This window comes from Candidatus Sulfuricurvum sp. RIFRC-1 (assembly GCF_000310245.1).
Taxonomy (GTDB): domain Bacteria; phylum Campylobacterota; class Campylobacteria; order Campylobacterales; family Sulfurimonadaceae; genus Sulfuricurvum.
This window is the reverse complement of record NC_020505.1, coordinates 1,956,531-2,187,216: the sequence shown is the minus strand read 5'-3', so window position 1 is coordinate 2,187,216 and position 230,686 is coordinate 1,956,531. Positions and strand designations below refer to the sequence as shown.

Annotated in this window: 241 protein-coding genes and 7 tRNA genes (1 of these 248 running past the window's edge); 132 read left to right on the top strand and 116 right to left on the bottom strand. The window is 43.3% G+C overall.

Annotated elements, in window-relative coordinates; translation table 11 throughout:
* Entirely contained in the window at window positions 1–588 is a 588-nt protein-coding gene (locus tag B649_RS11095; protein ID WP_015654616.1) for an NAD(P)H-dependent oxidoreductase, read from the bottom strand.
* 102 nt (window positions 589–690) lie between these two features.
* Here B649_RS11095 and B649_RS11090 point away from each other — a divergent pair, with 102 nt between their 5' ends.
* Window positions 691–1,032, top strand: a complete 342-nt coding sequence (locus tag B649_RS11090) for a helix-turn-helix domain-containing protein (RefSeq protein WP_015654615.1) — start codon at window positions 691–693, stop codon at window positions 1,030–1,032.
* Between the two features lie 117 nt (window positions 1,033–1,149).
* Here B649_RS11090 and B649_RS11085 read toward each other — a convergent pair whose 3' ends face one another.
* A complete protein-coding gene (locus B649_RS11085; RefSeq protein ID WP_015654614.1) occupies window positions 1,150–1,593 on the bottom strand; it encodes a helix-turn-helix domain-containing protein in 444 nt (147 codons plus the stop codon).
* A 99-nt stretch (window positions 1,594–1,692) separates the two neighbouring features.
* Here B649_RS11085 and B649_RS11080 point away from each other — a divergent pair, with 99 nt between their 5' ends.
* The 12 genes from B649_RS11080 (at window position 1,693) to B649_RS11025 (ending at window position 14,738) form a co-directional block, all read left to right on the top strand.
* A complete protein-coding gene (locus tag B649_RS11080) occupies window positions 1,693–2,433 on the top strand; it encodes an SDR family NAD(P)-dependent oxidoreductase (RefSeq protein WP_015654613.1) in 741 nt (246 codons plus the stop codon).
* Window positions 2,434–2,456: 23 nt separating this feature from the next.
* On the top strand, window positions 2,457–3,887 hold the full coding sequence (locus B649_RS11075; protein ID WP_015654612.1) for an efflux transporter outer membrane subunit: 1,431 nt from the start codon (window positions 2,457–2,459) through the stop codon (window positions 3,885–3,887).
* Window positions 3,880–5,007, top strand: coding sequence for an efflux RND transporter periplasmic adaptor subunit (locus B649_RS11070; RefSeq protein WP_015654611.1), 1,128 nt, complete (start codon window positions 3,880–3,882; stop codon window positions 5,005–5,007). Before B649_RS11075 ends, B649_RS11070 begins: the two co-directional genes overlap by 8 nt.
* Window positions 5,004–8,060: an efflux RND transporter permease subunit gene (locus tag B649_RS11065; RefSeq protein WP_015654610.1), complete on the top strand. Its 3,057-nt coding sequence runs from the start codon at window positions 5,004–5,006 to the stop codon at window positions 8,058–8,060. Before B649_RS11070 ends, B649_RS11065 begins: the two co-directional genes overlap by 4 nt.
* A 107-nt stretch (window positions 8,061–8,167) precedes the next feature.
* Window positions 8,168–9,037 carry a hypothetical protein gene (locus tag B649_RS11060; RefSeq protein ID WP_015654609.1) on the top strand — a complete coding sequence of 290 codons (870 nt, stop codon included), beginning with the start codon at window positions 8,168–8,170 and terminating at the stop codon, window positions 9,035–9,037.
* A 60-nt stretch (window positions 9,038–9,097) separates the two neighbouring features.
* Window positions 9,098–9,598, top strand: coding sequence for a Rieske 2Fe-2S domain-containing protein (locus B649_RS11055; RefSeq protein ID WP_015654608.1), 501 nt, complete (start codon window positions 9,098–9,100; stop codon window positions 9,596–9,598).
* Between the two features lie 10 nt (window positions 9,599–9,608).
* A complete protein-coding gene (locus B649_RS11050; RefSeq protein ID WP_015654607.1) occupies window positions 9,609–10,859 on the top strand; it encodes a cytochrome bc complex cytochrome b subunit in 1,251 nt (416 codons plus the stop codon).
* Window positions 10,859–11,737 carry a c-type cytochrome gene (locus B649_RS11045; protein WP_015654606.1) on the top strand — a complete coding sequence of 293 codons (879 nt, stop codon included), beginning with the start codon at window positions 10,859–10,861 and terminating at the stop codon, window positions 11,735–11,737. Before B649_RS11050 ends, B649_RS11045 begins: the two co-directional genes overlap by 1 nt.
* Window positions 11,738–11,747: 10 nt before the next feature.
* Window positions 11,748–12,143 (top strand): hypothetical protein, encoded by a 396-nt coding sequence (locus B649_RS11040; RefSeq protein ID WP_015654605.1) that lies wholly within the window; start codon window positions 11,748–11,750, stop codon window positions 12,141–12,143.
* A gap of 104 nt (window positions 12,144–12,247) precedes the next feature.
* Window positions 12,248–13,213: a GTP 3',8-cyclase MoaA gene (gene moaA, locus B649_RS11035; protein WP_015654604.1), complete on the top strand. Its 966-nt coding sequence runs from the start codon at window positions 12,248–12,250 to the stop codon at window positions 13,211–13,213.
* A gap of 130 nt (window positions 13,214–13,343) precedes the next feature.
* Window positions 13,344–14,102 carry a 7-carboxy-7-deazaguanine synthase QueE gene (locus B649_RS11030; RefSeq protein WP_015654603.1) on the top strand — a complete coding sequence of 253 codons (759 nt, stop codon included), beginning with the start codon at window positions 13,344–13,346 and terminating at the stop codon, window positions 14,100–14,102.
* A 54-nt stretch (window positions 14,103–14,156) separates the two neighbouring features.
* Window positions 14,157–14,738, top strand: coding sequence for a 6-carboxytetrahydropterin synthase (locus tag B649_RS11025; RefSeq protein ID WP_015654602.1), 582 nt, complete (start codon window positions 14,157–14,159; stop codon window positions 14,736–14,738).
* Here B649_RS11025 and glp read toward each other — a convergent pair.
* A complete protein-coding gene (glp, locus tag B649_RS11020; RefSeq protein ID WP_015654601.1) occupies window positions 14,735–15,952 on the bottom strand; it encodes a gephyrin-like molybdotransferase Glp in 1,218 nt (405 codons plus the stop codon). The two genes, B649_RS11025 and glp, sit on opposite strands and share 4 nt — an antisense overlap.
* Before the next feature lie 103 nt (window positions 15,953–16,055).
* On the opposite strand from glp, the gene B649_RS11015 reads away from it, so the two are divergent.
* From B649_RS11015 to B649_RS10910, 23 genes are all read left to right on the top strand, one after another.
* Window positions 16,056–16,469, top strand: a complete 414-nt coding sequence (locus B649_RS11015) for a hypothetical protein (protein ID WP_015654600.1) — start codon at window positions 16,056–16,058, stop codon at window positions 16,467–16,469.
* Window positions 16,466–17,134, top strand: coding sequence for an RsmE family RNA methyltransferase (locus B649_RS11010; RefSeq protein ID WP_015654599.1), 669 nt, complete (start codon window positions 16,466–16,468; stop codon window positions 17,132–17,134). The genes B649_RS11015 and B649_RS11010 overlap by 4 nt, the downstream gene beginning before the upstream one ends.
* A gap of 103 nt (window positions 17,135–17,237) precedes the next feature.
* Window positions 17,238–17,441 (top strand): 50S ribosomal protein L31, encoded by a 204-nt coding sequence (gene rpmE, locus B649_RS11005; protein WP_015654598.1) that lies wholly within the window; start codon window positions 17,238–17,240, stop codon window positions 17,439–17,441.
* Window positions 17,442–17,483: 42 nt separating this feature from the next.
* Entirely contained in the window at window positions 17,484–18,293 is an 810-nt protein-coding gene (gene rsmI, locus B649_RS11000) for a 16S rRNA (cytidine(1402)-2'-O)-methyltransferase (protein WP_015654597.1), read from the top strand.
* A 14-nt stretch (window positions 18,294–18,307) separates the two neighbouring features.
* On the top strand, window positions 18,308–18,985 hold the full coding sequence (gene rlmB / locus B649_RS10995; RefSeq protein ID WP_015654596.1) for a 23S rRNA (guanosine(2251)-2'-O)-methyltransferase RlmB: 678 nt from the start codon (window positions 18,308–18,310) through the stop codon (window positions 18,983–18,985).
* Entirely contained in the window at window positions 18,982–19,785 is an 804-nt protein-coding gene (locus B649_RS10990) for a hypothetical protein (protein WP_015654595.1), read from the top strand. Before rlmB ends, B649_RS10990 begins: the two co-directional genes overlap by 4 nt.
* 10 nt (window positions 19,786–19,795) lie before the next feature.
* Window positions 19,796–20,425, top strand: coding sequence for a hypothetical protein (locus tag B649_RS10985; protein WP_291750902.1), 630 nt, complete (start codon window positions 19,796–19,798; stop codon window positions 20,423–20,425).
* Window positions 20,426–20,496: 71 nt separating this feature from the next.
* Window positions 20,497–21,720 carry an LL-diaminopimelate aminotransferase gene (locus B649_RS10980; protein ID WP_015654593.1) on the top strand — a complete coding sequence of 408 codons (1,224 nt, stop codon included), beginning with the start codon at window positions 20,497–20,499 and terminating at the stop codon, window positions 21,718–21,720.
* Window positions 21,717–22,976 (top strand): homoserine dehydrogenase, encoded by a 1,260-nt coding sequence (locus B649_RS10975; RefSeq protein ID WP_015654592.1) that lies wholly within the window; start codon window positions 21,717–21,719, stop codon window positions 22,974–22,976. Before B649_RS10980 ends, B649_RS10975 begins: the two co-directional genes overlap by 4 nt.
* 195 nt (window positions 22,977–23,171) lie before the next feature.
* The gene (rpmJ, locus tag B649_RS12660; protein WP_015654591.1) at window positions 23,172–23,285 is read left to right on the top strand and encodes a 50S ribosomal protein L36; all 114 of its coding nucleotides are present in this window, start codon (window positions 23,172–23,174) and stop codon (window positions 23,283–23,285) included.
* Between the two features lie 2 nt (window positions 23,286–23,287).
* Window positions 23,288–23,659, top strand: a complete 372-nt coding sequence (gene rpsM, locus B649_RS10970) for a 30S ribosomal protein S13 (RefSeq protein ID WP_015654590.1) — start codon at window positions 23,288–23,290, stop codon at window positions 23,657–23,659.
* A gap of 11 nt (window positions 23,660–23,670) precedes the next feature.
* Window positions 23,671–24,063: a 30S ribosomal protein S11 gene (gene rpsK, locus B649_RS10965; protein ID WP_015654589.1), complete on the top strand. Its 393-nt coding sequence runs from the start codon at window positions 23,671–23,673 to the stop codon at window positions 24,061–24,063.
* An 11-nt stretch (window positions 24,064–24,074) separates the two neighbouring features.
* Window positions 24,075–24,701, top strand: coding sequence for a 30S ribosomal protein S4 (rpsD, locus tag B649_RS10960; RefSeq protein WP_013461151.1), 627 nt, complete (start codon window positions 24,075–24,077; stop codon window positions 24,699–24,701).
* Between the two features lie 23 nt (window positions 24,702–24,724).
* Window positions 24,725–25,717 (top strand): DNA-directed RNA polymerase subunit alpha, encoded by a 993-nt coding sequence (locus tag B649_RS10955; protein WP_015654588.1) that lies wholly within the window; start codon window positions 24,725–24,727, stop codon window positions 25,715–25,717.
* Window positions 25,718–25,744: 27 nt separating this feature from the next.
* Entirely contained in the window at window positions 25,745–26,095 is a 351-nt protein-coding gene (rplQ, locus tag B649_RS10950; protein ID WP_015654587.1) for a 50S ribosomal protein L17, read from the top strand.
* A gap of 127 nt (window positions 26,096–26,222) precedes the next feature.
* The gene (locus tag B649_RS10945) at window positions 26,223–26,498 is read left to right on the top strand and encodes a NifU family protein (RefSeq protein ID WP_015654586.1); all 276 of its coding nucleotides are present in this window, start codon (window positions 26,223–26,225) and stop codon (window positions 26,496–26,498) included.
* A 48-nt stretch (window positions 26,499–26,546) separates the two neighbouring features.
* The gene (locus B649_RS10940) at window positions 26,547–27,140 is read left to right on the top strand and encodes a tetratricopeptide repeat protein (RefSeq protein WP_015654585.1); all 594 of its coding nucleotides are present in this window, start codon (window positions 26,547–26,549) and stop codon (window positions 27,138–27,140) included.
* Entirely contained in the window at window positions 27,130–28,425 is a 1,296-nt protein-coding gene (locus B649_RS10935) for a UDP-N-acetylmuramoyl-L-alanyl-D-glutamate--2,6-diaminopimelate ligase (RefSeq protein WP_015654584.1), read from the top strand. The genes B649_RS10940 and B649_RS10935 overlap by 11 nt, the downstream gene beginning before the upstream one ends.
* Window positions 28,426–28,531: 106 nt before the next feature.
* Complete coding sequence (locus B649_RS10930; protein WP_015654583.1) at window positions 28,532–28,906, top strand: (2Fe-2S) ferredoxin domain-containing protein; 375 nt, start codon at window positions 28,532–28,534, stop codon at window positions 28,904–28,906.
* A 3-nt stretch (window positions 28,907–28,909) separates the two neighbouring features.
* A complete protein-coding gene (panD, locus tag B649_RS10925) occupies window positions 28,910–29,275 on the top strand; it encodes an aspartate 1-decarboxylase (protein WP_015654582.1) in 366 nt (121 codons plus the stop codon).
* A gap of 43 nt (window positions 29,276–29,318) precedes the next feature.
* A complete protein-coding gene (locus tag B649_RS10920; RefSeq protein ID WP_015654581.1) occupies window positions 29,319–30,167 on the top strand; it encodes a polyprenyl synthetase family protein in 849 nt (282 codons plus the stop codon).
* Window positions 30,168–30,170: 3 nt separating this feature from the next.
* Entirely contained in the window at window positions 30,171–32,087 is a 1,917-nt protein-coding gene (tkt, locus tag B649_RS10915; RefSeq protein WP_015654580.1) for a transketolase, read from the top strand.
* Between the two features lie 85 nt (window positions 32,088–32,172).
* Complete coding sequence (locus tag B649_RS10910) at window positions 32,173–32,925, top strand: RNA methyltransferase (RefSeq protein WP_015654579.1); 753 nt, start codon at window positions 32,173–32,175, stop codon at window positions 32,923–32,925.
* On the opposite strand, the gene B649_RS10905 is transcribed toward B649_RS10910, so the two are convergent.
* Entirely contained in the window at window positions 32,909–33,232 is a 324-nt protein-coding gene (locus B649_RS10905) for a thioredoxin family protein (protein WP_041192758.1), read from the bottom strand. The genes B649_RS10910 and B649_RS10905 overlap by 17 nt on opposite strands.
* A gap of 12 nt (window positions 33,233–33,244) precedes the next feature.
* On the opposite strand from B649_RS10905, the gene B649_RS10900 reads away from it, so the two are divergent.
* The 22 genes from B649_RS10900 to fusA all read left to right on the top strand — a co-directional run bounded on the left by B649_RS10900 (window position 33,245) and on the right by fusA (window position 54,671).
* Window positions 33,245–34,144, top strand: a complete 900-nt coding sequence (locus B649_RS10900) for a radical SAM protein (RefSeq protein ID WP_015654577.1) — start codon at window positions 33,245–33,247, stop codon at window positions 34,142–34,144.
* Complete coding sequence (gene mgtE / locus B649_RS10895; RefSeq protein ID WP_015654576.1) at window positions 34,126–35,478, top strand: magnesium transporter; 1,353 nt, start codon at window positions 34,126–34,128, stop codon at window positions 35,476–35,478. The genes B649_RS10900 and mgtE overlap by 19 nt, the downstream gene beginning before the upstream one ends.
* Window positions 35,479–35,553: 75 nt before the next feature.
* A complete protein-coding gene (locus B649_RS10890; protein WP_015654575.1) occupies window positions 35,554–36,642 on the top strand; it encodes a sodium/calcium exchanger membrane protein in 1,089 nt (362 codons plus the stop codon).
* 3 nt (window positions 36,643–36,645) lie between these two features.
* Window positions 36,646–37,383, top strand: a complete 738-nt coding sequence (locus B649_RS10885; RefSeq protein ID WP_015654574.1) for a YaaA family protein — start codon at window positions 36,646–36,648, stop codon at window positions 37,381–37,383.
* 66 nt (window positions 37,384–37,449) lie between these two features.
* Window positions 37,450–37,526 (top strand) — tRNA-Thr (locus B649_RS10880).
* A 56-nt stretch (window positions 37,527–37,582) separates the two neighbouring features.
* Window positions 37,583–37,668, top strand: a tRNA-Tyr gene (locus tag B649_RS10875).
* A gap of 3 nt (window positions 37,669–37,671) precedes the next feature.
* Window positions 37,672–37,748, top strand: a tRNA-Gly gene (locus B649_RS10870).
* Window positions 37,749–37,847: 99 nt separating this feature from the next.
* A tRNA-Thr gene (locus B649_RS10865) sits at window positions 37,848–37,922 on the top strand.
* Between the two features lie 95 nt (window positions 37,923–38,017).
* Complete coding sequence (gene tuf / locus B649_RS10860) at window positions 38,018–39,217, top strand: elongation factor Tu (RefSeq protein ID WP_015654573.1); 1,200 nt, start codon at window positions 38,018–38,020, stop codon at window positions 39,215–39,217.
* Between the two features lie 37 nt (window positions 39,218–39,254).
* Window positions 39,255–39,407, top strand: coding sequence for a 50S ribosomal protein L33 (gene rpmG, locus B649_RS12655; protein WP_015654572.1), 153 nt, complete (start codon window positions 39,255–39,257; stop codon window positions 39,405–39,407).
* A 31-nt stretch (window positions 39,408–39,438) separates the two neighbouring features.
* Window positions 39,439–39,514: transfer RNA gene (locus B649_RS10855), tRNA-Trp, on the top strand.
* A gap of 64 nt (window positions 39,515–39,578) precedes the next feature.
* Window positions 39,579–39,764, top strand: a complete 186-nt coding sequence (secE, locus tag B649_RS10850) for a preprotein translocase subunit SecE (RefSeq protein WP_013461133.1) — start codon at window positions 39,579–39,581, stop codon at window positions 39,762–39,764.
* Between the two features lie 9 nt (window positions 39,765–39,773).
* Complete coding sequence (nusG, locus tag B649_RS10845) at window positions 39,774–40,304, top strand: transcription termination/antitermination protein NusG (protein ID WP_015654571.1); 531 nt, start codon at window positions 39,774–39,776, stop codon at window positions 40,302–40,304.
* 21 nt (window positions 40,305–40,325) lie between these two features.
* The gene (gene rplK / locus B649_RS10840) at window positions 40,326–40,751 is read left to right on the top strand and encodes a 50S ribosomal protein L11 (RefSeq protein ID WP_015654570.1); all 426 of its coding nucleotides are present in this window, start codon (window positions 40,326–40,328) and stop codon (window positions 40,749–40,751) included.
* Between the two features lie 68 nt (window positions 40,752–40,819).
* On the top strand, window positions 40,820–41,515 hold the full coding sequence (gene rplA, locus B649_RS10835) for a 50S ribosomal protein L1 (RefSeq protein ID WP_015654569.1): 696 nt from the start codon (window positions 40,820–40,822) through the stop codon (window positions 41,513–41,515).
* 126 nt (window positions 41,516–41,641) lie between these two features.
* Complete coding sequence (gene rplJ, locus B649_RS10830) at window positions 41,642–42,127, top strand: 50S ribosomal protein L10 (RefSeq protein WP_015654568.1); 486 nt, start codon at window positions 41,642–41,644, stop codon at window positions 42,125–42,127.
* A 64-nt stretch (window positions 42,128–42,191) separates the two neighbouring features.
* Window positions 42,192–42,560, top strand: a complete 369-nt coding sequence (rplL, locus tag B649_RS10825; protein WP_015654567.1) for a 50S ribosomal protein L7/L12 — start codon at window positions 42,192–42,194, stop codon at window positions 42,558–42,560.
* 168 nt (window positions 42,561–42,728) lie between these two features.
* A complete protein-coding gene (gene rpoB / locus B649_RS10820) occupies window positions 42,729–46,874 on the top strand; it encodes a DNA-directed RNA polymerase subunit beta (RefSeq protein ID WP_015654566.1) in 4,146 nt (1,381 codons plus the stop codon).
* Complete coding sequence (gene rpoC, locus B649_RS10815) at window positions 46,867–51,375, top strand: DNA-directed RNA polymerase subunit beta' (RefSeq protein WP_015654565.1); 4,509 nt, start codon at window positions 46,867–46,869, stop codon at window positions 51,373–51,375. Before rpoB ends, rpoC begins: the two co-directional genes overlap by 8 nt.
* Window positions 51,376–51,588: 213 nt before the next feature.
* Entirely contained in the window at window positions 51,589–51,969 is a 381-nt protein-coding gene (rpsL, locus tag B649_RS10810) for a 30S ribosomal protein S12 (RefSeq protein WP_013461125.1), read from the top strand.
* 74 nt (window positions 51,970–52,043) lie between these two features.
* Complete coding sequence (gene rpsG, locus B649_RS10805) at window positions 52,044–52,511, top strand: 30S ribosomal protein S7 (RefSeq protein WP_015654564.1); 468 nt, start codon at window positions 52,044–52,046, stop codon at window positions 52,509–52,511.
* 75 nt (window positions 52,512–52,586) lie between these two features.
* Window positions 52,587–54,671: an elongation factor G gene (gene fusA / locus B649_RS10800; RefSeq protein ID WP_015654563.1), complete on the top strand. Its 2,085-nt coding sequence runs from the start codon at window positions 52,587–52,589 to the stop codon at window positions 54,669–54,671.
* Between the two features lie 67 nt (window positions 54,672–54,738).
* On the opposite strand, the gene B649_RS10795 is transcribed toward fusA, so the two are convergent.
* The 4 genes from B649_RS10795 to prfB form a co-directional block, all read right to left on the bottom strand.
* Window positions 54,739–55,338, bottom strand: coding sequence for a superoxide dismutase (locus B649_RS10795; RefSeq protein ID WP_363921276.1), 600 nt, complete (start codon window positions 55,336–55,338; stop codon window positions 54,739–54,741).
* A gap of 95 nt (window positions 55,339–55,433) precedes the next feature.
* Complete coding sequence (locus B649_RS10790; RefSeq protein WP_015654561.1) at window positions 55,434–56,042, bottom strand: fumarylacetoacetate hydrolase family protein; 609 nt, start codon at window positions 56,040–56,042, stop codon at window positions 55,434–55,436.
* Complete coding sequence (locus B649_RS10785; RefSeq protein ID WP_015654560.1) at window positions 56,023–56,781, bottom strand: arginyltransferase; 759 nt, start codon at window positions 56,779–56,781, stop codon at window positions 56,023–56,025. Before B649_RS10785 ends, B649_RS10790 begins: the two co-directional genes overlap by 20 nt.
* Window positions 56,768–57,877: a peptide chain release factor 2 gene (prfB, locus tag B649_RS10780; RefSeq protein WP_015654559.1), complete on the bottom strand. Its 1,110-nt coding sequence runs from the start codon at window positions 57,875–57,877 to the stop codon at window positions 56,768–56,770. The genes B649_RS10785 and prfB overlap by 14 nt, the downstream gene beginning before the upstream one ends.
* Window positions 57,878–57,934: 57 nt before the next feature.
* Here prfB and panC point away from each other — a divergent pair, with 57 nt between their 5' ends.
* Both panC and B649_RS10770 read left to right on the top strand, forming a co-directional pair.
* Window positions 57,935–58,756 carry a pantoate--beta-alanine ligase gene (gene panC / locus B649_RS10775; protein ID WP_015654558.1) on the top strand — a complete coding sequence of 274 codons (822 nt, stop codon included), beginning with the start codon at window positions 57,935–57,937 and terminating at the stop codon, window positions 58,754–58,756.
* A gap of 1 nt (window position 58,757) precedes the next feature.
* The gene (locus B649_RS10770; RefSeq protein ID WP_015654557.1) at window positions 58,758–59,285 is read left to right on the top strand and encodes a hypothetical protein; all 528 of its coding nucleotides are present in this window, start codon (window positions 58,758–58,760) and stop codon (window positions 59,283–59,285) included.
* Here the strand turns inward: B649_RS10770 and B649_RS10765 are convergent.
* From B649_RS10765 to flgB, 4 genes are read right to left on the bottom strand one after another with little or no spacing between them, the layout of a single operon-like run.
* Complete coding sequence (locus B649_RS10765) at window positions 59,269–61,068, bottom strand: penicillin-binding protein 2 (protein WP_015654556.1); 1,800 nt, start codon at window positions 61,066–61,068, stop codon at window positions 59,269–59,271. The two genes, B649_RS10770 and B649_RS10765, sit on opposite strands and share 17 nt — an antisense overlap.
* Window positions 61,069–61,082: 14 nt before the next feature.
* Window positions 61,083–61,385, bottom strand: a complete 303-nt coding sequence (gene fliE, locus B649_RS10760; RefSeq protein ID WP_015654555.1) for a flagellar hook-basal body complex protein FliE — start codon at window positions 61,383–61,385, stop codon at window positions 61,083–61,085.
* Between the two features lie 16 nt (window positions 61,386–61,401).
* Window positions 61,402–61,896 (bottom strand): flagellar basal body rod protein FlgC, encoded by a 495-nt coding sequence (gene flgC / locus B649_RS10755; protein WP_015654554.1) that lies wholly within the window; start codon window positions 61,894–61,896, stop codon window positions 61,402–61,404.
* A gap of 9 nt (window positions 61,897–61,905) precedes the next feature.
* Window positions 61,906–62,337 (bottom strand): flagellar basal body rod protein FlgB, encoded by a 432-nt coding sequence (flgB, locus tag B649_RS10750; RefSeq protein ID WP_015654553.1) that lies wholly within the window; start codon window positions 62,335–62,337, stop codon window positions 61,906–61,908.
* A 118-nt stretch (window positions 62,338–62,455) separates the two neighbouring features.
* Between flgB and B649_RS10745 the strand changes: the two genes are divergently transcribed.
* A complete protein-coding gene (locus B649_RS10745) occupies window positions 62,456–63,634 on the top strand; it encodes an FtsW/RodA/SpoVE family cell cycle protein (protein ID WP_015654552.1) in 1,179 nt (392 codons plus the stop codon).
* On the top strand, window positions 63,631–64,647 hold the full coding sequence (murG, locus tag B649_RS10740; protein WP_015654551.1) for an undecaprenyldiphospho-muramoylpentapeptide beta-N-acetylglucosaminyltransferase: 1,017 nt from the start codon (window positions 63,631–63,633) through the stop codon (window positions 64,645–64,647). The genes B649_RS10745 and murG overlap by 4 nt, the downstream gene beginning before the upstream one ends.
* A gap of 95 nt (window positions 64,648–64,742) precedes the next feature.
* Here the strand turns inward: murG and B649_RS10735 are convergent, their stop codons facing one another.
* Genes B649_RS10735 through B649_RS10675 form a run of 13 tightly spaced genes read right to left on the bottom strand, consistent with a single transcriptional unit; the run spans window position 64,743 to window position 80,149 of the window.
* Window positions 64,743–65,981, bottom strand: a complete 1,239-nt coding sequence (locus B649_RS10735; protein WP_015654550.1) for a type II secretion system F family protein — start codon at window positions 65,979–65,981, stop codon at window positions 64,743–64,745.
* Entirely contained in the window at window positions 65,982–67,658 is a 1,677-nt protein-coding gene (locus tag B649_RS10730) for a GspE/PulE family protein (protein ID WP_015654549.1), read from the bottom strand.
* A gap of 10 nt (window positions 67,659–67,668) precedes the next feature.
* Entirely contained in the window at window positions 67,669–68,652 is a 984-nt protein-coding gene (locus B649_RS12355) for a tetratricopeptide repeat protein (protein ID WP_051013667.1), read from the bottom strand.
* Window positions 68,645–69,439, bottom strand: coding sequence for an ATP-binding protein (locus B649_RS10720; RefSeq protein ID WP_015654548.1), 795 nt, complete (start codon window positions 69,437–69,439; stop codon window positions 68,645–68,647). The genes B649_RS12355 and B649_RS10720 overlap by 8 nt, the downstream gene beginning before the upstream one ends.
* A 1-nt stretch (window position 69,440) precedes the next feature.
* The gene (locus B649_RS12350) at window positions 69,441–70,964 is read right to left on the bottom strand and encodes a secretin N-terminal domain-containing protein (RefSeq protein ID WP_015654547.1); all 1,524 of its coding nucleotides are present in this window, start codon (window positions 70,962–70,964) and stop codon (window positions 69,441–69,443) included.
* Window positions 70,961–71,314, bottom strand: coding sequence for a hypothetical protein (locus B649_RS10710; protein WP_015654546.1), 354 nt, complete (start codon window positions 71,312–71,314; stop codon window positions 70,961–70,963). Before B649_RS10710 ends, B649_RS12350 begins: the two co-directional genes overlap by 4 nt.
* Window positions 71,311–71,940 (bottom strand): hypothetical protein, encoded by a 630-nt coding sequence (locus B649_RS10705; RefSeq protein WP_015654545.1) that lies wholly within the window; start codon window positions 71,938–71,940, stop codon window positions 71,311–71,313. The genes B649_RS10710 and B649_RS10705 overlap by 4 nt, the downstream gene beginning before the upstream one ends.
* Entirely contained in the window at window positions 71,937–73,400 is a 1,464-nt protein-coding gene (locus B649_RS10700) for a hypothetical protein (RefSeq protein WP_015654544.1), read from the bottom strand. The genes B649_RS10705 and B649_RS10700 overlap by 4 nt, the downstream gene beginning before the upstream one ends.
* A gap of 57 nt (window positions 73,401–73,457) precedes the next feature.
* Window positions 73,458–73,898, bottom strand: coding sequence for a type II secretion system protein (locus B649_RS10695; RefSeq protein WP_015654543.1), 441 nt, complete (start codon window positions 73,896–73,898; stop codon window positions 73,458–73,460).
* On the bottom strand, window positions 73,895–74,335 hold the full coding sequence (locus tag B649_RS10690; protein ID WP_015654542.1) for a hypothetical protein: 441 nt from the start codon (window positions 74,333–74,335) through the stop codon (window positions 73,895–73,897). The genes B649_RS10695 and B649_RS10690 overlap by 4 nt, the downstream gene beginning before the upstream one ends.
* Entirely contained in the window at window positions 74,335–75,216 is an 882-nt protein-coding gene (locus B649_RS10685) for a type II secretion system protein (protein ID WP_015654541.1), read from the bottom strand. Before B649_RS10685 ends, B649_RS10690 begins: the two co-directional genes overlap by 1 nt.
* The gene (locus B649_RS10680; protein WP_015654540.1) at window positions 75,216–75,866 is read right to left on the bottom strand and encodes a prepilin-type N-terminal cleavage/methylation domain-containing protein; all 651 of its coding nucleotides are present in this window, start codon (window positions 75,864–75,866) and stop codon (window positions 75,216–75,218) included. Before B649_RS10680 ends, B649_RS10685 begins: the two co-directional genes overlap by 1 nt.
* A complete protein-coding gene (locus B649_RS10675) occupies window positions 75,863–80,149 on the bottom strand; it encodes a LamG domain-containing protein (protein ID WP_015654539.1) in 4,287 nt (1,428 codons plus the stop codon). Before B649_RS10675 ends, B649_RS10680 begins: the two co-directional genes overlap by 4 nt.
* Window positions 80,150–80,292: 143 nt before the next feature.
* On the opposite strand from B649_RS10675, the gene leuA reads away from it, so the two are divergent.
* From leuA to B649_RS10655, 4 genes are all read left to right on the top strand, one after another.
* Window positions 80,293–81,960, top strand: a complete 1,668-nt coding sequence (leuA, locus tag B649_RS10670; protein WP_015654538.1) for a 2-isopropylmalate synthase — start codon at window positions 80,293–80,295, stop codon at window positions 81,958–81,960.
* Window positions 81,961–82,225: 265 nt separating this feature from the next.
* Window positions 82,226–83,401 (top strand): hypothetical protein, encoded by a 1,176-nt coding sequence (locus B649_RS10665; protein WP_015654537.1) that lies wholly within the window; start codon window positions 82,226–82,228, stop codon window positions 83,399–83,401.
* A 33-nt stretch (window positions 83,402–83,434) separates the two neighbouring features.
* Complete coding sequence (locus B649_RS10660) at window positions 83,435–83,929, top strand: hypothetical protein (protein ID WP_015654536.1); 495 nt, start codon at window positions 83,435–83,437, stop codon at window positions 83,927–83,929.
* Window positions 83,913–84,371, top strand: coding sequence for a response regulator (locus tag B649_RS10655; protein ID WP_015654535.1), 459 nt, complete (start codon window positions 83,913–83,915; stop codon window positions 84,369–84,371). Before B649_RS10660 ends, B649_RS10655 begins: the two co-directional genes overlap by 17 nt.
* A gap of 99 nt (window positions 84,372–84,470) precedes the next feature.
* On the opposite strand, the gene B649_RS10650 is transcribed toward B649_RS10655, so the two are convergent.
* Complete coding sequence (locus B649_RS10650) at window positions 84,471–84,743, bottom strand: DUF2442 domain-containing protein (protein ID WP_051013665.1); 273 nt, start codon at window positions 84,741–84,743, stop codon at window positions 84,471–84,473.
* Between the two features lie 125 nt (window positions 84,744–84,868).
* On the opposite strand from B649_RS10650, the gene B649_RS10645 reads away from it, so the two are divergent.
* From B649_RS10645 to B649_RS10600, 10 genes are all read left to right on the top strand, one after another.
* A complete protein-coding gene (locus B649_RS10645) occupies window positions 84,869–85,129 on the top strand; it encodes a DUF4160 domain-containing protein (protein ID WP_015654533.1) in 261 nt (86 codons plus the stop codon).
* 11 nt (window positions 85,130–85,140) lie between these two features.
* The gene (locus B649_RS10640) at window positions 85,141–85,374 is read left to right on the top strand and encodes a DUF2442 domain-containing protein (protein WP_015654532.1); all 234 of its coding nucleotides are present in this window, start codon (window positions 85,141–85,143) and stop codon (window positions 85,372–85,374) included.
* Window positions 85,375–85,447: 73 nt separating this feature from the next.
* A complete protein-coding gene (gene alaS, locus B649_RS10635) occupies window positions 85,448–87,997 on the top strand; it encodes an alanine--tRNA ligase (protein WP_015654531.1) in 2,550 nt (849 codons plus the stop codon).
* Window positions 87,997–88,533 carry a hypothetical protein gene (locus B649_RS10630; RefSeq protein ID WP_015654530.1) on the top strand — a complete coding sequence of 179 codons (537 nt, stop codon included), beginning with the start codon at window positions 87,997–87,999 and terminating at the stop codon, window positions 88,531–88,533. Before alaS ends, B649_RS10630 begins: the two co-directional genes overlap by 1 nt.
* Window positions 88,534–88,598: 65 nt before the next feature.
* Window positions 88,599–89,144 carry a septum formation inhibitor Maf gene (gene maf / locus B649_RS10625; RefSeq protein WP_015654529.1) on the top strand — a complete coding sequence of 182 codons (546 nt, stop codon included), beginning with the start codon at window positions 88,599–88,601 and terminating at the stop codon, window positions 89,142–89,144.
* A gap of 9 nt (window positions 89,145–89,153) precedes the next feature.
* Window positions 89,154–89,906: a M48 family metallopeptidase gene (locus B649_RS10620; RefSeq protein WP_015654528.1), complete on the top strand. Its 753-nt coding sequence runs from the start codon at window positions 89,154–89,156 to the stop codon at window positions 89,904–89,906.
* Window positions 89,903–91,009 carry a pyridoxal phosphate-dependent aminotransferase family protein gene (locus B649_RS10615; RefSeq protein ID WP_015654527.1) on the top strand — a complete coding sequence of 369 codons (1,107 nt, stop codon included), beginning with the start codon at window positions 89,903–89,905 and terminating at the stop codon, window positions 91,007–91,009. Before B649_RS10620 ends, B649_RS10615 begins: the two co-directional genes overlap by 4 nt.
* A 4-nt stretch (window positions 91,010–91,013) precedes the next feature.
* Window positions 91,014–91,712 (top strand): ATP-binding cassette domain-containing protein, encoded by a 699-nt coding sequence (locus tag B649_RS10610; protein WP_015654526.1) that lies wholly within the window; start codon window positions 91,014–91,016, stop codon window positions 91,710–91,712.
* Between the two features lie 35 nt (window positions 91,713–91,747).
* Complete coding sequence (locus B649_RS10605; RefSeq protein ID WP_015654525.1) at window positions 91,748–93,712, top strand: PBP1A family penicillin-binding protein; 1,965 nt, start codon at window positions 91,748–91,750, stop codon at window positions 93,710–93,712.
* Between the two features lie 52 nt (window positions 93,713–93,764).
* Window positions 93,765–93,839, top strand: a tRNA-Gln gene (locus tag B649_RS10600).
* A 15-nt stretch (window positions 93,840–93,854) separates the two neighbouring features.
* Here B649_RS10600 and B649_RS10595 read toward each other — a convergent pair.
* From B649_RS10595 to B649_RS10585, 3 genes are all read right to left on the bottom strand, one after another.
* Window positions 93,855–94,418, bottom strand: coding sequence for a DedA family protein (locus tag B649_RS10595; RefSeq protein ID WP_015654524.1), 564 nt, complete (start codon window positions 94,416–94,418; stop codon window positions 93,855–93,857).
* A gap of 107 nt (window positions 94,419–94,525) precedes the next feature.
* Window positions 94,526–96,499, bottom strand: coding sequence for an excinuclease ABC subunit UvrB (gene uvrB / locus B649_RS10590; RefSeq protein WP_015654523.1), 1,974 nt, complete (start codon window positions 96,497–96,499; stop codon window positions 94,526–94,528).
* Window positions 96,500–96,583: 84 nt separating this feature from the next.
* Window positions 96,584–97,039, bottom strand: a complete 456-nt coding sequence (locus B649_RS10585) for a DUF2721 domain-containing protein (RefSeq protein WP_015654522.1) — start codon at window positions 97,037–97,039, stop codon at window positions 96,584–96,586.
* Window positions 97,040–97,226: 187 nt separating this feature from the next.
* On the opposite strand from B649_RS10585, the gene B649_RS10580 reads away from it, so the two are divergent.
* The 4 genes from B649_RS10580 to B649_RS10565 all read left to right on the top strand — a co-directional run bounded on the left by B649_RS10580 (window position 97,227) and on the right by B649_RS10565 (window position 98,538).
* Complete coding sequence (locus tag B649_RS10580; protein ID WP_015654521.1) at window positions 97,227–97,499, top strand: hypothetical protein; 273 nt, start codon at window positions 97,227–97,229, stop codon at window positions 97,497–97,499.
* On the top strand, window positions 97,496–97,717 hold the full coding sequence (locus tag B649_RS10575; RefSeq protein WP_015654520.1) for a hypothetical protein: 222 nt from the start codon (window positions 97,496–97,498) through the stop codon (window positions 97,715–97,717). Before B649_RS10580 ends, B649_RS10575 begins: the two co-directional genes overlap by 4 nt.
* A gap of 89 nt (window positions 97,718–97,806) precedes the next feature.
* On the top strand, window positions 97,807–98,136 hold the full coding sequence (locus B649_RS10570; RefSeq protein WP_015654519.1) for a hypothetical protein: 330 nt from the start codon (window positions 97,807–97,809) through the stop codon (window positions 98,134–98,136).
* Between the two features lie 108 nt (window positions 98,137–98,244).
* Window positions 98,245–98,538: a c-type cytochrome gene (locus B649_RS10565; protein ID WP_015654518.1), complete on the top strand. Its 294-nt coding sequence runs from the start codon at window positions 98,245–98,247 to the stop codon at window positions 98,536–98,538.
* Window positions 98,539–98,545: 7 nt separating this feature from the next.
* On the opposite strand, the gene B649_RS10560 is transcribed toward B649_RS10565, so the two are convergent.
* The 5 genes from B649_RS10560 to B649_RS10540 all read right to left on the bottom strand — a co-directional run bounded on the left by B649_RS10560 (window position 98,546) and on the right by B649_RS10540 (window position 103,264).
* Window positions 98,546–99,364: a hypothetical protein gene (locus B649_RS10560; RefSeq protein WP_291750901.1), complete on the bottom strand. Its 819-nt coding sequence runs from the start codon at window positions 99,362–99,364 to the stop codon at window positions 98,546–98,548.
* 5 nt (window positions 99,365–99,369) lie between these two features.
* Entirely contained in the window at window positions 99,370–100,563 is a 1,194-nt protein-coding gene (locus B649_RS10555) for a HAMP domain-containing sensor histidine kinase (protein ID WP_041192448.1), read from the bottom strand.
* Entirely contained in the window at window positions 100,526–101,194 is a 669-nt protein-coding gene (locus B649_RS10550) for a response regulator transcription factor (RefSeq protein ID WP_015654515.1), read from the bottom strand. The genes B649_RS10555 and B649_RS10550 overlap by 38 nt, the downstream gene beginning before the upstream one ends.
* Window positions 101,191–102,477 (bottom strand): Na+/H+ antiporter NhaC family protein, encoded by a 1,287-nt coding sequence (locus tag B649_RS10545; protein ID WP_015654514.1) that lies wholly within the window; start codon window positions 102,475–102,477, stop codon window positions 101,191–101,193. Before B649_RS10545 ends, B649_RS10550 begins: the two co-directional genes overlap by 4 nt.
* A gap of 163 nt (window positions 102,478–102,640) precedes the next feature.
* Window positions 102,641–103,264: a hypothetical protein gene (locus B649_RS10540; protein WP_015654513.1), complete on the bottom strand. Its 624-nt coding sequence runs from the start codon at window positions 103,262–103,264 to the stop codon at window positions 102,641–102,643.
* A 71-nt stretch (window positions 103,265–103,335) separates the two neighbouring features.
* On the opposite strand from B649_RS10540, the gene B649_RS10535 reads away from it, so the two are divergent.
* A complete protein-coding gene (locus B649_RS10535) occupies window positions 103,336–104,016 on the top strand; it encodes a L,D-transpeptidase family protein (RefSeq protein WP_015654512.1) in 681 nt (226 codons plus the stop codon).
* A 39-nt stretch (window positions 104,017–104,055) separates the two neighbouring features.
* Here the strand turns inward: B649_RS10535 and B649_RS10530 are convergent, their stop codons facing one another.
* The 3 genes from B649_RS10530 to glyQ all read right to left on the bottom strand — a co-directional run bounded on the left by B649_RS10530 (window position 104,056) and on the right by glyQ (window position 108,367).
* Entirely contained in the window at window positions 104,056–105,075 is a 1,020-nt protein-coding gene (locus B649_RS10530; protein ID WP_015654511.1) for a cytochrome-c peroxidase, read from the bottom strand.
* Between the two features lie 65 nt (window positions 105,076–105,140).
* Window positions 105,141–107,387, bottom strand: a complete 2,247-nt coding sequence (locus B649_RS10525; RefSeq protein WP_015654510.1) for an AAA family ATPase — start codon at window positions 107,385–107,387, stop codon at window positions 105,141–105,143.
* A 98-nt stretch (window positions 107,388–107,485) separates the two neighbouring features.
* Window positions 107,486–108,367, bottom strand: coding sequence for a glycine--tRNA ligase subunit alpha (gene glyQ / locus B649_RS10520; RefSeq protein WP_015654509.1), 882 nt, complete (start codon window positions 108,365–108,367; stop codon window positions 107,486–107,488).
* A gap of 107 nt (window positions 108,368–108,474) precedes the next feature.
* Here glyQ and B649_RS10515 point away from each other — a divergent pair, with 107 nt between their 5' ends.
* The gene (locus B649_RS10515; protein WP_015654508.1) at window positions 108,475–110,739 is read left to right on the top strand and encodes an ABC transporter substrate-binding protein; all 2,265 of its coding nucleotides are present in this window, start codon (window positions 108,475–108,477) and stop codon (window positions 110,737–110,739) included.
* Between the two features lies 1 nt (window position 110,740).
* Here the strand turns inward: B649_RS10515 and B649_RS10510 are convergent, their stop codons facing one another.
* The 5 genes from B649_RS10510 to B649_RS10490 all read right to left on the bottom strand — a co-directional run bounded on the left by B649_RS10510 (window position 110,741) and on the right by B649_RS10490 (window position 115,073).
* On the bottom strand, window positions 110,741–111,598 hold the full coding sequence (locus tag B649_RS10510; RefSeq protein ID WP_015654507.1) for an ARMT1-like domain-containing protein: 858 nt from the start codon (window positions 111,596–111,598) through the stop codon (window positions 110,741–110,743).
* Window positions 111,595–112,071: a DUF3972 domain-containing protein gene (locus tag B649_RS10505; RefSeq protein WP_015654506.1), complete on the bottom strand. Its 477-nt coding sequence runs from the start codon at window positions 112,069–112,071 to the stop codon at window positions 111,595–111,597. The genes B649_RS10510 and B649_RS10505 overlap by 4 nt, the downstream gene beginning before the upstream one ends.
* A gap of 206 nt (window positions 112,072–112,277) precedes the next feature.
* Complete coding sequence (gene purE, locus B649_RS10500; protein ID WP_015654505.1) at window positions 112,278–112,772, bottom strand: 5-(carboxyamino)imidazole ribonucleotide mutase; 495 nt, start codon at window positions 112,770–112,772, stop codon at window positions 112,278–112,280.
* A gap of 130 nt (window positions 112,773–112,902) precedes the next feature.
* A complete protein-coding gene (locus B649_RS10495; RefSeq protein ID WP_015654504.1) occupies window positions 112,903–114,195 on the bottom strand; it encodes a peptidase U32 family protein in 1,293 nt (430 codons plus the stop codon).
* Between the two features lie 164 nt (window positions 114,196–114,359).
* Complete coding sequence (locus B649_RS10490) at window positions 114,360–115,073, bottom strand: hypothetical protein (protein ID WP_015654503.1); 714 nt, start codon at window positions 115,071–115,073, stop codon at window positions 114,360–114,362.
* A 68-nt stretch (window positions 115,074–115,141) separates the two neighbouring features.
* Between B649_RS10490 and B649_RS10485 the strand changes: the two genes are divergently transcribed.
* From B649_RS10485 to B649_RS10470, 4 genes are all read left to right on the top strand, one after another.
* Window positions 115,142–115,921, top strand: coding sequence for a histidinol-phosphatase HisJ family protein (locus B649_RS10485; protein ID WP_015654502.1), 780 nt, complete (start codon window positions 115,142–115,144; stop codon window positions 115,919–115,921).
* Between the two features lie 73 nt (window positions 115,922–115,994).
* Window positions 115,995–117,425, top strand: a complete 1,431-nt coding sequence (gene glnA, locus B649_RS10480) for a type I glutamate--ammonia ligase (protein ID WP_015654501.1) — start codon at window positions 115,995–115,997, stop codon at window positions 117,423–117,425.
* Window positions 117,426–117,569: 144 nt separating this feature from the next.
* Window positions 117,570–118,025 carry a prepilin-type N-terminal cleavage/methylation domain-containing protein gene (locus tag B649_RS10475; protein WP_015654500.1) on the top strand — a complete coding sequence of 152 codons (456 nt, stop codon included), beginning with the start codon at window positions 117,570–117,572 and terminating at the stop codon, window positions 118,023–118,025.
* A gap of 8 nt (window positions 118,026–118,033) precedes the next feature.
* Entirely contained in the window at window positions 118,034–118,510 is a 477-nt protein-coding gene (locus tag B649_RS10470) for a type II secretion system protein (RefSeq protein WP_015654499.1), read from the top strand.
* Window positions 118,511–118,631: 121 nt separating this feature from the next.
* Here the strand turns inward: B649_RS10470 and pckA are convergent, their stop codons facing one another.
* Window positions 118,632–120,215: a phosphoenolpyruvate carboxykinase (ATP) gene (gene pckA / locus B649_RS10465; protein WP_015654498.1), complete on the bottom strand. Its 1,584-nt coding sequence runs from the start codon at window positions 120,213–120,215 to the stop codon at window positions 118,632–118,634.
* 123 nt (window positions 120,216–120,338) lie between these two features.
* The gene (locus tag B649_RS10460; RefSeq protein WP_015654497.1) at window positions 120,339–120,731 is read right to left on the bottom strand and encodes a hypothetical protein; all 393 of its coding nucleotides are present in this window, start codon (window positions 120,729–120,731) and stop codon (window positions 120,339–120,341) included.
* Window positions 120,732–120,898: 167 nt separating this feature from the next.
* Here B649_RS10460 and B649_RS10455 point away from each other — a divergent pair, with 167 nt between their 5' ends.
* The 7 genes from B649_RS10455 (at window position 120,899) to B649_RS10425 (ending at window position 128,242) form a co-directional block, all read left to right on the top strand.
* Window positions 120,899–121,348 carry a prepilin-type N-terminal cleavage/methylation domain-containing protein gene (locus tag B649_RS10455; RefSeq protein ID WP_015654496.1) on the top strand — a complete coding sequence of 150 codons (450 nt, stop codon included), beginning with the start codon at window positions 120,899–120,901 and terminating at the stop codon, window positions 121,346–121,348.
* Window positions 121,349–121,419: 71 nt separating this feature from the next.
* Entirely contained in the window at window positions 121,420–121,866 is a 447-nt protein-coding gene (locus B649_RS12345; RefSeq protein WP_015654495.1) for a type II secretion system protein, read from the top strand.
* Entirely contained in the window at window positions 121,853–122,320 is a 468-nt protein-coding gene (locus B649_RS10445; RefSeq protein WP_015654494.1) for a prepilin-type N-terminal cleavage/methylation domain-containing protein, read from the top strand. Before B649_RS12345 ends, B649_RS10445 begins: the two co-directional genes overlap by 14 nt.
* A gap of 7 nt (window positions 122,321–122,327) precedes the next feature.
* The gene (locus B649_RS10440; protein WP_015654493.1) at window positions 122,328–124,265 is read left to right on the top strand and encodes a primosomal protein N'; all 1,938 of its coding nucleotides are present in this window, start codon (window positions 122,328–122,330) and stop codon (window positions 124,263–124,265) included.
* 119 nt (window positions 124,266–124,384) lie between these two features.
* Window positions 124,385–125,446 carry a flavodoxin-dependent (E)-4-hydroxy-3-methylbut-2-enyl-diphosphate synthase gene (ispG, locus tag B649_RS10435; RefSeq protein ID WP_015654492.1) on the top strand — a complete coding sequence of 354 codons (1,062 nt, stop codon included), beginning with the start codon at window positions 124,385–124,387 and terminating at the stop codon, window positions 125,444–125,446.
* Window positions 125,447–126,901 carry a replicative DNA helicase gene (locus tag B649_RS10430; RefSeq protein ID WP_015654491.1) on the top strand — a complete coding sequence of 485 codons (1,455 nt, stop codon included), beginning with the start codon at window positions 125,447–125,449 and terminating at the stop codon, window positions 126,899–126,901. It begins immediately after the preceding gene.
* 78 nt (window positions 126,902–126,979) lie between these two features.
* Window positions 126,980–128,242: a ComEC/Rec2 family competence protein gene (locus B649_RS10425; RefSeq protein WP_015654490.1), complete on the top strand. Its 1,263-nt coding sequence runs from the start codon at window positions 126,980–126,982 to the stop codon at window positions 128,240–128,242.
* Here B649_RS10425 and B649_RS10420 read toward each other — a convergent pair.
* The 3 genes from B649_RS10420 to B649_RS10410 are packed head-to-tail and all read right to left on the bottom strand — an operon-like array spanning window position 128,189 to window position 131,181.
* Window positions 128,189–128,995, bottom strand: a complete 807-nt coding sequence (locus B649_RS10420; RefSeq protein ID WP_041192447.1) for a YihY family inner membrane protein — start codon at window positions 128,993–128,995, stop codon at window positions 128,189–128,191. The two genes, B649_RS10425 and B649_RS10420, sit on opposite strands and share 54 nt — an antisense overlap.
* 3 nt (window positions 128,996–128,998) lie before the next feature.
* On the bottom strand, window positions 128,999–130,384 hold the full coding sequence (locus B649_RS10415) for an FAD-linked oxidase C-terminal domain-containing protein (RefSeq protein WP_015654488.1): 1,386 nt from the start codon (window positions 130,382–130,384) through the stop codon (window positions 128,999–129,001).
* A gap of 2 nt (window positions 130,385–130,386) precedes the next feature.
* Window positions 130,387–131,181, bottom strand: coding sequence for a plasminogen-binding N-terminal domain-containing protein (locus tag B649_RS10410; protein WP_015654487.1), 795 nt, complete (start codon window positions 131,179–131,181; stop codon window positions 130,387–130,389).
* A gap of 122 nt (window positions 131,182–131,303) precedes the next feature.
* Here B649_RS10410 and B649_RS10405 point away from each other — a divergent pair, with 122 nt between their 5' ends.
* Together B649_RS10405 and B649_RS10400 are read left to right on the top strand one after the other, a co-directional pair.
* Window positions 131,304–132,497, top strand: a complete 1,194-nt coding sequence (locus B649_RS10405) for a M23 family metallopeptidase (RefSeq protein ID WP_015654486.1) — start codon at window positions 131,304–131,306, stop codon at window positions 132,495–132,497.
* A 9-nt stretch (window positions 132,498–132,506) separates the two neighbouring features.
* A complete protein-coding gene (locus tag B649_RS10400; protein ID WP_015654485.1) occupies window positions 132,507–133,103 on the top strand; it encodes an NUDIX hydrolase in 597 nt (198 codons plus the stop codon).
* Here the strand turns inward: B649_RS10400 and B649_RS10395 are convergent.
* Both B649_RS10395 and B649_RS10390 read right to left on the bottom strand, forming a co-directional pair.
* Complete coding sequence (locus tag B649_RS10395; protein ID WP_015654484.1) at window positions 133,100–135,103, bottom strand: TonB-dependent receptor; 2,004 nt, start codon at window positions 135,101–135,103, stop codon at window positions 133,100–133,102. The genes B649_RS10400 and B649_RS10395 overlap by 4 nt on opposite strands.
* A gap of 162 nt (window positions 135,104–135,265) precedes the next feature.
* Complete coding sequence (locus B649_RS10390) at window positions 135,266–136,279, bottom strand: agmatine/peptidylarginine deiminase (protein ID WP_015654483.1); 1,014 nt, start codon at window positions 136,277–136,279, stop codon at window positions 135,266–135,268.
* 27 nt (window positions 136,280–136,306) lie between these two features.
* Between B649_RS10390 and B649_RS10385 the strand changes: the two genes are divergently transcribed.
* On the top strand, window positions 136,307–137,323 hold the full coding sequence (locus B649_RS10385) for an alanine racemase (RefSeq protein ID WP_015654482.1): 1,017 nt from the start codon (window positions 136,307–136,309) through the stop codon (window positions 137,321–137,323).
* A 101-nt stretch (window positions 137,324–137,424) separates the two neighbouring features.
* Here B649_RS10385 and B649_RS10380 read toward each other — a convergent pair whose 3' ends face one another.
* The 5 genes from B649_RS10380 to ribA form a co-directional block, all read right to left on the bottom strand.
* Entirely contained in the window at window positions 137,425–137,817 is a 393-nt protein-coding gene (locus tag B649_RS10380; protein WP_015654481.1) for a hypothetical protein, read from the bottom strand.
* Window positions 137,818–137,819: 2 nt separating this feature from the next.
* Window positions 137,820–138,026: a PP0621 family protein gene (locus B649_RS10375; RefSeq protein ID WP_015654480.1), complete on the bottom strand. Its 207-nt coding sequence runs from the start codon at window positions 138,024–138,026 to the stop codon at window positions 137,820–137,822.
* Between the two features lie 2 nt (window positions 138,027–138,028).
* Window positions 138,029–138,607: a 16S rRNA (guanine(527)-N(7))-methyltransferase RsmG gene (gene rsmG / locus B649_RS10370; protein ID WP_015654479.1), complete on the bottom strand. Its 579-nt coding sequence runs from the start codon at window positions 138,605–138,607 to the stop codon at window positions 138,029–138,031.
* Window positions 138,608–138,670: 63 nt separating this feature from the next.
* Window positions 138,671–140,833 (bottom strand): ATP-binding protein, encoded by a 2,163-nt coding sequence (locus tag B649_RS10365; RefSeq protein ID WP_015654478.1) that lies wholly within the window; start codon window positions 140,831–140,833, stop codon window positions 138,671–138,673.
* Between the two features lie 67 nt (window positions 140,834–140,900).
* Window positions 140,901–141,488: a GTP cyclohydrolase II gene (gene ribA, locus B649_RS10360; protein WP_015654477.1), complete on the bottom strand. Its 588-nt coding sequence runs from the start codon at window positions 141,486–141,488 to the stop codon at window positions 140,901–140,903.
* 73 nt (window positions 141,489–141,561) lie between these two features.
* Between ribA and hemB the strand changes: the two genes are divergently transcribed.
* The 3 genes from hemB to B649_RS10345 all read left to right on the top strand — a co-directional run bounded on the left by hemB (window position 141,562) and on the right by B649_RS10345 (window position 144,779).
* Window positions 141,562–142,527, top strand: coding sequence for a porphobilinogen synthase (gene hemB, locus B649_RS10355; protein WP_015654476.1), 966 nt, complete (start codon window positions 141,562–141,564; stop codon window positions 142,525–142,527).
* A 132-nt stretch (window positions 142,528–142,659) separates the two neighbouring features.
* Window positions 142,660–143,580: an ornithine carbamoyltransferase gene (argF, locus tag B649_RS10350; RefSeq protein ID WP_015654475.1), complete on the top strand. Its 921-nt coding sequence runs from the start codon at window positions 142,660–142,662 to the stop codon at window positions 143,578–143,580.
* Between the two features lie 8 nt (window positions 143,581–143,588).
* Window positions 143,589–144,779 carry a multiheme c-type cytochrome gene (locus B649_RS10345; RefSeq protein WP_015654474.1) on the top strand — a complete coding sequence of 397 codons (1,191 nt, stop codon included), beginning with the start codon at window positions 143,589–143,591 and terminating at the stop codon, window positions 144,777–144,779.
* A 13-nt stretch (window positions 144,780–144,792) separates the two neighbouring features.
* On the opposite strand, the gene B649_RS10340 is transcribed toward B649_RS10345, so the two are convergent.
* Window positions 144,793–144,996, bottom strand: coding sequence for a hypothetical protein (locus tag B649_RS10340; RefSeq protein ID WP_015654473.1), 204 nt, complete (start codon window positions 144,994–144,996; stop codon window positions 144,793–144,795).
* Window positions 144,997–145,319: 323 nt separating this feature from the next.
* Here B649_RS10340 and B649_RS10335 point away from each other — a divergent pair, with 323 nt between their 5' ends.
* The gene (locus B649_RS10335) at window positions 145,320–146,915 is read left to right on the top strand and encodes a DEAD/DEAH box helicase (RefSeq protein ID WP_015654472.1); all 1,596 of its coding nucleotides are present in this window, start codon (window positions 145,320–145,322) and stop codon (window positions 146,913–146,915) included.
* A gap of 82 nt (window positions 146,916–146,997) precedes the next feature.
* On the opposite strand, the gene B649_RS10330 is transcribed toward B649_RS10335, so the two are convergent.
* The 9 genes from B649_RS10330 to B649_RS10290 form a co-directional block, all read right to left on the bottom strand.
* Window positions 146,998–147,375, bottom strand: a complete 378-nt coding sequence (locus tag B649_RS10330) for a hypothetical protein (protein ID WP_015654471.1) — start codon at window positions 147,373–147,375, stop codon at window positions 146,998–147,000.
* An 89-nt stretch (window positions 147,376–147,464) separates the two neighbouring features.
* Window positions 147,465–148,463 carry a beta-ketoacyl-ACP synthase III gene (locus B649_RS10325; protein WP_015654470.1) on the bottom strand — a complete coding sequence of 333 codons (999 nt, stop codon included), beginning with the start codon at window positions 148,461–148,463 and terminating at the stop codon, window positions 147,465–147,467.
* A gap of 26 nt (window positions 148,464–148,489) precedes the next feature.
* Window positions 148,490–149,479 carry a phosphate acyltransferase PlsX gene (plsX, locus tag B649_RS10320; protein ID WP_015654469.1) on the bottom strand — a complete coding sequence of 330 codons (990 nt, stop codon included), beginning with the start codon at window positions 149,477–149,479 and terminating at the stop codon, window positions 148,490–148,492.
* A 3-nt stretch (window positions 149,480–149,482) separates the two neighbouring features.
* Window positions 149,483–149,632 (bottom strand): 50S ribosomal protein L32, encoded by a 150-nt coding sequence (rpmF, locus tag B649_RS10315; RefSeq protein WP_013461018.1) that lies wholly within the window; start codon window positions 149,630–149,632, stop codon window positions 149,483–149,485.
* 26 nt (window positions 149,633–149,658) lie between these two features.
* Window positions 149,659–150,030 carry a YceD family protein gene (locus tag B649_RS10310; protein WP_015654468.1) on the bottom strand — a complete coding sequence of 124 codons (372 nt, stop codon included), beginning with the start codon at window positions 150,028–150,030 and terminating at the stop codon, window positions 149,659–149,661.
* A gap of 5 nt (window positions 150,031–150,035) precedes the next feature.
* Window positions 150,036–150,449, bottom strand: coding sequence for a nucleoside-diphosphate kinase (gene ndk / locus B649_RS10305; protein WP_015654467.1), 414 nt, complete (start codon window positions 150,447–150,449; stop codon window positions 150,036–150,038).
* 143 nt (window positions 150,450–150,592) lie between these two features.
* Window positions 150,593–150,877: a 4Fe-4S dicluster domain-containing protein gene (locus tag B649_RS10300; RefSeq protein WP_015654466.1), complete on the bottom strand. Its 285-nt coding sequence runs from the start codon at window positions 150,875–150,877 to the stop codon at window positions 150,593–150,595.
* Window positions 150,878–150,993: 116 nt separating this feature from the next.
* Complete coding sequence (gene metK / locus B649_RS10295; protein ID WP_015654465.1) at window positions 150,994–152,151, bottom strand: methionine adenosyltransferase; 1,158 nt, start codon at window positions 152,149–152,151, stop codon at window positions 150,994–150,996.
* A 69-nt stretch (window positions 152,152–152,220) separates the two neighbouring features.
* Window positions 152,221–152,670, bottom strand: a complete 450-nt coding sequence (locus B649_RS10290; RefSeq protein ID WP_015654464.1) for a phosphoribosyltransferase family protein — start codon at window positions 152,668–152,670, stop codon at window positions 152,221–152,223.
* A 127-nt stretch (window positions 152,671–152,797) separates the two neighbouring features.
* On the opposite strand from B649_RS10290, the gene der reads away from it, so the two are divergent.
* Window positions 152,798–154,327, top strand: a complete 1,530-nt coding sequence (gene der, locus B649_RS10285) for a ribosome biogenesis GTPase Der (RefSeq protein ID WP_015654463.1) — start codon at window positions 152,798–152,800, stop codon at window positions 154,325–154,327.
* 218 nt (window positions 154,328–154,545) lie between these two features.
* Window positions 154,546–154,884, top strand: a complete 339-nt coding sequence (locus tag B649_RS10280; protein WP_291750900.1) for a hypothetical protein — start codon at window positions 154,546–154,548, stop codon at window positions 154,882–154,884.
* 133 nt (window positions 154,885–155,017) lie between these two features.
* On the opposite strand, the gene B649_RS10275 is transcribed toward B649_RS10280, so the two are convergent.
* The 4 genes from B649_RS10275 to raiA all read right to left on the bottom strand — a co-directional run bounded on the left by B649_RS10275 (window position 155,018) and on the right by raiA (window position 156,685).
* Window positions 155,018–155,299: a GIY-YIG nuclease family protein gene (locus B649_RS10275; RefSeq protein WP_015654461.1), complete on the bottom strand. Its 282-nt coding sequence runs from the start codon at window positions 155,297–155,299 to the stop codon at window positions 155,018–155,020.
* Between the two features lie 106 nt (window positions 155,300–155,405).
* Window positions 155,406–155,852, bottom strand: a complete 447-nt coding sequence (locus B649_RS10270) for a CopD family protein (RefSeq protein ID WP_015654460.1) — start codon at window positions 155,850–155,852, stop codon at window positions 155,406–155,408.
* A 56-nt stretch (window positions 155,853–155,908) separates the two neighbouring features.
* A complete protein-coding gene (trxC, locus tag B649_RS10265; protein ID WP_015654459.1) occupies window positions 155,909–156,340 on the bottom strand; it encodes a thioredoxin TrxC in 432 nt (143 codons plus the stop codon).
* A 3-nt stretch (window positions 156,341–156,343) separates the two neighbouring features.
* Window positions 156,344–156,685, bottom strand: a complete 342-nt coding sequence (raiA, locus tag B649_RS10260; protein WP_015654458.1) for a ribosome-associated translation inhibitor RaiA — start codon at window positions 156,683–156,685, stop codon at window positions 156,344–156,346.
* A 105-nt stretch (window positions 156,686–156,790) separates the two neighbouring features.
* Here raiA and trpS point away from each other — a divergent pair, with 105 nt between their 5' ends.
* The 6 genes from trpS (at window position 156,791) to ccoS (ending at window position 162,032) form a co-directional block, all read left to right on the top strand.
* Window positions 156,791–157,756 carry a tryptophan--tRNA ligase gene (gene trpS, locus B649_RS10255; protein WP_015654457.1) on the top strand — a complete coding sequence of 322 codons (966 nt, stop codon included), beginning with the start codon at window positions 156,791–156,793 and terminating at the stop codon, window positions 157,754–157,756.
* 11 nt (window positions 157,757–157,767) lie between these two features.
* Window positions 157,768–158,355: a D-sedoheptulose 7-phosphate isomerase gene (gmhA, locus tag B649_RS10250; RefSeq protein ID WP_015654456.1), complete on the top strand. Its 588-nt coding sequence runs from the start codon at window positions 157,768–157,770 to the stop codon at window positions 158,353–158,355.
* On the top strand, window positions 158,356–158,862 hold the full coding sequence (gene gmhB / locus B649_RS10245) for a D-glycero-beta-D-manno-heptose 1,7-bisphosphate 7-phosphatase (RefSeq protein WP_015654455.1): 507 nt from the start codon (window positions 158,356–158,358) through the stop codon (window positions 158,860–158,862). It abuts the gene before it with no gap.
* Window positions 158,862–159,341, top strand: coding sequence for an asparaginase domain-containing protein (locus B649_RS10240; RefSeq protein WP_015654454.1), 480 nt, complete (start codon window positions 158,862–158,864; stop codon window positions 159,339–159,341). The genes gmhB and B649_RS10240 overlap by 1 nt, the downstream gene beginning before the upstream one ends.
* Complete coding sequence (locus tag B649_RS10235; protein ID WP_015654453.1) at window positions 159,334–161,727, top strand: heavy metal translocating P-type ATPase; 2,394 nt, start codon at window positions 159,334–159,336, stop codon at window positions 161,725–161,727. The genes B649_RS10240 and B649_RS10235 overlap by 8 nt, the downstream gene beginning before the upstream one ends.
* 83 nt (window positions 161,728–161,810) lie before the next feature.
* The gene (ccoS, locus tag B649_RS10230) at window positions 161,811–162,032 is read left to right on the top strand and encodes a cbb3-type cytochrome oxidase assembly protein CcoS (RefSeq protein ID WP_015654452.1); all 222 of its coding nucleotides are present in this window, start codon (window positions 161,811–161,813) and stop codon (window positions 162,030–162,032) included.
* 126 nt (window positions 162,033–162,158) lie between these two features.
* On the opposite strand, the gene B649_RS10225 is transcribed toward ccoS, so the two are convergent.
* The gene (locus tag B649_RS10225; protein WP_015654451.1) at window positions 162,159–162,455 is read right to left on the bottom strand and encodes a c-type cytochrome; all 297 of its coding nucleotides are present in this window, start codon (window positions 162,453–162,455) and stop codon (window positions 162,159–162,161) included.
* A gap of 123 nt (window positions 162,456–162,578) precedes the next feature.
* On the opposite strand from B649_RS10225, the gene rfaD reads away from it, so the two are divergent.
* From rfaD to B649_RS10210, 3 genes are read left to right on the top strand one after another with little or no spacing between them, the layout of a single operon-like run.
* The gene (gene rfaD / locus B649_RS10220) at window positions 162,579–163,589 is read left to right on the top strand and encodes an ADP-glyceromanno-heptose 6-epimerase (RefSeq protein ID WP_015654450.1); all 1,011 of its coding nucleotides are present in this window, start codon (window positions 162,579–162,581) and stop codon (window positions 163,587–163,589) included.
* Window positions 163,586–165,019, top strand: coding sequence for a D-glycero-beta-D-manno-heptose-7-phosphate kinase (gene rfaE1, locus B649_RS10215; RefSeq protein WP_015654449.1), 1,434 nt, complete (start codon window positions 163,586–163,588; stop codon window positions 165,017–165,019). Before rfaD ends, rfaE1 begins: the two co-directional genes overlap by 4 nt.
* A complete protein-coding gene (locus B649_RS10210; RefSeq protein WP_015654448.1) occupies window positions 165,013–165,600 on the top strand; it encodes a YfaZ family outer membrane protein in 588 nt (195 codons plus the stop codon). Before rfaE1 ends, B649_RS10210 begins: the two co-directional genes overlap by 7 nt.
* 127 nt (window positions 165,601–165,727) lie before the next feature.
* On the opposite strand, the gene waaF is transcribed toward B649_RS10210, so the two are convergent.
* Together waaF and B649_RS10200 are read right to left on the bottom strand one after the other, a co-directional pair.
* The gene (gene waaF, locus B649_RS10205) at window positions 165,728–166,687 is read right to left on the bottom strand and encodes a lipopolysaccharide heptosyltransferase II (protein ID WP_015654447.1); all 960 of its coding nucleotides are present in this window, start codon (window positions 166,685–166,687) and stop codon (window positions 165,728–165,730) included.
* Window positions 166,684–167,859 carry a hypothetical protein gene (locus tag B649_RS10200; protein WP_015654446.1) on the bottom strand — a complete coding sequence of 392 codons (1,176 nt, stop codon included), beginning with the start codon at window positions 167,857–167,859 and terminating at the stop codon, window positions 166,684–166,686. Before B649_RS10200 ends, waaF begins: the two co-directional genes overlap by 4 nt.
* A 54-nt stretch (window positions 167,860–167,913) precedes the next feature.
* Here B649_RS10200 and B649_RS10195 point away from each other — a divergent pair, with 54 nt between their 5' ends.
* Together B649_RS10195 and B649_RS10190 are read left to right on the top strand one after the other, a co-directional pair.
* On the top strand, window positions 167,914–168,390 hold the full coding sequence (locus B649_RS10195) for a glycosyltransferase family 9 protein (RefSeq protein WP_015654445.1): 477 nt from the start codon (window positions 167,914–167,916) through the stop codon (window positions 168,388–168,390).
* Window positions 168,371–169,102 (top strand): hypothetical protein, encoded by a 732-nt coding sequence (locus B649_RS10190; protein WP_015654444.1) that lies wholly within the window; start codon window positions 168,371–168,373, stop codon window positions 169,100–169,102. The genes B649_RS10195 and B649_RS10190 overlap by 20 nt, the downstream gene beginning before the upstream one ends.
* On the opposite strand, the gene B649_RS10185 is transcribed toward B649_RS10190, so the two are convergent.
* The 26 genes from B649_RS10185 to B649_RS10065 form a co-directional block, all read right to left on the bottom strand.
* Window positions 169,062–169,565 (bottom strand): glycosyltransferase family 9 protein, encoded by a 504-nt coding sequence (locus B649_RS10185; RefSeq protein ID WP_015654443.1) that lies wholly within the window; start codon window positions 169,563–169,565, stop codon window positions 169,062–169,064. The two genes, B649_RS10190 and B649_RS10185, sit on opposite strands and share 41 nt — an antisense overlap.
* 43 nt (window positions 169,566–169,608) lie before the next feature.
* Window positions 169,609–171,420 carry a nucleoside-diphosphate sugar epimerase/dehydratase gene (locus tag B649_RS10180; protein WP_015654442.1) on the bottom strand — a complete coding sequence of 604 codons (1,812 nt, stop codon included), beginning with the start codon at window positions 171,418–171,420 and terminating at the stop codon, window positions 169,609–169,611.
* Between the two features lie 4 nt (window positions 171,421–171,424).
* Entirely contained in the window at window positions 171,425–173,536 is a 2,112-nt protein-coding gene (locus B649_RS10175; RefSeq protein ID WP_015654441.1) for an STT3 domain-containing protein, read from the bottom strand.
* A 74-nt stretch (window positions 173,537–173,610) separates the two neighbouring features.
* Window positions 173,611–173,796, bottom strand: a complete 186-nt coding sequence (locus B649_RS10170) for a sugar transferase (RefSeq protein ID WP_015654440.1) — start codon at window positions 173,794–173,796, stop codon at window positions 173,611–173,613.
* Window positions 173,741–173,905, bottom strand: a complete 165-nt coding sequence (locus B649_RS12690) for a hypothetical protein (protein ID WP_366216291.1) — start codon at window positions 173,903–173,905, stop codon at window positions 173,741–173,743. Before B649_RS12690 ends, B649_RS10170 begins: the two co-directional genes overlap by 56 nt.
* Window positions 173,902–174,384, bottom strand: coding sequence for a sugar transferase (locus tag B649_RS10165; RefSeq protein ID WP_015654439.1), 483 nt, complete (start codon window positions 174,382–174,384; stop codon window positions 173,902–173,904). Before B649_RS10165 ends, B649_RS12690 begins: the two co-directional genes overlap by 4 nt.
* A gap of 37 nt (window positions 174,385–174,421) precedes the next feature.
* Window positions 174,422–175,426 carry a hypothetical protein gene (locus B649_RS10160; protein WP_015654438.1) on the bottom strand — a complete coding sequence of 335 codons (1,005 nt, stop codon included), beginning with the start codon at window positions 175,424–175,426 and terminating at the stop codon, window positions 174,422–174,424.
* The gene (locus B649_RS10155; RefSeq protein WP_015654437.1) at window positions 175,427–176,557 is read right to left on the bottom strand and encodes an NAD-dependent epimerase/dehydratase family protein; all 1,131 of its coding nucleotides are present in this window, start codon (window positions 176,555–176,557) and stop codon (window positions 175,427–175,429) included.
* Window positions 176,547–176,972 (bottom strand): acyltransferase, encoded by a 426-nt coding sequence (locus B649_RS10150; protein WP_291750899.1) that lies wholly within the window; start codon window positions 176,970–176,972, stop codon window positions 176,547–176,549. The genes B649_RS10155 and B649_RS10150 overlap by 11 nt, the downstream gene beginning before the upstream one ends.
* Before the next feature lie 156 nt (window positions 176,973–177,128).
* Window positions 177,129–178,364 (bottom strand): putative nucleotide-diphospho-sugar transferase, encoded by a 1,236-nt coding sequence (locus B649_RS10145; RefSeq protein ID WP_015654435.1) that lies wholly within the window; start codon window positions 178,362–178,364, stop codon window positions 177,129–177,131.
* Between the two features lie 52 nt (window positions 178,365–178,416).
* On the bottom strand, window positions 178,417–179,529 hold the full coding sequence (locus B649_RS10140; RefSeq protein ID WP_015654434.1) for a glycosyltransferase family 4 protein: 1,113 nt from the start codon (window positions 179,527–179,529) through the stop codon (window positions 178,417–178,419).
* Complete coding sequence (locus B649_RS10135) at window positions 179,526–180,512, bottom strand: glycosyltransferase (RefSeq protein WP_015654433.1); 987 nt, start codon at window positions 180,510–180,512, stop codon at window positions 179,526–179,528. The genes B649_RS10140 and B649_RS10135 overlap by 4 nt, the downstream gene beginning before the upstream one ends.
* Entirely contained in the window at window positions 180,509–181,507 is a 999-nt protein-coding gene (locus B649_RS12340; protein ID WP_015654432.1) for a glycosyltransferase family 2 protein, read from the bottom strand. Before B649_RS12340 ends, B649_RS10135 begins: the two co-directional genes overlap by 4 nt.
* The gene (locus B649_RS10125) at window positions 181,500–182,993 is read right to left on the bottom strand and encodes an oligosaccharide flippase family protein (RefSeq protein ID WP_015654431.1); all 1,494 of its coding nucleotides are present in this window, start codon (window positions 182,991–182,993) and stop codon (window positions 181,500–181,502) included. The genes B649_RS12340 and B649_RS10125 overlap by 8 nt, the downstream gene beginning before the upstream one ends.
* A complete protein-coding gene (locus B649_RS10120; protein ID WP_015654430.1) occupies window positions 182,986–184,014 on the bottom strand; it encodes a glycosyltransferase family 10 in 1,029 nt (342 codons plus the stop codon). The genes B649_RS10125 and B649_RS10120 overlap by 8 nt, the downstream gene beginning before the upstream one ends.
* Window positions 184,011–185,339 carry a lipopolysaccharide biosynthesis protein RfbH gene (rfbH, locus tag B649_RS10115; RefSeq protein WP_015654429.1) on the bottom strand — a complete coding sequence of 443 codons (1,329 nt, stop codon included), beginning with the start codon at window positions 185,337–185,339 and terminating at the stop codon, window positions 184,011–184,013. The genes B649_RS10120 and rfbH overlap by 4 nt, the downstream gene beginning before the upstream one ends.
* Complete coding sequence (locus tag B649_RS10110; protein ID WP_015654428.1) at window positions 185,336–186,265, bottom strand: NAD-dependent epimerase/dehydratase family protein; 930 nt, start codon at window positions 186,263–186,265, stop codon at window positions 185,336–185,338. The genes rfbH and B649_RS10110 overlap by 4 nt, the downstream gene beginning before the upstream one ends.
* Window positions 186,265–187,050 (bottom strand): aldolase/citrate lyase family protein, encoded by a 786-nt coding sequence (locus B649_RS10105; protein ID WP_015654427.1) that lies wholly within the window; start codon window positions 187,048–187,050, stop codon window positions 186,265–186,267. The genes B649_RS10110 and B649_RS10105 overlap by 1 nt, the downstream gene beginning before the upstream one ends.
* Window positions 187,047–188,132, bottom strand: coding sequence for an AroB-related putative sugar phosphate phospholyase (cyclizing) (locus B649_RS10100; protein ID WP_015654426.1), 1,086 nt, complete (start codon window positions 188,130–188,132; stop codon window positions 187,047–187,049). Before B649_RS10100 ends, B649_RS10105 begins: the two co-directional genes overlap by 4 nt.
* Window positions 188,129–188,794, bottom strand: coding sequence for an SDR family oxidoreductase (locus B649_RS10095; RefSeq protein ID WP_015654425.1), 666 nt, complete (start codon window positions 188,792–188,794; stop codon window positions 188,129–188,131). The genes B649_RS10100 and B649_RS10095 overlap by 4 nt, the downstream gene beginning before the upstream one ends.
* Entirely contained in the window at window positions 188,787–190,601 is a 1,815-nt protein-coding gene (locus B649_RS10090; RefSeq protein WP_015654424.1) for a thiamine pyrophosphate-binding protein, read from the bottom strand. The genes B649_RS10095 and B649_RS10090 overlap by 8 nt, the downstream gene beginning before the upstream one ends.
* Window positions 190,586–191,698, bottom strand: coding sequence for a CDP-glucose 4,6-dehydratase (rfbG, locus tag B649_RS10085; RefSeq protein ID WP_015654423.1), 1,113 nt, complete (start codon window positions 191,696–191,698; stop codon window positions 190,586–190,588). Before rfbG ends, B649_RS10090 begins: the two co-directional genes overlap by 16 nt.
* The gene (gene rfbF, locus B649_RS10080; protein WP_015654422.1) at window positions 191,683–192,456 is read right to left on the bottom strand and encodes a glucose-1-phosphate cytidylyltransferase; all 774 of its coding nucleotides are present in this window, start codon (window positions 192,454–192,456) and stop codon (window positions 191,683–191,685) included. The genes rfbG and rfbF overlap by 16 nt, the downstream gene beginning before the upstream one ends.
* Window positions 192,453–193,511 (bottom strand): GDP-L-fucose synthase, encoded by a 1,059-nt coding sequence (locus B649_RS10075; RefSeq protein WP_015654421.1) that lies wholly within the window; start codon window positions 193,509–193,511, stop codon window positions 192,453–192,455. Before B649_RS10075 ends, rfbF begins: the two co-directional genes overlap by 4 nt.
* Window positions 193,512–193,513: 2 nt before the next feature.
* Window positions 193,514–194,635 (bottom strand): GDP-mannose 4,6-dehydratase, encoded by a 1,122-nt coding sequence (gene gmd / locus B649_RS10070; protein WP_015654420.1) that lies wholly within the window; start codon window positions 194,633–194,635, stop codon window positions 193,514–193,516.
* Window positions 194,632–195,969 carry a mannose-1-phosphate guanylyltransferase/mannose-6-phosphate isomerase gene (locus B649_RS10065; protein WP_015654419.1) on the bottom strand — a complete coding sequence of 446 codons (1,338 nt, stop codon included), beginning with the start codon at window positions 195,967–195,969 and terminating at the stop codon, window positions 194,632–194,634. The genes gmd and B649_RS10065 overlap by 4 nt, the downstream gene beginning before the upstream one ends.
* Before the next feature lie 153 nt (window positions 195,970–196,122).
* Here B649_RS10065 and B649_RS10060 point away from each other — a divergent pair, with 153 nt between their 5' ends.
* The 5 genes from B649_RS10060 to B649_RS10040 are packed head-to-tail and all read left to right on the top strand — an operon-like array spanning window position 196,123 to window position 200,443.
* On the top strand, window positions 196,123–196,857 hold the full coding sequence (locus B649_RS10060; RefSeq protein ID WP_291750973.1) for a polysaccharide deacetylase family protein: 735 nt from the start codon (window positions 196,123–196,125) through the stop codon (window positions 196,855–196,857).
* Window positions 196,854–197,615 carry a glycosyltransferase family 2 protein gene (locus tag B649_RS10055; protein ID WP_015654417.1) on the top strand — a complete coding sequence of 254 codons (762 nt, stop codon included), beginning with the start codon at window positions 196,854–196,856 and terminating at the stop codon, window positions 197,613–197,615. Before B649_RS10060 ends, B649_RS10055 begins: the two co-directional genes overlap by 4 nt.
* Complete coding sequence (locus B649_RS10050; RefSeq protein ID WP_015654416.1) at window positions 197,605–198,687, top strand: glycosyltransferase family 4 protein; 1,083 nt, start codon at window positions 197,605–197,607, stop codon at window positions 198,685–198,687. The genes B649_RS10055 and B649_RS10050 overlap by 11 nt, the downstream gene beginning before the upstream one ends.
* On the top strand, window positions 198,684–199,550 hold the full coding sequence (locus B649_RS10045) for a glycosyltransferase (RefSeq protein ID WP_015654415.1): 867 nt from the start codon (window positions 198,684–198,686) through the stop codon (window positions 199,548–199,550). The genes B649_RS10050 and B649_RS10045 overlap by 4 nt, the downstream gene beginning before the upstream one ends.
* Complete coding sequence (locus tag B649_RS10040; RefSeq protein ID WP_015654414.1) at window positions 199,547–200,443, top strand: hypothetical protein; 897 nt, start codon at window positions 199,547–199,549, stop codon at window positions 200,441–200,443. The genes B649_RS10045 and B649_RS10040 overlap by 4 nt, the downstream gene beginning before the upstream one ends.
* Here the strand turns inward: B649_RS10040 and B649_RS10035 are convergent.
* Genes B649_RS10035 through rfbA form a run of 7 tightly spaced genes read right to left on the bottom strand, consistent with a single transcriptional unit; the run spans window position 200,440 to window position 206,944 of the window.
* Window positions 200,440–201,270, bottom strand: a complete 831-nt coding sequence (locus tag B649_RS10035; RefSeq protein ID WP_015654413.1) for a glycosyltransferase — start codon at window positions 201,268–201,270, stop codon at window positions 200,440–200,442. The genes B649_RS10040 and B649_RS10035 overlap by 4 nt on opposite strands.
* Before the next feature lie 24 nt (window positions 201,271–201,294).
* Complete coding sequence (locus tag B649_RS10030; RefSeq protein WP_015654412.1) at window positions 201,295–202,533, bottom strand: O-antigen ligase family protein; 1,239 nt, start codon at window positions 202,531–202,533, stop codon at window positions 201,295–201,297.
* Between the two features lie 16 nt (window positions 202,534–202,549).
* Window positions 202,550–203,566: a glycosyltransferase family 9 protein gene (locus tag B649_RS10025; RefSeq protein ID WP_015654411.1), complete on the bottom strand. Its 1,017-nt coding sequence runs from the start codon at window positions 203,564–203,566 to the stop codon at window positions 202,550–202,552.
* A gap of 1 nt (window position 203,567) precedes the next feature.
* Entirely contained in the window at window positions 203,568–204,626 is a 1,059-nt protein-coding gene (gene rfbB, locus B649_RS10020; RefSeq protein ID WP_015654410.1) for a dTDP-glucose 4,6-dehydratase, read from the bottom strand.
* On the bottom strand, window positions 204,623–205,492 hold the full coding sequence (gene rfbD / locus B649_RS10015; RefSeq protein ID WP_015654409.1) for a dTDP-4-dehydrorhamnose reductase: 870 nt from the start codon (window positions 205,490–205,492) through the stop codon (window positions 204,623–204,625). The genes rfbB and rfbD overlap by 4 nt, the downstream gene beginning before the upstream one ends.
* Window positions 205,485–206,057 (bottom strand): dTDP-4-dehydrorhamnose 3,5-epimerase, encoded by a 573-nt coding sequence (rfbC, locus tag B649_RS10010; protein ID WP_015654408.1) that lies wholly within the window; start codon window positions 206,055–206,057, stop codon window positions 205,485–205,487. Before rfbC ends, rfbD begins: the two co-directional genes overlap by 8 nt.
* Window positions 206,057–206,944 (bottom strand): glucose-1-phosphate thymidylyltransferase RfbA, encoded by an 888-nt coding sequence (gene rfbA / locus B649_RS10005; protein ID WP_015654407.1) that lies wholly within the window; start codon window positions 206,942–206,944, stop codon window positions 206,057–206,059. Before rfbA ends, rfbC begins: the two co-directional genes overlap by 1 nt.
* A gap of 96 nt (window positions 206,945–207,040) precedes the next feature.
* Here rfbA and B649_RS10000 point away from each other — a divergent pair, with 96 nt between their 5' ends.
* Window positions 207,041–207,442, top strand: a complete 402-nt coding sequence (locus tag B649_RS10000; protein WP_291750898.1) for a hypothetical protein — start codon at window positions 207,041–207,043, stop codon at window positions 207,440–207,442.
* A 50-nt stretch (window positions 207,443–207,492) separates the two neighbouring features.
* Here B649_RS10000 and B649_RS09995 read toward each other — a convergent pair whose 3' ends face one another.
* Together B649_RS09995 and B649_RS12335 are read right to left on the bottom strand one after the other, a co-directional pair.
* Window positions 207,493–208,032 (bottom strand): hypothetical protein, encoded by a 540-nt coding sequence (locus B649_RS09995; RefSeq protein ID WP_015654405.1) that lies wholly within the window; start codon window positions 208,030–208,032, stop codon window positions 207,493–207,495.
* Window positions 208,029–209,456 carry a HAMP domain-containing sensor histidine kinase gene (locus B649_RS12335; protein ID WP_015654404.1) on the bottom strand — a complete coding sequence of 476 codons (1,428 nt, stop codon included), beginning with the start codon at window positions 209,454–209,456 and terminating at the stop codon, window positions 208,029–208,031. The genes B649_RS09995 and B649_RS12335 overlap by 4 nt, the downstream gene beginning before the upstream one ends.
* Before the next feature lie 108 nt (window positions 209,457–209,564).
* On the opposite strand from B649_RS12335, the gene B649_RS09985 reads away from it, so the two are divergent.
* Entirely contained in the window at window positions 209,565–211,622 is a 2,058-nt protein-coding gene (locus B649_RS09985; RefSeq protein WP_015654403.1) for a TonB-dependent receptor, read from the top strand.
* Window positions 211,623–211,647: 25 nt separating this feature from the next.
* Here the strand turns inward: B649_RS09985 and B649_RS09980 are convergent.
* The 9 genes from B649_RS09980 to gyrA form a co-directional block, all read right to left on the bottom strand.
* A tRNA-Asn gene (locus B649_RS09980) sits at window positions 211,648–211,722 on the bottom strand.
* 56 nt (window positions 211,723–211,778) lie between these two features.
* Window positions 211,779–212,717, bottom strand: a complete 939-nt coding sequence (locus tag B649_RS09975) for a radical SAM protein (protein WP_015654402.1) — start codon at window positions 212,715–212,717, stop codon at window positions 211,779–211,781.
* A gap of 1 nt (window position 212,718) precedes the next feature.
* Window positions 212,719–213,762 carry a uroporphyrinogen decarboxylase gene (hemE, locus tag B649_RS09970; protein ID WP_015654401.1) on the bottom strand — a complete coding sequence of 348 codons (1,044 nt, stop codon included), beginning with the start codon at window positions 213,760–213,762 and terminating at the stop codon, window positions 212,719–212,721.
* Window positions 213,755–214,279, bottom strand: coding sequence for a YqhA family protein (locus tag B649_RS09965; RefSeq protein ID WP_015654400.1), 525 nt, complete (start codon window positions 214,277–214,279; stop codon window positions 213,755–213,757). Before B649_RS09965 ends, hemE begins: the two co-directional genes overlap by 8 nt.
* A 1-nt stretch (window position 214,280) precedes the next feature.
* The gene (locus B649_RS09960) at window positions 214,281–215,309 is read right to left on the bottom strand and encodes an aspartate-semialdehyde dehydrogenase (protein WP_015654399.1); all 1,029 of its coding nucleotides are present in this window, start codon (window positions 215,307–215,309) and stop codon (window positions 214,281–214,283) included.
* Between the two features lie 164 nt (window positions 215,310–215,473).
* Window positions 215,474–216,628: a sigma-54 dependent transcriptional regulator gene (locus B649_RS09955; protein WP_015654398.1), complete on the bottom strand. Its 1,155-nt coding sequence runs from the start codon at window positions 216,626–216,628 to the stop codon at window positions 215,474–215,476.
* Window positions 216,629–216,720: 92 nt separating this feature from the next.
* Window positions 216,721–217,128 (bottom strand): hypothetical protein, encoded by a 408-nt coding sequence (locus B649_RS12650; protein ID WP_291750897.1) that lies wholly within the window; start codon window positions 217,126–217,128, stop codon window positions 216,721–216,723.
* A complete protein-coding gene (locus B649_RS09950) occupies window positions 217,077–217,535 on the bottom strand; it encodes an LPP20 family lipoprotein (RefSeq protein ID WP_015654396.1) in 459 nt (152 codons plus the stop codon). Before B649_RS09950 ends, B649_RS12650 begins: the two co-directional genes overlap by 52 nt.
* 49 nt (window positions 217,536–217,584) lie before the next feature.
* Window positions 217,585–220,080 (bottom strand): DNA gyrase subunit A, encoded by a 2,496-nt coding sequence (gyrA, locus tag B649_RS09945; RefSeq protein WP_015654395.1) that lies wholly within the window; start codon window positions 220,078–220,080, stop codon window positions 217,585–217,587.
* A 148-nt stretch (window positions 220,081–220,228) separates the two neighbouring features.
* Here gyrA and B649_RS09940 point away from each other — a divergent pair, with 148 nt between their 5' ends.
* From B649_RS09940 to B649_RS09885, 12 genes are all read left to right on the top strand, one after another.
* Window positions 220,229–220,567, top strand: a complete 339-nt coding sequence (locus B649_RS09940; RefSeq protein ID WP_015654394.1) for a P-II family nitrogen regulator — start codon at window positions 220,229–220,231, stop codon at window positions 220,565–220,567.
* Between the two features lie 284 nt (window positions 220,568–220,851).
* Window positions 220,852–222,183, top strand: coding sequence for an ammonium transporter (locus B649_RS09935; RefSeq protein WP_015654393.1), 1,332 nt, complete (start codon window positions 220,852–220,854; stop codon window positions 222,181–222,183).
* A 10-nt stretch (window positions 222,184–222,193) separates the two neighbouring features.
* Window positions 222,194–222,532: a P-II family nitrogen regulator gene (locus tag B649_RS09930; RefSeq protein ID WP_015654392.1), complete on the top strand. Its 339-nt coding sequence runs from the start codon at window positions 222,194–222,196 to the stop codon at window positions 222,530–222,532.
* Window positions 222,533–222,726: 194 nt separating this feature from the next.
* On the top strand, window positions 222,727–223,905 hold the full coding sequence (locus B649_RS09925) for an ammonium transporter (protein WP_015654391.1): 1,179 nt from the start codon (window positions 222,727–222,729) through the stop codon (window positions 223,903–223,905).
* Window positions 223,906–224,120: 215 nt separating this feature from the next.
* Window positions 224,121–225,494: a phosphomannomutase/phosphoglucomutase gene (locus B649_RS09920; RefSeq protein WP_015654390.1), complete on the top strand. Its 1,374-nt coding sequence runs from the start codon at window positions 224,121–224,123 to the stop codon at window positions 225,492–225,494.
* The gene (gene pyrC / locus B649_RS09915; protein WP_015654389.1) at window positions 225,494–226,501 is read left to right on the top strand and encodes a dihydroorotase; all 1,008 of its coding nucleotides are present in this window, start codon (window positions 225,494–225,496) and stop codon (window positions 226,499–226,501) included. Before B649_RS09920 ends, pyrC begins: the two co-directional genes overlap by 1 nt.
* Window positions 226,502–226,511: 10 nt before the next feature.
* Window positions 226,512–227,147, top strand: a complete 636-nt coding sequence (locus tag B649_RS09910) for a response regulator transcription factor (protein WP_015654388.1) — start codon at window positions 226,512–226,514, stop codon at window positions 227,145–227,147.
* Window positions 227,137–227,970: a HAMP domain-containing sensor histidine kinase gene (locus B649_RS09905; protein WP_015654387.1), complete on the top strand. Its 834-nt coding sequence runs from the start codon at window positions 227,137–227,139 to the stop codon at window positions 227,968–227,970. Before B649_RS09910 ends, B649_RS09905 begins: the two co-directional genes overlap by 11 nt.
* A gap of 3 nt (window positions 227,971–227,973) precedes the next feature.
* On the top strand, window positions 227,974–228,426 hold the full coding sequence (exbB, locus tag B649_RS09900; protein WP_015654386.1) for a TonB-system energizer ExbB: 453 nt from the start codon (window positions 227,974–227,976) through the stop codon (window positions 228,424–228,426).
* Window positions 228,427–228,429: 3 nt separating this feature from the next.
* Window positions 228,430–228,819: a biopolymer transporter ExbD gene (locus B649_RS09895; RefSeq protein WP_015654385.1), complete on the top strand. Its 390-nt coding sequence runs from the start codon at window positions 228,430–228,432 to the stop codon at window positions 228,817–228,819.
* A 2-nt stretch (window positions 228,820–228,821) separates the two neighbouring features.
* Window positions 228,822–229,517 (top strand): 2OG-Fe(II) oxygenase, encoded by a 696-nt coding sequence (locus B649_RS09890; RefSeq protein WP_015654384.1) that lies wholly within the window; start codon window positions 228,822–228,824, stop codon window positions 229,515–229,517.
* A 33-nt stretch (window positions 229,518–229,550) separates the two neighbouring features.
* Complete coding sequence (locus tag B649_RS09885) at window positions 229,551–230,531, top strand: DUF475 domain-containing protein (protein WP_015654383.1); 981 nt, start codon at window positions 229,551–229,553, stop codon at window positions 230,529–230,531.
* Window positions 230,532–230,545: 14 nt separating this feature from the next.
* On the opposite strand, the gene B649_RS09880 is transcribed toward B649_RS09885, so the two are convergent.
* Window positions 230,546–230,686: the 3' portion of a hypothetical protein gene (locus tag B649_RS09880; protein ID WP_015654382.1), read on the bottom strand. The gene runs 129 nt beyond the window's last position; the window shows 141 of its 270 coding nt (coding positions 130–270); the start codon falls outside the window, past its right edge; the stop codon is at window positions 230,546–230,548.

Sequence of the window (230,686 nt, the reverse complement as noted above, 5' to 3'; positions counted from 1 at the left end):
TTACAGGGTATTTTTTAAGTGTTGTTGCAATCCGCTTAGGACGCCGTTGATGTCAAATTCGGATTTATAGACATCGTACACCGCGTAACTCGGATAGGGTGCTGCGCCGCAAAACCGGAACGTTTTATGAAGGGCGACATTCGCCTCATCCAAACTCAATCCCTCGAAAAAACCTTGCGGATTATTAAATTCGCTTTCCGGACAGTTGTAAGTAAAGCTGAGCATGTACCGCTTTTGATTCATTAATCCACCGCTTCCATACATTTTTGTTGGGTCGGTTCGATTTCTGCCATCACTCGAGTAGGTGATGGTATTGACACCTGCGGAGAAAATCTCATCGATATACTTTTTCCCGAGCCACGGCAGACCCATCCAATATACCGGTGATTGCACGAAAAACAGATCTGCCCATTTGAATTTTTCCAACTCTTCGGCGACATCATATCCCTCTTCAATAGTTGTCTCCCGGACTTCATATCCGTTATTGAGAAAAAATGATTTTGCTTCTTTGAGAAGATCTCTTGTTAAATTCCCGTTGGCGCCCCCTTCGTATTTTTGGTGCAGGTTCAATAGTAATACGTGTTTCACACTGGTTCCTTTATGGTTTTATCAGGTGAGATTCTATAGCATACGGTATTTTATGTCAATAACGTACTAAAAAGTACTATACACACTAAAAGGTAACTATTAATGATCGACGAATCGCGTTTTAATTGCCCCTTTGAACTAACGATTGAGCTGATCGGCGGGAAGTGGAAAGGGTTGATTTTGTGGCATCTGCTCGATAAGAAGGTACTGCGTAACGGGGAGATGCTCCGTCTGATGCCCCGCATTACTCAAAAGATGCTGACCCAACAGTTGCGAGAGATGGAAGAGAACGGACTTGTCAGCCGTGTCATCTATGAACAAGTACCGCCCAAAGTCGAATACAGTCTCACATCACACGGCGAAGCACTGCGTCCCATCCTTAATCAGATGATTGAGTGGGGCGTGGAGTATGCACGGGATAAGAATATTACGATTGCCTGCTGAAGCAGATCAAAAACCTTATTGCATAAAAAATGTTGTAAATTTATTAACATCGATTCGATGTATTTATCATCGCATTTTTATCTTCATACCCTAATGTCAAGATTTTAGTTCTTGACTTTAATCCTCGGAAACTTTAACTTGGTAGCTACCCAGTGTTATTTCTTCTCCTGTCTTTTTATCGATTACGATCGGTTCGGCAATCTCATTGGTATGGATATTGACCAAATTGACTTTGACCCCTTTTGGAGGATAATGTTGATTTCCCCAGTTTAACATCATAATAAGTATCGGAGCCAAATCCATCCCGCGCTGCGTTAAAACGTATTCATAGCGTTTATCGCTTTCTCCATATTTTTGTTTCTCCAGTATTCCTGATTCAGTTAGATCATTTAATCGTCTCGTCAACATATTGGGGGCAATCCCCAAACTTTTTTGGTATTCGTCAAAGCGTTTCATCCCAAAAAAAGCATCTCGAATAATCAACATACTCCACCACTCACCTATATGTTCCAGACATTGAGCGACAGGACAGGGCATTTCATCATAGCTTTTTCGTTTCATCATAAATCCTTGGTGAATTTTACTTGCATAATTATAGCAAAAATAATATACTTTCATCATGCAAGTAAAATTACACAGAGCTTACTGAAGGAAATAAAGATGAAAATGAAGAACAACACTATCCTCATTACGGGTGGTACAAGCGGTATCGGCTATGAGTTCGCGCGTCAATTGTGCGAAGAAAACACACTCATCATAACGGGTCGCGATCAGGAAAAACTAGATCTTGCGAAGAAAGAGCTCAAAAATGTCCACACCTTTCGATGTGATATTGCTAATCCTCAAGAGATTACAGCGTTGTATGCACAGGTCTCAAGAATGTTTCCGGAACTGAATGTGTTGATCAACAATGCAGGTGTCATGAAAAAGATCGATTTGCAAGATGAGGGTGATTTAACCAACCTCACGCAAGAGATCGATACCAATCTTATCGGAACGATCCGTATGAGTACACAGTTCTTGCCGCTTCTGAAGAGACAAAAGAGAGCGGCCATTGTCAATATTACCTCCGCATTAGCCTTTGTCCCTTTGGCGAATTCTCCTGTGTACTGTGCAACCAAAGCCGCATTGCACTCTTTTACCGATTCGCTGCGACTTCAACTCAAAAATACGGACGTAAAAGTTTTTGAAGTGGCTCCGCAATTTACGCAAACCCCGTTGATCGATGCTTATGACAATCAACAAAAAAATATAAACGTCATGTCCGTATCGAAGCTCGTCAAAATTGCGATCAAAAAAATTGAGTGCGGCATATCGGAAATAAAACCGGGACAAAGCGCTGCACTTAAAATGATCAGTCGCCTTTCGCCGCGATTTGCTCTAAATATGATCAACAAGTAAGTGAAATCAGGGGGAATCATTTTATGCGCAATCATGTACTAGAACTATCGGTTTTATCGGCACTGTTGTTATCGGGTTGTGCGACGCCGGAAGCGAGTCTAGCGAAACTACAGACCCCTCTTTCGACAACGTATCATTATGCAGAAGCTGAAAAAATAGCCTCCGATGAGATAGCGTGGTGGAAGAGTTTCAACGATCCGGTTTTAACGGCACTGATTGAAAAAGCTCTTAAAAACAATCATGACGTACGCAGTGCAATGACACGTATCACTGCGGCGGATGCGATGCGAGACGCTCAAGCCTCACGTCTTTTGCCGACGATCAATCTTGAAGCCTCAGCTTCGAAATCTCGCAGTGGATTTCCGCAGGCGGTGAAACAGGGATTGCCCGATATCCGAGCTTACAGGATGGGTTTGGGGATTGATTGGGAGATTGACATCGGCGGAGGGCTGCGTGCGGCAAAAAGTGCGGCAGAATCCGATGCAATGGCTGCCGAGTATGGTGTTGTGGGTGCACAGCTGGTGATCAGCAGTGAAATCGCACGCAACTATTTTACGTTACGCGCGGTACAAGAACGGCTCAGACTACTAGAGTCATTGGCGGCAACACAGCATGAGAGTGCGTATGTCGTTTCCAGACGCTATGCGCAGGGGCAATCGAGTCAGTTTGATGTGAATAGAGCGGAGGCAGAGGCCGATACTCTGGATGCTCAGATACCGCAGCTACGGGTATGGGTTGCAACCTTGCAAAGTCAGATTGCTGTTTTGGCAGGGGAGAACCCATCAAGCTTTTCAGTAGCAGAAGCAAGCCAATATATTTGGCCAGAATCACAAACCATAGGGGTTTCCCAACCGAGTGATTTATTGCGGAGACGTCCGGATTTAATGGCCGCTGAATCACACTACAGTGCAGAGTCATTGCGCTCAAAAGAGGCACAATCGCAAACATGGCCGAAGCTTTTTGTTAATGCTCTTGTCGGTCGTCAAGACTTCGGTATTAACGGGCTTGATTTGGCCCCGGTGCCATTTTCAAACGTTGCTGCGGCTTTTGTCATGCCGATTTTCAATGCAGGACGGATTCAAGCAGGGATAGATGCACAAAACGCTCAGGAGAGCGAAGCGCTAATCGCGTGGCAGAAATCAGTTTTAACAGCACTCAAAGAGGTTGAAGACACTCTTGTCGTGCAATCTGAGGAGATCAAGCGCGGTGAAAAGGTCAAAGCCGCTCTGAGTAGAGAATCTCACGCTCTTAAAGCTACGCAATCACTTTATCGTGAAGGGCAAATTGATAAGCTGCCGCTACTCGATATGCAGCGAGGCGTTTTGGTCAATAAAATAGCGCTAAGTGAGCATGAATTACAACGATTATTGTCAGATGTACAGCTTTATAAAGCGTTAGGGGGAGGCTGGTCGTCTCAACACAAAAATCCAATAAAGGTATCTACCAATGAATAAAATGACTAAATACATCATTCCTATCAATATCGTTATTGTCGGAGCCATAACCCTTGGTGGATGCAGCAAGCCAAAAGCTGAACACGAAGCACCGCCTACCCCTGTATATGTCTCGACAATCCATCAAGCCGGCGGAATGGAAGAGCGATGGTTGACCGCAACGGTAAGCGCACGCTTTGAGAGCGATCTAAGTTTTCGTACCGGAGGTAAAGTGGTAAAACGCTTGGTGAATGTCGGGGATAGAGTTATTCGCGGTCAACCTTTGGCCGAGCTGGATGGTGTGGACTACGAACTCGCTACGGGCATAGCCAATGCCCAATACAAAGCTGCCGTTATCGATGCGGATCAGGCGGGCTCGGATGAGGGGAGATTCGGGCGATTGGCAGGTGATGGAGCGATGGGAGTGGCGGATGCGGAGCGTCAAAAATCTCGTGCCGACGCTGCTAAAACACGTGTAGAACAAGCGCGCCAACAGCTTGAACTTGCCAAAAACAGACACTCCTATGCAACGCTTATTGCACCTTATGACGGTGTCGTGACATTATTACGTATGGAGGTCGGTCAAGTCGTTGCAGAGGGGCAAAGTGTTGTGTCACTGGCGAAAGAGGGTGAACGCGAAGTGGTGGTGGATTTGCCCGAAGATATGGTGAGTAAAGCCAAACACTATAAAGCAACAGCACAATCATGGAGTGATCCTAAAACATCGGTATCTTTGCATCTTCGAGAGCTATCTCCGATCGCTTCCGTGCAAGGGAGAACCTACCGTGCCCGATATGAGCCGATGTCTGAATCAAAAGCGACGATGGATCGTATGGCGTTGGGGAGCACGGCACAGCTTCAATTATCTCTCCCCTCAAGCGATGAGGGGGTGAATGTCCCGTTGAGTGCACTTGTTAAAACCAATGACACTCCCGGTGTGTGGGTCATAAATGGTACGGGAAATACCCTCTCGTTTGTGAAAGTGAATGTTTTGAACCATGGTACTGATAGTGTTCGCGTTCGCGGTTTGAACGAGGGCGTGCGTATTGTTACGGTAGGGGCGCAAAAGCTTGACGGGGCTATGAAAATTCGTCCTATCGAGCGAACCGACGGAAATCTTGAGAGCAGAGGTAGTGTATGAAGGATTTTAACCTCTCTGAATGGGCGGTAACACATCGTCCTATGGTCCTTTTCTTGATTATCGCCGTTTTGATTGCCGGTATTGTATCGTTCACCAAACTCGGACGTTCGGAAGATCCAAATTTCAATGTTCCGACGATGAGTATCGTAGTCGCATGGCCCGGTGCAACGGCCAAGGAAGTTCAAAATCAGGTGCTAAACCGTATTGAACGTAAACTTCAAGAACTGGAGTATATTGACTATGTAAAATCGTACTCACGTCAAGGTTTTGGGGCGATTGAGGTGCGCTTCAAAGGGGGAATAGGCAGAAAAAATTTGGATGAATCCTGGTATCAGGCTCGTAAGAAGATTTCTGATATTAGCCGTGAATTCCCATCCGGAGTACGAGGCCCTTTTTTCAACGATGAGTACAATGATGTCTACAGTGTTTTGTACGCCGTAAAAGCGTCTGATCTCACGATGGCGGAGCTTGGTGACAGCGCCGAGGAGATTAAACGTCAGTTGCAGAGCGTCGCAGGGGTCAAAAAAGTGGATATTCTCGGCAAACAACCCGAACGTATTTTTGTGGAGCTTTCCACACGCCGTCTCGCGGCGATGGGTATCGCTCCCAATGTTATCATGGATGCATTGTCTGCACAAAACATGGTGACCCCCTCCGGATCAATCGATACGGCTAATGATCGAGTGCATATCCGAATTGACGGTACATTACACAACGCAAAAGATGTTGGAAATGTCAGTATCCAGGTTGGCGGGAAACTGCTCAAACTCTCCGATGTTGCTACCGTACGTGCAGGTTATGAAGATCCGCAAAGCTTTACAATCCGACATAACGCCGAGCAAGCAGTAGCCATCGGCGTGATAATGAATCAAAACGGTGATATTCTGAAACTCGGTACAGATTTAGATGCACAAATGGCGGTCATTAAAAGCAAATTGCCTATAGGCGTTGACGTTGAGAAATATGCGGATCAGCCTAAAATCGTAGAGGAATCGGTGTGGGAATTTGAGAAATCATTCCTTGAAGCCTTGATTATTGTTTTGATTGTCTCATTTGTCTCACTCGGATGGCGTACCGGTATCGTTGTTGCAGCCTCAATTCCTCTTGTGCTGGGAATAGTATCTATTATTATGTATGCTGCCGGATGGAGCTTGGATCGTATTTCGCTCGGCGCATTGATCATCGCGTTGGGTCTTTTGGTCGATGATGCCATTATTGCCGTAGAAATGATGACGGTCAAACTCGAAGAGGGATGGGATCGTTTGAGCGCGGCTACATTCGCCTATAGCTCAACGGCGTTTCCGATGCTTACCGGAACACTGGTTACGGCGGCCGGTTTTATGCCGGTTGGTTTTGCTCAATCGATTGCGGGGGAGTATGCCGGAGGGATATTTTGGGTAGTCGGGGTAGCACTTCTTGCGTCTTGGATCGTAGCCGTCATCTTCACCCCATACCTTGGGATGAAGATGTTGCCGCACTACGATGCTCCTTCATCAGAGCAGGAACATGACCCTTATGACAAGCCGATATACCATCGATTTCGACAATTAATTAACTGGAGTATAGCACGACGCTGGTGGGTTCTTGGGGCTACCGTTGCCCTTTTCGCTCTCGCCGGAGCCGGGATGATGTTTGTCCAACAACAGTTTTTCCCTACTGCGTCTCGTAGTGAGTTATTGGTTGAGCTTCGTCTAAGAGAAGGGGCTTCTTTCGAAGCGACCCAAAAGCAGGTACGTTTGATGGAACAGCAGCTTAAAGCCGATTCCAATGTTACGAGTTTTACAGCGTACAGCGGGGCAGGTACACCGAGATTTTTCCTATCGTTGTTTCCGGAACTCCCCAATCCTTCATACGCTCAGTTTGTATTAGTAACGCCTACTCTTGAAGCACGTGAAGATGTACGCAGCAGACTGATGGAGCTTTTTGCTAAAAATGAAGCCTTTCCGGATGTGAGAGGACGCGTTAGTAGACTTGAATTTGGTCCTCCGGTAGGGTTTCCTGTACAGTTTAGGATCATCGGGCCGGATGAGCAAAAAGTGCGAGAAATTGCGTATCGTGTCCGCGATATTGTTCGCAGCAGTCCGCTTGTGCGGGATACCCAACTTGATTGGAATGAGCAGGTACGCTCTATCGCCGTGCATGTCGATCAGGACAAGGCTCGTTTGGTCGGATTGAATACGGTAGATGTCCAAAATATCGTTCAAGCGGTAACCAACGGCGCTCCTGTTACACAGATTCGTAGGGGCGAGGAACTTGTTGATGTCGTAGTACGCGCTGTACCGGCGGAGCGTTTGTCTATTGAACAATTAGGTGACATACAGTTATTTACTAAAACGGGGATCGCTATACCCCTTTCTCAGGTGGCGAAGATCGAATCAACATTTGAAGATCCGGTACTATGGAGACGTGACCGTGATATGGCACTTACCGTACGTAGTGACCTTGCCGATGGTATACAAGGTCCTTACGCAACATCAAAAATTATGCCCACGTTAGCGCCGGTGATCGACTCCCTACCTGTCGGTTATCGTATCGAGGCTGGAGGTGCCATTGAGGAGAGTGATAAAGCCAATCAAGCGCTTTTTGCCGTTTTCCCGATTATGTTTGCCGTAATGTTATTGATATTGATGATACAGTTGCAGAATTTTTCTCTATTGTTCATGGTATTTTCGACCGCACCGCTGGGACTTATCGGGGTAGTTCCGGCTTTGTTGATTTTCAATGCCCCTTTTGGCTTCGTCGCGCTGCTCGGAGTTATCGCATTAGGCGGTATGATTATGCGAAATTCACTGATTCTCGTAGATCAAATCGAACAGGATATTGAACGGGGTGAGCCTGCGTGGAATGCCATCATCGAAGCGACGGTACGTCGTTCGCGCCCTGTGGTTCTCACGGCTGCGGCAGCAATACTAGCGATGATTCCACTTATACACAGTGTATTTTGGGGACCGATGGCGATATCGATCATGGGAGGATTGATCGTTGCGACGGCATTGACGCTGATCTTTGTTCCGGCATTGTATGCGGCATGGTTTAAAGTGAAGGTTTCATAATTTGAAAACTGCTTAACCATAGATAGGGTAAAATAAGCTATCAAAATAGAGTTATGACTACAAATTTTTATTATCAAACTTTATTGTAAATAACAAGGATATTTATTATGCGCTATTTTTACTACGTCCATACGGGTCACCGTATTGGATTGGATCGGTTCCACCGAGCCGTTGCCATTGTCAATGAACTTCAAAAAGAGATTGATATTACACTTCTTTGCTCCGATTTTCGGATTGCTGCAGAGGCGAAAGAGTATGGGATTAAACGCTCTGTCGGTGTAGATTTAGTTCGTAATATTCCTCAAATCGCGCATCATGGTGATAAAATGATTTTTGATTCAGCCGAGATCAATCCGACGCTGTTGAATGATATGACCCAATTTTTTCCCGCTTTTATCCGTATTAGCGATGATCCCTCTGATACCAAACATCCTAAAGAATTTTTGATTTCCCCTTATCTGGAAGGAGAAAATATTTGTAAAGCGACGGTGGTCAACGAACGCTATTATGAGCCGCTTCCTAAAACAATTCCCATGGCACTTTTTTTCGGGGATGATGATTATGAAAAGGATTTGGAGAAAAACCAAAATCTTTTTAAATCCCTCAATATGGAACTCTTGATGGGCTTTTACCATTTTCTTGGATATGAAAATAGCCTAAAAGAGAGCTTTGTTGCAATACACGAATGTGAATCCTATGATGATGTGATCCGTCGTAGCGAGATACTTATCAGTGCTTCGCCGATGGCAGTATTACAAAATCTTGCAGGCGGCGGAAAACCGATCTATCTCCAACGTGCCGATTATCCACGCGATTTTATCCCTCTTTTTATGTCGCTGAACATACCGATTGTTGAGCAATTTACTCAAGAACATCTTATGCAAGCTATAAGTATTGCTTTATCAAATAACTATCAAAATATCAAAAAAAGTAACACCGAAGTAATCGAATTCATAAGGAAAAGTTTCAATTTATAGAAACTTAAACCTTTTTAACTTATGATTGGGAGTTAAATTTCCAAATTAAGTGAGATGACTATGATGGATGAAAGCAGAAGAGGCTTTATTGGTAAAGCTTTCGGTGCAGTCGCCGCTGTCGGGGGAATCGCCTCGCTCATCGCGATGAAAAAGACATGGGATCCGCTCCCGAGCGTCATGTCTGCCGGTTTTACAACGGTAGACGTGTCAGGCCTAGAAGCCAATAAATTAGAAATCGCCGTATGGCGTGGAAAACCGGTGTTTATTCTAAAATACACCGAAGATATGAAACCAACGGACGGTCGCAGTGTCAAAATCGGTGATCACTATTTTTCAGTGATGATCGGTCTCTGTACCCATCTTGGCTGTATTCCGGCGTATCGTGCCGATCAGCATGACTTTAAATGTGCTTGTCACGGGGGTGAATTCACCGATGCCGGTATCAATAAATTCGGTCCTCCGCCACGACCGCTTGATATTCCGCCGTTCAAACTTGACGGTGTAACGCTTGTTTTAGGTGAAGAAGGTCCTGAATACAAAGCTATGACGGCGAAAGCGTAAGGGAGGCGAGATGGCAGAATTTAAAAAAGCAGACTCGATGCTCGAGTGGTTTGACCAGCGTTTAGGTGTTGTTAACTTTGTAAAAGTGATGATGACAGAATATTGGATTCCGAAAAATATTAACTTTTTGTGGGCAATGGGTGTATTACTCACCGTAATGTTTACTTTCTTGGTAGTATCAGGAATTTTCCTTTTGATGTACTACAAACCAGATGTTAATATGGCATTTGACAGTGTTAACTACACGATTATGCAAGAAGTGGCATACGGTTGGTTGTTCCGACATATCCATGCAGTAGGTGCATCGGTTGTTTTCTTGGTAATCTATATCCATATGTTCACCGGTATCTATTACGGCTCTTACAAAAAAGGGCGTGAGATGATCTGGGTATCAGGTATGTTGTTATTCGTCCTTTTCTCTGCAGAAGGGTTCAGCGGATATATGCTTCCATGGGGACAAATGTCATACTGGGCGGCGTACGTTATTACGGAAATTTTCGGCGGTATCCCGTTTATCGGAGATGAACTTGTTGTTTGGATTCGCGGTAACTTCTATGTATCTGATGCTACATTGACCCGTTTCTTCATGCTTCACGTATTGTTGATTCCACTTGCGATTATCGGTGCGATTGTATTCCACTTTTACGCGCTTCGATTCCCACACGTTAATAACGAAGCGGGTGAGTTCTTCGATTTCGATGAAGAAGCGGAAAAATACCTTGCAGGAAACAAAAAAGAGTCTAAAGTTGTCCCTTTCTGGCCGGTATTCTTGTCAAAAGATTTCTTTGTTCTCGGTTTCTTTATGTTGTTCTTTTTCTATTTGGTTTTCTTCCATTACAACTTCGCAATGGACCCGGTAAACTTTGATAAAGCAGACGGCCTTAAAACCCCGGCACACATCTACCCTGAGTGGTATTTCTTGTGGAGCTATGAAGTATTACGCGGATTCTTCTTTGAGATAGCGGGTGTTTCAGGTAAAGACCTTGGTTTGATCGCATTCGGGATAGCAAATGCTATTTTCTTTGTTATGCCATGGTTGGATCGCTCACCGATGGTAAAACCGGCTAACCAACGTCCGTATTTCAAATATTGGTTCTGGTTCTTGATGGCAGACTTGATAGTGTTGACTGTGTACGGTAAATTACCTCCGACCGGTGCAAATGCATGGGTAGGTTTTGCATCATCTATGACATTCTTGGCGCTTTTTGCGGCATTACCGTTTGTTACCAAAGCAGAAGCTAAAAAAGTGAAGGGGAAATAATGAAAGAGTTTAGAATTTTAGCCGTCATTATTGCTCTTGTCGGCATTACCTATTATGGAATCGAACCGTATGCTCACCATGTGATGCATCCGGAAGTTGCTGAGGCAGATTTTACGTTTAAAGATTTGAAAAATGTCGATACAACACTTAAAGGAAATCCTGAAAACGGAAAAGTACTTGTAGAAGCGAACTGTATCGCATGTCATGCTATTGAATCAGCGGGCCATCCTGCGGTTATGCCAAATGCAGACGCTGCAGCATCTTATGGTGTTGTACCGCCGGATTTGAGCAGTGCAGGTTGGATTTACGATAAAAATTATTTGGCAAACTTTATTTTTGATCCGGTCACTGCAATGCATTTGCAGCACAAATATACTCCAGAAAGCGGTAAAGCATTCCCTATGCCTGCCTATAACTGGATGTCTCCTCAAGAGATCATGGATATTGTTGCGTATTTCCAAGCACTTGCGCCAAAAGCGAAATCAGGTGTAGAAGCGCATAAAAATACGTATGAAGTAGCATGTGGACGTTGTCACTCTATGGCGTATGCCGGTTTTGAAGCGAAAACGCCAAGTGAAAATATTAAAGCATACATGGGCGCAACGCCTCCAGACTTATCACAATACATCAAAAGTCGTGGTGAACATTATCTTTACAGTTTCATTAACGACCCTCAAGTATTGCTCCACGGAACTTCTATGCCGCGTACGGGATTGAACCAAAAAGCGCAAGAAGAAGTAATAGCTTATATGGAAGCAATCGGTGATTCCAAAAAAGCTGAGCGTGAAAGTCTTGGAATATGGGTAATGGTTTATACCTTTATTTTTGCGATCTTGGCATGGTTGTGGAAACGCAAAATCTGGTCAGAAGTTCACTAAGGAGTAACGGATGAAAATGGTTAAAATTTTAGCTTTATCGGCACTTTTATGTGTCGGTGCAGCAGCAGACGATACTTTGGCATTGAATATGAGCCAAATGGAAAACGGTTTGAACAATGTTCAAAAAGGGTTTCTTTACAATGCGCCGGCATTGATCAAAGGTGGAGTGGCTGAAATTCAAAAAGCAGACGCTCTTTTTCACGATGCAGACGCTACCAAAAAATATCTTCCTAAAGATAAACAGCATATGAGCAATATCGCTTTCAATGCGGCTAAACGCATTGATACGGCATCTAACGATTTAATCAAAGCGTTGGATAAAAAAGAGTATTCAAAAGCTCATAAGTCTTATTCTGAAATCGTGAACGCCTGTACGGCATGTCACGCAGTCGTTCGCGGCTGGTAAAAAGTAATCCCCTTTCGGGGATTTCCCTCTTAACTCTTTCAATAAATAAAACTCAAAACAACTTTTAGATACTATCCGAACACTTTCCTCTTGCAAGGACAATTGTGTTAATAGATAGCTATGGCAGAACCGTTGATTATTTACGTGTTTCGGTAACGGAACGGTGTAATTTCAGATGCCAATACTGTATGCCCGAAAAACCTTTTTCTTGGGTTCCGAAAGAGAATCTGCTTAGTTTTGAAGAGCTGTTTGAATTTATTAAAATCGCCATTGATGAAGGGGTCACTAAAATCCGTATCACCGGCGGTGAACCGTTGCTTCGTGAAGACCTCGATACGTTTATCAAAATGATCCATGATTATAAAAACGATATTGACCTTGCGATGACGACAAATGCCTTTTTGCTCAAAAGTGCTGCACAGAAGCTCTATGATGCAGGCTTGCGTCGTCTGAATGTTTCAATCGATTCACTTAAACCCGAGGTTGCCGAAACGATAGCCAAAAAAGATGTTTTACGTCAGGTACTTGAAGGGGTCGAAGAGGCACTACGTGTCGGGATGAAGGTAAAAGTCAATATGGTTCCGATGAAGGGGCTGAACGACAATGAGGTTCTTGACGTTCTCGAATATTGTAAAGCTCGAGGGATGGTGGTCCGTTTTATCGAGTATATGGAAAATGTTCATGCCGAGGTCAATATCAAAGGGATGCAAAGTCCTGAGCTTTTGAGTATTATCGGCAGCCGATATACGTATGATGATGAGGGATTTGACGGTCACTCGCCATCGCATTATTATAAACTTTCCGACGGATATGAATTCGGGATTATCGAACCGCACAAAGATGATTTTTGTACTAAATGTAACCGTATCCGCCTTACTGCAGAAGGGAATCTTATCCCGTGTCTCTATTTTGATGAGGCGATGTCGATTCGTGACTCCGTACGACGCGGTGACATTAAAGAAGCGGCTCAAGTGCTCAAAGAGGTGATCCGCACCAAACCCGAAAAAAATCGCTGGAGTGAGGGGGATGCTGAAGTCTCTAGTCGTGCATTTTATGAAACGGGGGGATGAAGATGCTGTATCTTGTAGAACATTTTTATGGCCATTACAATACGACGTTTGAACGCGTCCAAGCGTCTACGTTAACACTGGGTATAACTGGGCGTAAGGCTCAAAAAGCTACGCTTTTGACGGAGCAAAAGTGTTATATTTAGTAGAACATTTTTACTCCGTCCAAGGTGAGGGAAAATACACGGGTGTGCCGTCACTCTTTTTCCGCTTCGGAGGGTGCAACCTCAAATGTGAAGGGTTCGGATGTACTGAGCGATCACCGGATGGTTCAGAAGTTCTCGGCTGTGATACGGTCTATGCCGTTGATCGTAAAGCATTCGGTGAGCTGTGGATGGAGATCGAAGAACTTCAGAGCCTTATCTGGATTATGAACGGGTATCGTTTACCGCCTCATGTGGATGTCGTCCTTACCGGAGGTGAGCCGCTTATTTATGCGAATGAACCGATTTTCGTCGAGTTTATTGAGTATCTGATAGGGCAAGGGCATCGGGTGACGTTTGAGACGAATGCGACGATTGCTCCCGATTTTAAACGCTATCCTTTTTATGCACAGGCAACCTATGCGTTATCGGTCAAGCTTTCAAACAGCGGTGAACCGTTGGATAAACGGGTTAAACCCGAAGCGTATGGAGCCATTATTGCGAATGCCAAAGAGAGCTTTTTTAAATTTACCGTAGATGAACCCTCATTGGTAAGTTACATCGAGTCGGAAATCGATGAGATCATTGCGCTGCATCCCTATACGCCGGTGTATTGTATGCCGTTGGGAGGGGATAAAGCCCATATTGAAGCAAACTGCGAAGCGGTGATCGAGTTTTGCAAACGTCGAGGATTTATCTACTCGGATCGCCTTCATATCCGTATTTGGGACCAGAACCACGGTGTATAATACGTATAACACTTGAAATCACATTTTGTGACCTCAAAATACTAAGGTGGATTTATGATTATCCGTAAATTATTTAAGTTCGAAAATGCCCATATTGTTCGGGGGTGTTCGACGCAACGATGTCGGGCATCTCTTCACGGTCATTCGTATAAGGTAGAAGTGTTGCTCGAATCGGATTATCTTGATAACGGTCAGATGGTCTATGATTTTGGCCTCATGAAGCAGGGGATGAAAGAGTTGATCGATGCCTTCGATCATGCTATTGCCCTGTGGGACGGAGACGATGCGGAGTATATTGCCGATATGAAGAAACACTCCAACCGATGGGTGCAGATCCCTGTTTCTCCTTCGGCAGAACAGTTTAGCCGTCTTATTTTTGTAATGATTGATAAGTTGCATTGGTTTACACAAATGGTGAACGGCGAGAAAATGGTACGGCTCTATAGTATTATCGTCCATGAGACGGATACGGGATATGCGCAGTGTTTTCGTAATGATGCCTACTCGGACAAGATGGGACTGATAGATTTAGAAAAAATTATTTTCAGCGATGAAGTACGTGAAGGGTGGAATGATCCTGCGTTATGGGAACGGATTAAACGAGGAGAGACTTTTATCAATCCCCGGAGCGTTTAAAGCGTTATCAGAGAATTTTGTTTCTCTGAACTCATACACCAGCGTGTCGGAATAACTTTTACGACGGCGTCTTGCTCAAATCCTTCTACGCTTGCATCCACCATCATAAACGCGTTGGCTCGTGATAGGGGCAACACCATACCGGGACCAAATTTTGGGCTCGGGGTAAAAGATGCTCCATCAAACCAGCCCGGAATCAGTGAACGTCTCCCTTTTTTCATTTTAAAAGGCTCACTGATATGAGTTGTAATGCTAGAGAGGAATTTATCGGCTCTGCCGCTAAGAGATAGGATGGCACTTTGTCCGAACAGTTCAAAACACAGAGCTGCCGCAAGTGGATTTCCGGGAAGATTGAGAATAATACTATTTCCGATACGCCCAAACGTCGTCGGTTTCCCGGGTTTGATATCCACCGATTCGAACGCACCCTCAAAGCCCAGTGATTGAAATGCCTCTTTGGTGAAATCAGCATCTCCGACACTGACACCGCCTGAGGTGATGATAAGATCGGCATTGAGGGAGCGCCGAATATGCTCTTGGATCGATGATAGAGTATCTTCTGCCGTTCCGGTAAAGATTACATCACAACCGAGCTCTTCCGCCCGTGCACCAAATGTCGGGGTATTGGTGTTGTAGAGTTGATTGGCTCCCAGTGTTTCATGGTGCATTTTGAGCTCATTGCCGGATGAAAATAATGCAACACGAGGGCGGCGATGGACGCTAACATGGGTGATCCCCTGTGATGCCAGTAAAGAGATATGATGGGCATGAAGCATCGACCCCTGATCTAGCAAGAGCATTCCGGTTTGGATGTCTTCTCCTTTGAGTCGGATATGCTGAGAGGGCTTAATGGTTGAGGGGAAGGTAATGAGATCTCCCATGACACTTACCTCTTCAATCGGAACGATTGCCTCGCACCCTTGCGGTATTTTGGCACCGGTCATAATACGGATACATTGATTTTCGACAAGTCGGATTTCATCCCCGTCACCGGCAAAGATAACATGTGATTGTTGAAGAGTTTTTCCGGCATCTTCACAGCGAAGTGCATAACCGTCCATGGCTGAATTATCGAAAGAAGGGAGGGCGTAGGTGGCGGTAATGGTTTCGCATAAGACACGATGGACTGCATTTTCAATCGGTACAATTTCGCTTTGGGTCGGTGAAGCGAGGGAATAAACCAGTTTTAATGCCTCTTCTACGCTGATCGCCATCTTATCTCCTTGGGGTTATTTTCTCATCATGCCGCAATAAATGTTCACGTATGAGCAATGATTTAGATAGTCATTATAGGCAAATTAAGGTAAAATCCCCTTTATGGAAGCTATGTATAAAACCGGACTTAATATCCACTATTTTGGAGTGATTGTATTGATGGGAGTTGTCGTGTTCAACATCGTGATGTTGTCCCTTTCCCATCATATAATCCGATACGCTAAACGGATGCGGATTGTGATGCCGATTTCCGGTTCACTCATCGCCTTGATCCTTTTTACCGGTGCGGTGATGATGGCCGCTAAACATTTACAGTTCACTTTTTCGAATATAGCTATGATTGTTATCGCTATTGTGATGATTATTCTTGAAGCCAAACGGTACAAAACACTCAAGCGCAAAACCGATATCAGCCAAGAAGGTGCTTTTCGAGAATATAAGCAAAAAGCATTTCGTTTTTTGGGTATTGAAATGGCGTTGCTGATCACTATAAGTGTTTGGATGATGATCGTATGAAATTTCTCCTCCATGTAAATACCGGCTTAGATGAACTGAGCGTTAGCGGTGATGACTATAAGTATCTCATCAAAGTACGACGTCATAAAGCAGGGGACCTAATCGCGTTTCGCTCTCGTGAGAATTTACGGGAAGAGTACCGCTATCGTCTTGAACGTACGGATGGACGCAATGCTTATTTTACGCTTCAAACACATCATGGTTCACCGTGTGAAAGTGGGCGTCCATTGCACATCGGATGGTGTTTGATTGATCCGAAAACCATTGAGAAAACGTTACCGATGCTCACCGAACTTGGGGTAAGCAAAATTACTTTTATCCATTGCCGTCGCTCACAGCAAAATTTTCGTCTCGATTTTGACCGATATAAGCGTATCATGGAGAGTTCGATTATGCAGTGCGGTCGAACATCCTTGATTGAACTTGCCGAAACTCCGGCATTGAGTACCTTTTTAAAAAACAATCCTCAAGCGGTGATTTTCGATTTTGGTGGAGCTCCTCTGGCTCAAGAGGAAATGATTGATACCGTTGTGATCGGATGCGAAGGGGGATTTGATGAGAGTGAACGAAAAGGGTTTGCAGATCATCGAATCCGCCTTTTTCCTTCCCCAATGATTTTACGTTCGGAAACGGCAGCGGTTGCGATTGCATCGAGGTTATTGTAAAAAAAGAAATTTTTCGTTATAATTCGCCTCCAATTATCCGCCCCCGTACGGATATAAAACTATACCGACCGACGTACAACGCCGTCGATCACAAGGCAAAATTATGAAAAAAGATCTTCACCCTAACATCGTAGAATGTTCAGTTAGCTGTGCATGTGGTAACGAATTTACTACAACCAGCATTAAAGATTCGATCCGTGTCGATATTTGCAGCGCATGTCACCCGTTTTATACCGGTTCTGAGCGTCAAGTAGATACTGCCGGCCGTATCGATAAATTCAAAAAACGTTACGCATTAAATTCGTAATTTAAACCTTTGCCTCTTTGGGGGCAGAAACCGAGCACTCTTATGCTAAGCCTCGTCCCCACTCCTATCGGAAATATTTCTGATATTTCACTTCGTTCTCTTGACGTTTTATCCACCGCACAAACTATTCTTTGCGAAGATACCCGTGTTACCAAAAAACTGATTCATTTACTCAAAGAACGCCATAATCTTACGACTGCGGAACCGCAATTTTTGAGTCTTCATTCGCACAATGAGGCTGACTTTATTTCCAAACTCACTCCTGAATTTTTTAATCAAAATGTCGTTTATGTGAGCGATGCGGGGATGCCGGGGATCAGTGACCCGGGGCAGATGTTGATTAGCTATTGTATTGAACACGGTATTAGTTATGATGTTTTACCGGGGGCAAACGCGGTTCTGACGGCTTTTGTAGCGAGTGGTTTTATCCAAACCAAAATGCTTTTTTTCGGCTTTCTCCCCCACAAAGGGAACGATCGTTCAGCTGCTTTGCAAGAGGCATTGTATAACGGTTATACGACAGTATTGTATGAGGCACCGACTCGGTTGGAGAAACTTTTATCCGAAATAGCCGTTGCCGTACCGGATCGGAATGTTTTTTTGGCTAAAGAGCTAACGAAAAAATTTCAGCGGTTTTACCGAGGAAAAGCGACGGAACTTATCTCTCAAATGGATAAAGAGATTCGAGGGGAATGGGTTGTGGTGATTGAAGCTTCACAGGGAAAAAGCTCTTCTTTGAGCGAACAAGATATCTTAGCACTGGATATTCCGAAAAAAGCGGCATCCAAACTGATCGCCAAAATTACGGGTGAAAATCCCAAAGAGTGCTATCAGCGTCTCTTAAACACATAAAGGTAAAATAACGTATGCTTATTTATGGAAAACAACCGGTTTACTACGCACTAGAACGTCACAGGGATCGTATCAAGACCCTTTATCTGGCTAAAGAAGTCGAGAAAAAAGAGTATTCGGCACTCATGAAAATGGGTTTTGAGATCAAAAGGATCCCCGAACAAGCGGCTCAGGCCATGGTCAAAGGGGGAAATCATCAAGGCTTTATTGCCGATATTTCTCAGATTGTCCCTTATGCTTCTCCCTTTTTGAAGAAATGCGATTTTGTGGTGATCCTTAGTTCGATCACCGATATGGGGAATATTGGCTCACTCATTCGAAGTGCGTATGCATTAGGGGTTGATGCGATTGTTATTAGTGGCATTAAAGAGCCGAATCTGGAACCGATGATTCGTACCAGCAGTGGTGCAGCACTCGATATGCCTCTCGTTATTATTCATAATATTCATGACGTATTGCATGAATTGAAACAATCAGGTTTTCAGATATACGGTGCTGTTATGGATGGAGAGGATATACGGCAAACGGCGTTTGCCTCGAAACGCGCTTTGGTTTTGGGAAATGAGGGAGAAGGACTTAGCGGCCGAGTCCAGAAAAGTCTTGATGTCGGCATTTCGATTCCGATGGCGCATGATTTTGATTCTTTAAATGTCGGTGTTGCCGGCGCAATCTTGATGGAGAGAATGAGATGAAATGTAACACGTTTGAAGATTTACAGGCTCTGGGAACAGAGAAAATTCATGAACGAACCCATATTTCCCGTGATAAAGTAGAGTTGGTTCTGACTAAGTCCTACGGAGAGATCGGGCGGGTTCAATTCATGGGATACCTCTCAATTTTGGAACGTGAATACGGTATTGATCTCAATGATATCAAAGAAGAGTATATAGAGTTTAGTCAAAACCACGCACCGTTGCTCGCCCCAAAACAATCGGTCATTTTGCAATCCGTTTCCAACTCCAAACCAAAGTGGGTTATGGCAGGAATCGTTTTAATTCTCATTTTAATGGGAGCCGGATATTTTTTACAAGGAAAAATGTCAACAGAACCTCGTGAAGAGGTGATGCAGCTTACGACCTTGGCAGTTAGTGTTGTGGATGAGATGCAGGATGTAAATCTAAGTGATGCCAATGAGACGAACGTTACGGCTGCTCCTTTGGCGGTAGAAGCAAACCAAACGAAGCCAGGTGTTTCACCGACGATAGCTTCCGGTAAAGTGGTTACGATCCGCCCGACATATAAAGTGTGGTACGGGATGATTGATATGGCAACGGGCGAGAGGGTTCAAAACATTACGGCTGAGCCTATTATGATTGACACCGCTAAAAACTGGTTGATCTTTTTAGGACATGGGAGGGTTGAGCTTGACTCTTCAGGCGGGAAAACGGTTTTAACAGAGAAAGAGACGGTTCGATTTATTTGTGAAAACGGTGTTTTAAAACAAATCACTAAAGATGAATTCATTGAACGCAACGGCGGAAAAAACTGGTAAGCTCAGCCCAATGAAACATTTCGCACCCCTTGTGTGTTTCCCGTTTCTCCTTTTTGGTTCATCCGTGAATACCGAGATAGTGTTTACAGGTGAACCGACGGTAAGTGTACGGACAATTATGCAGGCCTTTAATGCCATAGGCTATAAATTTGAGGTTGATACGTTCATTGTTGAAAGCGGTTCAGGAAAGCTTCTGGGTACTGCAATCGGGAATAAAGCGTTCAACCCTCCTGCATTGGGAGAAAACCTCAAAGAGCAGGGAATAAAAATCGAACGTGCGCATATGGATGATAAAGGGCTGATCTTAACCCTCGACACCCAAAAGGCTCTTTGGAATACTCCTTTACTTGGAAGTGATGAGGGATCTGAATTAAAACGTGTCAACACACCGCAATGGTTTCGTGTTGAAGAGGGGCAGAATATCCGCATTGAGCCCCCTTATACCGGTAAATGGTATCCCGATATTGCTGTTTTGGATGTTTCTATGCAAGTACTCTCTTCATTTCGCTCGACGGAACCCAAAGAAGAACTTCAATTTGAGCTTCCAAAAGGGAGCTATTATCTCAAAGTATCTAACGCACAGGGGATGAAAGTTCTCAAAGAGGGGACATGGATTGAGTCGATGAGCCCCGGACGATAAGTGAGAGTATTATAGTTAAACTAAGCCTCTTATGTTAAAATGGCGCAATTTTTTAATCACAGGTTGTAGCCATGTTTGATGAAATCCAATTTGACCGGATTAAACGCCTTCCAAAATACGTATTTGCTGAAGTAAATGAGCTGAAAATGGCTCGCCGTCGTGCCGGTGCCGACGTTATCGATTTCAGTATGGGAAATCCAGACGGTGATACCCCGGAACATATCCGCAAAAAATTGGTTGAGTCGGCAGAAAAAACCAAAACGCATGGTTATTCGGTTTCCAAAGGGATTCCGAAACTTCGCCAAGCAATTTGTGATTGGTACAAACGTCGTTATGACGTTGATCTTGATCCCGATACGGAAACCGTTGCAACAATGGGATCGAAAGAGGGATATGCTCACCTCGCCTATGCAATTACCAATCCGGGAGATGTGGCAGTTGTTCCTGACCCAACCTATCCGATCCATTCGTATGCTTTTATTCTAGCCGGCGGAAACGTTCAAAAGATGAAACTCCCTTTTGATGAAGATTATAAAGTGGACGAAGATCTCTTTTTTGAACGTTTGGAAGAGGCGTTTCATGTATCGTTTCCTAAACCAAAGTATGTCGTCGTGAATTTTCCTCACAACCCGACAACGGCGACCGTAACTCCGGAATTTTATACTCGTATCGTCGAGATGGCAAAGCGCGAACGGTTCTATATTATCAGTGATATCGCGTACGGTGATTTGACGTTCGATGGCTATAAAACACCATCGATTATGTCGGTTCCTGGAGCAAAAGACGTTGCTGTTGAGAGTTTCACTCTCTCCAAAAGTTACAACATGGCGGGATGGCGTGTCGGTTTTTTTGTCGGAAATCCAAAGCTCATCGGTGCGCTTCAAAAAATCAAGAGTTGGTTGGATTACGGTATGTTCACCCCGATTCAAGTAGCGGCAACTATTGCGCTTAATGGTGATCAAACGTGTGTTCAAGAGATTACTGACAAGTATGACCATCGTCAAGATGTATTGATTGATGCATTCAACCGTGCAGGATGGCCTTTGCGCCGTAATCAAGCATCGATGTTTGTGTGGGCTAAAATTCCTGAATGTGCCATTCATATGGGAAGCCTTGAATTTTCAAAACGTTTATTGGTCGAAGCGAACGTAGCCGTTGCACCGGGAATCGGCTTTGGGGATTACGGCGATGAGTATGTCCGTATCGCATTGATTGAAAATGACAAACGAATCCGTCAAGCCGCTAAAAATATCAAGCAGTTCTTGAACACATTGAATGGTAAGGCTCACGAGTGACACGTGTCGGTGTTATCGGTGTCGGTACGGTAGGGCGCGCTGTTGTTCAGATACTCGAAGAGAACAAAACCATCATTGCAGCCCGTTCAGGCGATGAGATAATTGTTAAAAGCGGAGTGGTACGTGATCTTTCCAAAGTATCCGATCTGTCAATTGCCCTTTCGCAAAATCCCTATGATATTGTTGATGATCCTGAAATAGACATTGTGGTCGAATTGATGGGAGGGGTAGAACTTCCTCTTGAAATTGTTAAAAAAGCACTTCAGAACGGTAAAGCGGTGGTGACGGCGAATAAAGCCCTTTTGGCCTATCACCGTTATGAACTTCAAGACATCGCCGGAGATATTCCCTTTGAATTTGAAGCAAGCGTTGCCGGCGGTATTCCGATCATTAATGCTCTTCGTGATGGTCTCTCTGCCAATCATATCCTCTCCATCATGGGGATTATGAACGGAACGTGTAATTTTATGCTGACCAAAATGATGAGCGAGGGGACTCCCTTTTCTGAGGTTTTAGCCGAAGCGCAGCGTCTTGGGTATGCCGAAGCCGATCCGACATTTGATATCGGCGGATTTGATGCAGCCCACAAACTGCTCATTTTGGCATCGATTGCGTACGGTATCGATGCCAAACCCGAAGAGATTCTGATTGAGGGGATCGAGGGGATCACCCCTGCGGACATTGCATTCGCTAAAGAGTTCGGTTATACGATTAAGCTCTTGGGGATCGCCAAACGAGAAGGGGATGAAGTAGAACTTCGTGTCCATGCGGCGTTGGTTGATGAAGGTGCAATGATTGCCAAGATTGACGGTGTTATGAACGGGATCAGTGTCGTCGGTGATCGTGTCGGTGAAACCCTTTATTACGGTCCGGGTGCGGGCGGCAATGCGACAGCGAGTGCAGTAGTTGCCAATATCATCGATATCGTCCGCTCCGGCAAGCGTTCGCCGATGCTCGGGTTTAATCATCCGCTCGAAGAAGGGTTACATCTCAAAAATCAAGACGATATCCGTTCCAAATATTATCTTCGTCTCCGTGTATCGGATAAACCGGGAATATTGGCACAAATCACAAGCCTTTTTGCTGATCACTCTATTTCGATCGAAGCGGTTATTCAGCGTCCATCCGAGAGCGAATGTGCTCATTTGTTGTTTGCAACTCACGAAGCAACCGAACGCTCGATACATGCTCTTATGACGCAACTTGAAAGATTAGATGCCGTTTTAGAATCTCCATTTATGATTCGAATTGTGTAGCCACAATTCAAATCACATTTCTATTTTATACCTTAATAAAAATTTAACCTTAATTACTGTAATATACGCGTCCACTTTGCCCTTTCGGACAAATAGAATTGAATGTTTCTAACTGCGTTAAGCCGTAGTTACAAGTATTGGTGCGATCAATCTCACCTACGAAAAGCAAGTGATTTAAATCAACGGAGCCTACCGATGAAAGTACGTTCTTCAGTGAAGAAAATGTGCGACGATTGTAAAATCATCAAGCGCAAAGGGGTCGTTCGCGTAATCTGCAAAACCCCAAAACATAAACAGAGACAAGGATAAGCATGGCACGTATTGCTGGTGTGGACTTACCTAAGAAAAAACGTTTGGAATATGCATTAACTTATATCTATGGTATCGGTTTACATACTTCACGCAAAATTTTGGATGCTACTGGACTCGATTACAACAAGCGTGTATTCGAACTCAGCGAAGATGAAGCGGCAACAATCGCTAAAGAAATCCGAAACAGCGGTATTGCTGTAGAGGGTGACCTTCGTAAACAAGTTGCTATGGATATTAAAGCGTTGATGGATCTTGGTTCTTACCGTGGTCTTCGTCACCGTAAAGGTCTCCCATGCCGTGGTCAAAAAACCAAAACCAATGCTCGTACACGCAAAGGTAAAAAGAAAACCGTCGGCTCAGCCACAAAGTAAGGGATTAGAGTATGGCAAAAAGAAAAGCAACCCGTAAAAAAATCGTAAAGAAGAATATTGCTCGAGGTATCGTACATATCTTGGCTTCATTCAACAATACCCTTGTAACGGTAACAGATGAAATGGGTAATATGATCGCATGGAGTTCGGCTGGTGCCCTTGGTTTCAAAGGTTCTAAAAAGTCAACTCCGTTTGCTGCGCAACAAGCAGTAGAGTCTGCGCTCGAAAAAGCAATGGTCCACGGAATTAAAGAAGTGGGAATTAAAGTTCAAGGTCCAGGTTCTGGCCGTGAAACAGCAGTTAAAAGTGTTGGTGCGATCGAAGGTCTCCGTGTTTCTTTCATGAAAGACGTTACTCCACTACCACACAATGGATGTCGTGCGCCTAAGCGCCGACGAGTCTAAGGAGTTTAGCAATGGCAAGATATAGAGGACCCGTAGAAAAAATCGAAAGAAGATTCGGTGTAAGTCTTGGTTTAAAAGGTGAGCGTCGTCTTGCAGGTAAAAGTGCCCTTGACAAACGTCCTTACGGACCAGGACAGCACGGTCAACGCCGTACAAAAATTTCTGAATACGGTACACAGCTTCGCGAAAAACAAAAAGCGAAATTCATGTACGGTTTGAGCGAAAAACAAATGCGTTCATTGTTCGGTGAAGCAAAGCGTCGTACAGGTAACACCGGTACAAACTTGGTAATGCTTCTTGAGCAACGTCTTGACAACGTTGTTTACCGTATGGGATTTGCAACGACTCGTCGTTTTGCACGCCAATTGGTAAACCACGGTCACGTATTGGTTGACGGCAAACGTGTTGATATTCCATCTTACCGTGTAAAACCGGGTCAAAAAGTGGAAATTCACGAGAAAAGTAAAAAGAACAACCAAATCGTTCGTGCAATTGAGTTGACCAACCAAACCGGTCTTGCGGCATGGGTTGACATCGATCAAGATAAAGCGTTCGGTATTTTCACACGTCTTCCAGAGCGTGAAGAGGTTGTTATCCCAGTTGAAGAACGTCTAATCGTCGAGCTTTACTCGAAATAATCATTAAAGAAAGGGCGTTCAGCATGAAAAAAATTAAGACATCACCGCTTCTTCCGAAAGAGTTTGTCGTCGAGCAAATCAGCGCGAACGAAGCGAATATTATCGCCTATCCGTTTGAAACCGGATTCGCGGTTTCACTCGCTCATCCACTTCGCCGCTTTTTGCTAAGCAGTTCGGTTGGATACGCGCCGATCGGTATTAAAATTGAGGGTGCTAAACATGAGTTCGACTCTGTTCGCGGTATGCTCGAAGACATTTCGGATTTCATCATTAACCTCAAAGGTGTTCGTTTCAAATTGAAAAACGGACTCAAAGAGAAAGAGATCACTTACAGTTTCGCAGGCCCTTGTGAAATTCATGGACGTGATTTGGATAATGACGATGTCGAAGTGGTAACGCCAAATTCATTTTTGGCAACGTTGAATGAAGATGCGACGTTAACTTTCACCGTTAAAATTCATCAGGGTATCGGTTATGCACCGAGTGAAGATGTACGGGATGTATTAAGTGATGGCTACATCGCTCTTGATGCGTATTTTACACCGGTTCGCCGTGCAACTTATGCTATTGAGAACGTATTGGTTGAAGATAACCCGAATTTTGAAAAAGTAGTAATTAACATTGTTACTGACGGACAAATCTCTCCGGTAGATGCGTTTAAAAACGCATTGGAAGTTATGTACGCACAAATGGCGGTATTCAACAGCGAAGTGAGCATTAAAACTCCTGCGGCAACTGAGCGCAATGATGAGCATCCTGAGCTTAAACGTTTGGGTGCTCGTATTGAAGATCTTGGTTTAAGTGCACGCAGCTTCAACTGTTTGGATCGCTCTAACATCAAATACATCGGTGAAATCGTAATGATGAGCCAAAATGATTTGAAAGAAGTGAAAAACCTTGGTAAGAAATCGTTTGAAGAGATTTTAGAAAAAATCACTGAGTACGGTTATACTGTCGGGCAAGACTTGGCTGATGAATTGATCAGCGCAATTAAAAAGAAAATCGAAGCTGAATAAGCTTTAAACTATTATAGGAAGTATCTCATGAGACATCGTCACGGATACCGCAAGCTAGGTCGAACGAGCGCACATCGTGAAGCTTTGTTGACCAACCTTAGCATTGCGTTGATTGAACACGGTAAAATCGAAACTACGTTGATGAAAGCAAAAGAACTTCGTTCATTTGCTGAAAAATTGATTACAACTGCACGTACAGGTGATGCAAACGCTCACCGTTCTGTGTTCGCTGTATTACAAAACAAAGAAGCAACGAAACAACTTATGAATGAAGTTGCTCCTAAATATACTGAGCGTAACGGTGGGTATACTCGTATCGTTAAAACTCGCATTCGTCGTGGTGATGCTACACCAATGGCGTACATTGAACTCGTTTAACGAGTTCAATACCTCCCCCTTAAATCGAGCTTCGCTCTAAAACTACCCTTTTCCCATTAGTGCATGTAAAGAGCATTTTTTATACCATAACACAATATTAGAGCGTTTATTTAAAGGTACAATAACTATGATTCCATTTAGCGATGAAGAATTGATACAGCCGGTTCGCAGTGTCATTGATAAAATTCGTCCGAGCCTAGCGTTGGACGGCGGTGATATAGCATTTCTTACAGTTAAGAATGGAACAATATATGTACAATTACAAGGTGCGTGCATTGGATGTTCAAGCAGCGGTAATACACTAAAATACGGTGTTGAACGTCAATTGCGGATGGATATCCATCCAGAATTAAATGTCATTAACGTACCGCAGGGTATGGAACATCAAATCGACGCATTATAATTTCACATCATTGAGCCGATATTAGAATAATACATAGGAGGGATATCTATGAAAACCATTACCTTATCTAAAACCCTCAAGCAAGCAAATGAACATTTTTTGGCGGGTCAGTACACTGAAGCTTTACGTGATTATTCATTAGCACTTAAAGACCACCCTGATTCTAAAGAGGCCTACAACGGTGCGATTTTATCTGACATGGCTATGGGCGGTGAAAGTGCCGGGGAAGCATTGTTTGATTACTATACAATTTTGCGCAGTGAAGATGTCGAAACGGCGGATACGGTAATTTCTGAAATTTTACAGACAATGGACGGAACATTGGATCAGTTGTCCGGATTGTTTGATGAGACCGTAAAACAGCGTTTGGCATATGAAGACGGTATTATGTACACAGAGTTTAAAGAGTTGGTTGAGAGTGAAAATGATTTTAACCGAATTTTTGAAAACATTATGTTCTCAACGCGTGTCATTATTACCGAGAAAGAAGATTTTGTTGATTTTTTGGATAATCTGATCGATCATGGGTACAAAGAGATGGCACTGAGTTATTTGGAAAGTGCTCTTGGTGTCTATCCGAATGATCGACAGCTTCGCAATTTGTTACGTCGTTTAGCCAAGGGGAAAAGCATTGAAAATTGAGATTGAAGGTCAGCCTTATCGATTCATTAGTGAAAATTCAAGCGATTGCAACAGTGAATGTGCTTTTTTACTGACAAAGCAAAATGAGAAGTACAAAGAGGATGCTCTTTCCCGTGGGGCTCACTCAATAATCGCCCCAGAGGAATGCTGGAGACTTTTTGGATTGGATCGCATCTGTGTTATCGGTATTACCGGAACGAACGGGAAAACGACAACCGCGAGTGCTATTTATTCGTTATTGCTTGATTTGGGACACAAAGCAGCCATGCAGGGTACGCGCGGCTTTTTTATGAATGATGCGCCGATGGAGGGGAAAACGCTTACGACCCCGAGCGTACTCAATACCTATCGTCATATGGCACACGCAATAGCTTCAGGGTGTGAGTATTTCGTGATGGAAGTAAGCTCTCATGCGATCGAACAAGAGCGGATCGCCGGGATTACGTTCGGATTGAAGATCTTAACCAACATCACTCAAGATCATCTCGATTATCATGCAAGTATCGAAGAATATACACGGATTAAAAATCTCTTTTTCCAAGATGAGACGAAAAAGCTGATTAACAAAGATGAACCCAAGGCTGAGTTTAATTTCAAAAATGCCTTTACGTATGGAGTCGAAAATCCGGCTACCTATAAAATTATTGCGTATTCTCTGAATAACGGTGTAAGCGGCGTAATGAAACATTTCGAAGATCACGTTCCGTTTGTTACTTCGTTGCACGGCTTTTTTAATCTCTATAATATTACTGCGGCAATGGCAGCGGTTCATTTGGTAAGCAACGAAAGTCTGGAAAAAATTGCCGATGCGGTTGAAAATTTCGGCGGTGTAAGCGGACGTATGGAGGTGGTTAGCGAATCTCCTCTTGTGATTGTTGATTTTGCCCATACTCCTGATGGGATGGAACAGGTACTCAATGCCCTTAAAGAGAAAGAGGTATTGGTCGTTTTCGGTGCAGGCGGTGATCGTGATCGGACAAAGCGACCATTGATGGGACGAGTCGCGAGTACGTATGCTAAAAAAGTGTATGTAACGAGTGATAATCCCCGCTTTGAAGACCCAGATGCCATTATCGAAGATATTTTGGCAGGGATTGAAGATAGATCGAATATTTTTGTTGATGTTAATCGCAGAGCTGCAATTGCTCAAGCACTTAAAGAGCGTAGCGGCGATGAAGTGGTTTTGATTCTAGGAAAAGGGGATGAAACCTCTCAGATCATTTACGATCAACATCTCCCGTTTGATGATCGCGTCGTAGCCCGTGAGTTGTTAAAAGAGATTTAAACCGACAAGTTGCTTACTGGAGCTTAATATGCACTGGTAGGATTTGGCTATAATACCGTTATTAATTTGCGGTGTCAAAAGCACACTGATTTCAAGGATGTAGTAGATGGGTATCCCACAACCGGCGTTTTATATTTTCAAATGTGAACAAAGTTCCCCTCCGGGCATGCCAAAACCAAGCTGTGTTAATCCGCAGACTCAGGATTTGTTTCAACATTTGGCTCAAACATTGATGCAAAAAGGTCTCATTGCAACCGTACAACCGATCCGTACTTCATGCATGAACCGCTGTAATGTCGGACCGATTATGTTGGTAGAACCGGGACATGTCATGTATGCGGGACTTACAAAAGAAAAAATCAATGAAATTATCGATCGTCATATCATTGGCGGTGAAGTGGTACAAGAGTATGTTATTCCCTCTGATCTATGGGATACGGCAATCAGCCCTGCTGACATGATGAAGCAGATGGGACGCTAATCGATGTTGATCGAAATGCTCTACAGTAAAATACACCGTGCTACGGTCACCGACGCTAATCTTAATTACGTCGGTTCGATCACGATTGACGAAGAACTTTTGGAAGCTTCCAAAATGCGTGTAGGTCAAAAAGTGGAAATCCTCAACATTAATAACGGTGAGCGGTTTTCGACCTATATTATTCTTGGTGAGCGCGGTCAACGTGATATTTGTCTAAACGGCGCTGCGGCGCGTAAAGTACATAAGGGTGATAAGATTATTATCGTTGCCTATGCCACATACAATGATAATGAACTCGAAAACTACAAACCTACCGTCGTATTAGTCGATGATGAGAATGCAATCACCGACATAATCGAGAAGATATAAGCTCGCTCATGCTACACTTTCGCTAAAAAATAGTGGGAGAACAATGGAGCAGTTTGAAGCATTTTTAAGTTCACACCTTCCAACTGTTGAGAGCTTTCACCCCCATTACGAGTCATCTTTGCATCAAATGCTTATCGGTGGCGGAAAACGGTTTCGCCCGGCACTTTTATTGGGAGTCGTTGGTGCTTATAACCCGCTTTTAATCCAAAGTGCCTATTCGGTTGCATTAGCGATTGAACTGCTCCATACTTATTCTTTGATTCATGATGATCTTCCCGCTATGGATAATGCCGATTTGCGTCGAGGTCTTCCAACTCTCCACAAAACATACGATGAAGTGAGTGCCATTTTAGCCGGTGATGCACTTAACACCTATGCCTTTGAAGTCCTTTCCAATGCTCCGCTTTCTGATCGAGTGATTGTTAAATTGGTTCGCTCTCTTGCCTATAACGGCGGAGTGCATGGGATGGTTTTGGGTCAAGCGATTGATTGCCATTTTGAAAATCAGCGTTTAGAATTGGATCAAGTGAAAATGCTTCATATTCACAAAACGGGGAAACTCATTGCCGCATCGTTACAAATGGGGGCATTTATTGTTGGACGTGACGATCTTGCGCACTCTTTATATGATTTTGGGATTGATTTAGGGTTGCTTTTTCAGATTCAAGATGACATTTTAGATGTGACACAAAATGATGAACAAGCGGGTAAGACTACCAATAACGATCAGGCAAAAAATAGCTTTGTCACTTTATTAGGATTTGAGAAAGCTATGGAAGAAGCGGATGTTTTGGCCGAAAAAATTACCCAACAAATGATGAGTTTTGATGAGAATTTGCAGCGTGAGTTGTCACCAACACTTAACCACTACATTAACCGACACAAGGACTAAACGATGAGTAATACAACACGCCAAAAAATGGCTGATACAATCCGCTTTTTAGCGGCAGACATGGTTCAACAGGCCTCTTCAGGACATCCGGGCGCTCCGATGGGATTGGCAGATATCGCGGTTGTTCTCTCTGAACATCTCAATCACAACCCGAAAAATCCAAAATGGCTCAATCGTGACCGTTTAGTCTTCTCCGGCGGACACGGGACTGGATTGATCTATTCCCTTTATTATCTTTGGGGATACGGATTGGAGATCAGTGACCTTCAAAACTTTCGTCAGCTTGATTCTAAAACTCCGGGACATCCTGAGTACGGTCACACGGCTGGAATTGAGATTACAACCGGACCTTTGGGACAAGGAATTGCCAATGCGGTCGGTTTCGCTATGGCTTCCTCATATGTCGGCAACAAAGTAAACTCAGAAACGGCAGCATTGATCGATCATAAGGTTTACTGTTTGTGTGGTGATGGTGACCTCGAAGAGGGAATTAGTTATGAAGCGTGTTCGATTGCAGGGCATATGGGATTGGATAATCTGGTCTTGATTTACGATTCAAACTGCATTACGATCGAGGGATCGACCGAGCTTAGTCTCAGTGAAAATATGAGAGATCGTTTCGAGTCTCAAAACTGGGCAGTTTTGGAGATTGACGGACACAATTTTGATGAGATTGACAGTGCATTGACTCAAGCTAAAACCATTAAACGTCCGGTACTTATCATAGCAAATACCGTAATCGCTAAAGGCGGTGGTAAAATGGAAGGGACTCACCATGCCCACGGAGCACCTTTGGGACATGATGTGATCAAAGAGTCAAAAATTGCGGCAGGGTTTGACCCTGAAGCAACCTTTGCAGTTGATGCGGATGTGTTGGAACGTTTCCGATGTGCGATTGAGAAAGGGGACTTGGCAGAGCGTGAATGGAATCACCGTCTTAAAGAACTCCCTCTTTCTGAGCAAAACGAAGCGTATGAGCAGTTGATGAATCCTGATTTCAGTCGTATCCAATGGCCTAGTTTCGAAAAAGCCGATGCAACGCGTAATACGAACGGTATTATTTTGAACGCCATTGCCAAAGCGATTCCAGGGTTCCTCGGAGGTTCTGCTGACCTTGGACCATCGAATAAAACTGAACTTACCAATATGGGCGATTTCCCTAAGGGTAAAAATATCCATTTCGGTATTCGTGAGCATGCGATGGCATCGATCACCAATGCGATGGCCTTGTACGGTCCGCTAATGCCATTTAGTGCAACCTTCTTCGTATTCAGCGATTACCTCAAACCATCAGCTCGTATTGCTGCGTTAAGCGGAATCCAGCATTTCTTTATTTGGACCCATGATAGTATCGGTGTGGGTGAAGACGGCCCTACTCATCAACCGATTGAGCACTTGAGCCAGTTCAGAGCCTTGCCGAATTTTTATGTTTACCGCCCTGCAGATGGCGCTGAGAATGTCAAATGTTGGCAAAAAGCCCTCTCGATGAAACACTCACCCTCAGCATTTGTCTGTTCACGTCAAAATCTTCCGTTGCTCCCATCCGCAGTTCACGGAGATGCTGAAAATGGTGGTTACTTGCTGATTGAACGACCAAATGCTACCGTTACCATTATGGCATCGGGTTCTGAAGTCGGTTTAGCAATCGAGTCTGCTGAACTCCTCCTATCTCGCGGTATTGCAGCCAATATTGTGAGTGTCCCGTGTTTTGATCTCTTATTAGAACAACCACAAAGTTACATTGATACTATTATCAAGCCGGGGACAAAACGTGTTGCGATTGAAGCGGCACGAGGATTGGAATGGTATCGTTTTGCCGACAGCGTTGTGGCAATGGACGGATTTGGTGCCAGTGCACCTGCCGATAAATTGTTTGAAAAATTTGGATTCACTGCGGAAGCCATCACAGCTAAAATTTAACTTCTGCCTCGTAGAGGCTAGCTTTAGTAGCCCAAGCGGCTAGCGTAGCGAAAGGGATGTATTCCTTTCGCGTCAAAGGAAATAGATGAATGATTCTCCTGAATATTTAGAGAAGAAGCGTTTTTTTGATTCGCTGATTACCCTTTATGGGCGTAATGTAGCGGTCGAAGTACTTCGTGATCAGGATGTACAGATTCACAAACTTCACCTCTCGAAAAGCAACCGCAGTGATGAGACGATAGAAGAGATTATGGCATTGGCCCAAATGCGTGGCGTGGAGATCAAGTACCACACCAAAGAGTCATTATCCCGTATCTCTAAAAACAGTGCTCAGGATCAGGGGGTTGCGATTGATGTCGTGAGTCAAAATTACCGTAGTGCTTCTAATATCGCGACCGATTTACCGGGTTCATTTCGTCTATTAGCGTTAGATGGGATCAATAACCCTCAAAATTTAGGGATGATTGTCCGCTCCGCTGCCGCCAGCCGAATTGACGGCATTGTATTGCCACGCCGCAACAGCACCAAACTCTCACCTTTGGTGATGAAAGCGAGTGCGGGTACATTGTTTAAAATCCCGATCTATTACTGTGAGGATTTGAGTGAAATTCTAACCTTGAAAGACACGGCGATTATTACGCTTTCCTCTCATGCACGCGATGATATTCACTCGTTGAAAATTCCATCACGTGCAATTTTTGTCTTAGGGAATGAATCGGAGGGGGTGAGTGATACTGTGATGAGAGCCTCGACACACAGTGTGAGCATTCCCATGTATCGCGGAGTGGAATCGCTCAATGTTGCCGTAACGGCAGGGATTGTTAGTTTCCTACCATAAGGTTATAAGGCCGCTCAATCGCGTCAACCACTTCACCGACACTCATATGTCGGCTTTTTCGTAAAAATTCCTGCCCTTGAAAAAAGATTAGTATTGTTGGAATCGCAAAAACACTAAAATGAGATCCGATTTCGGGAGTTTCCGAGATATCAATACTCTCTGCTACAAAAGTGGGAAAGTTATCCATAATGGCTTCGGTCAGTTTGGGTTTGAGGGCATGACATACATTGCAGGTCGGTGCGCTGAAATAGAGCATCACTGCGTCATTGGTATTTAGAGTTTGGTTGATTGATTCTAATGTTTGCATAAAGGTATTATAGTGAAATTTCATCGTGCGTATGTAGAGGTAACCAATGTATGCGGATTGGCATGTACATTTTGCCCTCCAAAACTTAATCCTACGACGACGATGGAACTCCCGTTTTTTAAAAAGGTAGTTGAAGAGTTATCCGCTTATACGGATGAGATTGCCCTTCATGTGATGGGGGACCCAATGGTCCTCACCAATTTAAGAGAGTATTTAGAGATTGCCTATGCGAGTGGATTGAAGGTGATGATCACTACGAGCGGATTTTATCTCGATTCGGCACGGCGTGAAGCTCTTTTTCACCCTTCAATCCGTCAGATTAATATATCACTCAACAGTTTTAATAAAAATAGTGTTTCTCGAAGTTTTGAGAGTTATATGGACCCTATCTTAGAATTATGTGATGAGAAGCTGTTGCGGAGTAAAGATTTTTTTATCAATTTAAGAGTTTGGAATTTGGATGAAGAACAGAGTGAAAAAGAGTTTAATGAAAAACTCTTTGAACTTTTAGAGAGACATTTTGATCTTGAGGAGGGGAGCGTTGCTTCTCAGATCAATGGGGAACGTCAATCGATTCGACTGGCATCTAAAATACTTCTCCATTTTGATCGTTATTTTGAGTGGCCGAGCCTGAGCAATACTCACGAAAGTGACGGTTATTGTCAGGGGCTTGACAAGCAAATTGCTGTTCTCTCTGATGGTCGTGTCGTACCGTGTTGTTTGGATTCAGAGGGGATTATGGAGCTGGGTAACCTGAGAGAGACAAATTTGGGTAAAATTCTGAAAACGAAACGCTCCTTAGCAGTTGTCAATGGCTTTGCCAAGGGAATCTGTAGCGAAGAGCTGTGTCAAAAATGCTCCTATAAAGAGCGATTCAATACCAAGGAGCAAACATGTCAGAAAACATACTAGAATCGATTAATAATCGTGTTGCTCTTTTTAATGAAGGTATTGACGAAAGCGTCCATATTTATGAGATCGCGAGTCTACTTAAAAATCTTCATGATGAAGATGAAGAACTGTACGGTAAAACCCTTGAAACGCTTCCGCATGAAATTTTGGCGGAAGTTCTCCTTGAGATGCCTCAACAACATATGGAAGAGGCGTACGAGCAGTTAGGGGCAGAGCATCTCGCGAGTTTGGCTTCTGAACTTGATACCGACGATGCGGCGGATCTGATCCAAAACATCGAAGAGGTAAATGAAGAACTCGCCGAAGAGGTCCTCTCTAAACTCACCGATGATGAGCGTGCGACGATCGAAACACTGATTTCGTATGAGGACAATGAAGCGGGCGCATATATGCAAACCGAGCTTTTTGAAGCACGCGCGGAGGAGAGTGTCGGAGATTCAATTAAACGGCTACGTGCAATGAAAGCCGAAGAATTGATTGATAACGTTCATCAAGCTTTTGTAGTTGATAAACATCGTCGCCTTATCGGTGCAATTTTGTTGGAGGATTTAATCCTTCATGAAAGCAATGAGTTGTACGGCGAGATTATGCATGATGGACACAACACGGTTCACGTTCATGCTCATGATGATATTTATGATGTCGTCGAAGTTTTTGCCAACTATAATTTGAATACACTTGCTGTTGTGGATGAAAACCAGATTCTTTTGGGCCGTATTACGGCGGATGATATCCATGACGTTATGGAAGAACGCGCAACAGAGCAGATTTACCACATGGCAGGGGTAAATGAAGAGGCAGAAGATGATGAAGAGTTCTGGAGCATCGGAAAAACCCGCGCGATTTGGTTGGGGATCAATTTACTCACAGCGATAGCGGCATCGGTTGTAATCGGAATGTTTGATGCCACGATTGAGGCGATTGTTGCCTTGGCTATTTTAATGCCTATTGTTGCCTCGATGGGGGGTAATGCCGGAACACAGACTTTGACCGTTACGGTTCGTAAGATTGCACTGGGTGAGATTGAAGGAAAAGAGGCCTATTCTACGGTTAAAAGAGAGGTTATGTTAGCTCTTTTTAATGGGTTTATTTTCTCAATTCTGATTGGATTGGTAGCCTATTTATGGTTTAAAATCCCATTGTTAGGCTTAGTTATTGCATTATCAATGATTATTAATCTTTTCTTTGCGGGATTTTTTGGTACTATTATCCCATTGGGTCTTCGTCGTGCCGGTATTGATCCGGCAATCGGCTCGACCGTTATCTTGACCACCGTTACTGATGTGGTTGGATTTTTGAGCTTTTTAGGGCTCGCTACACTTATATTACTTTAAAAGGATACACTCTTGGACAGGCGGATACGCTACTTTATTGAAGACTATTGGGATATCTTTATTGGGATATCTGCAATGGCGCTCGCATTTATTTTTCATACTCAGCATGATTCGATGATGGCTACACTTTTTTCGGCCATTGGGATTGCAGCACTTTCTCTCACGGTTGCTGAAGTAGCGGATATTCTTTCCGAACGTCTCCAAGAGCCTTATGGCAGTTTTGTACTTACTTTTAGCGCCGTTGCCGTTGAGATTATCCTCCTTTATGTTATTTTACTGGAAGTTCGTCACTCTCCTGAAGTCTTAGAAACGGTAAAGGGGGGGATTATTTCGGCGGTTATCGTCGATTTGAATGTTCTCCTTGGTCTTGCCGTCTTTTTAGGGGGACTGGCGTATACGCAGCAGCAACATAACAAAGAGACCTCCAGCGCTTACAGTACCGTTTTGTTTGTCGCTTCTAGTGCTTTGCTGGTGCCGGGGTTATTGAGTCACACAGAACATGGAAGTGCTGCATTAACTCATGTCAGTCATTTAATCGCTGGGGTATTGCTCCTTTTTTACATCATTATTTTTATTTTCCAAACCCGTACTCACACCCACTTTTTTAAAGCGACGGCTCGCAGTCGCTTTTTCCGTTTGAAACGAAAACTTCAAGAGGAAGAAGATGCGGAGATTGATGAAAACGAATCAAGCGATTATGTTTTTGAACATCTCAGCACCCCCGTTAATTTCGCGGCGATTTTTGGGTTTATTGCCATTATCGCATTTGGAGCAGAAATCTTTGCCGGTGAAGGTGTTCATATTGCAAAAGAGTACGGTATTTCAGCAGGATTAGCTGGTTTGGTGATTGCAATTATCAGCGTATCTCCTGAGATTTTCACCGCCGTACGTGCGGCGCGTAACGATCAAATTCAGCGGGTTGTCAATATTGCCATGGGGGCTTCAACGGTATCGATTATTTTAACGGTCCCAATTTTAATGATGTTGGCGTATATGTCAGGGATTAATCTTACCCTCGACTTTAACCCGCTTCAAATCGGTGCTTTACTCCTAACAATCCTATTGGTATGGAAAACAACCGATGAGGGGGAGACCAACTACTTTGAGGGGGCATCGCACATGATGTTCTTTCTCAGTTACGCCATTATTGCCGCGTATTATTAGCCTATGATCATCCTTTTTTCACCGAGCGAAGGGAAACGGGAGGGGGGAACGCTCCCTCCGCTTACTCAACAAAGCCTTATTTTTCCTGATCTGTATTCGAAGCGTCTTGCAGTAATCGAGCAGTATCAAACTTTGACGCACAGAGGGAGCGACGAAGAGCTGTATGAACTCTTTGGGCTCAAAGATACCAAAGAGTATGAACGGTATAAATTCCCCTTTAGCACAATGCCTACGATGAAAGCGATTGAACGTTACGATGGGGTAGCGTATGATTATCTCTCTTACACGCGACTCTCATTGGAAGATCAACACTATATTGATACCCATACCATTATTTTCTCCAATCTTTTCGGACCGATCCGTGCCGGTGATTCAATCTTTGATTACAAACTCAAGCAGGGTTCTTCGATCGGAGCCTTTGCGCCTGATAAACATTATAAAGAGAGTTTTAGCACTGCGCTGGATGAGATAATAGGTGATAATGAGATTTTAGATTTAAGAGCTGGGTATTACGACAAATTTTATATCCCTAAAAAACCAAGTGTTACCTTGAAGTTTCTTAAAGGGGGGAAAGTGGTAAGTCACTGGGCAAAAGCATATCGGGGGATTATCCTGCGTGAAGCGGCAAAGCACCAAATATCGTCGATAGAAGAGTTATTAGCGATGAATATCGAGGGATTGATTGTACGTGAAATAATGGAGACGAAAAAGAAAAAAGAGGTCGTTTATTCGATTGTTTGATTTTCTTTCAAATAGGCTTGACTTTTTAGAAAAGAGTGTATATAATTTCGGCTCCATTTCACCAATGCCGGCATAGCTCAGTTGGCTAGAGCAATTGATTTGTAATCAATAGGCCCGGGGTTCAAATCCTCGTGCCGGCACCATTGAATGAAATCGGAAACGCATTACATTTATCAGTGTTAGACCAGATTATGGCCGTGGTGAGATACTCAAGTGGCCAACGAGGGCAGACTGTAAATCTGCTGATTTTTATCTTCGAAGGTTCGAATCCTTCTCTCACCACCATCTGCGGGAATAGCTCAGTTGGCTAGAGCGTCAGCCTTCCAAGCTGAATGTCGCGAGTTCGAGTCTCGTTTCCCGCTCCACTGGGAGCTGAAGTACAATTCGCAATATTTACTTCATCATTACCTTAAGACCGTAAAATAGTTTTTAAGCTTCCAAAATACATTTTATCATTGTTTTATGCTCACGTGGCTCAGGGGTAGAGCACTTCCTTGGTAAGGAAGAGGTCGGCGGTTCAAATCCGCTCGTGAGCTCCAGTAATAATATTGTAATTTTTTGAAAGCTTGAAAGCTATTTCAGCTGTTTTTTGGTATAATTCCAAATTCATTTACACATTCAGTCGGAGGACACTATGGCAAAAGAGAAATTTGAACGTACAAAACCACATTGTAACATCGGTACAATCGGTCACGTCGACCACGGTAAAACTACGTTGACTGCAGCTATTACAGCTGTACTTGCGGTAACAAACGGCGCAAAAATGATGGATTACGATGCAATCGATAATGCACCAGAAGAGCGTGAGCGCGGTATTACCATCGCTACTTCACACGTTGAATACGAAACAAACAACCGTCACTATGCACACGTTGACTGTCCTGGACACGCCGACTATGTTAAAAACATGATTACCGGTGCTGCACAAATGGACGGCGCTATTCTTGTTGTTTCTGCAGCGGATGGCCCAATGCCACAAACACGTGAGCACATCCTTCTTTCTAAACAAGTCGGTGTTCCGTACATCGTTGTTTTCATGAACAAAGAAGATATGGTTGATGATGAAGAGCTTCTTGAGCTTGTAGAGATGGAAATTCGTGAACTTCTTGATATGTACGATTTCCCGGGTGACGATACTCCAATCGTAGCTGGTTCAGCTCTTCGTGCACTTGAAGAAGCAAAAACTGGTGTTCTTGGTGAGTGGTCAGCAAAAATCCAAAAGCTTATGGCTGAGGTAGATGCTTATATCCCACAACCAATCCGTGAAACAGATAAAGATTTCTTGATGCCGGTAGAGGACGTTTTCTCTATCTCTGGTCGTGGAACTGTTGTTACTGGTCGTATCGAGCGTGGTACAATCAAAATCGGTGAAACTATCGAAATCGTTGGTATCCGTGATACACAAACAACTACCGTAACTGGTGTTGAGATGTTCCGTAAAGAAATGGAAATGGGTGAAGCGGGTGACAACTGTGGTCTTCTTCTCCGTGGTACTAAGAAAGAAGATGTTGAGCGTGGACAAGTTCTTTGTAAACCTAAATCAATCACTCCTCACACAAAATTTGAGGCTGAGATTTACGTATTGAGCAAAGAAGAGGGTGGACGTCATACTCCATTCTTCAATGGCTACCGCCCACAATTCTATGTTCGTACAACCGATTGTACAGGTGCTATCACTTTGCAAGAAGGTACTGAGATGGTTATGCCTGGCGATAACGTGAAAATCAATGCAGAATTGATTCACCCAATCGCTATGGAAGAGGGTACTCGCTTCGCTATCCGTGAAGGTGGACGTACTGTCGGCGCTGGGGTTGTTTCTAAAATCCTTGCATAATTTTATCCGGCCCTAGGGTCGGAACATAAGGTCAAACATGCGTGAAAATATCCATTTAGCGTGTGAGAAGTGTACTCGTCGTAACTATCACACAAGTAAAAATAAAAAGACTCATACTGAAAAGTTTTCAGTACGTAAGTTTTGTAAATTTTGTCGTGAACACACGGTTCATAAAGAAGCAAAACTTTAAGTCGTATCCCCTCGGGGATTCTTAATCATATAGGTCAGTAGTTCCAATGGTAGAGCGCCGGATTCCAAATCCGATTGTTGGGGGTTCGAATCCCTCCTGGCCTGCCACCCATTTTCTACTAATGATGCTTACGGGCTTTATTCGTTGGAAATGTCCTGAGGATAGAAATAAATGAAAAATACATTAAGTCAAACCATTCACAATGCGAAAATGGAACTTGCAAAAGTTATTTTCCCGACTAAACCACAAGTGAAACAAGCATTTATTGCGGTTATTGCGGTTGTTACATTCGTTGTGTTGTTTTTAGCACTGGTTGATTTTATTATGTCTTCAACCGTTTCAGCAATTTTGAGTTAAGGAAAAAACATGGCACATCGTTGGTACTCGATTCAAACCTATGCCGGTAGTGAACGCAGTGTTAAAGCCGCTATCGAAAATATCATTGCTGAAAACAATCTTCAAGATGTGATTACAGAAGTAATCGTTCCGACGGAAGATGTTATCGAAGTGAAAAATGGTAAAAAGAAAATCACTGAGCGTTCATTGTACTCAGGGTATGTGTTTGCAAATATGGATCTTAGTATTGATCTTCAACACCGTATCCAATCACTGCCGCGTGTTGCAGGGTTTATTGGTGAATCAAACAAGCCGACTCCCCTTAGCGAGAACGATATTGCGGTGATCTTGGATCGTGTTACGAACCGTTCGGCTCCGAAACCGAAAGTCTTCTTCGACAATGGAGAGATGGTTCGTATTGTTGACGGTCCGTTTGCAAACTTTACCGGTACAGTGGATGAATATGACCTCGAGCACGGAACATTGAAGCTCAATGTTTCTATCTTCGGACGTAGTACTCCGGTTGATATTTCGTACACTCAAGTCGAAAAAATAATTTAATCTCAAAAAAAGGAAGCACAAATGGCAAAGAAAATTACGGGCTACATCAAGTTGCAAGTACAAGCCGGCGCTGCTAATCCAGCCCCTCCGGTTGGACCAGCACTCGGTCAACGTGGTGTTAACATCATGGAATTTTGTAAGGCGTTCAACGAGCGTACAAAAGATAAGGCAGGTTTTAAACTCCCTGTTGTTATTACGGTATATGCGGATAAAACGTTCTCATTCATCACAAAACAACCCCCTGCATCTGCTCTCATCATGAAAGCGGCTGGTCTTAAAAAAGGGACTGATAATCCGATGAAAAACAAAGTGGGTAAAATCACTAAAGCTCAATTGATGGAAATCGTTAAGCAAAAAATTCAAGATATGAATACAGATGATATCGATGCAGCTGCGGCAACAATCGCTGGTTCTGCTCGTTCTATGGGTGTTGATATCGTAGATTAATTTCTACACTACTCTTCGACCGCAAAGAGGCTAAATCTTGCGGCAGATTCTAAAATTGGAGAATTCAAATGGCTGGAAAACGCTACAAACAACTTAGTGAAAAAATTGATATGTCAAAAAGCTACTCTGTATCGGATGCTGCGGCGTTCGTAAAAGAGCTTAAATCTGCAAAATTTGACGAAACCGTTGAAATTGCATTAAACCTTGGTGTTGACCCTCGTCACGCTGACCAAATGATCCGTGGTGCTGTTGTGCTTCCTCACGGTACTGGGAAAGTGGTTCGTGTTGCCGTTTTCGCAAAAGGTGCAAAAGTAGACGAAGCTAAAGCTGCAGGTGCTGATATTGTTGGTGCTGAAGATTTGGTTGAGCAAATCAAAGCAGGAAACATCAACTTCGATATCGTTGTTGCTGCACCTGATTGTATGGGTCTCGTTGGTCAAGTAGGACGTATCCTCGGGCCAAAAGGGATGATGCCGAATCCTAAAACAGGAACGGTTACAGCGGATATCGCAAAAGCGGTTAGCAACGTTAAAGGCGGACAAGTAAATTTCCGTGTTGACAAAAAAGGGAACATCCATGCCGGTATCGGTAAAGTGAGTTTCGACACCGATAAAATTGAAGAAAATATCAAAGCATTTGTCGGTGCTATCAACCGTGCAAAACCTTCTACTGCAAAAGGGCGCTACATCAAAAATGCAGCATTGTCATTGACAATGAGCCCTGCGATTAAATTCGAAACACAAGAATTATTAGATATCCGTTAAGGAAATCATTGACGGGGCTCTGTTCCGTCATACTTTATCTTATGGACTGAAGACAGTAGGGGGCTTAGGCCTTAATCAGAAATACTCTGCCCCGCTTGAAGTTGTTATGTCTGGAAAGGAGAAACTATGAATAAATCACAGAAATCTGAGATCGTTAGTACTTTGACCAATGAGTTCAAATCTTCTGCAGCAGTTATTATGTGTGACTATCGTGGTTTAGCTGTGTCTGAACTCGAAGCACTTCGTAAAATTGCACGTGAAAAAGATTCAAAAGTTCAAGTTGTAAAAAATACACTTGCAACTATCGCTTTGAACAATGCAGATATGAGCGGTATCGAAATTAAAGATACTAATATTTTTGTTTGGGGAGCTGATGCTATCGCTGCTTCTAAAACAGCGGTTGATTTCGCGAAAGCAAATGATAAATTTGTGATCCGAACAGCCTACATCGACGGCCAAGCTGCTGATGAGACTAAAGTTCGTGCATTTGCTACCCTTCCGGGACGCGAAGAGTTGCTTGGAATGTTGGCATCTGTATGGATGGGACCAGTTCGCAACTTTACAATCGGACTCGATGCGCTTAAGCGTAAAAAAGAAGAAGAAGCGGCGTAATTGCGGCTTTGAAAAATCGCTGATTTTATTATCGGCATAAAAAAATACTTATAGGAGAATTACTATGGCTGTTACAAAACAAGACGTTCTTGAGTTTATCTCAAACCTTTCTGTCCTCGAGCTTTCAGAGCTTGTAAAAGAATTCGAAGAAAAATTTGGAGTATCTGCTCAACCGGTAGCGGTTGCTGGTGCTGCTGTTGTTGCAGAAGCTGCTGAAGAAAAAACTGAATTCGACGTTATCTTGAAAGACGGTGGTGAGAAAAAAATCAACGTTATTAAAGTAGTACGTGCAATGACAGGTCTTGGTCTTAAAGAGGCTAAAGATGCAGTTGAAGGCGCTCCTACAACTATCAAAGAAGGTATCTCTAAACAAGATGCTGAAGCAGCTAAAAAAGAACTTGAAGAAGCTGGTGCTTCTGTCGAAATCAAATAATCATTTTGATATCGGAGGCTTAGGCCTCCGCCTCCCACAGGGCACTTTACGAAGCGGGTTTTTAACTCTTTCGTAAAGTGCCCATACGTCGTTATAGACTCAAGGACGCTTGAGTCATAGACTTTGCACTTATCCCTATGGGATCAAAAACTTCGATTGAGGTAGCCTATGTTAAACACTCTTCACTCCGGAAACCGCTTACGCGTAGATTTCGCGAAAACTCCCCAGCAAATTGAAGTACCGAATTTATTACAACTTCAACAAAGTTCTTACGAATCATTTTTGATGCTAGATCAAAAAGATCGTTCAAAAAGTGGAATTGAGCGTGTATTCCAATCGGTATTCCCGATTCATGATTCACAAAACCGTCTTTCTCTTGAATATCTTGGCTCTGAAGTAGGACGTCCAAAATATACTGTACGTGAATGTATGGAACGAGGACTTACGTACTCAGTATCATTGCGTATGAAAACGCGCCTTATGATTTGGGACCGTGATGAAAACACCAAAGAAAAAACCGGTGTTAAAGATATTAAAGAACAAACCATATTTATCCGTGACATCCCATTGATGACTGAACGTACATCGTTTGTTATCAACGGGGTAGAGCGTGTCGTTGTTAATCAGCTTCACCGCTCTCCAGGGGTTATCTTCAAAGAAGAAGAATCAACCACTGCCGGAAGCAAAATGATCTTCACCGGTCAGATTATCCCTGACCGTGGTTCATGGCTCTATTTTGAGTATGATCCAAAAGATATCCTTTACATGCGTATCAACAAGCGCCGTAAAGTGCCGGTTACGATCATGTTCCGTGCACTTGGATACAGCAAACAAGACATTCTAAAAATGTTCTACCCATTGCAAAAAATTCGTGTTGATGAGAACAAGTATTTAATGGATTTCGATCCTGAACAGTTTGCTGGGCGTCTTGGATACGATTTGGTTGATGCAGATGGCAAACTGCTTGTGGCGGCCGGCAAACGTCTCTCAGCGAAAAAAGCGGAAAAATTGATTTCTGAGGGTGTAACTGCAATCCAATACCCGATCGAAACCTTGATCGAGCGCCATTTGGCTGAACCGATTATCGATGCGCTAACCGGTGAAGTAATGTTCGACACAATGGCACAGCTTGATGAGACCAAACTCAAAAAGATGGTTGAAGCGGGAGTTAAAGAGTTTATTATTGCAAATGACCTTGCAGAAGGACATGATAGCTCTATTATCAATGCGTTTGCAGCCGATACCGATTCTTTGAAATTGCTCCGTCAAACCGAGATTATCGAAGATGAAAACGATCTCGCAGCAATCCGTATTTACAAAGTAATGCGTCCCGGTGAACCGGTAACGAAAGAAGCGGCGAAAGTTTTCGTTAATCAACTTTTCTTTGATCCTGAGCGTTACGATCTAACACGCGTTGGTCGTATGAAAATGAACCACAAACTCGGGCTCAATGTTCCTGAGTATGTGACGGTTTTGACCAATGAAGATATCATTAATACCGTAAAGTACGTTATCAAAGTTAAAAACGGCCAAGGTCATATTGATGATCGTGACCATCTTGGTAATCGACGTATCCGTTCAATCGGCGAGTTGCTTGGAAACGAGTTACATAACGGTTTGATCAAGATGCAAAAAGCGATCAAAGATAAACTCTCAACTATGAGCGGACCGACCACTGAATTAATGCCTCATGATTTGATCAACTCAAAAATGATCACCTCTACCATCATGGAATTCTTTAGCGGCGGACAATTGTCACAGTTTATGGACCAAACGAATCCCTTATCGGAAGTTACCCATAAACGTCGTTTATCAGCACTCGGAGAAGGCGGTCTTGTCAAAGAGCGTGCCGGATTTGAAGTGCGTGACGTTCATCCGACCCATTATGGCCGTATCTGTCCGATTGAGACTCCTGAGGGACAAAACATCGGTTTGATCAATACGTTGGCAACCTATTCAAAAGTTAATGAGCACGGATTTATCGAAGCTCCGTACAATGTTGTTAAAGACGGTGTTGTGACAAGAGAAGTTGTTTATTTGACAGCAACGCAAGAAGAGGGGAAAATTATCGCTGCGGCATCTAGCCGAGTTGATGATAAAGGTAATTTCCTTGATGATTTGGTCGAAATTCGCCAAGACGGTGAAATTATCCTCAAATCACCGAAAGAGTGTGAACTTCGCGACTTGACACCGCATATGGTTGTCGGTGTTGCGGCGAGCTTGATTCCGTTCCTTGAACACGATGACGCGAACCGCGCATTGATGGGATCGAACATGCAACGTCAAGCAGTGCCGTTGTTGCGCCCTGAAGCACCTATGGTCGGAACAGGGGTTGAAAAACTCGTTGCTCGCGATTCATGGGAGTGTGTAAAAGCAGAGCGAAGCGGTATCGTTGAGAAAGTCGACTCTAAACACATTTACGTTATGGGTGAAGATGAAGACGGAACGTTTATCGATTACTATCCGTTACAAAAAAATCTTCGTACCAACCAAAATACGACGTTCTTGCAAAAGCCGATCGTTAAACAAGGTCAATTGGTAAGTAAAGGTCAAATCATCGCAGATGGTCCGAACATGGATCAAGGTGAATTGGCACTCGGAATCAATGCTCTTGTTGCATTCATGCCGTGGAACGGATACAACTTCGAGGATGCGATTGTTATGTCTGAGCGTATGATTCGCGAAGACGCATTTACCTCGGTACATATCTATGAAAAAGAGGCGGAAGCACGCGAACTCAAGCACGGTGTTGAAGAGATTACCCGTGATATTCCAAACGTTCGTGATGATGAGCTTTCTCACCTGGATGACAGCGGTATCGTTAAAATCGGTACCTATGTCAAAGGTGGAATGATCCTTGTCGGTAAAGTTTCTCCAAAAGGTGAAGTAAAACCGACTCCTGAAGAACGTTTATTACGTGCTATCTTCGGAGAAAAAGCGGGTCACGTTGTCAATAAATCACTCTACTGTACACCAAGTATGGAAGGGGTTGTTGTAGACGTCAAAGTGTTCACGAAAAAAGGATATGACAAAGATCCTCGTACGCTTGAACTCGAAAAACAAGAGCGTGACGAGTTAGAGCGCGAACATTACGATCGTCTTTTGATGATCGATAAAGAAGAGATGCTCCGCATCGTTTCTTTGCTCACAAAGCACCCATTGCTCAGTGATGTAAGTATCAATGCTAATGAGTACAAAGCGGGCGAAAACGTCAAAGCGGACGATCTTAAAGAGGTTAACCGTTTTGCAATGAATAACGTGGTTAAAGCATTTAGCGACGATATTCAAGAGAAATACAACCAAACGAAAAACCACTTCCAAAAAGAGAAGAAAAAATTCCGTGACGAACACGAAGAGAAACTCTCTATCTTGGAAAAAGACGACATCCTTCCAAACGGTGTGGTTAAATTCGTAAAAGTGTATATTGCGACCAAACGTAAACTCAAAGTCGGGGATAAAATGGCGGGACGTCACGGGAACAAAGGTATCGTCTCTACGATCGTTCCTCAGGTTGACATGCCGTACATGGCAAGCGGACGCTCAGTCGACGTTTGTTTGAACCCGCTCGGGGTACCTTCTCGTATGAACATCGGGCAAATCCTTGAGATGCACCTTGGTATGGTCGGAAAAGAACTTGGTTTCCAAATTCAAGATATTTTCGAAGCAAAACAAAAAGAGTTTATCGGCGACTTGCGCGCTAAAATGATTTCGTTTGCTGATGTTGCAGGTCTTATGAATGCAGCTAAAGTTCTTGGTGATATGGATGATCAAACTCTCCTTGGCTATGCGCAAGATTGGTCAAAAGGGGTTAAATTTGCTACCCCTATTTTCGAAGGGGTTACCGAAGCGGAGTTTGCTAAACTCTTTGAATTGGCAAAACTTGACACTGATGGAAAAATGGTATTGTTCGACGGTAAAACGGGTGATCAGATGAAAGAGCGTGTTAACGTCGGTTACATGTATATGCTTAAACTTCATCACTTGGTTGATGAGAAAGTGCATGCACGTTCAACCGGACCATACTCTCTCGTTACTCAACAACCGGTTGGTGGTAAAGCACTCTTCGGTGGACAACGTTTCGGTGAGATGGAAGTATGGGCTCTAGAAGCTTATGGTGCTTCTGCCGTTCTTAAAGAGATGTTAACGATTAAATCGGATGACGTTGACGGACGTGTTCGTGCCTACAAAGCGATTACGAAAGGTGAAAGTGTACCGCCATCCGGTATCCCTGAAACGCTGTTCGTATTAACGAAAGAGCTCCAATCATTGGCGCTTGATATTGAGATTTTTGACGAGGTGGATGACAATGAGTAAATTAGTACCGGTTGCCGTAACGGAAGAGAATCGCCCAGTCGATATTAAACAAATCCAATTTCGCTTGGCTTCTCCTGAGAGAATCCTCTCATGGAGCCATGGTGAAGTAAAAAAACCAGAAACTATCAATTATCGTACCCTTAAACCGGAACGTGATGGATTGTTTTGTGCCAAAATTTTCGGACCGGTTCGTGATTACGAATGTTTGTGCGGAAAATACAAAAAAATGCGTTACAAAGGTGTTGTGTGCGAAAAATGTGGGGTTGAAGTAACCTCGGCAAAAGTTCGCCGTACCCGTATGGGACACATCGATCTCGTTACCCCGGTAGCGCACATTTGGTATGTCAGCTCACTTCCAAGCCGTATCGGAACGCTTTTAGGCGTGAAGATGAAAGATCTTGAGCGCGTATTGTACTACGAAGCGTACATCGTTAAAAACGGCGGTGAAGCGTATTATGACGGCGAGCAAACCTCTGCCGTTCTTAAATACGACGTATTGAATGAAGAGCAATACCGTACGTTGGTACAACGTTACGGAGAGAGCGGTTTTTCAGCAGAGATGGGTGGATCAGCGGTTCGTGAATTACTTGATGAACTCGATCTCGTCGATCTTTTCTCTTCTTTGAAGGAAGAAGTAGCGGGGACAAACTCAGAAGCGAAACGTAAAACCATCATTAAACGTTTGAAAGTTATCGAATCATTTTTAAATTCAGGTAACAATCCTGCGTGGATGATGCTTACAGCATTGCCGGTTCTACCTCCTGAACTTCGTCCGTTGGTAAGTTTGGATGGCGGAAAATTCGCGGTATCGGATGTCAATGACCTCTATCGCCGTGTTATCAACCGTAACCAGCGTTTGAAACGCCTTATCGAACTTGAAGCGCCGGAAATTATCGTACGTAATGAAAAACGTATGTTGCAAGAAGCGGTGGATGCATTGTTTGATAACGGTCGTCGTGCGAACGCTGTTAAAGGTGCAAACAAACGTCCTCTTAAATCACTTTCTGAGATTATTAAAGGGAAACAAGGGCGTTTCCGTCAAAATCTTCTCGGTAAACGTGTTGACTTCTCGGGACGTTCCGTTATCGTTGTCGGACCAAACCTTCAAATGGATCAGTGCGGATTGCCGAAACAAATGGCATTGGAGCTTTTCAAACCGCATTTGATCGCTAAACTTGAAGATAAAGGGTATGCAACTACCGTTAAAGCGGCGAAAAAAATGATCGAAGAGAAAACCAATGAAGTTTGGGAGTGTCTTGCTGAGATCGTTGAGGGTTATCCGGTTATGCTAAACCGTGCACCGACGTTGCACAAACTTTCGATTCAAGCGTTTCACCCGAAACTAATCGACGGTAAAGCGATCCAATTGCATCCACTCGTTTGTGCCGCCTTCAATGCGGACTTCGACGGTGACCAAATGGCGGTTCACGTACCTCTTTCAGCTGAAGCGATTGCGGAGTGTAAAGTATTGATGCTTTCATCCATGAACATCTTGCTTCCGGCGTCAGGTAAAGCGATTGCTACCCCATCACAAGATATGGTCTTGGGTCTTTATTATTTGACACTCGGTAAAAATGATGTGAAGGGATCCAATAAACTTTTCAGTGATGTTGATGAGATTATGATCGCTTTGGAACACAATGCGTTAGATTTACATGCAAAAGTTCGTACACGTGTTGATGGACGTGTAATCCACACGACTGCTGGACGTATGATTCTTCAATCAATCCTTCCTTCATTTGTTCCTATGGAACTGTGGAATGTTGTGATGAAAAAGAAAAATATCTCGATTCTTGTTGACTATGTCAATAAACATGGAGGAATCGCAGTAACAGCCGGTTTCTTGGATGATTTGAAGAACCTTGGTTTCAAATATGCGACCAAATCGGGTGTTTCTATCTCTATCACCGACATCATTATTCCTGAAATGAAAGCGGGATTGATCGTTGCCTCTAAAAACCGTGTAAAAGAGATCCAAAAGCAATTCGAAGCAGGTCTATTGACGGAACAAGAACGCTACAATAAAATCATTGACGTCTGGACTGATACGAACAATACGGTTGCGGGCGGAATGATGGAATTGATCCAAAATGATAAAGCCGGATTCAACTCGATCTTTATGATGGCGGACTCTGGAGCGCGTGGTTCTGCCGCTCAGATTCGTCAGCTCGCCGGTATGCGTGGTTTGATGGCGAAACCGGACGGTTCGATCATCGAAACACCGATTATTTCGAACTTTAAAGAGGGTCTAAACGTCCTTGAGTACTTTATTTCTACCCACGGTGCTCGTAAAGGTCTTGCGGATACTGCTCTTAAAACAGCGAATGCGGGTTATTTGACGCGTAAACTTGTTGACGTAGCGCAAAACGTGAAAATCGTTGAGCACGACTGCGGTACCCATGAGGGGATCGAGCTTACTGACATCTCTGTCGGTAATGAGCTTATCGAGCCGTTGGAAGACCGTATTTACGGACGTGTATTGGCGGAAGATGCGATCGATCCGATCACCAATGAGATCCTTTACTCTGAGGGGACATTGATTGATGAAATCAAAGCCTCTAAAGTAATCGAGGCGGGTATCCGTTCGGTTCAAATCCGTACTCCGACAACGTGTAAATCTGAGGGCGGTGTATGTGCCCTTTGTTACGGACTAAACCTTGGAAGCGGCGGAATCGTTAAGCCGGGTGAAGCGGTCGGTATTATCGCGGCTCAATCGATCGGGGAACCGGGTACACAGTTGACACTCCGTACCTTCCACGTTGGGGGAACAGCGTCAAGTACACGTGAAGAGCGTCAAGTCGTTGCAACTAAAGAAGGTTTCATCCGTTATTACAACATGAAAACGTACCTCTCAAAAGAGGGGAAACAAATCGTTGCAAATCGTCGTAATGCTGCCATCTTGTTGGTAGAACCGAAGATCAAAGCTCCGTTCAGCGGAGCGGTTGAAATTCAAACGATTCATGATGAAATCATCGTTAGCGTAAAAGGTGAAAGCCAAACCGTACGCTACACTCTTCGTAAAAACGAAGTGGCAAAACCGAACGAACTTGCAGGAGTTAGCGGTAAAATTGAAGGTAAATTCTTCTTGCCATACGAAAACGGCAGTGTGGTTAAAGAAAATGAATCGATTGTTGAAACGATCAAAGACGGATGGAATGTACCGAATCGTATCCCATACGCATCTGAAATCCAAGTGAAAGACGGTGCACCGGTAACGCAAAAAATCTACGCTAAAGAGAAAGGTGTTGTTAAATATTACCTTCTCAAAGGCGATTACTTAGAGCGTCACCATGAGATTACTAAAGGCTACAGTGTAGAAGAGAAAGGTCTTTTTGCTGTTGTTGCTGATGGTGAAGATCGTGAAGCAATCCGTCACTATATCGCTCGCGGTTCGGTGATCGAAATCAATGATAACGAAGCGGTAAAAGCCGATACGTTGATCGCTAAACCGGTTAAAGAAGAATCAACGGTGATTGCTGAATGGGATCCGTATTCGAATCCGATTATCTCTGAAACCGATGGTGTGATCACATTTGAAGACATTATTCCGGGTGTAACCGCGTCTGAGCAATTCGATGAATTGACCGGTAAAACCCGTTTGATGATCAACGAATACGTTGCTCCGGAATTCAAACCGGCGATTGTCCTTGCAGCCAATGATGGAAGCATCATCCGCTATGCAGTCGAGCCGAAAACAGCGATTTTTGCACAAGACCGTGCGGACGTTAAAGTGGCCGATATCTTAGCACGTACACCGAAAGCACTCCAAAAATCGCGCGATATCACCGGGGGTCTCCCACGGGTTTCTGAGCTTTTCGAAGCACGTAAACCAAAAGAGATCGCTTTGATCGCAGAACTTGACGGGGTTGTTAGCTTCGGTAAACCGCTTCGTGGTAAAGAACGTATCCTTATTACGTCTGATAATGGAATGGTTAAAGAATATTTCGTCGATAAAAACCTTGTTGCCTTGGTTCATCCGGGTGAGTTTGTTCACGCCGGTGAGCGTTTGACGGATGGTGTTATCAGCTCACACGAGATTTTGAGAATCTTGGGTGTTAAAGCATTGTACAACTACCTTGTAAGTGAAGTACAGCAAGTTTACCGTCGTCAAGGGGTTAACATCGCCGACAAACACATTGAAGTAATCTTTACTCAGATGTTGCGTCAGATCAAAATCCTTCGCTCTGGGGACACTAAGTTCATCGAGGGCGATGTAGTTTCTAAAGCACAGTTTAAAATCGAGAACGAAAAAATTCTTCGTCTCGGCGGAGAGCCGGCGATTGCTGAACCGTATCTCGTAGGTATTACCCGCGCTGCGGTCAGTGCAGACTCGATCATCTCGGCTGCATCGTTCCAAGACACCACAAAAGTCTTGACTGAAGCGGCAGTATCGGCGAAAATCGATGACTTGACCGATCTTAAAGAGAACGTCATCATCGGTCGTACGATCCCAGTCGGTACCGGTATTTATAAAGACCTTAAAATGGTTTTCGGAGACTAAGCTATAATTTCTGAAAACGCTGGCTGCACTAGCAGCTCGAGTTTACTTCAGCAGTAGACTCATGCGCACTTGTGCGCAATATGCTTCTTCTCTCTTACAACTTCCTTAAAATAAGCTCAAATTAATCAAAAATTAGCTATTATTGCGCGTTTATTAGTCCCCTTTAAGTAGCGGATTAAAATTCTACTGGAACATTTCAACAAAGGAGATTGTGTGCCAACAATCAACCAACTTATTCGTAAAGAGCGACAAGCGGTAGTGAAAAAATCAAAATCACCCGCTTTGGTGTCATGCCCACAACGTCGTGGTGTATGTACTCGTGTATATACTACAACCCCTAAAAAACCGAACTCGGCGCTTCGTAAAGTTGCTAAAGTTCGTTTGACTTCTGGGTTTGAAGTTATTAGTTATATCGGTGGTGAGGGTCACAACTTGCAGGAGCACTCGATCGTTCTTGTTCGTGGTGGTCGTGTAAAAGACTTACCAGGGGTAAAATACCATATCGTACGTGGTGCTCTCGATACTGCGGGTGTTAAAGACCGTAAAGTATCTCGTTCTAAATACGGAACGAAAAAAGCTAAGGCTAAAAAATAATCAACTAGTCTGACAAGATTGGGTTTCTGATGACCCTATTTTGAGTAAATGAAAAAAACATTGAAGGAAACATTATGAGAAGAAGAAAAGCGCCCGTTCGCGAAATTATGCCTGACCCGGTTCATGGTTCAAAAATTTTGACAAAGTTCATCAACAAAATTATGTGGGACGGAAAAAAAAGTACCGCTGAAAAAATTATGTACGGTGCTTTGGATATCATGGGTTCACGTGGTGAAAAAACCGGTATCGAAGTGTTTAACACTGCGATTGATAACATCAAACCGGTTATCGAAGTAAAAAGCCGCCGTGTGGGTGGAGCGACCTACCAAGTTCCAGTAGAAGTTCGTCCTGTACGCCAACTTTCTCTTGCTATCCGCTGGTTAACCGATGCGGCACGCAAACGTAACGAGCGCACTATGGCAGAGCGTTTGGCAAATGAATTATCAGATGCTGCAAACGACAAAGGTACAGCATTCAAACGTAAAGAAGATACTTACAAAATGGCAGAAGCGAATAAAGCGTTCGCTCACTATCGCTGGTAAGATTTGTAACCTTTTGATGACCCTCTCGGGTTATCATTCCCCTATCCACATATAAACTCTATTAAGGGCTATTTCATGGCAAGATCCCATAAACTTGAAGACGTAAGAAACATCGGTATCGCCGCTCACATCGACGCGGGTAAAACGACCACAACTGAGCGTATCTTGTTCTACACCGGTGTATCACACAAAATCGGTGAGGTTCACGAAGGTGCTGCAACTATGGACTGGATGGAGCAAGAGCAAGAGCGTGGTATCACGATCACTTCTGCTGCAACAACATGTGAGTGGAGCGGTAAACAAATTAACATCATCGACACTCCGGGCCACGTTGACTTCACCATTGAAGTTGAGCGTTCTATGCGTGTACTTGATGGTGCAGTAGCCGTATTCTGTGCAGTTGGTGGGGTTCAACCACAATCTGAGACAGTATGGCGTCAAGCAAACCGTTACGGGGTTCCTCGTATGGTTTTCGTAAACAAAATGGACCGTACCGGAGCTGATTTCTATAACGTAGAAGAGCAAATCCGTGCACGTCTTAAAGCGAACCCAATCGCTATTCAACTCCCAATCGGTGCTGAAGATCAATTTAAAGGGATTGTAGATCTCGTTAAAATGAAAGCAATCCTTTGGGACGAAGATGCGGCTATGGGTTCAAACTATCATGAAGCAGAAATTCCTGCCGATATGGTAGAAATTTCCAATAAATACCGTGCACAAATGATGGAAGCGGCTGCTGAGGGTGACGATACTTTGATGGAGAAATTCTTCGAAGAGGGTGAACTTAGCAACGAAGAGATCATGCGCGGGATTAAAGCCGGATGTCTTAAAATGGAAATTATTCCTATGACATGTGGTACTGCGTTTAAAAACAAAGGGGTTCAAACTCTTCTTGACGCGGTTGTTGATTACCTTCCTTCACCACTTGAAGTTGCGGCGATCAAAGGGACAATGGAAGACGATGAAGAGGTTGAAGTTGATGTTGAATCAACAGACGATGCTCCATTCGCCGGTCTTGCGTTCAAAATCATGACTGACCCATTCGTTGGACAGCTTACTTTCGTACGCGTTTACCGTGGTGTTCTCGAATCAGGTACGTATGCTTACAATACCATTAAAGGTAAAAAAGAGCGCATCGGACGTATCGTTAAAATGCACGCGAACAAACGTGAAGAGATTAAATCTCTCTACGCGGGTGAAATCGGTGCGGTTGTCGGTCTTAAAGATACAACTACGGGTGACACATTGTGTGATGAGCGTGAACGTCTTGTTCTTGAGCGTATGCACTTCCCTGAGCCGGTTATCTCGGTTGCGGTTGAGCCTAAAACAAAAGTAGACCAGGAAAAAATGGGTATCGCGTTAGCAAAACTAGCGGCGGAAGATCCATCGTTCCGTGTTCACACAGACGAAGAAACAGGCCAAACAATTATTTCTGGTATGGGTGAGCTTCACCTTGAGATTCTTGTTGACCGTATGTTCCGTGAATTTAAAGTTGAAGCGGAAGTGGGTGCTCCTCAGGTTGCATACCGTGAATCTATCCGTGCCGAAGTTAACCAAGAGTACAAATACGCGAAACAATCAGGTGGACGTGGACAATTCGGTCACGTTTATCTCCGCATCAAGCCGGGCGTACCGGGGACAGGTTATATCTTCCACAACGAAATCAAAGGTGGGGTTATTCCAAAAGAATACGTTCCTGCTGTTGAAAAAGGGTGTAAAGAAGCAATGCAAAAAGGTGTTCTCGCGGGTTACCCGATCGAGGATATCGAAGTTGCATTGTATGATGGTTCATACCATGAGGTTGACTCGAATGAGATGGCGTTTAAACTCGCTGCTTCTATGGGCTTCAAAGAGGGTGCGCGTAAAGCAAACCCAGCTATCCTTGAACCTATGATGAAAGTTGAAGTTGAAGTTCCTGAGAACTTCATGGGTGACGTTATCGGTGACCTTAACCGCCGTCGCGGACAAGTTAACAACATGGGTGACCGTTCAGGTAACAAAATTGTTGACGCGTTCGTACCATTGTCTGAAATGTTCGGTTATTCAACTGACCTTCGTTCAGCGACACAAGGACGTGCAAGTTACTCTATGGAATTCGATCATTACGAAGAAGTTCCACGTAACGTTGCCGAAGAGATCATCAAAAAGCGTAACAGCTAAGAGAACTCTTCTCCCTTTGCCCCATTGGGGCATTTCTTACCCTCTTCTTTTTTATCTCTTTATCTTTTTAGCTCATTAGATTGGCGTTGGCAAAATCCCAATTGATCAAATGATTAATGACATTATCGGCATATTCCGCACGAGCATTTTTATAATCCAGATAATAGGCATGTTCCCAAACATCGATGCATAAAATTGCCTTTATTCCATGTGCGATAGGGGTATCGGCGTTGGAGGTTTTGAGAATACTCAACTTTCCATCGATTAAGACCAGCCATGCCCATCCGCTCCCGAATTGTCCTAAAGCCGCTTCTTTAAATGCTTTGGCAAAGTTATCATAACTGCCGAAATCGGAATCGATTTTTTGTTTGATTGCCTCGTTAGGCAGAGAGCTTCCGTGGGGTTTTAGAGAGTTCCAATAGAAGGTGTGATTCCACACCTGTGCCGCATTATTAAAAATAGCGGTTTTACTCGGGTCATTGGCAGATTCGTGAATAATATCTTCAAGCGATTTATTTTCAAGTTCGGTATCTTTTATCAGATTATTGACATTCACTACATACGTATTATGGTGTTTATCATAATGGTAACTGAGGGTTTGAGAACTAATATGAGGTTCTAACGCATTTTTTTCAAACGGAAGCGCAGGTAATACAATAGCCATCATCAACTCCTGGTTTGGATATGAGGCTATTATAAAATAAAAAAGTCTTATAAGATAATAAATTTTTCGGGTAATTATAAAATGATGGTTTTATATTTTTATTTTACGATCCACTTGGTTTCAATCAAAAGACGATCGTTAGTGTAAATTCTTCCAATAAATTCATCGCTAATACTATAGGTATTAACCCCTTTAGGGGTACCGCTCATGATGATATCACCATCTTCAAAGCTCATAAAACTCTTTATCTCTTCTATCATCTCCAGCGGTTTATAAATCATTAGTTCATAGGTTGCTTCTTGTGCTAGGGTACCGTTGATATGGAGTGTCATATGCAGTGATTCGAGCGGTGTATTCAAAGGGACAAAATTTCCAAAAACTGCCGAACCGTCAAACCCTTTGGCCCGCTCCCACGGAAGAGCTTTGGCTTTGAGATGATTTTGGATTTCGGCTTTGGTGAGATCGAGGCCGAAACCGATCCCCGCTATCTCTCCACCCATCATAAGAAAGCAGATTTCCCCCTCGAAACGAGTATCAGGTGTGATGAAACGTAATGTATCACTGATGGCGGAGTTGGGTTTGTTGAAGAGAACCATAGAGGAGGGGATTTCATTGCCGAGTTCATGGATATGCTCGACGTAGTTGCGTCCGATACATACGACTTTAGAGGGGGTGAGTAATTCGGAATTAAAGTGGATCGTTTTCATTTGTGAGTTTTCTCCAGACGGGTAGTTCTTCCTCTTCGGGTCTCCCCTGAAGCTGTAGGGAGGGTTGATAATTGATCTTGTAGGCGAGACTTTGGCACCCTTCGACGTAATAGCCTAAATAGATCCATTTGAGGTTCAGCCTGCGGGCGAATTCAATTTGTTGTAAAAGGGTATAGCGTCCCAGTGATTGGGCATTATATTCAGGATCGTAGTAGCAATAGAGTGAACTGATCCCCTCTTCTAAAATATCGATGAGATCGACGGCGATCAATTTTTCACCTTCAAAATAAAGGACTTCAAAGCCAAAATCACCATGTCCCTGAACAAATGAAGCATAATAGTTTTTGGGGTCACTCTTGGGGGCATCCCAATTTCTCGTATGGTGTTTGTACCGGTGGTAGCGATCAAAGAGGCTGAGATGTTCACGTGTGAGGGTAGGGTGACGGATAATAGTGGTAAGATGTGTGTTTTTACGCAAAATTCGGCGGTCTGATTTAGTGAAAGTATAATTGAGCGCATCGATTTTAAGACTTTCACACGCCCGGCAATCCTGACAAATCGGGCGAAAATACATCGATCCGAATCGTCGCCATCCACGCAGAATCAGTGCTTCACATTGCTCTTTTGAGCACTCTTGGATTACTTTGTAGTGGATACTTTGGGTATTTCCGCCAATGTAAGAACACGGCTCGTGAAGAGCGCACTCTTTGAGGATGGTGTCTTTATTATTCGTCGTCATCTTTGCGGCTAAGGGAGATGAGGACCCCTTCGATCATTTCATCGATATCTCCATCCAAAATAGTGCTGATGTTGGAATACGGAATTCCTGAGCGGGTATCTTTAACTTGTTGATACGGTGCGAGAACATAAGAACGGATTTGGTGTCCCCATCCGTTTTCGCTTTTTTCAATTCCGTCAACTGCCGCTTGCTTTTTTTCCATCTCAAGTTCATACAAACGGGATTTGAGCATTTTAAAGGCGGTTGCTTTGTTTTTGTGCTGACTTCGGTCGTTTTGACACTGTACGACGATACCGCTTGGGATATGGGTGATACGGATAGCCGATTCGGTTTTATTGACGTGTTGTCCCCCTGCACCGGATGCACGGTAGGTATCGATACGGATATCACGGTCTTCGATTTCGATATCGATATCATCATCCAGTTCGGGTGAGACCATAACGGAGGTAAAACTGGTGTGACGCTTGGCGGCAGAGTCATATGGGCTGATACGCACGAGACGGTGAATACCGTTTTCGTTTTTCAGATAACCGTAAACATTGACCCCTTTGATAAGGATGGCGGCATCTTTGATCCCTGCTTCATCGCCCGATTGGTAATCGAGCATTTCAACGGTAAAATCACGTCGTTCTGCCCAGCGGGTGTACATACGAAGCAGCATCGAAGCCCAATCTTGAGATTCGGTTCCCCCTGCACCCGGATGGATGGTGACAATGGCATTGTGGCTGTCGTGTTCACCTGAGAGGAGCACTTCAACTTCCATCGATTTAACATTGTTTTCGAGTGCCCCCGCATCGGCGAAGAGCGATTCGATTGTCTCTTCGTCCCCTTCGTCTTTTGCCATATCATATAAATCGACGGCATCACCGAGAGTATTGAAAGTTTTGGAATATTTGGCAAGGCGACGTTCGAGCTGCGTTTTCTCTTTTTGGACGACACCGGCATTGGCCGCATCGTTCCAAAATCCATCGGAATTTTCGAGGGCTTCGATCTCGCCGAGACGCTTTGTAATATCCTGTGGACGGACAACATCGGTGACATTTTGCATCTTGATGGTCAAGGTTTTAAGTAATTCGGTATATTCGTAGTGATCCACGTATTTATTCCTGTGGTTATATTATAATTGCGATTATATTCTATAGAGGCTAAAAGCATGATTATCGCTCGCAGTGTATCGGAACTTCGTAAGGCATTAGATGCTAAAGAGGGAAATATTGGATTCGTTCCGACGATGGGGGCACTTCATATCGGTCATAGAACTCTTATCGATGCGGCACGCAAAGAGAATGAAACGGTTGTTGTTTCGATCTTTGTCAACCCGACGCAGTTTTTGCCGGGAGAAGATTTGAGTAAATATCCCCGCAAAGAGGAAGCCGATTTTAAAATCTGCTCCCTTAGCGGTGTTGATATTCTCTTTTATCCTGATGTGGCAGGAATGTACGGAGAGGATGAAGTACGGATATGCGCTCCCGATGTGCGTGGGTATATTTTAGAGGGAGCATCACGTCCCGGCCATTTTGACGGTGTTTTGACGGTAGTGATGAAACTGTTGAATCAAGTCCGTCCCAAGCGTGCTTATTTCGGGAAAAAAGATGCCCAACAGTTGGCGCTTATCACTCAGATGGTTGAGAACTTTTTTATGGATATCGAGATTATCCCTATGGAGACGGTTAGAGAGAGCGATGGATTGGCCCTCTCAAGCCGGAATGTTTATCTCAATAGCGAACAACGGCAAGAAGCACTTAAAATTTCCACATCGCTAAAGAGGGGAACCAAACAAGTGATGCAAGGAAATCTCAACGCAGAAGCAATACGTCAAGAGATGCTCACGATTTTGGAACCGCTTGAAGTGGAGTATGTTGCGATTGTGAACAGAGCGTTTGAAGTGATTCCCGAAGTGATACTGGGCAATACGATTATCCTTGTCGCGGCACGGGTCGGGACGACACGGCTGATCGATAACGTATGGATGTAAAATGAAGAAACTCTTTTTATTCTCAGCACTTCTTTTTCTCCTCAGCGGCTGTGCTCCGAAAATAGGTAAAGATATTTTTATCGAACCTGAGGGGAATGTTCGATTGGAAAACTCCGGTACCGAAGTGATGTTGGGAGTCTTGGCATTGTTGGGGGTTCCGGTAGAGAATGAAGCGATTCGGATCGGAACCGATGTGAAAGTTCTCAATAAATGGCACAGTGATATTACCGTTATCGCCCTCAATTACACCCTGAATGATGACAAAGAGATCATTGCCAAAGGAGAAGCTAAAAAAGAGAGTAATAAGCCTCTGGTAATAGCTTCAGGTACTCAGAAAAGTGTCCCTTTGGAATTTCGAATTGAGACGGAACGATTAAATAGCAGTCGGGTTTTAGGTATTGTTCAGTCGAAGCGGAAACTCTTGATTAAAGGTGAAGCGGTGATCGAAGTGTGGGGGATTCAACGACATTACCCCTTCGAAAAAGAGGTGACAAAGTTGATTCAAAAAGCTCTTAAGGATGGTGTATAGGGGCGATTTGCGACGCGGCAGCCGCAACTGCTGCGGGATCTGGGGTGAGATATTTTTCCTCTATCATCAAATCAACGATCCCTTTAAAAACGGGAACAGCGGTAATCGAGGCAAAATAGACGGTACGCGGTTCGATAACGGTGATACCGATGGTATAGTTGTGTTTTGCATCATTCGCAAATCCGATAAAGGAGGTATGGTAGCTGTTGACGTAGGCACCATTTTTAGCGATATGGGCTGTTCCCGTTTTTCCCCCCACTTCAATTCCCGGTGTTTTGGCGACGGTTCCAGTCCCCTCATTGACGGTTTTAATCAGGATTTGTTTCATTCTCTCCGCAGTGGCGGCAGAGATAACCTGTATCGGTGCTTGTACCTGCATAGGGATGCTTCTGCCGTTGTCGTCATACAATGCTTCTACCACCATAGGATTAATGAGTTTTCCCCCATTGTTGAAAACATTATAGGCTTTGATCATTTGCATGGCGTTTGAGCGCATTCCATAACCGTAAGAGGTAATCGCTTTATAGAGATAATTATTGAGCTGAGCTGAGCTTGGGATAGATCCCCGTTTTTCGTACGGTAGGTCAATGCCGCTAAAATGGGTAAAGCCAAACCGTTTGAGCCCTTCTGTAAACTCTTCTCCATTGAGTTTTTGCGCCAATTGGGCAATTCCGATATTGGAAGAGTGGACGATGACATCCTCTGCGCTGATCATATGAAAGGCATGCTCATCCACAATCGTTTTTCGTCCCATCGTAAAGCGTCCGTTATGGCCGTTAACCATATCGTACGGGTTGATAAGTCCACGGTCAAGCAAGAGAGAAAAGATAATGGGTTTTACAACCGATCCCGGTTCAAAGCTGTATTCAATGGCATTGGTATTTAACGAAGGGTAATCGGCGGTACGGATATGGCTAGGATCAAAACGATTTGAGCTTGCCAGAGCAATAATTTTACCGGTTTTTGAATCCATAACCGTTGCGATAATCTCATCGGCTTTGAGCTGCTCTTTGATACGGTCGGTAACTGCTTCGACTCGCGCTTGGAGGGTAATGGGAATATTGAGTTTGACGGTGAGGCCGTTGATTTGGCGTTTGACGTCACTTTGCTTGTTCAAAATCAGATAGCCGTTAACGTCACGCAGGGCTTTTTGGGTTCGGTTTTGTTGAGGGTTCAACTCTTCATCGAAAAATTTTTCTAACCCTTTGATGCCGTATACTCGTGTGTATCCATCTTCTTCCATCTTACGCGGGTAACCTAAGAGGGGAGTAAGAAGATTGCCGTAAGGATAGCTGCGTGCTTCACCGCTCTCGATAATGTTAAGTCCTTGTAAAATACGGTCGCCATTTGGAGTTTCGTATTCGATGAAAACCCCGAGACGGCGCAGCTCGAACGATAGAGTTTTGAGATACATAGCCTCTTTTGGACTGATATGGTAGCTAAGGGTAACGGAGCCTTTTCGGGTATGGAGCCGTTGGCGGATTTCATTAGGCTCGATTGCGCTGTAGATACTGAAAAGCTGAATAAAAAGCTCCTCTTTATCGGGATCGATGTTACGGGTGTTGACGACCGCTTTGTAGAGTTTTTGGGTTGTAGCAATGTTGAAGCCATCTGCACTGATGATTGAGCCGCGTTGTGCTTTTGCGGTATCTTCGGAAAAAATAGAGGGGATATCCCTATCGTGAAGCGCGGTATAAAGCATCACCGTTAAAAAGATGATGAAACCGAGCATCAGAACGAGGAAAAGGGCAAGTATCTTTTTTGATTTATTAGAATGGCGCATGAATTAAGGCTAAATCACATTTGCGTTCGGGTAATTTCTTTGTACGCATTTAGAGCTTTATTTCGTACTTCGAGCATCAGTTTCATACTGATTTCAGCTTTATCGATGGCAATTGCCGCTTGATGGAGGTCTTTGACACTTCCGGTTGCGATATCGCTCATGGCTTTCTCTCCGTCAACCTGCATCTGATTGACGTTACCGAGAGCATTTTTAAGCTCTTGTGCGAAATCAGTACTGTTGCTCTCGACTGGATTGCCGCTTTTGTTTGCGAGTAAGTCGGCGGTTGAGAGAGATTTGATTGATTGAATATTGGCCATTAAGGTCTATCCTTCTTTATGCTTGTAAAATACTGATGGCGCTGGACGCCATATTTTTTGCGCTTTCAAACGCGGCTACGTTCGCTTGGTATGATCGTGTTGCTTCGACTAAATCGGCCATTTCGATGACAGGATTAATATTGGGATAGGCAACATACCCATTTGCATCCGCATCAGGATGTGAAGGGTCATATTTCATTTTTGGTGATGCATCATCACGGGTGATCTTATCCACGATAACACTCATAATGGCTGGGTTTGGTTTTAGCCCTGATAACCCCTCTTTGAGCGGGTCGCTGTAGCCAAGGGCTGTGGTTTCATTCTCTAATGCTTGATTGTAGGCTTTGTTAAAATCAATGGCTTTAAAGACAACTTCTTGACGACGGTAGGGGCCGCCTTCATCGGTACGGGTGGTTTGGGCATTGGCAATGTTGGAACTGATGGTATTGACACGGACGCGTTGAGCCGATAATCCGTATCCGCTGATATCAAAACTATTTAAAAATGCCATTTTTTATCCTTACGAAGTTTTGCCACTAGCATCAATGACGCTTCTGAAAATAGCGGAATCTTTTTTGAGTGCGGCAGTGAGCGCATTGAACATCGTTGAATTTTTTGCCATTTCAGTCGTTTCGACATCCAAATCGACACTGTTTCCATCGTTTCTCGCCATATGACCGTCTCGAAAGAAGGTGGTTGGTTTGGAAGAAGAGGCAGTGTCAGCGCCTGATAGATGTGAACCATCGGTACGACTCATGGATAACGTTTGTCCTTTATCCGCGAAAAGCGAAGCACTTTTTTGCTCTAAAACTTCTTCAAATCGGATATCTCTGGGACGATAAAAAGGGGTATCGGCATTGGCAATATTTCCGGCAATCATGTCTTGGCGTGCAGCGCGATAATTCATCGAACTTTCCATCAAATCATGTGCTCGTGAAATTTTGATACCCATTTGATCCCCTTTCTTTGTGATGTTTGTATACCAAAGCAAAAAACATTCCAAACTCTTTTATCGAACTCTAGACTAAAGAACGATATAATCCTAGAAATTATACATTATAAGCGCAAAAATGCCTGATAAAAAATTATTTCTTTTAACGACTGCATTGATTACGATAGGGGTTATTTGCTCCTATACCCTTTCAGCTTATACGGTCATTTTATTTGAGTACAACGATTTTCATTTCGTTTTACGTGAATTGGCCGTTGCTATTATCTCTATTTTGTTTATGTGGTCTTTGGCGCAGCTCGATCCTGACGTGTGGCTCCATCGCTTGGGTCTCACCTTATTTTTCGGGGGGATGCTTTTGATGATCATAATGCCTTTTCTCCCCGCATCTTTGGTTAGTGAAGTGGGAGGAGCAAAGCGGTGGATCAAACTGTTTGGGTTTTCACTTGCTCCGGTAGAATTTTTTAAAATCGGATTTGTCTACTTTTTGGCATGGAGCTTTTCCCGCAAACTCGGTCATCATGGAAATATGGGGGTTTTAGAAGAATTTAAGCGGGTAGCTCCGTATGCCGCTATTTTTATTTTAGCCATGTTTTTAATCGCAATTTTACAAAATGACTTGGGGCAGGTTGTCGTTTTGGCATTGACTCTAGCGGTCATGCTCTTTTTTGCCGGGAGCAGTTTCCGGTTTTTTATGACCTTGATTGTCGGTTCATTGATTGCATTTATCTTTTTGATTGTTACGTCTCAACACCGAATTGATCGTATTTTGTCATGGTGGGCAACGGCCCAAAATACGATTTTGGCGATTTTCCCTGAATCGATAGCTCAGCATTTACGAATTGAAAACGGGGAAGAAGCGTACCAAATCGGACATTCTCTCAATGCCATTCATAATGGAGGGATATTCGGTACCGGTCTTGGCGGCGGTACGTTTAAGCTCGGATTTTTGAGTGAGGTGCATACCGACTTTGTCCTCGCGGGGATTGCGGAAGAATTCGGATTTATCGGAGTCGTTTTTGTTACCTTTTTATTTATTGCACTTTTACACCGCCTTTTTAAAATAGCCAACCGTTCCCATAACGATACGGCTTATCTCTTTAGCCTCGGAGTCGGCTTGTTAATCACTTTTGCCTTTATGGTCAATGCGTACGGTATCAGTGGATTAACGCCGATTAAAGGGATTTCGGTACCGTTTTTGAGTTACGGGGGATCGGCGATGATGGCTTCTTCGGTTGCCATCGGGATGGTGCTGATGCTCTCTAAAAAAATAGAATACAAATCGGGTGATAAAAAATGAATATTATCTTTACGGGCGGGGGGACAGGCGGACATTTGGTTATTGCTTTATCGCTTGCTGAGGCGGCTAAAGCTAGAGGTCATCGTGTCGTCTTTATCGGTTCGACTTCAGGTCAGGATCGTCAATGGTTTGGTGAGAGTACCCTTTTTGAAGCAACCCATTTTTTAGAGACAACGGGGGTTGTCAATAAACGCGGTTTTGCTAAACTGGGGGCATTGTGGAAAATCCTCAAAGCGGTGGCAGCGTCAAAAGAAGTGATAGCCGATTTTAACGCCGATGCAGTCGTCAGTGTCGGCGGTTTTTCGGCGGCACCGGCGGCATTGGCTGCCTTGCTTACCAAAACACCTCTCTATATTCATGAACAAAACGCCGTTACCGGTAAATTGAACCGATTGCTCCGAGGGTATGCCAAAGGGTTTTACAGCTCGTATGAAGAGGGTGAAAATCATTGCGATTATCCGGTCAATGAACGTTATTTTCAAAATGCGCGTATTCGTGACAGCATTAAAACGGTTATTTTCCTCGGAGGCTCTCAGGGAGCGAAGTTCATTAATGATTTAGCCCTTGAGATAGCACCATGGCTGGATCATGGTGCTATGCATATTATCCATCAATGCGGAATCAAAGAAGAAGAACGTGTCCGAGCCGCCTATCATGCGTTGGGGATTAATGCGGAAGTGTATGGGTTTACAAACCAAATTGTTGAACTGATCGGGCGGAGTGATTTTGCGGTAAGCAGGTCGGGGGCAAGTACCCTATGGGAGTTATGTGCTTCGAATGTCCCTGCATTTTATATCCCTTATCCGAGTGCGGCAGGGGATCACCAATACCATAATGCCCGTTATATCATTGATCATAATGCAGGGTGGTGTGAGCGTCAACAGGATGGTTTGGTATTTAAACTTCAAGCAGCGATTAACTCTGACATACGCTCTAAAAGTGAAACCTTGGGTCAATTGATCCACCCTAACGGGGCAGAAAATATTATCCAAAAGATTGAAGAAGGTCTTTAAATATTGGTTATTTTATGAATAATCCATAGCCCGAACGCGAGGATAATCGTACTCATTATAGCGACGCTGATGGTTCCGGTTTCAAGTTCCATTGTTTATCCTGCGATATCGACCATTGACCACATCGGTAAAAAGATCCCGAGTGCCAATAGTAGCACAAATCCGGCGATTGCGGCAATCAAAATCGGCTCGATTAAAGTAGCAACATTATCGACAATATAGTCATAACGGTTATTATACACCCGATTTACTTTACCCAGCATTTTTCCCAATGATCCGCTGCTCTCTCCCGCTTTGATCATTTGCAGTATCATCCCCTCGAATTGTCCGCTTTCATTAAAACCCTGGGCTAAGGAGCGGCCATCCTCGATGGCAACAGGGATTTTCCGAAGTTCTTGTTTGATATAGGTGTTATCCACGACACCCATAGCAATTTCGAGTGCATCGATCATCGGAATTCCCGCATCGGTGAGGACGTTGAACAGATAGATAAAACGTCCGATCATCGCATAATAGGTTACTTTGCCGACAATGTAAATCCGAAGAAAATATTGATCGGTTTTAAGGCGGAGTTTTGGGTTCCTGGCATATGCCATACTAAACGATACGGATAAAGAGATGGCTCCTACCATGATATAGGGGCCATAAGTTGTGATTGCGTGTTCAGTCCATAAGAGGAGCTTGGTCGGGAAGGGGAGCTCCATCCCCGATTGTTCAAAAAAAGATTGAAATTGGGGAACCACGAAGGTAATCACTACGGTAAAAGCGATACTCATCGCTACAATGATAAAGAGAGGATACCTTGTTGCTTTTTTGAGCTTCTGGCGATTATCGAATATTTGCTGCAAGATGGCGGAGAGTTTGGTAATGGCATTGCTGAGAGTTCCGGTTTGCTCTCCGAGTTCAAACATCGACAATGATAAACTTCCCAGCTGTTTTTGATAATTGACGACAGATTTACTGAGGCTGAGTCCGCTTTCGATATCTTGAAGTACGGTGGTAAAAATAGCTTTGAGCATCGGGTCTTGGGTATCGTTGATACTTTCCGCCAGACAGGTATTGATCGGCATCCCTGCATCGAGCATTGTAGAGAGTTGATCCAAAAAGGTGATGTAGGCTTCATCTTTGACCCGTCGGTTTTGGATCGGATTGGTAAAACGTTTTTTAAAACGGTCGAATTTCATCGAGAAAGGTTCAGATATCTCTTTGACTTCGACGGGTACACCGAGAGATTTATCACGGAATTTTCTGAGTGCTTCAGCTTTATGGGCTGCTTCAAATGTTGTGGAAAATTTTCGTTTCCCTTGTTTGTATCGCACCCGAAAAAATTTCATTTACAGCTCTTTTGTGACACGGAGAATCTCTTCGAGGGTGGTGATACCGCGTAGTGTTTTGCTGAGTCCATCAATGACCATCGGTTCAAATCCTTCATTCTCTTGGGCATAACGGGAAATTTCGTATTTGGATGCTTCATCGGCAACCATTTTGGCAATGGTTTCATTGACCATCAAAATTTCAGAGATCAAAATCCGCCCGGAATAACCGGTATTATTGCATTTCGGACACCCTTTTCCGGCATAAAATTTTGCATCTTCGCTAATCCAGCGCTCGACACGGCGGAGAAGATTTTTGTGCGGTTTAATCTCCATTTTACATTCATTACAGATTTTACGTACCAATCGCTGTGCAACGATTCCGACCAGTGAATCGGCAATAAGATAGCTTTGTAATCCCATCTGAACCATCCGTCCAATCGCACTTGGCGCATCGTTGGTATGAAGTGTTGAGAAAACAAGGTGACCCGTCAATGACGCTTGTGCTGCGGAATTGAGGGTTTCAAAATCGCGAATCTCCCCTACGAGGATGATATCAGGGTCTTGTCGTAAAAAGGATTTTAGCGCTTCGAGGAAACTAAAGCCTACCCGCTCATTGACTTGAACCTGTTGTACCAGAGGAAGTTGATACTCGATAGGATCTTCGATTGTGAGAACTTTATTTTCGATACTTTTTACTTCATTGAGTGCCGCATAAAGGGTGGTCGTTTTACCGCTTCCGGTCGGGCCTGTGATGAGGACAATACCGAATGGTGCGTGGATGATTTCATTGAACTTCTCTAGATTTTTATTTTCAAATCCAAGTTCATGAAGTTTAAGAAGAATCTTTTGTTGATCCAAAATCCTCATAACGATTGATTCCCCGAACAAGGTTGGGGTACTGGAGAGACGGAAATCGTATTTTCCCCCCGCAACATCGAGGCTAAAGCGACCGTCTTGGGCTTTCCGTCGTTCAGAAATGTCGAGATTTCCCAAAAGTTTAATGCGTGAATTAAGCGCCGTATAAATATCCAAATCAAAGACGAAAGTCTCTTGTAAGATTCCATCGACACGTGCTCGCACCGACATGGAACGCAGCTCCGGTTCGATATGGATGTCACTGGCTCGTCGCAAAACTGCATCTTTAATGATAAGATTGATGAGCTGCATAACGGCACTGGCATCACCATCGACCCCTTTGGACCCTTCATTATTAATCTCTTTTTTAACTTCTGCGGCGATACTCTGAGTTTTTTTGATGATTTCAAGACGTTGAAAAATATGAGCAATGTCTTCGCTCAGCGATAAAAAAACCTTGATTGGTTTGGTCGCGATATTACGCTCCAGCGCTTCGAGAGCATCGAAGTTTAACGGATCGGAGGTGGCGATATAGACGTAATCCTCATCTTCTTTAAACGGGATTGCTTTGGCGGCTGTGAGCAAAGAGATGGAAAATTTGGCGAGAGATTGGAAATCGATCTTTTCACCGAAGAGGTCGACAAAATCGATTTTGAGTTGTTTAGAGAGGAGCAGGGCCATCTCTTTATGCGATACCATCCCCTCATCAACGAGAACTTCCCCCAGTTTTTTGCTGTAACCGGACTCTTTTTGCTGTTGGAGGGCATGCTCGAGCTGATCAGCGCTAATAAGCCCCTCGGAAATGAGCAAATCTCCCAATCGTACTTGTTGTCGGATCATCCTCTTCCCCTTAGTTTGTGCTGTTTAGTTTCCACGTCCGAACCAGTTCGGAAGCAGTTTTAGAATCTTTGTAGTTGAGATAGAGTTCCAAGATATTGATCGCTTCACTCTTTCGCCCTTGTGCGTAGTACGATTTCGCGTATAAAAGCCATGCTTCTTCGGCTTCACGATTGAGTTGATTCGCTTTTTTAGCCCAAATGGCGGAATCAACAAAATTTTCCTGAGTGTAAAATTCACGGGCGATGATCAATGCGGTTTCGTATTTCGGATTGGATCGATATGCGGTGATAAAATCGGCCGTAGTGTTTTGGGTAGAGGTCTGAACACTGAATAAACGATTGCCGGAGAGATTTTTAGCCGGTGCGGCAATGGGGGCAGCGGGTGGTGCAACCGGTATCGGAATCTCATTGGTTATAGGGGCCATTGAAGTTGGTATGGCACTTAATTTTGGGATATTTTGCTCTGAAATCGCAATACGTTCAGGATTGTATTTATAAGCGGTTGGTGATGAGAATCCCAAGGATTTAAAATACTCGATCGCATGCGGTAACGATGCACGATCATAAATATCAATATAACGTAAAGTATAAAATCCGTTGATGGCGTAAATTGCCAAACTGGGCAGATATTTGGATGGAATTTTATGACGCGATGCATTAATATCGGCGAAGGATTTACTGGAGGTAAGTTGAACGATAAACGCACGTGTTTTCGAAGTATCTCGCATCGGCAGCGAATATACAACTGTTAGTGGTGCCTGAAGCTGTTGTACAGCAGGTGTTGATGGTGTTGCCGGAATATATTGGCTTTTAGGGACAATCGGAGGCAATTTTTTCGGTGTTTCGGGCTGTGATAACATCGTCCATTGGATATAGAGGGCAGCCATTGCAATGAGGAAGAGGATAGCTCCGGTAATAAACATCGAGAGCCGAATCATCCGGCGGCGGCGTAATTTGCTGCAGCGCTCTACAAGGTTGTCAAAATTATTAATCATCAAGAAGCTCCGCATCCATTGCCGCCATGGTTAGGGTACATTTTGAGGGGCGAAGGTATTTGGTTTTACCGTTTACGTTGGTGTAGTGAAGAAGATGAAACAGGTGGTAAAACAGTTTTTTAAAATTTCGAAAATTTCCATTGCTGATTTGATGCGCTTGTTTGAGCATTTTAGGGGGAATCTCTTCGATAATCTCGGAAAATCCAATGCGCATTAATTCTCGATGAAGATAGTTTTTCCCTTCGACGAGGGTGAGCGGTATGAGTTCGATCACTTTGTGCGGGCGGCTTTTAAAATGGGGAGCACGCAAAATGGCCTCACCTTCAGTTTTGTGCATTGCCAGCATAAACCAGAATGCTTTCGAATCGGCAAGAATACGGATAAATTCTCTCATCTCGGTACTTAGGAGTTGTGCTTCGTCAATCATAATGACATGATCATTTGAAGCATAAAGTTCTATCGCTTGCGTGCGGAGTTGTTCGATATTTTCACCATAGGGTTCTATCCCTTTGTGCCGAATCAGTTGATAAAGGAGATTAAGAGGGGTGATAAACGGGGTCTCGATCAAGATAACATGGCGTTGATCTGCCATCTGTTCGTACAAAAAATTGAGAAGAAAGGTTTTCCCGCTTCCCGGTTCGCCGATCAAAAAAATGAGTTGACGAGAGGTTCCGCTTAAAATAGTGTGGATTTTTTCAATCGCCCCAAGGGCACTTTGCATCTCAAAATAATCGCGACTGTCGCGTCGCTCTTCGAACTGATCTGCCGCTTCAAGCCATTTTGACATCTTAGTTGAACCGCTTTAAAATGGCATCATCAATGGATGGAAAAACATCTTGCTTGATCAAGGTTGGGGTGATCAGGATAAAGAGTTCGCTTTTACGGACGGTATCGGTATCGTTATTAAATAAGCGGCCGAATAATGGGACATCCCCTATCACTGGAACTTTCGTATTATCTTTAGATATTTTTTTCTCAATGAGTCCACCGATAAGTACTTTTTGGGCGTCTTTCACTTTGACGATCGAGGTCATCTGTTTAACACGGGTATCCGGCGGCATTGTTCGTTGGGTTTGTGTCGTTGTTCCGGTGGTTGAAGTGTTAGAATTAAGTTCAGACTCATTTAAGAGCTCACTGGTGATGGGATTAATTCGCATAATGATGTAGCCATCTTCCGTTACTTCAGGAATAATATTAAGTGTAAGCCCAACGAAAACAGAGCCGAGCGTGTTGGTTGTTGTTGCGGAAGTTTGGGTATCAGATGAGGCAATCGAGCCATTTTGGTAAAGATAGCTGAGCTGTTGCCCGACGTTGATTACCGCAGGCTGATTGCTCAGGGTTAGGATTTTAGGGTTGGATAAAACTTCAACATCGCCGTATGTTTTAAGAAAATTAATCAATCCGGCAGGATTGAAATCGATACCAAACTTATAAATTGGATTGGCAGTACCGACAACATTCGTGTAGGCATTGGAATAGCTTCCGGTTAATGCTAGACTGAACTCACTCCAGTTTACTCCGATAGAGCTGTAGTCGTTGTAGGTGAGTTCGATGAGGTGCGCTTCGAGCATCACTTGTGAATGCATGCGAGATTCAAGTTTATTGAGATAGCGTTTTACTCCGTCGATTTGTCGCTTGGTTCCGGTGATGGTGACAACGGCGGCATCACGATTTACGAGAGTTTTATTGATCGCTTCGTTGTACTCTTCATCGACTTGCAAAATTTGCTGAATATGATTTTGAAGCTGATCCCAAAAAGTAAATGTCGAAATAGCGCGCACATTGGTATAATCGCTGTTCGCTCCTGAACCACCGGAAGTGGAGTTGCTTCCTGTTCCTGAAGAAGCAGTACCGGAAGTGGTGCCGCTCGTTCCAGTATTGGTATTGTTAGCCCCGGTATTGGTGCTTGGTCCGACAGTGATCGATTTGGTTGATTCCGTTGTCAATTCAGACATATTGATATAATCGACATTGAAATTGACCGTATTGGTGTAGGAGACGCGAACAACGCCTTTTAGCGGATCATAAGTGTGAAAAAGGTTATGTTCGTCAAAAATAAAGGTAAAAAGCTCGGGGACAGTGTAGTCTTGGATATTAACCATATCGAGAGGTTGAGAGAGGCGCTCTTTGGCTCGTTTATCCTCAAAAATAACACTGATGTTGCATGTTTGGGCGACATCACGTACCAAATCCATGAGGGTGAGAGCTCCGCCACGGTTTTGGTAAGCGCTGAGGCTAAAACGTTTGTTTTCACACATCTCTGCATGCAGAAATGGTAAGAATAATACGAGCAATAAAAATATTTTTTTCATGGAACATCCTTTGTACCGAGTACGCGGCGGTTTGAACCGACACTGATCATTGTGAGGCGATTGCCCTCTTTAAGGCCGACGAAATTGTTTTGAATGTAGGTGACTTCTTTGTTATCGACTTTATCGCCGATTGCGTACCACGCACCGTTGATAAACGCTTTATTGTTCATCACGGCACTCACGACGGTTGGGGTAACGGTAGGAACTGCCGCCATCATAGGCGGAGGGGGGCGCAAGAGGGATGAAGATGATTTTGGTTTAGACGTTTTATAGAACGGATCATACATTTGCGCATGTAGTAGAAATGATACGCTTAAACAAAGGGTGATTCCGATAGAGAGTTTTCTCATAAATCTATCCCCATATAGAGGATAACCGCTTCAAAACGCGGTTTCTCCTCATCTGTACGGACTTGGACGCTTTGAACTTCTACCAGCGTATTTTGAGATTCGACAAACGTTAAAAAATTGGCGATGGCAGGGAAACTTCCCGTTCCGGTAACGGTCAGCTTTTTAAACTGTTTCACTTTACCGAAGAAAATTTTATCCGTGTCTACGGATTCCATAAGCTCGATTTTAAGCCCCAATCGGACTGAATGTTCCAGTAAAAGATCGAGCATTTTGGCGTAATGACGGTTATCAAAGATAAGCCCTTGAGAGGCTGCCATTTGGAGTAAAAGGGCTTGTTTCTCATTTTCTAACGCGCTATTTTTAGCCTCTTCTTTGATGGTTGCTTCAGCACTTTGTATTATTTTGCTACGGTACGCTTCGGGAGAATTTTCACCAATTTGAGTCACAAGAGCACTGTTTTGCTCTTCCAAAGCCGTGAGCTCATCCAGTGCATCAGAGAGATAAAACATCCATCCCATCACTAAAATACCCAAAGCACTTCCAATGTAGATCATCCATCGCTGATTGGATTCATAGGCATTCAGTTGTTCGTCGAGGTTGTCGAGCTGTACGTCTAGGTCGTTCATCGCGTCACCTTTACGAGACTGTTATAGGTCGTATTGTTATTGTCCAGTTTGATCTCATGGGTTTGAACATCCTGATATCCGCGAGCGTATAAGCCGCTCATTAGTTTGGCGATGTCATCACGTTTGCGATACTCTGAAACAACAAGAATATTCATCTCTTTGGAACCGTTTTGTTCCATCAACATCGCTCCGAGGCGATAACGTCCCAGTTCGGCGGTGGTATCGAGGAGAAACTGCTGACGCGCGGCATGCATATCATGAATCAAAACGGCAGTATCTTCCGCACCGTGATAGAGAGCTATCTCATGCCGAAGGGATTTGGATTTGTTTTGCTCTTCATGGAGACGGGCATTATTTTGTTTGAGTGTTGCTGCGAGGGTTGAAGTCTCTTTTTTGAGGGTATCGAGTTGGGCAGTTAACTCAGTCTGACGACTCTCTTCATTACTGATCATCCAACCAATTGAAATGGAAGTAATCAATATAAGAAGGAGTGAGCCCCCTACAAAACCTAAAAACTTTCCGCTTTCACGTTTGTACCAAGGGGCTTTACGTAAATAGGGGGAAAGGTTAAGCATCCCCTCTTTAGATTCAGCGAGCGCGTCACTGCAGAGGGCATCATGAATACTCTCAAGAGGGCATCCTTCTCGTGTTAGAGACGTAAAGGTTACCCCTTTAACTCCATACGCTTCAAAAACACTGTTCAGTCCGAGGATACTTTCCCCTTCGAAATCGAGGTAGCAGTTATCGATTCCGCTAAGGCCGAAGAGTCCTCTTTTGTGGTTGATAGTATGGACAATCCGCTCGATGTTTTTACCGATTTTTTCTTGGAGAAGGATGTATTTATTTAACTCTTCGGGAAGATAATTTTCTTCAATCACCCCTTTGGTATGCAAGAAGTTTTTGAGTTTAGGAAGATCTAAGCCTGTATCGACGGCGATGGAAGCGAGGGTTTCGATACTGCGATGGGCGATGTAGTGCCCCTCTTGGTAGATAGCGGCATAGGCCTCTTCTTCACCCCAGTAGATAAACAGATCATTTTGAGCGGATAAGGTCGGGTAGAGGGATCCATATATCATAAATCCGGGGATGATACGGTCAATCGAAGGTGATTTAGCGAGGGAAGCTCCGAAATATTCGTTTGCTTTGGTGAGAGAGAGGGCGAAGACTTCAACCAAATCGCTATCATCGGTTGTAATCGAATGACGGATATAATCGATCGTGTACTCTTCATCGCTGCTGAGGTTCCCCTCTTCAAACATCCGAATTTCAACTTGGATACGAAGTTCATCTTCACTCAGGCGATCGGGTAGTTTCAGGGTGTGGGTATTGAGCAGGGACAATGGGACGATCGCGCCGGATGAGAGCTCTTTATACTCACGTGCAGAAGGGTCTCTGAATAGACCCTCTTGGTAGGTACGGATCCGATCATGCTCTATGAAAAGTAGTTTTTGATGTTCCATTACCCTGCTTGCCACGTTTTTTGTTAGTACCTATATCGGCAAAATTAAAAAATTAAATTAGTTATTGCAAGGGATTATAGCATATCCCGTTCCACTAAACAGGCGAATAGTGGCATTTTTGTCACCGTTTTTAAAATTTATAGTTAATTCGTTCGGTAATAAAGTATTTAATGTTACCGAATTTCCATTGTGCGGTTTCCCCATTCCGTCAAAACAGACAGTCGGAATATTCGGGGTCAGGGTGATGGTTGATTTAATCTCATGTTGTGGCGTTTCGTTATCGGATAATGCGGCTTGGGTCAGGGTGACACATCCTGCATTATCCAGCGCGTCATAGCCCAATGCACGGTAGCGTGCCTCTTTGAGTTTTAGCAGAGTGTATTGGGCATCTTGACGGGCATAATCGGGCTGACTCATATAAAATCCGATACCGCTCATTACTCCGATAAGGACGATAACAAAGATAAGCTCAATGAGAGAAAAAGCGTTTCGTTTCATGGGCGTTGCAAGCTCCTTCGCTCCAGTCGGATCGGATGGAGGATTTTAGCATTGGTGCTATCAGAGGTGACGATAACCCGCATACTCACCATTCCGTGCGACTCTTCGGATTGGATCGGAGTATAGGCGACTCCGTTGTTGCACATACTGCCATCGGCTAAATAGTACCGCTCGATCGTTACATTGGCATCAAATTTATTGTCCGATGAGCGGACGGTGAGACTTCCGAGACAGCTTCCAGCAGTGCGGTCATAGGCACTAAGGCGCATTAATGCCGCTTCGGTAGCACTTTGTAAAAAGAGCTCCGCCTGTTCGCGGGTATAGCTGTCGGCATAATGCTGTGCCCCAAGCGAAGCGTATCGCATGGTAACAGTGACGATCCCCCCGATAAAGAGGATAATGAGTAAAACCTGCGGTAATCCGAAACCGTGACGCATCAGAACACCACCTTTTGTTTGGATAATCGTACAGGATTTCCCCCGCGCACCGTGCGGTTGGTATCGATGGAGAGGCGGATGGTGCTATTGATCATCTGTGCACGGAAGGCATTGACATTGGTGGCGAGAATACTGACTTGTCCCGTTCCGTTAGGAATGTCGGCACAAAAAGTCTCCCCTTTCCACGGACGGTAATCATAAAAAAGAAAAAGAGTATTGTTTATGTCCTTGATCCCCAAAGAGTTGATACATGATGTAGCACTCTGATCGATATCTTCACCCCGGGCGACGGCATAGGCCGAATCAACGAGATTGTATTTTTCATAGATGGTCGTGGGGGCAATACCACTGAAAATGATGGCATTGTCTGTGGTCATAGATATGGAATGTACTGCCGAATTTCCCTCGTCAAATGTTCCTGAAAAAACGAGCGCAATGTTATTATTAGCCCAGTTAAAGCTTCCCCATTTTGCAATTTGTGTATTTTCGATAGCTGTTTTGGTGGTCTGAGGAGAATAGAGGGTAGCGGTGGCATAATCGGAACGGTTCATATCGACAAAACCGCTGTAATCTCCGGCAAGGTAACTTTCACTGGCAAGCCCAAGCCATTCGATGATTTTTTTATCGGTTGCGGTTGCAATAGGGGTACGGGTTGGATCTCCGAGAGTATAGCCGTTTACCGACATCGGGGAACGGTTGTACAGCAGAATACTGATTTGATCCAGAGCACTTTGGCTATCGATTGAGAGGGTAGTGAGGATTTTGGCTTTTTCGCTTCGCAGAGTTATCGCTTCAAAAGCTTTGAACATTCCTACCGAGAGGATACCGGTAATGGCAACGGTGATGATAATCTCGATGAGGGTATAGCCAGGACGTTTCATCAGTTCCAGTTCCGAGAGTTGATTTGGATATTGCCGATGTTGAAAGAGTGGTATTGCAGTGCGGTGATGCACCCTTTGTGTTGGCTGTCGCTTCCGTATCCAACACGGACGAGTATGTATTTGGTATTGGAATATTGCGGCGCTTTGTCAACGGTGGATAAAGCAGCGGTTCCGGCAGAGGCGGGATCATTGACATAGATTACGGTAGTTCCGATGGCGTAAAGCCCTTTTTTAAGAGTAGCCGAACAGTTTTTATCGGCCGTGATGTTGGTATCGTGAAAATCGTCGATGTCGTTGCTCTCAGCGTCTTCTTTCTGAATCGGCCCGGCGTTATAGCTGATGAGCGGAGGTGCGATGCAGTTGCGACCTCCTACAAATCCGCCGACACGGTATCCGGTGGTGAGGTTGCAATCATAGGCTGCATCTCCCGCATTCACGCTCAGGATTTGAGGATTTTGGGTGTTATTGTTATCCCATGGCAAATTAAGGATCATTCCCATCTGCGCCATGGCATTGTACATTGCCTCTTCTTTGATCGTCACTTGGGTGCTTTGGTTCATCGACATCACCAGACGGGGAATGACGGTAAAGACGATTCCGATGATCACCATCGAGAGGATGAGTTCAATTAGAGTCAGACCTTTTCTCATCGAAAGATTTTTACCCCTTTATTGGTAATGTTTTTCGCCGGTGTCATTTGAAAGTCACTCCCTTGGAACGTTCCGCTGTTCACCCCTTTTATCCCGCCAGTTGCGTCGGTGTAGTCGTAGTTGAAACACGGATGTCGTGTACAATTCCCGCTGTAATCGTAAGTATATTTGGGAGAATACCATAACCACGGGCTGATATCCAAATGGATGATTCGATCGGTTGTTGAGGTGACCTCTATAATCTGAAGCCCATTGGCTGGAGCTGTCGATGTATTGATTGCACTATCGGTTACCCCGGCACTAAATCCGCCTAAGAGTACATTTCCCTCAGCGGCAGTGTCGTGATCGATATTGCGATACCATTTGAGGACGTTTTGCGGCATCCCGCTCACAAATCCCGATGAGGTGGTACTGTAAACTTCAAACTCGATCGGCACATTGACTGGGGAAGTATTGGTCGTAATATCATAGGCACGTGCACGACCATAGACAAATGTACTATCTCCTAGCGGCGCTCCTGTCCCAGTAACTGCATCAGCGTCTGTTGCGGTTGCGGAGGTGATGTTGAAATCAAACGGATTAAGAGGTTTACTAGGAGACCTGTCGAAATTGAAATCGATATTTGGGGCGACTGAACCGCTATTAAACAAGCTTGAATTCAAACTCAATGTCCATGGGTCACCTTTTAGTACATTGGTGTTTACTGTAGTGAGTGTTTCAGAATAGAGAATTTTGGTCAGGGGGCTAGGGACACTCGAATGGACGAGTGTTAAATCGGTATTTTTAGCATAACACGCTGAACTGTAATTGGCAGTAGTATTACCTTCGCCGTTTTTAGCGGTGATGTTGAGATCCAGTGCGGCGGACATGTTGAGATCATCGGAGAGATAGGTGAAATTTCCTCCCGCGAAATTAGTGAGGGTTCCCGTTACATCGAAATGATGCGGCTTAATCGTAATTTGTGCTTGGGTTAATCCGATAGGTAAATCACTTGCGGAGCTATAGTATCCGGCGACATTTGCATCATCGCAATCGACATTAGCATACTTCGCACCGCACGCTTTAGTGAGATCGGTGATGTTGATGTCGAGGACACCCACTTCTGAATAGCGTGTTGTTAAAGTTTTGGTTCCGTTGACAAAGCTGAACAAGGTAAGAGACGGATTAAAGGTTCCAACGCCGCAAAGTGAATTGTGTTCGCCGATGGCGATTTCAAAGCTTCCGGGAACACTTTCGTTATAAGCGGTTGATGGGCTTCCTGAAAAATTAGGGGCAGCAAATATGACATTAAAATCGACCCCTGCGACGGCATTAGGAGCTGTAATACTGAATACTGCGGGACGTACCGCAAAACGGTCGCTGGCAACAATTGTATCGGTAGCCGTCAGAGCATCACACGTCGTTGAGACAGGGGCATCTTTTTCCCACATGAGACGAACTCCGGCACTATCACCTCCTCCGATAGCACGGTCGAGGATAAAGGTTGCAGTTTTAGTCTGCTCAGCGGCATAGGTGAGTTTAGTCCAATCGGTAAGAGCGGTTCCTGCAGTATCAATCAAACGGGCGCAAACGGTACCGTTAAAATCTTGATAACCGTCGTTGGTTTCATTGAGTGAGGCGACAGTGAGGTCAAAGGGTTTAGAGACGACTTTAGTTGAGATATTGCGATCGTCTATGGAGCGGAAAGAGTCCCATGCATCGAAAGAAACGGCTGGATCGGGAATGATGGCACAATTAGGACATGTTCGGATTGATCCGTTAAAGTTATTACCGGAAGATTCATTAGAATAGATGGATGAAATTTCGGTTTGAGACAATGCCCGATCAAATATTTTAACTTCATCGATTGATCCGTCAAAGGTTCGTGAGGGATAATTGTAATCTACGCCGATATAAAAAGGTAAACTATTTTGGGGCAGTATTCCGGTGTAGGTAGCACTGCCATCCTCAACCCCATTGATGTAGATTTTTTGTTCACCGCTTTTATAGGTCAAAGCAATATGCGTCCACGTGTTCAGAGGAACGGCGCTTGATCCGGTAAAATTTCCTGTACCCCACCACCAATTGACACGACCACTGTTATTGAGATGAAACTCGTAGTTGGTATCTTTAGAAGCTATTGTACGTAAATCGGATGTTGGCCATGAAGAGGGATTGACCCATACACTGATAGAGAGTTCGTTGGCAAGATTCAAATGGGAGTTATTTGCAATTGTAATGTTTGTATTGGTACTGGCTCCTTTGAATTTTCCTCCCGTACATATTTCTCCCGCAATTTTGAGAGGGCTATTAACGGATGTCCCATTTAATCCATTTCCGCTGGAATCCAATATTTCATTGCTTATTCCACCCCATAAGCATTCATCGAGGCGGTAGTTCGCTACGGGGAGAACAGCACAAATTCCTCCCGCAATTTCCATATTACTGGAAGCAAGTTGAGTGATTTCTTCACCTGTGGCAGCATTATAATAGTGTGCGTTTGCAGTATTGTTTAGGCTTATATCACTTGTTACGACAAGAGAGCTTGGAACTTTAGTACTAAAATTGATTTTATATTTGGTACCGATATTAATCCGGTTAAAATCGCAATAGACTGCAGTAGCATTTTTATCACATGTGATGGTTGATGCGGCGGTGCCGCTGATGAGTTGTACCGTTGGAACGGTTGTTTGTGTCATATCGAGATAACTGAGTATTCCGTTGCTTTGAAAATCATCATAGACACGAACGGTAGATGCCGCTTCTGTTCCGGTATTCTCAAAATTCACTTCATAGTTTAAGGTTGCCCCCCGCAGGTCTTTATCCGTTCCGCAGGTTTGGTTCGATTCATAGGTTACCGAGACGTTTTTGTCAAAATTTCCGATGGTTGGAGAGTATATTTGAGTTGCGAATCCAAAGGTACCGACGTAATATTGATCTCCTCCGTTCCCAATGATTTTGATTTGGGTCGATGTCTGATTGTTTCCAAGAACTCCGGAAATATCATAGGTATCAATATCGATACCGGCGGTGTTTTGCCATGCCGGATTTCTACTGGTGACATAAGCGTTTTTGTACGTAATATTGGAGTTGAACTGGTTATTTGAAGGATTGAGAGTATTGAAAATATTGGTTAATACCCCCGAACCGTTTTGGATTTGTAACCCTTCATACGCATAAGCGGCATCTCCTTCTGCACCGAAGATGAAAAAGGTAGAATTTACTGTTCCGCTTAGAGGGGTACGGAATCCTGATACATTAATAGTTTGAGTTGAACCGCTCGCATAAATTGCTTTAAATCCGTCATATTCGGTCATGTTTTTAAGGTTATCGGTAGCGTCTTCGTACATAATACTTAAAGACCATGCTCCATAAGCACTGGTACCTAATTTGGTTTTAAGATCGGCAATATGGTAGGTACCGTTTGGTGCGTTGACATTCATTAAAGAAGTTACATCCGCAAAGCCTTGGTAGGGGGTATTGGTTGTACTAATGTAATCGATTTGGGAAGCGGTTACGCTTTGATATGCCCCGCCCGGTCTTTTAAATTTGATTGTTTTGACACTGTTTTTATCGGTGGTGTAATTGGTTGGGAATTGTCCCTGCCAATACAACCCAGCCCAGAGGATTTTTGATCCGGCAGGAAGAGAGAGATCTGCGGATGAAGAACTGGTCGTTGACCCATCGGAATCAATGTCGTTGTAAATAGCGTAAAAAGCATTATTGGCTTCATTATTGCCGGGTGCAACACAGGTTCCGGTTGATCCACCGTTACTGCTTTTACACAAGACGGTATTTCCGATAAGCCGAATATCACCGCGTGCGTTAAGTGATTGGCGGAGGGTAAAATTTCGGGTTTGGGTATAAGTAGTCTGATCAACCATAACGGTTAGTGCATTTGCCGTTGTATAGGTGTTGCTCGCATCTGAGGAACATCCGTTATCGCTATAGGCAATAAGGCTAATTGGATACGTTCCGCTCGTACTTGGGGCTGTGATTGTGAAAGAAGTTGAATAGTTTCCGATTCCGTTAAAATTATTGGTATTTTGACACGTATAACTTCCACTGTTACCGATTCGCCATGCCGTAGATCTCCACCGATCAGCATTGTTATTACTTGGGACGGATGCATTGACAGCTACCGTAACAGAATCGGAGGAATAAACTGTAGTCGTTGCGGCTCCATTAAATGTCGCTGAAGTGATAATGGAGGCACTATAGAGATTTACCGTAAAAAACAACATCAAACAAAGAGTACTTAATAAAGATAAAGTTTTTTGTTTTGGTGAACAGTTTTCTTCCATCTTCTTTGCCCCTTTCACTAACTCCTAAATATTATAATACAAATTGACTCAATAATACGGATAAAAGCCCTTTTTGCTATAATCACGCCACTCATTTGCCCTCAGCAAGAGCAATTGAGAAGAGATTATTATAGGAGTTTCGTATGAAACACGCATCTGTGGGCAAATACCGCCCTTATCCACAAGTTGATTTGCCAAATCGTATTTGGCCATCTAAAACCATCACGCATGCCCCTATCTGGTGCAGTGTCGATCTTCGCGACGGAAACCAAGCGTTGATCACCCCGATGAATTTGGATCAAAAACTCTCTCTCTTCTCACTCTTGCTGAAACTCGGATTTAAAAATATCGAGGTAGGATTCCCTTCCGCATCGAAGGTCGAATTTGACTTTTTACGCACCCTTGTGGAGCAAAAGTTAATCCCTGATGACGTGACGGTTCAAGTCCTCGTCCAAGCGCGCGAACATTTGATCGATAAAACATTTGAAGCGTTAGCCGGGGTCAAAAAAGCAATTGTCCATTTGTATAACTCCACCTCGGTGGCACAGCGTAAGATCGTCTTCGGCAAAGAACAAGATGAGATCATCGCGTTAGCGATGGAGGGTGTCGATATGGTCAAAGCCCGCGCAGCGAAGCACGATGGCGAAATCATGCTCGAATACTCCCCTGAGAGTTTTACGGGGACGGAGTTGGAATTTGCCGCCCGTATCTGTAACGCTGTGACCGAACGCTGGGGGATTAGTGCAGAGCGTAAAGTGGTGATTAACCTTCCGGCGACGGTCGAGATGGCGACACCGAACGTTTATGCCGATCAGATCGAGTGGATGAGCCGACATTTGAGCAACCGTGAGCATGTGCTGATCTCGACCCACACCCACAATGACCGTGGAACCTCGGTTGCGGCGACGGAGTTGGCGTTGCTCGCGGGGGCAGATCGTGTCGAGGGGACGTTGCTCTCTAACGGCGAGCGCACCGGAAACGTCGATATCATCACCCTCGCGCTCAACATGTACACCCAAGGGGTTGATCCGGAGCTTGATTTCAGCGATTTAGAGACGGTGGTTCGAGTCGTCGAAGAGTGCACCGATATGAAAACCCATGAGCGTCACCCCTATGTCGGTGAACTCGTATATACGGCGTTTTCAGGTTCCCACCAAGATGCGATTAACAAAGGGTTAGCGTATCAGCGTGCCAAAGACGATGCATTCTGGGAAGTACCGTATCTTCCAATCGATCCTCAGGATGTTGGGCGCAACTACGAGGGGATTATTCGTATCAATTCCCAATCGGGCAAAGGGGGAGTTGCCTACGTACTCGAAGATAAATTCGGCTATTCGCTGCCGAAAAAAATGCACCCTGAAATCGGAACCATTGTCCAAAAAGTAACGGACGAAGCGGGACGCGAACTCTCAAGCGAAGAGATTTTAGAGATTTTTGAAAAGACCTATTTCGGTGAACCGCACGACATCGAGTTTGTTGATTATTCAGTTCTCTCGGAGAGCGCCAAAGAGCACTCCGCCAAATGTGTGTTGGAATACACCCATAACGGCAAAACGATCCGAAGCGAAGGGCAGGGAAACGGACCGATCGATGCGTGTAAAAATGCGTTGATGGTGGAATATTCGCACAATTTTAAAATTCTCTCGTACTCGGAACATTCACGCGGAGAGCTTTCCAGTGCCGAGGCGGTAGCCTATATCGAAATTCAGACGGAGAGTTTGGAGAAATTTTTCGGAGTAGGGTGTGATAATGATATCACGGTCGCTTCGATTAAAGCGATGTTTAGCGCTCTTAATCGGGCGTTTTCATAACTCCTCCGTCATTCCGTGCTCGATACGGAATCTATGATTATTTTTATCTTCGTCATCCTCGGGCTTGACCCGGGGATCCATCCCCGTTCGAGGTGAGCCTGTCGAACCATGAACGCTCTTCGATCCTCTTTTTCCACCTTTCTGAAGTGGAACACATCTTTAAGCCAAACTAACATAGAATATTCCAATAACATCTTTTGAAATGAGTGAATTATTAAATTTTTGAAATGGTTGTCTTATTTAATGAAATATATTGAAGAATCGAATGTTTAAAATAATCACTTTTGATAATTGCCAAGCAATAGCGCCTAAGTGTATTATGGAAATAAAGCACGGTGGATTGTTGCCAAAAGGTGGCGGTATATGGATAATTGTAAATGAAATAAAGCCAGCAGATTTGTATCTATACCTATATGCTAAATTTGGTTCTCCAAATGGATTACAAAATTTATTGCGTAAGAATGATTCAGACAATTTGATTCATTGGGATTGGACATTAGCTTGCAGTGAAGGTATGATCTGTATTTTAGGACTTAATTTAAGAACAGAAATACATTTTATTGGAAATTGGGATTTAGATCATTGCGAGAAAGAGCAACTGATTTCTTATATCAAGCAGGATTTTCAGAATTACGGCGAGAAAATGTCAGTAATCAGAAAAGAAATTCTACAAGATTGGGATATGTTCATTAATCCATACAAACAGATAAAAGAGGCAATAGATCAGCTAAAGATAGATCTTGATTCATTGGATTTAGATCCTGAGAATGAAGCAATAGCAAATCCAAAAGGTGCTGATTCATTTAATACTTTTGCTGATGATTTTTCTAAAATGATGGTTAAATATAATCGTGCTGTTGGATATTCAATGGCTTTGAAAGTAATGATTCCTATCTTAGCAGAATCATTTATTAATTTCTTAATATTCGTACTTTGCCGACCAGATATAAAAAATAATGCTCGCTTATTTGATACATTTGTACGATCTAATATAGATGTGAGAGTTCAGTCATTGCATATAAATTGTATTGGCTTTATTCAACCAGTTGATTGGAAGCATGATGCATGTCAAAAATACAACTCCATTGTAAATGGAAGAAATGATTTACTTCATGGAAATATTGCTCTAAATAAACTCAAATTTTCAGAAATTTTTTTTAATGATAAAGTTCCAGTATTTAAAAAATATGAAACAATGTGGCAACAATCTATAGGCGTTTCAATAAATGCTTCGGGACTAAAAGATGTTAACGATGAGTTACTAATTGTTAGTACATTTATTGATTATATTTATTCATGCCTTGATAATAAAATTAAAGAACAAGTTCAACTTATGTCAGAAAAAAGAGATCTTGGCTTAAATAAAAAAAATGGAATCTTAGGCATTTTATTGCCTGATCATTTAGCCGATTTTGGGGTAGTTATTCATACAATTGATTAGTTTATTTTTAACATTATCATAGAAGGTCATAATATGGAAAGTCTATTAAGTACAACGTTATTAACAATAGCAGTTACTTTACTTACATTATTCGCTAAGTCACATTTTGAACTAAAAAAAGCAAAATATCAGGCTAAAATTACCCATTTAAGTGATTCATTGAAGGCCATTTTAGAGGCAATATCTGCAATACAATCAATGAAGGATTCTTTGCAAATTATTTTAGAAGCATTTGAAGATGCGATGAGTAAAGAACATGTGATAGAAAAAATTAATTTATCTACGGAACGATTAGTGAAAGCATATGAAGAGTATGGTGGTTACTTATCTCAAGATGAAATTCAGCCATTTCATAAAGCAAAAAATTTATCTTTACGATCTCAACCTGTTTTGACAAATATGCTAAAAAATGTAGATTATCCATCCGAGCTTCAAAAAGCTGATAAAGAGAGTATTAAAATTATCCGCGATGAATTAACAGACTTTCAAAATAGACTCAGGGACTATAGAGATGTCAGACGAAATTAATTTAGACCTTGTTACATTAGCAAATTCTTTAAAAAAATATTCTGTGTTAGTAGTTGATGATGAGGAGATAGCTTTACAATTATTTTCAACTACATTAAAAAACTTCTTTAAACATGTTGGTGTCGCACAGCATGTGTCCGTTGCGATAGATAAAATGAATGAATACCCATATGATGCATTAATAACTGACAATATACTACCAGATATATCTGGCACGGAATTAATCAAAAGAATCAGAAATGGTGAGGCTGTCAAAAATGAGGAATACAGAAAAAAAATTGAAAATATGCCTATATATTTAATAACACATTCTGTAGAGTCACATCTATCTGAAGTATTAAATCTAAATCATGTGTATTATTTACATAAACCTTCTTTGAAAACTCAAACAATACTTAAAATGCTTTGTATATTAGAAAAAACACTTGAAAGTAATAGGTGAATAGGGTTAGCTATTCAATCTTTACTTTTTATTCTATTTTCTTAGATCAAAATGCAAATAAAACTGGATTCCCAATCGAGTTGGGAATGACGAAAAAATTTACGACGCAATCAGCGGAAATCGTTCAGGGTGTTCGATAATATCAACGGTGAGGTCAATATCCAAATCAGGCCAATAAAGATGACCGTTCTCATAGGTTTCGACATTGCCGATTTTTGCTACAGAAGCATCTTTAAACCACGGGAAAGTTTCAAAAGACATAAACAGCTCTTTCCCCTCGGTTAGAATCCATATGCCATTAGGGGAAATGTTGGTGATTTCAGTTTCCAAAGTGTGCCTCCCAAGCATTTTTAAAAGTTTCAATATTTTCATTTGTCATTGTTTCAGAATAGGGGTCATGTATTCAATCTTCATTTTTTTAATTTATTTCAAAATGCAATATAATTTCATCTACAGATAGCACATCGTTACAATGACTGATAAAAAGGGAGTTGACGATGCCTGAAATTAGCCGATTTTATGGAATACGGGTGATGATGTTTTATGATGAGCATAATCCACCCCATTTTCATGTAGAATACAATGAGTATAATGCGGTAATACGAATCGCCGATTTAGCGATTACCGAGGGGAAACTCCCGCCCAAAGCGGCAGGATTGATCGTCGAATGGGCGTTAGCGCATAAAGACGAGCTGGCTAGAGATTGGGAATTAGCTCAAAACGATCAAAGACCAGAAAAAATTGAACCCTTGAAATAAGGAGTAGTAAAATGAAATATACCGTTGTCGATGCCCATTATTTGCACGATTACAAAATCGATATGACATTCGAAGATGGTAAACACGGAATTGTTGATTTGAGTGAGTATACCAAACGCGGTGGGGTGTTTGCTAATTTTGGTCACATCGATTATTTTAAAAGATTCTCAATTGATTACGGAACATTAGTCTGGGATGGAGAAGTAGACATCGCACCCGAACGACTTTACGAAAAAGCTGTATAGAAACTCTAATTCTCCTTTTACCCCATCTTCGCTATAATCGCGCAATTTTTACCAATACTGTGAGTAAACCATGATGGATGTCCGCGAAGCCTTTTTGGCCTTTTTTGAATCAAAACAACACGCACGGGTTCCGAGTTCTCCCCTCGTACCCGATGATGCAACCCTCCTTTTTACGAATGCCGGTATGGTTCCGTTTAAGTCTATTTTTACGGGCGATATCCCTATCCCTGCCAATCCGCGTGCGACCAGCGCCCAAACCTGTATCCGTGCCGGGGGCAAGCATAATGACTTAGAAAATGTCGGTCATACGGCGCGTCACCACACGTTTTTCGAGATGCTCGGGAACTTCAGTTTCGGCGATTATTTCAAAGAGGAAGCGATTGCCCATGCATGGGAGTTTGTGACGGAAGTGATGAAACTCCCTGTTGATAAACTCTGGGTAACCGTCCATGAGAGCGATGATGAAGCCGAAGAAATCTGGAAAAAACACATTTCCGCCAACCGCATTATGCGTTTGGGAGATAAAGACAACTTTTGGCAGATGGGAGATACCGGACCGTGCGGACCGTGTTCGGAGATTTTTGTCGATCAGGGTGCGGAACATTTCAACGGCCCTGAGGATTATATGGGGGGAGACGGTGACCGATTCCTCGAAATCTGGAACCTCGTATTTATGCAGTATGAGCGAAACGCTAAGGGTGAGTTGAAACCGCTTCCGAAACCCTCTATCGATACGGGGATGGGATTGGAACGTGCCACGGCGGTACTCGAGGGGGCACTCAGCAACTACGATTCAACCCTCTTTATGCCGATTATCCGTAAAGTTGAAGCCCTTATCGGTAAACCCTATACCTATGCAAGCGGTGCGTCGTACCGTGTTATCGCCGATCATATCCGTACGGCTACTTTCCTCCTCGCGCAGGGGACAAACTTTTCGAATGAAGGGCGGGGATACGTTCTTCGCCGAATCTTGCGTCGTGCGGTTCGTCACGGTTACTTGCTCGGATTTACCAAACCGTTTATGTTTGAGGTTGCCGACACCGTCGCCGAATTGATGGGGAAACAATATCCGTATATCGTCGAAAAACTAAGTGTTCTAAAAGAGCAAATCATGCTCGAAGAGGAGCGCTTTTTCAAAACGATTCAGTCGGGGATCGAACTCTTTAATGAAGAGTTGAAAAATACCAAAGAGACCTTTAGCGGTGAAGTGGCGTTTAAACTCTACGATACGTTCGGATTCCCTCTCGATTTGACTGAGGATATGTTGAAAGAGAAACATCTCGCCCTCGATGTTGAGACGTTTGAAACACTGATGTTAGAACAGCGCAAACGGGCAAAAGCGGCATGGAAAGGCTCAGGTGACGCACACGTCGAGGGGGATTTTAAAACCCTTCTTGAGACGTTCGGTGTCAACTCCTTTATCGGATACGCGTATACGAAAGCACCGGTAAAAATCCAAGCCCTTTTGGGTGAGAATTTTGAGAGAGTTGATCAGTTGCACGCTCACCAGAGCGGATGGGTACTCCTCGAAGAGACTCCGTTTTATGCGGAGAGCGGTGGACAAAGCGGCGATATCGGAACTCTCGGAGAGAAAGCGGTTGTAACCGAAACAAAAAAATTCCACGGGTTGAATCTTTCACACATCGAGACCAAAGCGACCCTCAGTGTCGGTGAGAGCGTTGAAGCGATTGTCGATCCATCACGTAACGAGGTCGCGAAACACCACTCGGCAACCCACTTGTTGCACGCGGCATTGTATGAGCAGTTGGGGGAACATATCTCTCAAGCAGGATCATTGGTTGAGCATAACCGTCTCCGTTTCGACTTTTCACACCCTAAAGCGATGTCTCACGAGGAGATCGCTTTCGTCGAAGAGCGGGTGAACTATCATATCTTCCATGCATTGGAAGGGATGACCCGTGAAATGAGCATCGACGAAGCGAAAAAAAGCGGGGCGAAAGCGCAATTCGGTGAAAAATACGGCGATACGGTACGCGTCGTCAATTTCGGAACGGCATCGGTCGAGTTCTGCGGCGGTATCCACGTCGATAACACGGCAACCATCGGGACGTTTGTCATCGTAAAAGAGAGCGGTGTCAGTGCAGGTGTTCGTCGTATCGAAGCAGTGTGCGGAAATGCCGCTTACAACCTCTTTAAAGCGAATCGACATTTACTCGAAGAAGTAGAAGCATCGGTTAAAAACCGCGATGTATTAGCAGGGATTGAGCGTCTTAAAGAGCAGGTTAAAACGCTCAAGTCTGAGATGTCGGTATTGGCGTCAAGCACTAAAGAAGAACTCTCCGTGAGTATGATGGGCAATACCGTAGTTGTTGTTGCCGAACTCACGGCAGGCGATATCAAAGAGCGGATTGATGAGTTTAAAAATGCGCATGAATCGGTTGCGGTGATCCTTTTCCAAATCAAAGACGATAAAGTCCTCCTCGCAGCAGGTGCCAAAAACACGACTGTTAAAGCAGGTGATTGGATCAAAACCATCGCACCGATCCTCGGCGGCGGTGGCGGCGGACGTCCTGATTTCGCTCAAGCGGGGGGAAAAGACGCTTCTAAACTCACAGAGGCCAAAGAGGCGGCATTGGCGTATGTAACGAAGGAACTCTCATAATGAAAGAGTTTTTAGTCGAAACATTTGCACATCATCGTACATTGATCGTTTTTTTACACGTTATCAGTGCGGTCGTTTGGGTAGGTGGGATGATTGCGATCCGTTTTGCGACTCACCAATCGCTTGCGCTCATTAGTGATCCGAAACTACGACTAGAACGTGCAGCCCATACGTTGAAACGTCTTTTTGCGATTGTGACGCCGTTCGTGATTGTTTTAATCGTAACTGCAGTGCTAATGGCGGTAGGACTCGGATTCCGTGCCGCAGCGATGGACCCAATGGGGAATGTGATTGATGAATATGCGATGAGTTTGTATAATACGATTCATATCAAAGAGGCGATTTGGCTTATTATGGCGTTGAATTTGGGTGCTATGATGTGGCGTCGAGCTAAAGCAGAAACAGCACTCAAAGAGGGAAATCTCGAAAAAGCCAAAGAGATGCTCGCTCTTATCGCACAATATATGGTTCCGGTGAATATCGTGTTGGGTATTACCGCTATCTTTATCGGTGTTGTATTAAGAAATGCGTATTAACGTCATTGCGGACTTGATCCGCAATCTTAGATCCTGAATCAAGTTCAGGATGACAAAGGGATTTAATGGTTCGTCTTGCCTCTTCTTCGATTACCCGCGCTGAACTTCTAAGAGCGGCAGGTATTCCGTTTCTTCAAGAGTCAGTCGATTTTGATGAAGACTCTATACTCGCCTCCTCTCCTAAAAACTTTGTTTACCAAGCGACACTCGGAAAATACCGCGTTAATTTAGAAAAGTTCGGTTGTAATGATTATCCTCTCCTTGTCGCCGATACGGTTGTAACGGCACACGGCAAGATTTTGCGCAAAGCCAAAGACGAAGCGGATGCGAGAGCGATCTTAGAGATGCAAAGCGGTTCGGATGTCGCTATTATTACCTGTATGATCTATAAAACTCCCCGTTTAGAATTAGTGGATATCTCTTCGACCCACTATTTTTTTGATGTTTTTGACTCCCAAAAAATTGAGGAATATCTGCACAGTGGTGAGTGGCGAGGTAAGGCGGGAGCGTGTATGGTGGAGGGATTCTGTAAACCTTATATTCGTGAAGTTCGAGGCTTCGAGAGTACGGCAATGGGATTGTCGGTTGAAGTCTTAAGAGCGTTTCTATAGGAGGATGCGATGAAATTACTATCCACAGTACTTGTAGGATTATTGTTGGTCGGATGTATCAAAACACCGGTGACCAACCGTACCCAGTTTATGATGATCTCTCCCGATCAAGAGATGGCTTTGGGTGCTACCGAGGCAAAGAAAGTCGTAGAAACCTCTAAAATCAGTACCGATAAAAAACTCCAAGAGCGGGTAAAACGAATCGGTGAGAAAATCGCTGCGGTAAGCGGACGGAGTGATTTTGCCTGGGAATTTACCGTGATCCAAGATGATACGCCTAATGCTTTTTGTCTGCCGGGAGGGAAAGTCTTTTTTTACACGGGGATTTTGAAAATTACCGAAAACGACGATCAAATCGCTACCGTGATGGGACATGAGATAGCCCATGCACTTGCCCGCCATGGGGCAGAGAGAATGTCGATGCAAAGTGCGAGCAATATCGGTGCACAGGTATTAGCCGCAGCGTTAAATGTTCCCGCACAATACCAAAACCTCTACGCTCAAGCGTACGGAGTAACTTCCCAAGTGGGACTTATCCTCCCTTACAGCCGGAAATTCGAGCATGAAGCCGATCAAATCGGGGTGTATTTGATGTACAAAGCGGGTTATAATCCCGCCCAAGCGCTCAAGTTTTGGGAAAATATGGGGCGTTTATCGAAAAGTTCTCAAAAGCCGCCCGCATTTCTCTCGACCCATCCGGCCGATGATGAACGTATCCGCGAGATTCGAGAATACATAGCACAGCTTCCCGCCACCCGATGAATAATCCCTACAAAAGCGAGCTTAATGCTCTGAAACGTTCCGGCCGTTACCGTGAACGTCATGTTCGTGATGCTTCACTCATCGATGCCGCATCGAACGATTATCTAGGGTTGGCGCATAAGAAAGAACTCCATAGAAAGGCGTGTGAAACTCTATCCCGCCACAGTGACCATGCGCCCAAAGCTTCGATGCTCGTAAACGGCTATCATCCTATTCATGCGGAATTTGAGTCAGCATTATGCGAAGCGAACGGTTTTGAATCGGGGATCGTTATGGGGAGCGGATTTAACGCCAATGTCGGATTGATCGAAGCGCTTGTCCGCAAAGGGGATGTACTGCTTATGGATGAGGAGTATCATGCCAGCGGTGTTGCGGGTGCGCGTATGTGTGAGGGTGAGGTGATCTTTTTCTCCCATAACGATGTAGCCGCGTTTGAATCAGAGCTTTTGCATGCACGGGGGAAACGGATTATTGTCGCGGTTGAGGGGATTTATTCGATGGGGGGTGACTGTGTGCCCCGAGAGATTATCGAACTCTCAATAGCACATGACGCCATTTTGATTTTGGATGAAGCGCACAGCAGCGGGGTAATCGGGGAACATCTGATGGGGATACTCGATTATTATACAATTGCACCGACACCATTGATGATTAAGATGGGGACACTGGGCAAAGCGTACGGAAGTTTCGGTGCTTATGTCCTCTCCTCACGTCATATCAGCGACTATCTCATTAACCGTGCCAAAAACGTGATTTATGCGACGGCTCCCTCGCTTTATGATACGGCGCTCGCCTATCATGCCCTGCAATTTATACAAACTCATACAGAAGAGCTGCGCGATCAAATAAGTACCCGTCAAAGGATTGTTAAAGCGATACTGGGACTTGAATGTGCTGGGTTGATTGTTCCGATTGTCATCGGGGATAATCGTGAAGTGATGCGGTTACAGGCGCAGCTCAAAAATGAGATGGGGACACACGTCGGGGCGATTCGGCAGCCAACGGTGAAAAAAGCGATCCTCCGCCTCATCGCACGCCTTGAAATGGATGAAGCGCATTTGGCTCAGGTGTGTGAGCGATTAACGCAGATTTGGGTAAAATAGCATCATGAATACGATTCGTATCGATCAGCTCAAAATCACTCACGCAGGTGACGTGCTGGTGGATATTGCATTTGAGATTCGGCGTTCATTGGCATTAGTGGGAGCAAGCGGAAGCGGTAAGTCGTTAACGCTTAAAGCTCTTTTGGGACTTTCGGATCCGGCATTGGACGTTTTGATTGAGAAACAGTGTGATTTTGAATGGCAGCGGGGCCAGAGTATCGCTTTGGTTCCCCAAAATCCGTTTACCGCGTTATCGCCGCTCACACGGATCAAAGATCAAATGTTTCTCCCAAAAGAGCAGAGTATTGGGTTATTTGCTCTGCTGGGTTTGGATGAATCGCTATTGGATCGGTTTCCTCCCGAACTCTCAGGAGGACAGCTTCAGAGGGTAGTGGTTGCAATCGCTTTAGGCTCGAATCCCAAGCTATTATTGCTGGATGAGCCGACAACGGCGTTGGACCCTGCTTCAAAAGAGGCTATGGTTGAATTGCTGAAAACATTGCAAGAAAAAATAGGCTTTAAGATGCTGTTTGTTACCCATGATATGGGGGTGGCATCGTCATTGTGCGAAGATATTTGCGTTTTGAGAGAGGGGCGCGTCATCGAACAAGGGAAAATCGATGAGATTACGCGTGAGCCCAAAGAGAAATATACCCAAGCGTTAATCGACGCTGAATTTAAAACCAGGGAATTTAGAAATTGATCAACTCCTATGAAGAAGTACCGCTAAGGGTGAGAATGAAAAAATATTTTATGATTACAATCGCGTTTGTTGTGATGATTCCGATCGTTTTTTTAGGGTATCTTATTTACTCGTTTGAATACGAAACTCAAAAACTGATTCAGTATCAACCGCGTCTAACGACCGAAGTGTACGATCGTAACGGAAATAAAATTGCCAACCTTTTTAGCGATGAACACCGCTATTACGTCTCGTATGAAAACATTCCTCCGCGTCTTATTGAGGCACTTTTGGCAATCGAAGATACGATGTTTTTTGAACATCACGGGGTGAATCCTGATGCAGTTATGCGTGCGATCATCAAAGACGTGAGTGCCGGAAAGCTCAAAGAGGGGGCGAGTACCATCACGCAGCAGTTGGTTAAAAATACCCTTTTGACCCGTGAGAAGAAATTCTCCCGTAAATTCAAAGAGGTTCTCTACTCGATCCGTATTGAGCAAGAGTTGAGCAAAGAACAAATTTTAGAGCGTTATTTCAATGAAATCTATTTAGGGCACGGATACTACGGAATTAAAACGGCAGCGGATGGCTATTTCCGCAAACCGCTTAAAGATCTCAGTCTAAAAGAGATCGCAATGCTGGTCGGTCTTCCGAAAGCTCCGAATTTCTATTCTCCGACCCGAAACTATGAGCTCTCTCTCGGACGGGCCAACCGTGTTATCGGGCGTATGTATGAGTTGGGATGGATCGATCAAGCCACCTATGAAAAAGCGACACAGGAACGACCGAAAGTTTATAACGATACCCTCAGCAAAAACTCGGGCCCCTACATTATCGATGAGGTAATGCGTCAACTCGGTGATGCGTTTCCCGATATCCGCAGCGGCGGCTACAAGATTTACACCACCATCGATATGAGACTTCAAGAATCGGGGTACAAAGCCCTTCAATCGGGTCGTGATGAGATTTTAAAACGGGCACAGGAAGCGGGAGATTTGGATGAGAATATGCAGCGTCAGCTCAACGGTGCCCTTATCAGTCTTGATCCCCGTAACGGAGAGATTTTAGCGATGGTTGGGGGGTATGATTATTCACTCAGCCCTTTCAACCGTGTAACGCAGGCAAAGCGCCAACCGGGTTCGGCATTTAAACCGTTTATTTATCAAGTAGCATTGGACAGTGGAATGTCCCCCTCTTCTATGGTTCCCGACATCGCACGTACTTATACCTATGCGGGTGATGACGGTGAGGAAAAAACGTGGCAGCCGAAAAACTATAAAAATGAGTATAAAGGGATGGTTACGATCCGTAATGCCCTGACCCATTCTCGTAACCTTGCAACGATTAATATGGTCAGTGATATGGGATTTCAAAAAGTGGTAGAGGGGCTTAGACGTTACGGTATTACCGAAAACCTTCCACCCGATCTCTCGATTGCATTGGGAACAATCTCTATTTCCCCTATCGATTTGGCGAAATACTATACGATGTTTTCGAGCGGAGGAGCTTTGACCAATCCTATGTTGATACGTCAGGTCATTACTCCAAAAGGGGAGACGATCCGATATGAAAACAAAAGCCGTCAAGTCAATACCCCTGAACAAATCTATCTGATGACCTCTATTTTAAAAGATGTTGTCAGTCACGGTACGGGGACCACAGCCCGTGTCGGAGGGATGGAGATTGCCGGTAAAACCGGAACGACCAATAATAACGTCGATGCGTGGTTTGTAGGATATTCACCGACCGTAGAGACGGTTGTTTGGTTCGGAAATGATAACAATACGCCGATGCGCCGCAGTGAAACCGGTGGACGGGCAGCCGGTCCGGTTTTCCGCTATTATTATGAAGATATGTTACGTATTTATCCAAATACCAAACGCTACTTTGACCTTCCGGCAGGGGTTTACCGTGCACCGGTTAATGACGCAAACGGTACTGAAGAGTATACTGACACGTCAATGGCACCGGATACTACGCAAGAACAAGGGCCGAAAACCGAAGAAAAACTATTGTTTTAATCCGTATAAAACTTTCTTAAGGGGAATTTTTCTACAATTCCCCTCTCAACATTGGGGTGTCGCCAAGCGGTAAGGCAACTGGTTTTGGTCCAGTCATTCGGGGGTTCGAATCCCTCCTCCCCATCCACACTCAGCTTCTTTTCTATTTTTGTTTTTTTGTTGCTAACGAGAGATAAAACCAAACACTTCCACCGACAATGATCAACATAACCGGAGCCAAATACGGTTTATCCGCCACAATTTTATACCCTTCGATCAAGGCCCCGCCGAAAAGATAGCTTCCCCCACCGACAATAACTGCCCAAATGGCTGCACCCAGTGCGTTATAGCCGCTGAATTTCCAAAAATCGTATTTGGTTAACCCGACAGCGATAGGGACAAGCGTCTTGAGCCCATATATGAATTTTTTAATGATAATGATCCATGAGCCGTGTTTTTTGAGAAGAAGATGGGAAAATGCGAGTTTACGGCGATGTTTTCTAAAATATTCCATCATCTCTTTTTTGTGATATCGGGACATGTAAAACATGAGTGAATCGCCGATGAAGTTTGCACTAAAAGCGATTGCAATGGAGAGAGACAGATCCATTTTTCCCATAAAACTGAGAACTCCCGCACCCAATAAGGCGACAAACCCCCCGCCAAGGGAATAGAGAAAGAGTACAATGTAGCCGTACGTCGAGAGGTTGTTTAACATATCATCCATTTGATTTTTAACGCCACAGGAGTAAAACCCCTGTGTCTACGCTAACGCTGAGCTTCTTTAGGCAGGAAGCCCACGCGCAGTGAACCGCGCTTTCTCCTTTTTAATTTTTATAGTTTCCGTATCTTTGCTATTTCATCGCGTAAACGCGCTGCTTCTTCGAATTCCAGTTTTTTAGCCGCTTCTCTCATCTTGAGATTCAGCTCTTCGATCAGTTTTTTACGTTCTGCCGCAGGGAGGGTTTTCGCTTTTTTAGAGCGATTGTATAAATCACCTACATCTTCGAGTTTAAGATTCTCATCAAGGGAGCGCTTGGTTGTTGTCGGCGTAATGCCGTGTTTGGTATTGTACGCTTCTTGGATTGCACGGCGTTTGGTCGTGGTCGCGATAGCGCGTTCCATCGATCCGGTGATCTTTTGGGCGTACAGGATGACCCGCCCGTGTTCATTCCGCGCGGCGCGTCCGATGGTTTGAATCAGTGCTGTTTCAGAACGCAGGAAACCTTCTTTATCGGCATCTAAAATAGCGACGAGGCTTACTTCCGGTAAATCCAACCCTTCTCGTAGGAGATTGATCCCGATGAGAACGTCAAAATCGCCGACACGGAGACCTCGGATGATCTGATTGCGCTCGATGGCGTCGATCTCGGAGTGCATATACTGCACTTTGATCCCCAAATCGGCGAGGTATTTGGTGAGGGCTTCGGCCATTTTTTTGGTGAGTACGGTGACGAGAACCCGATCTCCGAGCGCGACCGTTTTTTTGATCTCATCGTGTAGATCTTCTACCTGATTTTCACTCGGCTTGATGGTGATGATCGGGTCGAGCAATCCGGTCGGACGGATAATCTGGTGGGCGATGGTGGTACTGATCTCGATCTCTTGCGCGGCAGGGGTAGCGGAGACAAACATATAGTGAGGCGCTTTGTGCATAAACTCATCGATCATCAGGGGGCGGTTGTCGAGTGCACTGGGAAGGCGGAAACCGTAATCGACGAGAACCTCTTTGCGGCTCCGATCTCCCGCAAACATCCCCCGAAACTGCGGGAGACTCACATGGCTCTCATCGACGATAATGAGAAATTTATCGTGATGCAGAGTGAAATAGTCTAGTAGGGTATAGGGGGCTTCTCCGGGCAATTTATCGGTGAGATGGCGGGAGTAGTTTTCGATCCCCTTACACATCCCTGTCGCCTGAAGCATTTCGAGGTCGAATTCGCATCGCTGTTTGAGACGCTGCATTTCGACAATCTTGCCTTGCTTGTCCAATTCACTAAGGCGTTCTCCCAACTCATCTTCGATCCGCTTGATCGCACGGGAGAGTTTCTCTTGCCCTACGGCAAACTGGCTGGTGGCATAGATCGTCACACTCTCTTGTTTTTCGGTCATCGTGTTACTGAGGGGTTCAAAAAACGTCATACGTTCCACTTCGTCCCCGAAAAATTCGATACGCACCGCCTGATCCTGCCAGTAGGGGGGATAGATATCGACCACTTCCCCGTTGACCCGAAAGTGCCCGCCGTCAAAATAGGTGTCATTACGGGCATACCCCATTTCAACGAGGCGAAGAAGGAGCTTTTTTTGGTTGATTTCATCTCCGATAGCGATAACCTGTACCATCTTCTCATACTCTTCGGGATCACCCAACCCATAGTTGGCAGAGACGGAAGCGACAACGATAACGTCATCATAGCTGAGGAGATTGGCGGTGGCAGAGAGTCGCAGACGCTCCAGCTCATCATTGATCGAGCTGTCTTTTTCAATAAACAAATCTTGTCTTGGGATGTAGGCTTCGGGCTGATAATAATCGTAGTAACTGATGAAATATTCGACATGGTTTTCGGGAAAAAACGAGCGAAACTCACTGTAGAGCTGTGCCGCTAAGGTCTTATTGTGGGTCATGATAATCGTCGGAAGTTGAACACTCTCGATCACTTTGGCCATCGTGTAGGTTTTGCCGCTACCGGTTACCCCTTCAAGGGATACATAGCGCTCACCGCGTTTTATACCGGAAGAGAGTGCTTCGATGGCAACAGGCTGATCACCGGCAGCTTGATAAGGGGTATGGACTTTAAAAATCGGCAATGAATGACCCTGTGATAAAGATTTGAAATTATAGCGGAAATGCGGTTTCCTGTTTTGGATAAGTACGTATGGGCTGTTAAGATTTTAATTAATATCGGATTTGGCTAATGCTTTTGGAAGTTCGATCCAAAGGGCTTTCAAAGAGAGATCAAGATCATAGATAAATAAAAAAAGTGAAACTATCAAGCTAATGATACTGGAAATAAACAAGATGATGAGGATATAGGTCACATTAAAATGATACAAAGCAGATCCAAATAGACCGATGATAATAAACGAAACCAATAAAACGCTTAGTACGGCCAGAAAATTGCTGCTTCTGATCACTTTTGCTCTGAGGGTAAGTATTTTAAGTTCCAATAAAATACGCTCTTGATCTGTGCTCGAAGAACTACGATGCTCAACCGAGAGTTGACGTGTTCTATCGACGATACGTCCGAAACGGTTGGTAAGACTTAAAATAATTAAGCCGATTCCGGAAATAAGGATGACAGGGCCGATCGACAACTGTAATGTTCCGATAAGATCAGTTAGTAACATCAAACACCCTCTCAAGGCAATTTTTTTAGCATTGATAAATTATAGCGGATTATCCGATCTGAAAACATCTCATGATGAGTGTAGGGTATTTTTTTCGTCGATGATTTACTCAAATTTGAGACCTCCGCAGTGATACTGAGCGAAACTGTGTTAAAATTATGTTAAAGACTATCACCCAAGGTTAATCATGCTATTTAATCCCACCCCATTGGAAAAATTGACCACGCTTATTACCGATTTGCTCGAAAAGCAATCTGCACTGAAAACGGAAGTTGAAACGCTTCGGACTGAAAGTGCTTCGATTCGAGGCAATGAACAAAGTAAAGAGGGTGAGATCCATCGCCTAAGTGCGGCACTTGCCGCAAAAGATGAAGAGATTAAAATGTATGCCGATGAACTAGCCGCAAAAGATGCTGAAATCGAAGCAATCGTCTCTAAAATCGAAAGCTTGCTTGGATGAAGACCAAAGTAACCCTCACCCTCAATGCCAAACGCTACGACATTGATGTGGAGGAGGATTTTGCCCGTTTTTTGACCGAGCAGATGAAGCAGGATTTTGAGTTTCACGGTAACAATGATCTCAAACTTCTCCTTCAAGCCTATGTCCGTAAAAATTTTGCCCTTTATGAACAAGAGAAACAAACTCTTGCTTTAATCGATCGTCTTCAAAATCTTTAATTACCTCCACAATCGCTTCACAATAACTTTTTATACTGCTCTCATCAAAAGAGAATCTCGAAAGAGAAACTCTGAAAAAGGAGTTTAGGATGAATAAGTTACTCTCAATCTTGTTAATCGCGGCACTTAGTGCTTCAGTTGCTTCAGCAGACGCTAAAGCGGGTCAAAAAGCGTATCTTAAAACGCTTAAAGCGAAATTCAATATGAACGGAACCAAGTTTGCGGCTGAGCACACGGTTGCCGAATGGGAAGAGCTTTTTGCGAATGATGCAAAAGGGTTTATCAAAGAGTACAGTGAGCGTTTTCCGACTTCGGTTCCGGTTTTGACGAATCCCGATATGAAGGATAAACTCCAAGATATCGGTGATTTTGCGAAAGAGTACGGCTCTGATAGTGGAAACGTTCCGAGTTGCGGATAAGTCAATAGTCTCTTCGTTCGTGGTGAGCGTGTCGAACCATGAACGTTTAAAAAATCACCCTTCGACTGGCTCAGGGCGAATGGGATTAGTAAATAAAAAGGATTTATTATGAAAACGTTAATTGCAATCTTAGGTTTGACTGCTATGTTGAGCGCTGCGGATGGCGGTGCTTTGTTTCAAAAATGTGCAGCTTGTCACGGTCTCAAAGGTGAAAAAGCGGCTTTGGGCAAATCCGAAGTGATAGCGGGATGGAGTTCAGCCAAAACGTTTGATGCTCTTAAAGGGTACAAAGCCGGAACCCGCAATACCAAAGGTATGGGCGCGTTGATGAAAGGGCAAACCGCAACGTTGAGCGATGGTGATATGAAAGTGCTTGCTGATTATGTCGCAGGGTTGAAATAAGAGACAGCTATCTCAACGGAATCGTTATATACACACGGACGAGGGTATCTTTATTCCACGGTAGAATAGGGGGGAAACCCACTTTTTGATAGGGATTGAGATTGTAGCGGGTATGTTCGGCGCTTATATTGAGCCCGCTCCCTTTAAGCCATTGGGCTGAATCATAGCTCAAAATCAGCTCATACTGATTTTCGAGCCATTGATTCGTATCTCTCCATTGTTGGATTCGAGTATAAGCCTTCATTTTTCTATTTAGTTTGACTTCGCTATCCGCTATAAACGTGTAGGCAGCTGTTTCATGCTGAAAATCATCTGGATCATAACCGAATACGCTAGGCACATCGTCATCAATTTCTAAAAAGTAATACCCCGCTAAGATTTTTAGCTCAAACATCATGGCAGATGTGGTGTAGTCTGTTCCAATACCGGCAAAGAGTTTGGACTGTTTTTCAACGCCGCTGAGTGTATTTAATTTTCCATCAAAGCTGATCAGCCAGTCTGTCCCGATGTTGGTGGTTAGCGGATAAAGCTCCCTTTTGATTTGAATATTCGTTTTATACCAAATAGGTTCATAATCGGGATCTATTTTGTCTCTATCATGCACAAAGAAAACAGTAAAATCACCCTTTAGGAGAACTCCTGACTCGCTTATGGCTTCGCCGGCGATACCTATACCCATATCGACACCAAAACTATGGGAGTTTTGTTGAGTGACGATAAAATCATGTATACCGTATGTAAGCATCCAATCCGCACCTTTGAGGGTAGGTACGATAGCGGTGAATACCAATACTGAAAATACCAATTTTTTAATAAAATTTATCATGATCATCAATGGTTATCTTTCCATTCGACGCAAATCTTCGTCCCTATTTTCTCTTCCGATTCAATCGCAATGTTCAAATTATACTCATTCGCGATCATCGCCACGATATTCAGCCCGATTCCAAATCCTCCGACACTTTTATCCGCCCGTGTATAGCGTTCAAATACACGATCGATCATCTCTGAGGGGATTCCGATTCCGTTATCTTCGATGCACAAGCTGCCGTGCATGAGATGAATGGCGATATGTCCCTCCATTTTGTTGTATTTGATCGCATTGGAGAGGAGATTATCGATGAGGCGGGTTGCTTTGGTGGTATCGATGAAAAGGGTGATTGATGGATCGATTCGGAGGGTGAGGGCAATCTTTTTTTGTTCGATTCGATGACGGAAATATTCGATTCGTTCATGCAAGAGGTGAGAAAGATCGAGTGTTGTATTCTCAACGGCCAAATCGTGGTTGAGGATGAGGTAGGTGAGATCATCATACAACGTTGAGATCGTTCGGGAGGCGATTTCAATCCGTTTCAGCTTTTTTGCCGCCGATAGCGGTAGTTCGGAATCTTGAAGCGCTTCGATATTCGTGAGGATTGCACTGACGGGGGTATTGAGCTCATGGGTGGTGTCTTTGATAAAATCATCGAGCAGAGCAATCGCTTCATTCATGGGGCGTAAAAACATCCGTGAGAGACTAAACCCGATAACTCCGAGGATCAAAAATAAGATCGAGCCGAAGAGCAGTGAATTAACGAGGGCCTGATGTCGCCACAGTTCATCATCACGGGTTTCAAACACCAGATAGTATTCTCCTAAACCGTAAGGGGATAGGGCGATGATGAGATGAATATACCCTTTGTGAAGGGCGATATTTTCACTGAAATCATAATGTTTTTGGTGCAAATTTCCGACAAGAAGGTCTTTGTCATATCCGTAGAGGGCGGTTTTATAGGCGAGGTCGGTCGGAAACGTTTTGAGATCATGGCCGCTTTCAAGCCATGTTTTTAATCGTGGAACGTACCCCTCACTCTCCAATTGCATCGCAAGACGGTGGGACGAGAGCATCTGAGCTTTCATCGATTCATAATGCAGTATTGCCATCAATGCCAAGATAAGGGTACTCATTACTCCATAGAGGGCTAAAAAACTCCTAAGGGTACGGTATTTAGCGAAATTGATACCCGAGGCGCTTGTGGCTGACAATGGAATCCTTTCCGAGAAGTTTACGCAGCGTCTTGATGTAGGTACGGAGGCTTCCGTCACTCGGAGTCTCATCATAATCCCACAGATGTTCCATGATCATTTCATGGGTGAGAAGCTCGTTGCGGTGCTGAATAAAGAGTTTGAGCAGTTTGTGTTCTTTGAGATGGAGATTTTGAATTTCTCCGTTGATGCTCAATAGTTGGTTGTCGATGTCGTAGGTAATACCATCCGATAATGAGAGGGCATCGGTAGGATTATGGTAGAAATTGCGCTTTAAGATCGTTTGAATCCGCAGCAGCAGCTCTTTGAGGGCGAAAGGTTTACGGATATAATCATCCCCGCCGCTCTCGAACCCCTCTTCGACGTCACTCATCGCATTGCGAGAGGTGATAAAAATAGCGGGAGTGGAGTTCCCCTCTTTACGACTTGCTTTAAGGAGAGAGAACCCATCCCCTCCGGGGACATTGACATCGAGGAGTAATAGATCAAATTTCTGCTCATAAAGGAGATCTTCGGCGGAAGAGGCATCATAAGCACATTGGACGCTGAACCCTTGCTCTTCGAGGTATTCGCTGACACCTTCAGAGAGATTCGGATCGTCTTCGAGGAGGAGAAGAGAAGCTTTAATCATGAGAGGAAAATCCCGAAACCGATAAATAAGATCAATGAAAATACGGCAGCAATAAGCGCATAGGGGAGTTGGGTGCGGGTATGTTCCTGAACACTGCATCCGCTTGCCATCGCCGAGATGATCGTCGTATCTGAGATAGGAGAGCAGTGATCGCCGAATACCCCTCCCGATATTACCGCTCCCATAGCAAGGGCAACCGGTGCATCAAGTCCAACTGCCAAGGGAACCGCGATCGGGAGCATAATACTAAAGGTTCCCCAGCTCGTCCCCGTCGCAAACGCAATAATCGCCGCTAAAACAAATATTGCTCCGGCTAGATAGGCCGAGGGGAGATAATCACCGATAAAAGAGGCGAGGTATTGTCCTACCTCCATATCGGAGCTGACTCCTCCGATGGCAAAAGCAAAAAGGAGAATCATGGCGATCGGGGTCATGGTGCGTGCTCCAGCCATGGCAGAAGCGAAAAATTCCGTGGTAGTAAGCGCATTTTTAAATCGATAATACCCCCACATCAAAGCTAAGGTTATGAGCAGGGTATAAAAAATAGAGGTAGAGCCTGAGCCTTTAAATATATCTCCCCCTCCGGTAATGAGCATGAGAACGATTACCCCTCCTATCATCCATACCATCGGCCATAAAAAGAGGCCGAGGTCTCCTTTGGCATCCTCGCATTCGATCTCTGGAGGGATAATAGCGGCATGACGCATAGGACCTATATCGATCTCATACCATATTGCGATAAACGTAACAATAAGTGCCATGAACGCATAAAAATTAAAAGCGATCGATTGAACCAGCCAAGTAGCGCTTTCACCCGCGATCAGGCCTGCTGTAATTTGCCCCCCGATAAGACCGAGCAGCAGTGCTCCCCATCCGTTCAGGGGGATGAGTGAACACACCGGTGCGGAGGTAGAATCGCAAACGAATGCCAGTTTGGCACGTGAAATACCGTGACGGTCGCAAAAGGGCCGGCCGATGGCTCCGGCGACAAGTGAAGTGATAGAAGATTCGATAAAAACGACGATACCGGCAATAAAGCTCGGCATCAGAGCGCCCCGTTTGCTTTTGACCCATGAACGCTTTACACTCAGTTCATGGACCAGCCCGTTGACTCCGCCGCTACGCTCGATGAGAGCCATAACGGAACCGACCATGATCGCAAAAGCGAGGGTTTTAAGAACCCACCCTTCACTGAGCAGGGCACCAAAACGCTCTAATGTCAGAAAAACAGCATTGAGAGGGTGAAAATCAGCAATAATAACTTCACCTACGATCACGGCCATAGCCAATGCGATAAATACAGAACGGCTAAAAAAAGCAAGGAAGATGGCAATAAGCGGAGGGAGTAACCCTAAAATTCCATATTCTATTTTAAATCCTTTTAAACGCCATCGGAATACATCCCGACGGCTACTCTATCGGCGGTATGCCCAAGACTATTAGCGGTTACAATATCATTTGAAGCCGCATAATACCGGCACGGTCGAATTGCTCTTTGTAGTATTCACTCCGTTTTTCATCGATCACAGTAAACCCGAGTTTTTTATAAATCATCTCGGTTTCAACGGAACCGATCTCGACGGAGGTTTGAACTTTTCGGTACCCTTTGAGACGTGCAGTGAGCATACTTTTTCCGATGAGTTCTTTAAAAGCGTCAAAACTTTTAAATTCGGGTTTAATCAGCATAAAATCCAATACAAAGGTTTTATTGTCCACTTCACCCTCACACAGCAAATAGGCTGCGATCCGTTCGTGATAGGTTTCATCAAACCCGATCTCTTCGAGTGCTTTGGAAAAGATTTCATGGGTTGCAATACGGGGTTCATATCCGCAAATTGTTCCAACGGTTGTCCCTCCGACAGCAGCGATAAAAAAATTCGAAAAATGGCAATAGCTTTTGGTCGTAGTCAGGGATAGATTTTTCAGATGTTTGAGGAGGAGATCATTGTCTGAGGTATTGAACACCAGATCAAATAACCCGATTCTCTTCCCTCCCCGTGAACTCTCCAGTAATGCTTGAGCAATGATGTCAATATCCGCCTCGGATGCTTTACGAACCGTAATACTCATCAAGTGCCTCACTCTGCCAAATTTTCTATATGCTATACTACCTAACTTTAAAATAAACTAAGAACGATGATATGTTGAAAATAATTTTTACCCTCTTCCTTTCCTGTGCGCTCTCTGCGCTCTTTGCATCGCAGCAACTTATAGTTGTTCTTACACCGGAGCTAAACGCGACCAGCGCTTCCTTGCAGAGGTATGAAAAGCAAAATATGTGGGTTAAAATCGGAGATAAAATCCCCGTTACTTTAGGTCGAAGCGGTTTAGGATACGTTGCATTCAAAGAACCGCTCAAGAATGAGGGAGACGGCAGATCACCTGCCGGTTTATTTCCCATAACATCGACTTTCGGGTACGACCACAATACGACGTTTAAACTTCCTTATTGGCATGCGGATGAAAATCTCTACTGTGTGGATGACGTCAATGATTCGCGCTATAACAAAATCCTCCGTATTTATGACAAAAGTGCTCTCCCCTCCAGTTATGAAGTGATGCGCCGGAGTGATGGTGTTTATCGCTACGGTGCAGTCATCGGGTATAACGCATCGGCTCAGCGCGGCCGGGGTTCGTGTATCTTTATCCATCTTAACAAAAGTAATAAAGCTCCTACATCGGGATGTACGGCAATGGATGAGGTTCCTCTGAGAACAGTATTAGAGTGGTTGGATGGAGCTAAAAAACCGCATATTTTACAAATAGTGAAAAGTGAGTGCGACAAATACAGAGAAGAGTTTCGTGGGATCGCGTGTGAGTGATGTCACTCCCACGAAGGCGGGAATGACGAGAGTGGTGAATCAGTTATTAACGACATCTACTTTAGGTGTTTTAGTGGTAGAAGCCGGCAACATCGGATAAACAACGGTCGGTTTTTTACCCTCTAGCGCTTTTAAGAAGGTTTCGATCTCTTCCGTCTCTTTATCGCTTAAATCAACACCGAGTTGGATACGACCCATCTCTTTGATTGCCTCAGGGAGAGTTGCGATTTGACCGTTGTGAAAATAGGGAGCAGTTTCGGTAACGTTACGGAGTGTCGGTACACGTACCATTCCATTTTTGTCTCCTTTGAAATCTCCGACGTTCATGTGTTTATACGGAGCCACAGCACCGAATGCCTGCATTGTTCCACCCAAAGCGATATCGTTGTGACACGTTGCACACCCTTTGTCGATAAAGGTTTTAAGCCCTTTTTGCTCCGCTTTGCTCAACGCATTTTTCTTACCGTTTAGGAAATTATCGTAACGAGAAGGGGTAACAAGAGTACGCTCGAATACCGCAATCGTGTCCGCTACTTTGGCAAAATCAATTTTGACCTCTTTACCGTACGCTTTTTTGAATGCAGTGACATACGCCGGAATAGAGTTGACGACACCCTCTACGAACTCTTTCGGCGCTGCCATCTCCGGTCCTGCTTGGATTGGTCCTTGAGCCTGGTCTTCGAGGTGAGGGGACCGTCCATCCCAGAACTGTTGGCTATAAAATACGGCGTTATAAACGGTTGGTGAGCTTAAATGATGGGGATTGGAAGTCCATTTATGCCCGATCGCTGAAGCCATTCCGTCACTTCCGCCGGTTGCAAGGTTGTGACAGGTGTTACAGCTGATTAAACCGCTTTTGGAGAGGCGCGGTTCAAAATAGAGCATTTTCCCAAGTTCAACTTTTGCGGCGGTTGTAGGATTTTTAGAGTTCGAAGTGAGCTTTTCAATCGCTTTTTGGTTTGCGGGGATCGGTTTTAAACCTGCATTTTTAGCCTCATCAGTCAGTGAAGCACCCATTATGCTCGAAGCGAGAAGGGCAGAGATTAGTAATGATTTCATAGTGAATCCTTGTCTTTTATGGATTAGAATGAAAATTCTAGCACAGATTAGCTAAAGGAAAATTTTTATCCTCTGGCCAATTCCAACTCTTGCATGACTGTAGAGCGTTTGGTGTGTTCCAGCCGTCGGCATGCCGATTCAAAGGCTCCCGATTCTCCAATCACGATACATTGTTCTTTTGCCCGTGTGAGCGCAGTGTAGAGAAGTTTGGTATTAAGCATGATATGATGTGAAAAACTCATAACCATTACGACGGTATTGTATTCCATCCCTTGTACCTTATGGACGCTCAGGGCATAGGATAGACTCAGGTAATCGCTTATCTGCTCATATTTGTATTGTACGATCACCTCTTCATTGGGATAATAGACATACGCAATCTCATCCTCATCATCGAGTCGAAAGATGAGTCCGCACATGCCGTTAAAGATACGGCGTTCGGTTGCCTCTATCCCCTCTTTGAACTCTTCGGGGGTGGTTGATGGGAGGTTTTCATTTTTGGTATGGACCACTTTGTCCATGAGCCGAAATTCCCCTTTAAAGGTTTTGACCTTTTTTTTGGGATTGGGATTGAAATACTCTTGGAGGAGGAGATTGAGATTATCCACCCCCAGCGTATTTCCCCGCATCGGAGAGATCACCTGAAAGGCGCTGAGATATTCGCGGATTTGTTTGGCTTGGAGTTTTTCACGCGACTGCGGGAGATATTGAAGGGTTACATCGGCAATAGCGGCGAGGATATTATGGGCGTGTGTTTTGAGTACATCATCAAACTCATGGGCACTAAGAGAATTTTTGAGGGCATAGCGGTTGGGGATATCAACGTTTAAGAACGTGAAATCTTCATAACTTTCCCGATATTGCGGAATGATTCCTCTGCGAATATCATTGGCAATCAGCGCGATCGCCTGCTCCTCTCTTTGGCGAAAAATTTGGGTGAGCATAACGGTCGGGGCAAGATTCAGAGCAATCGCATCACTGAGTGGACTTCCCGCACCGATCGGGGGAAGCTGGGCATCATCGCCCACGATGATAACGGTCGCATCACGTTCAATTTTGGCTATTAATCTGGCAAAAAGGAACGAGTTTATCATCGAGGCTTCATCGATCAGGATCACTTTATAGGGCATGGTGTCGTGTGCTTCAAATCGAACGAGGAGGCTTTGGATCGTGGCACTTTGATAGCCGCTTCGTTCGCGTATCCGCTGGGAAGCGATACCGCTTAGTGCGCAGGTCATAATCAGACTCGGTTCATGCCGTGTTGATAGAAGATCGAGGAGCGCTTTGGCAGTCGTACTTTTCCCTGTTCCTGCGTAACCGACGAGGAAAATGAGTCCCGTTCCACGATTAATGAGTTCCAATGCCTTGTATTGTTGTTCTCCGAGTGTGAGTGAATGGGTTTCACAAAATATTTTCAAATCATCCGTGAGAGGTTCGCGAGTATTTTTGCCTCGGCGTTTAAATTGCTCTATCAAGAGTGTTTCGGCTTCATAAATTCGGGTTGGAGAGAGCTTTAGGCTCGGCAGAAGGGTAATGCTCCCCTCTCGTAGGCGATCTTCAAGCGCTTCGTCATATCGATCCTGTACGTCGAGTGCCAAGAGCAGATTGAGCCGATCAAACAAAGCGTGCCGATCGATACAGCTGTTCCCCTCTTGGTCGCAGTATTCGCTGAGGGTATATTCCATCGCTGCACCGATTCGGCGGTCATCATCACGTTTGACCCCCATGTTCAGGGCAATTTCATCGGCTTTTTTAAATCCGATTCCGCTAATACGCATCAGGCCGTAAGGGTTGTTTTTAATCGCTTCGATCGGATCTTTCACCTCCCTCAAAGCTCCGGAAATGAGTCGAAGCAAGGCCGGAGTAACACCGAATGGGGCCAAAAATTCTCCCAAAAGACGCATAGAGCGAAACTGCTTCCATCCGTTTGAGAGTTTGGCAAGACGTTTTTCATTCATCCCTTTGATCTCATTAAGCCGATCAATATCATTATCGAGAATATCGATCAAACCTTCATTCCCGTAGCGTTCGATCAGCTCTGCGGTGAGTTTTTTGGTAAAACCTTTGACAACACGATTGAGAAAAAAGAAGAGTTCATTTTGATTGACAACGAGAGAATGGGCTTTAAAGGTTCGTCCGTATTGAGAATGTTCTTCCCATAACCCTTTGAGGGTAATAGCAGCGTCTTTGAGGTGATCGACGTCACTTTCATAATAGTGGGCACTGATTTTATCGCCGTTTTTGAGTGCGGCGATAAAGAAACCGTTATTTTGGTAGATAATCCGATCGATTTGACCGATGAGGGTTTGCATGGGTGAATGTACCTAAAAGCACGCAAGCGTGCGTAAGCACTCCGCTGAGGAGAACCAAGTGTTAATGTAGCTATCGGAGCTTTGCTTCGATGGCGTGATTAAGAACGGACTCGGAGATTCCGTTCTTCCTCTTGTAGCTTATATAACTCGGCACATCCGCGTGCCAGTTCACGGATTTTAAGGATGTAGTTTGCCCGCTCGGTGACGGAGATCGCTTTGCGCGCGTCGAGAGTATTGAAGGTGTGCGATGCCATCATGCACAGATCATACGCCGGCAACGGCAGCTCGGCATCGAGGCATCGTTTACACTCGGCTGCTTTGGATTCAAAATCATGAAACAACATGGCCGTGTCGGCAATTTCGAAGTTGTATTTACTAAATTCGATTTCACCCTCTTTATGGATATCGCGGTAGAGGGTTTTGCCGAATTTATTTTCGCTCCATACGATGTCAAACACCGTATCGACCCCTTGCAGATACATCGCAAGACGTTCCGTTCCGTAGGTAATCTCGACAGCAACCGGATCACACGTGACTCCTCCTACTTGCTGAAAATAGGTGAACTGGGTCACTTCCATTCCGTTTAACCATACTTCCCAGCCCAGTCCCCATGCTCCGAGCGTCGGTGATTCCCAGTTATCTTCGATGAAACGGATATCATGATCCTTGAGATTGAGTCCCAAATACTCTAAACTTTTGAGATAAAGTTCTTGGATGTTTTCAGGGCTTGGTTTGATAAGAACTTGAAATTGGTAGTAGCTGCCTAAGCGGTTTGGATTTTCACCATAGCGACCATCCGTCGGGCGGCGGCTAGGGGCGACATAGGCGACTGACCACGGTTTTGAATCGAGTGAACGTAAAAATGTGGCCGGATGAAACGTTCCAGCACCCGCTGCAACATCATAAGGCTGGACAATTGCGCACCCTTGGTCATTCCAAAATTGTTGAAGTTTTAAAAGCATATCGCCGAACGTAATCATAGTCGTCCCATTAAAGAAATTGCGCCATTATACCAAAAACCGTGTTCCAAAGGATTTTTTAAAGCGATAAACTCTATTATAAATGGAATTGATAAAGGGGGAGCAATATGAAGCGGTATGGTATTATCTTATTTTTATGCATTGCTGCATTATATGCTCAGCCGCCACTTGAAAAAGTATCGGTAAAACTCCAATGGGCGGATCAATTTCAGTTTGCAGGATATTATGTTGCCAAAGAAAAAGGGTTTTACCGTGATGCAGGTTTAGATGTAACCCTCCAAAAATTTGATCCGAAAAAACTCGCAGTCGATGAGGTGATGGCGGGGCGCAGCACGTATGGGATCGGACGATCTTCCCTTCTGGTAGATCGGATGAAAGGAAAAGATGTTATTGCGCTTGCGGCTATTTTCCAAAGTTCTCCTTTTATTCTCCTGTCAAAAAAATCGTTGGATATTCAAACGCCTCGTGATTTGATCGGCAAGCGGATAATGATGACGGAGGATTTTCAGGACACGATTTCGGTGCGGGCAATGCTCAATTCTCAAGATGTACGGATGGGACAGCTCAAATTTTTAGAACACAGCTTTAACCCCCTCGATATCGCAAACGGAAAAACGGACGTAATGGCATGCTATATTTCGAATGAGCCTTATGTTTTAAAAGAGAAAGGGATAGAGACCAATCTCATCAGCCCCGAAGCGTACGGATTTGATTTTTACAGTGATATCCTTTTCACTTCTGAAGACGAAGTGCGTCACCATCCAAAACGTGTCCGTGCCTTTGTGGACGCTACGCTCAAAGGGTGGGAATACGCCTTTGCCCATATCCCTGAAACGGCACAGCTTATTCGTGAACGCTATAACACTCAAAACAAATCGTTGGAGAGTCTGATTTATGAGGGGAAAGTACTCAAAGATCTCTCTTATCACGACAATCAACCTCTGGGGGCAATAACGGTTGAAAAATTTCGCCGAATATCGGATATTTATCGGGTGATGGGTGTGCCCCAAAACGAAAAACGGTTGGAAGGTTTTATCTATGATGATGTCACCCATCTATCGGTAGCGATGAGTGTCGATGAACGCTCTTTTTTGCACATTAATACGATTCGTTATACCTCTACCTTTGCGTGGCCGCCGTTTAATTTTCATTCTTCAGAACAGCAAAATGAACTGCAAGGGATTGCTGCTGATTTTTGGAAATTGATAGTGGAACGAACCGGAATGGAAACCGCGTTTGTCCCCTCTCCTACATGGGGAGCTATTTTGGATTCGATTAAAACCAAAACAGCCGATGTAACATTGGGAACCTCGATTTCAAAAGATAAAGAGGCGTATGCACTATTTTCAAAGCCGTATGCTTCGTTTCCAAATGTCATAGTTACCGATAAAACCATCGACTTTATTCCGGGACTTGATGCATTGGAGGGGAAACGTGTTGCGATAGGGCAAGGGTATAGTATTGTTGAACGAATCTCGGCGAAATACCCAAAAATTGTTGTCGTTGAAGTGGAAGATACTCGTGAAGGATTGAAGCTTCTGAGCTCCGGCAGAGTTGATGCGGTGGTCGATATTTTACCGGTCGTCGCTTATTTGATGAATGCCGATCATTTTTTGGATCTCAAAATTTCGGGGACAACCGAGTTTAATTTTGACGTTAGGATGATGATCCGAAATGATTATCCTCAGCTCAAGTCGATTATCGATAAAGCGATTGATACTATTACAATAGCCGAACGACAAAAGATATTTAACCGATACATTGCCGTTACCTATCAAGAGAGAGTTGATTACAGTTGGGTGTACGGCATCAGTTTTGGAGCTTTGTTTATTATTGCGTTCTTTGTCTATCGACAGTTTGAGATGGGAAAATACAATAAACAATTGTTACAGATGGCAACGACAGATCCGTTAACGCAACTTGCAAATCGGATGCGTTTGGATGACAAACTGTTGGAATGTCATCAATTCTATCAGCGTTTACAGCGCAACTATTCGGTTATGATTCTGGATCTGGATAATTTCAAACGGATAAATGATACGTACGGTCATTTAATCGGAGACAAAACACTGGTGCGTCTTTCACGTATTTTACGTGACAATATTCGCGATATTGATATCGTAGGACGATGGGGCGGCGAAGAGTTTATGATTATTTGCCCTGAAACGGATATTGAGGGGATAAAGCATCTGGCATATAAAATTCAAGAGGTTGTCAATGCATACAATTTCCCCCATATCCATACGCTCACGTGCAGCTTCGGGATCAGTGAGAGCCGTGAAGGAGATCGGATTGAGAATGTGGTAGGGCGTGCAGACAGTGCATTGTACCGAGCCAAAGAAGAGGGGAAAAATCGGATTTATGTAGGATAAGTTATCCGAATTTGCAAACGATATCTCCGATGTTTCTATCCAGTGAATGTGCGACAACAGAGCATTTTACTTTGAGTAAAAAACAGATGTTTTTGCGGGGGATAGGGGTCATGCATTCATAGTTCCCCATCCCTTTTGCGATGATCAGATCAGCGCTGTCAAAAAGCTTTTGGGCTTCAGAAGATGCGAGTTCGTACACAAATCCAGGGGTAGGGACACCGCTGTTCACAAGCGTACAGATTTCATCCATCCCCGCTTCTTTAGCTTCTTTGAGTGTCACATCGTTGATAATCGGATTACCGCGCACCATATAGGTAACATCGATGTCGGGATAAAGTTTTTGGAGGAACCCAATTGCTAAAGCATCAAACAGGTGTTCTCCCGCATTGTCTCCGATGTAGAGAACGCTTTTAGCACTACGCAGAGCCTCTCTTAATGCTTCGGTATCATCATGAGCAAAAGGGGTATGAAATACCGACATAATCGCATCATGAAGATCAAAGCTCACCTCTGCGGCCAAATCGATCACATTGCCGACGACCGCTGTTTTGAGCGTAGCGAGAAAGGAATTATCACTCTGCTCGATGGTCTCATATAAAAAAGGAAGATAGTTTTTCGCTTGTTCTGAGGCGTGTTGTTTTTGCGCTTCGTACAGATCGTGTGTATTGGCGAGTTTTGCCATTCCTTCATACAACGGCGCGGCAATGACGGGTGGCGAGAGGGTAAAATCGGCATCTTTTAGAGCTGTTTCGACATAGGTAACGATCGAATGTGTCAACGTTTCATTGGCATGAATTGCATCACAAACCCGTTTACTTTGACCTGCGATGCAGGCAATACATTCTGGTTGTATTGTCATACTGAGGCGTGATCGTCGATTACTTTGCCCCACATCAGTTTGTATTTACGTCGCATAAATTCAACTTCTTGTTGAGAAAGGCGGAGCTGCTCGGTGAGGGTTGCGATGGTACGTCGATCTTCATCATAAAGTTCTTGGAGAGAGCCAAGTGCTTCCCTCAGAAAAAGATTCTCATTTTTAATCGATTCGATGGTTTCCTCTTTAGCACCGAGGACTTTTTCATGGAGATTGATGATCGTTCCGATCGTTTTTTCGACGAAACTCGCTCCCATTGTTACATCGGCGTGCGATGCGCTCAGCTCCTGAAGCGTTACCGGAACGATTCCGGCCATCCCTTTACCCGCATCGATAAATACCTCTCCATCTTCGATAGTTGTAGTCAGCTTGCCACGGACGATCAACGTTTCAACGGCACTGCGATCCATTTGTGTCATCCCAGCGTAATCATCGATACTCATCCAATGCCCTTGCATTTTCTACCACCTTTTTATTTTAAACAACTCTAGCAAAACGCGTACCCAGTTTGTTAAAAAAGAGTAAAGCACGCAAGCGTGCGTGAGCCTTCTGCTGAAGAAAACGCAGAGTTATCATGAGAGCCGTTATCGAGGTGAGTAACCTCACTTCGATAGGTTCGGAACCAAAGGCGAAGGGCTTGCCCGCCGTCGGAGGGCGTTTGAAACTATAAAATAGTTTCAATCTCCAGTGAATCCATTTCTACTTTTTTTGCTTTGCTGATACGATCTTCTTGGAGTTTCATCCGTAACTCCTCGTTTTCTAACGCTAAAATCTGCATTGCCAAATACGCTGAGTTGATTGCTCCGGCTTTACCGATAGCAACGGTTGCTACCGGCATACCTGCTGGCATTTGTACGGTTGAGAGGAGAGCATCGATACCCGATAGCGCAGATGCACTCATTGGTACGCCGATAATCGGTTTGATGGTCTTAGAAGCTAGAACACCGGCCAAATGCGCTGCCATACCGGCGGCTGCGATAAATACCTGTGCCCCTTTGGTCTCTGCCGCGAGTACATAATCTTTGGTCCGTTCAGGACTTCGGTGTGCGGATGAGATAATGAGTTCGTATTGAACACCAAACGCTTCAAGTGTCTCTGAACACGATTTCATTACATCGAAATCGCTTTTGCTCCCCATTATAATCGATACGAATTTCATTTTTTCTCCTTGGTTTTTGTTTGAAATTTTCGTTCGTGGTGAGCTCTAGGAAACATCGCTTCGCGAGCGGTACCCTTGTTTTGTCGAACCATGAACGTACTATTCGACAGGCTCAGGGCGAACGGGTGTATTAACATTTCGTTCCAATCCCCATATCCTCAGTTGCAGGGATACGGAAAAAGGTAAATGCAGGCAGTTTAATAGGGAGTTTAAAACGGTTGAGATTCCCACTGTGGACCTGATCCCAAACTTTTCCGTTTTCGGCGAGCAGCTGTTTAAAAGATATACACCATTGCCCATCTTTCATTTCAACAGTACCGATTTCATTGTCAACCGCTTCGATGATTGCATTTGAGGGGGCAACAATTTCCATAATATCATTGGGGAAAGTTTTGTATTTACACTCGAAAAAATCTCCTGATTCATCGACAATACCGCTTACCTGATGCGTTCCCATCATCATAGAGAAATCGAGATTTTGGGTGTCGTGTTTCTCAAAAGGACGATTAATCAGATAGGCATCGGTAAAGCCTCTGTTTTGCATGGTATTGAGTTCTTTTTGGTAAGCCTCTCCATCAAACGTTCCTGCATAATAATCATCGATAGCTTGACGATACACTTTGGCGGTGATAGCCGCGTAATAAGGGGCTTTTGTACGCCCTTCGATTTTGAGTGAATCGATACATCCTGCATCGATGATCTCTTGGATATGGGATGCGAGATTGAGATCTTTGGAGTTCATGATATACGTACCGATTCCCTCATCCTCTACGAGTTTAAACAAGGTCCCGGTTTCAGGATTGGCGGCGTACATTTCGTAGGGAAATCGGCAATCATTCGCACAGCTTCCGCGATTGGGGACGCGACCGCTTTGGAGTGTCGAGATCAAACAGCGGCCGCTGTAGGCAAAACACATCGAACCATGGACAAATACTTCGATCTCCAAATCGGGGAGCTCCTCTTTGATTTGCTTGAGGTCTTTAAGAGAGATTTCCCGTGCCGCGATGATCCGGCGTGCCCCCATGTCGTAATAGACCTGTGCATCAAGGACGTTCATAACATTGGCTTGGGTTGAGAGATGCAGAGGAATGTGAGGGGCTATCTGATGGGCGAGTTTGAGTACGCCCGGGGTTGCTACGATAAACGCATCGGGTTCTAATGATGCCATGGTCGCAATATGTTCTTTGAGAAGTTTGAGCTGAGAGTTAAAGGGGAAACCGTTGATCGTCACATAGACTTTACGACCTTTATCATGGGCATAATCAATCCCCTCTTTGAAGCTCTCCAAATCGAACTCTTTACCGGAACGGATACGGAGAGAAAAGTGGCTAACTCCCCCATACACGGCGTCAGCACCGAAGTCGATAGCAATTTTAAGTTTTTCTAGGTTCCCCGCAGGGGAGAGGAGCTCGACTTTTTTCAAAAAAAGGTACCTGATCTATTTTAATTTTAAGGAATTTTATCGAAAAAAAGTATTTCTTAAGATGAAGTTTAGAGGTTATATCAAAAAGCACACAAGTGTGCGTGGGCTTCCTGCTAGAGTGAAACCCAGTGTTAACGCAGCTATCGGGATGTATTCCGATAGCGTTATTTGTTTCCGAACGAAGCAAGTAATGCTTCGATATCATCACTGCTGACGACATCTTCCGTCGTGGTATCTCCATGGATATGCACTGCAGAACTAACGCGCTTACTATCATCGATTTTCCCGGAAAACAGATGATTCATATAGGTTGAGAGCGCTCGCATAACGTTGATAACCCGCTCGATTTTTTGACGATGAATATCTTGATACTGCATAATATCCATGATATTCATAATGGTGTCACCGCCGTTTTGGAGCTTTTCGAGGATAGCATCCAGATGCTGCATTGCAGCGTCATTTTGTTCTAATTGTGTTTTAAACGCTTCGACGTGCGGAAATTTGGCGCTTAAGGTCGTGAAAAGTTCAATATTGCTGTTAATAACCGCTCGAATAGCTTTGACATCTTTTTCTCCATCGGATAAATCATTGCTGATCCCCTCAATCAGATCAAAAATCTCTGAGGCTTTTTCCTCACTCTCTTTGGTGACGTCATCGAGCTGATGAACCATTTTATTATCATCCGTCGGCGGTGGCGGCGGCCAACTGTTCATTGCAGATACACGGTATTTGTCGGGGTCAGGTTCGTGGTATGTGTCTATTGAATCAGAATCTTCTGGGGAAAGTTCTTCTTTGGCTATGGGTGACTCAGACTCTTCGAAAGTTTCATCCAAATCGATGTCACCGCTCATTAATGCATCTAACTCTTCTTGCGTCATAACGATAACCTTAACAAAAAATTGCACTATAATATCATTAAAACCATTATTTTTACTTAGGAAAATAGATGAAAGTTGATCTCCATAACCACACTGTTTTGTGTAACCATGCAACGGGAACCGTAAATGAGTATGTAGAAGCTGCTATTGTGTGCGGTACGGAGTTTTTTGGATTTTCCGATCATGCTCCAATGCACTACGATCCTGCATATCGGATGAGATTGGATCAGATGGGTTTGTATGAGTCATGGATAAAAGAAGCCCAAGAGAAGTACGCAGATAACATTACAGTGCTATTAGGGTACGAGATTGATTATCTTCCCGGCTATATGGATGAGAGTGTTTTGGTGCGTCCTTGCGATTATTTGATCGGGAGTGTCCATTTTATCGACGATTGGGGATTTGACAATCCCGAATTTATCGGTCGTTACGCGGGGGCAGATATTGATGATATTTATCGTCGCTATTTCGGACTTGTGGAAGCAATGGCATTAAGCGGCAGATTCGATATTGTCGGGCATCTGGATTTACTCAAGGTGTTTAAATTCCTTCCGACCAAAGATATTCGGACTTTGGCAGAAGGGGCGTTAAAAGCGATTAAAAAAGCCGATATGTCGATTGAAATAAATGTTTCAGGCTATCGAAAACCGATCGGCGAAGCGTATCCTTCCCCGCTTTTGGTAGAGCAAATTGCCGAGATGGAGATACCGATAACGTTTGGTTCGGATGCCCATTGTAAAGAACAAGTCGGGCTTTACAGCAGCGAGGCAGAAGCGTTGGCACGCTCTGTCGGATACAATAAATGTGCCCTTTACCGAGGACGTGATCGGGAAATGATTAAATTTTAATCATGATTTACCCTCCAATTTTTGGGAACTTTTGCTATACTGCTTACACTTTAATTATTTCCAGGAGATTTGCATGGGTAAATTCGTAAATAGTGTCGACGAGTTTTTCAGTTTTTGTAAAGAGAATGACGTTCAGTTCGTTGACTTTCGTTTCACCGATATGAAAGGGACATGGCACCACGTCAGCTATCGTATGAGCGCGGTTAACGCAGGTCATTTTGAAGGCGGTCTTCCGTTTGACGGTTCTTCAATCGATGCTTGGCAGCCGATCAACCGTTCAGATATGTTGCTTAAACCGGATGCTGAATCAGCATTTATGGACCCGTTTACTGCTGATCCGACCGTTATCGTTATTTGTGATGTTTATGACATCTACAAAGGTCAAGCGTACGAAAAATGTCCTCGTGCTATCGCGAAAAAAGCGCTTGAGCATCTTGCAAATGCCGGTGTGGGTGATGTTGCTTATTTCGGTCCTGAAAATGAATTCTTCGTATTCGACGATGTTAAAATCCGCGACGAAGTAAACTGTTCATACTACGAAGTAGACACTGAAGAGGGTGCATGGAATGATGCGAAAGATTTCAAAGACGGTTTCAACACCGGTCATCGCCCACGTACAAAAGGGGGTTACTTTCCGGTAGCTCCGATCGATACTATGGTTGATCTTCGTGCTGAGATGATGTTAGCGCTAGAACAAGTCGGTCTTGAAGTTGTTCTCGGTCACCACGAAGTTGCACAAGGTCAAGGTGAAATCGGTATCGTTTTCGGAACATTGGTTGAAGCAGCTGACAACGTACAAAAACTTAAATACGTTATCAAAATGGTAGCTCACCTTAACGGTAAAACGGTTACCTTTATGCCTAAACCGCTTTATGGCGACAACGGTAACGGTATGCACGTTCACCAATCCATCTGGAAAGACGGCAAAAATACATTCTACAAAGAGGGCGGTTACAGCAACCTCTCTGAAACAGCGCTTCATTATGTAGGCGGTGTTTTCGCTCATGCTCGCGCCGTTGCAGCGTTCACGAACCCATCAACCAACTCATACAAACGTCTTATCCCTGGATTCGAAGCACCGTCGATTTTGACCTACTCAAGCCAAAACCGCTCTGCATCTTGTCGTGTTCCATACGGCGCGGGTGAAAAAGCGACACGTATCGAAATGCGTTTCCCGGATTCTACTTCATGCCCATACCTTGCGTTTACCGCAATGTTGCTAGCTGGTTTAGATGGTATCAAAAACAAAACCGTTCCGGTTGGACCGATGGACGAAGATTTGTTCGAACTCACGTTGAATGAAATCCGTGAAAAAGGGATTCAACAAATGCCACACACACTCCGTGGTGCATTGGAATCATTGATTCGTGATAACGATTTCTTGCAACCGGTTATGACTCCAGAATTCTTGGATACTTACCAAAACTATAAATTTGAAACACAAGTATGGCCTGACGAAGCTCGTCCGACTGCATTCGAATTTAAATCTACCTATTCTTGTTAATCTAAACACGAGCCGTACGGCTTGTGTTACCTCTTCCCTCCAATTTCGTTTAAACTCTATTTTTATCATTAAAGCTTAAGCTTTATTTGACGATAATAGTTTTATCTTAAATATGCGTATATAGCGCTAACCACAGGAGTTTCTATGAAACGTAATGCATTCACCCTTGTCGAGTTGATCTTTGTCATCGTTATTATTGGAGTATTGTCAGCAGTTGCCATTCCAAAATTCAAAAATCTTAAACAAAATGCTGAGGTTTCGTCTGTTATTAAAACGACAATCGATACTGCCTCAAGTGCTGCGAGTGCTGCAGTAAATGAAATTGATTTAGAAGACGGAAATGCTTCAGATACTAATCTTAGTAATTTGGTTGATGTAAAAGGTAAGGGTTGGTCTTATGCTGCTACGCAAGGTGCTGGAACATATACATATAAAAATCCAGGCGGAACTGAAGTAGCTAAAATTGATTTTAGCGGTGCTAATCGTACAGTAACATATACATTTACATGTAATGGATTTAAAGATAGTTTGAGCAAATCTAAATGTATTGAAGATACGAATACATCTGGTACTGCTACATCTAAAACAATTAATTTCTAAACTTAGTTATGAAAAAAAGATTAGTTCACCTTGGATTTACCTTAGTTGAGCTGATCTTCGTCATTGTCATCATCGGGGTTCTCTCGGCGGTGGCGATCCCAAAATTTGCCAACCTCACCGATAACTCCAAATCCGCTTCCGAACTTGCCACCGCTTCATCAGTCCAAAGTGCACTCGATGCCATTCACGGAGAGTGGATTACCAATACGTGCGATTTTGATTGGGGAAACGGACAAAATACCGCGACAACCCCCTTAAATGCTACGGGCTATCCTGCGACACTAGGTTCAGCATCTCATCCGCTTGATGCTATCTTGAAAAATACGGAAAACGGGGATTGGGTATTGGTTGGAGCGAAATATTACGGACCGGCAACCAAGAACGGCACCAGTACCAAAGATCGTAATATTGCCCATAAGCCTGAGGGAAACGATTACTGGGAATACAATGCTACGGCAGGGACATTTAAACTCGTAGAACCGTAAAAGAAAGTTTTTGTAATTTATTAAGAAGTGCGGTTTACTGCGCGTGAGCACTCTACTGAAGAGAACTTAGCGTTAGCGTAGCCAAGAGGGACTTTCTTCCTCTTGGCGTATAAAAATATAGTTATGGTAATTGCGGTCCTGCAGCTGAGTAATCGAAATCACTCTCGCCGCCCGTATATTTTTTGAAGTTTTTAATGAAGAGCGCCGCTAGATTATCACGTTGAACGAGGTAAGCATCACGATCAGCCCATGCATTACGAGGATTGAGGATAACCGGATCGATTGAACCGAGCGTTTTTGGAATATGGAATCCAAAAGTGTTGGTCGTATCAAATTCACTCTCATTGATCGAACCATCGAGGATAGCGTTGATACACGCACGGGTATCTTTGATGCTCATACGTTTACCGACACCGTATCCTCCACCGGTCCAACCGGTATTCACTAGGTAAACATTTACCCCATGTTCATCGATCTTTTCACCTAAAAGTTTTGCGTAGACGGTTGGATGAAGCGGCAAAAATGCTTCACCGAAACATGAACTGAATGTTGCGACGGGTTCAGTAATCCCACGCTCAGTACCCGCAACTTTGGCCGTATATCCGCTGAGGAAATAATACATCGCTTGTTCTTTGGTGAGTTTACTCACCGGAGGCAATACGCCGAATGCATCGGCAGAGAGGAAAATGATATTTTTAGGATGTGCTGCCATAAGAGATGGCTGATGATTATCAATATGCTCAATTGGGTAAGAGACACGGGTATTTTCGGTTTTAGAACCGTCGGTATAATCAACAATCCCGTCTTCATTAAAAACGACATTTTCAAGCAACGCATTACGGCGAATTGCATTGTGAATCTCAGGTTCGCTGGATGGATCGAGATTGATCACTTTGGCGTAGCATCCGCCCTCGAAATTAAAGACACCTTCATCATCCCAACCGTGTTCATCGTCTCCGATGAGTGCACGTTTTGGGTCGGTTGAGAGGGTAGTTTTTCCGGTTCCGCTAAGTCCGAAGAATAGGCATGTATCACCATCCGATCCGACGTTAGCCGAACAGTGCATTGAGAGCTTCCCTTCTAATGGAAGCCAATAGTTCATCATTGAAAAAATCCCTTTTTTCATCTCTCCACCGTACCACGTTCCACCAATGATACAAAGATTGGCTTCCACATCAAAGAGGACGAAAACTTCGGAATTTAAACCATGATTTTCCCATTTTTCATTGACTGCTTTACATGCGTTGAGTACGGTAAAAGAGGGTTTAAAACTTTCTAACTCGGTTGCAGTAGGACGGATAAACATATTTTTGACAAAGTGTGATTGCCACGCGATTTCAGAGACGAAACGGACAGAACGCTTACTGGTAGCACTTGAGCCGCAATAAACGTCGGTGATGTAGAGATCTTTGCCTGAGAGTTGTTCTTTAGCAACGACTAATAGTTCATCAAAAACTGCTTTATCAATTTTTTTGTTGACATCACCCCACGCAATGTATTTGTTCGAAGGGTCACTATCAACAAAATATTTATCTTTAGGGCTTCGACCGGTGAAAATACCGGTATCGACCATAGTGGCACCACTGCTTGCTAGCTTACATTCACCGTTTGCGAGTTCATGTTCAATCAACTCATCGTAACCAAGATTATGGAAAAGCTTTCCACTATTTTTAATGCCTAACGTCTCAATCTCTGCGGAAATCATGGTGTTGTTTTACCTTTTAGGGCTCATCTACGTACTGTACGAAGATGAAGATTTAAAGCGGATGCTCTATTTATGGTGCGAATTATACGCCTCCAATTTATAAACGAGAATTAAAGTGGCGGATTATTTAAACTGAGATGCCAATTCCGTCAATATTTTAGGGGCTAATGCTTCGGTTCCGTTATATTTTTGTAGCTTGACTCCAACATTACTCATACTTTTAGCGGTATTTTTGCACGCCATTTTAACCACGAGATAATCGCAATCTTCGATCGTATCCGCCATAGTGTCATGGGCTTTGATATGCTCTATATCATCCGCATCGTGGTCGCAGGTATGATGCTCATCATGTTCATGGGCTTCTTCATCGGCAACTTTTGGATTGGCACGTAACCCCTCAAGGGTAAAACTTTTAAACATTCCGCCGCTCAGATTAAATACGGCAAAATAGGGAGTGTGTCCGGCATTTCCGGCCATTTTCAGACTTTCATCCATCACAGGTACAGCGATTTTCATAATGTCTCCTTGTTTTCGGAAATTATGCCACAGTGACCTTAAATACCCGACTTAAATAGTGTTATGGGTGCATGTAATTAACTTTAAACGTTTTGTAAGAATTGTAGGCTCATAATGATGCTAAGGTTACGAGTGTAATCTATATTTTAAACTTCAAGGAGTAAACCATGAAACGTTCAGGTTTTACTATGATCGAGTTAATCTTCGTTATCGTTATCTTGGGTATTTTGGCAGCAGTTGCCATTCCACGTCTTGCGGCAACACGTGATGATGCACAAGCATCAAAACTTGCTACTAATGTCAAAACAATGATTAGTGAAATCAGTGCTTACACGGTATCTCAAGGTAGTGCACCCGTGGGTGATACTAATTTATCATTAGCATCTAATAGTTATAATGAAGGTACTGATAGTGGTTATATGGTTTTAGGTAGTAACGATCGAAATGTTACTATTAATGATAAAGCAACGGGCGGTGTTGCGTGTGTTGTTGTAACTGTTAACGATACAAACATTACAGTAACTGATGGTGCTGGAACAACAGCTATATGTACTGCTGTTCAGGATATGAACCCTCCAGCAACTATTCAAATTGCCGGACAAGGCGTAGTTCGTTGATTTATAGGTTATGAAATGATTACAATTCATTTCATAACCATTCTAAAAATTCTTTGAAAGCAGAGTCCTTTATGAAATCAGCTTTTACGATGATTGAACTCATTTTTGTTATTGTCATTTTAGGTATTTTAGCGGCAGTGGCAATACCAAGACTGAGTGCAACACGTGATGATGCAAAAGCTTCTTCATTAGCAATCAATATCATGAATGGTGTGCAAGAAATTGCCAACTATGCAACCAGTAAAGGGTATACAGATAATTCATTAGCTGTAATGTCCAATAGCTTTTTGGAATTAAATAGTAGTGGTGATGTTGTATTGTCTAATAAAAGAGCAGTTGTGAAAGCAGGAAATATTAGTAACTGTATTACATTAGATATCAATACAACGGATGAGAATGAAACCCTTGTTTTGTCACTTGGGAATACGGGGAATGATGCTGTTTGTCTTGGATTACAAGAGATGATTTATGTTGCTAATTACCCTATGAAATTAAGGGGATCCAATGTTGTACGTTAAACGAAAAGCTTTTACAATGATAGAAGTCGTTTTTGTCATTGTTGTATTGGGTATTTTAGCGGCTATTGCTATACCAAGACTTGCAGCGACTCGGGATGATGCACAGATAGCAAAAGGGCGTAGTGATGTTGCGGCAATACGTGCCGCGATTGTTAGCGAACGTCAGGGGCGATTATTGCAGGGGCAATCGAATTATATTAACCAGCTTCACAGTGGAAGTACAGGGAGTAAATCCTCTCTTTTTGATACCAATGGGAGCAGTACACTTTTACAGTATGGTATAGCTACACAAAATAATGTAAATGGTCATTGGGATGATACTGTTGGAGGGTCTGCAGGTGCTTACACATACGTTTATCGTGTCATGAACAGCGATAATACGTTTACGTACAATGATACCAATGGTACGTTTAGATGCACGAGTGGCACATATTGTGGTGCATTAACAGAATAATTTAAGAGTGTATTATTACAATCTAGCCCTTTTGGGTTCCCCTCTTGAACCCTTAACTTATCATTCAGAAAACTTTCTCATAATCGGTGCAGAAGTCGAAGTTACTTTGTCCAATCGCATTATGCAGGGTGTTGTGATCTCTGAGTGTGAAAAGCCTGATTTTACAACGCAGCCCATTAGTGCTCGTCATTGCGGGCTCGATCCGCAATCTGAGATCCTGAATCAAGTTCAGGATGAGAAGAATATAGTGGGAGATGATAAAATTTTTATTTATTCGGGTACCCAAATCCAAACTGCGCAATTTATGAGCGAATATTACGGATGTTCGTTGGGGGAGGCGCTCAATTTATTTGTCCCCTATCAACGTCATTGCGGACTCGATCCGCAATCTGAGATCCTGAATCGAGTTCAGGATGACAAAACTTCCCTCAATATCACCCTCTCCGAAGCTCAAAGTAAGGCCCTCGATTTTATACGCTCCCATTCCGTCTCTCTCCTTTTCGGTGATACGGGGGCTGGGAAGAGCGAAATTTATATGCGGCGAATGGATGAGGTTTTAAACGAAGGGAAGCGATGTTTGCTTCTGCTGCCTGAAATCTCCCTCACGCCTCAAATGGAGAAACGATTTTGTAATCATTTTGGCGAAGCAGTGGTGCTATGGCATTCGAAAATGACCCCTAAACAAAAAAAAGTGACATTGGAGAAGATCTATAACGAGACGGCACATATCATCGTGGGACCTCGCTCCGCACTCTTTTTGCCGATAGCCGATTTAGGGTTGATTGTTGTGGATGAAGAGCATGATGAGAGTTATAAATCCTCAAGCCGCCCCCGCTACAATGCACGGGATATGGCGGTTTATATGGGGAATCTCCTCAAAATTCCTGTTGTTTTGGGGAGTGCGACACCGAGTTTGAGCAGTTATGCCAAATATCCGTTTTTTCGTCTTCGTGGAGGGTATTTCGAATCCAAGCGGACCTTTGTATTTGAACCCTCTCTCGAAGCGTTGACCCCCTCTATCGACCGTGCCGTAATGGAAAATTATGCATCGGGTCATCAAGGGATCGTTTTTATCCCGACACGGGCCAATTTTAAGTACACTGTGTGCGATGCATGCGGTTACCATGTGGAGTGCCCGTTTTGCAGTGTGGGAATGAGCCAGCATAAAAACTCCCGTGCTTTGAAATGCCACTATTGCAATTACACGGAAGTATTGCCAAAAGTGTGTCCGAAATGTCAAAGCGGATCACTCCGCATGGCACGATTAGGGACAGCGGAAGCAGTAGAACATTTCAGCCGCCTAAATGAAAATTTGAGAGTTCAGCAGTTTGACCGTGATATTATTACCACTCAAAACAAACTCATTAAAGTGCTCGAAGCATTTAATAATCGTGAAATTGATCTCCTTATCGGGACGCAGATGCTCTCCAAGGGGCATGATTATCATGATATCACTCTCGCGGTGGTGATGGGGATCGATAATCTTCTCTCCCAAAGCGATTACCGCTCTAGGGAAAAGGCATTGTCACTGTTGGTTCAGATTGCGGGGCGCAGCGGCAGAAAACAAAATGCAACCGTGTTGGTGCAGAGTTTTAACGAGTCGTTTTTTCGAGGGTATTTAGATGATTACGAGAAATTTCTGATCGATGAGATGAGAATACGCAAAGATCGGTATCCTCCGACAAAGAAGCTGGCACGTCTTCTTTATGCCCATAAAAATGCGCTCAAAGGAAAAACAGTGATGGAGGAAGCAGTACGCCAAATAGAGCAGATGGAAAAAGTAGATATTATCGGTTTCGGTGCGGCACCGATTGAGCGGATTGCGGATAAATACCGGTTTCAAATACTGCTGCGAAGCGATAAAAGTACCGATCTGATCCGTGCGATTAAATATGTTAAATCACCGTTATGTGAGATCGATATGGATCCTATCGAGTTCGTATAAGTTTTAAACGCCAAAGGAATAAAATACCTTTGGCTACGCTGGCCGCTATGGCACTGAAGCTTGCCTCTTTCGAGGCAGAAGTCAGTAAAAATTAACGTCTTTAAAGCTACAATCCAAGCATGATAAAACGATACCCTACCAAACAAATTTTTGTCGGCAATGTCGCTATCGGCGGTGATGCTCCGATTTCGGTGCAGTCGATGACCTATTCACGCACAGCAGACGTAAACGCTACGGTTGAACAGATCAATCGTCTCCATTTCGCCGGATGCGATATCGTTCGCGTCGCGGTCCCTGATGAAGAAGATGCACGTGCCCTCAAAGCGATCAAAGAACAGATTTCCCTTCCTCTCGTTGCCGATATCCATTTTAATTATAAACTCGCTCTCATTGCGGCAGAAGTGGTGGACTGCATCCGATTCAATCCCGGAAATATCGGCGAAAAATCACGGATTCGTGAGATTGTCAAAGCGTGCCAAGAACGCCATATCCCGATCCGTATCGGTGTTAATGCGGGGAGTTTGGAAAAAGAGTTTGAACAGCGTTATGGACAAAGTGCTGAGGGGATGGTAGCATCGGCTGAGTACAACATCAAATATCTTGAAGATTTGGGTTTTACCGATATCAAAGTCTCCTTGAAAGCGAGTGACGTTCAACGTACTGTTGAAGCATACCGAATGTTACGGCCGAAAAATAACTATCCGTTTCATCTGGGTGTTACCGAAGCGGGGACAATTTTTCATGCGACGATCAAAAGTGCGATCGGATTAGGGACATTGCTGCTCGAAGGTATCGGCGATACGATGCGAGTTTCCATCACCGGAGAACTCGAAGAAGAGATCAAAGTCGGCCGTGCCATTCTCAAAGATAGCGGCGTCGCCAAAGAGGGTCCCAACATCATATCGTGTCCGACATGCGGACGGATTGAGGCTGATTTGGTTTCGGCAGTAGCCGTGATCGAAGAACGAACCAAACATATCAAAAAACCGCTTGATCTCTCGGTTATGGGGTGTGTTGTAAACGCCATCGGAGAAGCGAAACATGCCGATGTCGCGATCGCCTACGGTAAAGGTTCGGGATTGGTAATGGTGCGCGGCGAAGTGGTGGCACGCCTAGAAGAAGATAAGCTTGTCGATCGTTTTGTCGAAGAGGTTGAAAAAATGGCAAAAGAAGAGGATTAAATGGAAGAGTCTTTATATAATTTAGCATTTGAGCGCTCCGTCCTCAGTTCTATCATTTTTGATCCTGCTCAGTTTGATGAGTTTGATGCGGTATTAACTCCGGAGGATTTTTATCTCGCGGCGCATCAGGAGATTTATCGCGCGATGATGAGCTTAGCCCATCGTGATCTCCCTATCGATGAAGAGTTTCTCCGTAAAGAGTTGACGAGCAAACAGAAATTCGATGAGAGGGTGATGGTCGATATCCTCACCGCGAATCCGATTGCCAATACCAAAGCGTATGTTCAAGAGATTAAAGACAAAGCAATCAAACGCCATCTCCTTACCCTGACGACGGAGATCAAGCGGGTTACCCTCGAAGAGGAGCTGAGCGGAACCGACGTCGTTGATTTGGTTGAGCAAAAGCTTTATGAAATTACCCAAAGTTCTCAAGCAACCGATTTTAAAGATGCCCCATCGATTGCCGATGAGACGCTGGCTTATATCGAAGAGATGAAAGCGCGCGGAGATTCGGTCCTTGTCGGTGTCGATACGGGGTATGCGGAACTCAATAAAATGACGACGGGATTCGGTAAAGGGGATCTGGTTATCATCGCCGCCCGTCCGGCAATGGGGAAAACGTCATTCGCCCTTAATATGGTTCAAAATCTTCTCGATAAAGGCAAAGGGGTCGCCTTCTTTTCACTGGAGATGCCGGCAGAGCAGTTGATGCTCCGTCTACTCAGTGTTCAAACCTCTATTCAGCTTCAGCGGCTTCGTGTCGGGGATATGAATCCGCAGGAGTACAAACAGCTCAATGATGCGGTTGATAAGATGCGTCGCTCCAAGCTTTTCGTGGACGATCACGGCTCCATCAATATCCATCAACTCCGCTCCAAACTCCGTAAACTCAAAAGCCGTCATCCTGAGATCGAAGTAGCCGTCATCGACTACCTCCAAATCATGAACGGTACGGGGGGAAAAGATCGTCACCTCGAAGTCAGTGAAATTTCACGCGGGTTAAAAATGTTGGCACGTGAGCTTGGGATTCCGATTGTCGCCCTCTCTCAGCTCAATCGCGGACTCGAATCGCGCTCGGATAAACGTCCGATGCTCAGTGATATCCGTGAGTCGGGATCGATCGAGCAGGATGCCGATATCATCCTTTTCGTTTATCGTAACGATGTTTATCTCTACAAAGAGGAAAAAGAGCGGGAAAAAGAGGCGATTTCGGCCGGAAAAGAGTTTATCTCCAAATATGTCGAGAAAGAGGAAGAAGAAGCCGAGATCATTATCGGTAAACAGCGTAACGGTCCGACCGGACATGTGAAACTGATGTTCCAGAAAAAATTCACCCGCTTTGTTGATAAACCGACATTTGGTGCTGCGCAGATCGTTTATGAGAGTATCGATATGAAAAGTGCGACGATGAATATCGATGAAGGTGTCCAAAACGTTTCGATGCCGATAATATAAATCCGTTCGTGGTGAGCCTGTCGAACCATGAATATACCCTTCGACAGGCTCAGGGCGAACGGGGAAAAAGGAGAATAGATGAGCAAGCTCGAGCGCGTTGACCTTTTCGAGCTCAAAAGCGGCTCGCTTTTCATCCTCTTTCTCCTTTTTATCGCTTCTCTCTCCCTTTCGTACGAATACTATAAATTTACCGAACTTAAAACCTTTGACGATCCCCTCGTACGTGCTGAAGTAATCGATCAAGAAGTACGCCTGATCGCCGATAAGCCTAAGAGCTCCATGAAGCTTCGACTCGAAAACGGCTCATATGTCCGATGCGCTATGTCACCCTATCTGCGTGATCTTCGCGGACGTGAAGTGATGGTAGAATTACAGGTAGCGAACGTCACTTTTATCGATTTCTTAAAAGGGATGCATACTCGTGGTGTGATTATCGAAGTCTATCCAAAACTCAGTCTCAAAGAACAATGGTATCGTCGTATTACATCAGAGCATGGAGATCAGTGGATGAGAGAGCTTTACGGTGCCCTTTTTGTTGCAACACCGATGTCTCAGGAGTTTCAATCGCTAGTAGGAGCGATGGGACTGAGTCATATCCTCTCGATTAGCGGGTATCATTACGGTATTATCACACTGATTGCTTATTTTCTCCTTCGTCCCCCCTATCGGTGGTTACAGAACCGTTATTTTCCCTACCGTCACGGCAATCGGGATCTTTTCTTTTTCGTATTTGGAATCTTATTTTTCTATTTGTGGGCGTTGGAATTCATTCCGCCGATGGTGAGGGCATTGGGGATGATTGCCGTGGGATATTGGCTCTATGATCGGGGTATCAAAATTGTTTCGCTTCAAACACTTTTGATCGCAGTTGGAGTATTGCTCGCATTTTTTCCAAAACTTTTTTTCTCACTGGGTTTTTGGTTTTCGTCGTTTGGTGTCCTCTCCATCTTTATCTTTATCCGATATTATGAGCATTGGAAACCATGGCAGATATTTTTAGCACTTCATATTTGGTGCTATTTGGTACTGTTGCCGATCTCGCTTTCTATTTTCGGAACGTTTGGCTGGTGGCATATGGGCTCAATACCTCTTGCCTTAGTGTTTAACCTCTATTATCCGATTGTTTTAGCGTTGCATTTAACACCGTGGGGGGATATTTTTGACCCTTATTTACTACAAATGTTTGAAGCAGGGGATATTAATACCGTAACAATCCCGATCTGGATAGGGGTTATGAGTGTCATTTTGGCGTTGGGTTCTATGTGGCGAAAAGAGGCTTTTTGGAGCTTAGGTGTTTTGGGTCTCGCTACGCTGGGTAGCGCGGTTTATCAGATAGCATAGCTTCATCCCATAGATAACGATGATCCACGAGACGTAAATCCATAAGAAAAAAAAGATAAGGGCTGAAAAAGAGCCGTACATCGTGGCGTAGGTTTTATTATAAAAAACGTATTGGACAAAACTATTTTTAGCGATTCCCCAAACAACGGCTACGATAAATGAGCTGATTGCTGCTGCTTTAATCGAGACATCGGCATTGACAGCAATTTTATAGATCAAAAAGAAAATACTCCACAGCAAGAGAAAAGGGAAAATCGAGAGGGCGCTCAGCGCAAATCCGCTGATATTTGCTTCTAAATAAGCTTTAAGGCTCATGGAAGCGATTAAAACAATGGGTGTGAGGGTGATAAGCGTCCAATAGGTCGTGATAGCATCCCAGATTTTCCGCTTAGAGGTTTTGAAAATTTTACCGACAATATGTTCGAAGTTTTGAAAAAAGAGTAACGATGAGACAACCATCGTTGCAAATCCGATGATCCCAAGCTGTACGGAATTTCGGAAAAAAGATTCGAGATACCCAGCAATAGCCGCTGTCTGTACCGGCATGATATTATCAAAAATAAAGATTTGAATTTTGGCGTATTGTTCTTCAAATACCGGTACATTGGCGATCAAACTGAGTGAGATGATGAGTAACGGGACAACCGTAAAAATCGTATAAAAGCTGAGACTTGAGGCATATACAGTAATTTCCCGATCGAAGAGCATGAGGAAAAAAAGTCGTATATGTCTCAGGAGTGCTTTCAGATTCATCGGCTATTCAAGCCCCATTTTGGAAGGGTTGAGGATATTATTGGGATCAAACGCCCGTTTGATCGATTGAAACAATGCCATTTCTTCAGGGGTAAATGCCATCGACATGTACGGAGCTTTGGCAAGTCCGATACCGTGTTCTCCACTGAGTGTACCGCCAAGATCGATCGTGGCTTGAAACACTTCACGGATTGCTTCGTAACCAATTTTGACCGCTTCCGGGTCTTTTCCATCCACCATAACGTTGGTATGAACATTGCCATCTCCCGTATGACCAAAGCATGGGATATTGATGTTATATTTTTTGGCAATCGCATCAAATTTTTCGAGAAGTTCCGGGAGTGCTGAACGGGGAACGGTAACATCTTCGTTGATTTTTTTAGAACCATAGACGGAGAGTGATTGGCTGGCATTACGGCGGGCAAACCACAAATCACTGGCTTCTTGTTTATCTTTTGCGATTTTAAATTCGCTGCATCCGTTTTCTTGAAATACTTTTTGGATTAACGAGAGTTGGAAGTCGAGATCTTCTTCGAGATTGCCATCAACATCGGTAACGAGGATCGCTCCCGCTTCAATCGGAAGTCCTTTTTTGTAGACTTGTTCCACTGAGCGAATGGTGAGATTGTCCAAAAATTCCATGGCAACAGGGGTAACACCGCTCGCCATTGTTTTATAAACCGCTTCCATCGCTGAATGAACGGTGGGGAAAATTCCCATCGCTGTTTTTGTCATTTTAGGCTTTGAGAGGAGTTTGAGGGTCACTTCAGTCGTGACGGCTAACGTCCCCTCGGAGGCGATCAAAATCCCAGTAATGTTATATCCGGCGACATCCTTGATGGTACGTTTACCTGCTTTGATGATATCACCATTAGGGAGTACTGCACGCATAGCCATCACATAGTCTTTGGTAATCCCATATTTGGCGGCACGCATACCGCCGGCATTTTCGTTGACATTACCGCCGATCGTCGAGTACTCTTGGCTCGCCGGATCGGGCGGATAAAAAAGACCGACTGCTTCAACGGCACGTTGAAGTTCCATGTTAACCACACCCGGCTGAACGATCGCAACCATGTTTTGCATATCGATCTCTAAAATTTTATTCATATGTTTTTCGAATGCCAAAACAATGCCGCCGGAAGAGGGAAGTGCTCCCCCGGTAAAACCGCTTCCCGCTCCGCGCGGGACGATTACGATACGGTGCTCATTACAGTATTTTAAAATATCACTGACATCACCCTCGTGGCGGGGAAATAAAACGGCTTCGGGCTCAAATTTTTCGCGTGTAGCATCATAGCTGTAGGCGATGAGGTGCGCTTTATCGCTGTAGACATTCTCTTTTCCGAGTAAATTGGTAAAAAAGTCAATGGCACTGGACGAGAGCATTGTTATTCCTTCAAATCAAAATAGCGCAATAGTGCGCTTTTGTCACTAAATTTTGCTTTGTAGAGCTCATATAATTCTTTGTTTTTTGAATTGTTTAAAGCAATTTGCTCTAGATAGTAAGGTTCGTAGCTCTCCAATCGTGAACTTCCCTCTCCCCACCATGCTGCACGAATAGTTGGAATGCGGGTAAAGAATGGAGTTTGTTCTTTGGCCGCATTGCTCATAGAAGGGGTACTTTGCAAGAGTGTAAAGCTTTTACAATCAAGGGTAAAGAGGTTCTGGGCGCTTTGAATGTAGAGCAACCCTATGGAATTCGCGGTGCAATAACGTCTAAAGTCTTCGACAAGAGGCGTAGGATGCCCTTCATACGAGAGATAGGTTGCGTAGTTGTCAGGGTGGATCCACTCTATGCCGGCGATACTTTTGGTGATTGTATCGTAGGAATCATCATTGGGAGCGATTAAGAGGGCACGCTCATAATCGTGAGCCAATACGGCAGTATCAGAGGGTGCTGGTGCCCAGTTGCCGGTAGGAAGTGAGTTCTGGCGAAGCCCGTCATAATCGCTCAGGCGTAAAATTGCACGGCCATTAGTCGGATTTAGTTGTTCCACACGTGCGTTGGCAATAATAGTGCTGTGAGTAGCATCAAATTTTCGAACGATAAATCCGCTCATCCCCTCACGTAGATTTTCAGCTACGATGGTTGCACGAGATTCTTGGACTTCGAGCAACGGTGTCGTTATGGAAGAGGCGTTTAAAACGCCGCACACGAGAAAAGTAGTAAGCCAGATGCGCATCATGGTAACCTTTTGGTAAAGTAATTAATAGCGATTATAGCTTATCACATCTTTGTAAATGGAATTTTTGCTATCATTTAAATCTTTTTCGCTTAAGAAGCGTATTTTGATCAAGGATGAGAATGGGTCGTTTTTTTGCATTATTGTTATTGCCCCTTCTCCTTTTCGGTGGCTCTGTAAAACCGTTTAAGTGGAAAGACGGTGAAAGTTTCCTCTCTTTTTTAGAGCGTAAAAAACTTCCGCTAACGGTTTACTACAATCTGGATAAAGAGGATCAAAAACTCACCGAAGATATCCCTTACAGCGCTAATTGCCAAATGGTTTTGGATAATAAAAATATTATTCGTCAGATTCTTATCCCGGTGAATGACGAATTGCAATTGCAGCTTTATCTCACACCCAAACGTCGCTATGAGATGAAAGTTGTTCCGATTATCAGCGAAGAGTATACGGAAACGCTCTATGTCCCGATCCAGAGCCTCCCTTACGATGATATTTTAAAAACTACCGGCTCTAAAAATTTGGCTTCCAGCTTTGTCAAAATGTTTAAAGGTAAAGTAGATTTCCGAAAAGGGTTGCAGCCGGGTGATCCGATCATTATGATATATACTCAAAAATATCGTTTAGGTAAGCCGTTTTCAATGCCGGAAGTGCATGGGGCAATGGTTGAAATCAATGGTAAACGTGTTGCGATTTATCGCCATACGGATGGCCGTTTCTACGATGAAAAAGGGGGACAATATGAGAAATTTTTGTTTAAACTCCCTATCCGTAATTCCCGGATTACCTCCCGCTTTACAAAACGCCGCTATCATCCGGTACTTCATCGTTATCGTGCCCATTTAGGGGTTGATTTTGGAGCACGCCCCGGGACGCCGATTCTCTCAACGGGAGAGGGGCGTGTCAGCTTTGCCGGATATTCGAATGGGTATGGGAAAACGATTAAGATACGCCATAGTAATGGCTTGACGAGCCTTTATGCTCATCAAAAATCGTTTAAAAAAGGGGTCCATTCGGGTTCAAGCGTTAAACAAGGCGATATCATAGGCTATGTTGGCTCGAGCGGACTATCCTCCGGTCCACATCTACATTTTGGGATGTATCGAGGGAGCAGTGCGATTGACCCATTGAGTGTTATGAAGAAAAAAACGGAAGGTTTCAGCGGTAAAGAGCGTAAGGTATTTCTTGCAATCCGAGACAAAATGGATAAAAAATTCAAACAAGCACTGAAAAATAAACCGGTTCGAAAACCTTATTTTGATTTTCATGAAACCTATTATATCGACAGCTCGACGTTCAAACCAAAACCTTTCTAAAGGGTGTAAATGATTACCAACGTCACGATTGTAGCGTGTGAAAATTCTAATTTTGTGAAGCCTAAAAGGATGTCATATTTCCAGAACGGTGTATCCAAAATATGGGATATGGTGGAAGTACATGATAGCGTTGCGATACTTTTATACCATGATGAGAAGGATACTTTTGTCGTGGTAAAACAGTTTCGTCCCCCTGTCTATCTCAAACAGGGTGATGGCTATACGTATGAGTTGTGCGCCGGTATTGTGGATAAAGATAAATCGCTTGTTGAAATAGCACATGAAGAGATTCTCGAAGAGTGCGGATATCACGTCCCATTGGAGAAAATCGAGAAAATCACCTCATTTTATACGGCAGTAGGATTTGCCGGATCGGTCCAGACACTTTACTTTGCACGAGTTAATGAAACGATGCGAGTAAGCGAGGGCGGGGGAGTTGATGTGGAGGTTATCGAAGTTGTCGAGATTTCGGTAAAGGAAGCGAAAACATTTGTGATGGATGAGACCAAAGCGAAGACACCCGGATTAATGTTCGGCTTTGGATGGTTTTTGGAGAATAAAGAAGTCGTTACTAAAGAGTCAAATGCCCGGAAGGGCAAGGATTAGAATTTATAAGCAACCGTGGCATAAAAATTACGTCCCGGTTCGTTTAGAACGAGAGGCTGTGCGCCTTCCATGATAGTGGTTAGTCCGATATAGCTGTTACTAACCGCATAGGTGCGATCAAAGAAGTTGTTGATTCCTGCACTCACAGAGAAACCGTTACCCAACTCGGTACCGTATTTGAGATTTAAAACCCCGTATCCGGCAATCGCTTGCTCGCCGTTATTTTCATCGTATGTTTGGTGTTTAGCCGCTATAAACTCGGCTTCAGCATAGTTTTTAGCGTCATCGAATACCAGTGCAATACGTCCTTTAAGCGGTGGGATATCGGCAAGATCTTTGTCAGTTTGCGGAAGTGTTGCGAGAGAGTCGAGTTGATTAACATTTTCTTTTGTCCCTCTTTGATATGCCATGCCCGATTCAATACTCCATTCCTTATTTAGAATATAATCAGCGGTAACATCTCCACCGACAATACGCGCATCTATATTTGCAAACGAGGTAGTTGATCCTACAACTTTATAGGCATAAATGTAGTCTTTTAAATCGCTGTAGAATACCGTACCTTTGAGATGGAGATTACCAAACGTATGCTCGACACCCATATCGATTTCACGGTTGATTGTCTCGTTTAAATTGGTATTGCCAACACTGGCAAAATAGAGTTCTCGTGCATCTGGAACACGAGATGTCTGTCCGATTCCGATAAAGAGATTTCCGTTACTACTGTAGTGATAACGCCCTAGTACGTTCGCACTGATATTGTCGTAATCGCGGTCTTTTGCAGTTGCCATCAAGTTTTGATCGGCATCGATATGAGTATCATCATACCGTAACCCTCCGCTGAGATCCCATGCATCAAAAGATTGAGATGCTTTTGCGTAAAGGCCGATGTTATCGGTATCAGCATCTGGGATCTGTATTTGAGCATAAGGGTTGAGTCGTGATCCTTTTGTTCCGTTCCAATTACGCTTTGAGAGATCGATTCCGAGGATAACCTCAGTTTCATTGAGAGAAGCACTGTTTTCGACACGAATTCCCTGAATGGTTGCATCGACCGGAGATACCATTGTCGCTGCAGCACTGGTCGCTGATGCTCTAAAATCGGTTCCCATTTCATGTTTTACTTTTGAATGATACGCTTCAATGAGAAGTTCTTCGGAAAAGGCTCCGAGACTGAAAAGTTGATACGCAGCTTTGAACATATCGGTATCGTCTTTTAACGCATCCATTGGATAGCGTGCATAGAGAACATCATCCGCACGGTCACCGAAGTAGTTGAGGGTTAGTTTTTGGTTCTCACCGATATTACCGACGATTTTCGCCCAGAAATTTTGACGTGCATACGCATCATCATTTTTGTGTGCAGTGGAATAACGTTGATTTGCAGGTGCTCCATCTGCTTGTTCAGCCATGGTTTTACTATCACCGTCTTTGTATTGACCGCTTGTCTCACGGCTGTATCCTACAAGTGCTTGAATAGCATCATTTCCCCCTTCAACCGTGGTGGAAATTTTGCGGTAATCATAACTTCCCAATGTTGCAGAAATTTCTCCGTGGAGACCTTTTTCAGGATCTTTGGTAACAACGTTAATGGCACCTCCAAGGCTCCCAAACTGCGTTACGTCAAAAGGCCCTTCTTGCACTTCAACGTTTGCAATTTGGCTCGAAGAGATGTGCATTGCCGGTGGATCCATACGGTTCGGACATGCGCCGCATATTTTGGCATCGTCGATAGTGACGTTAAGGTTGTCTTTTTTAAATCCGCGTAAAACAATGTCATTACCGATTGAGGTTGTACGAACATGGGTAATTTCAGGGAGAGCACCTGAGAGCATTTCACCCAAATCGCTTTGGCGAGAAAACTTGACAATTTCGTCTGCATTGATAGCTTTTGTATCACCTTTAGGTGCAGAAGCTTCTACGGTAATTTTTTGAATCGTGATAGGTTCTGAGGCAAGGGCAGCAACTGCTGTCAAAGAGAGGATAGTAAACTTCTTCATACTTATAATCCTTAAGTAAATATGAAGAATTGTAAGGAAGAAGTGTTACATTAGTGTTAAGTTGTTATACTTTTAGCTATGAAACTGAATATCAAACAAATTATTTTAACCTTGCTCTTATTAGCTGCTTCGGGCTATCTTCTGTATAGCGGGTTCTCTTTGTTATTCCACCCGTAATCCTATATCTTCAGGGAACTGCATCGTAACGCAGTGGAGTGAGCCGTGTTGACGGATAAGGACAGAACAGTCGATAGGGATAATGTCGCGTCCGTGAAACGCTTTTGTGCAAATTTCAATTGCTTCATTATCGTGCGGATCGTTGTAAACAGGCAATAAAACGGCATCATTGATAATCAAAAAGTTGGCGTACGTAGCCGGAAGCCGCTCTTCATCGTAAAAGGTAGGATTGCACATCGGTAAGGCGATGAGTTTAAACGTTTCTCCATCGATATCACGGAGTGCTTTTAGCTCCGTTTCCATTTTTTTCAATGCCTCGTAATGTTCATCATTTTGATCGTCACATTTGACGTACATGATCGTATCGGTATCGATAAAACGGGCAAGGGTATCGATATGGCTGTCAGTGTCATCACCCGCCAGATATCCGTGATTAAGCCATAAAATCTGCTCTACCCCGAACTGTTTTTTGAGCTCTTTTTCCATCCCTTTTTTATCCAAATGAGGATTGCGATTTGGGTTCAGGAGACATTCGGCCGTCGTAAGAAGCGAACCGTTAGCATTGGTTTCAACTCCTCCCCCTTCCAAAATGAGATCGACTGTTTGCACCGGCGCACTATAAACATCGGCGATAGCGCTACTCATCGCATTGTCACGCGAGGCATCAAATTTTCCGCCCCATCCGGTAAAGGTGAAATCGAGTAATAGGGCTTCATCTTCATCCTCATCGATGACGCTCAGAACACTGCAATCGCGTGCCCAGGTATCGTCACTCTGGTATGGGATGAAAATCAAATTTTCATGGGATTGAAAGTAGGTTTTAACGAAATCAACATCATCACACACGATAAGACAGGGTTGATAGCGTGCTACCGCATTGGCGATGTTGACAAAACACCCACGTGCTTCTTCGAGATAAGGTGCCCAATCACTCTGAGGATGGGGGAAAATGAGCTGTACAAAACTTTGAGGTTCAAATTCGGCTGGGAAATATCGCATTAATTTACCTTACAATATAATATCAATATGGGAACAATAAAACTTAGCCGTGAGGCGTTTATTCATAATCTTGACATTATCGCACACCAAATCGGTGGAAAAGATAAAATCGCAGTGGTTTTAAAAGATAACGCCTACGGTCACGGCGCTGTAATGATTGCAAAAGCCGCATCACAGTATGGGGTAAAGCAAGCAGTGGTACGTTTGGAACGTGAAGCGGAAGAGATCGCGGAATTTTTCGACAACATCCTTATTTTAGGGGATAAGCCTACGAAACTACATCCTACTTTTAGTTACGTTATCAATTCGATTGAAGCGATTGATACGTTTGCTGCGGGGAGCCGTGTAGAGTTGAAAATCGATACGGGAATGCACCGTAACGGCATCGCGATAGGTGAACTTGAAGAGGCATTTAGAGCAATGAGCGAAAAAGGACTGGTATGTATCGGTGTTATGAGCCATTTGCGCGCTTCCGATACACTCAGCAGCGAGTGGTTTTGGCAGAGCCGAAATTTCAATGAGGCAAAAAGCAAAGCATTGGAATTAGCCAAAAAGTATGGATGGGAACTCCGATGCCATCTCTCCAATTCCGGGGGTACGTTTCGCTCATCCGTATGCACAGAGGATATGGTACGCGTCGGGATTGCCCTTTATGGATGTTTGGAGATGGAGCGAACTCTCCCTCAGCCTGCTTTAAAACCGGTTCTTTCATTGTGGGGGGATCGAGTAGCGACACGCATTCTCAAAAAAGGGGAGCGGGTCGGATACAACGGTATTTATGAAGCGTGTGCAGATGAGGTGGTATCGACGTATGATTTGGGATACGCGAACGGTCTTGACCGTCTCGCATCCAACCGCTATATCACCCCTGAGGGTATCGCGTTACGCGGACGAATTTCGATGGATAACGTCGCATTTGCGAGTGATAAAGACGAATTGATGATTTTTGATGATGCCAACCATTATGCTTTATCCGTAGGAACAATCGGATATGAGATATTGGCCTGTCTCGATAAAGATTTAAAACGGGAATGGATTGATTAAATAACGTTCGCCCTGAGCTCAAGGAAACATCGCTTCGCGAGCGGTACCCTTGTTTTGTCGAAGGGTAGGTTCATGGTTCGACAGGCTCACCACGAACGAATCTACGAAGTAATCTTAATAAGATTATCGGCAAAAATGGCTCCGTCTAAACGCATATCGATTAAATCTTCTAAATCTTTTGTCTCTTCAAGGTATCCTAAAATTTTGGCATCAAAGAGATAATGTTCCGCCACTTTTTGGATTGCATCAGCGTGTTTGGGAAGAACGATGAGGTAAGAAGCCCCTAAGTTCTCAGCAATGACTGCATCCGTTATTGTCTCAATATGAAGGGCGAATCGGATATTGTTTTGACGAAGATGTTCAATGATATCGAGATTCTCAGGGGTAAAAAAGAGGCTTACGTATGAGTGTGGGGGAGTATGCCGAATTGCTTCAATAGCATCGATATGGTAGAACGACTTAGAGGGTACATAAGGGTGACCGAATAAAAGCATGGTTATCCTTCCAAACATTCGCGAGAGCAGTAGTACTTGCCATCACGCATCAGTGTTTCTTTTACCTGTACATAGGTTCCACATTTGGCACACGGTATCATTGCCTCTTCTTGTGAGTTGTCAGAAGAGGGCGGCTTAAGGCTTTTTTTCTTGAAAAAAAGAAAATAAACGCTAACGAGAACGCCGATCAATAATAAAAGTTTTAGCATGGTTATCTCTTTATAAGCAGATAGTGACGGTTTTCTGCTTCAATAATGGTGTAATCGAGTGATTTATCAATTTCATCATACACTTTTTCCCCTTTGTAAAAGAGCAAAAGGGTCCCTTCTATACAAAAAGGTTTTGAGAGTTTGAGGAGCATACCCGTATCGGTAACGGCGCGTGAGGTAATGAGATCGTAGGGCTCACTTTCCAGTTGTTCTACTCTGAGCGGTTTGACATCAACATTATCCAATCCTAAATCCGCTTTTACAAACTGCAAAAAGCTGGCACGTTTGCTGAGCGGTTCAACGAGGGTAAAATGAGTTTGCGGCATGGCGATTGCCAAAATCATCCCGGGAAATCCTGCACCGGTTCCAATATCCATCGCTTTTTTAAGAGGTGGAAGAAATGTGAGCGGTGTGATTGCATCGACAATAAACTCATCGATTTGATGAAGTGTTTTAGCACCCGTTAAATTATGAACTTTATTCCATTTTTCAAGAAGTGTTTTGTACTGTTCAACTTTCTCGAAAAAATCTTCGGGAACGGTTATATTACGGGCATTGATTAACGTTTTTAAGGGTTTCAAAGAGGCTGTCCATCTGATTTAATGTTTGGTGATGTAAACGTAAAACCCCATTTTACCCAAAGTTTAAGCGATATGAAGTGTCGAGACGGTGCTTTTTATCGGGTGATTATGGGATTTTTCAAATGCATAATAGAGTGTGGTGTAAAAAGTATTGACGTCAATCGGTTTTGCGATATGACCGTTCATCCCTGCATTACTGATATTTTGAATATCGCTCTCCAAGGTATTTCCGGTAACGGCAATAATTGGAATCAGATCTTTATCAGAATTTTGTCGAATAATCTTAGATGCTTCAAATCCATCCATAATAGGCATTTGAATGTCCATTAGAATAACACAAATATTGGAATTGTCATTGACGATATCGACCGCTTGCTGTCCGGTTTCTGCGGTAACGATCACGATATTCGTTCCCGCGAGCAAGCCCGCTATGATAGAGCGGTTGATCTCATTGTCTTCAGCCAATAAAAGGGTTTCACCGCCGAATTTTTTGAGGCTCTCTTTAAGCTTTTTGGTATTATTTTGGTGTTTTCCGCTTTGGTCCATATAACCGTAGATGGAGAGAATTGTATTGAAAATATCGAGCTGATTATAAGGTTTCGAGAGGATAAAGCCCCCCCGTTTTTTGATATCTTCACCCATCCAGACTAATTTTAAGTGATCGTCTTTGATTTGGTTTTGGAGTTCTCGCTTAAACTCTCCGCATAAGGAGATCTTCGTATCAATAAAAACAATATCAAAATGGTATTTTTGAAAGAGGGCAACGGCATCGAGTGAATCAACCACTGCTTTTACTTCATAATGAAAATATTCCAATCCTCGCTGCAAAACCGCTGCATTGTCTTGGTTCTCATCTAAGATCAAAGCATTTTTGGACATTAAATCGGTTGTTGGAAGACGGTAGTGCCGTTTTTCAAAATCAAAATCTGAATGAAGTTTGATATCAAATGAGAAAGTACTTCCTTCATTAAGGAGACTGTGGACGTGGATCGTCCCTCCCATCAGTGAAACCAAGTTTTTACAAATAGCAAGTCCTAAACCGGTTCCGCCATATTTTCGCGCAATGGAATCGTCAGCTTGGGAATACGATTGGAAGAGGCGGGCAATTTGTTCTTGATCCATTCCGATACCGGTATCGATGATCTCGAAATGAATTTTGAGGTTCAAACGGCTGATTTGTTGTCCACGGGCTCGGAGAATCACACTCCCTTTATCCGTAAATTTAACCGCATTATTGAGTAAATTAACGAGTACCTGTAAGAGGCGCAGTGGATCGCCGATCAATTTGTTCGGAACACTTCGATCGATATCAAAAATCAGTTCGATCTGTTTCTCATTGGCTTTATGGGAGACTATATTGGAAATATCATCTAAAAGAGCATTAAGATCATAGGGTATCTGCTCAATGGTTATTTTGCCTGCTTCTATTTTTGAGTGGTCTAAAATATCATTGATGAGATTCAAGAGCAAAGAGGCGGAATCTTTGATTTTTGAAATTTGTGAGCGTTGCGTAACGGTGAGTCTGGATTCAAGAACGAGATGACTCATCCCCATAACGGCATTAATAGGGGCACGTATCTCATGACTCATCATAGCGATAAAATCATTTTTCGCTTGGATGGAGTCTTGAATCTGCTCTTTTTCTTTAAAAAGTGCATTGTATTGTTCTCTAAGTGTCTTATAACTTCTTTCACGCCAAGCTATAAAGAAGAGAGCAGCGAGCAAACCGATTATTAAACTCCATGTCACAGAAAAGAGAGAGTTTTCTTCATTAGACATAGGTAACTGTGAGGTAGAATCTGGAATTGGTGATGTTTTTACCGTAGGAGTTGCTACTGTAGTTGATGGTTTTTCTTCGGGTATCTGTTGTTGAGGCAGAGTTTTTTGGTGTATTGCTAAAAGATACTGAATATCATCGGCAACTCCTTGAGATACAAATGCTTTTGGATGTTTAGCACGTATGGTATGAACGAAAGTTTTCGCGTCTTGTCGAGAAGCAAACGGTTCTGCCGCGATAATGTAACGTCCTCCTGATTTACGAAAATGGAGGAGAAATTTTTCATCATGAGAGTATTGAGAGACGATTGATGAGGGATTTGCGAGGTAGCTTTCATAGGCTTTGCGAGCTTCCCCTTTTGTTGGATGCTCTTCTATGACCGCCTTATAGTGGTCACTCAGGGCAAAAAGGGGGAAAAAAATGATAAAAAGTAAAATAAGTAACCGCATATTCCCTCAATTTTTTATTATAGTAATAGATTCTAACTTAAAAAAGTAGGATAAATATTGAATCGTGCTAAATGATGTGTCCCATCTGCTCTTTTTTAACTTTTAAATACCCTTCATTGTGGGGGTTTGGATCGATAATAACAGGAACTCGTTCGGTAATTTCGACGTTCAGCTCTTCCACCACGTTGACTTTGGCTGGATTGTTGGTCAGAAGACGAAGTTTTGTAAGATTAAAATCGTTGAATATCTCTTTGACCACATCATAGGTACGTTGATCCGGTGCAAAACCAAGCTCGATATTGGCTTCGATCGTATTACGTCCTTGATCTTGGAGGCAATAGGCGTTGATTTTATTGAGAAGGCCGATATTACGTCCTTCTTGACGATGGTAAATGACCAAGCCCCCTTGTTCAGCGATCAATTTTAATGCTTTGTGTAACTGATTGTTACAGTCGCATTTGATGCTTCCTAACGTATCACCGGTCAGGCATTCGGAATGGATACGAACTAACGGGGATTCCTGTTCTTCGAAATGCTCGGTAAAGATGGCTAAATGTTCTTGTATCCCCTCTTTGTAAACACGGATTTTAAAATGCCCGTATTTGCTGGGAAGATTGGCGATTGCAGATTTTTCGAAATGTATTTGTGTATTCATCTGGCAATTATAATTTTCTATTCTTAATCTAACACTTGCTACACTTCTTTCAATATTTATATCGGAGTTATTTATGGAGCGTTTTCGCCGCACCCGTCTTAATTCACATCTTCGTTCATTGGTTCGTGAAACCCATGTCGGTGTGAATGATTTTATTTATCCGCTCTTCGTTAGACCAGGAGAAGGGATCAAAAACGAAGTTGCTTCAATGCCTGGCGTTTATCAGATGAGTCTGGATGAAATACTCAAAGAGTGTGAACTTCTTCAGTCACTCGGAATTTATTCGATTATTCTTTTCGGTATCCCTGAAGTAAAAGATTCGGTGGGCTCGGATGCCCTGTGCGATAACGGGATTATTGCGACAGCTATTCGAGCCATCAAACGCGCCTATCCTAAAATGTTCGTGGTAACGGATCTGTGTTTTTGCGAGTATACCGATCACGGTCACTGCGGAATACTGGATCACGTTCATGAGACGGTGGATAATGATTTGACACTTGGCATTTCAGCGCAGCAGGCGCTGGTGCATGCACGTGCAGGGGCTGATATGATTGCCCCATCAGGGATGATGGACGGGATTATTACGACATTGCGTGACGCTCTTGATGGGGGCGGATATGTGAATCTTCCCATTATGAGCTATTCGACAAAATTTGCGAGCGGCTATTACGGGCCGTTTCGGGATGTGGCCGAATCGGTTCCGAGTTTCGGTGATCGCTCTACCTATCAGATGGATCCGGCCAATCGTCGTGAAGCAATCCGTGAAAGCCTCATTGATGAAGCGCAGGGTGCCGATATCCTGATGGTAAAACCGGCGTTAGCGTATTTGGACATCATCCGCGATATTCGTGAAGCGTCTCAATTACCCCTTGCGGTGTATAACGTGAGCGGTGAATACGCGATGCTCAAACATGCAGGACGCGCGGGGTTGATCGATTATAACCGTGTGATGATGGAGACGATGGTAGGGTTTAAACGTGCCGGCGCTGACATTATCATCAGCTACCATGCTAAAGAAGTGGCACAACTTCTATCTTGATTTGAACGCCAACGGAGAATTCCTCCCTTTGGATACACTGGCCGTTATGGCACTGAAGCTTGCCTCAGCTGAGGCAGAATTGTTAATGAATTTTTTTTATGATATGATTGTTTTTTGTATCGAAGGATAGACGTGAGACATTTTTTGACCCTAAAAGATTACTCAAAAGAGGAAATTCTTGAAATTTTGGAGTTGGGCCTTCAAATTAAACAGGAAGTAAAAGCAAAAGTCTTTACTCCCCATCTTGCTAATCAGACATTGGCGATGATTTTTGAAAAAAGTTCTACCCGTACCCGTGTCAGTTTTGAGGTAGGGATGTATCAACTTGGCGGGCATGCACTGTTCCTTTCCAATCGTGATATCCATTTGGGTCGTGGGGAACCGGTTAAAGATACCGCGCGCGTTATCTCTTCGATGTGTGATATGGTGATGATCCGTACCTACGAGCAATCAATGCTTGAAGAGTTTTCCCGAAATTCCAAAGTCCCCGTTATTAATGGCCTCAGCGACAGTTATCATCCGGTTCAGCTTTTGGCTGATTATATGACAATGATGGAGTGCGGCAAAGATAAAAATCCGATCGTAGCCTATGTCGGTGACGGTAATAATATGACTCACTCATGGTTAATGCTAGCAAGCAAGCTTGGATTTGAACTTCGTATTGCAACCCCAAAAGGATATGAATGTGATCCTGCGGTTATCGCCGATGCTCTTTTGTTCAGTGAGCAAAGCGGTGCTAAAATCATGGTCACTAATGACCCCAAAGAGGCGGTCAAGGGAGCTACGGTTGTAACCACGGATACGTGGATTTCAATGGGGCAAGAAGAGGAAAAAGCACAGCGGATACGGGCCTTTGAAGGTTACATCGTAGACGAAGCCCTCATGTCATTAGCTACCGAAGAAGCAATATTCTTGCATTGTCTTCCGGCCTATCGCGGTGTTGAAGTGAGCGAAGCCGTATTAGAAGGGGCTCAAAGTTTGATTTTCGAAGAGGCAGAAAATCGTCTGCATGCACAAAAAGGGTTAATGGTTTGGTTAAATAAACATCGTTAGGAGAGAGTATGCGTTCATTATGGCTATTGGCTGTGTTAAGTTTGAGTCTCTGTGCTGCGGAAGTGGTAAAAGTTGGTGATAAGTTTAAAGATTCGGGTAAATGTAAAGCCTGTCATAGCCATATTGTAAAGCAGTGGGAAGACTCTTGGCACTCAAAATCCCATTACGATAACGATGAATACTTCCGAAAAACGATTGATTATGTTGCTCGAAAGAATAACCGAAAGTCGCTGAACAGCATTAAAATTGAGTGTGCTGTTTGTCACAATCCTCGCATTTCGGTTACTTCAACGTCTGCTGAATACGAAGCGATTGCCGCTTTGAATCTCGATAAAGATACGGCTGCAGCTAAAGCACTGAAAAGCGATACGATTTCCGAGGGGATTAACTGTGTGGTCTGCCATAACATTGACCAAATTCACGATAATCTTCCGGATTCAAAGCGGGGAATACATCGGGTAACATGGATGAAAAGCGGTACAATGAGCGGCCCTTATGATGATGCTAAATCCCCTTATCATAAAGTTGAGCCAAGAGATTTTATGGATAATAATCCTAATCAGCTCTGTTTTGTTTGTCATGCCAACGACTCGTCGGAAGAGGGGCACCGGTTTAGCAATATGCAAGCAGAGTTTGTCAATGGTGGGCGAGCGTGTGTTGATTGTCATATGGGGCCTCGAAAAGATGGTGTTGCAGCAACATTGCGAGATGTAAACGGAAAAGTAAAAAAACGTCTGATTCGTGAGCATGGTTTCGAAGGTGCCCATACTGAGCAAATGTGGCAGGGTGCGTTAAAAGTAGATGCTCGTAAATCAGGGGCAAATTTAGCGGTTACATTGACCAATCCTCAACCGCATGCGTTGCCAAGCGGATTTGGCTCACGTGAAATCGTGATTGATGCTCAATATTACAGCGGCACTAAAGCGCTTAAATCAGAAAGTTTGTCGTTGACTTCGCATTATCTAACCAAACGAGGTAAGCCGACAATCCCTCATTTGGCGGATAAAACGGTTCAAAATATCTCAATTCCAGCCCTTGGTTCTAAAACATTTACGGTACCTATGGCAGTGGGTGCGGATCAAGTGGTTGTTGTGGTTTCATATCGCTTGGTGAATGATGAAGTACGTGAAATATTGGATCTGAAAGATCCGATTTGGTCGAAGAAGATGGTGATTAAAAAATTAAATGTGAAACTCTAAGGGGCTTTGCCCCTTAATTCATCTCTACTTTGATGATGAGGTCATTTCCTTCTTCGACAATTGAAAAATTGTGTTTTTGACAAAAAGTTTCATTCATCTCTTCTGCCCATTCTTTTGCTTCAACCATCGCATCGTCTTTGTTTTCGAACGTTTTAACACTCTCCATACCGCTTCGTTTGAAACAGCCGCACTCTTTTTCCATTTTTACATTGAACATGATGACTCCTGATTTTTAAGTATACATTTTCGGAAGTATAGTTTTAAAAGATTAAAAAAATCAGACAAAATAGAAACGTTTTGAAACTAAAGGTTATCTTTATCTTTTGTTAAAGTGTTACTATCAGCGTATTTTATAAAATATTCAGCTATCATTCCATTTGAATTTTGGGTACCTTCTAAAGAGATTGACGAATCTTTTTCTAAGGTGCCCTCGCGGATGAGAATCCAACTTATCCTCATTAAAATTTCTCTCCCCCATGAGTGGGCAAGCGTAACTGGTCGGAAATAGGTTTTCCGATGGCGTATATATAAAGGGTCATTATGAACGTAATAGAAGAAGCAATCACAGACGAAAACTTGGTAACATTTGAATCTTTCGGTCTTAGAAAAGAGATCATGCAAAGTATCAATTATGCCGGTTTCAAAACTCCAAGTCCGATCCAACAAATGGTTATTCCTGTTATTATGGAAGGGCGTGACGTCGTAGGACAAGCTCATACCGGTACAGGTAAAACAGCGGCATTCGGTCTTCCTGCATTGAATAAAATGCATTTAAAAGGGGGAATTGAAGCCCTTATCATCACTCCGACACGTGAACTTGCGAACCAAGTCGGTGATGAAATTTTCAAATACGGTAAACACCTCGGTGTTCGTACCGTAACAATTTACGGCGGAAGTTCGTATAACCGTCAAATGGATCTCATCGAGCGCGGCGCACAAGTTATCATCGCTACTCCGGGACGATTACTTGATATGTTGAGCCGTAATATGCTCAAAGGCTTTACCCCTTCAACCGTTATTTTGGATGAAGCAGACGAAATGCTCGATATGGGCTTTTTGGATGATATTAATGAGATTTTCACCTATTTGCCGACTGAGCGTCAAACATTGCTCTTCTCAGCAACTATGCCTGCTCCGATCAAACAATTGGCTGAGCGTATTTTGGTAAATCCATTTTTTGCATCAATCACCAAATCTGAGACAACGAACACGGATATTACGCAACAATATTATGTTATTGAAGAATCAGAACGTGATGATGCGATTATCCGTCTTATGGACTCAGAAGATGCGAAAAAAACCGTTGTATTCTGCCGAACCAAAAAAGAGGTTGATCGTCTCTCTAATGTCCTTTCAGCTGCAGGCTATATGGCAAAAGGACTACATGGTGACATGGAGCAACGTCAACGTGAAAGTGTTATCAAAGGGCTTAAAACCGATGCAGTTGATGTATTGATCGCGACAGACGTTGCGGCGCGCGGATTGCACATTGATGACGTTACTCACGTTTTCAACTACCATATCCCATTCGATCCTGAGAGTTATGTTCACCGTATCGGACGTACAGGACGTGCGGGTAAAAAAGGGGTTGCAATTACCCTTGTTACTCCAATGGAGTTTAAAGAACTTCAACGTATCCGTGCTAAAGTCGGTACCACAATGGAACACGCGTATATTCCAAGTAAATTGGATGTTAAAGAGGCGCAAGTTACCCGTTTGGTTCGTGAAATTGAAAAACAACATGTCTATGATGAAGCGCATAAAGTGCTTGATTTGTTGAAACAAGATTACGATCAAGAACAAATTGCCTATAAATTGATCTCTGTATTGATGGAACGCAATACCGTTGCAGGACCGAATAACATCGGTATCGCAGCGGAACGTTTGGAAAAAATTCTAAGCAACCTATCAAATCGTGGTGATCGTGGCGGACAACGCAGCGGCGGGTTTAACCGCAACCGTAATGGCGGAAACCGAAGCGGCGGAGGCGGATATCGTGGTAACAACGATCGCAATGCCGGTGGTGGCGAACGCAGTGGAAGCGGTGAGCGTAGCGGTGGCGGTGAACGCGGTGGAAATGACCGTGGTGAACGTTCACGCAGTTTCAGCGGACAAAAACCAAAACCTCGTTATTAATAACTGATATTATGCACTTTGCCGGCAAAGCCTGCAAAGTGGCAGGGACAAATGTCCCTACAACCCCCTAAAGCTACCCGTATCATTCGGATACGGGAGAGAAAGCTAATTCTCTTTTGATCTTTTCTATAAACGGCTCCATCGGGGCCTCTAAGACAAATCCTTCTCTTTGTTTCATCCCCCACATCGGCTCCGGAAAATAGCTGTCGTTTTCAAAGCGTGCCATAATATGCCAATGGACTCTTGGTAACATATTTCCAAATGAAGCAATATTGATTTTAGTAGGTTTGAAATACTCCAGCATCACTTTTTCAATGATGTCGAGAGATTCCCAAATCATTTTTTTCTCTTCGCTTGAGCATTCAGAGAACTCTTTATGGGGAGCATGAGTAAAGATTTTTAACCAAGGGATTTCGGATTCGTGGAGTTCTATAGTGATGAGAGTATTGGAATAAAGCATAAATGACCTCGTTTGTCATTCCAAACTTGATTTGGAATCTAGTATTTTCATACAAGGGATAGATGCCGTATCAAGTACGGCATGACGAGCTAAATACCTTTTCCGGCAAACGGAACTAAGGCACTTCCCCATGTTAAACCGCCGCCAAACGCATCGAGAAGCATCAAATCTCCCTCTTGCAAGCGTCCTGACTCATAGATATCATTGATAGCCATAGGGATAGAGGCACCGGAGGTATTACCGTATTTTTCTACCGTTAAAACGACTTGCTCCTCTTTGAGATCAAGGGCGTCACCGACTGCTTTAATAATGCGGTAATTGGCTTGATGCGGTACGAAATGCTTGATTTCTGTAGAAGCAATATTATTTTGCTCTAAAATATCGATTACATCGCTGGTGAGGGTACGAACCGCCACTTTAAAGGTTTCATTCCCTTTCATACGCATAAAACACCCTGCCGCTTCACGATCCAGCTCATCATGCACTGAGCCGCTTCCGCCGTTGGGTGTCATGAGCAAATCAGCAAATGAACCATCAGACCCCGTATGGATATCGATGATGGCTTCGGATTTATTTTCGGTAGCGCTGATAACCGCTGATCCGGCACCATCACCAAAGAGGATGCAAGTACCGCGATCACTGTAATCAGTAATACTACTCAGTCTCTCTGCACCAACGATAAGGACATTCTTTTTCATTCCCGATTCGATAAAGGCTTTTGCGATACTTAGCGCATAGACGAATCCGGTGCATGCGGCGGATACGTCAAAAGCGGTGACTTTTTCCAATCCGAGTTTGGTAGCGATAATCGTAGCCGTTGAAGGCATACAGAAATAATCAGGGGAGATTGTTGCACAGATGAGCATATCGATTTGGCTTTTATCGAGTCCAGAACGCTCAATCGCTTTTTCGGCTGCTTTCACCCCCATATCGCTGGTGGTTTCGTTTTCTGCAGCAATATGACGTTCTTTAATACCGGTACGTTTTGTAATCCACTCATCCGTGGTATCGACCATTACTTCAAGCTCAGCATTGGTAAGGATTTTAGAGGGAACATAAGCTCCGATAGAACGAAACGCAGCGTACATAATTAGCCTTTATAAGGGATCGAAGTTTATTTTTTAAGCTCTTCGAGACGATTCTCAATATGCTCATTTACACCGGTATTAACATAGCGAATGGCTTGAAAAATTGCATTTTTAATCGCTTTAGGGTTGCTTTTACCGTGACTGACAATAGCACACCCTTTGATACCGACTAACGGTGCTCCGCCGATTTCAGCATAATCGATCTGCTTTTTAAGTAACTTAAAGACCTTACGCATTAAGAGTGCGCCGGTAATTGCTACCGGTGATTTGCGGATGTACTCTTTGATAAAGTAGCTGATTGTTGATGCTACCCCCTCAGAAGCCTTGAGAACAAGATTACCGATGAACCCGTCACATACAATGACGTCACAGCTGCCATCAAAGATATTGTTACCTTCGACATTACCGATAAATCCTTTTTGTCCCTCGAGCAACTTAAAAGTCTCTTTGGTAACTTCGTTTCCTTTAGAATCTTCTTCACCGTTGGCGAGCAAACCGACGCGCGGATTGTCCAGTTTAAACATATCTTGAGCGTAGTAGTATCCCATAATCCCAAATTGGAAAAGGTGTTCTGCTTTGCAGTCAACATTGGCACCGGCATCCATCAAAATACTGCGTTTGCCGCTTTTGGTCGGCATTGAAGTTACCAATGCAGGACGCAAAACATTTTTTAAACGCCCGAGTCGGAGTGTTGCCAATGTCATGGTCGCACCGCTGTGTCCGGCACTGACAACTCCGTCAGCTTCACCGTTACGGACCAACTCAACCGCTTTGTAGATTGAGCTCTCTTGGCGCTTAAGCGCATCGGTAGCCGCATCACCCATATCGATGACGTCATCCGCTTCGACAATTAAAATCTTATCTTTATAGCCCTTGGGTAATAAAGATAAGATCTCATCTTTTTTACCAACTAGAATTGGTTGAAACTTCACTTCTTTGAGAGCTTCAAGTGTCCCTTTAACAATCGGTTCGGGACCGAAGTCCCCGCCCATTGCATCAATTGCAATTCTAATCATCGATTATTTATACTCACCGGTGGTCGGATTGACATAGTGAGACAATTTGTACGTGCCGTCTTTATCTTTAACCGGACGTGCAAGAGAAATTTTATAGTGAGTTCTGCGTTTTGCGGCGCGAGAATGACTCACTCTTCTTTTAGGTACTGCCATAGTATTTATCCCTTTCTATTTAGATTTTAGAACTCTCGATCTAACGAGGTTCCTTCGCAGTTTTTGCAACAAAAATAGTCGCTTTTGATCAGTTCGATTTCCGATTTGAGAAGCTCTTCCATATCAATCATTGATCGGTCGATTTCGACGACATCCAACTCTTCGTCGTTGCCTTCATATATCCCATCGCTTAGGTAAAAAGAGATATCTTCATGTAAAGATTTTTCTACCACTTCGGCACAAATATCGCAAGGAATCGAAATACTCCCTGTAATTGTACCGTTTAATTGGGCAAGATTGCTTTTTTTCAGGATTAAATCACCCGAAAAAAATGCATTGTCACTATTTGCCTCAAAATGAAGCGGTTGTGATCCCAATTTTCTAAATGTTATTTTCATGACAATTACGAAATTTCGCGTCCTGAAAAGAAAAATGCGATTTCAATTGCCGCATTTTCAGCAGAGTCACTTCCGTGGACTGCATTAGCATCGATATTTTCAGCGAAATCAGCACGGATAGTTCCAGCTGCAGCTTCTTTAGGATTTGTAGCACCCATTAAATCACGGTTTGTAAGAACAGCGTTTTCGCCTTCAAGAACAGTGATAACAACCGGGCCGCTTACCATGAAATCAACGAGGTCGTTGAAGAAAGGGCGTGCAGCATGTACTGCGTAAAACGCTTCTGCGTCTTGACGTGAGAGTTGAACTTTTTTCATAGCCGCGATTTTAAGGCCGTTACTTTCGAAACGATCCAAAATTTTACCGATGACACCTTTTGCTACGGCGTCTGGCTTGATGATTGACAATGTTTGTTCCATCAATGCTCCTGTTTTGTGTGTAAAAAATAGAACGGGATTATAGCCAAACAATAATTTAAGTAAGATTAAAGATGAAGAAAGAAAGAAAAGAGAAGGAAAATTGCGTAACCAAAGGGAAATAATCCCTTTGGTTATTAAACATCTTAGTTAACGACGTTTGCTCTTGAAGAACGCATTTCAGCGGTAACATCATCACGGTGAGATGGGCTTGCACCGATTTCATCCCATGTGATACAACCCTCAGTCGGACAGGCAGTTGCACATGCAGGCTCATCGTGGTGACCGACGCACTCGACACATTTGTCAGCGTAAACGTAATAAACTTCTTCACCTGTTGGGTTATCGTCCTCGTCTACGATCGCTTCTACCGGACACTCGTCGATGCAAGCGCCACAGTTAATACAGGTATCATTAATGACTACTGCCATAGGATTCTCCTTGGTTAATATAAATATGGGCTAACTATAACAGAAGAATTTTAAACCCACCTAAAAAATAAGGTGGGTGAATGAAGATTATTTGAAGAGTGTTACGGAAGTGTAATTTAGAGCCCTAGGTAGGCTTTAATTGCGTCAACTTTGTCTGTTTTTTCCCATGTAAATTCAGGAAGTTCACGTCCAAAATGACCATAAGCTGCTGTTTTACGATAAATCGGGCGGAGTAAATCAAGCGATTCTATAATCCCTTTTGGGGTTAGGTTAAAGAGCTCTTTGACGCACGCTTCGAGTTTTTCTTCGGGTACAACAGAGGTTCCATGAGAATTGACCATAATGGAAATAGGTTTAACAACACCGATGGCGTAAGATACTTGGATTGTCGCTTTTTCGCATGCACCCGATGCAACAAGATTTTTAGCAACATAACGTGCAGCATAGGCAGCTGAGCGGTCAACCTTGGTCGGGTCTTTTCCACTGAATGCGCCGCCGCCATGAGGACAAGCTCCACCATACGTATCGACGATAATTTTCCGTCCCGTCAGCCCTGCATCGCCTTGTGGACCGCCGATGACAAATTTACCGGTCGGGTTGATATGATAGACGATATTCGGAGACATCAAATCGGCTGGAATAACAGCCTTTATAACCTCTTCAATAACATCGGCGTGAAGCTTTTCCTGAGAAATTTCAGGAGCGTGTTGGGTAGAGACAACAACCGTTTCAACCGACACCGGTTTGTCATCAACGTAACGAATGCTTACTTGTGTTTTGCCATCAGGGCGAAGGTAGGGGATAATCCCCTCTTTACGTACTTGGGCTAAACGTTCCGCTAAACGGTGAGAGAGATAAATCGGCAATGGCATTAAAACGTCGGTTTCGCGGCATGCGTAACCAAACATAAGCCCTTGATCTCCTGCGCCGATTTCACCCCCTTCTTGATCAACCCCTTGGTTGATGTCGGGTGATTGTTCGCCGATACCGTTCAAGACGGCGCACGAGCGGTAATCAAATCCGTAGGTCGCGTCGGTGTAGCCGATTTCACGGACGACTTGACGGGCGATTTCTTGCATTGGAGCATAAGCCGTTGTTTTAAGCTCACCGGCGATGACACAAAATCCGTTAGATACGAGGGTTTCGCACGCTACACGCGCTTTTGGATCATGTTCAATGATGTAATCAAGAATTGCATCACTGATCTGATCGGCCATTTTATCGGGATGCCCTTCGGTGACGGATTCAGAGGTGAAAATATATTCTTTAGGCATAAAAATCCTTGGAGGAAATGTTAAATCTTTGTGGTTAAGCGGATTATAGCGAATAGTGTTTTAAGTTTTTTAATTGCTTTGTAGATAATCTCTTTCCCAAAAGAAATCGATCCAATCCGTAGCTTCATGTAAGGAAAAGTCGGGTTGGAGCAGTGCTGAAGATTTGGTAAAAAGGGTAGCCGTTTTAAATTCACACGTTGGATATTCGGAATGCAAAATAGGCATAAGAGCTGCGAGAGTTTGTCCGCTGTCGACAATATCGTCGACTACGAGAACCCGTTTAGAGCCACTAAGGTCACACGTTCCTAGAATCGTCACGTTTTCACGTTGAGCATCACCATCGTAGCTCTCTACGCGAATGCTTTGAAGATTACGAGTCTCCAAATTCATGGAGAGGGCATGCGCGAGCGTCATCCCCCCACGCGCAATGGCGATAATGGCATCCGGTTGGAAGGATTTGCATTGTTGGCTCAAGATTTGGACGTCGGTACAAAATCGTTTATAATCATAGTATATCATTTTGAAATCATATCATAAGGGCATCTGCGCTATAATAAAATATCAATTAAAGCGCAGCACTAAAACGCAACATAAGCGCAGCCAATCGAGATTAGCGTCTCGCAAAGGCATAAATACTAGGAAGTCTATGAAAAAATTAGCGATTATCGGTCGTCCGAATGTCGGCAAAAGTTCCCTCTTTAACCGTTTGTTAAAACAGCGTGATGCGATCACCTCTGAACAAGCAGGTACGACACGTGATGTCAAAAAACGTGTTGCCGTAGTGGTGGATAAAGAGGTGGAGATTCTCGATACGGGCGGATTGGATGAGGGGTGTGAACTCTTCGACCGGATTAAAGAAAAATCCCTCAAAGCAGCGCATGAAGCCGATATTATCCTCTTTATGGTGGACGGTAAAAGCCTCCCTGAAGAAGATGATAAAAAACTCTTTTACGAGCTTGAATCGATGGGGAAAGCGATTGCTTTGGTCGTTAATAAAATCGATAATGACAAGATGCAAGAGAAACTGTGGGAATACTATGAGTTCGGAACAGAGCGTATTTTTGGTATTTCCGTTTCCCATAACCGTTCGGTTCTTCCGCTTCTAAACTGGATTGCTTCCGAACTGCCTGAATCTTCTATTGTCAAACCTGAAGATGAAACAGCAGAAGAAGATGAGATGGACGGATTTGATGCGGCTTTGAGAGCCTCTTCGGATGATGAAGAATTCGAAGAGGATGAGGACGATGGATTCTTTATCCCCGAAGAGGATGGTGAAGAAGAGGAGACATCGATTGAAGCGCTCGAAGAGGCTTATCGCGGAATCGTCAAAGAGTATGAAGCGGGTGATGTAAACCAGATGAAAGTGGCGATCATCGGTCGTGTTAATGTCGGTAAAAGCTCACTCCTTAATGCACTTCTCGGAGAAGATCGCTCAGTGGTCAGTTCCGTTGCAGGGACAACCATCGACCCGATTGATGAGATGGTAGAGTATCAAGATAAAAAGATCACCTTTATCGATACCGCAGGGATTCGCAAACGGGGGAAAATTCTCGGGATTGAAAAATACGCACTTATGCGTACCGAAGAGATGTTGGAGACGGCTGATATCGCCCTTCTCGTACTCGATGCATCCCAACCGTTTATGGATTTGGATGAGAAAATCGCGGGGTTTGTCGATAAAAACCGTCTCGCGTGTTTGATCGTTCTCAACAAATGGGATCTGGCACCGAAAGAAGATTACGACAAAATTATGACAGAAGTACGAGACCGTTTTAAATTTTTGAGCTATGCACCGATCATTACGATTTCAGCGCAGAGCAAACAGCGTGTTCACAGAATTTTTGATATGTTGCTCAAAATCAATGAGAACTATTCACAGCGTATCTCTACCGGTAAACTCAACGAAGTAATCCAAGCTGCGATGCGCAAACATATCTTGCCAAGTATCAACGGTATGAATATCCGTCTCTATTTTGCAACACAGTACGATATCCGTCCACCGCGTATCGCGCTCATTATGAACAAACCGCAGGGGCTCCATTTCAGCTACCGTCGATATTTGACGAATCAGTTACGAGAGCAGTTTGATTTTGAGGGGACTCCGGTACTCTTTAAAGCGAAAGCGAAAAATACGAATCGAAGACCGAAACCGCATAAAACTCGGTCGATGTGGTGATTTTCTCTTACTTGGTTCGATAATTCTCCCGTTCGTGGTGAGCTTGTCGAACCATGAACTCTCCGTTTCCCCTTCGACAGGCTCAGGGCGAACGGATGCTTTTTCCGTCATTCCCGACTTGATCGGGAATCCAGCTTCTTAATAAACAAAAATTTTCATATTTATTATGCTACAATTTATTCAAACAAAAAATCATAATAATGAGTAAAAATATGAATATGCGAAAAGAAATTGAAAGATTAATGTATTGGTATGTTCCTTCAATTATAGTTGCTTTGCTTATAGAGTATATACTGACGGGATACATCAGAGCATCTCATGATTTATCCTCAATTATGCTATGGTCTTCGATAGTGATAAATATTGTAATCAGCCATTTGCATCATATTGTGGTTGCCATTTGGCTTTTTATTATATCTAAGCAGTTGAATCAAAAAAATATTTTATGGTCACTTTTTGGATTAGTAGCCCATTTGTTTGCCGCAGTAATTTTTCTTGTTTTATATGTTTATGAGAAAAACGAGATGGATTCCCGATCTACCTTAAAGGGCACGTGAAGTCGAGAATGACGAGACGAGAAAACTTAATTTTCCGTTCGTGGTGAGCCTGTCGAACCATGAACTCTCCGTTTACCCTTCGACAAGCTCAGGGCGAACGGAGATAAACCACGAACGGGAGAGAAAATCATCCCTAAACCGACTTAGCCAACCTCGACACCTCGTTCCAATCTCCTCGTATCATTGCCTCTTTCTTTTTACGGCTCCATCCTTTTATCTGTTGTTCCGAAGCCAAGGCTTCTTCTCTCGTCGTAAATTCTTGTGAGAAAACTAAAGTGAGAGGGTGGCGTTTGAAGGTGTAACAGCTCGGTATCGCTCCGCTCATATGTTCAGCGAGGCGTTTTTCAAGATTATCGGTGTGACCCGTGTAGTAACTGTTATCGGAGCAGTGGAGGATGTAGACGTGAAAAGGCATGAAAATCCTTTATTATTCCGTTCGCCCTGAGCTTGTCGAAGGGTGAATATTTATAAGGGGATGTTCATGGTTCGACAGGCTCACCACGAACGGAAGACGACTACGATTAAAACGGTTTTACAATAACGAGAGCAACAATCCCCATCAATAAAAGGGTGGGTACTTCATTATACATACGAAAAAACTTCCCGCTTTTATACGCTGTGTTCTCTTTGAGTTTGAGACGGTAATGTCCGAGTGTGAAAAAATAAGCGGTTAAAATGGCTACGAGAGTCAGTTTCGCGTGCATCCATCCCCCCATCTGAAATACATTTACTCCGTTGTAGTGTTGTGTAGACATAACTATTAATGCTATTCCTGAGAGCAATGTTGCCCAAAATGCCGGAACACCGATGTATTTGTAAATCTTCATCTCCATTACTTCAATAACATCGATAAATCCCTGATTGGTTCCATTTTCGACATGATAGACAAAAAGACGGGGGAGATAAAAAAGTACTGCAAACCATGAGACCATTGAGATAATATGAAACCAAAGCATCCAGTTGTACATGTAATTTGTCCTATTGTGTTAAATTAAACGGTAGGGTATCAAAAAAAGATTAATAACTACAGATGTTTTTTAACCCAAGCGATAATTTGTGGGGTGGGTAAAGCACCGCTGAACTGATCAACGATACGGTTATTTTTAAAGGCGATGACGGTGGGGATAGAGCGGATACCGAAACGTCCCCCGAGGTGCTGTTGTTCTTCGGTATTAATCTTGATAAATAGCGCTTTGAGAGGGAAGTGACGTGCCGCTTCTTCGAACGAGGGTGCCATACTTCGGCATGGTCCGCACCACGGTGCCCAAAAATCGGCGATAATAAGCCGTTCATCATTAAGCATTAATCGATCAAATGAGGATGCGTCTACCGAAATGGGCTTAGTATCGAGAAGGGAGTCTTTGCAGTGTCCGCACGCGGCTTTTACGTAGGAGTCTTTTAATGGAATGGCATTCACGCCCCCGCAGTGGGGGCAGAGGACATTGATTTTATTCATGGATTACTCCACAATCTCTTCTCCAACCACTTCGATGTCACGGATGGATGAGGTATGGTGATCTTTTACTTTATCATGGAGACGGCGAAGCGCTTTGTTGGCACGTTCAATCGCTAAATCGATGGCGGTATCGAGATCTTCATCAGTATCATTGATAACTACCGGTTGTGCGTGAGCAATATGGATGTCAAATTCGACCCCGACCCCATTTTTTTCTTTTGAGATCATAACGTTTACGGTTGTGATATCAAGATGAAAGCGTTTAAAATTTTCGATCGCGAGAGCAATATGGTCGTTTAGGTGTTGGGTAAGTTTAATCTCTTTCGAGCGAATTTGAGTATTCATTGTGAATCCTTTGTAGTTGAACTGTGAAAAAATATAGCATATCTTTTCTTAAGAGGAAGCTTAAGAGACTCTGCGGTAAAATATTCTCTATTCAAGGAGATAATTTTGAGAGTATTAACCGGTATTCAACCATCAGGCGATTTACATATTGGAAACTATTTCGGTTCGATCAAAGCGATGATCGATTCACAAAACGATCATGAGGTTTTTGCGTTTATCGCCAACTATCATGCTATGAGTTCACTCAGCGACGGTGAGCGGTTATCAAAACTGACGATGCAGGCGGCAACCGATTTTTTAGCTTTGGGGATGGACCCGCAAAAGTCTACCTTTTGGGTGCAGTCGGATGTGAAAGAGGTTCTCGAACTCTACTGGATACTTTCCGGTTTCACTCCGATGGGGTTGCTAGAGCGGGCGCACAGTTACAAAGATAAAGTGGCGAAAGGGATTGCGAGTAATCACAGCCTCTTTTCCTATCCTGTTTTGATGGCGGCGGATATTTTATTGTTCGGCTCTCAAGTGGTACCTGTCGGAAAAGATCAAATTCAGCACGTTGAGATTGCCCGCGACATCGCGATCAAGTTTAATAACCAATACGGCGATATTTTCACGATCCCTGAGTTTCGGGTCGATGCAAACGTCGCTACGGTTCCGGGGATCGATGGGCAAAAGATGTCGAAGAGTTATGGCAATACGATCCCTATTTTCTCAGAAGAGAAGATTCAGTCGAAAATCATCAAAAAAATTGTGACTGAAGCGGTACCGATGGAAGAGTCTAAAGAGTATGAAGATTGTAACGTTTACAACATTGCCAAACTCTTTTTGGATTATGAGGAGCGTTCGGCATTGCAAGAGCGTTATAAAAAGGGGGGCGAAGGACACGGACACTTCAAACTCTATACACATGATGTGATCTGGGAGTACTTCCGCCCCTACCGTGAGAGACGTGAACATTTTGAAAACAATCAAGACGAAGTGCGCGAACTTTTGAAATTGGGTGCGGCAAAAGCGAGCGCTCAGGCGCAACCGATTATGGAAAAAGTCCGATCCGTTACGGGCATTACGTACTAAAGGAAAATACTATGAAAAATTACATTATCAAACAAATCGCCGATTCAGCGGCAACCAAACAAGCGATTTTAGAGAATGAACCGCTTTTGGAGATGATCGTAGCCGTGGCGCAAGCGTGTGTTGAGGTTTATCGACAAGGGAAAAAGACAATGCTTGCAGGTAACGGCGGATCAGCTGCGGATGCTCAGCATATTGCGGCGGAACTGGTCGGGCGTTACGGGTTTGATCGTCCTTCAATCCCCTCTTTGGCACTGACGACCGATACCTCGAACCTCACGGCAATCGGAAACGATTACGGCTATGACAAAGTATTTTCCCGTCAGTTGGAGGGGATGGCTCAGGAGGGGGATCTCTTTATCGGTATCTCCACGTCGGGGAATTCTCAAAACATCATTAACGCATTTGAGTCTGCAAAAGATCGTGGCGTGACTACGGTAGCACTTGTGGGACGTGATGGCGGTAAAATGGCGGCAATGGCCGATTATGCGATCATTATCCCATCCAATGCGACCCCTCGTATTCAGGAATCCCATATTTTGATCGGGCATATTCTCTGTGATATCATCGAAAAAGAGCTTTTCGGCGGCGGAGTAGCATAGGTGTCTCTTAGAGCTTTGTTTCTTGACCGTGACGGTGTGGTGAATGTCGAGAAAAACTACCTCCATAAAATCGAAGATTTTGAATTCATGGACGGAATCGTTGACGTGTGCCGTAAATATCAAGATCAGGGATATCTCATCATTATCGTCACGAATCAATCGGGGATTTCACGGGGATATTACACCGAGGACGATTTTGCCCATCTCAGCCGATGGATGGTGGAACATTTTCAAACCTTGGGAGTCACACTTACCCGTATCTACCACTGTCCTCATCATGAGAGTATCGACGGTGCATGTGAGTGCCGTAAACCTGAACCGGGGATGTTTTTGAGTGCCAAGAGGGAATATAAGCTGGATATGGAACACTCACTTATGATCGGAGATAACGAACGTGATATTGAGGCCTCTCTTAAAGCGGGGGTGGGAATCAATATTCTCCTCTCAACCGAAGCTACAGATTCAAAAGCAAATCGAATTATCCATTCTCTGCGGGAGTTGCTCTGATGCTAATACTCAATACGGGCGGTACTTTTAATAAACGGTACGATTCCCTAAAAGGGGAATTGTTCGTCCCTAATGATAACCGGGCAGTTGAAGCGGTACTAAAATCATTGGTGATCGATATTCCTCTCCAAGGAATACTCTATAAAGACTCTTTGGAGATGGATAATCATGACCGCTCATTGTTGGCACAAACGATTGCGCAGCGCAATGAAAAAATCATTATCGTCGTTCACGGTACCGATACAATGGATCTAAGTGCGGAATACGTTGCGAGTCTATCCTTAGATAAAGTTGTTGTCTTTACCGGCGCTATGGTCCCTTTTAGCATTGACCCCGTAGAAGCGACGGCAAATCTCTCGATGGCAATCGGTTATGCGAATAATGGCTCAGCAGGGGTTCATATCGTGATGCAAGGGGTTATGGGCAATTTCGTTCATGTGAAAAAAAATAAGTCTGCAGGGAAGTTCGAATATGTCTAAAGTCAAATGTGATCATTGTCATCTGGAATTTAGCGATGAGGTGATGATTCATGATGGGGAGTACCGATTTTGCTGTAACGGCTGTCGCGGGATTTTTCACCTCCTCAAAGACGAAGGGCTAGAGAGCTTTTACTCTAAAATGGGAGATACGACACTCTCTCCTCCTACCGAGCAGTTCGAAGCGAGTTCCAATTTTGATACCCCTGCATTTAGTGAGCGGTTTGTGACGACCACCAAAGAGGGGCTTTCTCAGGTTTCCCTTGTTATTGAAGGAATCCATTGTGCGGCGTGTGTCTGGCTGAATGAAAAAGCGCTGCACAAAATGGACGGGGTTATCGAAGCGCATATCAACTATACCAATAATAAAGCCCGTATCACTTGGGACAGCGATACTGTCAAACTCTCTGCTATCATCGATATGATTCGTGCTATCGGATACAATGCATTTCCGTACGATTCTTCACTTCAAGAAGTGCGTGCTAATAAAGAGCGAAAAGATTATTATCTGCGAATGGCGGTCGCAACATTCGCGACGATGAATATGATGTGGATCGCGGTGGCTCAATATGCAGGGTATTTTACGGGGATCACTCAGGATATTAAAACCATTTTAAATGTTGCCGAGTGGGTATTAGCGACTCCGGTCCTTTTCTACAGCGGATGGATTTTTTATCGCGGTGCCTATTATGGGCTTAGAAATCAAGCCATTACGATGGATTTACTGGTTGTTACAGGTTCGAGTCTCGCCTATCTATACTCAATCTATATTACCGTTTTTGAAAAAGGGGAAGCTTATTTTGATTCCGTGGCGATGATCATCACCTTTGTCTTGTTCGGAAAATTTCTCGAAGTCCTCAGTCGTAAAAATGCCGCCGATACTCTCGATATCATCGGCAAACATATTCCGCGCGAAGTGAGTATCCTAGAGGGGGAGTCTATCCGCTCTGTCGATGTCAATGAGGTTAAAGAGAATGATGTAATAGTCATCCGAAGCGGTGAACGCTCAGCAATCGACGGTGAGGTGATCTCCGGTGAGGGGAGTTTTGACGAGTCCAATCTCACCGGAGAATCGGAACCGATATTTAAACGCCTCGGGGATAAAATTATCAGCGGAACGACAAGTATCGATGCGCTGATCCATTATCGCGCGACGAAAGATTTCGCCCACTCAACCCTCTCGAATCTCGTTAATCTTTTAGAAAACGCGATGGCTCAAAAGCCCTCCATCGAGCTGTTAGCCAATCGGCTTTCTCAGCATTTTTCTTCAACGATTCTCTTTTTGGCGATTGCGACATTTTGGATATGGTATTTTTGGCCGCACAGCTTTGATCGATCTTTGATGGTGGGGATTTCAGTCATCATTATCGCCTGTCCGTGTGCGTTGGCCCTTGCGACTCCGGTAGCGACTTTGGTCGGATTGGCGCTCGGAGCCAAACGGGGGATTTTGTTTAAATCGGCGGCACAGATCGAGACGATGGCAAAAGCGACGATGGTGGTCCTCGATAAAACGGGGACGATCACGATGGGACGTCCTGAAGTCGTTTATGCAACGATTCATACCCCTTTCGATATCGGGGCATTGCATACTCTTGTCTCCTCCTCCAAACACCCGATCAGTCGAGGGGTTATGGAGTATTTGGACTCTACCGAAGCGGAGATTGATTCCAGCAGTATCGAAGAGGCACGCGAAATCCCGGCTCGCGGTATGGTTGGACGGTATAACGGTCTACTGATTGCCGGCGGAAATGCACTTTTGATGGAGGACCTCGGTATTGAAGTCGACTCTGCTAGTGATAAAAGCCTTTTTTACTATGCGGTGGAGCAACAGCTGGTTGCGGTTTACGAGTTGCGTGATCTTCCTAAAGAGAAGGCGCTTGAGTCGATTGCGGCATTGAAAGCCTTGAATCTACGTGTGGTAATGCTCACGGGAGATCATGAAGCGGCAGCCGTGAGAGTAGCTCACGAAGTGGGTATTGATGAGGTTCATGCCCATTTGAGCCCTGAGGGGAAAGCGGCATTTATTGAGCAGGCGCATAGCGAGGGGTATATCGTCGTGATGGCGGGGGATGGAGTCAATGATTTGTTGGCTCTTGCCGCTTCGGACATTGCGATTGCTATGGGGAACGGGAGTGATATCGCGATCGAAGTGAGTGATGTGGTGTTGATGAACGATTCGCTGACCTCACTCGCCGAAGCGTTTGGAATCAGTCGCAAAACCTATGGGCTTATCAAACAAAACCTTGGAATATCACTGGTGTACAATTCGATTACGATTCCTCTGGCGATGATGGGGTATGTTATTCCGCTGATTGCGGCGATTTCGATGTCGTTTAGTTCGCTTCTCGTCGTTGGAAACTCGATGCGGGTGAGATGGCTTTATAAATAGTTTTGTCATTCCGTGCTCGACACGGAATCTAAAAAGATAGATCCTGAATCAAAGTTCAGGATGACGGAGAAATAGGAGAAAATATGGATTCATGGGTAATTGCAATGATGCTGGGAGCATCACTTTTTTTAGGGGCTATCGCATTGGCGGCATTTTTATGGGGGATCAAAAACGGTCAGTTTGACGATGAGAAAAAAATGATGAATCAAGTACAGTATGATGATGAGCGTGAACTCAATGATGCAGCCAATCAGCAACGTAAAAAAGAGTCAGTGAATAAAAAAGAAGAGTATCGACCGGAATGAAAAAAGAGTAGTTTTAGAAAAGTGAGATAAGGAAGAAAGAGTGCGGTTTACTGCACGTGAGCATCGCGCTGAGCGAAACCCAGTGTTAACGTAGTCAAAGGGGGGTTAGCTCCCTTTGGCGTTAAATTATTTAATTCCTGCGATGTAAGCAGCAGCAGCTTTAATATCAGCATCTGACATAGTAGCAACTTGACCTTTCATTAAGGCACCCATACCCGCTTTGTTCAAAGTACCAGCTTTGTAACCTTTGAGTGAAGTTTCGATAGCACCAGCTGATTGACCTTTTACGATCGCTGATTTACCAAGAGCCGCTTTTTCAAAGCTAGCACCATGACAGGCAGCACATTTAGCTGTAAGAGCTTTTCCATCAGCAGCCATCAAAGATACACCAGCGAACAACATTGCAAGAGCAATTTTTTTCATTTGTTTTCTCCATTTAAAATTTCGCCGCTATTATATTCCTATCTATCTTAAATCACTCTAACTGTTTAACCTTTAATAAAGAGTTTGTTACAATATGACACTACCTTTGATGAAGGACCTTTCATGCGTTACAGTGATATTAATTTGAACCGTAAAACAATTTTAATTACGGGAGGAGCCGGTTTTATCGGCTCCAACCTCGCTTTTTATTTTCAAGAAAATTATCCTGATGCCCATATCGTCATACTTGACCTTTTTCGTTCAAACTTGACCCTCTCCAACGGCAACCTCAAAAGTTTCGGTCATTTTAAAAATCTTTTAGGATTTCGTGGTGAGGTGATCAGCGGTGATATCAATGATAAAGGGTTGTTAAATACCCTAACGCAAATGTATAAATTTGATTATATTTTTCACGAAGCGGCGATATCCGATACAACGGCGCTGGAACAGGATTTGATGGTCCAGACGAACGTTAATGCATTTAAAGACCTTCTCGATATCGCGGTAGCCCACGGAGCCAATATGATTTATGCCTCATCGGGTGCGACGTACGGTGATGCTCCTTCCCCTCAGCGTGTCGGATGTGAAGCTCCTCAGAATGTTTATGGTTTCTCGAAATTGATGATGGACCATTTGGCCCGTCAATATTCTCAAAAATTTGAAAATATTTCCATTGTTGGTTTGCGCTATTTTAATGTTTACGGTCCTAGGGAATTTTTCAAGAATAAAACATCATCAATGGTGGTTCAGTTCGCTCATCAGCTTCTCGCGGGTAAAAATCCGAAACTGTTTGAAAACTCTGACAAAATTTTGCGGGACTTCATTTACATCGAGGATATTATTCAGGCCAACATTCTCGCAATGCACCCAAAAGAGAACGGTGTATTTAACGTCGGTACCGGTAAAGCACGCTCGTTTCAGTCGATGGTTGATATTCTCCAGAATGAGTTGGGGACATCGTTTGCGTGTGAATATATCCCCAATCCGTATATAGGGCGTTATCAGTTTCATACTGAGGCGGATATTGAATCGACGAAGGCCATTTTGGGTTATCAGCCCCGTTTTGAATTTGAAGAGGGAATTTCGGCATATGTGCCGGAAATCAAACGCCTATATGAGCAGGAACTATCATGAACTCTTTGCGCAGTGCTCACCCCCATATTCTTGTCATCGGGGATTTGATGATTGATCACTATTTGTGGGGCGGGTGTGAGCGAATCTCTCCTGAAGCTCCGGTGCAGGTCGTTGATATCTCGCGTGAAACGACGGTTCTCGGAGGAGCCGGGAATGTGATCAACAATCTCGTCGCTCTGGGTGCACGAGTCAGTGTGAGCGGGGTGATCGGTGATGATGAAAATGGAGAAGAGCTGTGTTCCATGCTCAGCTTGATTGGGGTATCGAATCAGGGGCTTGTACGCCAATCGGAACGTAAAACATCCAAAAAGAGTCGCATTATCGCCTCCAATCAACAAATTTTACGTTATGACAAAGAGTCGAAAGAAGCAATCGATAAAGCAAGTGAGCGTGCCATCATCGCTTATGTGATTGATGTGATCGATAGCTGTGACATTATTATTCTATCCGATTACGGTAAAGGGGTGATTACCGATGCGGTTGCCGGCGGAGTGATTGCTGCGGCAAAAGCGGCAAACAAAAAAGTACTGGTTGATCCAAAAGGGAAAGATTACCGTAAATACCGTGGTGCGTATCTCCTAACCCCCAATAAAAAAGAGGCTTCTGAAGCGACCGGAATCGTGATCAACGATGAAAAAAGTTTGCAAAAAGCTCTTTTGAGTCTGAAAGAGACCTGTTCATTAGAGTGTTCGATGATTACCCTCTCTGAAGACGGGATTGCTATATACGATAAAAGCATGCGCCGTTTTCCAACCGTAGCCAAAGAAGTTTATGATGTGACGGGTGCAGGAGATACGGTCATCGCATCCCTCTCATTTGCCCTGAGTATGGGGCTGAGTATTGATGAAGCGGCCCCGTTTGCAAACCACGCTGCGGCAGTCGTTGTCGGTAAGATCGGTTCGGCGACAGTGACTCTTAGCGAGATCGAATCGTATGAATCAAGCTTGCATCAAAGCACATCGGATATGCATATCAAATCCAAAGAAGAGATTTATATTCTTGCAGATCGTTTGAAACACGAGGGAAAAAAGGTCGTATTTACCAATGGCTGTTTCGATATTCTCCATGTCGGTCATGTCAAATATCTCCAAGAGGCGAAAAGTTACGGAGATGTGTTAATCGTAGGACTCAATTCAGACAGCTCGGTGAGAGAGCTTAAAGGACCGACTCGTCCGGTTAATACTGAAGCCGATCGAGCCTATATTTTAGCGGCGCTCGAATCGGTCGATTATGTCGTATTGTTTAGCGAAGAGACGCCGCATGAATTGATCAAAAATATTGCTCCCGATATTTTGGTCAAAGGGGGCGATTACGAAGGCAAAAGTGTGGTTGGAGCGGAATTTGCTGGGGAACTACGACTGGTGCAGTTTGTGGACGGGAAAAGTACGACCGCAACCATAGCCCGAATTAATGAAGGAACAACATGTTAAAAAAAATCATTTTAATGGCTTTGATCAGCAGTGGAGCTTTCGCAGCTCATCAAATCGAAGCGAATGTCAACGATAAAGAGGTTGAGGGGCAGATTCGTCTGGATATGGGACGAATGGGAAATGCGATGAGCAATACCTATATCGGCGCTCGATTTTTGAACGGGGATAACAACAACTCTCAAACGATCAATAATCCTGATCCGCTGATGGAGGTATCGTTTATGGTGATGCGTCCGGTTCAAGGTGTTCGTGGGCTCAAACTGGGACTTGGGATCAAGGGGGAATACACGGAGATCGACGGTCGCCGCTATGCGGCTATTCCGCTGGGGGCAGAAGCAGAGTTGCAATTGCCGATTAATGCTCCGTTTCCGGTATATCTCGGCGGAGCACTCTATTATGCTCCATCGGCCTTATCGTTTAAAGAGGGGGATGGATATTTGGAAACCCGTATTCATCTCGATGTTGAACCGATTGATAACGGACGGCTCGAAGTGGGGTATCGCAAGATCGATACGGATCTAAAAAATGTTGATGTGACGTATAATGATTCGTGGTATTTTGGGATGCGTTTAGATTTTTAATTTCAAACTTTTCTTTTTCATAAGAAAAGTATGCAAAAGAAAATCGCCTCCACAACAAATCGCTAGCGGTACGCTTTCGCACTACTGCGAGCGACCTTACTCTATGTGTGTTGTGAAGGCATAATATTTAAAGAATATTTCTTGTAGCTTCTATAACTTCTTCTGCCGTAATGTTTTTCATACACTCATGATGCCCTAGCGGGCACTCTCGTTTCATACATGGCGCACACTCCATATCATGCCGTACAATTACACTTTTTTCATTTCTCCACTGTGATGTTTCCAAATGGCGTGTCGGACCGAATATAGCGACGGTAGGAACACTATACGCGGCTGCAACGTGCATCGGACCGCTGTCGTTGGTGATAAAGAGATCCAATCCTCCGATAAAACTGCACAGCTCGGCAATCGATGTTTTACCTGCGAGATTGGTGAGATTGATCCCATGGAGACGCGATTCGATATCGTTCGCCATCCCCACCTCATTGGGGCCGCCAAAGAGGATGATCTCATAACGATCCGCATACGCACGCGCCACTTCGGCAAATTTTTCGGGATACCACCGTTTGGCACTGCCGTAGGTCGCTCCGGGGTTGATCCCTAAAGTTGGGCGTTGATAGTGATGGGATGGGATATGAACTTTTAACTTTTCGATTACGAGAGGCTTGGGGCTCAGGCTTTGGGCGATATCGCGATATTGTTCGACCAGATGAGAGGGGTGGGCCGGCTTGACAGAGTGTTTCAGTAAAAAGGATGAATGCCAGCTGCGACGCCCTGCCGTGATGGGGGTGCCGCTCCAATAGAGCAAAAGTGAAGAGTGGAACTGATTGCGGAACGTGATTGCCAGATCATGAACACCGAGTTCTTTGGCAAATCGGTAGGTATTGAGAAAACGATTCCCCCCTTTTTTCGTCTCATCGACATAATGACGTTTACATTGGGGGTGATATTTGAGCGCTTCGATGCTGACATACGAGCCGACCATGGTGAGCTCGGCATCAGGATAAACAGTACAAAGGGCTTCGAGTGCAGGAGTTGCCATCACGGCATCGCCGAGCCAGTTGGGGAGAATGATCAAAATTTTCACGCTTGAGCCTTATAGATGTAGATCGGCGAGGAGTTTAGAGTCCACGTGATGTGTAACTCTCCTCTTGGGGTTGAGCAGATGAGGTTGTATTCGTCTGAACGATAATTAAAGTCGATAAACTGAGCATCACTAAGGTGTGATAGCATGACTTTGTACGCTTCAAAAGCACTTCGCTTTCGGAGTATTCCTTCTCGATTATCGATCAGACCGTATCCGGGTGCAATCAGCTGGTGCCAGTAGACACTGGATACGCGTTGAGAAGCAAACGCGAGGAGATGGTAACGGACCATGTAATCGCTGTAATCCTCTTCGCTGACACACTCATGCTCACTGGTCGGGGCATAGGGGGCGGTGTTTTTGATCGGCCAGTTGGTTTCGGTGATAATGAGCTCATTTGACGTTTTTGGGCTGAGAGAGATCAATGAGCTCAAGAGATTGATTTTACCCATGAGGTTAAATCCCATTTGGGAGTTTTCAGGGGCACCGCGACGATCGACATACAGAAGGCTCCCTATCGCATCGAAACGGATAGATGAGAGATTGAAAAGAGTATGGGCACTAAAGTGGTACTCGAAATCGATGACATTGGAACCGATGAGTTTGAGGTGGGGAAAGCGTGTTTTTTTCAACGCATACGCGACGGCGTAAAAATCGAGATATTCGTTGACACTGAAAAATCCCCATTTGGCACGATTGATGGTACTGCCGATGATATAGGTATGACAAACACCTTCCAACGCTTCAAAAATTTGGATGAAATGATCTCTGCTCATATCGGCACTCGTGATGTGTTCGCGATCTTGAAGTAAGGCAACCGTGATCTCTTTCCCCACCAATGAACGGATAAAAGCGACGTATTCGTGTAATCGATCCATCTCCCACAGCGGAATACGGATGAGGAGTTTTTTGACACCCAGTTCATCCAGCAGGTAGGGGGTCGTATTGGGTTCTTTATCTAGATTGACCCCTATACCGAAAAATGATTCACCGCTAATGGTGCGTCGCCCAGTAAAAGGGGTAAGCAACAGAGCGATCGGCAAGGTTATAAAGGAAATCAAAAAAGTTTTAATGAGCGAGGGGAGAGCACTTTTGCGCATTTGCCGCTTAAGTGCACGGTCTCTGATAATGGCAGGTTGATCGGAGTAGTGATCCCAGGCAAACGGTTGTTTCATGGTGAGATTATAGCGATATTGGGTAAAATAACCACATTAAAACAAGGGTAAACGATGAATATAATGGTAGTACGTAACGATAAGTTGGGTGATTTTATAACCGCTTTACCGACATTGTATGTCTTAAAGCACCATAATCCGCAAAACCGCATTATCGCTCTTGTCGCCCCGCTCAACCGGAAACTTGCCGAAGCATGCGATTTTATCGATGAGGTAATCGTTGATAGTGGCGAAGATATTTTAGAGCTTGCCTTTAAAATTAAACAAGCCCAAATCAACGCCTCGATTACCCTTTTCTCTAATACCCGTGTCGCATTGGCGCAATGGATTGCCAGAATCCCGATTCGTATTGCCCCTGCAACCAAAATAGCCCAAATCTTTTACAACCGCCGTATCACCCAACGCCGCAGTGAAGTGAAAATGGCGGAGTTTGAATACAACCTTCAGCTCGCCCGTGCATTATTTCCTGATATTAGCCTTGAGTTTCCCAAGCCGTTATTACCGTTTAAAGATGCTATTAAGTACATTTAAGGCCATAAGAACGCTTTTCTCAAACGATCAGCACACCATCCACAAAGCCCGAAATGAACTCAAAATTATCGAGCTAGAGGGAATCCAAACCGTCGTTAAATCGTTTAAAGTTCCCCATTTACTTAATCGTATCGTTTACACCTATTTTCGTAAAAGCAAAGCGTATAAATCGTATCACAATGCACTGCGTTTGCAATCACTCGCTATTTCAACCCCAGAGCCGATCGCTCTCATCGAATTTTTTGAATCAGGTTTACTCGCGGATAGCTATTTTATCAGTGAGTATTTCGAATACGATTTTACGATCCGCACACCGCTCCTCGAACCCCTCACTGATCGTGAAGAAATCTTTAGCGCTTTTGCCGCGTATACCTACGGTCTCCACCAAGCGGGGGTATGGCATCTCGATTATTCTCCCGGAAATATTTTGATCAAAAGAACCGAAGATGGTTATCTCTTTAGCATCGTCGATATCAACCGAATGGAGTTCCGGGAGATATCTGCTCTAGAGGGGTGTGAAAACTTTAATAAACTGTGGGCTACGGATAAAGAGTTAGTGATTATGGGACGCGAGTATGCAAAACTCAGCGGATTGGATGAGAATCTCGCCATCCGTGAAATGCAGCGTCATAACGATGCCAACAAACAGACAAAAAATTTTAAAAAGAGACTCAAACGAGTTCTAAAAGGCGATTTTTCAACTCCTGCTTGACCTTCTCAAACATTACCGCTCTCCCCTCGGGATTCAAGGGAATCATATAGTGGCGCTGTTTTTCCCCGATACTTTTCCAACGTGCAGATGAGGCAAAGAGGGTATCGGCGAAAAAGGTAAAGGTCTCACATCCCACCGCACTCGCTAAATGATACGTCCCTGTTGAAGTACTAATAAACAGTTTAAAACTGCTCAAAAGTTTGGCAAAATCGACGACACTTCCTACTGAACGGTACAGTATTACCCTGCTCTCCCCTAAAAGTGTTTTGGCTTCCTCATAAAGTTTTTCCTCATCAGGACCAAACGTCATCACCACATCCAATCGCTCATCCGCTTCGGCAAGTCGAACCAATTCAATGTATTCGTTCAACGTCCAGTTCGCATCGGAGGAACCGCCAAAACCGGGATGAAACGCAATTACATTCTTGCTAATCTCATACTCGGTACAAAACGCACGATACACTTCATCAGATGAGCGTAACGGTGTGGATAGGTGAGGAGAGGATTCATTGCGGCAACTTTTTGGTGTGATTAAATTCGGGAACGATTGTACGTAAGGCTTCTATTTTATCGGTGCTTTTGTTGAGTGTATCGATATCCTGGATCAGCTTGTCAATCGGATACGAAGTGGCCCGTGCAATTGTAATCGATTCATAGGAGGTTTTATGTTCACTTTCGTCGAGCAACAGTTCTTCGTATAATTTTTCTCCGGGGCGTAAACCGGTATAGACAATCTCGATCGGTTTGGCTGCATAGAGACGGATCATCGTTTGGGCCAGATCGGCAATCTTGACCGGCTGCCCCATATCGAGGATAAAAAGTTCCCCTCCGCGAGCGATGGAGGCAGCTTGCAAAACGAGTTGGCACGCTTCGCTGATTAGCATAAAATAGCGGGTGATATCGGGATGGGTGATCGTGAGAGGACCTCCCGCTTCAATCTGGGCTTTGAATTTCGGGATAACGCTTCCGCTGGAGCCCAAAACGTTTCCAAATCGTACGGCAACGATTTCACTCTGTTTTGGATCGATATTTTGGGCATAGAGTTCCACGACTCTTTTGGTTGTCCCCATGACATTAGTAGGACGAACTGCTTTATCGGTAGAGATAATGACGATTTTGGCGACTTTATGCTCTATTGAGCTATCGATTATATTACGACTTCCTAGAATATTATTTTCGATTGCAACAGAGATATTGATTTCACATAGCGGAACATGTTTGTATGCGGCGGCATGAACAACAATATCCGGTTTATGGCTTTTCATAATAAAATCGAGCTGAGAACGATCGAGAATACTACAGAGTTTGAGCGTTGCATTAGGGAGTCGTTCTCCGATTTGATAAAGATTGTATTCGCTGTGATCAATTAAAATAAGTTTTTTTGCACCAAAAAGCTGACATTGCATTGAGATTTCACTTCCAATACTTCCTCCTGCTCCTGTAATCAGAATGGTTTTGCCTTTTATAAAACTACTGAGGATATGTGTATCCAGATCATGAGGGTGGCGTGCTAGAAGTTCTTCAATTGATATCTCTTTGAGAGAAGGTTGATTGTCTTCTAAAATCATGAGTCTTTGTATGTCGGTTATGTCGTATAAAGCTAGATTGTTGACCAATGAATTTAAATCTTTTTGAGTCAGCTCTACTGTAATGGCGGCACTATGAATATCAAACATTTCACAAACGTATTTGAGATTATCAGGATGATATACTTTGATACCATCAATGGATGAACCGCATAAATGATAGTCACTCTCTTCCCATGGGATGATGGCTTGTATAGAATAGGGAATATCCGCATTTTTCGAACTTTTAACGAGTGCTGCTGCTTTATGATTGCTTCCGATGATAAGCATTGGTTTAGTTGAAGGTTTGTTTTGCCGCTCCAAAATGACTCTTTTGGAGAGTCTAAATGCTCCAATTAAGAGTAATGAGAGAAAAAGGTCAATTACAATCACACTTCTTGGCAGAGGCAAAAAAGGATCTGGATAGATAAAAAAGAAGATAATAAAAAGTGTATTAGCGAGGAGAAGAGACCAAAAAACTTGTTTTGCGTTAAAGAGGCTAAAATATCTCCATGTTAAATGATAGACACCGTTAAAGTAAAGTAGAGACCATTTTAGCAATGTGAGCGTAATCAAAATGGTGTAAAAATTATCGGAAAAATAAGAGGGTATCGAAAAATCAAAACGGAGGGCATACGCAAAATGGAGTGACACGAAAAAGAGAAAAAAATCCACAACCATAAAAAAAATGATTCGTTTGATAAAACTGGGTTTAAACAGCGGATGATTGATAACTATTTTGGTTAAACCCATTGCCTTAAACTTTCAGTTTGTAAATTTTACTCAACGGATCGAGAATGACCGGTTCAAAAAGATTTTTATCGTATCGCTCAAAAACAAACATTTGTATGTACGTAGAAGAGAGATAAAAATCATCCATCACTAAAAAACGGCCGTAACTTGGGAGAAAAATGAGATTCAACCCTTCCGAGGCAAATATTTGTTCATTGATTTGAAGGGCATTATTCGAATCATATCCCACTTGATAAAAAGCTTTGATCGGAACTTCTTGATTCCCTATTTTAAGAATATTTTTTTCTTTGATAATAGCGAGACCATTTCCAAGTTCCACGGTTTTTCCGGTGTCTTGAACCGATTGCGTTGCATAGAAGTAAGGCTGTTTCCGATTATCGGGACTTTTGAGATCGAGATTGCTAAAGAGTGTTACGGTCGGGAGAATCTCCATCAGACGCAAAGGTAGATAGAGATAAACATCTCTGCTTTTCTGAGGAAGTTGATATTCGGGCAAAGAGAGTGCACTCAACAATTCGTCAGGGTCTTTAAATCCTTCTTTGCTCATCATGTATTCAAAGTCATTTTGGGTTTTGTTGGTATCGGTATACCCTTTTTCCGTGTATTCGGTAAAGAGCCGCATCATATGGGCAATCGCGATCGGGTCTTGTGCGGTTAGGACGAATGACGCCGGATAATTGACATCACCCGAGTGTTTTCCTCCGTCAATCCATGTTTTGACATCTGCGTAGTAGCGGATAGGATAGCCGTAATCCCACCATGTGACGACGTAATCTTCTCGTGAAGCAGTCGATTTGAATTGATCGAGTACTTTGACTTCCTGTGTCGTTAAAACCGTAGGAGTCATATACTCTTTGATATGCAGGTAATTCGGGTAGAGAGCTGCTCCGGAGAAAATAATGAGAGAAAGGATTCGAAGCCACTGTTTTTGAATGCTTTGCGTTATCCACAGCAGTAAAAAAGCAAAACCGATGGCCATCATCGGAACAGCGTAAATCGTAAAACGCAATCCCGCAAACATCGCGATAAACCCAAGCCCCACCAGAGGAAGAGTGACAATGAGAGGGCGATAGGCGATGAGAGCCATAATGTACCCTCCGCATGCGAGGAGAAAGGTGATCGTATGGCCGCTGATTCGTTCCGCAAAGACTGGGAATGGTATCTCTCCCGCTTCGCGAACCGTCGACATAACGTTATAAAATTGGAGCGAAGAAGCAACCGTATTTTCCCCCTCTTGGGTGAACAAATAGATTTTGAGTCGAAACCATATCGGATCGATCCCGCCGGTGAAAAAATAGATACCGGCGATAGCGGCAAACAAAAGCCAAAAAAACTTATCCGAAAGCTCTTTTCTCCAATGAAACCATCCGAATATCAAAACAGCCACAGCAATTTTGCTGATGAGGGGGATCGATAAAATCCCTATCAGGATAAAAAGGGCAATTTTGTACAGATAGAGATTACGGCGATCAAAAATGGCGGTATAGGCGAGGACCATAACGAGCAGCGCCGTATCAAGCGAATACGCTTGCGGATACCACCACTGATAGAGTGCGATTGAGATCGTGATAGGGATGAGATATCGATTGCGCTGATGGGTGAGGGCGAGAATCAGCGAATACATCTCCAACACCGGAAAGACGATATTGAGCATATCGCTATCGTAATACCCGGTCATCGTCCGATTGTAGTAGCTGTGGGCGATCGATGCGAGGAGCGCCGCGATAAATCCCATCGTTGTTTGGTTGAGGGCACGCCCGATCAAGATAAGCGGTATGACGATCAATGAGCCTAAAAAAGAAGGCATATAGAGGATAAGCGTTTCGAAGCTGACCGGGAGAATACGAGCGAGCAGGGCAGTCAGTTGCGATACAGAGGTTCCGACTCCGGAGAGATCGTTGGGCTGACTGGACCCCGCCAGAGCATCACGTGCCCCCTCGGCAAAGAGATAGCCGTCGTTGGTGTTGATCATCAGTTCGTTATTCCAATGAAACTGTGCCATCGAACTCACTTCATTGACCCAGATAAAGCGCATTCCTACGGAAAAAAGATAGGCAACTGCGATTAAAATAAGCAGCGTGTAAATAGATGTTTGTTCTTCGCGTAGTTTCAGCATAATGGTTGTGTCGCTCCCTGTTTTGGTGAGTGTATTTTAGCTGAATGGCCTTGGTTTATCAATGATTTTAGGTGTTAGTGGGTCACTCCCTCTTTTTTAACCACTTTAATAAAGGTTAAGATGAGAATCTTTAGATCGAATCCAAAAGAGCACCGTTGCAAATATTCGGTATCGAGGGCTACTTTTTGAGGAATCGGAAGCTCATCACGGCCGTTGATCTGTGCCCATCCCGTCAGTCCTGGTTGTTTGGTTGAGGGCACGCCCGATCAAGATAAGCGGTATGACGATCAATGAGCCTAAAAAAGAAGGCATATAGAGGATAAGCGTTTCGAAGCTGACCGGGAGAATACGAGCGAGCAGGGCAGTCAGTTGCGATACAGAGGTTCCGACTCCGGAGAGATCGTTGGGCTGACTGGACCCCGCCAGAGCATCACGTGCCCCCTCGGCAGAGTGAGGGTATGGACATTCGCAGCCGTTCGCTGTGCGATCAAGTCCTCTTGGTTAAAGAGAGCGGGACGGGGCCCCACGAAACTCATATCCCCTTTGAGGATACTCCACAACTGCGGAAGCTCATCGAGACTGCTGCGGCGTAAAAAGGAACCTATCGGGGTTAGAAGAGTTTCGGGATTGCTGAGCAGATGGGTCGCTACTGCCGGAGTACCCACGCGCATACTCCGAAATTTAGGCATTGAAAAGAGGAGATTGTTTTTCCCCACCCTTTGTGACCAGTAGAGGATGGGACCTTTTGAGGTAAGACGAACCATCAGTGAGACGATGAGAAACGGAATCAGCAGTATCACAGCGGCAACGGAGGCTAAGAGCAGGTCAAAAAGTCGTTTGAGAATCATTAGAGGTTACCTTTGAATATAGTGTATAAATCAATTTTTATTTGTTTGATTGACAATCGAATACCGTATTAATCCAATTATACAAAGAGTATTGTTCATAAACTTCTTTATCCAGCGGCTCGTATGGAGAATCAAAAAAACGCATATCGATGTGCGGATTAGTGCGATCGATAATGGTAATGTTGTTTGCATTATAGAAATCATACTGTTTGATATTTGTATTGGTAGTAATGAGCTTTTTATTTGCACCCAATGCTTCAAATGTTCTCATGGTTAAACCAACTTGAGAAGGATGGTTAATGTCTAAAATGGCTTTTGACTTAGAAATAACGGAGATAATTTCAGCTTGAGACATAGGCTCAAACGAGAAAGCGGCTATTGGACCGTAGGGATATTTTTTGAGAAAAAGTCGTCTTCCCCAGTACATTAATTTCGTATTGAGATAAAGAAAGCTAAACATTTTTAAAGAGAACTGATCCAAATATTTTTGTACTTTTTTGGCTATCAGATATCTATCACTGTGTGCAGTTGCAATGAAACATAAGTCATAGAAGAGCTCTTTAGATGGTATTTTGGCGTAAGTTTCAATATAAAAAAGCGGATGAAAATGTAAATGATATTTTTGAGCATCATGGTTGTCAAACGTAACAACTCTATCAAACAGGTGAATTGTATTTAAACTGTTTTTATTGTCAAACGAATCCCACATATACAGAATAAACGTAGCATGGTGCTGTAAATTTTTTAGTATTGTCAGTTCTTTAACACTAAGAGTCTCTGGTGAAATAATAAAAATATAATCATACGAGATCTCTTTGATAGCATTGAAAATAGAAGTGTAATAAGCATCTATTTTTTGTTTAATCAATGTTTTTAATTTCAGTCTGATAAAGATTTTTGTCCAAAGATCATTGGATGGTCTGTCATCATAAAAATCAACGAATGCCTCAAACTTTTCTTCGAGCGTCGATTTTATGATGTTTTCATATCCGAAAAATTTTGGGCCGATATAAAGTATTTTTTTCCCGTTTAAAGAATGCATTTACTTGTACAGCCCTTTTTCCTTCATCTCTTCAATGCTTTCTGCATATTTATCTTCCACAACTTCTTGTTGATTAACCCAAGTGGTAAACCGTTGAATTCCCTCTACAAAATTCACTTTTGGCTCAAATCCGAGCAACTCTTTTATTTTAGATATATTGGCATAGTTGTGTCGGATATCACCGAGCCTAAAATTTCCCGAGAGTGTTATCTTGGAGTTGCTATTATAGGCCTTGATTAAAGTATTGGCTACCGTTAAAACATCAATTCCCACTCCGAGACCTACATTAAAAACGTGATGATTGGCTTCGTCTTTTTCAATACCCATTATTGTGGCATCGACAACATCATCGACATAAACGAAATCACGGCTCTCTTTCCCGTCTTCAAATATATTAATCTCATTTCCATTTTTGATTCGAGTAGAAAAGATAGACAGAATTCCTGTGTACGGATTGCTGAGAGATTGTCCCACACCGTACACATTTTGGTATCGGAATGCAACAGCAGGAATACCTAGTGATTTTCCCATGACCATAAACATTTGTTCTTGGACTTGTTTTGTGATTCCGTATATGGATGTAGGATGAATTTTACTCTCTTCATCGGTGGGCATTAAGTTTAGATTTCCGGCACATTGAGGACATTTAGCCTCAAAATCACCATTTTTCATGTCTATATTTTTTCGTTCAGAGGGATAAACAATTCCATGAATATCACATGAATATTTTCCTTCACCATAGATGGCTCGAGAAGATGCCACAATAATTTTTTTAACACTATGTTTCTCATTGGCTAAAATATCCAAAAATATTGAAGTTCCTTTGATATTAACATCTGTGTATTTCTCTATTTCATACATGGATTGCCCGGTACCTGTTTCTGCGGCTAAATGGACCACAACATCGATGCCCTCAAGGGCTTTTTTCCAGTCATCATAGCAAAGAACGGTTCCTGATATAAAGTTAACTTTATCTTTAATAGAGTGAAATAAAGGAGAATTTTCACTGTGAATTTGGGGAGAAAGATTATCGAGTACGGTTACATTGTACCCTTTCTCTATGAGTTTTAAACTGAGATTCGAGCCGATAAAACCTGCCCCTCCGGTGATGAGCATATTCTTATATTTCATCGATAAAATTTCCTTTTGTATCGGTTTTTTTCCATGTTTGGCTTGTAAAATCGTATCGTTTGATAATTCGTGCCGGTACTCCGGCGATCACAGTAAAATCGGGAAAATTTCCTCGAACGACGGCATTGGCACCTACAATACATTGTTTGCCGAGTGTTGTACCGGCTTGTATGACCGCACCATATCCTATGAAACAGTTTTCCCCAATCCTTGTCTCTTTTATTAGAAGCGGCTGATTTAAAATATGTTTCTCTATTTGTCGAAATTCATGATCAACATTGGTGATAAACACATTGGCAGAGATAGTGGTATTTTTACCAATAACCATTTCTGCACCGGAGATGATGTGTAAGTTTTGACCGATGGAAATGTTCTCTTCAAAAAGGATGGATGCATCTTTATTGATCACTTCCATGCGAGAACCTGGAAAAATTCTTATTCGTTTACCGATGAATATTTGTTTTGAGTTTTGAATGATCAAAGGTTTTCCAATATACGATGGAAAACCGAAAGAACCAAAAAATGGTTTATACAAAAGTGCCCTGAGAATCCAAAAAATTTTAAATATCATTTAGTTTTTCCAGAGCTTAGAATTGAGTCTATAACTGGAGAGGAAAATGAGAAGACGAGAAATATTCATGAATTGGTTCGGTCCGATAACAAATAAAAGTAGTTTAAAGAGTTTGTTTATGAAATAAAATTTCCATTTATTGTTATTTAAATTATCAACACCTGCGGAGGTGTAACCTATTGAAGTCTTACTCAATAAATAATTTTTTTTAGCAAATATTTCAACTACTCCATGAGTTTCAAATGGGTTATGGTTTTCCGGAAATTGATGGGAAGATAACATGCTGGCGTAAGCTCGTCGTAATGAAGGAGAAATATAGGTGCCATTCTCCATAAAGTCATAGGAATATCGTGTATTTACAGTGTTTAATCGTTTTTTATATTTTTCAGAGGTATGGCTGTATTCAAGTATTACTTTATGTAATAAAGTTTCTGCTGAAAGGTCAAGATCGAAAGATCTTTTATTAAGCCTAAGAGGCTCTTTTTCATTGAATGAGCTAAAATGAAAAAAGATCAAATCGAATTTTTGATTAATAGTAAATCTATTTTCTCTTTCACTCGCAGTCACTTTTCGTTCATGTAAATTCCAAAAAGCAACATTAAGACCTAAATCAAATGAGATATGTAAACTTGGGAAAAAACAGGGGGCAATAGAAACCCATTTTTGATCAGTAGCGATACCGAATTGTGTTTCAAGATAGCACAAATCTTGACATCTTTCATCCCACCATTTTAAAAAACGTAGAGATTCCTCCGATTTTCTAATAGCAAAAAAACCTAGATTAAATGAACCGAATCTCATCATGGCCGTATCGCTTTGAGAAAGCTCCGTTCCTCGTTGTTGTGGCGTAATGTAATGAGGTGTTACAACGATTTCTTCTGTATCCAAGAGATTGATGATGGAATCGATGTTATCAAATAAAAATGTATCCGGATCAAAAAATATAACTTTCTCATGGCTTTTAAGTAAGTGCATGGTTAGGAAAGGTTTCAAACTTGTCGAAAATTCGATGATGTCATATTTGAACGATAATTGCTCTAAATTTTCTATATTGAGCTCTTCAATCCAAAAAATATTTGCTAAGGATGAGATATCGCCTAAGTCTCTTTGTTTGTCAAATAAAAAAATATTAATTTTCTCACCTACATGATTGTAGTAGGATTCAGCAAGCGAAAGTGCTTTGTATAAATAGGCTACATTACATACGGTAAAACTGCAAAAACTTTGTTTATCCATTATTTCCTCTTTCTTTAAAAATATTGTACACAAAGAGTATTTAAGGAATCGATTATTTCGTGTGATTTAGAGCATTATCAATAACAGCGGATATTTGTTTTGTAATTGATTCAATATTGAATTTCTCTATGACTCGCAAATGTGCTTTATTGATGATTTGCTCTCGGAGTAAATTATCGTTAATAATACGAATGATTTGTTCTGAGAGTTCTTGAAAATTACCCACTTCAAATAATAACCCAGAAATATTATTTTCAATAACTTCGGATAATCCACCTACATTGGAAGCGATTACGGGGGTCAAAGTGTTTAAAGCTTCTAGTGCGGTTAATGAAAATGTTTCATCCAAAGAGGTAATTAATAAGATATCCGTTTGATGGTACATTTGGTTTTGTTTTGTAATTTCACCATGAAAATGGACGTATTGGGTTAAATTCTTGTTGTTTATGTATTCTTGTAACTCATTATAATAGGTTGTATCGGCTAGTTTCCCAAAGAAATTTAGCTGGATTGAAAATGATGTGTTTGCAAGAAGAAGTTCTAATGCTTTTATTGCGATTAATTGTGCTTTATTCCTATGTATTGTTGCGATTACCGAAAGTCTTATTGTAGTGTTTTTATTTAAGTAAGAAGCAGTTTGATTTGAGGGCTTAATTCCATTATAAATAACGTGTTTTTTTGTATGTTGACGAGTGAACATATTTAAACTTTGAAGTGCGTAATTTGATACAACAATATATTCATCTACAAAGTAATCTTCAACTTTAATAGGTAGAAGATATTTTCGGATTATATCTTTTCCTTCATGAGCGTGGACTAGAGTATTGATTCCCATAATTCGCGAAAGAATGACTTCTCCGATATTCATTAATGTATTTGAGTAAACTAAATCAGGTCGGATGTTGTATAGGAAAAATGGGTATTTAAAAAAATGCAGTATTCGTGTTAATAGCTTTATGAAAAGGTTTCCATGGCTATGTTTTTTAAACGGATGAATTGCAACATTGTATGGTTTGAATAAATCCAACATCGGTCCATCCTCAGATGCAAAGGCAATATGAATATCATATTTGTTCAAAGGGATAATATTTTCAATAATTCTGAACAGAGTTATAGATGAACCTGTCATATTGGTGTCATGAAAAATAAAGAGGATTTTTTTCATTTTCGTAATGTTCGGTATAGAGTGCGTAGATATCTGAATGGAGCAGCCAATTTAAGATTATTAAGGAAGTTTAGAAAAAGTTTAGGAAATAAATATTTGATTTCTGTGATTTCATTAAGTGTGGTATTACTTTTATCATACAAAGATGCAGCATTTTGTTTTAACGCTGTACGAATGAGTAATCTATCTCTCCATTTGCTATAGTTTCTCTGTAATTGCAGATCAGAACTCTTTTGGATGTAGTCACCCATGACAATTATAATGTCATTGATTTCAAGGCTTTGTCTAATTTCTGTTTCACTCCCTTGTCCTGCATGAATCCGATAATGTATAAGTTGTTCATTGATGATATGTACTTGATAGCTATGAGCTATTCGTAACCACATCTCATAATCACCGGCAGATTTATATCTTTCATTAATTTGAAAAGCGCCCAATAGTTGATAACATTCTTTTTTGACCATTATGGACGGTGTTATCAGTAATATTTCGTGATTATTGCTTGAAAGGATACCGTTTAGAACATCATCAAAACCAAGTAAGGATTGATTTGATCCGAAGCATGTTGGAAAGTAGAATGGATAAATAAACTGATTGAGACTATTGATAACAGTACCCATGGTACCGACAAGGCCGATATTATCTGATTGTTGAAAAGCATATACACTTTTTTCTACGATTGTTGGATCATAAATATCATCGGCATGGTAAATAGCTATATATTCTCCATTCGCCAGATCTATAAGTTTGTTAAAATTATTTCCAGCTCCAATATTGACTTCGTTACGGTAAAACGACCATCCGTAACGGTCGCAATAGGATTTAATAATATCAGGTGTTTCATCCGTGGATGCGTTATCGGAGATAATGACTTCGATATTTTCATAGGTTTGTGCTGCAATGCTGCTAAGGGTTTCGCTTAAATATAATGCACTATTATAGGTTGGAATACATAGCGTGATGAGTGGATTGATATTAATCATAAAAATTTTCTTTTAATATCACGTAAAATGCTAAATAGTTTTTGTCGCACAGGTAGAGAAATTTTACTCATAAAAGGATATAAAATAATCATGAATGTAAAATGTAAAAAGTACCTCTTATCATAACGATCAATAAGTGTGGAAAAATCGATTAAGTCTTTAAGCGTAATGGATGAATTTCTTAAAATTGGAAATAGAACAATCCAAAAAAAATGTTTGAGAGATTGTGTTTGTTTGGCGCGTTGAACAATATCAGGAGTAAGCTGGTAACTATCTAACAGATTTGTAAGATCCTGACCAAAAAGTAATAAACTTTCAAAGTACATTTTAGTGTTTTTGATTGAAAATGTAGATTCACTCCCGCTCCATTCGAGTCGATTGTATAAACACTCAGCAATAAGTTCGGCACCATTATACAAACCTGCTTCAACACATATCATAGTATCTGATAAAAAGCCTTTGGGATAGTTTTTTGGTTTTGAAATGATCTCGTTGATAAAAAAGAATCCAGATACCCCTGCCGTTTGAATTTTCCCATTTAAAAAATTTAAAAGAAATTTATTTCGATTAAATGTTTGTTGGCTGGTATTGTGTATTAGTGTCGTATTCCCATTCTCATCAACTGTTCTGAATCCTGTAATTACAAAACCCGTGTTAGTTGTACTGATTATAGGTAGAGATTTTTCAATAAAATTTGGCTCAATCGTATCATCATCACATAGTATAGTTACCCATCGTGTTTTGACTTTTGTGAGAGCATTCGTAATTGATAGGGTCGCTCCGAGATTGATAGGATTTAGAATAAGTTCAGAAATTATTTTATCTTCTTTGTGAATCGTTTTTAAAAATTGTTGCGTTCCATCATCTGAGGCATTATCAACGACAATCAGATCAAAATGTATATCCGTTTGGTTTTTACAGGAATTGTAAGCCTTTTGTAGTAATTCCAGTCTATTGTATGTTGGAATAAGTATTGTAATTAAGTTGTTACTCATGTCGTTTTCCAAATAATTGTATTGCTTGATTCCTTTGATTTGTATCCAATTGATACCAACTGCCGATTGTATAAATAGCTAAAAGTAAAAATGCTGCAGGAATCAACAATAGAACATTTGAACTTGACAAATAGTATGAAACAATTAGCAGAGGAGAAATTAATAAGCAAAAATTTTTAAATGGGTATGAAATATTTACTTGTATTAATCCATTGGAAAAATTATATAAAAAGAATGTTGTTAGCGGAAAAGTTATAAACAAACCAAGTAAAAACATACTTAATAAAGTACCGGTAACACCAAAATATTTTGTAAATAAAATTGATAGAACAATTTTGATAGTAGGTTCTATAATAGACGCTATAAGAGTCATTTTACGTTTTATATTAAAAGATGAAAATGTAATGTAATTAATACTGTACATACCAAAAAGATAGATAAAAAATGAATAAATTAAAACATTGATTGTCCCGATATATTGAGATTCACCAACCCATAATGTAATAAATTTTTGCATAAATAGCATATTGCCAAGGAGAATAACACCGCCAACAATAGACATAACATTGAAAGAGATGTGATGAATAAATTTGATCTTATCAAAATTATTTTGTCGATACCATTTTGCTATGAGTGGAGTTATGGCACCGAAAAAAACCCCGTATAATAAAATCTCTAAACCAATAATTTTGGCAAGAATGGAATACTTTACCACTTCTGTTTTAGTCAAATAGTAAGAAATAATTAATACATCGACTTGATTGATAATTAAAGAAATAATTGTAATGGACAATGCAGTAAGTGAGGTAATGGCAATGTTTTGTTTTGAATGAAAATAGTCTAAAAGAGGCTCGATTTTTTCTTTGGGAATATAAAATTTTAAATATAGGAATAAAAAAACTACTATATTCATACATGCAAATAAACTTGCGATAGAGAAATAAAATTGAATATTTTCATTTAAGGAGATGGTAATAAAAAGCGCTAACGGATATTGCAGTGTTGCAAATCCTTGCAGGAAATTTGCAAGATGTAATTTATGAAGTGCAGTAAAAAGTGACTGAATGTAGCCACTAACGGCAGAAGCGATAATAATCAAAGTCAAAAATATTGAATGACTAATTGTTAAAGATGATTTTAACAGAACATTAAATATTAAAGTATTGAAATGATCAAAAAGAAATGTTAAAAGAAATAAACATAGCAGTAAATAAATGATATATGGGAAAAATGTAGATTTAAATAAATAATAAACTTTTTGATATGTAAAACTTTGTGCACCAATGGTTGCTATAGCACTAGGCAAACCAATATTGATTATAGATGCTATTGATATTGCTGTTGTCAATACAATGATTGAACCATAGTCATTATTACCAAAATAATTTATATAGATCGGAATGATTAAAAAAGAGAGTATCGCTGAACCTAATTTGACAAATAGACCTGAACTGAATCCTTGTAAAAAGATTTTTTTTTCATTCATTATCAAAACTTTTTAAGATAGTGTCTGCAAAATAATTATTGCTAAACAAATATGCCTGGGTACTTTTTAAAAAAGTTTCGATATTTTCTAAGTAAAATTTATATTCAGTATCGGACATAGATTGTATATGCTTATAAAGTTCTTCGTAGCTTTTAAAGTTACGTTGATCAATAAAACATGTATGTGGGATATAGTTTGTTATATTGTCAGCACCCCAATAGATTGGAATGCATCCTGCAAAAAAGCAGTCAAAAATTTTTTCTGTAATGTATCCGGGAATATCACGAGCATTTTCATAACAGATGGCAAATTTATATTTTTCCAGAACTTCTTTTTTTCGGTCGACTTTTCCTTTATATGAAGGAAATGAGGGTGCCAAAAGTTTTGTAAGGGGTTTGATGCGATTTAGGGCACGGATAACCTTTGGGCCTTTAAAGCGATAACTATCCCATCCAATCCCATAGAGATCAAAATCTTCCAAATGGTTTTGTTCAAACCATCGAATTGCTTCGATTCGTTTTGAGTAGAGTTCATAAGGATGTATCGCATGTTTGTAACCAGCGATTGTTGTACATAATTTCGTTTTTTTGGATAAATCTACGTCAATGCTCTCAGGTAATTCAAAAGAATAATTGATTTTGATATATTTATCAGGATTTGTTTGAATTAAATTGTCATCCCATGTAAACACTTTTTCAAAATACGAATGCTTGTTGATATCAAAGCTTTGAGGTCTAATCAGCGGGCTTTCAAGTGCTAAAAGATAAAGAGGTTTGTATGTGGCTATGGCGCGTTGCAATATGACATTATTTTCATCTGGCATGTCAATGAAAACAATGGCATCGGCATTTTCAGGAATAATAATATCAGTTGAGGCAATTGTGTGACCTCGTTGTGCCGCATATGCTTTTAGGTGAATTAGTGGAGATAAAAGATTGTCACCTATAGAAGCGTTATGATTTTCAAACATAAAATTATTTTTATTAAGTTCTTCATATAGATTATGAAATGCAATCTTCATTTACAGGTAAACTCTTTTATCTTAGTAATCATATAAGCAATCGCATTATCCCCCATACCAGGGTAGAGACCGATCCAGAAGCTGTCGTTCATGATTTTGTCCGTATTGGGCAAATCACCTACAACTCTATAATCACACTCTTGGACCATACTGTCAAACATCGGATGGCGGAGCATATTTCCGGCGAAGAGATTGCGAGTTTGGATATTGGCGTTTTCGAGATGTTCTACGAGTTCATTACGGCTAAATTGTACACCGTCTTTGAGTGTGATCATAAATCCAAACCAGCTAGGATCGCTGTTAGGCGTGGCAGAATTCAGAACCAATTCATCGATTCCCTTTAGCCCTTCGTAGAGTTTAGTGAAGTTTTCTTTACGTTTTTCGACAAATGTCGGGAACTTTTCGAGCTGTGCGACACCGATGGCCGCTTGCATATCGGAGACTTTGAGGTTAAATCCGAAATGGCTGTAGACATATTTATGATCATAACCCTTTGGCAAGGTTCCGAAGCTTTGGGAGAAACGGCATCCACAAGTGTTATCAATACCGCTTTCACACCAGCAGTCTCGTCCCCAGTCACGCATCGAGAGCATGATTTTTTTCAGCAATGGGTTGTCCGTATAGGTTGCTCCCCCTTCTCCCATCGTCATATGATGAGGCGGGTAAAAACTCGATGTTCCGATGTCTCCCCAGGTTCCTGTCGGTTTGCCCTCATAGGTAGAGCCTAGCGCATCACAGTTATCTTCTATCAGCCAAAGGTTGTGTTTGTCACAAAACTCTTTGACGGCTCGGAGGTTAAAAGGATTCCCGAGGGTATGGGCGATCATAATCGCTTTGGTTTTTGGGCTCAGTGCCGCTTCGAGCTGCGTTACATCGATGTTAAAATGAGTCAGTTCCATATCGACGAAGACAGGAACGGCGCCGTATTGGACGATAGGAGCAACGGTGGTTGGGAAACCTGCCGCGACGGTGATCACTTCATCTCCCCGTTTGACCTGACGATCACCCAATAACGGTGACGTAAGGGTATAAAATGCGAGCAAATTTGCTGAACTCCCGCTATTGACCAAAAATGTCCATCGTACTCCCAGATAGTCGGCAAGTTTTTTCTCAAATTGTTTGGAATAATCACCATAAGTGAGCCAAAAATCGAGTGAACTATCGACGAGATTGACCATTTCACGTTCATCGAATACACGCCCTGCATAGTTTACACGGCTTTTACCGGATACAAATTCTTTCTCTTGTACAGGTTTATGAACTAATTCATAATATTCTTTGGTTTTTTGTAATATCTCATTTTTAAGTTGTTCTGCCGGTGTCATTCTTTCTCCTCGTGTTTATTCCAAAATGTAGTGCAAAGCTTTAAATAGGGGTCTGCTTCGATTTTTTCTCTGTCGATCGTATCCAAAATAGAGGCATAATAGTGACGCATCTCTATAATCGCAGTACGATGAGAGGTAAACTCAAATCCGTCCATCGCATCCATTAAGCGACTGTTATCCGATGTATACTCATTGTTCAGACCATCATTGATGACCTTGATCTCAGAGGTGAAGTCACTCGTTTCATTGATCAAATGCACTAGTGTAATCAAATCGATTTTTTTGCCGGTTGTCAGATTATAAACTTTATGTTTGCTGTCATGATGCAGAAAATGATCGACGATTTTTACCAAATCATTCACATAGATATAATCGAAAAAGACATTTTTATTGATCGTTATCGGTAAATGCAAAAGATTTTTGACAATGGCATTTGAGATAAATTTGAACTCATAATTCTCATACTCACCGTAACAACCAAATATTCTAAGATTGAGGTTATTGTCACTTTTATCAATAAATTTGGAACATATCGATTTATAAAATCCGTATTCATCCAAAGGGATAGAAATATCTGCATCTTCTTCTTTGACATCAACAATAGGCTTATGCTTGCTGTATTCCGCCCCGCTGCCGAAATGGATGATTTTCGACACTTTATCGGAGTATTTGACGATGTTGAAAAACATACGGAGATTTTCATGAACGATGTTTTCATTGCCGCTGTCTCGCCCGCCGCCGCGATTGGCACAGTTGATGATAATCTCAGGCTTATGTGTTTCCATATAGGCATCAACACTTTCTTCCTGAGCAACATTAAGTTCTTTACTACTAGGAGTCAAGAGGGAATAGGTACTATGCTTGGCCAAATATTCGCCTAAATGCCTGCCGATAAACCCGTTTGCACCGATGATGAGAATCGTCATTAGTGGCCAAGTCGTTTTTCAAGCATATTGATACGTTGATCATCTTCAGCTTTGATTCGTGAGTAATATCGACGTTTGCTTTTTAGCCAAAGGAGCTCAAATTCAATTGCTTTTAAAATTCCTGCTTCAGGATCTTTAGAAATTGCATTAGCTGCAAAAACAACTTTTCGTGTTTCGTATTTATCGACCAATCCTTCATTAAATAATGATTGTATGAGTGGAATCGACCCTGTAGAAATTGCCCCGCCAAGGCCTGTTTTTAGATTTTTTTCACGAGCTTTTTGGAAAATGGTTCGACACATTGCAGAAATCTCTTCCCCATCAACTTTACTGCGATCATACCCCATCGAACCGACCATATCGACTCGACCGATAGTAATCCCATACAAAAGAGGTAGCTTCTCAAGGGTAAAGATTTTATCCAGATTTTCATAGGCAGTTTGTGTTTCGATATTTATTGCAAAATCAACATCTTCGCGATTATCTTCAGCTACAAAAGTCTCGATAGAGTTTAGAAATTTAGAAACTGCGAATGGAGTCTCAGCCATTGGAGCAATAATCCCTTTCACACCGATAGAAAGACCATTGTAAATATCGGTGATAGCTTCTACGCCACCGATTTTTAGAATGATTGGCAAATCAACTTTTGACGTAATATCTTTGAGACGCATCATCTCCTCGATACGGCTACCCTCTGCTTCAAACTCTGCTTTGATTTCAAAAACACCATACTCATCCCGAAGTACTTTTAAGACTTCTACCATCTCTCGTTCGATAATATTCATATTGTTCTCCCTACTAAAAAATCTTTCGTCATATTTAATGCTTTATCAAATTCTTCTTCATTCACATCATCCATCTTTTGCATCACAAATTCACTATCAGGAATAATGGCGGTTAATGCTTTACCGATGCGCTTTTTATCATTTTTCATCGCCTGTAACAGCCGTTCCCGATCAAAATGGCTGGTTTCAAGAACCAACGGTATATTAGGTGCGAAGAGTTTTTCATTGAGATCATTAAAAATCTTTTCTTCCATCCATCCCCGCCCCAAAGAAACAGCATTAGCAAAAATCATCCCAACTGTTACCGCAATACCGTGTGGAACATAATAATTAGTTACTGTTTCAAGTGCATGTCCCAAACAATGGCCATAATTAAGCAAGTTTCGTCGTCCTTGATCGAATTCATCCCCTTCCATATAGGAAAGCTTAACACGCATATTGTCTTCAATCAACGGCAACAACTTGGTACGGTCTTGTTTTGCTTTTTCGATAGTTTCTATAATTTGATCAAAGTTTTTATTCTTTTCTTCTTTCATTAGCTGAAATTTTATCGTTTCTCCGATCCCGCTGTAAAAGTCAAGAGGCGTGAGTGTTTGTAAAAAAGCGGGATTAATATAAATCTTTGACGGTGGATAAAATGTCCCAAGTAGGTTTTTAAAGGATTTGAAATTAATCGATGTTTTGCTGCCGATACAGCTGTCCGTTTGTGCTAAAAAAGTGGTTGGAACAAAAATCCAGTTGACACCACGGTAGAGTGTAGATGCAATAAACCCCGTCAAATCTTGTGTAATTCCTCCACCGATCGAAATCACTGTCAAATTCTTTTTAGCGGCTTGTGCAATAATCTGCTCAATCAAAACGCTGGCATATTCAAGTGTTTTATTTTCCTCAATGGCATCAAATAAAATAACTTCATCTTGTTTGAATACCGCGTTGAAGTGATCCTGATATAGAGTAGCAACATTGCGATCAATCATAATACACTTATGTTCGATAGCAGTCATTGATTTTAAAAAATCAAATGTATTTTCAAAAGAGACCGTATAATCTCTAAGATTCGAGTGTATCTGAAGTGATGTCATGCTAAAAATCCTCCGTCGATGATAATCGTTTGACCGGTAATATAGGTATTATTGGGTGAAATCAAAAAAGCGACAGTTTGCGCAATTTCATCAGGTTCGGCAAAACGTCCCAAAGGAATGGTTGCTTTGATTTTTTCTTGCTCCGCAAGTGGAACATTTTTCTGCGTCAATTCCGTATTAACGTATCCTGGACAAACCGAATTAACCAAGATATTGTATTCTCCCAATTCTCGTGACAAGGCTTTAGTCACCCCATTGAGGGCAAATTTCGTTGCCGAATACAATGTCCGGTTTTCTTTGGAACGGATACCCCAAATCGAGCTGATGTTAATTATTTTTCCATAACCAGTAATTTTCATGGATGGCACTACTGCTCGGATCAAAGCGATCGGACCGATTAGATTGGTCCCTAGCATTGTATCGATTTCATCATCATCGATACTGTCCACCGCTCCAAGAATGTTAATGCCGGCATTATTAATCAAAATATCAATTTTAGGGTGTTTTGAACAGTAGATTTTAATGGATTCTCTATCTGAAAGATTAAGATCATCATGTGACGGCGTTAATATATTATATGATTTTTGTTTTATCAAAAGGTCAGTAATCGCTTTGCCAATCCCTTTGGAAGCTCCGGTAATTAGAACAGTTTGCTTATTCATCAATCGTCTTTACAATCATATTAGCTTTAAAAGTTTCACGATCCAAGAAAGGAAACATATCTTCCAATGGTTTAGAAACCATCCGCCCGTCCGGTTTCGCTTCAGAAGAGAGTTTCGGTTCCATCTTTTCCGTCGGGCTCAGCATCACTTCACATACAACAGGACCTTTCATCGCCAAAACCTTACTGATATCTTCAGCTAAGTTAGTTTGATTTTCTATTCGATAGGTTGTAAAACCATAAGCCTGTGCGATCTTAATCGTATCTGGGCAGCTTACTCCGCTCTCATGGGTTGAACCGACATAATGCCCTTTGAAAAAACCGCCTTGGGTGTTTCGAATGGAGATATATCCGTCATTGTTGAGAACAAATAATTTAATTGGCAACTGATTATGAATGATCGTTTGAAATTCTTGGATATTCATCTGAAGACTTCCATCCCCAGTTACGCATATAACCTCATGCTGATCATTCGCATAACATGCTCCGATAGCGGCAGGGACATCGTAGCCCATTGATGCACAACCGGAATTTACAACCACTTTTTGATTTTTCCGCAAACGTAAACTTTGGTAAGACGCTACGCAGGCCGTACCGTTTCCAAATACAAAAATATCGTCATCTCTCGAAACGTTTGAAAATATATCATAAAAATTATACGAATCTACTACGTCGCTAACCACTTGACGCTCATCTGTAATCGTAGGAAAATCACGGCGATAGTGCTGACATCGTTCAATCCACTCACTGTATGATGGTAATTTGGCAGAATCAGTCGCTTCTAATAACTCGCTACAAAAAACTTTTGCATCCGCTTCAATCGGTACATCGATTTCTACCGTATGTTTCTTTAACTCGTTTGGATCGATATCAACAACGATCTTTTTTGCTTCGCGGGCAAAAAATTCCCAATTGTAACTCACAACACGAATATTAAGTCTCGCACCGATAGCAATAATCAAATCACTGTTTTGCACCACAAAATTTCCGGCACGATGACCTAATGAACCTGATCTTCCGAAATAAAATGAGTCATCGTCTTTCGCAATATCATAGCGTGCGAATGTCCCGATAACAGGAATATTTAATTGAGCAGCTAATTTTCTAAATTCTTGTACTCCATTCGACAACGTAATCCCATTTCCCGCAATAATGACTGGACGTTTTGCATTTTTCAATGCATCAAGAACTGTGAAAATTTGACAATCATAAGTTGGCTCTTCAGGAGAAATGAACCCTACTAAATCATTCTCTTCAACCATTGCTCCCTGAATATCAAGCGGTACATCAATCCATACTGGACCCGGACGACCATGTTTGGCAAGGTAGACAGCTTCTTCGAGATAACGACGAATATCATTTTTATCGGTTACCATCACAGCGTATTTTGTAATCGGTTTAACAATATCGACGATATTGATCTCCTGATCGCCGATCTGACGAAGATTTAGTTCAGGTTGAGATGCAATCGTTGTGACAAATTTGACCTGGCCTGAGATCACCAGCATTGGGATCGAATCAACCCATCCTCCCATCACACCCGTAATCGCGTTTGTCCCGCCTGGACCTGTAGTGACAACGGCAATACCGATCTTATTACTAACCCTGGCATATCCCTCTGCCGCAATTGCACACGCTTGTTCATGGTGGTTACAGACATAGTTAAGAGCAGGATTTTTACCGATTCCATCGATAATATGCATGTTTCCACCACCGGAAACCAAAAAAACGGTTTTAGCCGTATCGTTGTGATTTGCTAAAAATTTGGCAATGTAATCGGCTACCCGTATACTCAAAATATGCTCCACTCTAAGTTTTTCTTTTTTGCATCTAAAATATATTGCTTTAAATCATCGATTGTATCAATGGCATTATTTTCATAAAAATTCTTGTACCACAATACCGTTTTCTCAAATGTCGTCTCACTCTCCCATACATCTTTCCATTTTAAGCGGATATGGGCTTTTGAACAATCGAGTTTTAAGAGATTGGCTTCATGAGGTTGGTTTGGATCACGGGTAATTTCATAATCGATTCTATCCCAATGCTTTTTGACATGATTGACCACCTCTTCGACTGTAATAGACCCCTCATCGCTGGGGCCAAAATTCCACGCTTCTGCAAATTCAACCCGTTCTTCGAGCAGTTTTTGCCCGATAGCGAGATAGCCGCTGAGCGGTTCGAGGACATGCTGCCATGGACGGGTCGCATTCGGATTTCGGATACTCACTTTTTTCCCTTGCGAGACTGAGAGCATAATGTCGGTCATAAGACGGTCTTTCGCCCAATCTCCGCCACCGATCACATTGCCGGCACGGCAGGACGCCAAAAGAGTGTTATGCGATTTTTTATACTCTTCGGGGTTAAAATAGGAGCTTCGATAAGAGGCAGCAAGAATATCGGCACACCCTTTGGAAGAGCTGTAGGGATCATATCCCCCCATTGGATCGTTTTCACGGTATCCCCATACCCATTCTCGGTTCTCATACGCTTTGTCACTCGTAATATTAACAATCGCTCTTACACCATTGGCTCGACAGGCTTCAAACACTTTAAGGGTTCCCATAACATTCGTCTCATAGGTTTCGATCGGGTTTTCATAGGAAAGGCGTACCAGCGGTTGGGCGGCTAGATGAAAAACAATCTCCGGTTTATAGGTTGCAAATGTTTTATTTAAGAGTTCTAAATCTCGGATATCTCCGATAATGGAAATGATATTAAGCGCTAAAAGGTCTAAATGATTTGGCTCTGTCGGAGCCTCAAGGGAATAACCAATGACATTGGCACCCATTTCGTTCAGCCACAATGCCAGCCATGACCCTTTGAATCCTGTATGGCCTGTTATAAGAACAGTTTTTCCTTTATATTGACCGCCGAAAAGATTTTGCATTACCAATTCTTCCATTTGGCTTTATCATTGTGCCACATCTGATTTAGTTTTTGATTATCGCGTAGCGTGTCCATACATTGCCAGAAACCGTGGTGTTTAAAGGCTACCAACTCACCGTCTTTCGCCAAATTTTGAAGGGGAGCTTGCTCAAATACACACGATTCATCTGCACTCAAATAGTTAAGGACTTTGGGCTCGCAGACAAAAAAGCCTCCATTGATCCATCCCCCTTCGGTTTTTGGCTTTTCGATAAAACTTGCAACGCTCATGTTGTCTTGGATATCGAGATTCCCAAAACGTGCTTCCGGTTGGATAGCCGTCATCGTCAGTGCTTTTCCATGGGTTTTATGAAATGCCACCGTCTCTGCAATATTTACATCGGCTACGCCATCACCGTATGTGAGCAAAAATGGTTCATTGCCGATATATTGTTCAGCTCGTTTAATCCGACCGCCGGTCATCGTATCTAATCCTGTCTCAACGAGGGTCACTTTCCATGGTTCACTGCTGTTATTGTGTACTTCCATAGCATTGGTTTGAAGATTAATAGTAACGTCACTTTGGTGAAGAAAATAGTTTGCGAAGTATTCTTTGATATAGTAACTTTTGTAGCCGAGCAAAATAACAAACTCATTAAATCCATGTGCCGAATACATCTTCATAATATGCCAAAGGATCGGCTTACCCCCGATTTCTACCATCGGTTTGGGTTTTATATCGGTCTCTTCTGAAATACGGGTTCCGTATCCGCCGGCTAATAGTACAACTTTCATAAAATATTCCCTTGATTGTATAAATACCATGTATAGATCATTTTAATTCCTTCATGTAATTCTACCGTATGTTTCCAACCCAAAGCGTGAAGTTTGTTAACGTCGGTTAGTTTTTTCATCGTTCCATCAGGTTTATCGGTGTTGAAATAAAGCTCACCGGTAAATCCTACAATTTCACGGACAAGATAGGCTAAATCATGGATGCTGATATCGATACCTGTTCCAATATTAATGTGTGTGTTACGGATTTCGTTAGTTGCACTAAAGGTGTCTTTAAAATTTCTATTTTCCATCAGAAATACGCAAGCATCCGCCATATCCTCGGACCAGAGGAACTCACGCATCGGTTTTCCGCTCCCCCAGATTTCTACCCGTTCACCGCTCACACCGAAACCTTTAAGATACCCTAGTGCGGTTTCAATGTCATCCATTTTTAAATCATCCAATACTGCTTGAGTATTATTTTCACTCAGGAGTTTGGCCAAATGGATTTTACGAATCATGGCAGGGAGGACGTGCGATTTTTCCAAATCGAAGTTATCGTTAGGTCCATAGAGATTGGTCGGCATAACACTGATATAGTTGGTGCCGTACTGTAGATTATAGCTCTCACACATTTTAATACCGGCGATTTTGGCAATCGCGTAAGGTTCGTTGGTATATTCCAATGTATCTGTGAGGAGACAATGCTCCGGCATCGGCTGAGGGGTATTTTTCGGGTAGATGCAGGTACTTCCCAAAAACATCAGTTTTTTGACACCGTTGAGAAAGCTCTGATGGATGATGTTGTTCTGGATCATCACGTTTTCATAAATAAACTCACCCCGGTAAGTGTTATTGGCTACGATCCCGCCTACTTTGGCTGCAGCCAAAAAGACGTATTCCGGTTTTTCGGCTAAAAAGAAATCAGAAACAGCTTGCTGACTTGTTAAGTCAAGTTCACTATGGGTACGGGTCATGATATTGCTGTACCCTTTGAAGTGAAGGTTTTTGATGATGGCACTGCCGACAAGTCCACGGTGACCGGCTACATAAATTTTGCTATTTTTATCCATGTTTACTCGTAATAGCTCATCGTTTTATAACCACCTTCTTGGAGGTAAACATCTTTAGTCATTAGTTTGAGGTCCGATTTCATCATATCATCAACTAGCTCTTGGAGTCGGTATTCTCTAGTCCAACCCAGTTTTTGTTCTGCTTTGGTCGGATCACCTAACAAGAGATCAACTTCAGTCGGACGGAAGTAGCGAGGATCGACGGCAACGACTTCACGGCCGATATCGACTTGGTAGTCAGGGTTGCTGCAGGATACGACGTAGCCTTTTTCATCGACGCCTTCTCCACGGAACTCTAACGTAATTCCGGCATAGGTAAATGCCATACGGACGAAGTCACGTACTGTAGTGGTTTGTCCTGTTGCAATAACCCAGTCTTCTGGCTGTTCGGCTTGGAGGATCATCCACATCATCCGTACATAGTCTTTTGCATGACCCCAGTCACGTTTGGCATCAAGGTTACCGAGGTAGAGTTTATCTTGTAATCCAAGGGCGATTTTAGAAGCCGCACGAGTGATTTTACGGGTAACAAATGTTTCACCGCGTACAGGGCTTTCGTGGTTGAAAAGGATTCCGTTACATGCAAACATCCCATAGGCTTCGCGGTAGTTGACGGTGATCCAGTAAGCATACATTTTAGCCACCGCATACGGAGAACGCGGATAGAACGGTGTGCTTTCAGATTGAGGAGTCTCTTGGACTTTACCGTATAGTTCGCTGGTGGAAGCCTGATAGATTTTCGTTTTGTGGGCAAGTCCCAAAAGTTTTACGGCTTCGAGAATACGAAGTGTTCCTGTCCCATCGGCATTGGCTACATACTCAGGTGTTTCAAATGAGACAGCAACATGGCTCATTGCGGCGAGGTTATAGATCTCATCCGGTTGTACCTCTTGGATAATACGGGTAAGGTTCATCGAGTCAGTCATATCCCCATAATGTAAAAAGAGGTTACGGTTATCAACATGGGGATCTTGGTAGAGGTGATCGATACGATCGGTATTAAAAAGAGAAGTCCGTCGCTTAATCCCGTGGACAATGTACCCTTTTTTGAGGAGAAATTCGGCGAGATAGCTCCCATCCTGTCCTGTGACACCGGTTATAAGTGCAACTTTAGGATTATTCATTTGTTTTCTCCGCGATCATAATCATCTTCAATTCTCACAATATCATCTTCACCTGTATATTCACCGACTTGTGCTTCGATAATTACAAGCGGTATTTTACCCATATTGGCTAAACGGTGAAGTTTTCCTGCTTTGATATACGTCGATTCATTGGGATGAACGAGATAGGTTTGTTCCCCTACGGTTACAGTAGCCGTACCGCTAAGGACGATCCAATGTTCGTTTCGATGAAAATGTTTTTGGAGGCTGAGCCGTTTTCCGGGTTTGACCATGATCCGTTTGATCTTGTATCCCAGAGTATCTTCAAGTACGGTATATGTCCCCCATGGGCGGTGTGCGGTACGATGGATATGAGTAAGCTCGGGATTTGTTTGTTTATGTTCTGCTACAATCTCTTTAACTTTTTGGGATGAACCTTTTTTGGAGATCAGTAACGCATCCTCAGTGTCAATAATAATGAGATCTTCAATATCGATAAGACTGATGGGTTTATTAGCAATGATGAAATTATTATGTTCATCATTCGGCAGCTCTTCTGCAAGCGCATCAAAACTCCCGACATCCGACCAGCCGATATCGGAATAGACTACTTTCACTTTCGACGACTTTTCCATCACGGCATAATCGATACTCTCTTCGGGAATAGCGGCCATATCCGTATGCTGAATTCTAAATATCGAATGGTCAGTTTTTTTATTATCAAAGGCAATTTTAGATGTTTTGAAAATCTCAGGTGAGTATTTTTGCAGTTCTTCTAAAAAAACTCCGGCTTTGAAACAAAACATTCCGCTGTTCCAATAATAGTTCCCGGCATCAACATAGCGCTGTGCGGTTTGCGCATCCGGTTTTTCATGAAATGCTCTGACGTCTTCATCCGCTGCTTCAATATATCCAAAACCCGTTTCGGCAAATTCGGGGGCGATGCCAAACGTTACCAAGAATCCTCTGTCCGCTAGAACACGAGCACGCTCCAATACAGTTGCATACGCAGAACTGTTTTTAATCAAATGATCCGAAGGGGTCACCAATACGATCTCATCTGCGTCCAATCCTATACATGCCAATGCGATGGCGGGAGCGGTATTGCGTCCTGTTGGTTCAAGCAAATATTGGCTGTTATAATTTTCAATCTCTTCAAGCTGATCGAGAGCAAGAAAATACTGCTCCGTATTGGAAACAATCATCTGTTGATTGCATAGAGTACTATTGCGTTTAACTGTTAGCTGAAATAAAGATTTATTATCAAAGAGTTTAACAAATTGTTTGGGCATCAGAGTGCGGCTGATCGGCCAAAGGCGTGTACCACTTCCGCCACATAGGATAATATTCGTCATATAAAATACCCTTACTCATTTTAAAATATCATATATTTATTATTAATCAATAACGCTTCATGTTAATGGAGAATAATAACCATAAAGATTTTAAAGTAGGATTATCTTGATATAATTTCAGCATCATAGTGAGGAGGAGGGCTTTTGTTTAGTGTGATTATGTATCATCATATCAACAGTGATGACCTCCCTCTCTCAAATTCTGATAGTATGTTAGATGCGCATTTGCATCTGATTTCTACACGTTTTACGTCGGTATTCCCCGGAGACCAGATCACCTCAGTATCTATTTGCCTGACATTCGATGATGCGTATTATGATTTTTACCATTATGTGTTTCCATTACTAAAAAAATACAATCTCAAAGCGCTGCTTGCGGTCCCAACACACTATATTTTAGAAGATACCGATGTCATGTCAGAACATCGATTGTCTCTCAAGCATCATGAAATTTATGAGGGCGATAACTATAAAACGTATGTTCCGTTTTGTACCTATACGGAGCTTAGAGAGATGGTTCAAAGTGGACATGTTGCTATCGCGTCTCATTCGATGAATCATGTTAATTTGAGCGAAGAAGGTGTTGATTTAGATCAGGAAATTTTCGGCTCCAAAATCATGCTTGAAGAGAACCTCGGGTTTCGGGTTGATTCATTTGTTTTGCCGTATGGTAAATACAACGATGCGGCAGTTGCATTAGCAAGCGAATATTACCCTTATGTATTTCGAATCGGAAATGCTCTAAACCCCTCTTGGAATGGGATAGGCGGACTAATCTACCGGATTAAAGGGGATGGACTTAAGACACCCGAAGAACTTTTTAAACCTATGAAACAGCTAGGATTTTGGTTTAAAACGATGATTAAAACACTAAAAGGGTCACGATGAACGTATCGGCGGTAATGATCGTCAAAAACGGAGCGAGGACGATCCAAAAATCGTTGGAGAGTTTGAGAGAGTTTGATGATGTTATTGTTTATGATAACGGCTCTAGCGATGGAACCCAATCCATCGCGTCTGAATTTCCAAATGTTCGATTGATCGAGGGGGAGTTTGACGGATTCGGGACGACCAAAAACCGCGCGGTACATTATGCCAACCATGATTGGGTATTGATTATCGACAGTGATGAGGTGGTGGATGAGGAACTGTTACACGCACTTAAAACCCGAATCCTCGATCCGAATGCGATCTATATCGTGAACTTTCTCGCCTATTATAAAGATATCCCGATTCGCCACTGTGGCTGGAACAACCAAAAGATTCGCCGTCTCTATAATAAAACGGTGACCAAATTTAATGATAATTTTGTCCATGAAAACATCATCGATGAGGGGATGAAAAAACTTCCCATTGCTGGCAACATGAAACATTACAGCTACATGAGTATCTCCGATTTTATCGTCAAGCTCGATCGCTATTCAACTTTGTTTGCAACCGATAATGTCGGGAAAAAATCCTCATCCCCCGCGAAAGCATTTTTTAACGGGCTTTATTCGTTTTTCCGTACCTATGTTCTCAAGAGAGGATTTTTAGATGGGTATGCGGGGCTGATCATTGCATTTTCCCATATGGCGACCAATTTTTACAAATACATCAAGCTCTATGAGATGAATCTGGAACAAAAGAGTAAACGTGGCAACTAAAATTTGTGAATTGTGTCTTTCTCCCGATCTAGGGGGGCTGGAACTCTTTATGATGCGCGCATCTCGTTATTTGGGTGAAGAGTGCATCAGCGTGATTAACGAGAAAGGGAAGCTAAAGAGTTATTATGAGGGAACTCACTATCGTTATGCTACCTTAAAACAGCGTAGCGTTTTAGTATCATGGCTCAGTGCCAGATCATTGGCAAAAATTATTGATGAAGAGGAGATTGATGTTCTCCATCTCCATTGGACGAAGGATCTTCCTTTGGCCGTTATGGCTAAACTTCTCTCGACGCGTAAACCTAAGGTTGTGCAGTCGCGCCACATGACGATGACCCGTTTCAAAGACGATTTTTATCATCGATTCCTCTATAAAAATCTCGATTGTGTGCTCGCCGTAACGCAACAGGTCAAATCGCAGATCGAGAAATTTATCCCCTCGGATATTCGGCCGAGAACAGAGGTGCTTTACATCGGCGCGGAGCAACCAACGGTGATTTCGTCTGAAGAGCGAAATGAACGCCGTCAACAGATGGGGCTCTATAATGCGTTTACCGTCGGGATCGTCGGACGGATCGAAGAGCCGAAAGGGCAGCATATCGTCCTCGAAGCGGTAAAAGCATTGCATCAAAACGGTGTGGATGCTAAAGCTTTGATTGTCGGTCATGCGATGGATGAGGGGTATCTCCAAAAACTTCAAAATAACTATGCTGATATTGCCCTTTTTACCGGATTTACCAAAGAGGCTCAAACATTGATGCAGCTGTGTGATGTAATGGTGTTAGCAACCGAAAATGAGACATTCGGACTCGTACTGATCGAGGCGATGATGTGCGGAGTGTGTGTCGTTGCGAGTCGTAGCGGAGGACCATTGGAGATTATCGACGATGGAATCAATGGGCTGTTGTTTAAAACGTTTGATGTGTTGGATTTAGCAGAGAAATTGAGATTGTTGTATGAAAAGAGGGACTTACGACAAAAATTTGCCGAAGCGGGAAGATCAAAAGCTTTGGAAGTATTTGAAAGTCAAAAGCAGTTTGCCGAATTAAAACGAGTATTGGAGAATCTATGAGAGTTAGCGTGATCGTAGCGGTTTATAAAGATGTTCAATCGCTCTCATTGATTATCACCGCATTGAAACGCCAAACGTATAAAAACTTCGAAGTGATTATCGCCGAAGACGGCGAGAACCCTCAAATGAAAGAGTATGTTGAGAGTATTACCGATTTGGATGTGAAACACACAACGCAAGAGGATATCGGAGTCCGAAAAGCCCGCTCCCAAAATAACGGCATTATTGCCAGTTCGGGAGAATACCTGATTTTTATCGATGGAGATTGTGTCCCTTATACGACTTTTGTGGAAGCCCATGCAGCTTTGGCTAAAAGTGGGACGGTTCTCTCTGGCCGGCGTGTCAATTTATCGGAACCTCTGACCAAAAAGATCAAATCGGGAGTGCTTGATATTATCGATATCGAAAAACAGCTCTATAAATACATCGGATTGGCATTTGAAAAAAACTCGAAATACGAATACGGCATTTATCTCTCTCCGACAGGATGGCTTTATCCGTTGTTATCAAAACTCCGCAAACGTAATACGAGTATTTTGGGGTGTAATTTTTCATGCTTTCGAAAAGATATGATTGCCTTGAACGGATTTGATGAGGGGTATGGCGAAACATCACTCAGTGATGATACCGATTTGGATTGGCGGTTTCGTGCTTACGGATTGGAGATTAAATCGTGTAAAAATGTAGCCAATCAGTTTCATTTATGGCATCCGTATAACGAAAGGGATATCGGTTCGTTTTATTGGGAAAAGATGGTTAAAAATCAAGAAGATAATCGATATATATGTAACGATGGGCTAAATACACATAGGTCCTATTCACTAAATATAGAACAAATTGAGTTGAGGGCTATGGATTTATGAAATTTATCATAGTAGCACCTGGATATGATGATAATGCAGGTGGAATAGTCGTTTTGCATCAGTTGTGTGACAGACTCAATAATTTAGGGTATAAAGCTTCTCTATGGCCATTTTTCAAACCAGTGTTAGATTTTTCGAACCCTTTTAAAACAATTTATCTCTTCTTTAGATATTTCCGTAAGAGTATAAAATACGGATTTAAAACAAATCCTAAGTTAAATACGCCTATAGCATCGTATCAAGATATAAAAGATGCGGTCGTCGTATATCCTGAAGTTATTGTTGGGAATCCTTTGAAGGCTAAAAATGTTGTTCGATGGTTATTACACAAGCCGGGGTTTAATAACGGAGGGAAAATAGATTTCGGAACAGATGATCTTTTCTTTTATTATGATAAAGCATTTGACGATAGTCGGTATAACTCACATCCGGATAATCGACTTCATATTATCTCACAAAGATCGGATGTCTATCAAATAACAAACCATGATATTCGATATGGGACGTGTTATTTACTCCGAAAAGGATATAAAAGGGAAATTGTCCATAATAAGGCTGATAGTGTATTGGTGGATGGCCTATCGCATGAGGAAACAGCTGATGTTTTTAATCAATCAGAATTTTGTATTTCTTACGATACCTACACGATGTATTTGGTATATGCAGCAATGTGTGGATGTATTCCTGTTGTCATACCTGAAGAAGGTGTTACAAAGGAACAATGGCAGCCGAATGAAGAAAACCGATATGGAATAGCATATGGGTTTGACGATATAAATTATGCTATTGAAACACGTCCATTATTACTGCAACATATAGAAAAGCAAGAGCGAGAATCAAATCAATCAGTTATTCATTTTATAGAAAAATGTAAAGAATATTTTAGTCTTTAAAGCTTCGTAATCCCATCTTTACAATAAAATGCATTTTCCGCACGATGTTTTTCCATAATTACTTTATTCACATCCCCCTCAACTGCACTAAAGCGTTTCGGATGATAGAGATGGAGGATATTGGCATTGTTTCGGCATGATTTTAGTTCTATCCCCATCCCCCGAAAGCGCCAGCTCGGATCGACATCTTCTCCTTCGGCGGGGAGACGGTAAGTTTCGTCAAAACCGTTGATTTTCAGAAAATCCTCTTTATAGCATGACCAGTTGCATCCGATGATATGACGAACATAGCGTTTATGAATCTGACGGCTGATGAAAGAGTGCGATTTAAAGGTTAAACCATCTTCGGGATGACGTGCATCATCGGTAATCATGAATGGCAGATACCAAAAGAATTTTTTTTCGATATCACGGACGGTGAGTTCATGTTGTTTGACCCGTTCGGTAAATTTAGGTCCGAGTTCGAACCGTTTGCCGCAGAGGACGATCCCTTTTTGGGCATTTTCGGCATGCGCTTGGATAAAGGTACTGTAGGGGACACAGTCTCCGTCGATGAAAATCAGGTATTCGTTCGATGAGGCTTGGATTGCACTGTTCATCGCTTTGTTTTTCCACCAGCCATCATCTGGCTGGGTGAGGTGAACGAGATTAGGAAAACGGTCTTGTTGTGTAGCGATAAATTCACGCATTTCGGACGAATCACCATCTTCAGAAACGATAATCTCATCGGCAGGCAGCGTTTGATTAGCTAAGCTATCCAATATAAAACCAAGCGCCTCTGTATCTTTGTAAACGGAGATGATAATGGTTGTTTTTGGGAGTTCCATTGAATACCTGATAAATGAAGTGTTTTATTGTACTACAGAGTTCCTAAAATCATCAGAAGGTCGTTTGAGAGTGATTCCCATGATGAGAACGAGTAAGATTGTTAAATAGGATGCAGGAAGATTACCTATCATCATGTAAAGAGCCAATAATCCTAACATGATGGCTCCGATGGAACGGTATTTGGGCTCACTAGTTAATGAAGTGGCTAACGACCATAAGAGCAACAACCAAAGGAGGAGTGCGAGTATGCCTCCATTGACCGTAATATGAAGATAAGTATTGTGAAAATCGGTAAATCCGGTCATGAAAGAGGGATAAGCTGAAAAATTGTTTGTAATAACAGATTTATATACATCTGTATGATCCCCCAACCCGATACCAATCCAGGGGTTATCTTTAACGATGCTTATACCTACTTCCCAAATCATGACACGCTGCCCGGTACTGTCATCGCTCAGGGGAGTTCCATTTACTGTCATATAGGCAATAGAGTTGATTGTTTCGAGACTTCGTTGATTAAAGTTGGGACTCATTTGATAAGCAAGAAAAAAAACCGCTGCTATGATCGGAGTAAGGATGGAGAATGTTTTTAAAAGATTAAATTTAAAATAAGTAAGAAGATAAATGATTGAACCTCCTACGACCGCTATTTGTCCGGTTCGGCCCGCATTCATAAAAAGATTGGAAAGCATAGTGATAATAAATAAGAGATAGATGGCAGTACGTAATGGTGTGTGGCGTTTTTCAAACAAATTCATAACCATTAAAAGCACTGTAAATGATAGGAAAAAACTATACATGGCTCGTGACATAAAAGGAGAAGGATCTGCAGGTGACCATGTCGGTTTGTATTGAAAAGGGATATGGTCGAAAAAAATGAGATACGACAACACTTCACTGATGATCATAGCAGCTAAAAAAGCTTTAAGAATAGGTGCTAAATAATTAGACCGTAATGAGGTATAGAAGATAGGAAGAAGTAAAAAAAAGTAAAACTTTCGTAAATAGTCCAAACCTTCAGCTACATGATCACTCCAAGTTAATGTCAATGAATAGTAAAGAAAAAAGAGTGATATGAACCAAAAAACTTTTTGTTCTCGAATCATTTTCCATTTGATTCTCCAATTCCCTTCCCAAATCCATACAATGGCCAACAGAGCGGATATAAGTGTATACGCTCCAATTGATAAAGGTATCAAAAAAGCCAGTGCAATGGTAAGCCAATTAAAGAGCTGATTAGGGGAAAGAGATTTAAAGTACATCAAAAGCCTAGATAAATTAGTTTGAAACGGCTGTGAGTTTTTTCAACACTTCTGTTGGTATAATCTGACTCATACAGATGTTTTCTCTGCATTGTTTCATCGTCTCGGTTTTATAACACGGTGAACAAGGGAGCTTTAGTGAAATAGGGTGCACTGAATTGGCATCACTTTGGTATGGGCTGTCGGTGATAGGGTTGTTCGGTCCCATGAGTACAAACGTCGGAGTATCGATAGATGCTCCGATATGCCCTGTCGCCGAATCGGTACAGATAAGTGCCGCACCATGTTGAACGGTAGTGATCAGTTCAGAGATCGAAAGCATTCCCACGAGGTCAATGACATTTTCAGGGTAAGGTTTGATTTGATCAAAAAAGGCTTCCTCTCCCTTTGCCCCCACGATCACGATCGGTGTATCGGCGGCAAGAGATTGGATGAGCGATTTCCAATGTTCAAACGGCCATGCCCGATAGTTGAGCCCTTTTTTCTGATTATGAGAGTTGCTGGGGGCGATAACGATGTAGCGTTCAGGAAGAGAAACTTTTGTTTTAAGTTCCTCAAATGATTTTCCGAATAGGATGGGTTTCGCTTTGAGAAGGATAGTCGGATCAATAACATCCCGATAGTAGTGCTTGGTTACTTCACCTCGATTGATATTTTGGGTTTCTGCCGTCTCTAAAATCCCCATACCTGTTTTGTGAGTCGCATGAATTGCGTTGATGAGGCTTTTAAACTGTTTCCCAAATTCCAAAGAGATCAATAGATCATAAGGGTGCTCTTTTGAATAACGGATAATCGCACGTTTTTGAGGGCTGAGCCAAATCGGGAGTTTTTTATGTTTCAATGGAAAAGTTTGATGGATACGGGGATCATTTTCAAACAATTTCCCCGTACCGGGAGTCGTGATAAAATCAATGATAATATTGTCACCATATTGCGCTCGTAATGCATCGATAACTGCCGTAGCATAGACTAAATCTCCCAATGCTCCACAACGGAGAATCAGTGCTCGTTTTACCTCTTTTAAAACAGACATTTTAGATAGCCTGTGAGTATTTTTTCAAATACCACTCTATCGTTTTCACGATACCGGTATCAAAATTCTCATCCGCTTTCCAGCCCAATTCATTTTCCAGCTTGGTTGCGTCAATAGCGTAACGGCGATCGTGTCCTGCACGGTCTTCGACGTAGGTAATGAGCTCTTTGTAAGATTTAGATTCTGAATCAAGTTCAGAATGACGAGGAGCCATTTCATCGAGGAGGGTACAGATACGTTCAACGATCTGGTTGTTGTTGCGCTCATTGCGTCCGCCGATGTTATAGACTTCTCCACTACGTCCACTGTGATAGACCAGATCGATCCCTTTGCAGTGATCGAGTACATAGAGCCAGTCACGGATATTTTTACCATCCCCATATACGGGAATGTTCTCACCAGAGAGAGCTTTGCGGATGACAGTCGGGATCAGTTTTTCGTTATGCTGTTTCGGTCCGTAGTTGTTCGAGCAGTTGGTGATAACGGTGTTCATCCCATAAGTATGATGATATGATCTCACAATCATGTCTGATCCCGCTTTAGAGGCACTGTAGGGGCTGTTAGGAGCATATGATGTCTCTTCGGTGAACAGATCACTTGGGTCATCACTGAGGGTTCCGTACACCTCATCGGTGCTGATGTGGTGGAAACGGGGAGGATTGGATTCCGTATCTAGTACGGAATGACGGTAGGTGAACGGTTTTTCCATCCACGCTTTATAAGCGACATCGATGAGGGTAAAGGTTCCGTTGACATTGGTTTGGACAAACACGCCTGGATTTTTGATACTGTTATCGACATGGCTCTCTGCGGCAAAATGGATGACACCGCGAATGTCGTAGGTTTCAAAGAGCGATTCGACCAATGAACGGTCGCAGATATCCCCTCGAATAAAAATATGTTGATCATTGTTTTGGACTTCAGCGAGATTTTCAATATCTCCCGCATAGGTGAGAAGATCGAGATTGATGAGACGGACATCAGGATATTTGGCTAAAAAATAGGGGACAAAGTTGCTTCCGATAAATCCGGCGCATCCGGTAACGAGAATAGTTTTCATTTGGCTTCTCCTAATGTATTCAAACACTGTTTAAGTGAATCTCTCCAATACGGGATGGAGAGGTTAAAATCATTTTTTATTTTTGCTTTATTGAGCAAGCTGTAGTGGGGACGCGAAGCTGGTGTCGGGTATTGATCGGTCGTGATCGGATTTACGTTGCATTCCACACCGCTGAGTTCAAAAATAGCACGGGCGAAATCGTACCAGCTAGCACATCCCTCGTTACTGTAGTGGTAAATTTCAGGGGTTCGATTATTGATGTTTGGAAGGATCTCTAAAATCGTTTCTGCTAAATCACGTGCGTAGGTAGGGGTTCCAATTTGATCGAAGATAACGCCGAGGCTATCACGCTCTTTACCTAGTCTCAACATCGTTTTAACGAAGTTAGTGCCGAAAGAGGAATAGACCCATGAAGTACGGATGATGATCGCGTTCGCCGGAGCGACGGAGAGGATCGCATTTTCGCCGTCGCGTTTAGTCCGTCCATAGACCCCCTGCGGATCGGTCGGATCACTCTCAACGTAAGGACGATGATTCTTCCCGTCAAAGACGTAATCGGTGGAGATATGGATAAGAGCGATGTTTTTGGCTTTTGCAATTTTAGAGAGCATACTGACAAAGCGATGGTTGATGGTATCGGCCAGATCACTTTCACTTTCTGCTTTGTCGACGGCAGTGTAAGCGGCACAGTTGATAATAGTATCGAATATCTTGCCCTCGAAAAAATCTTCCATTTTGCATAGATTGCCAAGATCAAGCATTGAACGATCGGCAAAAGTAAAAGTGTATTGGGGATACAAGGCACTTATTGCTTGGATTTCCGAACCCAATTGTCCGGAAGCTCCGGTAACGAGAACTTTAGGCATACAAATCATTTCCAAAAGTGAAATGGTCTGCATCAGCAAATAATGGTTGTTGGGTATCTTTGGCTGAGAGTTGAAGTTTTTCTGTCGAAACGATCCAATCGATGTTTAATACCGGATCATTAAAAGCGATTCCGCGATCACATTCGGGAGAATAGTAATTGTCGACTTTATAGGCAAACGTACAGGTCTCAGAGAGCACCACAAATCCATGCGCGAATCCTCGAGGGATAAAAAGTTGACGTTTATTTTCGCCTGAGAGTTTGATCGCTACATGCTGACCAAAAGTGGGTGAACCTGCTCTAATATCGACTGCCACATCGAGCACTTCTCCCTCGATGACCCGTACCAGTTTAGTTTGGGCGTATGGAGGAAGCTGATAGTGCAATCCACGCAATACTCCATAGGACGATTTAGACTCGTTGTCTTGGCAGAAAGGGGCTGAAAAACCTAAAAATGCTTCGAGTTTATCGGCTCGGAAGGTTTCGACGAAATAACCACGTGCATCTCCATGCACTTTGGGATCAATGAGGATAACATCAGGGATGGCGGTACGTGTAAAGGTCATTAAATTGCTTTTCCTTCATGGGCTCTTCGGATCAGGTATTGACCGTATTGGTTTTTGCTCAGCGGTTGAGCTAATTCTAAAAGTTTTTCTTTCGAGATATAACCCATTTCAAAAGCGATCTCTTCAATACAGGCGACTTTGAGTCCTTGTCGATTTTCAATCGTTTGAATAAAGAGACTTGCTTCCAAAAGAGATTCATGGGTTCCCGTATCGAGCCATGCATATCCACGTCCCATAAGCTCAACTTTGAGAGCATTTTGTGCAAGATACGCTTGGTTGACAGTTGTAATTTCCAGTTCGCCGCGATTAGAGGGTTTAATATTTTTAGCAATCTCTACAACACTGTTTGGATAAAAGTACAATCCGATGACCGCATAGGAGCTTTTCGGTGTGAGCGGTTTTTCTTCGATGGAGAGGACATTTCCCTCTTTATCAAACTCGGCGACACCGTAACGCTCAGGGTCTTTGACCCAGTATCCAAATACGGTCGCTTTGCTCTCTTCGGTCACATTTCGAACCGATTGTGCGAGCATTTTGGTCAAACCGTGACCGTAAAAGATATTATCACCTAATACGAGACACACATCATCACTTCCGATGAAGTCAGCGCCTAAAATAAATGCTTGGGCTAGACCATCAGGGGAGGGCTGAACGCAATACTCAAATCTCATTCCGATATCGCTACCGTCTCCAAGGAGCTCTTCAAAGCGAGGAAGATCGGTAGGAGTAGAGATAATAAGTACTTCAGTGATCCCTGCGAGCATCAGAACCGAGAGGGGATAGTACACCATCGGTTTATCGTAAATCGGAACCAGCTGTTTACTGACCCCTTTGGTAATCGGATAAAGTCGTGTTCCGCTGCCGCCCGCGAGGATAATTCCTTTCATACTGCTCCTATGAAATGTTAATAATTGAAATTATAGTCTAAAAAGATTGTAGGCTAGTTTAATCAACTTTAACGCTTTTTGCGTAATAATAATGGTATGAAAATATTAATGATAGATGGGAGCGGCTTTCAGCTTCAAACTCGGAAAATGTTACTCGAAGAGGCTATCAAAGGGACAGTTGAGAGTATTTCAACATTGGGCGAACTGTTTATCGCTTATCAAAAAGGGCAGTATGATGTCGTGATAATCGACCATGGGATTGAAAACGGACAACAATGTGTGGATTATATTTTATCCATCGATCCGATGCAGGGGATATTGGTTGTCAGTATAGCAATCCATTGTGTGATAAGCCGCTGTGAGGATTGTGTTAACCATCATGACATTCGCCGCTTGTTCAATCCGACACCGATTAAAAATATTATCCGTATGGTCGAGGGATTTAAAAGCTATTCGTGTGATCATTATGATGAGGAAACCAATAAAATACAAATATAATTTTTTTATCTTCTAATAGATTATTTGAAATAGGGTGTTAAGAGCGGGGATTATTCAAAAGGTACAGAGAGTTTGATAAAACTGTATTCAAAGGTAAAAGAAGCCTCTTTAAGTGCAGAGATATTAAGGTATGGTTTGACATTTTTTCCAATATAGAGCGAGATGACTGTACCATTTCGCAGCAGTGAGGGATCGAAAGAAAATGTTAGGATTTTGTTTTCATACGTGTGCTTGATCAGCGGTTCAAGCAGGTTGTCATCCGGTGGCAGCATTAGAATGATGCCGTGAATATTTTTCGTACCCAAAGCTTCTTTTGCCGAAAGGATTGAGACTCGTATAGGATGATCATTGATCCCTTCGGGATATTGATTTTGAACCATATTAGAAAAATGTCGGGCAGCCTCTTGATTGGCGGGTGAAGCGACAATCACGAAATGAATAGAGGATTGGATACGTTCTTTTGTCCCCTTTTCCATGAACAGTATTTTCGGAAAAAGTTTTGCGCTTATCTGCAGCAATGGGGTATCGTAAGATGCCCCAAAGAGGGTTAGCGGAATGACCAAAATGCAAAAATAGAAGAGCTTCTTCATGGGTGATCCAACGGCAAATTGATAGTGAAAACGGCTCCTTGAGTATTATTACTAACGCTGATGCTCCCCTCAAAGTGTTGTTCGATAATCACTTTAGACATATAGAGTCCAATACCGGTTCCCTGTTTTTGAAATTTCGTCGTAAAATAAGGCTCGAAAACCCGTTTGGCAATGTTCGGCGGCACTCCTCCGCCGGTATCGGAAATATCGATGATCAGGCGTTTCGCTTCACATCGAAGCAGAACGTCGATTTTACCTCCGGATTGATCATTTTTTGCGACGATAACATCTTTGGCGTTGTTGACAATATTTAAAATCACTTGTTTGAATTCATTAACGACGCCATAGATATCTTCATTGCATTCATTGTGTATAGCATAGGTGATTTTGGCGTAGGAGAGTTGTTCGCTTAAGAGATGGAAAATATCGTTGATGGGCTGGGTTGGTTTGAATGCTATCCGCTCTTTATTGAGGTTGAAAAAATTTCTAAAATCATCAATCGTGTTGGACATAAAGGTGAGATTCGTATTGATAATATCGCTGTTATTTTCAATCTCTGTATCATTCAGGAGGCCAAGTTGGCGTTTCATTTCGATGTTGCTCATGGCCAATCCGATAATGTTGAGGGGCTGACGCCATTGGTGGGCGATACTCTCGATCATTTCACCCATGGCCGCGAGCCTCGATTGGTGTATCAGCAACTGCTCTTTTTGGCGACGCTGTTCTACTTCGGCTTCAATACGTTGTTCAAGCTTTGCGTTGATTTCTTCCATTTGATCTCGATAGTTGTCGATAGTCCCCAGCATTTTATTGGTTGATGAGATAATGGTCTGTATTTCCGTGTTGTTGTTATCGCATTCAAAGGGTTTCGTAGTTTTGTCAACCGTGTACGCTCCCATCCAATCAGAGATATGGCGCAAAACAAAAAATTGTTTCCGAAAGTAGAGATACGTGAAGGAAAAAAGGGCTAGGGCAAACAGCGAAAGGAATACCAGTCGGTCAAAAAGTTTATTTTGTAATTCTTCGGCATGGGTATTGGAATAGCTGATGTAGAGTGTAGCTTGAAGCTCTCCTGTAATCGGATCTTTGAGGGGTTCTGAGATGGTGATGAAGTCTTTGAGTTGAGGGTGAGCGCTGTATTGCTCAAAAATAGGTTTTTCATTCAGATCGGTCAAGACAACACGTGAAATACTGGGGTTATGGAAAAAGGTTCGCATCGTTTCGCTGAGCATATCCGGTTGGTCAAAACTCAAATAGATTGAGAGGATAGGTTTTAGGGTATTGGTAACCAGATTGATTTTTGAGCGCTCTTCGTCGTTTAGAACGGCAGAGCTGTTCATCTGGATAAAGATAAACATGGGGACAATGACAGCGATGTAAAGAAACCAGAAGAAAATGGCAAATTTGCCTATAAGTGAATGCATAATTAAAATCCAATACCAATTAACATAAATTGATATTATATAAGATTTAGTTAATGCATCTTTAAAGTTTTGGTACAATGTAACATAATTATAAGGACGGAGCGTTTGATGAGAGGTTATTCGATAGGGTTGGCAGCAGTTTTGTTAGTTTCAAATGGAGTAGCTGCAGAGGAGGGCGATATCACTTCGCTGTTAGACGAAGTAACTGCCATCGCAACGAAGACCAAACTCAATATCGACTATCAACCTTCAGTCGTATCGGTTCTTCATGCCGATAAGCTCAAAAAAATAGGTATTCGAAACCTCCATGAAGCTCTTGGCATACTGCCTGGGATTGAGACTTCTATCTTACATATCGGGTGGAAGCAGGTTATCGTTCGGGGAAATTATAACCCCGATACGTTTGTATTTGATAAGTATAAACTTTACATTGATGGGGTAGATGTAGGGAGTGATCTCTACAGTACCAGTTATTTTTATCTCGATTTCCCGATAGAGCTAATCGATCGTATTGAAGTACTGCGAGGATCGGCTTCGACGGTTTACGGTCCGGGAGCATTCAGCGCGGCGATCAATGTTATTACCGTAAGTTCTCAAGAGGGAGAAAACGATAAAGTTTTTGGTGCAGTTGGAAGTTATGACTATACTAAAGCCGGATTTGTCAAACATCTCAATATCGGTAATTGGGCAGTTGGTATCGACAGTTATCATCAACATAGTAATAAAACACTTCCGGCAGGTGAAGCGTTTGTTTCGGCTAAAGAATACGGGTATGCCCGTACCGATTATAACAGTTTGGAAAGTTTTGAGGATTATTCCATCGGTGTAACGGCAAAACACGATGATTGGACGTTGATAGCCAGATACAAATCGGACGTAACAGATAATTTCTATGGTTTGAGTGAGGATATCGAGCCAATGACCGGTGGATATCAGCACAATAAAAGTGCAATCGTTGAGGTACAAAATAGTTCTAATGTGGCGCGGGATTTGAGTTTGGAAACCAAATTCGGGTTAAACTATTATGCTTTTACGTTTGATTCGACCCTTTATCAAAATTATTTCAATACCGGGCTTACCGTGCGGATGAATCCGACATACGAGCAGTTGAATACGTATGCGGAGATGAATCTCAGAGGAAAAAATATTGAAGATCATGCGTGGATGATCGGCGTAAGTGCCCAAAAAATCGATACGATCAAAAATGTTTTTGGAACCACATACCGAGATCAAGGGGATGGCGGTCCGAGTATTTTTGGTACGATGGAATATTTAGAAGGACGATACGGTTTAATTGCAGGAGATAATGATCAGTGGATTAAATCGGTTTCTCTACAGGATATCTATTCAATCAATGATGCTTTGGATATCTCTGCCAACATTAGATTGGATACCTATTCGCTGTTTAGTAATATGCTTAGTTATCGTATCGGTTCAGTTTACCGAATGGATAATAATCATATTTTTAAGGGGGTTTATGGACGTTCCTATCGTGCACCATCGTATGTCGAAGCTTTTCAGGCTCCACAAGACGGTTTAAAGGATGGAAATCCGAATTTAAAACCTGAATCGATAGATACGTTTGAGTTGGCCTATACCTACAAAAATAAAAATACTATCCTCCGAAGCAATGTATTTTATTCGATTCTAAACGATGTGATTGACAGTGTTCAGCATGAACCGGATGGATTTACCGGTGATTACGCCAATCATAAACAGCGTAACGCAAAAGGGGTGGAGCTGGAGCTTACCCACTATTTCGACAACGCTTCTGAACTGATGGGAAATTTTTCCTATGTTCGATCCCAATACTTTTCTCCGGATTATTACAATCCAGTAGAATACCAAAGCCCTGAAATTTCGGAGGTGATGATCAAGGGATATTACCTTTATCCGTTGACAGAACGACTTGGTATCAATACCGCATGGTATTACACTGGTCCAAAACGGGGATATCTACGCGAAAGCGGTGATATCCGCACCTACGGTGCGACGATGCTGGTAGATGAAACTCTGTCGTATAATCTGGATGATTTGTCGATGGTGACACTGAGTGTGAAAAATCTCTTTAAAGAATCGGTGATCTATCCATCGTATGATGCAAAACATGAGGGCATCCATCGTGAAGGTCGTAATTGGCTAGTGACGTATGAAAAACAGTTCTGAAAATTGAGAATGAATTTATGGGGGGTGGCTCCGAATACTGGATTCGAACCAGTGACCAAGTGATTAACAGTCACCTACTCTACCGCTGAGCTAATTCGGAATCTTTAAGAGGCGCAATTATACGCTATGTTACGCTGGATGTCAATAAAAACGGGGTTATTTAGAGCGTTTTCGATCAATATTTTCGATCGGAGTAAAAAAAGTGATATTTGATCGTTCGATTTGAGCGATTTTACCGTGATGGAGCAAATTTTCGAAGCGACTTTTGGAATCGGCATCGAAAAGAGCATTGATATCATCCATACTCAGAGGACGTTTATCCAGAGTTGTAAGGATCTCTTCATCGCTGTAGGCACTTGGAGTTGCCGAGGCATGGTTGCGTGAAACGATATGGATCGGCAATGCAGGATCAAAATGGTGTGCAATCAGATGCAGTTCCTCAAAACTTAGCCCTTGAACCGCATAGGCAGGGGGACGGTCGATGGTGCCGATATCGATCCGTTCGCAGTGGATGTTCAGCAGGGCATGGTTGAGCGCTTCCACTTCGCTTGGAGCGTCATTAATCCCTTTGACAAACAATATCTCTAAAAATAATTTCCCCGTATAGATCTGTGAGAAACGGGTGATACTTTCGATGATGGTTTCGATTTCTATCCCCTCGGCGGGGCGATCGATTTTTTTAAACACTTCGGGTGTTGCGGCATCGAGAGAGAGTTTGACTTGATCGAGCTTCAAAAGGGTATTGAATACGTTTAAATCATTGAGACAGGCACTGTTGGAGAGGATAAGGGTTTGAATACGCCCTTTGATTGTATCGATCTCATCGACAAGAGCATTCAGATAGGGGTACATCGTCGGTTCACCGTTAGCGGTGATCGTAATGACATCAATAGAGGGGTGTTTGCGCAACGCTTCTGTTAAATCGGTCATAATCGTCTCTACCGGAGTGATCGTACGCTGGTGTGCCATTGCGGGTGCAGGGGCGAGTTCACAGTAGAGACAGTCAAAGTTGCATTGTTTGCCGGAATTGGAGAGGTCGATCCCGAGCGACGCACCGAAACGGCGTGAAAAGACGGGACCGAAGATCGTGGACATATTAGTCTTTTTTACTCACTCGTTGACATTCACGAACGAAGTGTTGAGCATTTTCAACCGGAACGTCGGGGAGAATCCCGTGCCCAAGGTTGAAGATATGGCGACGGCCACCCATAATCTCTTGGATCGCTTCGACACACGCGGTGGTTTGCTCTTTGGAGTATAAACGGCATGGTTCCATGTTTCCCTGCAGGACATAACGATCCCCCAGTTTCTCTTTCGCCAGTGCCATCGGGGTACTCCAGTCGACACCGAAGACATCGAAATTTCCGTACACGTTATCTAAAAATGCGGGAATCCCTTTCGGGAACATAATGACCGGAACATGCGGGTATTTCTCTTTTAAATACTCGGCGATTTCGACCATGTAGCTCCATGAGAATTCATCGTATTTGCTTGGTTCGATTGCGGCGGCCCAACTGTCGAAAATTTGGACGACATCGATACCTGATTGGATTTGTTTTTCCATGTACAGTTTGACCACGTCGGTCACTTGGCGGAGGATTTTATGAAGCAAGTCAGGGTTGGAGTACATCATCTTTTTGCAGATATTGTACGTTTTTGTCCCCTGTCCCTCGATCATGTAGGTCGCGAGTGTCCACGGAGCACCGGTAAAGCCGATAAGGGCTTTATTATCGTCGCGTGCATCAAGCTGTGTTCTTAAAATCTTGATCGTTTCATAAACGTAAGTGAGTTTAGACGCCGCTTCCTCACCGCCGATTAACTCCTCCAAATCCTCTTCGGACGCGATCGGTTTTTCGAAAACGGGGCCTTCCCCTTTGATAAAGTCGAGTTTCATCCCCATTTCGTTCGGAACGACCAAGATATCGCTGAATAAAATTGCCGCGTCAACCCCGACAAGGTCCACAGGTTGGATGGTAACTTCCGCTGCCATATCGGGAGCGTGACAAAGGTTGAGAAAGTTTCCGGCACGTTTGCGCACTTCCATGTACTCAGGGAGATAGCGTCCCGCTTGGCGCATCATCCAAACAGGGGTATAAGGGGTCTCTTTACCGAAACACGCATCAACAAAAATTTTACTCATGGTGACCTACTTTGCTAAGAAAATAAAGACCGACGGCAACGGCGGTGATCGAGAGGGCTAGATAGAGTAACTCTAATGCTCCGGTAAATACCGTATGTCCCACTTTTTGGAAAAAGCCGACGACCAATACCATCACGATAACTTTGGAAATTTTGTCTTTGAGCTGATCGAGAGAGTGGACGGCAAGGAGCTGATTTTCATGCCCATTTTCATCTTTGGCTGGATCGATATCAGAGATAAAGAGCTCATACAAACCGAATGAGAAAATGATCATAACGACACCGATAAGGTATAAATCAACCGCACCGATAATCCCGCCGACTATCTCTTCATGAAAATGTGGCGGATGAGCATGGATAGCATACGTATGAATGACATACGCTGCGGTATTGTAGACGTCAACACTGGCGACAGCAAAAAGGACAAAAGCCCCTACAAGACCGAAAACAACTGCAAGGAGAATGATGAATCGTGTGCTCCAAAGGCCGTGTTCAAAGAGTTTTTCAATGAACTGCATCTTATTCTCCTTGCATCTCTACCCATTTTTGGGCGATTCGTACGGCGTTGGTAGCCGCACCGACACGGAGATTATCGGCAACAACCCACAAATGGAGGACATTTTCGCGGTAAAGGTCATTACGGATACGTCCCACAAACGTTTCGTTTTGATCCATACAGAGTGAAGGCATCGGATAGATACTCTCTTCAGGTACATCCATAACGATAATATTCGGAGCTTTACGTAAAAGTTCGCGTGCTTCATCGGCGTCCACTGCACCATCAAATGTGAGTGTGAGGGTTTCAGCATGACCGCGAAGTGTCGGGATACGGACGCAGGTTGCACTCACTTCGATATCTTTGTGCATGATCTTCTGCGTCTCATTCACCATTTTAAGTTCTTCTTTGGTGTAGCCGCTGTCGGTGAACGAATCGATTTGGGGGATAGCGTTGAGTGCGATTCGGTGAGCAAATTTTTTCGGTTCCGTATCATCGAGTTTAAAGGCAAAAAAGGCCTGCATTTGCTCAACGAGTTCTTCCATCCCCGTTTTTCCCGCACCGGATGTTGCTTGGTAGGTGCTTACGTCGATACGTTGTAAATCGTACGCATCATCAAGGGGTTTGAGTGCTTGGACCATTTGGATGGTCGAGCAGTTCGGGTTTGCAATGATCCCGGTATTTTTCCAAAGAGCAATATCTTCAGGGTTTACTTCAGGGACAACGAGAGGGACATTCTCAAACATACGGAAGTGGCTGGTATTATCGATAACCACGGCACCTGACGCGGCAGCATAGGGAGCAAACTTGGCTGAAACACTTCCGCCGGCACTGAAAAGGGCGATGTCGATTGCTTCTTCTTCAAATACGGTCGGGGTTAACTCTTTGATCACGAGTTCATGATCTTTGAACGTAACCGTATTCCCTGCACTGCGAGCACTCGCCAGTGGAACCAGTTTGGCCAGAGGGAATTCGATCTCTTCAAAAATACGTAAAATTTCTTCGCCAACGGCACCGCTGGCACCGACGATAGCAACGTTATAAAGTTTCATAGGAAGCTTTCCTTGAGGATGAATGAAATCACCCGTGAATATTTTTCGCGATTATAGCTAATGATGGCTTGGAAGGGATTAAAAATTGTATCCGTTCTCCCTGAGCTTGTCGAAGGGTCTTACCATTCATGGTTCGACAGGCTCACCACGAACGAAAAAATAGATTATATTCTCCCCAACCCTCTTGCTTCCAAAAAGAGATCTTCAGTATCAATACTTTCTCCATCACTCAAAATGGCAGAGCGTTCCACAACCGAGATAAGTTCACGGACATTTCCCGGCCAGTTGTAGTGTTCAAGTGCGTTGCATGCGTTTGGCGTAAAAGATTTTGCCTCAAAACTGTATTGGGTACAGTAGCGTTCCAAGGCCGCTTCGGCAATGCTCAGAATTTCTTCACGACGTTCCCGCAGCGGCGGTATATTGAGAGGGATGGTGTTAAGGCGATAATAGAGGTCTTCGCGGAATTTCCCCTCGGTGATTTTGGTATGCAAGTCGGCATTGGTGGCGGTGATGATACGGACATCTATTTTGGTGTTTTTCGAAGCACCTAAACGGCGTATTTCACGCTCTTGAAGAACGCGTAACAATTTGGCTTGGAGGCTATAGGGCATTTCAGCGATTTCGTCTAAAAAGAGTGTTCCCCCCTCTGCGAGCTCAAACTGTCCTGTTTTTGCTTCGGTTGCATCAGTGAATGACCCTTTTTCAAATCCAAACAATTCACTTTCGATGAGGTTGTCAGGGATAGCCGCCATATTGATGGCAATAAACGCTCGGGAAGCACGTGGTGAAGTCTCATGAATATGGCGGGCAAAGACCTCTTTCCCGACACCACTCTCACCCAGAAGCATAATGCTCGCATCGGTAGTTGCCGCTTTGGCGGTACGACTGAGAAGTTTTTCGAGTGCGGGTGAAGTACCCAGAAAAGATGAACCAGAGGAGGTAGGTGCAGTAGACATTTTAGGTATTTTTTTTGCAACACTTGCGGTTCGCTCAATCGCGGCAACCAGTGTTTCGATTTCAAATGGTTTGAGCAAGAAATCTTTGACCCCCAGCTGGATCGATTCAATGGCACGGGTAAGGGTGGCATTTCCAGTGATGATAATCACCTCATATTTGCCCCCCAGCGTTTTAACAAATTCGATCCCGTCCATCCCCGGCATATTGATATCGCTGATGATCAGTTCAAAGGTATCGTCGAGTTTTTTAAGGGCATCGCGAGCATTTTTAAAGGTATGAACCTCGTATTTCTCATAGTCACCCATCGCAATTTCCAGCGACTTGCGCATATTGATATCGTCTTCAACAATCGCAATCTTCATCTATATCCTTCTTAAACGCCAAAAGAATAAAATCCCTTCGGCTACGCTAACCGCTATGGTACTAAAGCTTGCCTTTGTCAAGGCAGAACATATCATTTTAATGCGGTGATTGTAACAGACTCATCATTAAACTCGACTGCATAGCAGCTTGTTGGAAGAGTAAGTGAATTCAGGGTTTGGGGGTTCGTCACACTAAAATTATCATTGCTTTTAACACGGAGTTCATTGGACGAAGCAAATTCTAAAAAAGCCGTTTGTTCACGATTTAAGAGTGTTTGTAAGTTCTCATTATTAAAGCGCTTAAGGGTTATGGACTCGGATGGTTTAGCGGGATGACACGGCTGCATGGCTTTGGAAACAGAGAGCGTTTCATTGATGGGTTGGGTGTTCTTAGCGGTGAGCCGATACCCTATATAATAGTGATCAGCTCCGAAAGCAAGTGTCGTGATTACGGTAAGATACGTGAATAAGAAAGGGCGATTTCCATTTCGACTTCGCACAGTCCCTCTTTAAATGTAGTATTGGTGACATTAGCCCCTTTTACCAGTGCTTCAACAGAGGTACGGGTGCTTGATTGCATCAGCATCATATTTTTGATGCTGTCTTGTCCTTCGACATGGACTCCGCGTACTTTTTCCGCAATTTGGCGATAGCCGTCCGCTACTGCGGCACGTTTAGCAAGTGCATAGGCTTGTGCAGGAGAAGCGGTAACCGAAGGGGCAACACCTTGGCCGACAACGGTAATAACAAGTTCGTTTTGAGATTTTAAAATCGGTTCAACACAATGGCCGTCTGTTCCACTGTAAACACATTTTACTTGGGGTTCAGAGGAAGAGTCGGGGGCAAAAAATCCCGCATGAAGTGCGGGAACAGTGAGAAGCAGTGCAAGAGCGGCAGAGATTCGCATGCGGGTTCCTTTGGTAGGTTTGGAATAATTACTCAATACAGAGCAAATACTATTCCAATTCGAGTGTACCTGAGCCTTCTGAGCTTTCTTTACCTTCTAAATCTTCTTCATCTTCTTCTTTTTTCGGACAACGTGAAATACTCGCGACATCATCGCCTTTAATGATGTAAACACCACTGGTGTTACGCCCCGATTTCGCAATCGTTTGCATATCGACACGGATCATTTTGCCCGCTTTGGTGAGTGCCATCATGTCCATCGTCTCATCAACCATCAGACAACCGACAACCGTTGTTCCGGTTTTAGCATTGAGTTTCATCGCGATAACACCGGTTCCGGCACGGTTGGTAAGGCGGTATTCTTCCGCCGTGGTTCGTTTTCCGATCCCTTTTTCACTCACCATCAGGATCTCTTCTTCATCGCTTTTGATAATGTTGGCATCGACAACGACGTCTCCGTCAATTTTAAATTTGATACCGCGAACCCCACGGGTACTACGTCCCTGATCGCGGGTTTTTTCGATTTCAAATTTGATACATTGTGCGTATTTCGTTACGATAAAGAGGTATTTTGTCTCTTCATTCGCGATGTGTGCAGTGATCAATGCGTCATCATCATCGAGAACGATTGCGCGAACACCGTTACTTCGGACGTTCGAGAATTCGCTAAGAGCAGTACGTTTAACAACACCGTTTTGGGTAAAGAAGACGAGTGATTTGCTCTCATCAAAATCGGTGGTCGGAATAATCGAGCGGATTTTTTCATCCGCTTCGAGGTTGATGAGATTAACGACTGCTTTACCTTTGGCTGTACGTGATCCTTCCGGAATTTTGTACACTTTGAGCCAGTGGAGCTGTCCGCGATCGGTGACGAACATCAACGTATCGTGGGTGTTGCAGGTATAGAATTTCTCGATAAAGTCATCATCATACGTGGTAACGGCAATTTTACCTTTACCGCCTCGGATTTGTTTCTCGTACGCGACGAGAGGAACGCGTTTAATGTATCCACGGTGAGAAATGGTAACAACCATCGGCTCATTCGGGATCAAATCTTCGATATTGATATCATCATAGTTGTCTTCGATATCGGTGACACGAGGGATATTGTATTGCTCAACGAGTTCAACGAATTCGCCTTTGATAATCCCTTTAAGAACCTCTTCACTTCGGAGGATGCTCTCAAGATAGTCGATGTGAGCCAAAATCTCTTTAAGTTCATTTTCGATTTTGTCACGTTCAAGACCGGTGAGACGTTGGAGACGCATATCCAAAATCGCTTGGGCTTGGATCGGTGAAAATCCGAATTCGGAGATAAGCCCGTTTTTAGCCGCTTCGCCGTCATTGCTTGCACGGATGAGTTTGATAATCGCTTCGATATGATCGAGTGCTTTTTTCAAACCTTCCAAGATATGGGCACGTGCTTTTGCTTTTTCAAGATCGAAAATAGTACGGCGGATAATAACGGTTTTACGGTGGTTGATAAAGTGACCCAACATCTCTAAGAGGGTGAATACACGAGGCTCTTGGTTAAAGACCGAGAGCATGATGATTCCGAACGTAGTCTCCATGTTGGTCGATTTATAGAGATTATTGAGGACGATTTCACTCATCGCATCACGTTTAAGCTCGATAACGACACGGATACCTTCGCGGTCGGATTCATCGCGAATTTCACTGATCCCCTCGATAAATTTGTCTTTGACCAAATCGGCAATGGTTTCGATCAAACGGGCTTTGTTCACTTGATAAGGAAGCTCATCAATAACAATAACATCTTTATTCGATTTTTTTTCAATGTGTGTTTTGGCGCGGATACGGATACGACCACGCCCGCTCTCGTACGCGTCCAAAATCCCTTTTTTACCGTAGATGGTTCCCCCAGTAGGGAAATCGGGAGCTTTGATAAACTGCATAATCTCGATAAGTGAAGCATTTGGGTTGTCCATTAGATGAACCAGTGCGCTGAGAACTTCATTTGGATTATGGGGAGGGATATTGGTCGCCATACCGACGGCGATACCGGATGAACCATTAATAATAAGGTTTGGTACACGGGTAGGAAGAACTTCAGGCTCGAAGGTGGTGCCGTCGTAGTTCTCGATCATATCAACGGTATCTTTTTCAAGATCTTTGAGAAGTTCTCCCGCATAACGGGTCATACGCGCTTCGGTATAACGCATCGCTGCTGCGCTGTCTCCATCGACTGAACCGAAGTTACCTTGACCATCAACCAATGGTGCTCGCATTGCGAACGGTTGTGCCATACGAACCAATGCATCATAAACCGAGGTATCACCGTGCGGATGGTATTGACCGATTACGTCCCCGACGATACGGGCCGATTTTTTGTATTTGGCACCAGCTGAGAGGCTGAGTTTGTCCATGGCATAAAGAATACGTCTGTGTACCGGTTTAAGACCGTCTCGGACGTCAGGAAGTGCACGCCCGATGATAACGCTCATCGAGTAATCAAGATAACTGCTCTTGAGTGTGTCTTCTATATTAATGTCATTTATTTCGCTGTTGTCTAGCAGATCGTTCATGCGGTCCCCAAAAGTGAAGATAATATGGCTGATTATAGCCGAATGAGCCTTAAATTCTTAAAACCTGTTTTTTTAGCTTTAATTTGCTTAATTAATTAAATAAGGTTACAATTGTTCTAGACATTAGTGGTATGGAGTTCAACAAAATATGAAAAAAATTGAAGCGGTTATTAAACCTTTTAAACTCGAAGATGTAAAAGACGCTCTTGCTGAAATCGGTATTACCGGAATGACGGTGAGTGAAGTAAAAGGTTACGGACGACAAAAAGGGCACAGTGAGCTTTATCGCGGTGCGGAATATGTTGTTGATTTTCTCCCAAAGATTAAAATGGAGATGGTTGTAGATGAGGATATGGTCGATACAGTCGTGAATACGCTCATCGAAGCAGCCCGCACCGGAAAAATCGGTGATGGCAAGATCTTTGTCAGTGATATCAGTCAGATCATTCGTATTCGTACCGGTGAAACCGGCAGCGAAGCCATTTGATGTTATACACCAAAATAGGCGGAGCCCATTTTGGTGGCAAGGACAAGTTTGTCCTTTGCAATCCCCTAAAGCTACCAGCATAAATGCTGGAGATTTTCAGAGCCAGCTACTTTATTACGCACATTCAAATACTAACTCTCGTTATTCTCTTTCCTTATATTATAAAATTCTTCTGTTTTGAAATTCATCTTTACTATTGATTAAAAATTAATCAGTAATTTGCACTCTCATTATTTGATTACTTTGTACAATGGTACCTGACATTCAAGTTATAAGGAGAGAAAATGAAAAAGTGGCTTTTAGCTTTATTGCTTTTAGGCGTATCGGCATTTGCCGAAGATGCTGCAGCACCTGTACTTAACTCAGGGGATACTGCATGGATGATGATGTCAACGGCATTGGTTATGTTGATGACTCCGATCGGTTTGGCGTTGTTTTACGGCGGGATGACTCGTTCTAAAAATATTCTGAATACATTTGCTATGGTATTCGGTGCATTTGCTGTATCGTTTATCGCATGGGTTGTTGCCGGTTTCTCAATCGCGTTTGGAACAATGGATGGTTCAATGAACCAAGTCATCGGTGGTTTTGGTCATATTATGCTTAGCGGCATCGGTTGGCAAGAATTTGCAAGTGTTGATCTTGGTCAACTCTATCCTAAATTTGTCTTCGTAGTGTTCCAAGGGACCTTTGCAGCGATCACTGTCGGAATCGTTGCGGGTTCAGTGATTGAGCGTATGAAATTCTCTACTTGGATGGTATTTGCCTTTATTTGGACAATCGTAGTTTATGCTCCGATTACACACATGGTATGGGGTGGCGGTTACCTTTTCAACGAAGGTGCTCTTGACTTCGCAGGTGGTACGGTTGTTCACATGAACGGTGGTTTGGCTGGTCTTGTACTCGCTCTCTTGATCGGTAAACGTGCAGGCTATCCAAAAGTAGCAATGAAACCTGCAAGTGTTATCTTAACGGCTCTTGGTGCCGGTCTTTTATGGTTTGGTTGGTATGGATTTAACGGTGGATCAGCATTTGGTGCTAACGCTATCGCCGGTCTTGCGTATTTGACAACAACGATTGCTGCTGCGGTTGCAACGGTTACTTGGATCGTGGTTGAGTATGCGGTATTCAAAAAACCGACATTACTTGGTGCGGCAACGGGTGCGATTGCAGGTTTGGTAGCGATTACTCCGGCAGCGGGATTCGTAGGAGTTAACGGTGCATTTATCATTGGTATTACGGGTGCATTAATCGCATTCTTTGGGGTAACAGCGTTGAAGAAAAAAGTGGGTTACGATGATTCTTTGGATGCTTTCGGAGTACACTTCCTTGCAGGTCTTTGGGGTGCGATTGCAACCGGTATCTTTGCAGCGTATACACCAAACACAGACAATGCTCTCCTTTGGGCTGGACCGTTGAAAGATTCAGGTGACCGTATGGGACAAATCATGGTTCAAGCAGAATCTGTATTGATCGTCGGACTGTTCACATTGGTCGGTACGATCGTGGTTTATTACATCGCAATGGCATTGACTGGCGGTTCACGTGTTAACGAAGAACAAGAGAGCCAAGGTTTGGATGAGTCTGTACACGGTGAACGTGGCTTTAACCTATAAGGAGTAAACAATGAAAAAAATTGAAGCGGTTATCAAACCATTTAAACTTGAAGATGTAAAAGATGCTCTTGCCGAAATCGGTATTACGGGTATGACGGTGAGCGAAGTAAAAGGTTACGGACGACAAAAAGGGCACAGCGAGCTTTATCGCGGTGCGGAATATGTTGTTGATTTTCTTCCGAAAATTAAAATGGAGATGGTTGTTGATGATGCAATGGTAGATCAAGTGGTCAACACTGTTGTGGAAGCGGCACGTACCGGCAAGATCGGTGACGGTAAAATCTTCGTTAGCGATATTAGCAAAATCGTCCGTATCCGTACGGGTGAGACAGATATCGAGGCCATTTAATCATTACGCCTAAGGGAGCAAAAGCCCCCTCAGGCTACGCTAACGCTGAGTTTCACTCGGCGTGAAGCCCACGCGCAGTAAACCGCGCTTGAAGATTAAATACATTAATTGATTAAATTTTAATCAATACTTCTTCTACAATCCATTTAATTGGATATATAATGCACACCTTTATCTTAAACTAAAGGTGCTGCATGGATACTGCGTACGTTATCGATACCCTCTTTGCCCTCTTTTCTATTACTCTCATTATCTTAATGGTTCCCGGTTTTGCGATGCTCGAAGCAGGTTTGGTGAGAACCAAAAACGTCTCCAGCGTTTTGACGGTAAACGTTATGATTTACGCGGTTGCGTCGATGGCCTTTATCTTGGTCGGATTTCATTTGGCATTCGGTGATTTTCAAAGTACAACGATGAGCCAATGGGCCTTTTTTATGTTCCAGATGGCATTTGTCGGTAAGGCCATTAACATTATGAGCGGTGGGGTGGGTGAACGAGCCCGCCTTTTGCCGTTGACTCTTTTCACGGTGATTATGGGTGCGTTAATCTATCCGACGGCAGTGAATATCAGCTGGGGAAGCGATTGGCTCAAAGATACGATGTTTGATCTGAACTTTGTCGATTTGGCCGGCTCAACCGTTATCCATTCCACGGGCGGATGGGCATTGCTTGCGGCGATTTTGGTGATCGGTGCACGTAAAGGACGTTATGTCGGAAATCAAATCCGCGTAATTCCCGCTTCGAATATCCCTTTGGTCGTTTTAGGGGCGATGTTGTTATGGATCGGATGGTTTGGATTTAACGGCGGTTCGGTAGGATCAATTTCGACCAAAGAGGCGGCGGATAGTGTCGCATTGACGATCTTTAATACCAATACCGCAGGACTCTCCGGCGCGATTATCGCCGGTATCGCTATTTATGCTCGATATAAACTTTTTGATATTACGATGATTCTTAACGGCGCACTTGGCGGGTTGGTAGCGATCACGGCAGGTCCCCATTTATATACGATGATTGATTCAATTTTGATCGGGGGAATCGGAGGGGCATTGGTCGTTCTCGCGGTACCATTATTTGACCGTTTCCGTATCGACGATCCGGTTGGAGCATTGTCGGTTCATTTGGTCAACGGTATTTGGGGAACCCTTGCTGTGGGTCTTTTTGCCGCTGATCATGCAAATGGTATAACATTCCTAAACCAGCTCAAAGGGGTCGGGGTGATGGCGGTATTTGTCTTTACCGTGTCATTTACCATCATCTATCTGCTTAATAAATTTATACCGTTTCGCGCTACGGACGAGGATCAGGTTCAAGGGCTTGATGTCAGCGAATGCGGACTTGAAGCGTATCCCGAATTTAAAAGAGCTATATGATTTAACACGCCATCGGAACACGTCCCGATTGGCTACGCTAACGCTGAGTTTCGCTCGGCGCGATGCCCACGCGCAGAATCCGCGCTTAATTTAAACCTTCTTAACACTGTTGTAACACTTCTTCACTATTCTTCTGGATGGGGCTTGTGCCCCATAAAAGACTCTTTTAACCACCTCGTTGTATAATTTGTTAATGTTGATTGAAAAGGGAAACTATGTCTATTTATCGTGAATATGATATCCGTGGAATTTATGAAAAAGAGTTGAATGAAGAGACGATTACCCGTTTGGGGTATGCTTTAGCCGATGAGATGAGAGCGTTCGGCGAGTACGTTGCGGTAGGATATGATGCACGTTCGCATTCCCCGATTCTTTTTGAATATTTGACTGCCGGACTCAATGCGGGAGGGATGAAGGTGCTCGGAATGGGGATGGTTCCGACTCCCGTCAACTATTTTTGCAACTATCAGGATTTTGGCGGAAAAACAGCCTGCGCTTCGGTAATGATTACCGGTTCGCACAACCCCAGCGAATATAACGGTTTTAAAATCACGATTAACAAGCTCCCTTTTTTCGGCGAATCGATTTATGCCCTCGGACGCAAGATTGAGACATTGCCGTTTCCTCCGAAAGTGGAGCGTCACGTTACTGAGATCGATGCACTTTCGCGCTATAAACGTTTTATGGTGGAGTCGTTTGGCCATTTGCGCGGGATGAATGAGCGGATCGTGTATGACTGCGGAAACGGGGTTGCAGGTTTGGCAATCGAAGATATTTTCAATGAATTAGGACTCAAAACCAAAGGAATTTATGTCGATCCTGATGGAACATTCCCGAATCACCATCCCGATCCGAGTGAAGAGCATAACCTTGAGGATATCAAAAAACTTTTATCGGCAGAGGGTGATATCGCATTTGCGTATGACGGTGATGCCGATCGTATCGCCGTATTGACCCCTAAAAACAACATCAAGGGGGACATGATGGCACTGCTATTCGCCCTCAAGATGAAAAATCCGACCGTTATCGGCGAAGTAAAATGTTCGCAGGTGATGTACGATACTCTCCGCGCGCGCGGGGCGACGGCGGTGATGTATAAAACAGGACACTCCAATCTCAAAGTCAAAATGAAAGAGCTTCATGCGGATTTAGCGTGCGAAGTGAGCGGTCATGTCTTTTTTGCCGACCGCTATTTCGGGTATGATGATGCGATCTATGCCACGTTGCGTATGCTTGAACTGGTGAAGGAGGGGGTGGACCTCGATGCAGAGATTGCAAAACTTCCGAAAGTGTTTTCGACTGAAGAGATCAAAGTCAAAACAACGGAACAGGAGAAATTTCCTCTTATGGCAAAACTAAAAGAGTTGCTTCAAACGCCTCCCGCTTCTTTTCCTCCGATCAAAGAGATTATCGATGTTGACGGTGTTCGGGTTATTTTTGATCAAGGGTGGGGACTTGTACGGGCGAGTAATACGACACCTGTCCTCGTGACCCGTTTCGAATCGACCGATGCAGATGAAGCTAAACATTATGAAGAAGCGCTTAATGCATTGATCCAAGAAGCTAAAAATCAGTTGGAGGTGAAATAATGAAAACGGTTACATTGACAATGCCTCTGGATATGCATCTGCATCTGCGTGATGGTGAGATGTTGGAGACCGTTGCTCCGCTTACTTCCTACAGTTTTAGCGGTGCGCTCATAATGCCCAACCTTGTCCCTCCCGTAACGACGAAAGAGATGGTGAAAGAGTACAAAAAACGGATTAAACACGCGATCGGGCGGGATGATTTTGAGCCCTACATGACCCTCTTTTATCAAAACTACAGCCGTGCGTTCTTGGAAGATGTTCAGGATCATATTACGGCGATCAAAATTTACCCGAGCGGTGCTACTACCAACTCCGAGGGGGGAGTTGTCAACTTTGATATTGAACCGATGCGTGAAACACTCGAAGCGATGTCGGATTTGGGAATTGTCCTCTCGGTTCACGGCGAGACCAACGGATTTGTGATGGATCGCGAAGCAGAGTTTATGAGTGTTTACGAAAAACTGGCCATCAACTTTCCAAAACTGAAAATTATTATGGAGCACATCACCACCGCCGATGCAGTAGCGATGTTGGATAAATACGAGAATCTTTACGCCACTATTACGGTGCATCATCTCATCATTACCCTCGATGATGTGGCGGGGGGAATGCTTCGACCGCATCTGTTTTGCAAACCGATAGCCAAACGCCCCGAAGATCGTGCCGCCTTGCTCAAAGTTGCATTGGAAGCCCATCCGAAAGTGATGTTCGGTTCCGACTCCGCACCGCACCCCAAACATACGAAAGAATCTTGCGGATGCGGAGCAGGGGTATTTACCGCTCCAATCGCATTGCAGCTGTTGTGTGAGGTATTTGAAGCGCATGATAAATTGGACAATCTTCAAGCATTCGTGAGTGACAATGCCCAGCAAATTTATGGTATTTGTGCAGAATTCAAAGAGGTGGTGTTAGTGAAACACGATTTTGTCGTTCCTGATATTTACGGTACTGTCGTCCCGATGCGAGCGGGGGAAACTTTGAAGTGGTCGATAGAGCGTGTCGATTAAGATATTACTCTTGGAAGATGATTTGCTCTTTGGCGAATCTATCGCTGATGTCTTAGCAGAGGAGGGGTTTGAGGTATCCTTATGCCGTAACGGTCAAGAAGCTCTCGATGAAACCTATAAAAATCAGTTTGATCTCTATCTTCTCGATATTAATGTTCCCCTCATCGACGGTTTGTCGCTTTTAAAAGAGCTGCGCCGTGCCAATGATCTAACCCCGAGTATTTATCTGACTTCCCATCAAGAGATTGAAACGCTCTCTCAAGCCTTTGAAATCGGTGCGGACGATTACCTCAAAAAACCGTTTCATACCGATGAATTACTGGTGCGTATTCATGCACTTTTACGCCGTATCAAAGGGAAAGCACGCCATTGTGTCGGAGAACTTTGCCTCGATGAACTTCATAAATGTGTGTTGATGGAAGGAAGAGAGATCCCGTTTTCGCTCAAAGAGTATCAGCTGATGGCATTGTTTATTCGAAATGCGGGAGAGATCGTCACCAAAGAGATGATTATGGATACGTTGTGGAACCCATCAGAGATGATTAGCGATGGGGCCATACGGGTGTACATCAACCGTCTCAAACAAGAGATAGGTTCAGAATCGATAGTCAATATACGCGGCGTAGGATATCGCCTTGTTTCGTAGCTTTACCATTGCTTTGGCATCACTTTATGTGACGACTACCGGTGTTTTGATTGCCGGAATCTATTACGTTCATCAGGTTTTAGGGGTAGAGCAGTGGGGAATTATCGCCTTCGTCTCATTGATTATTACCCTCGTGGTGGGGGGAGTTTTGGCAAAAATCGCGATTACCCCGCTGAGAGAGCATTTTGCCCATTTGGAACGCTTCTCCAAAGAGACACTGCATGAACTGAACCTCCCGATTAACACCATTACGGCGAATGTTCAAATGCTTCGTAAAACGCATAATGATGAAAAGTCTCTCAAACGTCTGGAGCGGATTGAAGCGGCGGCAGAGATGCTAAAAGAGCGTTATAACGAGCTTGATTATTTGATCAAGAAACAGACGGAACGAGAATCAATTGACTCTTTTGATCTGCGTGAACTCCTTGAAGAGCGTTTAGGATTTTTGCGTTCTCTTTATCCTAAGGTCGTTTGGAATTTGGAGATAGAACCCTATAGCGTTAAATGCGATCGGATCGGATTGGGTAAAGTGATTGATAATTTGGTGGAAAATGGGGTGAAATATTCACCTCAAATACCCCATATCACGATAAAATTACACGATCAAACTTTAAGCCTTTGCGATCAAGGCGCCGGAATGGATGAGATTACGCTTATGCGCATTTATGATCGCTATTTCCAAAATGATACTACAATGCCGGGATATGGAATCGGTTTAAGTCTGGTCAAGCGCTATTGCGATCGTCATCATATAGTGTTGAATGTTGCTTCTCGTGTTGGAGAGGGAACCTGCGTCAAATTAGAATTTAAAAAAGGGGAATAACGAATGGAAAACAGCGGTTGGCTGGAATTTGCACAAACGGCAGTGGATTACGGGATTATCGGGATTTTGGTGGTTATGAGTATTGTCTCATTATGGCTTTTTATCGAAAGAATGATGGCATACGGTTCGGTTCGTATCGGTGATTATGAGACGAAAGAGGAATTGGAACTTGATTTGGGCAACAATGTTTCTACGATTGCAACGATCGGTTCGAATGCACCGTATGTTGGATTGCTTGGGACGGTTTTAGGGATTATGATTACATTTTACACCCTCGGTGATGTAGGAGCCGTTGATCCGAAGAAAATCATGACCGGGTTGGCTCTGGCGCTCAAAGCGACGGCAATGGGTCTGGTGGTCGCCATCCCGGCTATTGTGTTTTACAATATTTTACTCCGTAAAATGGAACGTCTTATCACACTATGGGAAATCGACGCCCATAAAAAACAAGGGTAAGTCATGAAAATGAAACGGATCGATACGATCAACGTTATTCCGTTCATCGACATTATGCTCGTGTTGCTCGTCATGGTACTTACTACGGCGACGTTTATTAAGACAGGATTGATTCCCGTCGATCTCCCTGAGGCCAAAGGATCTGCGGCAGAGCATAAGCCGAGTGAGCTGAAACTCACCATCCAAAAAGACGGGACACTGATGTTGGGGGAAGAGAAAATACCGATCACGTTAGCCGATTTTGAACAGCGTGTCGTTGAGGGAGGAAAAGAGATGACGGTTGTTCTTTACAGCGATAAAGAGGCGGCATTTCAAAACTTCGTGGGTGTTATGGATGTGTTGAAACGTCTTGGACATGAACAGCTTTATATCGTCACCGATAAGCAGAAATAGTGATGCATCAGATCAGTAACTACGTATATGCACGAGATGAGTTACTGGGGTGGGATATTCCCACTGCGCGGCTCCCCAATCCGTACCATGATTTTCCCTATATAGTTCTTGAGGGGGTGCTTAGTCCGGCCGAATGCCGAGCGATTACCGCTCATACGCTATCGGATAATGAGGCGGTGCAGGCAGAACTACGCGGACGTTCACTCGATACCGCTATTCGTAAAACCGATATTCATACGCTAAGCCCAGAACACCGAGAAATCTATGATCGCCGTTTTGAAGCGGTGAGAGGAGAGATTGAAACATTTTTTGCCCTTTCTCTCGCCAAAGCAACCGATGTGCAGGTTCTAGGCTATGAGAGCGGGTCGTTTTATCTCAAGCATTCCGATGATTCAAGCGAATTGCGTGACCATGATGGGAATGTCATCGGGTATCGCACCGTCGCCCCTGAGCGCAAACTCACTACCGTCCTCTTTACGACCTCTTATACTCCGCATCCGACGGATCAAGATCATTTCAGCGGAGGAGAATTGCTCTTCAACTATCTGTGTGACGAGCACGGCAATACGATTACCCTCCGTCCGGAAGCAGGGGATATGGTCGTATTTCTGAGTAATCCCTATTTCTCTCACGAAGTGCTTAGTGTCAAAGAAGGATTCCGTCTTTCACTCGTTCAATGGCATAATGCTCATATGTAAGTTATAATTGCGCATTACTTTCGAAGGATGCTCATGCGCTACTTTTACAGCTCGTTTGCAATCATGCTTTTAGGGCTGATTGCAGCATATTATCTCGGTGGACTTGCCGCTATTTACATCACCTTTCTTCTGATTGTTCTTGAAATCTCTCTTTCGTTTGATAATGCGGTGGTTAATGCCAAGGTACTTGAAACGATGGACCCGATTTGGCAGAAACGCTTTATTGTTTTCGGTATTCCGATTGCAGTTTTTGGGATGCGTTTAATATTTCCGCTTGCGATTGTTTCGATTGTAACGGGAATGGGATTGTTGGAAACATTGCAAGTGGCGATGGATCAACCCGCAGAGTATGAAAAAGTGCTCAAAGCGACTGAATCGACGATCTTCGCGTTCGGTGGAGCCTTTTTGCTGATGGTCTTTTTGGACTTTTTCTTTGGGGAACATGATGTCAAATGGGTGAAGTTTGTTGAAGGTTCCAAAACGATGGAACATTTTTCAGGCGTTGCCAATATCGAGTTGATTACTGCAATTATGGTGGGGATCGCTTTGGGGCACATCACTCAGGACTTCGGAGTTGTTTTGGCATTTATGTACGGAGTATTGCTTCACTCATTGCTCGGGATGCTGGACCATTTCCTCTCATCCGATACGGTTAAAAGCGGGATCGCCGGATTTATCTATCTCGAAGTTCTCGATGCGAGTTTCAGTTTTGACGGTGTTATCGGGGCGTTTGCATTGACCAGTAATATCTTTATTATCATGATCGGTTTGGGTGTGGGAGCGATGTTTGTACGGAGTATCACCCTTTATTTCGTTGAGCATAAAACCCTCTCACATTTCCGGTATCTCGAACACGGTGCCCATTATGCAATCGGGATTTTGGCGATTATCATGTTGATGAAAATTACCACTCATATCAGTGAGATGGTGACGGGGACTATCGGTATCGGATTGATCTTGATCGCGTTTCTTCACTCGCTGTGGGAAAATAAAAAGGCCAATGAGATCGTTTAATTTTAAATGCCGTCTTATTTGACGGTATTTTTTCCTTTTTTCTTCATGTTATAATATTTCAGAACCCCGTATAAACTAATCATCATCCATGTTGCTTCCATTAAAAACGACGCGAGATTCCAGTCATACAGCAGTGAGATGATGATCAGCAATGC

Excerpts from the sequence above, each read along its gene's own strand:
- B649_RS11090 (WP_015654615.1), top strand. The coding sequence starts at position 691 with ATGATCGACGAATCGCGTTTTAATTGCCCCTTTGAACTAACGATTGAG.
- B649_RS11085 (WP_015654614.1), bottom strand. The coding sequence starts at position 1,593 with ATGAAACGAAAAAGCTATGATGAAATGCCCTGTCCTGTCGCTCAATGT.
- B649_RS11080 (WP_015654613.1), top strand. The coding sequence starts at position 1,693 with ATGAAAATGAAGAACAACACTATCCTCATTACGGGTGGTACAAGCGGT.
- B649_RS11075 (WP_015654612.1), top strand. The coding sequence starts at position 2,457 with ATGCGCAATCATGTACTAGAACTATCGGTTTTATCGGCACTGTTGTTA.
- B649_RS11070 (WP_015654611.1), top strand. The coding sequence starts at position 3,880 with ATGAATAAAATGACTAAATACATCATTCCTATCAATATCGTTATTGTC.
- B649_RS11065 (WP_015654610.1), top strand. The coding sequence starts at position 5,004 with ATGAAGGATTTTAACCTCTCTGAATGGGCGGTAACACATCGTCCTATG.
- B649_RS11060 (WP_015654609.1), top strand. The coding sequence starts at position 8,168 with ATGCGCTATTTTTACTACGTCCATACGGGTCACCGTATTGGATTGGAT.
- B649_RS11055 (WP_015654608.1), top strand. The coding sequence starts at position 9,098 with ATGATGGATGAAAGCAGAAGAGGCTTTATTGGTAAAGCTTTCGGTGCA.
- B649_RS11050 (WP_015654607.1), top strand. The coding sequence starts at position 9,609 with ATGGCAGAATTTAAAAAAGCAGACTCGATGCTCGAGTGGTTTGACCAG.
- B649_RS11045 (WP_015654606.1), top strand. The coding sequence starts at position 10,859 with ATGAAAGAGTTTAGAATTTTAGCCGTCATTATTGCTCTTGTCGGCATT.
- B649_RS11040 (WP_015654605.1), top strand. The coding sequence starts at position 11,748 with ATGAAAATGGTTAAAATTTTAGCTTTATCGGCACTTTTATGTGTCGGT.
- B649_RS11025 (WP_015654602.1), top strand. The coding sequence starts at position 14,157 with ATGATTATCCGTAAATTATTTAAGTTCGAAAATGCCCATATTGTTCGG.
- glp (WP_015654601.1), bottom strand. The coding sequence starts at position 15,952 with ATGGCGATCAGCGTAGAAGAGGCATTAAAACTGGTTTATTCCCTCGCT.
- B649_RS11015 (WP_015654600.1), top strand. The coding sequence starts at position 16,056 with ATGGAAGCTATGTATAAAACCGGACTTAATATCCACTATTTTGGAGTG.
- B649_RS11010 (WP_015654599.1), top strand. The coding sequence starts at position 16,466 with ATGAAATTTCTCCTCCATGTAAATACCGGCTTAGATGAACTGAGCGTT.
- rpmE (WP_015654598.1), top strand. The coding sequence starts at position 17,238 with ATGAAAAAAGATCTTCACCCTAACATCGTAGAATGTTCAGTTAGCTGT.
- rsmI (WP_015654597.1), top strand. The coding sequence starts at position 17,484 with ATGCTAAGCCTCGTCCCCACTCCTATCGGAAATATTTCTGATATTTCA.
- rlmB (WP_015654596.1), top strand. The coding sequence starts at position 18,308 with ATGCTTATTTATGGAAAACAACCGGTTTACTACGCACTAGAACGTCAC.
- B649_RS10990 (WP_015654595.1), top strand. The coding sequence starts at position 18,982 with ATGAAATGTAACACGTTTGAAGATTTACAGGCTCTGGGAACAGAGAAA.
- B649_RS10985 (WP_291750902.1), top strand. The coding sequence starts at position 19,796 with ATGAAACATTTCGCACCCCTTGTGTGTTTCCCGTTTCTCCTTTTTGGT.
- B649_RS10980 (WP_015654593.1), top strand. The coding sequence starts at position 20,497 with ATGTTTGATGAAATCCAATTTGACCGGATTAAACGCCTTCCAAAATAC.
- rpmJ (WP_015654591.1), top strand. The coding sequence starts at position 23,172 with ATGAAAGTACGTTCTTCAGTGAAGAAAATGTGCGACGATTGTAAAATC.
- rpsM (WP_015654590.1), top strand. The coding sequence starts at position 23,288 with ATGGCACGTATTGCTGGTGTGGACTTACCTAAGAAAAAACGTTTGGAA.
- rpsK (WP_015654589.1), top strand. The coding sequence starts at position 23,671 with ATGGCAAAAAGAAAAGCAACCCGTAAAAAAATCGTAAAGAAGAATATT.
- rpsD (WP_013461151.1), top strand. The coding sequence starts at position 24,075 with ATGGCAAGATATAGAGGACCCGTAGAAAAAATCGAAAGAAGATTCGGT.
- B649_RS10955 (WP_015654588.1), top strand. The coding sequence starts at position 24,725 with ATGAAAAAAATTAAGACATCACCGCTTCTTCCGAAAGAGTTTGTCGTC.
- rplQ (WP_015654587.1), top strand. The coding sequence starts at position 25,745 with ATGAGACATCGTCACGGATACCGCAAGCTAGGTCGAACGAGCGCACAT.
- B649_RS10945 (WP_015654586.1), top strand. The coding sequence starts at position 26,223 with ATGATTCCATTTAGCGATGAAGAATTGATACAGCCGGTTCGCAGTGTC.
- B649_RS10940 (WP_015654585.1), top strand. The coding sequence starts at position 26,547 with ATGAAAACCATTACCTTATCTAAAACCCTCAAGCAAGCAAATGAACAT.
- B649_RS10930 (WP_015654583.1), top strand. The coding sequence starts at position 28,532 with ATGGGTATCCCACAACCGGCGTTTTATATTTTCAAATGTGAACAAAGT.
- panD (WP_015654582.1), top strand. The coding sequence starts at position 28,910 with ATGTTGATCGAAATGCTCTACAGTAAAATACACCGTGCTACGGTCACC.
- B649_RS10920 (WP_015654581.1), top strand. The coding sequence starts at position 29,319 with ATGGAGCAGTTTGAAGCATTTTTAAGTTCACACCTTCCAACTGTTGAG.
- tkt (WP_015654580.1), top strand. The coding sequence starts at position 30,171 with ATGAGTAATACAACACGCCAAAAAATGGCTGATACAATCCGCTTTTTA.
- B649_RS10910 (WP_015654579.1), top strand. The coding sequence starts at position 32,173 with ATGAATGATTCTCCTGAATATTTAGAGAAGAAGCGTTTTTTTGATTCG.
- B649_RS10905 (WP_041192758.1), bottom strand. The coding sequence starts at position 33,232 with ATGCAAACATTAGAATCAATCAACCAAACTCTAAATACCAATGACGCA.
- mgtE (WP_015654576.1), top strand. The coding sequence starts at position 34,126 with ATGTCAGAAAACATACTAGAATCGATTAATAATCGTGTTGCTCTTTTT.
- B649_RS10890 (WP_015654575.1), top strand. The coding sequence starts at position 35,554 with ATGGCGCTCGCATTTATTTTTCATACTCAGCATGATTCGATGATGGCT.
- B649_RS10885 (WP_015654574.1), top strand. The coding sequence starts at position 36,646 with ATGATCATCCTTTTTTCACCGAGCGAAGGGAAACGGGAGGGGGGAACG.
- tuf (WP_015654573.1), top strand. The coding sequence starts at position 38,018 with ATGGCAAAAGAGAAATTTGAACGTACAAAACCACATTGTAACATCGGT.
- rpmG (WP_015654572.1), top strand. The coding sequence starts at position 39,255 with ATGCGTGAAAATATCCATTTAGCGTGTGAGAAGTGTACTCGTCGTAAC.
- secE (WP_013461133.1), top strand. The coding sequence starts at position 39,579 with ATGAAAAATACATTAAGTCAAACCATTCACAATGCGAAAATGGAACTT.
- nusG (WP_015654571.1), top strand. The coding sequence starts at position 39,774 with ATGGCACATCGTTGGTACTCGATTCAAACCTATGCCGGTAGTGAACGC.
- rplK (WP_015654570.1), top strand. The coding sequence starts at position 40,326 with ATGGCAAAGAAAATTACGGGCTACATCAAGTTGCAAGTACAAGCCGGC.
- rplA (WP_015654569.1), top strand. The coding sequence starts at position 40,820 with ATGGCTGGAAAACGCTACAAACAACTTAGTGAAAAAATTGATATGTCA.
- rplJ (WP_015654568.1), top strand. The coding sequence starts at position 41,642 with ATGAATAAATCACAGAAATCTGAGATCGTTAGTACTTTGACCAATGAG.
- rplL (WP_015654567.1), top strand. The coding sequence starts at position 42,192 with ATGGCTGTTACAAAACAAGACGTTCTTGAGTTTATCTCAAACCTTTCT.
- rpoB (WP_015654566.1), top strand. The coding sequence starts at position 42,729 with ATGTTAAACACTCTTCACTCCGGAAACCGCTTACGCGTAGATTTCGCG.
- rpoC (WP_015654565.1), top strand. The coding sequence starts at position 46,867 with ATGAGTAAATTAGTACCGGTTGCCGTAACGGAAGAGAATCGCCCAGTC.
- rpsG (WP_015654564.1), top strand. The coding sequence starts at position 52,044 with ATGAGAAGAAGAAAAGCGCCCGTTCGCGAAATTATGCCTGACCCGGTT.
- fusA (WP_015654563.1), top strand. The coding sequence starts at position 52,587 with ATGGCAAGATCCCATAAACTTGAAGACGTAAGAAACATCGGTATCGCC.
- B649_RS10795 (WP_363921276.1), bottom strand. The coding sequence starts at position 55,338 with ATGATGGCTATTGTATTACCTGCGCTTCCGTTTGAAAAAAATGCGTTA.
- B649_RS10790 (WP_015654561.1), bottom strand. The coding sequence starts at position 56,042 with ATGAAAACGATCCACTTTAATTCCGAATTACTCACCCCCTCTAAAGTC.
- B649_RS10785 (WP_015654560.1), bottom strand. The coding sequence starts at position 56,781 with ATGACGACGAATAATAAAGACACCATCCTCAAAGAGTGCGCTCTTCAC.
- panC (WP_015654558.1), top strand. The coding sequence starts at position 57,935 with ATGATTATCGCTCGCAGTGTATCGGAACTTCGTAAGGCATTAGATGCT.
- B649_RS10770 (WP_015654557.1), top strand. The coding sequence starts at position 58,758 with ATGAAGAAACTCTTTTTATTCTCAGCACTTCTTTTTCTCCTCAGCGGC.
- B649_RS10765 (WP_015654556.1), bottom strand. The coding sequence starts at position 61,068 with ATGCGCCATTCTAATAAATCAAAAAAGATACTTGCCCTTTTCCTCGTT.
- fliE (WP_015654555.1), bottom strand. The coding sequence starts at position 61,385 with ATGGCCAATATTCAATCAATCAAATCTCTCTCAACCGCCGACTTACTC.
- flgC (WP_015654554.1), bottom strand. The coding sequence starts at position 61,896 with ATGGCATTTTTAAATAGTTTTGATATCAGCGGATACGGATTATCGGCT.
- flgB (WP_015654553.1), bottom strand. The coding sequence starts at position 62,337 with ATGGGTATCAAAATTTCACGAGCACATGATTTGATGGAAAGTTCGATG.
- B649_RS10745 (WP_015654552.1), top strand. The coding sequence starts at position 62,456 with ATGCCTGATAAAAAATTATTTCTTTTAACGACTGCATTGATTACGATA.
- murG (WP_015654551.1), top strand. The coding sequence starts at position 63,631 with ATGAATATTATCTTTACGGGCGGGGGGACAGGCGGACATTTGGTTATT.
- B649_RS10735 (WP_015654550.1), bottom strand. The coding sequence starts at position 65,981 with ATGAAATTTTTTCGGGTGCGATACAAACAAGGGAAACGAAAATTTTCC.
- B649_RS10730 (WP_015654549.1), bottom strand. The coding sequence starts at position 67,658 with ATGATCCGACAACAAGTACGATTGGGAGATTTGCTCATTTCCGAGGGG.
- B649_RS12355 (WP_051013667.1), bottom strand. The coding sequence starts at position 68,652 with ATGATTAATAATTTTGACAACCTTGTAGAGCGCTGCAGCAAATTACGC.
- B649_RS10720 (WP_015654548.1), bottom strand. The coding sequence starts at position 69,439 with ATGTCAAAATGGCTTGAAGCGGCAGATCAGTTCGAAGAGCGACGCGAC.
- B649_RS12350 (WP_015654547.1), bottom strand. The coding sequence starts at position 70,964 with ATGAAAAAAATATTTTTATTGCTCGTATTATTCTTACCATTTCTGCAT.
- B649_RS10710 (WP_015654546.1), bottom strand. The coding sequence starts at position 71,314 with ATGAGAAAACTCTCTATCGGAATCACCCTTTGTTTAAGCGTATCATTT.
- B649_RS10705 (WP_015654545.1), bottom strand. The coding sequence starts at position 71,940 with ATGAACGACCTAGACGTACAGCTCGACAACCTCGACGAACAACTGAAT.
- B649_RS10700 (WP_015654544.1), bottom strand. The coding sequence starts at position 73,400 with ATGGAACATCAAAAACTACTTTTCATAGAGCATGATCGGATCCGTACC.
- B649_RS10695 (WP_015654543.1), bottom strand. The coding sequence starts at position 73,898 with ATGAAACGAAACGCTTTTTCTCTCATTGAGCTTATCTTTGTTATCGTC.
- B649_RS10690 (WP_015654542.1), bottom strand. The coding sequence starts at position 74,335 with ATGCGTCACGGTTTCGGATTACCGCAGGTTTTACTCATTATCCTCTTT.
- B649_RS10685 (WP_015654541.1), bottom strand. The coding sequence starts at position 75,216 with ATGAAACGTCCTGGCTATACCCTCATCGAGATTATCATCACCGTTGCC.
- B649_RS10680 (WP_015654540.1), bottom strand. The coding sequence starts at position 75,866 with ATGAGAAAAGGTCTGACTCTAATTGAACTCATCCTCTCGATGGTGATC.
- B649_RS10675 (WP_015654539.1), bottom strand. The coding sequence starts at position 80,149 with ATGGAAGAAAACTGTTCACCAAAACAAAAAACTTTATCTTTATTAAGT.
- leuA (WP_015654538.1), top strand. The coding sequence starts at position 80,293 with ATGAAACACGCATCTGTGGGCAAATACCGCCCTTATCCACAAGTTGAT.
- B649_RS10665 (WP_015654537.1), top strand. The coding sequence starts at position 82,226 with ATGTTTAAAATAATCACTTTTGATAATTGCCAAGCAATAGCGCCTAAG.
- B649_RS10660 (WP_015654536.1), top strand. The coding sequence starts at position 83,435 with ATGGAAAGTCTATTAAGTACAACGTTATTAACAATAGCAGTTACTTTA.
- B649_RS10655 (WP_015654535.1), top strand. The coding sequence starts at position 83,913 with ATGTCAGACGAAATTAATTTAGACCTTGTTACATTAGCAAATTCTTTA.
- B649_RS10650 (WP_051013665.1), bottom strand. The coding sequence starts at position 84,743 with ATGAAAATATTGAAACTTTTAAAAATGCTTGGGAGGCACACTTTGGAA.
- B649_RS10645 (WP_015654533.1), top strand. The coding sequence starts at position 84,869 with ATGCCTGAAATTAGCCGATTTTATGGAATACGGGTGATGATGTTTTAT.
- B649_RS10640 (WP_015654532.1), top strand. The coding sequence starts at position 85,141 with ATGAAATATACCGTTGTCGATGCCCATTATTTGCACGATTACAAAATC.
- alaS (WP_015654531.1), top strand. The coding sequence starts at position 85,448 with ATGGATGTCCGCGAAGCCTTTTTGGCCTTTTTTGAATCAAAACAACAC.
- B649_RS10630 (WP_015654530.1), top strand. The coding sequence starts at position 87,997 with ATGAAAGAGTTTTTAGTCGAAACATTTGCACATCATCGTACATTGATC.
- maf (WP_015654529.1), top strand. The coding sequence starts at position 88,599 with ATGGTTCGTCTTGCCTCTTCTTCGATTACCCGCGCTGAACTTCTAAGA.
- B649_RS10620 (WP_015654528.1), top strand. The coding sequence starts at position 89,154 with ATGAAATTACTATCCACAGTACTTGTAGGATTATTGTTGGTCGGATGT.
- B649_RS10615 (WP_015654527.1), top strand. The coding sequence starts at position 89,903 with ATGAATAATCCCTACAAAAGCGAGCTTAATGCTCTGAAACGTTCCGGC.
- B649_RS10610 (WP_015654526.1), top strand. The coding sequence starts at position 91,014 with ATGAATACGATTCGTATCGATCAGCTCAAAATCACTCACGCAGGTGAC.
- B649_RS10605 (WP_015654525.1), top strand. The coding sequence starts at position 91,748 with ATGAAAAAATATTTTATGATTACAATCGCGTTTGTTGTGATGATTCCG.
- B649_RS10595 (WP_015654524.1), bottom strand. The coding sequence starts at position 94,418 with ATGGATGATATGTTAAACAACCTCTCGACGTACGGCTACATTGTACTC.
- B649_RS10585 (WP_015654522.1), bottom strand. The coding sequence starts at position 97,039 with ATGTTACTAACTGATCTTATCGGAACATTACAGTTGTCGATCGGCCCT.
- B649_RS10580 (WP_015654521.1), top strand. The coding sequence starts at position 97,227 with ATGCTATTTAATCCCACCCCATTGGAAAAATTGACCACGCTTATTACC.
- B649_RS10575 (WP_015654520.1), top strand. The coding sequence starts at position 97,496 with ATGAAGACCAAAGTAACCCTCACCCTCAATGCCAAACGCTACGACATT.
- B649_RS10570 (WP_015654519.1), top strand. The coding sequence starts at position 97,807 with ATGAATAAGTTACTCTCAATCTTGTTAATCGCGGCACTTAGTGCTTCA.
- B649_RS10565 (WP_015654518.1), top strand. The coding sequence starts at position 98,245 with ATGAAAACGTTAATTGCAATCTTAGGTTTGACTGCTATGTTGAGCGCT.
- B649_RS10560 (WP_291750901.1), bottom strand. The coding sequence starts at position 99,364 with ATGATAAATTTTATTAAAAAATTGGTATTTTCAGTATTGGTATTCACC.
- B649_RS10550 (WP_015654515.1), bottom strand. The coding sequence starts at position 101,194 with ATGATTAAAGCTTCTCTTCTCCTCCTCGAAGACGATCCGAATCTCTCT.
- B649_RS10545 (WP_015654514.1), bottom strand. The coding sequence starts at position 102,477 with ATGGCCGTGATCGTAGGTGAAGTTATTATTGCTGATTTTCACCCTCTC.
- B649_RS10540 (WP_015654513.1), bottom strand. The coding sequence starts at position 103,264 with ATGAGTATTACGGTTCGTAAAGCATCCGAGGCGGATATTGACATCATT.
- B649_RS10535 (WP_015654512.1), top strand. The coding sequence starts at position 103,336 with ATGTTGAAAATAATTTTTACCCTCTTCCTTTCCTGTGCGCTCTCTGCG.
- B649_RS10530 (WP_015654511.1), bottom strand. The coding sequence starts at position 105,075 with ATGAAATCATTACTAATCTCTGCCCTTCTCGCTTCGAGCATAATGGGT.
- B649_RS10525 (WP_015654510.1), bottom strand. The coding sequence starts at position 107,387 with ATGCAAACCCTCATCGGTCAAATCGATCGGATTATCTACCAAAATAAC.
- glyQ (WP_015654509.1), bottom strand. The coding sequence starts at position 108,367 with ATGATTACGTTCGGCGATATGCTTTTAAAACTTCAACAATTTTGGAAT.
- B649_RS10515 (WP_015654508.1), top strand. The coding sequence starts at position 108,475 with ATGAAGCGGTATGGTATTATCTTATTTTTATGCATTGCTGCATTATAT.
- B649_RS10510 (WP_015654507.1), bottom strand. The coding sequence starts at position 111,598 with ATGACAATACAACCAGAATGTATTGCCTGCATCGCAGGTCAAAGTAAA.
- B649_RS10505 (WP_015654506.1), bottom strand. The coding sequence starts at position 112,071 with ATGCAAGGGCATTGGATGAGTATCGATGATTACGCTGGGATGACACAA.
- purE (WP_015654505.1), bottom strand. The coding sequence starts at position 112,772 with ATGAAATTCGTATCGATTATAATGGGGAGCAAAAGCGATTTCGATGTA.
- B649_RS10490 (WP_015654503.1), bottom strand. The coding sequence starts at position 115,073 with ATGACGCAAGAAGAGTTAGATGCATTAATGAGCGGTGACATCGATTTG.
- B649_RS10485 (WP_015654502.1), top strand. The coding sequence starts at position 115,142 with ATGAAAGTTGATCTCCATAACCACACTGTTTTGTGTAACCATGCAACG.
- glnA (WP_015654501.1), top strand. The coding sequence starts at position 115,995 with ATGGGTAAATTCGTAAATAGTGTCGACGAGTTTTTCAGTTTTTGTAAA.
- B649_RS10475 (WP_015654500.1), top strand. The coding sequence starts at position 117,570 with ATGAAACGTAATGCATTCACCCTTGTCGAGTTGATCTTTGTCATCGTT.
- B649_RS10470 (WP_015654499.1), top strand. The coding sequence starts at position 118,034 with ATGAAAAAAAGATTAGTTCACCTTGGATTTACCTTAGTTGAGCTGATC.
- pckA (WP_015654498.1), bottom strand. The coding sequence starts at position 120,215 with ATGATTTCCGCAGAGATTGAGACGTTAGGCATTAAAAATAGTGGAAAG.
- B649_RS10460 (WP_015654497.1), bottom strand. The coding sequence starts at position 120,731 with ATGAAAATCGCTGTACCTGTGATGGATGAAAGTCTGAAAATGGCCGGA.
- B649_RS10455 (WP_015654496.1), top strand. The coding sequence starts at position 120,899 with ATGAAACGTTCAGGTTTTACTATGATCGAGTTAATCTTCGTTATCGTT.
- B649_RS12345 (WP_015654495.1), top strand. The coding sequence starts at position 121,420 with ATGAAATCAGCTTTTACGATGATTGAACTCATTTTTGTTATTGTCATT.
- B649_RS10445 (WP_015654494.1), top strand. The coding sequence starts at position 121,853 with ATGTTGTACGTTAAACGAAAAGCTTTTACAATGATAGAAGTCGTTTTT.
- ispG (WP_015654492.1), top strand. The coding sequence starts at position 124,385 with ATGATAAAACGATACCCTACCAAACAAATTTTTGTCGGCAATGTCGCT.
- B649_RS10430 (WP_015654491.1), top strand. The coding sequence starts at position 125,447 with ATGGAAGAGTCTTTATATAATTTAGCATTTGAGCGCTCCGTCCTCAGT.
- B649_RS10425 (WP_015654490.1), top strand. The coding sequence starts at position 126,980 with ATGAGCAAGCTCGAGCGCGTTGACCTTTTCGAGCTCAAAAGCGGCTCG.
- B649_RS10420 (WP_041192447.1), bottom strand. The coding sequence starts at position 128,995 with ATGAATCTGAAAGCACTCCTGAGACATATACGACTTTTTTTCCTCATG.
- B649_RS10415 (WP_015654488.1), bottom strand. The coding sequence starts at position 130,384 with ATGCTCTCGTCCAGTGCCATTGACTTTTTTACCAATTTACTCGGAAAA.
- B649_RS10410 (WP_015654487.1), bottom strand. The coding sequence starts at position 131,181 with ATGCGCATCTGGCTTACTACTTTTCTCGTGTGCGGCGTTTTAAACGCC.
- B649_RS10405 (WP_015654486.1), top strand. The coding sequence starts at position 131,304 with ATGGGTCGTTTTTTTGCATTATTGTTATTGCCCCTTCTCCTTTTCGGT.
- B649_RS10400 (WP_015654485.1), top strand. The coding sequence starts at position 132,507 with ATGATTACCAACGTCACGATTGTAGCGTGTGAAAATTCTAATTTTGTG.
- B649_RS10395 (WP_015654484.1), bottom strand. The coding sequence starts at position 135,103 with ATGAAGAAGTTTACTATCCTCTCTTTGACAGCAGTTGCTGCCCTTGCC.
- B649_RS10390 (WP_015654483.1), bottom strand. The coding sequence starts at position 136,279 with ATGCGATATTTCCCAGCCGAATTTGAACCTCAAAGTTTTGTACAGCTC.
- B649_RS10385 (WP_015654482.1), top strand. The coding sequence starts at position 136,307 with ATGGGAACAATAAAACTTAGCCGTGAGGCGTTTATTCATAATCTTGAC.
- B649_RS10380 (WP_015654481.1), bottom strand. The coding sequence starts at position 137,817 with ATGCTTTTATTCGGTCACCCTTATGTACCCTCTAAGTCGTTCTACCAT.
- B649_RS10375 (WP_015654480.1), bottom strand. The coding sequence starts at position 138,026 with ATGCTAAAACTTTTATTATTGATCGGCGTTCTCGTTAGCGTTTATTTT.
- B649_RS10365 (WP_015654478.1), bottom strand. The coding sequence starts at position 140,833 with ATGCGGTTACTTATTTTACTTTTTATCATTTTTTTCCCCCTTTTTGCC.
- ribA (WP_015654477.1), bottom strand. The coding sequence starts at position 141,488 with ATGAATACACAAATACATTTCGAAAAATCTGCAATCGCCAATCTTCCC.
- hemB (WP_015654476.1), top strand. The coding sequence starts at position 141,562 with ATGGAGCGTTTTCGCCGCACCCGTCTTAATTCACATCTTCGTTCATTG.
- B649_RS10345 (WP_015654474.1), top strand. The coding sequence starts at position 143,589 with ATGCGTTCATTATGGCTATTGGCTGTGTTAAGTTTGAGTCTCTGTGCT.
- B649_RS10340 (WP_015654473.1), bottom strand. The coding sequence starts at position 144,996 with ATGTTCAATGTAAAAATGGAAAAAGAGTGCGGCTGTTTCAAACGAAGC.
- B649_RS10335 (WP_015654472.1), top strand. The coding sequence starts at position 145,320 with ATGAACGTAATAGAAGAAGCAATCACAGACGAAAACTTGGTAACATTT.
- B649_RS10330 (WP_015654471.1), bottom strand. The coding sequence starts at position 147,375 with ATGCTTTATTCCAATACTCTCATCACTATAGAACTCCACGAATCCGAA.
- B649_RS10325 (WP_015654470.1), bottom strand. The coding sequence starts at position 148,463 with ATGTACGCTGCGTTTCGTTCTATCGGAGCTTATGTTCCCTCTAAAATC.
- plsX (WP_015654469.1), bottom strand. The coding sequence starts at position 149,479 with ATGATTAGAATTGCAATTGATGCAATGGGCGGGGACTTCGGTCCCGAA.
- rpmF (WP_013461018.1), bottom strand. The coding sequence starts at position 149,632 with ATGGCAGTACCTAAAAGAAGAGTGAGTCATTCTCGCGCCGCAAAACGC.
- B649_RS10310 (WP_015654468.1), bottom strand. The coding sequence starts at position 150,030 with ATGAAAATAACATTTAGAAAATTGGGATCACAACCGCTTCATTTTGAG.
- ndk (WP_015654467.1), bottom strand. The coding sequence starts at position 150,449 with ATGGAACAAACATTGTCAATCATCAAGCCAGACGCCGTAGCAAAAGGT.
- B649_RS10300 (WP_015654466.1), bottom strand. The coding sequence starts at position 150,877 with ATGGCAGTAGTCATTAATGATACCTGTATTAACTGTGGCGCTTGCATC.
- metK (WP_015654465.1), bottom strand. The coding sequence starts at position 152,151 with ATGCCTAAAGAATATATTTTCACCTCTGAATCCGTCACCGAAGGGCAT.
- B649_RS10290 (WP_015654464.1), bottom strand. The coding sequence starts at position 152,670 with ATGATATACTATGATTATAAACGATTTTGTACCGACGTCCAAATCTTG.
- der (WP_015654463.1), top strand. The coding sequence starts at position 152,798 with ATGAAAAAATTAGCGATTATCGGTCGTCCGAATGTCGGCAAAAGTTCC.
- B649_RS10280 (WP_291750900.1), top strand. The coding sequence starts at position 154,546 with ATGCGAAAAGAAATTGAAAGATTAATGTATTGGTATGTTCCTTCAATT.
- B649_RS10275 (WP_015654461.1), bottom strand. The coding sequence starts at position 155,299 with ATGCCTTTTCACGTCTACATCCTCCACTGCTCCGATAACAGTTACTAC.
- B649_RS10270 (WP_015654460.1), bottom strand. The coding sequence starts at position 155,852 with ATGTACAACTGGATGCTTTGGTTTCATATTATCTCAATGGTCTCATGG.
- trxC (WP_015654459.1), bottom strand. The coding sequence starts at position 156,340 with ATGAATAAAATCAATGTCCTCTGCCCCCACTGCGGGGGCGTGAATGCC.
- raiA (WP_015654458.1), bottom strand. The coding sequence starts at position 156,685 with ATGAATACTCAAATTCGCTCGAAAGAGATTAAACTTACCCAACACCTA.
- gmhA (WP_015654456.1), top strand. The coding sequence starts at position 157,768 with ATGAAAAATTACATTATCAAACAAATCGCCGATTCAGCGGCAACCAAA.
- B649_RS10240 (WP_015654454.1), top strand. The coding sequence starts at position 158,862 with ATGCTAATACTCAATACGGGCGGTACTTTTAATAAACGGTACGATTCC.
- B649_RS10235 (WP_015654453.1), top strand. The coding sequence starts at position 159,334 with ATGTCTAAAGTCAAATGTGATCATTGTCATCTGGAATTTAGCGATGAG.
- ccoS (WP_015654452.1), top strand. The coding sequence starts at position 161,811 with ATGGATTCATGGGTAATTGCAATGATGCTGGGAGCATCACTTTTTTTA.
- B649_RS10225 (WP_015654451.1), bottom strand. The coding sequence starts at position 162,455 with ATGAAAAAAATTGCTCTTGCAATGTTGTTCGCTGGTGTATCTTTGATG.
- rfaD (WP_015654450.1), top strand. The coding sequence starts at position 162,579 with ATGCGTTACAGTGATATTAATTTGAACCGTAAAACAATTTTAATTACG.
- rfaE1 (WP_015654449.1), top strand. The coding sequence starts at position 163,586 with ATGAACTCTTTGCGCAGTGCTCACCCCCATATTCTTGTCATCGGGGAT.
- B649_RS10210 (WP_015654448.1), top strand. The coding sequence starts at position 165,013 with ATGTTAAAAAAAATCATTTTAATGGCTTTGATCAGCAGTGGAGCTTTC.
- B649_RS10200 (WP_015654446.1), bottom strand. The coding sequence starts at position 167,859 with ATGAAACAACCGTTTGCCTGGGATCACTACTCCGATCAACCTGCCATT.
- B649_RS10195 (WP_015654445.1), top strand. The coding sequence starts at position 167,914 with ATGAATATAATGGTAGTACGTAACGATAAGTTGGGTGATTTTATAACC.
- B649_RS10190 (WP_015654444.1), top strand. The coding sequence starts at position 168,371 with ATGCTATTAAGTACATTTAAGGCCATAAGAACGCTTTTCTCAAACGAT.
- B649_RS10180 (WP_015654442.1), bottom strand. The coding sequence starts at position 171,420 with ATGGGTTTAACCAAAATAGTTATCAATCATCCGCTGTTTAAACCCAGT.
- B649_RS10175 (WP_015654441.1), bottom strand. The coding sequence starts at position 173,536 with ATGCTGAAACTACGCGAAGAACAAACATCTATTTACACGCTGCTTATT.
- B649_RS10165 (WP_015654439.1), bottom strand. The coding sequence starts at position 174,384 with ATGATTCTCAAACGACTTTTTGACCTGCTCTTAGCCTCCGTTGCCGCT.
- B649_RS10160 (WP_015654438.1), bottom strand. The coding sequence starts at position 175,426 with ATGCATTCTTTAAACGGGAAAAAAATACTTTATATCGGCCCAAAATTT.
- B649_RS10155 (WP_015654437.1), bottom strand. The coding sequence starts at position 176,557 with ATGAAATATAAGAATATGCTCATCACCGGAGGGGCAGGTTTTATCGGC.
- B649_RS10150 (WP_291750899.1), bottom strand. The coding sequence starts at position 176,972 with ATGGAAGTGATCAATAAAGATGCATCCATCCTTTTTGAAGAGAACATT.
- B649_RS10145 (WP_015654435.1), bottom strand. The coding sequence starts at position 178,364 with ATGGATAAACAAAGTTTTTGCAGTTTTACCGTATGTAATGTAGCCTAT.
- B649_RS10140 (WP_015654434.1), bottom strand. The coding sequence starts at position 179,529 with ATGAAAAAAATCCTCTTTATTTTTCATGACACCAATATGACAGGTTCA.
- B649_RS10135 (WP_015654433.1), bottom strand. The coding sequence starts at position 180,512 with ATGATTAATATCAATCCACTCATCACGCTATGTATTCCAACCTATAAT.
- B649_RS12340 (WP_015654432.1), bottom strand. The coding sequence starts at position 181,507 with ATGAGTAACAACTTAATTACAATACTTATTCCAACATACAATAGACTG.
- B649_RS10125 (WP_015654431.1), bottom strand. The coding sequence starts at position 182,993 with ATGAATGAAAAAAAAATCTTTTTACAAGGATTCAGTTCAGGTCTATTT.
- B649_RS10120 (WP_015654430.1), bottom strand. The coding sequence starts at position 184,014 with ATGAAGATTGCATTTCATAATCTATATGAAGAACTTAATAAAAATAAT.
- rfbH (WP_015654429.1), bottom strand. The coding sequence starts at position 185,339 with ATGACACCGGCAGAACAACTTAAAAATGAGATATTACAAAAAACCAAA.
- B649_RS10110 (WP_015654428.1), bottom strand. The coding sequence starts at position 186,265 with ATGACGATTCTCATCATCGGTGCAAACGGGTTTATCGGCAGGCATTTA.
- B649_RS10105 (WP_015654427.1), bottom strand. The coding sequence starts at position 187,050 with ATGAATATTATCGAACGAGAGATGGTAGAAGTCTTAAAAGTACTTCGG.
- B649_RS10100 (WP_015654426.1), bottom strand. The coding sequence starts at position 188,132 with ATGACATCACTTCAGATACACTCGAATCTTAGAGATTATACGGTCTCT.
- B649_RS10095 (WP_015654425.1), bottom strand. The coding sequence starts at position 188,794 with ATGAATAAGCAAACTGTTCTAATTACCGGAGCTTCCAAAGGGATTGGC.
- rfbG (WP_015654423.1), bottom strand. The coding sequence starts at position 191,698 with ATGGAAGAATTGGTAATGCAAAATCTTTTCGGCGGTCAATATAAAGGA.
- rfbF (WP_015654422.1), bottom strand. The coding sequence starts at position 192,456 with ATGAAAGTTGTACTATTAGCCGGCGGATACGGAACCCGTATTTCAGAA.
- B649_RS10075 (WP_015654421.1), bottom strand. The coding sequence starts at position 193,511 with ATGGATAAAAATAGCAAAATTTATGTAGCCGGTCACCGTGGACTTGTC.
- gmd (WP_015654420.1), bottom strand. The coding sequence starts at position 194,635 with ATGAATAATCCTAAAGTTGCACTTATAACCGGTGTCACAGGACAGGAT.
- B649_RS10065 (WP_015654419.1), bottom strand. The coding sequence starts at position 195,969 with ATGACGAATATTATCCTATGTGGCGGAAGTGGTACACGCCTTTGGCCG.
- B649_RS10055 (WP_015654417.1), top strand. The coding sequence starts at position 196,854 with ATGAACGTATCGGCGGTAATGATCGTCAAAAACGGAGCGAGGACGATC.
- B649_RS10045 (WP_015654415.1), top strand. The coding sequence starts at position 198,684 with ATGAGAGTTAGCGTGATCGTAGCGGTTTATAAAGATGTTCAATCGCTC.
- B649_RS10040 (WP_015654414.1), top strand. The coding sequence starts at position 199,547 with ATGAAATTTATCATAGTAGCACCTGGATATGATGATAATGCAGGTGGA.
- B649_RS10035 (WP_015654413.1), bottom strand. The coding sequence starts at position 201,270 with ATGGAACTCCCAAAAACAACCATTATCATCTCCGTTTACAAAGATACA.
- B649_RS10030 (WP_015654412.1), bottom strand. The coding sequence starts at position 202,533 with ATGTACTTTAAATCTCTTTCCCCTAATCAGCTCTTTAATTGGCTTACC.
- B649_RS10025 (WP_015654411.1), bottom strand. The coding sequence starts at position 203,566 with ATGTCTGTTTTAAAAGAGGTAAAACGAGCACTGATTCTCCGTTGTGGA.
- rfbB (WP_015654410.1), bottom strand. The coding sequence starts at position 204,626 with ATGAAAACTATTCTCGTTACCGGATGCGCCGGATTTATCGGAAGCAAC.
- rfbD (WP_015654409.1), bottom strand. The coding sequence starts at position 205,492 with ATGCCTAAAGTTCTCGTTACCGGAGCTTCCGGACAATTGGGTTCGGAA.
- rfbC (WP_015654408.1), bottom strand. The coding sequence starts at position 206,057 with ATGACCTTTACACGTACCGCCATCCCTGATGTTATCCTCATTGATCCC.
- rfbA (WP_015654407.1), bottom strand. The coding sequence starts at position 206,944 with ATGAAAGGAATTATCCTCGCGGGCGGCAGCGGAACACGACTTTATCCG.
- B649_RS10000 (WP_291750898.1), top strand. The coding sequence starts at position 207,041 with ATGAAAATATTAATGATAGATGGGAGCGGCTTTCAGCTTCAAACTCGG.
- B649_RS09995 (WP_015654405.1), bottom strand. The coding sequence starts at position 208,032 with ATGAAGAAGCTCTTCTATTTTTGCATTTTGGTCATTCCGCTAACCCTC.
- B649_RS12335 (WP_015654404.1), bottom strand. The coding sequence starts at position 209,456 with ATGCATTCACTTATAGGCAAATTTGCCATTTTCTTCTGGTTTCTTTAC.
- B649_RS09985 (WP_015654403.1), top strand. The coding sequence starts at position 209,565 with ATGAGAGGTTATTCGATAGGGTTGGCAGCAGTTTTGTTAGTTTCAAAT.
- B649_RS09975 (WP_015654402.1), bottom strand. The coding sequence starts at position 212,717 with ATGTCCACGATCTTCGGTCCCGTCTTTTCACGCCGTTTCGGTGCGTCG.
- hemE (WP_015654401.1), bottom strand. The coding sequence starts at position 213,762 with ATGAGTAAAATTTTTGTTGATGCGTGTTTCGGTAAAGAGACCCCTTAT.
- B649_RS09965 (WP_015654400.1), bottom strand. The coding sequence starts at position 214,279 with ATGCAGTTCATTGAAAAACTCTTTGAACACGGCCTTTGGAGCACACGA.
- B649_RS09960 (WP_015654399.1), bottom strand. The coding sequence starts at position 215,309 with ATGAAACTTTATAACGTTGCTATCGTCGGTGCCAGCGGTGCCGTTGGC.
- B649_RS09955 (WP_015654398.1), bottom strand. The coding sequence starts at position 216,628 with ATGAAGATTGCGATTGTTGAAGACGATATCAATATGCGCAAGTCGCTG.
- B649_RS09950 (WP_015654396.1), bottom strand. The coding sequence starts at position 217,535 with ATGCGAATCTCTGCCGCTCTTGCACTGCTTCTCACTGTTCCCGCACTT.
- gyrA (WP_015654395.1), bottom strand. The coding sequence starts at position 220,080 with ATGAACGATCTGCTAGACAACAGCGAAATAAATGACATTAATATAGAA.
- B649_RS09940 (WP_015654394.1), top strand. The coding sequence starts at position 220,229 with ATGAAAAAAATTGAAGCGGTTATTAAACCTTTTAAACTCGAAGATGTA.
- B649_RS09935 (WP_015654393.1), top strand. The coding sequence starts at position 220,852 with ATGAAAAAGTGGCTTTTAGCTTTATTGCTTTTAGGCGTATCGGCATTT.
- B649_RS09930 (WP_015654392.1), top strand. The coding sequence starts at position 222,194 with ATGAAAAAAATTGAAGCGGTTATCAAACCATTTAAACTTGAAGATGTA.
- B649_RS09925 (WP_015654391.1), top strand. The coding sequence starts at position 222,727 with ATGGATACTGCGTACGTTATCGATACCCTCTTTGCCCTCTTTTCTATT.
- B649_RS09920 (WP_015654390.1), top strand. The coding sequence starts at position 224,121 with ATGTCTATTTATCGTGAATATGATATCCGTGGAATTTATGAAAAAGAG.
- pyrC (WP_015654389.1), top strand. The coding sequence starts at position 225,494 with ATGAAAACGGTTACATTGACAATGCCTCTGGATATGCATCTGCATCTG.
- exbB (WP_015654386.1), top strand. The coding sequence starts at position 227,974 with ATGGAAAACAGCGGTTGGCTGGAATTTGCACAAACGGCAGTGGATTAC.
- B649_RS09895 (WP_015654385.1), top strand. The coding sequence starts at position 228,430 with ATGAAAATGAAACGGATCGATACGATCAACGTTATTCCGTTCATCGAC.
- B649_RS09890 (WP_015654384.1), top strand. The coding sequence starts at position 228,822 with ATGCATCAGATCAGTAACTACGTATATGCACGAGATGAGTTACTGGGG.
- B649_RS09885 (WP_015654383.1), top strand. The coding sequence starts at position 229,551 with ATGCGCTACTTTTACAGCTCGTTTGCAATCATGCTTTTAGGGCTGATT.